254 protein-coding genes, 8 tRNA genes and 1 pseudogene (2 of these 263 running past the window's edge) are annotated in these 228,169 nt (G+C 40.6%); 130 read left to right on the forward strand and 133 right to left on the reverse strand.

Annotated elements, in window-relative coordinates; translation table 11 throughout:
• The 3 genes in view from ACZ5XX_RS04425 to ACZ5XX_RS04435 are tightly spaced (each overlapping or abutting the next) and all read right to left on the reverse strand, a layout consistent with a single transcriptional unit that may run on beyond the window.
• Window positions 1–1,177: the 5' portion of a DUF515 domain-containing protein gene (locus tag ACZ5XX_RS04425; RefSeq protein WP_464586038.1), read on the reverse strand. It extends 125 nt beyond the left edge of the window; only the first 1,177 of its 1,302 coding nucleotides appear in the window; it begins with the start codon at window positions 1,175–1,177; its stop codon lies beyond the left edge, outside the window.
• Complete coding sequence (locus ACZ5XX_RS04430) at window positions 1,174–1,851, reverse strand: archaetidylserine synthase (protein WP_464586040.1); 678 nt, start codon at window positions 1,849–1,851, stop codon at window positions 1,174–1,176. The genes ACZ5XX_RS04425 and ACZ5XX_RS04430 overlap by 4 nt, the downstream gene beginning before the upstream one ends.
• Window positions 1,838–2,536, reverse strand: a complete 699-nt coding sequence (locus ACZ5XX_RS04435) for an archaetidylserine decarboxylase (protein ID WP_464586042.1) — start codon at window positions 2,534–2,536, stop codon at window positions 1,838–1,840. Before ACZ5XX_RS04435 ends, ACZ5XX_RS04430 begins: the two co-directional genes overlap by 14 nt.
• Before the next feature lie 119 nt (window positions 2,537–2,655).
• Here ACZ5XX_RS04435 and ACZ5XX_RS04440 point away from each other — a divergent pair, with 119 nt between their 5' ends.
• The 14 genes from ACZ5XX_RS04440 to hemA all read left to right on the forward strand — a co-directional run bounded on the left by ACZ5XX_RS04440 (window position 2,656) and on the right by hemA (window position 14,089).
• Window positions 2,656–3,291 (forward strand): hypothetical protein, encoded by a 636-nt coding sequence (locus ACZ5XX_RS04440; RefSeq protein ID WP_464586044.1) that lies wholly within the window; start codon window positions 2,656–2,658, stop codon window positions 3,289–3,291.
• A gap of 1 nt (window position 3,292) precedes the next feature.
• A complete protein-coding gene (locus ACZ5XX_RS04445) occupies window positions 3,293–4,363 on the forward strand; it encodes a rod shape-determining protein (protein WP_464586046.1) in 1,071 nt (356 codons plus the stop codon).
• A 10-nt stretch (window positions 4,364–4,373) separates the two neighbouring features.
• The gene (gene rnhB / locus ACZ5XX_RS04450; protein WP_464586049.1) at window positions 4,374–5,003 is read left to right on the forward strand and encodes a ribonuclease HII; all 630 of its coding nucleotides are present in this window, start codon (window positions 4,374–4,376) and stop codon (window positions 5,001–5,003) included.
• Window positions 5,004–5,843, forward strand: a complete 840-nt coding sequence (locus ACZ5XX_RS04455; RefSeq protein ID WP_464586051.1) for a MotA/TolQ/ExbB proton channel family protein — start codon at window positions 5,004–5,006, stop codon at window positions 5,841–5,843.
• A gap of 15 nt (window positions 5,844–5,858) precedes the next feature.
• Window positions 5,859–6,260: an ExbD/TolR family protein gene (locus ACZ5XX_RS04460; protein WP_464586054.1), complete on the forward strand. Its 402-nt coding sequence runs from the start codon at window positions 5,859–5,861 to the stop codon at window positions 6,258–6,260.
• A gap of 15 nt (window positions 6,261–6,275) precedes the next feature.
• On the forward strand, window positions 6,276–6,881 hold the full coding sequence (locus ACZ5XX_RS04465) for an IMP cyclohydrolase (protein ID WP_464586056.1): 606 nt from the start codon (window positions 6,276–6,278) through the stop codon (window positions 6,879–6,881).
• Between the two features lie 17 nt (window positions 6,882–6,898).
• On the forward strand, window positions 6,899–7,663 hold the full coding sequence (locus ACZ5XX_RS04470; RefSeq protein WP_464586058.1) for a coenzyme F420-0:L-glutamate ligase: 765 nt from the start codon (window positions 6,899–6,901) through the stop codon (window positions 7,661–7,663).
• A 15-nt stretch (window positions 7,664–7,678) separates the two neighbouring features.
• Window positions 7,679–8,584, forward strand: a complete 906-nt coding sequence (gene cofD, locus ACZ5XX_RS04475) for a 2-phospho-L-lactate transferase (protein WP_464586060.1) — start codon at window positions 7,679–7,681, stop codon at window positions 8,582–8,584.
• On the forward strand, window positions 8,581–9,333 hold the full coding sequence (locus ACZ5XX_RS04480; protein WP_464586062.1) for a GTP cyclohydrolase III: 753 nt from the start codon (window positions 8,581–8,583) through the stop codon (window positions 9,331–9,333). Before cofD ends, ACZ5XX_RS04480 begins: the two co-directional genes overlap by 4 nt.
• 3 nt (window positions 9,334–9,336) lie before the next feature.
• Entirely contained in the window at window positions 9,337–10,074 is a 738-nt protein-coding gene (locus tag ACZ5XX_RS04485; protein WP_464586064.1) for an MJ0144 family RNA dihydrouridine synthase-like protein, read from the forward strand.
• A gap of 103 nt (window positions 10,075–10,177) precedes the next feature.
• Window positions 10,178–11,773: a methyl coenzyme M reductase system, component A2 gene (gene atwA, locus ACZ5XX_RS04490; RefSeq protein ID WP_464586066.1), complete on the forward strand. Its 1,596-nt coding sequence runs from the start codon at window positions 10,178–10,180 to the stop codon at window positions 11,771–11,773.
• Window positions 11,774–11,800: 27 nt separating this feature from the next.
• Window positions 11,801–12,280 carry a methanogenesis marker 9 domain-containing protein gene (locus ACZ5XX_RS04495; RefSeq protein ID WP_464586068.1) on the forward strand — a complete coding sequence of 160 codons (480 nt, stop codon included), beginning with the start codon at window positions 11,801–11,803 and terminating at the stop codon, window positions 12,278–12,280.
• Window positions 12,281–12,283: 3 nt separating this feature from the next.
• The gene (locus tag ACZ5XX_RS04500) at window positions 12,284–12,910 is read left to right on the forward strand and encodes a precorrin-2 dehydrogenase/sirohydrochlorin ferrochelatase family protein (RefSeq protein ID WP_464586070.1); all 627 of its coding nucleotides are present in this window, start codon (window positions 12,284–12,286) and stop codon (window positions 12,908–12,910) included.
• On the forward strand, window positions 12,911–14,089 hold the full coding sequence (gene hemA / locus ACZ5XX_RS04505) for a glutamyl-tRNA reductase (protein WP_464586228.1): 1,179 nt from the start codon (window positions 12,911–12,913) through the stop codon (window positions 14,087–14,089). It abuts the gene before it with no gap.
• Window positions 14,090–14,186: 97 nt separating this feature from the next.
• On the opposite strand, the gene ACZ5XX_RS04510 is transcribed toward hemA, so the two are convergent.
• From ACZ5XX_RS04510 to eif1A, 8 genes are all read right to left on the reverse strand, one after another.
• Window positions 14,187–15,305: an AAA family ATPase gene (locus tag ACZ5XX_RS04510; protein WP_464586073.1), complete on the reverse strand. Its 1,119-nt coding sequence runs from the start codon at window positions 15,303–15,305 to the stop codon at window positions 14,187–14,189.
• Between the two features lie 57 nt (window positions 15,306–15,362).
• Window positions 15,363–16,208 carry a TIM barrel protein gene (locus ACZ5XX_RS04515; protein WP_464586075.1) on the reverse strand — a complete coding sequence of 282 codons (846 nt, stop codon included), beginning with the start codon at window positions 16,206–16,208 and terminating at the stop codon, window positions 15,363–15,365.
• A 7-nt stretch (window positions 16,209–16,215) separates the two neighbouring features.
• Entirely contained in the window at window positions 16,216–17,229 is a 1,014-nt protein-coding gene (locus ACZ5XX_RS04520; RefSeq protein WP_464583010.1) for a phosphorylating glyceraldehyde-3-phosphate dehydrogenase, read from the reverse strand.
• Between the two features lie 103 nt (window positions 17,230–17,332).
• On the reverse strand, window positions 17,333–18,391 hold the full coding sequence (locus ACZ5XX_RS04525) for a DNA topoisomerase IV subunit A (protein ID WP_464586230.1): 1,059 nt from the start codon (window positions 18,389–18,391) through the stop codon (window positions 17,333–17,335).
• Window positions 18,384–19,955, reverse strand: coding sequence for a DNA topoisomerase VI subunit B (gene top6B, locus ACZ5XX_RS04530; RefSeq protein ID WP_464583011.1), 1,572 nt, complete (start codon window positions 19,953–19,955; stop codon window positions 18,384–18,386). The genes ACZ5XX_RS04525 and top6B overlap by 8 nt, the downstream gene beginning before the upstream one ends.
• Before the next feature lie 156 nt (window positions 19,956–20,111).
• Window positions 20,112–20,678: a KH domain-containing protein gene (locus ACZ5XX_RS04535; RefSeq protein WP_464583012.1), complete on the reverse strand. Its 567-nt coding sequence runs from the start codon at window positions 20,676–20,678 to the stop codon at window positions 20,112–20,114.
• A gap of 32 nt (window positions 20,679–20,710) precedes the next feature.
• The gene (locus ACZ5XX_RS04540) at window positions 20,711–21,490 is read right to left on the reverse strand and encodes a serine protein kinase RIO (RefSeq protein WP_464583013.1); all 780 of its coding nucleotides are present in this window, start codon (window positions 21,488–21,490) and stop codon (window positions 20,711–20,713) included.
• Window positions 21,491–21,505: 15 nt separating this feature from the next.
• Entirely contained in the window at window positions 21,506–21,793 is a 288-nt protein-coding gene (gene eif1A / locus ACZ5XX_RS04545) for a translation initiation factor eIF-1A (protein WP_464583014.1), read from the reverse strand.
• A 141-nt stretch (window positions 21,794–21,934) separates the two neighbouring features.
• Here eif1A and ACZ5XX_RS04550 point away from each other — a divergent pair, with 141 nt between their 5' ends.
• The gene (locus tag ACZ5XX_RS04550; protein WP_464583015.1) at window positions 21,935–23,170 is read left to right on the forward strand and encodes a molybdenum cofactor synthesis domain-containing protein; all 1,236 of its coding nucleotides are present in this window, start codon (window positions 21,935–21,937) and stop codon (window positions 23,168–23,170) included.
• On the opposite strand, the gene cobK is transcribed toward ACZ5XX_RS04550, so the two are convergent.
• Genes cobK through ACZ5XX_RS04565 form a run of 3 tightly spaced genes read right to left on the reverse strand, consistent with a single transcriptional unit; the run spans window position 23,144 to window position 26,815 of the window.
• Window positions 23,144–23,920 (reverse strand): precorrin-6A reductase, encoded by a 777-nt coding sequence (cobK, locus tag ACZ5XX_RS04555; RefSeq protein ID WP_464583016.1) that lies wholly within the window; start codon window positions 23,918–23,920, stop codon window positions 23,144–23,146. The two genes, ACZ5XX_RS04550 and cobK, sit on opposite strands and share 27 nt — an antisense overlap.
• A complete protein-coding gene (locus ACZ5XX_RS04560) occupies window positions 23,917–26,403 on the reverse strand; it encodes a calcium-transporting P-type ATPase, PMR1-type (protein WP_464583017.1) in 2,487 nt (828 codons plus the stop codon). Before ACZ5XX_RS04560 ends, cobK begins: the two co-directional genes overlap by 4 nt.
• A 16-nt stretch (window positions 26,404–26,419) precedes the next feature.
• Entirely contained in the window at window positions 26,420–26,815 is a 396-nt protein-coding gene (locus ACZ5XX_RS04565) for a UPF0146 family protein (RefSeq protein WP_464583018.1), read from the reverse strand.
• Between the two features lie 22 nt (window positions 26,816–26,837).
• Between ACZ5XX_RS04565 and rimI the strand changes: the two genes are divergently transcribed.
• From rimI to ACZ5XX_RS04600, 7 genes are read left to right on the forward strand one after another with little or no spacing between them, the layout of a single operon-like run.
• Entirely contained in the window at window positions 26,838–27,269 is a 432-nt protein-coding gene (rimI, locus tag ACZ5XX_RS04570) for a ribosomal protein S18-alanine N-acetyltransferase (protein ID WP_464586232.1), read from the forward strand.
• A 13-nt stretch (window positions 27,270–27,282) separates the two neighbouring features.
• On the forward strand, window positions 27,283–28,365 hold the full coding sequence (gene carA / locus ACZ5XX_RS04575; RefSeq protein ID WP_464583019.1) for a glutamine-hydrolyzing carbamoyl-phosphate synthase small subunit: 1,083 nt from the start codon (window positions 27,283–27,285) through the stop codon (window positions 28,363–28,365).
• A gap of 10 nt (window positions 28,366–28,375) precedes the next feature.
• Window positions 28,376–31,552 carry a carbamoyl-phosphate synthase large subunit gene (gene carB, locus ACZ5XX_RS04580; RefSeq protein ID WP_464583020.1) on the forward strand — a complete coding sequence of 1,059 codons (3,177 nt, stop codon included), beginning with the start codon at window positions 28,376–28,378 and terminating at the stop codon, window positions 31,550–31,552.
• 56 nt (window positions 31,553–31,608) lie between these two features.
• Window positions 31,609–32,760: an amidohydrolase family protein gene (locus ACZ5XX_RS04585; protein ID WP_464583021.1), complete on the forward strand. Its 1,152-nt coding sequence runs from the start codon at window positions 31,609–31,611 to the stop codon at window positions 32,758–32,760.
• 4 nt (window positions 32,761–32,764) lie between these two features.
• Window positions 32,765–33,196, forward strand: coding sequence for a universal stress protein (locus ACZ5XX_RS04590; RefSeq protein WP_464583022.1), 432 nt, complete (start codon window positions 32,765–32,767; stop codon window positions 33,194–33,196).
• A gap of 38 nt (window positions 33,197–33,234) precedes the next feature.
• Window positions 33,235–34,080, forward strand: a complete 846-nt coding sequence (locus ACZ5XX_RS04595) for a CBS domain-containing protein (RefSeq protein ID WP_464583024.1) — start codon at window positions 33,235–33,237, stop codon at window positions 34,078–34,080.
• Window positions 34,073–34,492 (forward strand): hypothetical protein, encoded by a 420-nt coding sequence (locus ACZ5XX_RS04600; RefSeq protein WP_464583026.1) that lies wholly within the window; start codon window positions 34,073–34,075, stop codon window positions 34,490–34,492. The genes ACZ5XX_RS04595 and ACZ5XX_RS04600 overlap by 8 nt, the downstream gene beginning before the upstream one ends.
• On the opposite strand, the gene larE is transcribed toward ACZ5XX_RS04600, so the two are convergent.
• From larE to ACZ5XX_RS04625, 5 genes are read right to left on the reverse strand one after another with little or no spacing between them, the layout of a single operon-like run.
• A complete protein-coding gene (gene larE / locus ACZ5XX_RS04605; RefSeq protein ID WP_464583027.1) occupies window positions 34,489–35,499 on the reverse strand; it encodes an ATP-dependent sacrificial sulfur transferase LarE in 1,011 nt (336 codons plus the stop codon). The genes ACZ5XX_RS04600 and larE overlap by 4 nt on opposite strands.
• A 7-nt stretch (window positions 35,500–35,506) precedes the next feature.
• On the reverse strand, window positions 35,507–36,148 hold the full coding sequence (locus tag ACZ5XX_RS04610; protein WP_464583028.1) for a TfuA-related McrA-glycine thioamidation protein: 642 nt from the start codon (window positions 36,146–36,148) through the stop codon (window positions 35,507–35,509).
• Window positions 36,105–37,331, reverse strand: coding sequence for a YcaO-related McrA-glycine thioamidation protein (locus ACZ5XX_RS04615; RefSeq protein ID WP_464583029.1), 1,227 nt, complete (start codon window positions 37,329–37,331; stop codon window positions 36,105–36,107). Before ACZ5XX_RS04615 ends, ACZ5XX_RS04610 begins: the two co-directional genes overlap by 44 nt.
• Window positions 37,332–37,339: 8 nt before the next feature.
• Entirely contained in the window at window positions 37,340–37,924 is a 585-nt protein-coding gene (locus ACZ5XX_RS04620; RefSeq protein WP_464583030.1) for a zinc metalloprotease, read from the reverse strand.
• Window positions 37,925–37,961: 37 nt separating this feature from the next.
• On the reverse strand, window positions 37,962–38,966 hold the full coding sequence (locus tag ACZ5XX_RS04625) for a PAS domain-containing sensor histidine kinase (RefSeq protein ID WP_464583032.1): 1,005 nt from the start codon (window positions 38,964–38,966) through the stop codon (window positions 37,962–37,964).
• Window positions 38,967–39,309: 343 nt separating this feature from the next.
• On the opposite strand from ACZ5XX_RS04625, the gene ACZ5XX_RS04630 reads away from it, so the two are divergent.
• From ACZ5XX_RS04630 to ACZ5XX_RS04650, 5 genes are read left to right on the forward strand one after another with little or no spacing between them, the layout of a single operon-like run.
• Window positions 39,310–40,308, forward strand: a complete 999-nt coding sequence (locus ACZ5XX_RS04630) for a M24 family metallopeptidase (protein WP_464583033.1) — start codon at window positions 39,310–39,312, stop codon at window positions 40,306–40,308.
• A gap of 25 nt (window positions 40,309–40,333) precedes the next feature.
• Complete coding sequence (locus tag ACZ5XX_RS04635; protein WP_464583035.1) at window positions 40,334–41,275, forward strand: type II secretion system F family protein; 942 nt, start codon at window positions 40,334–40,336, stop codon at window positions 41,273–41,275.
• 22 nt (window positions 41,276–41,297) lie between these two features.
• Complete coding sequence (locus tag ACZ5XX_RS04640; protein WP_464583036.1) at window positions 41,298–41,489, forward strand: class III signal peptide-containing protein; 192 nt, start codon at window positions 41,298–41,300, stop codon at window positions 41,487–41,489.
• An 11-nt stretch (window positions 41,490–41,500) separates the two neighbouring features.
• A complete protein-coding gene (locus tag ACZ5XX_RS04645) occupies window positions 41,501–42,910 on the forward strand; it encodes a lactaldehyde dehydrogenase (protein WP_464583038.1) in 1,410 nt (469 codons plus the stop codon).
• A gap of 12 nt (window positions 42,911–42,922) precedes the next feature.
• The gene (locus ACZ5XX_RS04650; protein ID WP_464583039.1) at window positions 42,923–43,861 is read left to right on the forward strand and encodes a radical SAM protein; all 939 of its coding nucleotides are present in this window, start codon (window positions 42,923–42,925) and stop codon (window positions 43,859–43,861) included.
• Between the two features lie 14 nt (window positions 43,862–43,875).
• On the opposite strand, the gene ACZ5XX_RS04655 is transcribed toward ACZ5XX_RS04650, so the two are convergent.
• A complete protein-coding gene (locus ACZ5XX_RS04655; RefSeq protein ID WP_464583041.1) occupies window positions 43,876–44,598 on the reverse strand; it encodes a tRNA-binding protein in 723 nt (240 codons plus the stop codon).
• 417 nt (window positions 44,599–45,015) lie between these two features.
• Between ACZ5XX_RS04655 and phrB the strand changes: the two genes are divergently transcribed.
• The 5 genes from phrB to ACZ5XX_RS04680 all read left to right on the forward strand — a co-directional run bounded on the left by phrB (window position 45,016) and on the right by ACZ5XX_RS04680 (window position 49,066).
• Complete coding sequence (phrB, locus tag ACZ5XX_RS04660; RefSeq protein WP_464583042.1) at window positions 45,016–46,374, forward strand: deoxyribodipyrimidine photo-lyase; 1,359 nt, start codon at window positions 45,016–45,018, stop codon at window positions 46,372–46,374.
• Window positions 46,375–46,787: 413 nt separating this feature from the next.
• Window positions 46,788–47,126 (forward strand): PRC-barrel domain-containing protein, encoded by a 339-nt coding sequence (locus ACZ5XX_RS04665; protein WP_464583043.1) that lies wholly within the window; start codon window positions 46,788–46,790, stop codon window positions 47,124–47,126.
• A gap of 10 nt (window positions 47,127–47,136) precedes the next feature.
• Entirely contained in the window at window positions 47,137–47,901 is a 765-nt protein-coding gene (locus ACZ5XX_RS04670) for an aspartate dehydrogenase (protein ID WP_464583044.1), read from the forward strand.
• Window positions 47,898–48,635: a tRNA(His) guanylyltransferase Thg1 family protein gene (locus tag ACZ5XX_RS04675; protein ID WP_464583045.1), complete on the forward strand. Its 738-nt coding sequence runs from the start codon at window positions 47,898–47,900 to the stop codon at window positions 48,633–48,635. The genes ACZ5XX_RS04670 and ACZ5XX_RS04675 overlap by 4 nt, the downstream gene beginning before the upstream one ends.
• Window positions 48,636–48,673: 38 nt before the next feature.
• Window positions 48,674–49,066, forward strand: a complete 393-nt coding sequence (locus tag ACZ5XX_RS04680) for a Mov34/MPN/PAD-1 family protein (protein ID WP_464583046.1) — start codon at window positions 48,674–48,676, stop codon at window positions 49,064–49,066.
• On the opposite strand, the gene serA is transcribed toward ACZ5XX_RS04680, so the two are convergent.
• Window positions 49,055–50,632, reverse strand: coding sequence for a phosphoglycerate dehydrogenase (serA, locus tag ACZ5XX_RS04685; RefSeq protein WP_464583047.1), 1,578 nt, complete (start codon window positions 50,630–50,632; stop codon window positions 49,055–49,057). The genes ACZ5XX_RS04680 and serA overlap by 12 nt on opposite strands.
• 210 nt (window positions 50,633–50,842) lie before the next feature.
• Between serA and ACZ5XX_RS04690 the strand changes: the two genes are divergently transcribed.
• Entirely contained in the window at window positions 50,843–51,595 is a 753-nt protein-coding gene (locus ACZ5XX_RS04690) for a hypothetical protein (protein ID WP_464583048.1), read from the forward strand.
• On the opposite strand, the gene ACZ5XX_RS04695 is transcribed toward ACZ5XX_RS04690, so the two are convergent.
• Window positions 51,592–52,527 (reverse strand): transcriptional regulator, encoded by a 936-nt coding sequence (locus tag ACZ5XX_RS04695; RefSeq protein WP_464583049.1) that lies wholly within the window; start codon window positions 52,525–52,527, stop codon window positions 51,592–51,594. The genes ACZ5XX_RS04690 and ACZ5XX_RS04695 overlap by 4 nt on opposite strands.
• Before the next feature lie 30 nt (window positions 52,528–52,557).
• Here ACZ5XX_RS04695 and ACZ5XX_RS04700 point away from each other — a divergent pair, with 30 nt between their 5' ends.
• From ACZ5XX_RS04700 to ACZ5XX_RS04720, 5 genes are all read left to right on the forward strand, one after another.
• Window positions 52,558–53,817, forward strand: a complete 1,260-nt coding sequence (locus tag ACZ5XX_RS04700) for an exodeoxyribonuclease VII large subunit (RefSeq protein ID WP_464583050.1) — start codon at window positions 52,558–52,560, stop codon at window positions 53,815–53,817.
• A 116-nt stretch (window positions 53,818–53,933) separates the two neighbouring features.
• Window positions 53,934–55,382, forward strand: a complete 1,449-nt coding sequence (ppcA, locus tag ACZ5XX_RS04705) for a phosphoenolpyruvate carboxylase (RefSeq protein ID WP_464583051.1) — start codon at window positions 53,934–53,936, stop codon at window positions 55,380–55,382.
• 292 nt (window positions 55,383–55,674) lie between these two features.
• Window positions 55,675–55,746, forward strand: a tRNA-Gln gene (locus tag ACZ5XX_RS04710).
• A gap of 29 nt (window positions 55,747–55,775) precedes the next feature.
• A tRNA-Gln gene (locus tag ACZ5XX_RS04715) sits at window positions 55,776–55,847 on the forward strand.
• A gap of 33 nt (window positions 55,848–55,880) precedes the next feature.
• Entirely contained in the window at window positions 55,881–57,026 is a 1,146-nt protein-coding gene (locus ACZ5XX_RS04720; RefSeq protein ID WP_464583053.1) for an ATP-grasp domain-containing protein, read from the forward strand.
• On the opposite strand, the gene ACZ5XX_RS04725 is transcribed toward ACZ5XX_RS04720, so the two are convergent.
• Both ACZ5XX_RS04725 and ACZ5XX_RS04730 read right to left on the reverse strand, forming a co-directional pair.
• A complete protein-coding gene (locus tag ACZ5XX_RS04725; protein ID WP_464583055.1) occupies window positions 56,991–57,152 on the reverse strand; it encodes a hypothetical protein in 162 nt (53 codons plus the stop codon). The two genes, ACZ5XX_RS04720 and ACZ5XX_RS04725, sit on opposite strands and share 36 nt — an antisense overlap.
• Window positions 57,149–57,574, reverse strand: a complete 426-nt coding sequence (locus tag ACZ5XX_RS04730; RefSeq protein ID WP_464583056.1) for a DUF61 family protein — start codon at window positions 57,572–57,574, stop codon at window positions 57,149–57,151. Before ACZ5XX_RS04730 ends, ACZ5XX_RS04725 begins: the two co-directional genes overlap by 4 nt.
• Before the next feature lie 65 nt (window positions 57,575–57,639).
• Between ACZ5XX_RS04730 and ACZ5XX_RS04735 the strand changes: the two genes are divergently transcribed.
• Both ACZ5XX_RS04735 and ACZ5XX_RS04740 read left to right on the forward strand, forming a co-directional pair.
• Window positions 57,640–57,972, forward strand: coding sequence for a hypothetical protein (locus ACZ5XX_RS04735; protein ID WP_464583058.1), 333 nt, complete (start codon window positions 57,640–57,642; stop codon window positions 57,970–57,972).
• Between the two features lie 3 nt (window positions 57,973–57,975).
• A complete protein-coding gene (locus tag ACZ5XX_RS04740; protein WP_464583059.1) occupies window positions 57,976–58,392 on the forward strand; it encodes a hypothetical protein in 417 nt (138 codons plus the stop codon).
• Window positions 58,393–58,429: 37 nt separating this feature from the next.
• Here ACZ5XX_RS04740 and ACZ5XX_RS04745 read toward each other — a convergent pair whose 3' ends face one another.
• The 33 genes from ACZ5XX_RS04745 to ACZ5XX_RS04905 form a co-directional block, all read right to left on the reverse strand.
• Window positions 58,430–58,819, reverse strand: coding sequence for a DUF22 domain-containing protein (locus tag ACZ5XX_RS04745; RefSeq protein ID WP_464583061.1), 390 nt, complete (start codon window positions 58,817–58,819; stop codon window positions 58,430–58,432).
• Window positions 58,819–59,460: a V-type ATP synthase subunit D gene (locus ACZ5XX_RS04750; protein ID WP_464583062.1), complete on the reverse strand. Its 642-nt coding sequence runs from the start codon at window positions 59,458–59,460 to the stop codon at window positions 58,819–58,821. The genes ACZ5XX_RS04745 and ACZ5XX_RS04750 overlap by 1 nt, the downstream gene beginning before the upstream one ends.
• A 46-nt stretch (window positions 59,461–59,506) precedes the next feature.
• Window positions 59,507–60,898: an ATP synthase subunit B gene (locus ACZ5XX_RS04755; protein WP_464583063.1), complete on the reverse strand. Its 1,392-nt coding sequence runs from the start codon at window positions 60,896–60,898 to the stop codon at window positions 59,507–59,509.
• Window positions 60,895–62,655: an ATP synthase subunit A gene (locus ACZ5XX_RS04760; protein ID WP_464583064.1), complete on the reverse strand. Its 1,761-nt coding sequence runs from the start codon at window positions 62,653–62,655 to the stop codon at window positions 60,895–60,897. Before ACZ5XX_RS04760 ends, ACZ5XX_RS04755 begins: the two co-directional genes overlap by 4 nt.
• Window positions 62,652–62,972 (reverse strand): V-type ATP synthase subunit F, encoded by a 321-nt coding sequence (locus ACZ5XX_RS04765; RefSeq protein WP_464583065.1) that lies wholly within the window; start codon window positions 62,970–62,972, stop codon window positions 62,652–62,654. The genes ACZ5XX_RS04760 and ACZ5XX_RS04765 overlap by 4 nt, the downstream gene beginning before the upstream one ends.
• On the reverse strand, window positions 62,969–64,096 hold the full coding sequence (gene ahaC / locus ACZ5XX_RS04770) for an ATP synthase A1 subunit C (RefSeq protein WP_464583066.1): 1,128 nt from the start codon (window positions 64,094–64,096) through the stop codon (window positions 62,969–62,971). Before ahaC ends, ACZ5XX_RS04765 begins: the two co-directional genes overlap by 4 nt.
• An 18-nt stretch (window positions 64,097–64,114) precedes the next feature.
• On the reverse strand, window positions 64,115–64,735 hold the full coding sequence (locus ACZ5XX_RS04775) for a V-type proton ATPase subunit E (RefSeq protein WP_464583068.1): 621 nt from the start codon (window positions 64,733–64,735) through the stop codon (window positions 64,115–64,117).
• A 4-nt stretch (window positions 64,736–64,739) separates the two neighbouring features.
• Window positions 64,740–65,228: a V-type ATP synthase subunit K gene (locus ACZ5XX_RS04780; RefSeq protein ID WP_464583069.1), complete on the reverse strand. Its 489-nt coding sequence runs from the start codon at window positions 65,226–65,228 to the stop codon at window positions 64,740–64,742.
• A 5-nt stretch (window positions 65,229–65,233) separates the two neighbouring features.
• Window positions 65,234–67,228, reverse strand: coding sequence for a V-type ATP synthase subunit I (locus ACZ5XX_RS04785; RefSeq protein WP_464583070.1), 1,995 nt, complete (start codon window positions 67,226–67,228; stop codon window positions 65,234–65,236).
• An 11-nt stretch (window positions 67,229–67,239) separates the two neighbouring features.
• On the reverse strand, window positions 67,240–67,554 hold the full coding sequence (gene ahaH, locus ACZ5XX_RS04790; protein ID WP_464583071.1) for an ATP synthase archaeal subunit H: 315 nt from the start codon (window positions 67,552–67,554) through the stop codon (window positions 67,240–67,242).
• Window positions 67,555–67,662: 108 nt separating this feature from the next.
• A complete protein-coding gene (locus ACZ5XX_RS04795) occupies window positions 67,663–68,472 on the reverse strand; it encodes a citryl-CoA lyase (RefSeq protein ID WP_464583072.1) in 810 nt (269 codons plus the stop codon).
• 10 nt (window positions 68,473–68,482) lie between these two features.
• On the reverse strand, window positions 68,483–69,325 hold the full coding sequence (locus tag ACZ5XX_RS04800; RefSeq protein WP_464583073.1) for a fumarate hydratase: 843 nt from the start codon (window positions 69,323–69,325) through the stop codon (window positions 68,483–68,485).
• On the reverse strand, window positions 69,322–70,227 hold the full coding sequence (locus ACZ5XX_RS04805; protein WP_464583074.1) for a peptidase: 906 nt from the start codon (window positions 70,225–70,227) through the stop codon (window positions 69,322–69,324). The genes ACZ5XX_RS04800 and ACZ5XX_RS04805 overlap by 4 nt, the downstream gene beginning before the upstream one ends.
• Complete coding sequence (locus tag ACZ5XX_RS04810) at window positions 70,224–71,573, reverse strand: MmgE/PrpD family protein (protein WP_464583076.1); 1,350 nt, start codon at window positions 71,571–71,573, stop codon at window positions 70,224–70,226. The genes ACZ5XX_RS04805 and ACZ5XX_RS04810 overlap by 4 nt, the downstream gene beginning before the upstream one ends.
• Window positions 71,574–71,601: 28 nt before the next feature.
• Entirely contained in the window at window positions 71,602–71,946 is a 345-nt protein-coding gene (locus ACZ5XX_RS04815) for an Mth938-like domain-containing protein (RefSeq protein ID WP_464583077.1), read from the reverse strand.
• A 5-nt stretch (window positions 71,947–71,951) separates the two neighbouring features.
• The gene (locus ACZ5XX_RS04820; protein ID WP_464583079.1) at window positions 71,952–72,245 is read right to left on the reverse strand and encodes a TIGR04076 family protein; all 294 of its coding nucleotides are present in this window, start codon (window positions 72,243–72,245) and stop codon (window positions 71,952–71,954) included.
• Between the two features lie 64 nt (window positions 72,246–72,309).
• A complete protein-coding gene (locus tag ACZ5XX_RS04825) occupies window positions 72,310–73,095 on the reverse strand; it encodes a potassium channel family protein (RefSeq protein WP_464583081.1) in 786 nt (261 codons plus the stop codon).
• An 85-nt stretch (window positions 73,096–73,180) separates the two neighbouring features.
• Window positions 73,181–73,714 carry a THUMP domain-containing protein gene (locus tag ACZ5XX_RS04830; RefSeq protein WP_464583082.1) on the reverse strand — a complete coding sequence of 178 codons (534 nt, stop codon included), beginning with the start codon at window positions 73,712–73,714 and terminating at the stop codon, window positions 73,181–73,183.
• Window positions 73,715–73,769: 55 nt separating this feature from the next.
• Entirely contained in the window at window positions 73,770–74,171 is a 402-nt protein-coding gene (locus tag ACZ5XX_RS04835; protein WP_464583084.1) for a DUF1284 domain-containing protein, read from the reverse strand.
• On the reverse strand, window positions 74,155–74,790 hold the full coding sequence (locus tag ACZ5XX_RS04840) for a biotin transporter BioY (protein WP_464586234.1): 636 nt from the start codon (window positions 74,788–74,790) through the stop codon (window positions 74,155–74,157). Before ACZ5XX_RS04840 ends, ACZ5XX_RS04835 begins: the two co-directional genes overlap by 17 nt.
• Window positions 74,791–74,870: 80 nt before the next feature.
• Complete coding sequence (locus ACZ5XX_RS04845) at window positions 74,871–75,212, reverse strand: ArsR/SmtB family transcription factor (RefSeq protein ID WP_464583085.1); 342 nt, start codon at window positions 75,210–75,212, stop codon at window positions 74,871–74,873.
• Complete coding sequence (locus ACZ5XX_RS04850; protein ID WP_464583087.1) at window positions 75,209–75,667, reverse strand: universal stress protein; 459 nt, start codon at window positions 75,665–75,667, stop codon at window positions 75,209–75,211. Before ACZ5XX_RS04850 ends, ACZ5XX_RS04845 begins: the two co-directional genes overlap by 4 nt.
• A gap of 14 nt (window positions 75,668–75,681) precedes the next feature.
• Window positions 75,682–76,416 carry an ABC transporter permease gene (locus ACZ5XX_RS04855; protein ID WP_464583088.1) on the reverse strand — a complete coding sequence of 245 codons (735 nt, stop codon included), beginning with the start codon at window positions 76,414–76,416 and terminating at the stop codon, window positions 75,682–75,684.
• Window position 76,417: 1 nt separating this feature from the next.
• Window positions 76,418–77,335 carry an ABC transporter ATP-binding protein gene (locus ACZ5XX_RS04860; RefSeq protein ID WP_464583089.1) on the reverse strand — a complete coding sequence of 306 codons (918 nt, stop codon included), beginning with the start codon at window positions 77,333–77,335 and terminating at the stop codon, window positions 76,418–76,420.
• Entirely contained in the window at window positions 77,329–77,799 is a 471-nt protein-coding gene (locus ACZ5XX_RS04865) for a pyrroline-5-carboxylate reductase family protein (protein WP_464583091.1), read from the reverse strand. Before ACZ5XX_RS04865 ends, ACZ5XX_RS04860 begins: the two co-directional genes overlap by 7 nt.
• 5 nt (window positions 77,800–77,804) lie before the next feature.
• On the reverse strand, window positions 77,805–78,095 hold the full coding sequence (locus tag ACZ5XX_RS04870; RefSeq protein ID WP_464583092.1) for a pyrroline-5-carboxylate reductase family protein: 291 nt from the start codon (window positions 78,093–78,095) through the stop codon (window positions 77,805–77,807).
• A 2-nt stretch (window positions 78,096–78,097) separates the two neighbouring features.
• Entirely contained in the window at window positions 78,098–78,292 is a 195-nt protein-coding gene (locus ACZ5XX_RS04875) for a hypothetical protein (RefSeq protein ID WP_464583093.1), read from the reverse strand.
• Window positions 78,293–78,303: 11 nt separating this feature from the next.
• Complete coding sequence (locus ACZ5XX_RS04880; RefSeq protein WP_464583094.1) at window positions 78,304–78,534, reverse strand: MTH895/ArsE family thioredoxin-like protein; 231 nt, start codon at window positions 78,532–78,534, stop codon at window positions 78,304–78,306.
• A 12-nt stretch (window positions 78,535–78,546) separates the two neighbouring features.
• Window positions 78,547–79,521, reverse strand: a complete 975-nt coding sequence (locus tag ACZ5XX_RS04885; protein WP_464583095.1) for a permease — start codon at window positions 79,519–79,521, stop codon at window positions 78,547–78,549.
• A 125-nt stretch (window positions 79,522–79,646) separates the two neighbouring features.
• Entirely contained in the window at window positions 79,647–80,528 is an 882-nt protein-coding gene (gene xerA / locus ACZ5XX_RS04890) for a site-specific tyrosine recombinase/integron integrase (RefSeq protein ID WP_464583096.1), read from the reverse strand.
• A gap of 46 nt (window positions 80,529–80,574) precedes the next feature.
• Window positions 80,575–82,080: an ATP-binding protein gene (locus ACZ5XX_RS04895; RefSeq protein ID WP_464583097.1), complete on the reverse strand. Its 1,506-nt coding sequence runs from the start codon at window positions 82,078–82,080 to the stop codon at window positions 80,575–80,577.
• A 10-nt stretch (window positions 82,081–82,090) separates the two neighbouring features.
• Window positions 82,091–83,233 (reverse strand): DNA primase DnaG, encoded by a 1,143-nt coding sequence (dnaG, locus tag ACZ5XX_RS04900; protein ID WP_464583098.1) that lies wholly within the window; start codon window positions 83,231–83,233, stop codon window positions 82,091–82,093.
• A 27-nt stretch (window positions 83,234–83,260) separates the two neighbouring features.
• The gene (locus tag ACZ5XX_RS04905; protein ID WP_464583100.1) at window positions 83,261–83,710 is read right to left on the reverse strand and encodes a toprim domain-containing protein; all 450 of its coding nucleotides are present in this window, start codon (window positions 83,708–83,710) and stop codon (window positions 83,261–83,263) included.
• A gap of 146 nt (window positions 83,711–83,856) precedes the next feature.
• Here ACZ5XX_RS04905 and ACZ5XX_RS04910 point away from each other — a divergent pair, with 146 nt between their 5' ends.
• Genes ACZ5XX_RS04910 through ACZ5XX_RS04920 form a run of 3 tightly spaced genes read left to right on the forward strand, consistent with a single transcriptional unit; the run spans window position 83,857 to window position 85,895 of the window.
• Complete coding sequence (locus ACZ5XX_RS04910; protein WP_464586236.1) at window positions 83,857–84,147, forward strand: DUF211 domain-containing protein; 291 nt, start codon at window positions 83,857–83,859, stop codon at window positions 84,145–84,147.
• 4 nt (window positions 84,148–84,151) lie between these two features.
• Complete coding sequence (locus ACZ5XX_RS04915) at window positions 84,152–84,808, forward strand: RraA family protein (protein ID WP_464583102.1); 657 nt, start codon at window positions 84,152–84,154, stop codon at window positions 84,806–84,808.
• 22 nt (window positions 84,809–84,830) lie between these two features.
• On the forward strand, window positions 84,831–85,895 hold the full coding sequence (locus ACZ5XX_RS04920; RefSeq protein ID WP_464583104.1) for a UPF0104 family protein: 1,065 nt from the start codon (window positions 84,831–84,833) through the stop codon (window positions 85,893–85,895).
• Between the two features lie 74 nt (window positions 85,896–85,969).
• Here ACZ5XX_RS04920 and ACZ5XX_RS04925 read toward each other — a convergent pair whose 3' ends face one another.
• The 5 genes from ACZ5XX_RS04925 to ACZ5XX_RS04945 form a co-directional block, all read right to left on the reverse strand.
• Window positions 85,970–86,419 (reverse strand): radical SAM family protein, encoded by a 450-nt coding sequence (locus ACZ5XX_RS04925; RefSeq protein WP_464583105.1) that lies wholly within the window; start codon window positions 86,417–86,419, stop codon window positions 85,970–85,972.
• Between the two features lie 84 nt (window positions 86,420–86,503).
• Window positions 86,504–86,647, reverse strand: a complete 144-nt coding sequence (locus ACZ5XX_RS04930; RefSeq protein WP_464583107.1) for a hypothetical protein — start codon at window positions 86,645–86,647, stop codon at window positions 86,504–86,506.
• Between the two features lie 400 nt (window positions 86,648–87,047).
• Complete coding sequence (locus ACZ5XX_RS04935; protein ID WP_464583109.1) at window positions 87,048–87,305, reverse strand: hypothetical protein; 258 nt, start codon at window positions 87,303–87,305, stop codon at window positions 87,048–87,050.
• Between the two features lie 116 nt (window positions 87,306–87,421).
• On the reverse strand, window positions 87,422–87,985 hold the full coding sequence (locus ACZ5XX_RS04940; protein ID WP_464583110.1) for a methyltransferase family protein: 564 nt from the start codon (window positions 87,983–87,985) through the stop codon (window positions 87,422–87,424).
• Window positions 87,986–88,426: 441 nt separating this feature from the next.
• Entirely contained in the window at window positions 88,427–88,933 is a 507-nt protein-coding gene (locus ACZ5XX_RS04945; RefSeq protein WP_464583111.1) for a DUF6653 family protein, read from the reverse strand.
• A gap of 352 nt (window positions 88,934–89,285) precedes the next feature.
• Between ACZ5XX_RS04945 and ACZ5XX_RS04950 the strand changes: the two genes are divergently transcribed.
• The 6 genes from ACZ5XX_RS04950 (at window position 89,286) to ACZ5XX_RS04975 (ending at window position 91,961) form a co-directional block, all read left to right on the forward strand.
• Window positions 89,286–89,822: a transposase gene (locus tag ACZ5XX_RS04950; RefSeq protein WP_464583113.1), complete on the forward strand. Its 537-nt coding sequence runs from the start codon at window positions 89,286–89,288 to the stop codon at window positions 89,820–89,822.
• Window positions 89,823–89,824: 2 nt separating this feature from the next.
• Window positions 89,825–90,010, forward strand: coding sequence for a hypothetical protein (locus tag ACZ5XX_RS04955; protein ID WP_464583114.1), 186 nt, complete (start codon window positions 89,825–89,827; stop codon window positions 90,008–90,010).
• Between the two features lie 88 nt (window positions 90,011–90,098).
• Window positions 90,099–90,374 carry a DDE-type integrase/transposase/recombinase gene (locus ACZ5XX_RS04960; RefSeq protein WP_464583115.1) on the forward strand — a complete coding sequence of 92 codons (276 nt, stop codon included), beginning with the start codon at window positions 90,099–90,101 and terminating at the stop codon, window positions 90,372–90,374.
• 54 nt (window positions 90,375–90,428) lie between these two features.
• Window positions 90,429–90,641, forward strand: a complete 213-nt coding sequence (locus tag ACZ5XX_RS04965; protein ID WP_464583117.1) for a hypothetical protein — start codon at window positions 90,429–90,431, stop codon at window positions 90,639–90,641.
• Window positions 90,642–90,756: 115 nt separating this feature from the next.
• Window positions 90,757–91,026 (forward strand): Gar1/Naf1 family protein, encoded by a 270-nt coding sequence (locus tag ACZ5XX_RS04970; protein ID WP_464583118.1) that lies wholly within the window; start codon window positions 90,757–90,759, stop codon window positions 91,024–91,026.
• Between the two features lie 2 nt (window positions 91,027–91,028).
• Window positions 91,029–91,961, forward strand: a complete 933-nt coding sequence (locus tag ACZ5XX_RS04975) for a transcription initiation factor IIB (protein ID WP_464586238.1) — start codon at window positions 91,029–91,031, stop codon at window positions 91,959–91,961.
• A gap of 2 nt (window positions 91,962–91,963) precedes the next feature.
• Here ACZ5XX_RS04975 and ACZ5XX_RS04980 read toward each other — a convergent pair whose 3' ends face one another.
• Window positions 91,964–93,718: an MJ1255/VC2487 family glycosyltransferase gene (locus ACZ5XX_RS04980; protein WP_464583119.1), complete on the reverse strand. Its 1,755-nt coding sequence runs from the start codon at window positions 93,716–93,718 to the stop codon at window positions 91,964–91,966.
• Between the two features lie 5 nt (window positions 93,719–93,723).
• Window positions 93,724–94,680, reverse strand: coding sequence for a hypothetical protein (locus ACZ5XX_RS04985; RefSeq protein WP_464583120.1), 957 nt, complete (start codon window positions 94,678–94,680; stop codon window positions 93,724–93,726).
• A 121-nt stretch (window positions 94,681–94,801) separates the two neighbouring features.
• Between ACZ5XX_RS04985 and ACZ5XX_RS04990 the strand changes: the two genes are divergently transcribed.
• Window positions 94,802–95,281, forward strand: a complete 480-nt coding sequence (locus ACZ5XX_RS04990; RefSeq protein ID WP_464583122.1) for a DUF308 domain-containing protein — start codon at window positions 94,802–94,804, stop codon at window positions 95,279–95,281.
• On the opposite strand, the gene ACZ5XX_RS04995 is transcribed toward ACZ5XX_RS04990, so the two are convergent.
• Window positions 95,270–95,461 (reverse strand): DUF2116 family Zn-ribbon domain-containing protein, encoded by a 192-nt coding sequence (locus tag ACZ5XX_RS04995; protein WP_464583123.1) that lies wholly within the window; start codon window positions 95,459–95,461, stop codon window positions 95,270–95,272. The genes ACZ5XX_RS04990 and ACZ5XX_RS04995 overlap by 12 nt on opposite strands.
• Window positions 95,462–95,481: 20 nt before the next feature.
• On the reverse strand, window positions 95,482–96,156 hold the full coding sequence (gene pyrH, locus ACZ5XX_RS05000; protein WP_464583124.1) for a UMP kinase: 675 nt from the start codon (window positions 96,154–96,156) through the stop codon (window positions 95,482–95,484).
• Window positions 96,157–96,265: 109 nt separating this feature from the next.
• Between pyrH and prf1 the strand changes: the two genes are divergently transcribed.
• On the forward strand, window positions 96,266–97,486 hold the full coding sequence (gene prf1, locus ACZ5XX_RS05005) for a peptide chain release factor aRF-1 (RefSeq protein WP_464583126.1): 1,221 nt from the start codon (window positions 96,266–96,268) through the stop codon (window positions 97,484–97,486).
• Window positions 97,487–97,621: 135 nt separating this feature from the next.
• Here prf1 and ACZ5XX_RS05010 read toward each other — a convergent pair whose 3' ends face one another.
• From ACZ5XX_RS05010 to ACZ5XX_RS05040, 7 genes are read right to left on the reverse strand one after another with little or no spacing between them, the layout of a single operon-like run.
• Window positions 97,622–98,227: an orotate phosphoribosyltransferase-like protein gene (locus ACZ5XX_RS05010; protein ID WP_464583128.1), complete on the reverse strand. Its 606-nt coding sequence runs from the start codon at window positions 98,225–98,227 to the stop codon at window positions 97,622–97,624.
• 9 nt (window positions 98,228–98,236) lie between these two features.
• Complete coding sequence (locus tag ACZ5XX_RS05015; RefSeq protein WP_464583129.1) at window positions 98,237–99,193, reverse strand: Gfo/Idh/MocA family oxidoreductase; 957 nt, start codon at window positions 99,191–99,193, stop codon at window positions 98,237–98,239.
• Window positions 99,190–100,059 (reverse strand): hydroxymethylbilane synthase, encoded by an 870-nt coding sequence (gene hemC / locus ACZ5XX_RS05020; protein WP_464583130.1) that lies wholly within the window; start codon window positions 100,057–100,059, stop codon window positions 99,190–99,192. The genes ACZ5XX_RS05015 and hemC overlap by 4 nt, the downstream gene beginning before the upstream one ends.
• 28 nt (window positions 100,060–100,087) lie before the next feature.
• The gene (gene cfbE, locus ACZ5XX_RS05025) at window positions 100,088–101,401 is read right to left on the reverse strand and encodes a coenzyme F430 synthase (RefSeq protein WP_464583132.1); all 1,314 of its coding nucleotides are present in this window, start codon (window positions 101,399–101,401) and stop codon (window positions 100,088–100,090) included.
• Window positions 101,402–101,413: 12 nt separating this feature from the next.
• Window positions 101,414–102,262 carry an NAD(+) kinase gene (locus tag ACZ5XX_RS05030; RefSeq protein ID WP_464583134.1) on the reverse strand — a complete coding sequence of 283 codons (849 nt, stop codon included), beginning with the start codon at window positions 102,260–102,262 and terminating at the stop codon, window positions 101,414–101,416.
• A complete protein-coding gene (locus ACZ5XX_RS05035; RefSeq protein ID WP_464583136.1) occupies window positions 102,262–103,107 on the reverse strand; it encodes a bifunctional fructose-bisphosphatase/inositol-phosphate phosphatase in 846 nt (281 codons plus the stop codon). The genes ACZ5XX_RS05030 and ACZ5XX_RS05035 overlap by 1 nt, the downstream gene beginning before the upstream one ends.
• A 28-nt stretch (window positions 103,108–103,135) precedes the next feature.
• The gene (locus ACZ5XX_RS05040) at window positions 103,136–103,576 is read right to left on the reverse strand and encodes a pyruvoyl-dependent arginine decarboxylase (protein WP_464583138.1); all 441 of its coding nucleotides are present in this window, start codon (window positions 103,574–103,576) and stop codon (window positions 103,136–103,138) included.
• A 112-nt stretch (window positions 103,577–103,688) separates the two neighbouring features.
• Between ACZ5XX_RS05040 and ACZ5XX_RS05045 the strand changes: the two genes are divergently transcribed.
• The 4 genes from ACZ5XX_RS05045 to ade are packed head-to-tail and all read left to right on the forward strand — an operon-like array spanning window position 103,689 to window position 107,822.
• Window positions 103,689–104,078 carry a translation initiation factor IF-5A gene (locus ACZ5XX_RS05045; RefSeq protein WP_464583140.1) on the forward strand — a complete coding sequence of 130 codons (390 nt, stop codon included), beginning with the start codon at window positions 103,689–103,691 and terminating at the stop codon, window positions 104,076–104,078.
• Window position 104,079: 1 nt separating this feature from the next.
• Complete coding sequence (speB, locus tag ACZ5XX_RS05050; RefSeq protein ID WP_464583142.1) at window positions 104,080–104,961, forward strand: agmatinase; 882 nt, start codon at window positions 104,080–104,082, stop codon at window positions 104,959–104,961.
• A 15-nt stretch (window positions 104,962–104,976) separates the two neighbouring features.
• Window positions 104,977–106,200 (forward strand): ornithine cyclodeaminase, nickel-pincer nucleotide-dependent, encoded by a 1,224-nt coding sequence (locus ACZ5XX_RS05055; protein WP_464583144.1) that lies wholly within the window; start codon window positions 104,977–104,979, stop codon window positions 106,198–106,200.
• Entirely contained in the window at window positions 106,197–107,822 is a 1,626-nt protein-coding gene (ade, locus tag ACZ5XX_RS05060) for an adenine deaminase (protein WP_464583146.1), read from the forward strand. The genes ACZ5XX_RS05055 and ade overlap by 4 nt, the downstream gene beginning before the upstream one ends.
• On the opposite strand, the gene ACZ5XX_RS05065 is transcribed toward ade, so the two are convergent.
• Both ACZ5XX_RS05065 and ACZ5XX_RS05070 read right to left on the reverse strand, forming a co-directional pair.
• The gene (locus ACZ5XX_RS05065) at window positions 107,779–108,447 is read right to left on the reverse strand and encodes a DUF447 domain-containing protein (RefSeq protein WP_464583148.1); all 669 of its coding nucleotides are present in this window, start codon (window positions 108,445–108,447) and stop codon (window positions 107,779–107,781) included. The genes ade and ACZ5XX_RS05065 overlap by 44 nt on opposite strands.
• Before the next feature lie 6 nt (window positions 108,448–108,453).
• Window positions 108,454–108,912 carry a DUF2124 family protein gene (locus ACZ5XX_RS05070; protein WP_464586241.1) on the reverse strand — a complete coding sequence of 153 codons (459 nt, stop codon included), beginning with the start codon at window positions 108,910–108,912 and terminating at the stop codon, window positions 108,454–108,456.
• 59 nt (window positions 108,913–108,971) lie between these two features.
• Here ACZ5XX_RS05070 and ACZ5XX_RS05075 point away from each other — a divergent pair, with 59 nt between their 5' ends.
• Together ACZ5XX_RS05075 and ACZ5XX_RS05080 are read left to right on the forward strand one after the other, a co-directional pair.
• Entirely contained in the window at window positions 108,972–109,532 is a 561-nt protein-coding gene (locus ACZ5XX_RS05075; RefSeq protein WP_464586243.1) for a thiamine-phosphate synthase family protein, read from the forward strand.
• Entirely contained in the window at window positions 109,522–110,526 is a 1,005-nt protein-coding gene (locus ACZ5XX_RS05080; protein WP_464583150.1) for an SIS domain-containing protein, read from the forward strand. Before ACZ5XX_RS05075 ends, ACZ5XX_RS05080 begins: the two co-directional genes overlap by 11 nt.
• Before the next feature lie 134 nt (window positions 110,527–110,660).
• On the opposite strand, the gene ACZ5XX_RS05085 is transcribed toward ACZ5XX_RS05080, so the two are convergent.
• Genes ACZ5XX_RS05085 through ACZ5XX_RS05100 form a run of 4 tightly spaced genes read right to left on the reverse strand, consistent with a single transcriptional unit; the run spans window position 110,661 to window position 114,065 of the window.
• On the reverse strand, window positions 110,661–111,128 hold the full coding sequence (locus ACZ5XX_RS05085) for an Hsp20/alpha crystallin family protein (protein WP_464583152.1): 468 nt from the start codon (window positions 111,126–111,128) through the stop codon (window positions 110,661–110,663).
• Entirely contained in the window at window positions 111,070–112,104 is a 1,035-nt protein-coding gene (locus ACZ5XX_RS05090) for an NOG1 family protein (RefSeq protein WP_464583154.1), read from the reverse strand. The genes ACZ5XX_RS05085 and ACZ5XX_RS05090 overlap by 59 nt, the downstream gene beginning before the upstream one ends.
• Before the next feature lie 10 nt (window positions 112,105–112,114).
• A complete protein-coding gene (locus ACZ5XX_RS05095) occupies window positions 112,115–112,681 on the reverse strand; it encodes a TIGR00296 family protein (RefSeq protein ID WP_464583156.1) in 567 nt (188 codons plus the stop codon).
• A 7-nt stretch (window positions 112,682–112,688) separates the two neighbouring features.
• On the reverse strand, window positions 112,689–114,065 hold the full coding sequence (locus tag ACZ5XX_RS05100; RefSeq protein WP_464583158.1) for a TldD/PmbA family protein: 1,377 nt from the start codon (window positions 114,063–114,065) through the stop codon (window positions 112,689–112,691).
• A gap of 241 nt (window positions 114,066–114,306) precedes the next feature.
• Between ACZ5XX_RS05100 and ACZ5XX_RS05105 the strand changes: the two genes are divergently transcribed.
• From ACZ5XX_RS05105 to ACZ5XX_RS05120, 4 genes are read left to right on the forward strand one after another with little or no spacing between them, the layout of a single operon-like run.
• A complete protein-coding gene (locus tag ACZ5XX_RS05105; protein ID WP_464583160.1) occupies window positions 114,307–115,857 on the forward strand; it encodes a homocysteine biosynthesis protein in 1,551 nt (516 codons plus the stop codon).
• The gene (locus ACZ5XX_RS05110; RefSeq protein WP_464583162.1) at window positions 115,854–116,240 is read left to right on the forward strand and encodes a 4Fe-4S binding protein; all 387 of its coding nucleotides are present in this window, start codon (window positions 115,854–115,856) and stop codon (window positions 116,238–116,240) included. Before ACZ5XX_RS05105 ends, ACZ5XX_RS05110 begins: the two co-directional genes overlap by 4 nt.
• Window positions 116,241–116,251: 11 nt before the next feature.
• Entirely contained in the window at window positions 116,252–117,442 is a 1,191-nt protein-coding gene (locus ACZ5XX_RS05115) for a GMC family oxidoreductase N-terminal domain-containing protein (protein WP_464583164.1), read from the forward strand.
• An 8-nt stretch (window positions 117,443–117,450) separates the two neighbouring features.
• Window positions 117,451–118,314, forward strand: a complete 864-nt coding sequence (locus tag ACZ5XX_RS05120; RefSeq protein ID WP_464583166.1) for a hypothetical protein — start codon at window positions 117,451–117,453, stop codon at window positions 118,312–118,314.
• 46 nt (window positions 118,315–118,360) lie between these two features.
• On the opposite strand, the gene pyrI is transcribed toward ACZ5XX_RS05120, so the two are convergent.
• Genes pyrI through ACZ5XX_RS05160 form a run of 8 tightly spaced genes read right to left on the reverse strand, consistent with a single transcriptional unit; the run spans window position 118,361 to window position 124,598 of the window.
• The gene (pyrI, locus tag ACZ5XX_RS05125; protein WP_464583168.1) at window positions 118,361–118,825 is read right to left on the reverse strand and encodes an aspartate carbamoyltransferase regulatory subunit; all 465 of its coding nucleotides are present in this window, start codon (window positions 118,823–118,825) and stop codon (window positions 118,361–118,363) included.
• A gap of 10 nt (window positions 118,826–118,835) precedes the next feature.
• On the reverse strand, window positions 118,836–120,035 hold the full coding sequence (locus tag ACZ5XX_RS05130; protein WP_464583170.1) for a SecDF P1 head subdomain-containing protein: 1,200 nt from the start codon (window positions 120,033–120,035) through the stop codon (window positions 118,836–118,838).
• On the reverse strand, window positions 120,032–120,868 hold the full coding sequence (locus ACZ5XX_RS05135; protein WP_464583172.1) for a protein translocase subunit SecF: 837 nt from the start codon (window positions 120,866–120,868) through the stop codon (window positions 120,032–120,034). The genes ACZ5XX_RS05130 and ACZ5XX_RS05135 overlap by 4 nt, the downstream gene beginning before the upstream one ends.
• Before the next feature lie 14 nt (window positions 120,869–120,882).
• Complete coding sequence (locus ACZ5XX_RS05140) at window positions 120,883–121,383, reverse strand: flavodoxin family protein (RefSeq protein ID WP_464583174.1); 501 nt, start codon at window positions 121,381–121,383, stop codon at window positions 120,883–120,885.
• A 36-nt stretch (window positions 121,384–121,419) separates the two neighbouring features.
• Window positions 121,420–122,430: an N-acetyl-gamma-glutamyl-phosphate reductase gene (argC, locus tag ACZ5XX_RS05145; RefSeq protein ID WP_464583176.1), complete on the reverse strand. Its 1,011-nt coding sequence runs from the start codon at window positions 122,428–122,430 to the stop codon at window positions 121,420–121,422.
• Between the two features lie 15 nt (window positions 122,431–122,445).
• Entirely contained in the window at window positions 122,446–122,901 is a 456-nt protein-coding gene (locus tag ACZ5XX_RS05150; RefSeq protein WP_464583178.1) for an FAD synthase family protein, read from the reverse strand.
• A 15-nt stretch (window positions 122,902–122,916) separates the two neighbouring features.
• Window positions 122,917–123,633 carry a 1-(5-phosphoribosyl)-5-[(5-phosphoribosylamino)methylideneamino]imidazole-4-carboxamide isomerase gene (hisA, locus tag ACZ5XX_RS05155; protein WP_464583180.1) on the reverse strand — a complete coding sequence of 239 codons (717 nt, stop codon included), beginning with the start codon at window positions 123,631–123,633 and terminating at the stop codon, window positions 122,917–122,919.
• 53 nt (window positions 123,634–123,686) lie between these two features.
• On the reverse strand, window positions 123,687–124,598 hold the full coding sequence (locus ACZ5XX_RS05160; RefSeq protein WP_464583182.1) for a DMT family transporter: 912 nt from the start codon (window positions 124,596–124,598) through the stop codon (window positions 123,687–123,689).
• An 86-nt stretch (window positions 124,599–124,684) separates the two neighbouring features.
• On the opposite strand from ACZ5XX_RS05160, the gene truA reads away from it, so the two are divergent.
• The 6 genes from truA to ACZ5XX_RS05190 are packed head-to-tail and all read left to right on the forward strand — an operon-like array spanning window position 124,685 to window position 131,467.
• Window positions 124,685–125,494, forward strand: coding sequence for a tRNA pseudouridine(38-40) synthase TruA (gene truA, locus ACZ5XX_RS05165; protein ID WP_464583184.1), 810 nt, complete (start codon window positions 124,685–124,687; stop codon window positions 125,492–125,494).
• Between the two features lie 36 nt (window positions 125,495–125,530).
• Window positions 125,531–126,859 (forward strand): DUF460 domain-containing protein, encoded by a 1,329-nt coding sequence (locus ACZ5XX_RS05170; protein WP_464583186.1) that lies wholly within the window; start codon window positions 125,531–125,533, stop codon window positions 126,857–126,859.
• A gap of 15 nt (window positions 126,860–126,874) precedes the next feature.
• Entirely contained in the window at window positions 126,875–128,179 is a 1,305-nt protein-coding gene (gene wecB / locus ACZ5XX_RS05175) for a non-hydrolyzing UDP-N-acetylglucosamine 2-epimerase (protein ID WP_464583188.1), read from the forward strand.
• Window positions 128,180–128,191: 12 nt separating this feature from the next.
• A complete protein-coding gene (locus ACZ5XX_RS05180; RefSeq protein WP_464583190.1) occupies window positions 128,192–129,481 on the forward strand; it encodes a nucleotide sugar dehydrogenase in 1,290 nt (429 codons plus the stop codon).
• Window positions 129,478–130,437 (forward strand): ATP-grasp domain-containing protein, encoded by a 960-nt coding sequence (locus ACZ5XX_RS05185; protein ID WP_464583192.1) that lies wholly within the window; start codon window positions 129,478–129,480, stop codon window positions 130,435–130,437. The genes ACZ5XX_RS05180 and ACZ5XX_RS05185 overlap by 4 nt, the downstream gene beginning before the upstream one ends.
• 10 nt (window positions 130,438–130,447) lie before the next feature.
• Window positions 130,448–131,467 (forward strand): hydantoinase/oxoprolinase family protein, encoded by a 1,020-nt coding sequence (locus tag ACZ5XX_RS05190; protein ID WP_464583194.1) that lies wholly within the window; start codon window positions 130,448–130,450, stop codon window positions 131,465–131,467.
• Window positions 131,468–131,474: 7 nt separating this feature from the next.
• Here the strand turns inward: ACZ5XX_RS05190 and ACZ5XX_RS05195 are convergent, their stop codons facing one another.
• Window positions 131,475–131,990, reverse strand: coding sequence for a CDP-2,3-bis-(O-geranylgeranyl)-sn-glycerol synthase (locus tag ACZ5XX_RS05195; protein ID WP_464583196.1), 516 nt, complete (start codon window positions 131,988–131,990; stop codon window positions 131,475–131,477).
• A gap of 130 nt (window positions 131,991–132,120) precedes the next feature.
• Between ACZ5XX_RS05195 and tes the strand changes: the two genes are divergently transcribed.
• The 6 genes from tes to ACZ5XX_RS05225 all read left to right on the forward strand — a co-directional run bounded on the left by tes (window position 132,121) and on the right by ACZ5XX_RS05225 (window position 138,029).
• A complete protein-coding gene (tes, locus tag ACZ5XX_RS05200; RefSeq protein WP_464583198.1) occupies window positions 132,121–133,605 on the forward strand; it encodes a tetraether lipid synthase Tes in 1,485 nt (494 codons plus the stop codon).
• Window positions 133,606–133,616: 11 nt separating this feature from the next.
• Window positions 133,617–134,600 carry a beta-ribofuranosylaminobenzene 5'-phosphate synthase gene (locus tag ACZ5XX_RS05205; protein ID WP_464583200.1) on the forward strand — a complete coding sequence of 328 codons (984 nt, stop codon included), beginning with the start codon at window positions 133,617–133,619 and terminating at the stop codon, window positions 134,598–134,600.
• Window positions 134,593–135,084 carry a homoaconitase small subunit gene (gene hacB, locus ACZ5XX_RS05210; RefSeq protein ID WP_464583202.1) on the forward strand — a complete coding sequence of 164 codons (492 nt, stop codon included), beginning with the start codon at window positions 134,593–134,595 and terminating at the stop codon, window positions 135,082–135,084. Before ACZ5XX_RS05205 ends, hacB begins: the two co-directional genes overlap by 8 nt.
• A 17-nt stretch (window positions 135,085–135,101) precedes the next feature.
• Window positions 135,102–135,722 carry an HVO_0476 family zinc finger protein gene (locus ACZ5XX_RS05215; protein ID WP_464583204.1) on the forward strand — a complete coding sequence of 207 codons (621 nt, stop codon included), beginning with the start codon at window positions 135,102–135,104 and terminating at the stop codon, window positions 135,720–135,722.
• Window positions 135,722–136,360, forward strand: a complete 639-nt coding sequence (locus ACZ5XX_RS05220) for a protein-L-isoaspartate O-methyltransferase (protein WP_464583206.1) — start codon at window positions 135,722–135,724, stop codon at window positions 136,358–136,360. The genes ACZ5XX_RS05215 and ACZ5XX_RS05220 overlap by 1 nt, the downstream gene beginning before the upstream one ends.
• 394 nt (window positions 136,361–136,754) lie before the next feature.
• A complete protein-coding gene (locus ACZ5XX_RS05225; protein ID WP_464583208.1) occupies window positions 136,755–138,029 on the forward strand; it encodes a tRNA (N(6)-L-threonylcarbamoyladenosine(37)-C(2))-methylthiotransferase in 1,275 nt (424 codons plus the stop codon).
• Between the two features lie 11 nt (window positions 138,030–138,040).
• Here ACZ5XX_RS05225 and ACZ5XX_RS05230 read toward each other — a convergent pair.
• Together ACZ5XX_RS05230 and ACZ5XX_RS05235 are read right to left on the reverse strand one after the other, a co-directional pair.
• Window positions 138,041–138,113 (reverse strand) — tRNA-Phe (locus ACZ5XX_RS05230).
• Between the two features lie 4 nt (window positions 138,114–138,117).
• Window positions 138,118–138,189: transfer RNA gene (locus tag ACZ5XX_RS05235), tRNA-Val, on the reverse strand.
• Window positions 138,190–138,411: 222 nt separating this feature from the next.
• Here ACZ5XX_RS05235 and ACZ5XX_RS05240 point away from each other — a divergent pair.
• Both ACZ5XX_RS05240 and ACZ5XX_RS05245 read left to right on the forward strand, forming a co-directional pair.
• Complete coding sequence (locus tag ACZ5XX_RS05240; RefSeq protein ID WP_464583210.1) at window positions 138,412–138,726, forward strand: hypothetical protein; 315 nt, start codon at window positions 138,412–138,414, stop codon at window positions 138,724–138,726.
• Window positions 138,727–138,736: 10 nt separating this feature from the next.
• The gene (locus tag ACZ5XX_RS05245; protein ID WP_464586245.1) at window positions 138,737–139,315 is read left to right on the forward strand and encodes a hypothetical protein; all 579 of its coding nucleotides are present in this window, start codon (window positions 138,737–138,739) and stop codon (window positions 139,313–139,315) included.
• Here ACZ5XX_RS05245 and ACZ5XX_RS05250 read toward each other — a convergent pair.
• From ACZ5XX_RS05250 to hypE, 3 genes are read right to left on the reverse strand one after another with little or no spacing between them, the layout of a single operon-like run.
• Window positions 139,307–139,909 carry a 5-formyltetrahydrofolate cyclo-ligase gene (locus ACZ5XX_RS05250; protein WP_464583212.1) on the reverse strand — a complete coding sequence of 201 codons (603 nt, stop codon included), beginning with the start codon at window positions 139,907–139,909 and terminating at the stop codon, window positions 139,307–139,309. The two genes, ACZ5XX_RS05245 and ACZ5XX_RS05250, sit on opposite strands and share 9 nt — an antisense overlap.
• Window positions 139,906–140,316 (reverse strand): RDD family protein, encoded by a 411-nt coding sequence (locus tag ACZ5XX_RS05255; RefSeq protein WP_464583214.1) that lies wholly within the window; start codon window positions 140,314–140,316, stop codon window positions 139,906–139,908. Before ACZ5XX_RS05255 ends, ACZ5XX_RS05250 begins: the two co-directional genes overlap by 4 nt.
• Complete coding sequence (gene hypE, locus ACZ5XX_RS05260) at window positions 140,310–141,320, reverse strand: hydrogenase expression/formation protein HypE (RefSeq protein ID WP_464583216.1); 1,011 nt, start codon at window positions 141,318–141,320, stop codon at window positions 140,310–140,312. Before hypE ends, ACZ5XX_RS05255 begins: the two co-directional genes overlap by 7 nt.
• A 441-nt stretch (window positions 141,321–141,761) precedes the next feature.
• Between hypE and ACZ5XX_RS05265 the strand changes: the two genes are divergently transcribed.
• The 5 genes from ACZ5XX_RS05265 (at window position 141,762) to ACZ5XX_RS05285 (ending at window position 146,099) form a co-directional block, all read left to right on the forward strand.
• Window positions 141,762–142,145, forward strand: coding sequence for a 30S ribosomal protein S8e (locus tag ACZ5XX_RS05265; RefSeq protein WP_464583218.1), 384 nt, complete (start codon window positions 141,762–141,764; stop codon window positions 142,143–142,145).
• 15 nt (window positions 142,146–142,160) lie between these two features.
• Window positions 142,161–142,823, forward strand: a complete 663-nt coding sequence (locus ACZ5XX_RS05270) for a DNA polymerase domain-containing protein (RefSeq protein ID WP_464583220.1) — start codon at window positions 142,161–142,163, stop codon at window positions 142,821–142,823.
• A 13-nt stretch (window positions 142,824–142,836) separates the two neighbouring features.
• Window positions 142,837–143,517 (forward strand): TIGR02253 family HAD-type hydrolase, encoded by a 681-nt coding sequence (locus ACZ5XX_RS05275; RefSeq protein ID WP_464583222.1) that lies wholly within the window; start codon window positions 142,837–142,839, stop codon window positions 143,515–143,517.
• Between the two features lie 12 nt (window positions 143,518–143,529).
• The gene (locus ACZ5XX_RS05280) at window positions 143,530–145,281 is read left to right on the forward strand and encodes an ATP-binding protein (RefSeq protein WP_464583224.1); all 1,752 of its coding nucleotides are present in this window, start codon (window positions 143,530–143,532) and stop codon (window positions 145,279–145,281) included.
• A 68-nt stretch (window positions 145,282–145,349) separates the two neighbouring features.
• Complete coding sequence (locus ACZ5XX_RS05285) at window positions 145,350–146,099, forward strand: hypothetical protein (RefSeq protein WP_464583226.1); 750 nt, start codon at window positions 145,350–145,352, stop codon at window positions 146,097–146,099.
• Here the strand turns inward: ACZ5XX_RS05285 and ACZ5XX_RS05290 are convergent.
• Window positions 146,085–146,813: a metal-dependent transcriptional regulator gene (locus ACZ5XX_RS05290; RefSeq protein WP_464583228.1), complete on the reverse strand. Its 729-nt coding sequence runs from the start codon at window positions 146,811–146,813 to the stop codon at window positions 146,085–146,087. The two genes, ACZ5XX_RS05285 and ACZ5XX_RS05290, sit on opposite strands and share 15 nt — an antisense overlap.
• A gap of 392 nt (window positions 146,814–147,205) precedes the next feature.
• Here ACZ5XX_RS05290 and ACZ5XX_RS05295 point away from each other — a divergent pair.
• Both ACZ5XX_RS05295 and ACZ5XX_RS05300 read left to right on the forward strand, forming a co-directional pair.
• Window positions 147,206–147,279: transfer RNA gene (locus tag ACZ5XX_RS05295), tRNA-Lys, on the forward strand.
• A 356-nt stretch (window positions 147,280–147,635) separates the two neighbouring features.
• Window positions 147,636–148,664, forward strand: a complete 1,029-nt coding sequence (locus ACZ5XX_RS05300; RefSeq protein WP_464583230.1) for a sensor histidine kinase — start codon at window positions 147,636–147,638, stop codon at window positions 148,662–148,664.
• A gap of 12 nt (window positions 148,665–148,676) precedes the next feature.
• Here the strand turns inward: ACZ5XX_RS05300 and ACZ5XX_RS05305 are convergent, their stop codons facing one another.
• Entirely contained in the window at window positions 148,677–149,168 is a 492-nt protein-coding gene (locus tag ACZ5XX_RS05305; RefSeq protein WP_464583232.1) for a rubrerythrin family protein, read from the reverse strand.
• A 98-nt stretch (window positions 149,169–149,266) separates the two neighbouring features.
• The gene (locus tag ACZ5XX_RS05310; RefSeq protein WP_464583234.1) at window positions 149,267–149,476 is read right to left on the reverse strand and encodes a histone family protein; all 210 of its coding nucleotides are present in this window, start codon (window positions 149,474–149,476) and stop codon (window positions 149,267–149,269) included.
• 289 nt (window positions 149,477–149,765) lie between these two features.
• Between ACZ5XX_RS05310 and cofH the strand changes: the two genes are divergently transcribed.
• The gene (gene cofH, locus ACZ5XX_RS05315; RefSeq protein ID WP_464586247.1) at window positions 149,766–150,896 is read left to right on the forward strand and encodes a 5-amino-6-(D-ribitylamino)uracil--L-tyrosine 4-hydroxyphenyl transferase CofH; all 1,131 of its coding nucleotides are present in this window, start codon (window positions 149,766–149,768) and stop codon (window positions 150,894–150,896) included.
• Here cofH and ACZ5XX_RS05320 read toward each other — a convergent pair.
• From ACZ5XX_RS05320 to ACZ5XX_RS05335, 4 genes are all read right to left on the reverse strand, one after another.
• On the reverse strand, window positions 150,877–151,230 hold the full coding sequence (locus tag ACZ5XX_RS05320; RefSeq protein ID WP_464583236.1) for a cyclophilin-like fold protein: 354 nt from the start codon (window positions 151,228–151,230) through the stop codon (window positions 150,877–150,879). The genes cofH and ACZ5XX_RS05320 overlap by 20 nt on opposite strands.
• Window positions 151,231–151,325: 95 nt before the next feature.
• A complete protein-coding gene (deoC, locus tag ACZ5XX_RS05325) occupies window positions 151,326–152,009 on the reverse strand; it encodes a deoxyribose-phosphate aldolase (RefSeq protein ID WP_464583238.1) in 684 nt (227 codons plus the stop codon).
• A 10-nt stretch (window positions 152,010–152,019) separates the two neighbouring features.
• Window positions 152,020–153,630 (reverse strand): tRNA uridine(34) 5-carboxymethylaminomethyl modification radical SAM/GNAT enzyme Elp3, encoded by a 1,611-nt coding sequence (locus tag ACZ5XX_RS05330; protein WP_464583240.1) that lies wholly within the window; start codon window positions 153,628–153,630, stop codon window positions 152,020–152,022.
• A 17-nt stretch (window positions 153,631–153,647) separates the two neighbouring features.
• On the reverse strand, window positions 153,648–154,679 hold the full coding sequence (locus tag ACZ5XX_RS05335; RefSeq protein ID WP_464583242.1) for a CBS domain-containing protein: 1,032 nt from the start codon (window positions 154,677–154,679) through the stop codon (window positions 153,648–153,650).
• 64 nt (window positions 154,680–154,743) lie between these two features.
• Between ACZ5XX_RS05335 and ACZ5XX_RS05340 the strand changes: the two genes are divergently transcribed.
• The 3 genes from ACZ5XX_RS05340 to ACZ5XX_RS05350 all read left to right on the forward strand — a co-directional run bounded on the left by ACZ5XX_RS05340 (window position 154,744) and on the right by ACZ5XX_RS05350 (window position 156,370).
• Entirely contained in the window at window positions 154,744–155,028 is a 285-nt protein-coding gene (locus tag ACZ5XX_RS05340) for a PRC-barrel domain-containing protein (RefSeq protein ID WP_464583244.1), read from the forward strand.
• Between the two features lie 16 nt (window positions 155,029–155,044).
• Window positions 155,045–155,350: a DUF2098 domain-containing protein gene (locus ACZ5XX_RS05345; protein WP_464583246.1), complete on the forward strand. Its 306-nt coding sequence runs from the start codon at window positions 155,045–155,047 to the stop codon at window positions 155,348–155,350.
• Window positions 155,351–155,878: 528 nt separating this feature from the next.
• Window positions 155,879–156,370 (forward strand): DUF308 domain-containing protein, encoded by a 492-nt coding sequence (locus ACZ5XX_RS05350; protein WP_464583248.1) that lies wholly within the window; start codon window positions 155,879–155,881, stop codon window positions 156,368–156,370.
• On the opposite strand, the gene ACZ5XX_RS05355 is transcribed toward ACZ5XX_RS05350, so the two are convergent.
• The 7 genes from ACZ5XX_RS05355 to ACZ5XX_RS05385 form a co-directional block, all read right to left on the reverse strand.
• Complete coding sequence (locus ACZ5XX_RS05355; protein ID WP_464583250.1) at window positions 156,363–156,893, reverse strand: DUF2115 domain-containing protein; 531 nt, start codon at window positions 156,891–156,893, stop codon at window positions 156,363–156,365. The two genes, ACZ5XX_RS05350 and ACZ5XX_RS05355, sit on opposite strands and share 8 nt — an antisense overlap.
• 40 nt (window positions 156,894–156,933) lie before the next feature.
• The gene (locus tag ACZ5XX_RS05360) at window positions 156,934–157,056 is read right to left on the reverse strand and encodes a DUF2115 family protein (protein WP_464583252.1); all 123 of its coding nucleotides are present in this window, start codon (window positions 157,054–157,056) and stop codon (window positions 156,934–156,936) included.
• Between the two features lie 441 nt (window positions 157,057–157,497).
• On the reverse strand, window positions 157,498–159,573 hold the full coding sequence (locus tag ACZ5XX_RS05365; protein WP_464583254.1) for a DEAD/DEAH box helicase: 2,076 nt from the start codon (window positions 159,571–159,573) through the stop codon (window positions 157,498–157,500).
• The gene (gene moaC / locus ACZ5XX_RS05370; protein WP_464583256.1) at window positions 159,570–160,040 is read right to left on the reverse strand and encodes a cyclic pyranopterin monophosphate synthase MoaC; all 471 of its coding nucleotides are present in this window, start codon (window positions 160,038–160,040) and stop codon (window positions 159,570–159,572) included. Before moaC ends, ACZ5XX_RS05365 begins: the two co-directional genes overlap by 4 nt.
• Window positions 160,041–160,049: 9 nt before the next feature.
• On the reverse strand, window positions 160,050–161,111 hold the full coding sequence (locus tag ACZ5XX_RS05375; protein WP_464583258.1) for a glycosyltransferase family 4 protein: 1,062 nt from the start codon (window positions 161,109–161,111) through the stop codon (window positions 160,050–160,052).
• A gap of 9 nt (window positions 161,112–161,120) precedes the next feature.
• A complete protein-coding gene (gene cbiD / locus ACZ5XX_RS05380) occupies window positions 161,121–162,212 on the reverse strand; it encodes a cobalt-precorrin-5B (C(1))-methyltransferase CbiD (RefSeq protein WP_464583260.1) in 1,092 nt (363 codons plus the stop codon).
• A gap of 7 nt (window positions 162,213–162,219) precedes the next feature.
• A complete protein-coding gene (locus tag ACZ5XX_RS05385; protein ID WP_464583262.1) occupies window positions 162,220–162,489 on the reverse strand; it encodes an MJ0307 family thioredoxin in 270 nt (89 codons plus the stop codon).
• A 393-nt stretch (window positions 162,490–162,882) separates the two neighbouring features.
• On the opposite strand from ACZ5XX_RS05385, the gene ACZ5XX_RS05390 reads away from it, so the two are divergent.
• The 9 genes from ACZ5XX_RS05390 (at window position 162,883) to ACZ5XX_RS05430 (ending at window position 169,393) form a co-directional block, all read left to right on the forward strand.
• Window positions 162,883–163,776 (forward strand): shikimate kinase, encoded by an 894-nt coding sequence (locus tag ACZ5XX_RS05390; protein WP_464583264.1) that lies wholly within the window; start codon window positions 162,883–162,885, stop codon window positions 163,774–163,776.
• A 6-nt stretch (window positions 163,777–163,782) separates the two neighbouring features.
• Entirely contained in the window at window positions 163,783–164,079 is a 297-nt protein-coding gene (locus tag ACZ5XX_RS05395) for a chorismate mutase (RefSeq protein WP_464583266.1), read from the forward strand.
• Window positions 164,080–164,081: 2 nt separating this feature from the next.
• Entirely contained in the window at window positions 164,082–164,273 is a 192-nt protein-coding gene (locus ACZ5XX_RS05400) for a 30S ribosomal protein S17e (protein WP_464583268.1), read from the forward strand.
• Between the two features lie 14 nt (window positions 164,274–164,287).
• A complete protein-coding gene (locus ACZ5XX_RS05405; RefSeq protein ID WP_464583270.1) occupies window positions 164,288–165,508 on the forward strand; it encodes an aspartate kinase in 1,221 nt (406 codons plus the stop codon).
• Entirely contained in the window at window positions 165,505–166,398 is an 894-nt protein-coding gene (gene dapA, locus ACZ5XX_RS05410; protein WP_464583272.1) for a 4-hydroxy-tetrahydrodipicolinate synthase, read from the forward strand. The genes ACZ5XX_RS05405 and dapA overlap by 4 nt, the downstream gene beginning before the upstream one ends.
• A gap of 12 nt (window positions 166,399–166,410) precedes the next feature.
• The gene (gene dapB, locus ACZ5XX_RS05415) at window positions 166,411–167,232 is read left to right on the forward strand and encodes a 4-hydroxy-tetrahydrodipicolinate reductase (protein ID WP_464583274.1); all 822 of its coding nucleotides are present in this window, start codon (window positions 166,411–166,413) and stop codon (window positions 167,230–167,232) included.
• A 5-nt stretch (window positions 167,233–167,237) separates the two neighbouring features.
• Window positions 167,238–168,284, forward strand: coding sequence for an aspartate-semialdehyde dehydrogenase (gene asd, locus ACZ5XX_RS05420; RefSeq protein ID WP_464583276.1), 1,047 nt, complete (start codon window positions 167,238–167,240; stop codon window positions 168,282–168,284).
• A gap of 99 nt (window positions 168,285–168,383) precedes the next feature.
• Complete coding sequence (locus ACZ5XX_RS05425) at window positions 168,384–168,848, forward strand: phosphatase PAP2 family protein (protein ID WP_464583278.1); 465 nt, start codon at window positions 168,384–168,386, stop codon at window positions 168,846–168,848.
• Between the two features lie 26 nt (window positions 168,849–168,874).
• Complete coding sequence (locus ACZ5XX_RS05430; protein ID WP_464583280.1) at window positions 168,875–169,393, forward strand: hypothetical protein; 519 nt, start codon at window positions 168,875–168,877, stop codon at window positions 169,391–169,393.
• A gap of 1 nt (window position 169,394) precedes the next feature.
• On the opposite strand, the gene ACZ5XX_RS05435 is transcribed toward ACZ5XX_RS05430, so the two are convergent.
• Window positions 169,395–169,973, reverse strand: coding sequence for a flavodoxin family protein (locus tag ACZ5XX_RS05435; RefSeq protein WP_464583282.1), 579 nt, complete (start codon window positions 169,971–169,973; stop codon window positions 169,395–169,397).
• Between the two features lie 531 nt (window positions 169,974–170,504).
• On the opposite strand from ACZ5XX_RS05435, the gene ACZ5XX_RS05440 reads away from it, so the two are divergent.
• Together ACZ5XX_RS05440 and thsA are read left to right on the forward strand one after the other, a co-directional pair.
• A complete protein-coding gene (locus tag ACZ5XX_RS05440; protein WP_464583284.1) occupies window positions 170,505–170,690 on the forward strand; it encodes a hypothetical protein in 186 nt (61 codons plus the stop codon).
• A 328-nt stretch (window positions 170,691–171,018) separates the two neighbouring features.
• Window positions 171,019–172,650, forward strand: a complete 1,632-nt coding sequence (thsA, locus tag ACZ5XX_RS05445) for a thermosome subunit alpha (protein WP_464583286.1) — start codon at window positions 171,019–171,021, stop codon at window positions 172,648–172,650.
• 24 nt (window positions 172,651–172,674) lie between these two features.
• Here thsA and ACZ5XX_RS05450 read toward each other — a convergent pair whose 3' ends face one another.
• The 4 genes from ACZ5XX_RS05450 to ACZ5XX_RS05465 form a co-directional block, all read right to left on the reverse strand.
• Complete coding sequence (locus tag ACZ5XX_RS05450; protein WP_464583288.1) at window positions 172,675–173,826, reverse strand: acetyl-CoA acetyltransferase; 1,152 nt, start codon at window positions 173,824–173,826, stop codon at window positions 172,675–172,677.
• A 12-nt stretch (window positions 173,827–173,838) separates the two neighbouring features.
• On the reverse strand, window positions 173,839–174,879 hold the full coding sequence (locus ACZ5XX_RS05455; RefSeq protein WP_464586250.1) for a hydroxymethylglutaryl-CoA synthase: 1,041 nt from the start codon (window positions 174,877–174,879) through the stop codon (window positions 173,839–173,841).
• A gap of 139 nt (window positions 174,880–175,018) precedes the next feature.
• Window positions 175,019–175,092 (reverse strand) — tRNA-Gly (locus ACZ5XX_RS05460).
• Window positions 175,093–175,094: 2 nt separating this feature from the next.
• Window positions 175,095–175,168, reverse strand: a tRNA-Gly gene (locus tag ACZ5XX_RS05465).
• 160 nt (window positions 175,169–175,328) lie between these two features.
• Here ACZ5XX_RS05465 and ACZ5XX_RS05470 point away from each other — a divergent pair.
• Entirely contained in the window at window positions 175,329–176,009 is a 681-nt protein-coding gene (locus ACZ5XX_RS05470) for a heparan-alpha-glucosaminide N-acetyltransferase (protein ID WP_464583290.1), read from the forward strand.
• Between the two features lie 861 nt (window positions 176,010–176,870).
• On the opposite strand, the gene ACZ5XX_RS05475 is transcribed toward ACZ5XX_RS05470, so the two are convergent.
• From ACZ5XX_RS05475 to ACZ5XX_RS05485, 3 genes are all read right to left on the reverse strand, one after another.
• Complete coding sequence (locus ACZ5XX_RS05475) at window positions 176,871–177,479, reverse strand: histidine kinase dimerization/phosphoacceptor domain -containing protein (protein WP_464583292.1); 609 nt, start codon at window positions 177,477–177,479, stop codon at window positions 176,871–176,873.
• A 12-nt stretch (window positions 177,480–177,491) separates the two neighbouring features.
• Window positions 177,492–177,779 (reverse strand): hypothetical protein, encoded by a 288-nt coding sequence (locus ACZ5XX_RS05480; protein WP_464583294.1) that lies wholly within the window; start codon window positions 177,777–177,779, stop codon window positions 177,492–177,494.
• 108 nt (window positions 177,780–177,887) lie between these two features.
• Window positions 177,888–178,085 (reverse strand): hypothetical protein, encoded by a 198-nt coding sequence (locus ACZ5XX_RS05485; protein ID WP_464583296.1) that lies wholly within the window; start codon window positions 178,083–178,085, stop codon window positions 177,888–177,890.
• Window positions 178,086–178,327: 242 nt separating this feature from the next.
• Between ACZ5XX_RS05485 and ACZ5XX_RS05490 the strand changes: the two genes are divergently transcribed.
• The 3 genes from ACZ5XX_RS05490 to ACZ5XX_RS05500 all read left to right on the forward strand — a co-directional run bounded on the left by ACZ5XX_RS05490 (window position 178,328) and on the right by ACZ5XX_RS05500 (window position 180,099).
• Entirely contained in the window at window positions 178,328–178,489 is a 162-nt protein-coding gene (locus ACZ5XX_RS05490; RefSeq protein WP_464583298.1) for a hypothetical protein, read from the forward strand.
• A 147-nt stretch (window positions 178,490–178,636) separates the two neighbouring features.
• Complete coding sequence (locus tag ACZ5XX_RS05495) at window positions 178,637–179,194, forward strand: hypothetical protein (RefSeq protein WP_464583300.1); 558 nt, start codon at window positions 178,637–178,639, stop codon at window positions 179,192–179,194.
• Window positions 179,195–179,235: 41 nt separating this feature from the next.
• A complete protein-coding gene (locus tag ACZ5XX_RS05500; RefSeq protein ID WP_464583302.1) occupies window positions 179,236–180,099 on the forward strand; it encodes a COG1470 family protein in 864 nt (287 codons plus the stop codon).
• Between the two features lie 657 nt (window positions 180,100–180,756).
• On the opposite strand, the gene ACZ5XX_RS05505 is transcribed toward ACZ5XX_RS05500, so the two are convergent.
• Window positions 180,757–180,915 carry a hypothetical protein gene (locus ACZ5XX_RS05505; RefSeq protein WP_464583304.1) on the reverse strand — a complete coding sequence of 53 codons (159 nt, stop codon included), beginning with the start codon at window positions 180,913–180,915 and terminating at the stop codon, window positions 180,757–180,759.
• A 182-nt stretch (window positions 180,916–181,097) separates the two neighbouring features.
• Here ACZ5XX_RS05505 and ACZ5XX_RS05510 point away from each other — a divergent pair, with 182 nt between their 5' ends.
• From ACZ5XX_RS05510 to ACZ5XX_RS05525, 4 genes and pseudogenes are all read left to right on the forward strand, one after another.
• Window positions 181,098–181,328 carry a hypothetical protein gene (locus ACZ5XX_RS05510; protein WP_464583306.1) on the forward strand — a complete coding sequence of 77 codons (231 nt, stop codon included), beginning with the start codon at window positions 181,098–181,100 and terminating at the stop codon, window positions 181,326–181,328.
• A pseudogene (locus ACZ5XX_RS05515) lies at window positions 181,285–181,440 on the forward strand (hypothetical protein); the annotation flags it as partial. The gene ACZ5XX_RS05510 and the pseudogene ACZ5XX_RS05515, both read left to right, overlap by 44 nt.
• 16 nt (window positions 181,441–181,456) lie before the next feature.
• Entirely contained in the window at window positions 181,457–183,184 is a 1,728-nt protein-coding gene (locus tag ACZ5XX_RS05520; protein ID WP_464583308.1) for a PKD domain-containing protein, read from the forward strand.
• A gap of 53 nt (window positions 183,185–183,237) precedes the next feature.
• Window positions 183,238–183,882, forward strand: coding sequence for a hypothetical protein (locus ACZ5XX_RS05525; protein ID WP_464583310.1), 645 nt, complete (start codon window positions 183,238–183,240; stop codon window positions 183,880–183,882).
• A 423-nt stretch (window positions 183,883–184,305) separates the two neighbouring features.
• Here the strand turns inward: ACZ5XX_RS05525 and ACZ5XX_RS05530 are convergent, their stop codons facing one another.
• From ACZ5XX_RS05530 to uvrB, 6 genes are all read right to left on the reverse strand, one after another.
• Complete coding sequence (locus ACZ5XX_RS05530; protein ID WP_464583312.1) at window positions 184,306–184,809, reverse strand: phytoene desaturase family protein; 504 nt, start codon at window positions 184,807–184,809, stop codon at window positions 184,306–184,308.
• Window positions 184,810–184,858: 49 nt separating this feature from the next.
• Window positions 184,859–185,701, reverse strand: a complete 843-nt coding sequence (locus tag ACZ5XX_RS05535; protein ID WP_464583314.1) for a phytoene desaturase family protein — start codon at window positions 185,699–185,701, stop codon at window positions 184,859–184,861.
• An 80-nt stretch (window positions 185,702–185,781) separates the two neighbouring features.
• The gene (locus ACZ5XX_RS05540; protein WP_464583316.1) at window positions 185,782–186,201 is read right to left on the reverse strand and encodes a DUF3159 domain-containing protein; all 420 of its coding nucleotides are present in this window, start codon (window positions 186,199–186,201) and stop codon (window positions 185,782–185,784) included.
• Between the two features lie 888 nt (window positions 186,202–187,089).
• The gene (locus tag ACZ5XX_RS05545; protein WP_464583318.1) at window positions 187,090–187,500 is read right to left on the reverse strand and encodes a hypothetical protein; all 411 of its coding nucleotides are present in this window, start codon (window positions 187,498–187,500) and stop codon (window positions 187,090–187,092) included.
• Between the two features lie 449 nt (window positions 187,501–187,949).
• On the reverse strand, window positions 187,950–190,826 hold the full coding sequence (gene uvrA / locus ACZ5XX_RS05550; RefSeq protein WP_464583320.1) for an excinuclease ABC subunit UvrA: 2,877 nt from the start codon (window positions 190,824–190,826) through the stop codon (window positions 187,950–187,952).
• Complete coding sequence (gene uvrB / locus ACZ5XX_RS05555; RefSeq protein WP_464583322.1) at window positions 190,816–192,780, reverse strand: excinuclease ABC subunit UvrB; 1,965 nt, start codon at window positions 192,778–192,780, stop codon at window positions 190,816–190,818. Before uvrB ends, uvrA begins: the two co-directional genes overlap by 11 nt.
• A 93-nt stretch (window positions 192,781–192,873) precedes the next feature.
• Between uvrB and uvrC the strand changes: the two genes are divergently transcribed.
• Genes uvrC through ACZ5XX_RS05570 form a run of 3 tightly spaced genes read left to right on the forward strand, consistent with a single transcriptional unit; the run spans window position 192,874 to window position 196,184 of the window.
• On the forward strand, window positions 192,874–194,622 hold the full coding sequence (gene uvrC, locus ACZ5XX_RS05560) for an excinuclease ABC subunit UvrC (RefSeq protein WP_464583324.1): 1,749 nt from the start codon (window positions 192,874–192,876) through the stop codon (window positions 194,620–194,622).
• Window positions 194,619–195,752 (forward strand): DUF362 domain-containing protein, encoded by a 1,134-nt coding sequence (locus ACZ5XX_RS05565; RefSeq protein ID WP_464583326.1) that lies wholly within the window; start codon window positions 194,619–194,621, stop codon window positions 195,750–195,752. The genes uvrC and ACZ5XX_RS05565 overlap by 4 nt, the downstream gene beginning before the upstream one ends.
• Before the next feature lie 12 nt (window positions 195,753–195,764).
• Window positions 195,765–196,184 (forward strand): secondary thiamine-phosphate synthase enzyme YjbQ, encoded by a 420-nt coding sequence (locus tag ACZ5XX_RS05570; RefSeq protein WP_464583328.1) that lies wholly within the window; start codon window positions 195,765–195,767, stop codon window positions 196,182–196,184.
• A 15-nt stretch (window positions 196,185–196,199) separates the two neighbouring features.
• Here ACZ5XX_RS05570 and pheT read toward each other — a convergent pair whose 3' ends face one another.
• Entirely contained in the window at window positions 196,200–197,843 is a 1,644-nt protein-coding gene (pheT, locus tag ACZ5XX_RS05575; protein WP_464583330.1) for a phenylalanine--tRNA ligase subunit beta, read from the reverse strand.
• A gap of 317 nt (window positions 197,844–198,160) precedes the next feature.
• Here pheT and ACZ5XX_RS05580 point away from each other — a divergent pair, with 317 nt between their 5' ends.
• The gene (locus ACZ5XX_RS05580) at window positions 198,161–198,433 is read left to right on the forward strand and encodes an ATP cone domain-containing protein (protein ID WP_464583331.1); all 273 of its coding nucleotides are present in this window, start codon (window positions 198,161–198,163) and stop codon (window positions 198,431–198,433) included.
• Here the strand turns inward: ACZ5XX_RS05580 and ACZ5XX_RS05585 are convergent.
• Entirely contained in the window at window positions 198,428–199,465 is a 1,038-nt protein-coding gene (locus ACZ5XX_RS05585) for a DNA-methyltransferase (RefSeq protein WP_464583333.1), read from the reverse strand. The two genes, ACZ5XX_RS05580 and ACZ5XX_RS05585, sit on opposite strands and share 6 nt — an antisense overlap.
• A gap of 65 nt (window positions 199,466–199,530) precedes the next feature.
• Between ACZ5XX_RS05585 and ACZ5XX_RS05590 the strand changes: the two genes are divergently transcribed.
• Window positions 199,531–200,895 carry a DASS family sodium-coupled anion symporter gene (locus ACZ5XX_RS05590; protein WP_464583335.1) on the forward strand — a complete coding sequence of 455 codons (1,365 nt, stop codon included), beginning with the start codon at window positions 199,531–199,533 and terminating at the stop codon, window positions 200,893–200,895.
• Here the strand turns inward: ACZ5XX_RS05590 and cobQ are convergent.
• Entirely contained in the window at window positions 200,884–202,404 is a 1,521-nt protein-coding gene (cobQ, locus tag ACZ5XX_RS05595; protein ID WP_464583337.1) for a cobyric acid synthase CobQ, read from the reverse strand. The two genes, ACZ5XX_RS05590 and cobQ, sit on opposite strands and share 12 nt — an antisense overlap.
• 73 nt (window positions 202,405–202,477) lie before the next feature.
• Here cobQ and ACZ5XX_RS05600 point away from each other — a divergent pair, with 73 nt between their 5' ends.
• Both ACZ5XX_RS05600 and lonB read left to right on the forward strand, forming a co-directional pair.
• Window positions 202,478–203,236, forward strand: a complete 759-nt coding sequence (locus ACZ5XX_RS05600) for a PAS domain-containing protein (RefSeq protein ID WP_464583339.1) — start codon at window positions 202,478–202,480, stop codon at window positions 203,234–203,236.
• A gap of 95 nt (window positions 203,237–203,331) precedes the next feature.
• The gene (gene lonB / locus ACZ5XX_RS05605) at window positions 203,332–205,224 is read left to right on the forward strand and encodes an ATP-dependent protease LonB (protein WP_464583341.1); all 1,893 of its coding nucleotides are present in this window, start codon (window positions 203,332–203,334) and stop codon (window positions 205,222–205,224) included.
• Here lonB and ACZ5XX_RS05610 read toward each other — a convergent pair.
• Complete coding sequence (locus ACZ5XX_RS05610) at window positions 205,221–206,084, reverse strand: ribose-phosphate diphosphokinase (protein WP_464583343.1); 864 nt, start codon at window positions 206,082–206,084, stop codon at window positions 205,221–205,223. The two genes, lonB and ACZ5XX_RS05610, sit on opposite strands and share 4 nt — an antisense overlap.
• Window positions 206,085–206,202: 118 nt before the next feature.
• Between ACZ5XX_RS05610 and hypA the strand changes: the two genes are divergently transcribed.
• The 3 genes from hypA to ACZ5XX_RS05625 are packed head-to-tail and all read left to right on the forward strand — an operon-like array spanning window position 206,203 to window position 208,276.
• Window positions 206,203–206,574: a hydrogenase maturation nickel metallochaperone HypA gene (gene hypA / locus ACZ5XX_RS05615; RefSeq protein ID WP_464586252.1), complete on the forward strand. Its 372-nt coding sequence runs from the start codon at window positions 206,203–206,205 to the stop codon at window positions 206,572–206,574.
• 2 nt (window positions 206,575–206,576) lie between these two features.
• The gene (hypB, locus tag ACZ5XX_RS05620; protein ID WP_464583345.1) at window positions 206,577–207,224 is read left to right on the forward strand and encodes a hydrogenase nickel incorporation protein HypB; all 648 of its coding nucleotides are present in this window, start codon (window positions 206,577–206,579) and stop codon (window positions 207,222–207,224) included.
• Window positions 207,225–207,247: 23 nt separating this feature from the next.
• Window positions 207,248–208,276, forward strand: a complete 1,029-nt coding sequence (locus tag ACZ5XX_RS05625) for a DUF354 domain-containing protein (protein WP_464583347.1) — start codon at window positions 207,248–207,250, stop codon at window positions 208,274–208,276.
• Here ACZ5XX_RS05625 and ACZ5XX_RS05630 read toward each other — a convergent pair.
• Window positions 208,277–208,350: transfer RNA gene (locus tag ACZ5XX_RS05630), tRNA-Ala, on the reverse strand.
• Between the two features lie 67 nt (window positions 208,351–208,417).
• On the opposite strand from ACZ5XX_RS05630, the gene ACZ5XX_RS05635 reads away from it, so the two are divergent.
• The 7 genes from ACZ5XX_RS05635 to mch are packed head-to-tail and all read left to right on the forward strand — an operon-like array spanning window position 208,418 to window position 213,340.
• Window positions 208,418–208,897 carry a GNAT family N-acetyltransferase gene (locus ACZ5XX_RS05635; protein ID WP_464583349.1) on the forward strand — a complete coding sequence of 160 codons (480 nt, stop codon included), beginning with the start codon at window positions 208,418–208,420 and terminating at the stop codon, window positions 208,895–208,897.
• A gap of 43 nt (window positions 208,898–208,940) precedes the next feature.
• Window positions 208,941–210,026 (forward strand): hypothetical protein, encoded by a 1,086-nt coding sequence (locus tag ACZ5XX_RS05640; protein ID WP_464583351.1) that lies wholly within the window; start codon window positions 208,941–208,943, stop codon window positions 210,024–210,026.
• On the forward strand, window positions 210,026–210,487 hold the full coding sequence (locus tag ACZ5XX_RS05645; RefSeq protein WP_464583353.1) for a DUF1890 family protein: 462 nt from the start codon (window positions 210,026–210,028) through the stop codon (window positions 210,485–210,487). Before ACZ5XX_RS05640 ends, ACZ5XX_RS05645 begins: the two co-directional genes overlap by 1 nt.
• 1 nt (window position 210,488) lies before the next feature.
• Window positions 210,489–210,794: a DUF1894 domain-containing protein gene (locus tag ACZ5XX_RS05650; RefSeq protein WP_464583355.1), complete on the forward strand. Its 306-nt coding sequence runs from the start codon at window positions 210,489–210,491 to the stop codon at window positions 210,792–210,794.
• Window positions 210,716–211,750: a methionine synthase gene (locus ACZ5XX_RS05655; RefSeq protein WP_464583357.1), complete on the forward strand. Its 1,035-nt coding sequence runs from the start codon at window positions 210,716–210,718 to the stop codon at window positions 211,748–211,750. The genes ACZ5XX_RS05650 and ACZ5XX_RS05655 overlap by 79 nt, the downstream gene beginning before the upstream one ends.
• Entirely contained in the window at window positions 211,725–212,366 is a 642-nt protein-coding gene (locus ACZ5XX_RS05660; RefSeq protein WP_464583359.1) for a thymidylate synthase, read from the forward strand. The genes ACZ5XX_RS05655 and ACZ5XX_RS05660 overlap by 26 nt, the downstream gene beginning before the upstream one ends.
• Before the next feature lie 11 nt (window positions 212,367–212,377).
• The gene (gene mch / locus ACZ5XX_RS05665) at window positions 212,378–213,340 is read left to right on the forward strand and encodes a methenyltetrahydromethanopterin cyclohydrolase (RefSeq protein WP_464583361.1); all 963 of its coding nucleotides are present in this window, start codon (window positions 212,378–212,380) and stop codon (window positions 213,338–213,340) included.
• 35 nt (window positions 213,341–213,375) lie between these two features.
• On the opposite strand, the gene ACZ5XX_RS05670 is transcribed toward mch, so the two are convergent.
• The 3 genes from ACZ5XX_RS05670 to ACZ5XX_RS05680 all read right to left on the reverse strand — a co-directional run bounded on the left by ACZ5XX_RS05670 (window position 213,376) and on the right by ACZ5XX_RS05680 (window position 215,050).
• The gene (locus ACZ5XX_RS05670) at window positions 213,376–213,684 is read right to left on the reverse strand and encodes a hypothetical protein (RefSeq protein ID WP_464583363.1); all 309 of its coding nucleotides are present in this window, start codon (window positions 213,682–213,684) and stop codon (window positions 213,376–213,378) included.
• 251 nt (window positions 213,685–213,935) lie between these two features.
• Entirely contained in the window at window positions 213,936–214,451 is a 516-nt protein-coding gene (locus ACZ5XX_RS05675; protein WP_464586254.1) for a thermonuclease family protein, read from the reverse strand.
• Window positions 214,452–214,459: 8 nt separating this feature from the next.
• Entirely contained in the window at window positions 214,460–215,050 is a 591-nt protein-coding gene (locus ACZ5XX_RS05680) for a DJ-1/PfpI family protein (RefSeq protein WP_464583365.1), read from the reverse strand.
• Window positions 215,051–215,233: 183 nt separating this feature from the next.
• Between ACZ5XX_RS05680 and ACZ5XX_RS05685 the strand changes: the two genes are divergently transcribed.
• From ACZ5XX_RS05685 to ACZ5XX_RS05695, 3 genes are read left to right on the forward strand one after another with little or no spacing between them, the layout of a single operon-like run.
• Window positions 215,234–215,809: a cupin domain-containing protein gene (locus ACZ5XX_RS05685; RefSeq protein WP_464583368.1), complete on the forward strand. Its 576-nt coding sequence runs from the start codon at window positions 215,234–215,236 to the stop codon at window positions 215,807–215,809.
• Window positions 215,810–215,832: 23 nt separating this feature from the next.
• Window positions 215,833–217,488, forward strand: a complete 1,656-nt coding sequence (locus tag ACZ5XX_RS05690; RefSeq protein ID WP_464586256.1) for an AMP-binding protein — start codon at window positions 215,833–215,835, stop codon at window positions 217,486–217,488.
• Window positions 217,472–219,967 (forward strand): DUF5814 domain-containing protein, encoded by a 2,496-nt coding sequence (locus tag ACZ5XX_RS05695; RefSeq protein WP_464583370.1) that lies wholly within the window; start codon window positions 217,472–217,474, stop codon window positions 219,965–219,967. The genes ACZ5XX_RS05690 and ACZ5XX_RS05695 overlap by 17 nt, the downstream gene beginning before the upstream one ends.
• A 470-nt stretch (window positions 219,968–220,437) precedes the next feature.
• Here the strand turns inward: ACZ5XX_RS05695 and ACZ5XX_RS05700 are convergent, their stop codons facing one another.
• The 3 genes from ACZ5XX_RS05700 to ACZ5XX_RS05710 are packed head-to-tail and all read right to left on the reverse strand — an operon-like array spanning window position 220,438 to window position 224,047.
• Window positions 220,438–222,855, reverse strand: coding sequence for a ribonucleotide reductase N-terminal alpha domain-containing protein (locus ACZ5XX_RS05700; RefSeq protein ID WP_464583372.1), 2,418 nt, complete (start codon window positions 222,853–222,855; stop codon window positions 220,438–220,440).
• Between the two features lie 29 nt (window positions 222,856–222,884).
• Window positions 222,885–223,589, reverse strand: coding sequence for a 2-amino-5-formylamino-6-ribosylaminopyrimidin-4(3H)-one 5'-monophosphate deformylase (arfB, locus tag ACZ5XX_RS05705; protein WP_464583374.1), 705 nt, complete (start codon window positions 223,587–223,589; stop codon window positions 222,885–222,887).
• On the reverse strand, window positions 223,571–224,047 hold the full coding sequence (locus ACZ5XX_RS05710) for an RNA-binding protein (protein WP_464583376.1): 477 nt from the start codon (window positions 224,045–224,047) through the stop codon (window positions 223,571–223,573). Before ACZ5XX_RS05710 ends, arfB begins: the two co-directional genes overlap by 19 nt.
• 338 nt (window positions 224,048–224,385) lie before the next feature.
• On the opposite strand from ACZ5XX_RS05710, the gene ACZ5XX_RS05715 reads away from it, so the two are divergent.
• The 5 genes in view from ACZ5XX_RS05715 to ACZ5XX_RS05735 are tightly spaced (at most 47 nt apart) and all read left to right on the forward strand, a layout consistent with a single transcriptional unit that may run on beyond the window.
• Window positions 224,386–224,631 carry an LSm family protein gene (locus ACZ5XX_RS05715; RefSeq protein WP_464583378.1) on the forward strand — a complete coding sequence of 82 codons (246 nt, stop codon included), beginning with the start codon at window positions 224,386–224,388 and terminating at the stop codon, window positions 224,629–224,631.
• Window positions 224,632–224,678: 47 nt separating this feature from the next.
• A complete protein-coding gene (locus ACZ5XX_RS05720) occupies window positions 224,679–224,861 on the forward strand; it encodes a 50S ribosomal protein L37e (protein WP_112094450.1) in 183 nt (60 codons plus the stop codon).
• A 1-nt stretch (window position 224,862) separates the two neighbouring features.
• Window positions 224,863–225,702, forward strand: coding sequence for a toprim domain-containing protein (locus ACZ5XX_RS05725; protein ID WP_464583381.1), 840 nt, complete (start codon window positions 224,863–224,865; stop codon window positions 225,700–225,702).
• Between the two features lie 24 nt (window positions 225,703–225,726).
• A complete protein-coding gene (purF, locus tag ACZ5XX_RS05730) occupies window positions 225,727–227,106 on the forward strand; it encodes an amidophosphoribosyltransferase (RefSeq protein WP_464583383.1) in 1,380 nt (459 codons plus the stop codon).
• 25 nt (window positions 227,107–227,131) lie between these two features.
• Window positions 227,132–228,169, forward strand: the 5' portion of a protein-coding gene (locus tag ACZ5XX_RS05735; protein ID WP_464583385.1) for a peptidase U32 family protein. The gene runs 153 nt beyond the window's last position; 1,038 of the gene's 1,191 nt are visible here — the first part of the coding sequence; the start codon lies at window positions 227,132–227,134; its stop codon lies beyond the right edge, outside the window.

The following is a 228,169-nucleotide window of genomic DNA, read 5'->3' on the forward strand; positions in this document are numbered from 1 at the left end:
TTATAAGGTATGTAGCGTCAAGTTCTCCAAGGTTCGCAGCTCTCTCATAATCGGACAACCTTATACCATAATTTTGCAGGATCGCCCTGATATCCTCTTCGCTCAAGCCACCTGCTGCAGCTGCCCGCAGGAGCTGTTCAACATCAGTGGTCGTTTTCTTCTCCATTGAAACCCCAGAGCTCATGGTGTTCATGGAAATATTCTGTGACCTTAGGATACTGGCATCAACAGAACCACTATCTTTTGCCCTGAGGATCGCGAGTACTGTGGCCCCACTTATCCTAGGTGTGGTTTCCTGTGAAGTTACGGTGGTATTATTACCTGTCTGGTTCACGTTTAGGTATATGTCCACCATACTACCGACGCCTATAAGTCCGCCGGCGGCTTGCAGCCTTGATATCATGATGGGAACTGCGACAGTATCAGGGGTTTGAATTGCCATATTAGCGAGTACTGTTGCATCTGCTTCATTCACTATTTTCTGGGCGTCAGACACTTTCATTATAGCCCTCTTTGACGTTGTCTGGTTCCCTTCAGTGACGTTATACAATACCATGACTCTGTTGAATCTATCCTTTTTTGTGTTGATTTCCTGGCTTTGGTATTTACGCCAAGATTTAGTTGCGGGTCCGAGCACGTCAACTGCTAGCACTTCCTCTGGTGTCTGCCCACTATCTATCTCGGCGAGGATTGCCTGCTTTTGCGGGTCCGTGGCGAGCGGCCCCTTGAAGTAAGCGTCCACTTCAGCCAGTTTCTGGTTCTTAGCAGCTTGGAGCGTCTGCTGGTATGGTTGATATACGAGAAAATAGTATCCGCTTGCGACGATGATTATTATTATTATACCAAATACCATGGCTCCTACAAGGGTGCGTTGATCCTCTTCCGGTATCCTTGGACGTATACCTCTACCAGGGGGCTTTTTTGGTGGTGGTGTTAAACCAGGTTTTCTTTCAGGGGGCCTCTTAGGCACTTTTAATCTGGGTTTTTCTTCTTCTTTTTTCTTTGTTCTTAGGCGGGGCCTGGGCATGGGCCTTTTTTTTGATTTTTCCGATGGTTTCTCCTTCGCACCTGTAAATTTTTCCACAAGCCCCCTCACTCTTTCCATGATATCCCGGTTATTCTCCTTTTTTCGAAGATCTGGGGGCTTATTATTATTCCCTTTTATCTTGTCTATCATTTTTTGTCCCTATTTTTTATTTTTAAGATGATGGGGGTTAATATATAGGCTATGATGAGGATGAAGAGTACCATGGCGAATATTTTCAATTTTAGCCCTGTGAATATGGTAAGTATCAGTAGTATGACTACTATGGCCCCATTTTTCGTGTTGATCTTTGGATATTCTATGGAACTTATCATCATAAGTGACACGATAGTCGCTATGATGAGAATGATGTGTTCATTGAAGATACCGCTAAGGTATAGGGAGGAGACAACAACCGCCATTGCTGGTATTGGTAAGCCTATGAATGTGCTCTTCTTGGCACTTGCAATTACATTGAATCTTGAAAGCCTTAATATTCCACATGTCATTATTAGAAGACCAACTAATATATTAATGTATCGAAAACTTGTTGTGGAATATACGAAGAGTGCTGGGGCCAAACCAAAAGAGGTAATATCTGAGAGGGAGTCAACGTTCATTCCGAAACCTTTATCATCCCTTCTTTTTATTTTACGTGCAATCCACCCATCAATTGAATCAAAAATAACTGCCAGTAACATTAACTGACAAGCAGCCTCCATGCCACCCTCTAATATCATTATTATTGATAGGAATCCGAAAGAAGCGTTCATGATCGAGAATAGGTCAGGAACCTCTATATAGTATTGTATTTTATATTCTCTCATCGCCTATAAACCTCTCTTCCTCTGTTTGTGTGGTGGGGAATCGTGCTATTATTGTCTCCCCTGCCTTGGGCTTTGACCCTATATCAACTAAAATGTCACAGTCCTTGGGTATTATAAGATCCACCCGGGAGCCGAAACGGATCATGCCTATGCGAGTGCCAATTTTCACCCTTTCACCCACTTTTACATATTGTATTATCCTCCTAGCGATGAAACCTGCTATTTGGATGATCCCTACCCTACCATATTTTCCCTCGATGACCATCAAATTTTTCTCATTTTCTGTTAAAATTTTACCCTTCGCTATTTTAAATTTCCCAGGATAGTAGCTGGCGTGGATGATCTCCCCACTGATGGGTGCCCTGTTAACATGCACATCAAATGGGGACATGAACGTGCTTACGAGGATGGCTTCATTATCGTCTGTGATCTTATCCAATAGGGGATAGGAGGAGTCCACTACTTCTATCTTGTCTATTTTCCCGGAAAGGATCCTTCCATCAGCGGCTGCCACTATTATACCCTCAGAATCTGGTGTTTTCCGCTGTGGGTCCCTGAAAAATTGTATTACAAATGCTAGAATTGATAGGATGAGAAATGTTATGATATAATATCCTAGGAGAAAGATGAAGATGGAGAATGTTAAAACTATGCCAAGTTTTTTTGGGACTCCCTTCACGAGCATCAGATCACCAGTAGAAAATACTCTTTTTTTGAAACTAATAAAATATATATAAAGTCTATTAGATATTAATCTCTACATTTCCGGATAAAATTTAAAGCTTATCTAGATCTTGTGATGTGATGACAATGATAGAAAGCAAGATCAAGGTTCTTCGACAAGCGGCGCGAGTATCGAGCACGAGTTCGGGTAAAATATGGTGTGTTGCCGCTGGTAACGAGGACACGATTAACAGCGTAGCCTATGAAGCCATAGCATCGAAAGATAAGGTTAAAATACTCTTCAGAGAACACGTAGCGGTTAAGGAGGCATTTCTCAGGAAAAAGTTTGATTTGATGATGCTCTATGGTGACGAGGCCAAGATACGAGACTTGTCAATCATATGTAAAGAGAACGGAGGAGCGTTTTTAAAGATAGCACCATACTATGTTAAAAATGAACCATATCTCCTACTTCTCGTAGCACCGGAGAATCTGATCAAAAGATTTGTTGGAGAAGCCGAAAAGAAGAAAGCCAACTTCAATTTAATCCTTGAGGATAAAACAACAGGTTTTATAGAAGCAGATGTTTATTTAACTGCAAGATTGCCAAAGTTTATAAAGGATATTATTGACCCATTATTTAAAGTTACAGATGTTGTCCTAACAACATTACTAGTATCAGTTTCCAGAGGTGAAGATGCTGAAAAAATAAAAGAAATCTCAGCCCATAATAATATATTTATTGTGGATTTCAAAAACATTCTAGAGGAGGATTAAAATGTTTTCATTCGGAAAAAAGGAAAAAGGAGAAAAAAAAGAAAGCAAAACACTCACAAGCACCCTTGGTATAGACTTAGGGACGCTGAATACCGTGATAGCCAAGCCATCAGGGGATAAATTTGACATTTATAAAATACCTTCAGTAGTCGCTGTGAAAAAGGAAGACCCATCCTATGTCCTGGCAGTGGGTGAAGAAGCGAAAAAGATGCTCGGCAGAACACCCGAGGATATAGTGGCTGTCAGACCACTTAGAAAGGGTGTTGTTGAGAGCGTGGCGCAAGCAGAGGCGCTTATTGTCCACGCAATAGAAATGGGCGCCGGCGAATTATCATCCATTGACAGGATAGTTATAGGCATCCCAGGCAATGCGTCAGAAGTTGAAAGGAACGCAGTTGAAGAAATCGGCAAAAGGGCGGGTATAAAATACGTTCTGGTTATAAGTGAGGGTCTTGCAGCGGCGATAGGCGCAGGATTGCCAATAGCGGAAGCCTCAGGTACCATGGTAATTGACATTGGAGCAGGATCAAGCGACATCGTCGTCATATCACTTGGGGGGATAACAGACATTGAAACAGTACGAATAGGCGGCGATGACATAGATGAAAACATAGTAGAACTAGTCAAAGAAAAACACAACGTCGAAATAGGACTACACGAGGCTGAAAAAGCAAAAATCGAAGTAGGGATGGTCCATGCACAAACCGATATTGAAAACAAAAAAACCACAGTAATAGGAAAATGCATGGAAACAAACAAGCCAAAAGAAATTGAAATAGATTCAAAACTAGTCGCAGACGCGGCCGAACCCGTGATAACAAAAGTAATAGAATCTTTATCAAAAGTCCTTGAAAGATTATCACCAGAACTCATATCAGGAGTATACAAAAAAACAATACTAGTTGGGGGCACCTCCCTCCTAAGAGGACTTAAAGAAAGAATCTACGAAGAAGTGGGCATACCAGCCAAAATATCAGAAGACCCCATGACAGTAGTGGCAAAGGGCGCGGCCATCGTAGCAGCCGAACCACGAGCCCTGGAACCAGAAGTAAGACTAAAAGCCATGAAATAAACTTGATCCAATGAACATACTCGGAATCGACGAAGCAGGTAGAGGACCCGTAATAGGACCAATCATAATAGCGGGTGTGATGCTACCCAAAGAAAAAATACGAACACTTGAAAAGCTCCAAGTTAAAGACTCCAAAAAACTCACACCAAGAAAACGCACATACCTAGCCAAAAAAATAAAAAAAATCAGCAAATATTATATAAAGAGGATAGACGCTCCAACCATAGACAAACTACGTCAAGAGGGCATTAACCTCAACGAAATAGAAAAGAATGCCATTGCAGATATCATCAACCGGGCACGGCCAGACCATGCCATAGTAGATTCGGTTGACATAAAACCCCGACGATTCGAAAAGGAAATAAAAAAATTAATAAAATACCAGATAAGCATCAAAGCAGAACACAGAGCCGACACAAAATATCCAATAGTCTCAGCAGCGTCAATAGTAGCTAAAGATCAAAGAGAACGAGAAATAGAAAGGATAAAAAGAGAATATAAAGTAGAATTCGGTTCGGGGTACCCTAACGACCCCCTCACAAAAAAATTCCTATCACAACTAGACATGAACAGACTACCAGATTTCATAAGAAAATCATGGGCCACAATAAAAAACATGCAAAAAACTGGGGGTTTTTAGATGATCACAGACCCAATACTAAATCTCATCACAACAATACTAGAAATGTTCAAAAGCGGAGGCATAATCACCTACGCCATTACACTCATAGGAATATACGGCTTGGCCCTCTCCATAGAAAAAATGTATTATCTGCGCAAAATTTCACGCATCAGCACACCAGAGATCATAGGAATCGTTAATAATTCCATGGAAAAAGGAGGAGCCCTCGAAGCCCTCAGAGCCATAGGACAATACCAAAACCCGATCTCCAAGATAATCTCGGAAGCTCTTAAAATAGGCTATAGGAACAAGGCAGAAGTCGAAGATGCCATGGAAAGAGTTTTCATAGTCGAAATGAGTAACATGACCCGTGGCCTCGGCACCCTCAAGACAATAATCGAAATCGCACCACTACTAGGTCTTATAGGCACTGTCATAGGAATATGGCACACATTCAGGGTTCTCGGAGTTAACGCAGACCCCACTTCAATGGCCCAGGGGATTTACATAGCCCTTATCACAACCATAGCAGGGCTCACAGTCGCAATATTACTGTTACCATTCTATTCATACATAACAGGCAGAATAGAAGCTGAAATAGATAAAATAGAACTTATAAAAAAGATGACAAATTGGAATTACGCAGTTATGAAGATCAAAGTAGAGGGAAACCTCGAAGCCGTGATGGAAGCCCTCAGAGAATCAGAGGGCATAGTTAATGTGAAACCCATCAACGAACCCGAAGCAAACATGCAAGTAGCCTTCAAACCCAGCATGCTAGAAAAGAGTATAAACAATATAATACTCGAAAAATGTAACAAGAGCGCAGATATAATAGAAAGCAGACTAAAACAATAACTGGTAGGGATAATATTGCCCATTGACGTTGAAAGATATAAGAGAAAGATTAAAAGGGCCAATCCACGCTTCAACCTCGTCCCATTTATAGACATATTATTCACCTTACTCATTTTCCTCGTTGTAACAGGTAGTTTTCAAGGAATCAACGAGGGGACATCCTCCTCTTCGGGCAAACCCGAACCAAGTGAAACCCTGGGCCCCTCAGAATATTATCTCATCCCCGTCTCTGGCTTGAAGAAAGTTACAGTTAATGGCATGGACAAATCAGAATATATAAGAAATAGTGCGATCGCAGTCCACACACGCGTATTAGATGAAGGTGAAATAACAATAAAGCCAAGGGAGGGTCTTATAATCATACAAACACCACCAGGTTTCCCAGTGGATAAAGCTGTTAAGAGTCCAACCCAATAGAAAAGGTGATAAATAATGTATCTTGGCAGAATATTAGCTGTTGGAAGCGGCGAAGATGGTGTATTCGCTGCTTATAGAGTGTCGAGCAGATCATTCCCCAATAGGATTGCTAAGAAATTCGAGGACAGGATTGCGATCATCCCTAAGGAAGGCCACGAAACCGACATCTTCAAAAACCCCTATATTGCATACAATTGTATAAGGATAGTGAGGGACACAGCAATAGTATCTAATGGTTCACATACAGATGTGATAGCTGATAAGATAAGCATAGGTATGAACATAAGGGATGCTATAGCATTATCTCTGTTCACAATGGACTATGAAAAGGATGAACTCAACACCCCAAGGATAGCAGCAGCCATAAAAGATGATGGTGAAGGCTATATAGGGATAGTAACCCCCCATAGCATCCAAGTACAAAAAGTACCTAGGGGGAGCGCATATTACATATCCACATATGAGCATATAACACCTCGAAGAGTCAAATTCGAGGCGGAGAATGCGGATGAAGCAGCCGCTTATATAATGGATGGGGGAGAATTCTCTAGGTTCACACATCCAATAACCGCGGCGGCAGCTTTTAAAGGGATCAGAGAATGGGAACTTAGCACCATCTAACCAAGATAAACTTTAGGGTGCTCCAATTGGAAATAAAAATCATAGGACTTTCCACAATCCCCATTATAAAAGAGGGTGACGATCTAGCAACTCTCATCATCGAAGCCTCTGAGAGGGAACATTTAAAAATCGAGGACGGGGATATTATTGTTATCGCGGAGACCATAGTATCCAAGGCAGAAGGAAACACAATAAACCTTAAGGGGATAGAACCAGGATCACTAGCTAAGAGATTAGCTGAGCAGACAGGCAAAGACCCTAGGTTAGTTGAGGCAATATTGAGAGAATCAGAGGATATAATAAAAGTTGGACATGACTTCATAATCTCCGAGACAAAACATGGCTTTATATGCGCAAATGCTGGTATAGATGAATCAAATGTTGAAGAGGGGATGGCAACACCCCTACCCGAGGATCCGGATGCTACAGCAGAAAAAATAAGATCTTCATTAATTGACAGATTAGGTAAGACCATCAGTGTTATAATAGCCGATACCCAGGGACGTCCTTTCAGGGAAGGTGCTGTTGGGGTTGCCGTGGGCGTTTCTGGCATGAACCCAATCTGGGATAGGAGAGGGGAGAAAGACCTCTATGGTAAGAGTCTGAAAACAACAAAGATTGCAGTTGCCGATGAGATAGCATCAGCAGCTTCCATGGTAATGGGACAAGCAAACGAAGGCATACCCATCGTCATAATAAAAGGGTATCATCATGACCATCTCAGGGGTGAAGGCACATCCAAGGACCTTCTAAGGCCTAGGGAATTGGATGTTTTCCGTTGACAGGGGGGCCTTAAAATGATAACCGTACTATCAGGGGGTACAGGAACGCCTAAACTCCTTCAGGGGATGAAAGAGATTATCAACCCATCCCAGATCACTGTAATAGTTAATACAGTAGAGAATGATTATTTCTCAGGCTTATACGTTGCACCCGACATTGACACAGTCCTCTACACTTTAGCAGATATTATAAACGAGGAAACATGGTATGGTATAAGAGATGATACGTTTATCACTCATGAAATGTTAAAAAAATTGGGATGCCCCGAACTTCTAAGGATAGGTGACAAGGACCGTGCATTCAAGATCCAGAAAACATTACTATTGGAAGATCATAGTCTATCAGAAGCTGTAGATATCCAAAGGAAGGCTCTTGGTATAAGGTCAAGGGTAATACCAATGAGTAACGAGTCCTCTGAGATAAAAATATTAACGGAAAAGGGGTTGATGGGCTTCCATCAATTCCTCATCAAAGAAAAGTCCGAACCGAAAGTTGTTGACATACAATATAATAGTGTCAGACCAGCACCTGGTGTTATAGAGTCCATAGAGGATTCAGAGATGGTTATCATAGGACCATCCAATCCAGTGACTTCCATTGGCCCGATAATCTCCACAAAAGGCGTTAAAAAGGCATTGGAACAAGTTTTTGTGGTTGCAGTCTCCCCCATTGCTGGTGGAGTGCCATTCAGCGGCCCCGCAGCAAAATTCATGAAGGCTTTAGGTTATGAGGTTTCCTCTATGGGGGTTTGCCAAATTTATGCGGATTTCTTAGACAAATTTGTCATTGATAAAAAAGATTCCCATTTAGAAGAAAAAATAGAAAAACTAATAAAAGAGGTTACGATAACAAACACCAAGATGAAAAATCTCAAAGACAAAATACGGTTGGCTAGAATAATTTTAGGTGAAATAGTATGATTCAAATGACCCTAATCCAAATAGATAATTATGGACCATGGACTGTAACCCCCACCCCCAGGCGAGAATCAGACCTCCAAATATTACAAGCAGAACTTTACGCTGACCTTCAAAGACAATTCGCCGCAAAACAAGGACTAGTTTTCTTCATGAGATTCGATAACATGCTCGCCATAAGTAACGGCATGGACATGGAAGACCATTTAAAAATACAAGAATCTATAGGCAACAGATACCCAATAACTGTGAGTATGGGGGTTGGAACGGCACAGACACCCTATGATGCACAGAGGAAAGCTACAAGGGCCCTTCAAAGTCATGGTGGCGCACAATCCGAAGAAAGGAAAGAAGTGCTCGCAATCGACACCTTAGCCAATGAGGAAGGTTTTGTGCAAATAGCCCACATTGACATTAATGGAATAACAGAAACACTCACTGATACCATGCCAGCCTATGACACGTCCTTTGTTGTTAATCGAGTCCAACACTTTTTAATGAAAAAATTGATCAAAAAAGGCTCGTTACTATTTTTCATAGGTGGAGATAATTTCATGTCCCCATGCAATGGTCTAGCACCAGAAGGCCTGCTCAAGATCATAAATGAGATAAAAAACGAGATAAACATCGCATTAAAAGCGGGTATAGGTAAAGCCCCAACAGCCGAGAAGGCAGCTAACTTAGCAGATCTTGCACTTGAAGAAATAAGAGGCGGTTTCACTTACGATTTAGTACATCTTATGAAGGAATGATCGATGATCCTTAAGGTATTAGCCCCCATGGCTGGTATTTCCAATGCAAGATTTTGCCTCAAACTAGCACCCTATGGTTTTAACATGGTTACACTAGGCGGCTATAACGCTGATAAACCAACGGTAAGAGCCGCCAAAAAGATAATGGAAAGGGGAAGATTGGAATTCGATTTTAGCGCTGATGAATTACCATATATAATTCAAGAAGAGGCTTCTTTGATAAAAAACAATGCAGATGTTATGGTATCTGTTAATTTGAGAGCTGTTTCGCCAGATCCTATTATAGAAATTTCAAAGATAAAAGAAGTTGATGTTGTGGAGATAAACGCTCATTGCCGCCAAGAGGAGCTTACAAGTATTGGTTGCGGCCAAGCACTCCTAATGGATTTTGAAAGATTGGAAGATTTCACAAGAGAGGTTGTGATAAGATCAGACTCGAAGGTTTCAGTTAAGATAAGGGGTAACGTACCTGGAATTGATGAATCGGAGGTCGTCAGGATTTTAGATAATAGCGGGGTGGATTATATCCATTTGGATGCTATGAAACCCGGTTTTGATTGTGCAGATCTTAAACTAGTAAATAGGGTGAGTAAGATGATAAAAAAGGCCGATTTGATAGGTAATAATTCTATAAGGGATTTAGAGTCTGCGAGGAGGATGTTAAAAGCGGGCGCGGATGGCATATCCATTGCAAGGGCTGCTATGAATGGAAAATTACCATTCGACCTATCATTATTATAATCAAAAAATGTGGATCCTAGAAACTTTTAATATAGTTTAATATTTAATATAAATTAGGTTATCATATTTACTTATCGGATCTGTATGAAAAAAGGGTGATTTCATGGCTTTTATAACACTAGAAAATGTTACGAAAACCTTCAAAGGAAGAGATGCCATTAAGAACATCAGTACAGAGATAGAAGAAGGTACTGTGCTCGGTATTCTAGGTAGAAGTGGTGCTGGGAAATCAGTGCTCATTAACATGCTCCGTGGCATGAAGGAGTATAAACCAGATAAAGGAAAGGTCATATATACAGTCGCAATCTGCCCAGAATGCCTACACGTCGAACCCCCATCCTATGAAGGTAAAAAATGCAAATGCGGCGCCACACTAGAATTAAGGGATGTTGATTTTTGGAACACCGACAAGAAAACATTCAACGCAATCAGAAGACGAAGCGCGATAATGCTCCAAAGAACCTTCGCATTATACGAAGATGACACAGTAATCGACAACATAACAAGAGCAATAACAGAAGGCGACTACGAAGAAAAAATCTACAAAGCCCTTGAATTATTAGAGATGACCCAGATGACCCACAGGGTAACTCACGTCGCCAGGGACTTGAGTGGGGGTGAAAAACAGAGAGTTGTCCTCGCAAGGCAACTTGCAAAGGATCCTATGGTCTTCCTGGCAGACGAACCCACAGGGACGCTCGACCCTAAAACAGCAGAACTCGTACACGACGCCCTCGTCAAAGGTGTGAAAGAAAAAGGTATAACGATGATCATAACATCACACTGGCCAGAGGTTGTGAAAGACCTCTCAGATCATCTAATATGGATCGACAAAGGAGAAATAGTCGAAGAAGGAGACCCAGAGGATATAGTGGCTAAATTCATGGAACAAGTGCCCACCCCAGAGAGGGTTAAAGAATATGAGGTTGCAGAGCCACTTATAATCATGCGAAATGTTAAAAAACACTACTATTCTATTGAACGTGGAGTTGTGAAAGCAGTTGACGGCGTAGACCTAACAGTCTACGAAGGTGAAATATTCGGGGTAGTGGGCTTGAGTGGCGCTGGTAAAACAACCCTATCAAGGATACTGTTTGGGCTAACAGAACCCAGCAGTGGAGAAGTATGCGTCAGACTCGGAGACAATTGGATCGATATGACAGAAAAGGGACCCCTAGGGCGTGGGAGAGTGACACCATACCTTGGCATATTACACCAAGAATACAGTCTATACCCCCATAGGACGGTCCTGGGCAACCTCACAGAGGCCATAAGCTTGGAATTACCCGCGGAATTCGCCAAAATGAAAGCACTCTATGTTCTAAAGGCTGTGGGATTCGACGAATCCTACGCCGAAAGCTTGCTGGAAAAATTCCCAGATGAATTAAGTGGTGGTGAACGCCACAGGGTCGCGCTAGCCCAAGTACTTATCAAAGAACCCAAGATAGTCATCCTAGATGAACCCACGGGTACAATGGATCCCATAACAAGGGTACATGTTGCAGATTCCATAATAAGGGCGAGAGAAGAACTAAACCAGACATTCCTGGTAATATCACACGACATGGATTTCGTACTAGATGTATGTGATAGGGCATCCCTAATGAGGGCTGGTAAAATAATCAAAACAGGAGACCCAAAAGAGATAGTCACAGAACTCACACCACCAGAAAAAGAGAAAATGTTAACAGAAGAATAAACCTGCATTCTTTTAGGAGGATTACCCTTGGGATGGGATGATGCGCCTTCACATGTTTGCAGAGGAGGAGACAAAAGAGCCCTAGCATTTTGCTGTCCCCCGATCAAACCCTGCCCCATACTATATGCCCTAGAGGATGCAGGCTTAACACCTGAAGAATACATAGCAATAAAAGAAGAATTCGCCAAGAGAACAAGATTAGGTGAAGGTGAAGGCACTTGCTTCGGGTCCCTAGTCTGGTGCTGTAAACCATCCAAACCCTGCCCCTTCAGAGACATGGTCATGAAAAGAATTAACATGACAATAGACGAATACATGGAACTCAAAAAAGAACTAGCCAAGAAATTAGTTGGAAGAGCCGAGACAATCGATAAAAAGGACATAAAAGCCCTTGCAGAGGCTTTTAATGTTCCAGTGGATGACGCGAGAGAAGCCCTAATACAAGCCAAAAACGACCTTAGAACTGCTATGAAAATACTCAGGATGAAAACCCTCGAACAGGGATAGGAAATGCCATGGACGCCCTTATTCTTTAAATTAGATGGCAAAAAAGTTTTAATATTGGGTTCGGGGGAAGTAGCCACTAGGAGGGCTATAAGGTTCCGAGAAGCCGGAGCCGAGGTAACAATCTGCGGAGATAACATACAACCTCACCTCAAAGAGATGGGCATCATACACCAGCCATTAAAGGAAATGGAAAAGCTGATCAAATGGGCGGACATCATAGTAACCGCAAGTGGAAACCCTAAACTAAACGAAAAAGCAGCATCTCTTGCATCAGGGAAACTCTTAAACAGAGCTGACAAACCCCAAGATGGGGATTTGATCGTCCCGATCACTTTTTCAACTGATGATGTGGAGATAGCAGTATCAACCCATGGCAAAAGTCCAATAATGGCCCGTGTCATACGAAACAAGATAGAAGATATAATAACAGAAGAAGACATCCTCCAGATAAGATTACAAGATTATGCGCGCCGCAAACTTAAAAAGATCATCTCAGATCAAAAAACACGGCGCAGAATACTCTACGATCTGATCAAAGACAATAAAATCCAAGCCCACCTAAAGAACGGGAATCTAGAAGCGGCTAAAAAATATATAGACTCTCTCCTAGAAGATATGGGGGTATCCTAGCTGATACTGAATATTAGAGTCGATCATAAGATAGCAGACATTGAGGGGATAGAAAAGGCAGATAAAATACTCGATAAAATCTTAGATGAACTAAAAGAGGATATAAAAGAGCACATCCCCATCAAAACATGTAATAGGATAGAACACTACCTTGTAGTCAAAGCACCCCCACAGGATATAAACCACCCAAATATAGTCATGGAAAAAGGCCAAAGTGCGCTCAAACACCTCCTAAGATTAGCGGCAGGGTTAGAGTCCATGATAATAGGCGAAGACCAGATACTGGGCCAAATAAAAGAGGCTAGGATAGCTGCTTTAAAAAGGGGGTCATGTGGACCCATCCTCGACACAATCTTCAACAAAGCCGTTCATGTGGGGCAATTAGTCCGTAACAAGACCCAAATAAACAAAGGATCAATTTCCATAGGCTCCGCCGCGGTAGAACTCGCAGAGTCCGTCCAAGGAGACCTAAAGTGTAAAAAGGTCCTCGTCATCGGGGCGGGGGAAATGGGCGCGTTAGTTGCAAGAGCCTTAGCAGAGAAACAATTAAAAGCCATAGTAGTTGCTAACAGGACATATGATAGGGCAGTTAAACTCGCAGAAGAACTTGGAGGATATGCAATACAATTTAACAGATTAGATGAGGCGCTATCAGATGCAGACGTGGTTATAAGCGCAACAGCAGCCCCACACTACATACTAACCCGTGAAAGAGTGGAAAAGGCCATACCAGTAGAAAGACGCGACAAGGTTGCGATGATAGATATAGCAAACCCAAGGGACATAGAAGAAAAGGTCAAGGAATTGGGGATAAAACTATTCAACATCGACGACTTGAGGGGTATAGCGGAAAAAAATCGCAGAAAACGCGAAAAAGAAGCCCAGAAAGCAGAGCAGATCATAGAAGAAGAACTAGGATTACTATCCAACTCACTTAAATATAAAAAAATAGAACCCCTAATTTCAAAGATACGCAAAAGCATGGAAGAAATCAGAGTAAAAGAGACGAAAAAGGCAATAAAGATGTTAGGCGAATTAGAAGGTGAAGAAAAGATAATAGAAGATCTTACAAGATCTATAGTAAATAAGATATTCCATGATATAGTATCAAGGTTGCGTGAAGCCGCCGAAGCCGATGACAAGGAACTTATAAGAGCCTGTGAAAGATTATTTAACTAAAATTTTGTATAAAATTTTATTTTGGGTTATTGCACCATCATCCATGCAAAAAAAGAACCCCCTTAAAGGATGATGATATCATGGGAGGGTTGGATTGTTATGCGAACATGTGCTTTGGATCATCAGCCTTTTTGTTATCTTTGAATACATTTTCGATATGTTTCTCTGTTATAGTATCTGAGTCTTCGGCTATGGCCTGGTGGAGGGCGTTCTTTAATATCTTCTCTTTTATGTCTCTTCCTGACATGCCCTTTGTTAGTTTCACTAGTTTTTCGATGGGATATTCTAGTTCGAGTGGCATGGTTTCTGCGTACCTTTTTATCATTTCCCTTCTTTCATCAGCTGTTGGGAGTGTGAATTCTATCTCTTCCTCAAAGCGGCTTCTGAGGGCGTTGTCTAATAGTGTGGGGTTGTTTGTGGCTCCGATTGTGACTACTCCATAATTTTCGTTTATACCATCCATTTCTGTGAGGAGGGCGTTCACTATCTCTGACACGTCACCTCTTATGGATTGATATTTTCTGTCTAATCCTATTGCATCTATCTCATCTATGAATATGACTGATGGGGCCGTTTTTGAGGCGAGCTCATATAATTCATGGATTTGACGGGCACCATCCCCCACATGGTCCCCTATGAGACTTGTTGCCTTTATGAGGTATAATGGGACGTCTAATTCATTGGCGAGTGACTTTGCAAGCATAGTTTTACCCGTCCCTGGGGTGCCATAGAATAATACGTTCCGTGGAGCCCATTCTTTGAAGTTTTCCGGATCTTCAAGATACTTCATTATAATCTTACACTTCATCTTTGCGTGTTCTTGCCCTATAACATCATCCATTCTAATGTTACTTTGGACTTCATGGAAATCTTCGATTTTCCCGGTTTCTATTAATACGATGGAAGTGTTCTTGTTAATCTTTGAATTATCTGGGTAGGCCCTTATAATCTTGAATGCATAATCTGGTAATAGTCTCTGGTCAAATAGGTATGAGCCTTCAGTTACCATGAAGCCATCCCATTGCTCTCTTGCATATAATTCGAAAAGTTCATTATTGGTAACTTCTATTTTAGGCGTTTCAATAAGATTACAAATGAAAGGGTATCCGACCGGTTGCAGTACCACTAGTTTCGCTTTTTTCTCTGGTTTCATCAATCTAGTGGGTGTTTTTTTATCTGTGGTCTGTGTGTCATGGACGATATTACTAAATTTCACCGCATCACCGAGAATAAAATTTTTCCTTCATAATATTGTAATGGAACTACTAGTATATTATATTTTCCCATCTGATAGGTCCATTAGGGTTTCTTTAATTTTGAGGGCGTCACGATCTCTCTGTGGTGTCTCACAGATTATCGTATAATCCCAGCCTTTTTCGATGAGAGCATAGAGTATAGGCTCTAATGGGGGTCCATAGTCCGTTTCATCTAGATTGTGATGTTTTTTCTCCCCCTTGTCTGTATATTCTATCCTAGTGTAATGGCAATGTAAATGCTTGATATCTAGGTTATCCTCTAACAAGTCTAGTATATTTATATAATCTTCAACTGTTCTGGGCGCTCCCCTCCTCCTGGCATATATGTGTGCGAAGTCGATTGTTGGCTCGAAATTATCAAATGATTTGCAGATTCTGATAATCTCGGATAAACTACCAAGTTGGGATATTCTACCAGTAGTCTCCGGGGCGAAACAGAAATCTTGGATATCAGATGCTTCCATCTCCTCTAAAAGTCGGCTTATAGATTCTTCACAGACTTTAAGGGCCCTTTCTCTATTTTGACCAGAATAGAAGCCGGGGTGGAACACTATCCTGTATGCTCCCATCCATTCCCCGGCTCTTGCAGCTTGTATTAACCGTTCAATGGATCTTTCACGCACATCATCCTTTGGAGAGCAAAGATTGATATAATATGGTGCATGGATGGACACGAGGATGTCATTCTTGGTGGAATCTTCCTTGATCCCCTTAGCGATCCTTTCACTTACCCTGACACCATAAGTGGCCTGGTACTCATAAGCATCGAGGTTCATGGCCCGTATATAACTGCAAACTTTACTAGATTCTCCCTTGTAATTGATTGGATTACCTGCTGGGCCCAACCTTATCATGTTAATCATCAACTACTTAGAGAATCCCCATAGCCTTATTTGTCTTTTCTATAGACTTTTTATTATCTTCTTCAAGTTCTAGTAGGGCTCTTATAGCATCTACGCTCTCTGGTACTGCGTCGGCTTCTTGGTGCACTGCTTGCATATAATATAATTCATCATCCACTATGTTCAGGGATTCTTCCCATACAGCGATTTCATAGAGGTCGCTGCGTGGGCGGCCTAACTCTCTTGCATACTCCATTATCTCAGCTGTGGATGCGAGGCCTTCACTCGCTTTTACAAGCATCACCCTAGATGTTTTGTCGAGTTTTTCTTTTATTTCTTCTATGTCCACAGGATTTTTGAGTTCCACCATAATATTGTGCTGGTGCATTAGTGTTGTGGGGACTAGTAAGGCCACTGTATTGATGTTGATGCCATACATGACTGTTTTGAGGTCTGGGCCGTGGTGTGATGGTACTGTTGGAGGGTTCGGCACAATAGCATTAATAGGACCCTTTTTTACCTGGACTGGGTCTGCTGCTCTTCTCACCATAACGGCTCTGACCTTTTTTATACCACAGATGTCATCTATGGGTTTTAATGTGCGGCAAAGGCCTGTGGTGTTGCATGATACTACCCTTGTATAGTCTGCTCCGAGGGAATCGTCATAATTTGTGAAGGAATTGAAGGATAATCCTATGTCCTCGTGTTTTTCTCCTCCTTGAAATATTGCTTTTATACCCTTTTCCTTGTACATTTTAAGGTTTTTAGCGCCTATGCCCTCTGGCGTGGCGTCCACTATTATGTCTGCTTCTTCTATCATGTCTTCAACTGTCCCGCTGATTTCGATCCCGGCCTCCTGGAAGAGTTTTTCTCTTTCGGGTATGCTTATATAGAGGTCATAGCCTTTTTTGATGGCCATTCTAGCCTCGAAGTCGGGTTTTGTCTTGCTCACACCCACTATCTTCATGTCCTTCTGGGCGGCTACTGCATCCGCCACTCTTTTACCTATGGTCCCATATCCATTTATAGCTACAGATACCATCTTTATAACCTCCCCCACCCCCGTAATTTGGGGGGATGACATGTGAAAATTCTATTTTCTGTTAAATATAATCTTTTCTTCTGGATTCTAAAGGGTAAATTATTTAGGTTTCTATTTCATCCAATTTTTCTGGGAGGTATGTGTCAACAACATATTCGAGGCCATATTTTGAGAATGATTGTTGTTCGGCCTTTTTACCTATTTTTAACATTTTCTTGATTTCTCTCTTCCAGAAATCGTCCTTGTAACGAGGGTCGCGTAGAAGTTCCTTGAGTCTTAAGATGTCGATGTCCTTTAGGGGGTCTGTGGGCAGATCATAGTTTATTATGTCACTCGCTGTTACTCCTAGGAATCTGGCGTCTGGGGTTGCTAGTTCGTGGTTTACATGGGCTAGTTTGGCGCTTCCTGATATTATGACCATGGCTATGTGGAATCCCCAGGGGTCTCCGTCATTGCAAATGTAAATTGGGAGGTTTAGTTCATCGTTCACCCTTTTGAGGAATCTTCTTGTCGCCCTTGCAGCCTGGCCCTTTAACCCTACTATGAGTGAATCGAATTTTTTGTAAGCTTTTTCCTGGACTAGACGATGGTACATACCCATGGTTTCGACTGCTATAACCCTCTCAACGTCGTGGTCGATGAATTCTACTTCGTCGATGGTTGGTGGTATCGTATAACCTGATTTACCGGCTTTCAAAGCGTTTATTTCAATGTCGCCTTCGCGTACTGTTAATTCTCCATATACTGCTGCGCCGTCTTCTTCTGGTAATAGTCCGAGGTCTTCGCGGGTCATCCCAAGGGTGACTTCAAGGTCTTCGCCTATGATATTAGATTCTTGTTGGTCTGCGAAGTCAACATCCCAACCTTCTGAAACATAATATAATTCCCTTAGGGTTGCTGTTTTGTTTTTCTTGACAAGGTCTTTGCAGAAGTTGGCTATGTATAGCATCTGGGCTATCTTTTTTATCTGTTTAACATTTCCCATGGATCTAACACCATATTTTTCGCCGAGGATATAGTGGCGCTTTTTATCATCATATATGATATTGGATGTGCTCCTGGAGGGTACTTTTATCCTTGGCACTTTATTCTGGGCGACATCTTCTATTATCATCTCGCCTAAGCCTTTAAGTTTTTGCAGTGCTATTTCTCTTCTATTCATCATCTGGTTCACCTAGGAGTTCTGCCTTCGCTTTTCTTGTCACTTTCTGGAGTAGGGGTTTATAATCGGGTTTTTCCTTTTCTGCTAGGAGGGCTGCTTCTCTCATTATAATGGGGATGTATGTTTCGAATACTCTGGCCCTTTTGGCTTCTTCTTTAGCCGCTTTCTTGGCCCTTATATGTTTTTGTAGTTTGCGGGCTACTTGCATTGTGGCTTGTCTAACCTCTTGTAATATTTCGGGTTCTGGGGCTATGCTTTGTTTTCCTGTTGAAAGGTATGGGACGTTGGTTGACACAATATTTATGAAGATTGTGAGGGGTGCGTTTTCAAGGTCTCTTATACCATACCTCTTCCAGTCAAGGGTTCTAACCCCTTCGGTTAGTGCGCAGCTTCCTTGGTCGAATGTGAGTGGCACGCGGTTCGCGAACCTCATTATCTCGGTTTTTCGTTGTTCCCCGACAAGTCTGCCTGCTTTGCCACCATATGCTACGGCTGCTTCTATTATAAATGGTATACCACCTCTATAGGTTAGTGGTCTTCTTGTGGTTGCTGCTACGAACTCTGGGTTTAATATTTCTTTCATGCCCTTTTCTATCTGGTCTTTCCCTATTGGTATGAGTCCTTTGGTTGGAGGGGCCATGAAGTCCATTCTTTTGAAAGCTTCTACTATTTCTTCGGCTTCTTCCCATGTCATGTCCCTGGGCCTTTTGTTGAAGTCTATGTTGGTTAGTTTTTCAAGTTCTTTGACTTTTTTTGTGGACATTCTAGAGAGTGAGCTTGTGAGCAAGCTTCTGAAACGTCTTTTATCTGTGTGTTTTGCCATGAATATTAGGTCGTCTGCTGTAACACCCCTTGGGTGGGGTAGTATTTCTTTTGGTAGTGGGGGTATGACTTTGGATGCCCTTTTAAATACGTATTTTTTCCCTGTGGGGTCTGTGAATGTGATCTGGGCGTGTGGGTTTCCTATCATCGTCCTCCGGATATATTCATAGGCTCCTTGTTCTGAGAGTGAATATGAAACTTCTTTGAAATGGAGTTTTACGCGTACTCCAGTCCCCTCTGGGTTGATCTCTTCTTTTTCTAGGACTAGTCCTTTGTTCTTTTTCACATCCATTTTTAGGGACATTTTCACTCCTTTGAGTTCGCCGTCTTCTTTGTATGCTGATGTGATGGTGGCTGGTTTTCCTGTTGTCATCTGGGAGAGTAGTACGCAGCCGCTGCATCCGAGGCCTTGTTGTCCCCTTGATTGGATGTTTCTAAATTTTGAACCTGCGAACATTGTGCAGAAGACTTTGGGTATGTAGTCTTCTGGTATGCCTGGGCCATTATCCTCATGTTCTAGGATGTAGTGGTCTTTGCCAACTCTTTTCAGGTTTATTTTTATGTTGGGGAGTATGCCGGCTTCTTCGGCGGCGTCAAGGCTATTTGTTATTAGTTCATGGAATACCATGGTAAGGGATCTTATCTTACCCGAGAAACCTAACATTTGCCTGTTTTTACGGAAGAATTCTGATGCGGTAAGTTCTTGGAATTCTTCGAATAGTTCTCCTGCCTGTCTCTCCAAAAAGTAGCCTCCCTTCAACTTTTAAAATTATTTCCTATAGGGTTATATTGTAATTTGTCCCATATATATCAAGCGATTATAAGATGAGGTTTTTAGTAATATCTTTTGAGTATTTTAAAGAAACCTTTTATTAAAATGATAGTTTTTTTGTTGATTTTATCTTATATTAGCACTCTCTTCAAATTCTTTTATTTCCAATTCTTGTTTCTTTTTTTCGAGGAAGGAGTATACAGACTTGTGCCTAGCCCCTTTAAGGAGCATTTCAATGGCTTCTCTTGCAACCATAAGATTTTCGAACTCACCTATCAATGCAACGGTCTTACCATAAACGGATATGTCAACGGAGGTCATTTCATGTATTATTTGGCGTGTTATACCACCACGTCCTATTATCCTCCCCTTTTGTCTTGCTATGGCCTTCTTGGATTTGCCCACATAATCTGGTATGTTTATGATATCAAGAGTTACATTATCATGTATGAGGCGCATGGCAATCTCCGGATTAAAACCCCTACCTATAGCCTTGACAATATTACGCGCCTTCCAAGGGGAAAGGGGATCATCAAGCTTCTCATCTGGTATTATAGTCACAACACCTGTTTCACTGTCAATATCAAGCCTAGTCTGTGTTAGCCTTTCTATACGCTCCTTAGTTTCCCCTCTTTTCCCTATGAGAACCCCTATCCTCTCCTTCGGGATTTTCAAGTATTCTTCTGTTGGCACTTAAAATACACCCCCCATGGGCTATAAGTTAATCATATTATCATCTTCCTTATCTCTTGAGGAGTTGATGAAACACCAAAACGTTTAAAATCCCTACTAACATTCTTAATGTCTCTCTCAAGTAATTCCATTGCGATTGGATGATCAACTACAACAGCCTGTGAAATGTCAATGATAACAGGTTCCTCATCAAAATTGAGGATATTAAATGCTGAAAGATCCCCATGGACTAACCCAGCCTCCCTATACAATAACCTCATATAATATATTATTTTATTGAACATCTCTTGAGGATCTAGTGGTGGGGCCTCCTTTAACGTTGGCGCGGGATTACCCTCCCTGTCACCTATAAACTCCATTATTAGGACGTTCTCCCTTGAAACAAATGGCCTTGGAACCCTAACACCATTCTCATATGCCCTTTTAAGGTTCCTAAATTCTTTGTTCACCCAAGTATGGACTATCTGCCTCTTATTGCCCATTTTAACCTTGAAACGTGGATCGCCTTGGATGTAATATTGCATTTTCCTAAAATCAGAAGTTGCAATACGATAAATTTTAACAGCCACAAAATTATCGTTATCATCTAGGCCTTTAAAAACATTAGCCTCCTTACCAGTGCTTATAACACCATCAAGAACAGCGAGATAACCAGTATTTGACAGTTTATAGAGAACTTCAAGGGTTCTTTTATCGAAAACTTCACTTGCAACACGCCTATCCTCCACGCTCTTAAGGCGCTTCTCGGATTTCAACCTTTCCAATGCAGCATCGACTTTGTGGAAGGTCTTATCCTTCTTATCAGCGGACAATTAAATCATCTTCCACTATAAATTCAAGTAACCCCTTCTCTCGAGCCAGTTAGCCTCGGTACGCGTATACCTCCATACTATATCAGCCCTCTCATCACTTTGAAACTCCCAGGGCTTCACAAGTACAACATCACCCTCCCTGATCCATATCCTCTTTTTCATCTTACCTGGTATGCGTCCAAGGCGGGTTTTACCATCACTACATATAACCTTCAACTTACCATGACCTAGTATTTGTTCAACAATCCCAGGTATTTCACCCTTCCTAGGTATTCTAACTCTTCTAACTTCCTCTGTACCCAAATAATCTCCTCCATCTACACTTCTAGAAAAAGACAATAATAATATCTCTATAACATAATATAAAATAATTGTTTTTACAATAAATACCCCCTTGGGGGTATAATAGGAGCTTAGAATAAGAACCAGGGAGGGGATCATGGGATGGGCCGCGAATTCCTAGATCTTGTAGATATATCAGAAGCTCATAAGATAATCCGCAACCTTTTCAAGGAAATCTATCATCCGCCAAGGATGGAAAAAGTAAACTTGAAAAATGCATATGGCAGAGTCCTAGCCCAGGACGTGAAAAGTCCAATTGACCTGCCACCATTTAACCGCGCTTCGAGAGATGGATACGCCTTAAAAGCAGAGGACACATTCCACGCCTCTGAAGACAATCCAAGCACCCTAAAGTGCATTGAAGTGATAGAGGCTGGTGACATTCCACAAAAAAAGGTTAAGAGAGGGTGCTGTTCACGTATAAGCACGGGAGCCCAGATACCTGAGGGCGCGGATGCCATAGTCATGGTTGAATATACAGAAGAAGATGATGATAATATTCTAATTTATAGAAGCGCATATCCCGGCCAACACATCACCCCTAAAGGCTCAGACATACCAAAAAATGATATCATAGCCAGGAAAGGTTCAATATTGTCACCAGAAAAGATTGGGGCGATAAGCGCAGCTGGAATATCCAAGGTGCCAGTGATAGCCAAGCCAAAAATAGGCATACTCTCAACAGGAAACGAATTAATAGAACCTTCAAATGATCAGGCCCCCGGCAAAATTTTTGATTCGAATTCCCATAGTATCGCAGCTGCGGTTAAAAATTGCGGATGCGAACCAAAAATTCTAGGTATTGTGAAAGATGATTACAAAGAACTTTCTAAGGCCATCCGAGAAGGCCTCCTAGAATGTGACATCCTCATAACTTCTGGTGGAACTTCTGCCGGCGCCGGTGACATGCTCAGGGAAGTCATCCATGACAATGGCGAAGTTATGATCCATGGAATCTCCATAAAACCTGGCAAACCCACCCTTATAGGTAAAGTCGATGGTAAACTCGTATTCGGCCTCCCGGGATTCCCTGTTTCTGCTCTGATAATCTTTGATGTTCTTCTACGCCCCTACCTAATGGAACTTTCAGGCAAAACTCCACTTGGATATCATACAATTGAATTACCACTCGCACACAGATTACATTCATCGAAGGGTAGAATACACTATGCTCTTGTAAAGGTAAAAAATAGCAAAGTATATCCCATATTGAAGGATTCAGGTGCCATAGCGTCACTTGCAGATGCAGATGGTTACATTAAAATCCCTAAAAATGTTGAGATACTTGAAGAAGGCTCCAAAGTCAAAGTTTCACCTTTCCTCCCGTACGAATGCTAAAAGTTCATCCATATCATCAAATACGAGTTTATCATCTATTTCAAGGGATGGTCTGTTCACGAGTATAACTGGGATCCCAAGATCCTCAGCAGCCTTCACCTTCTCTATTAATCCACCAGTTTCCCCGCTCTCCTTTGTGATCACGGCGATTGCATTATATTCCTTCATAATTTCCCTATTAAGGGCCCTTGAGAAGGTTCCTTGCATTGCTATTATTCGCTCCCCAGTTATACCCACCCTATAACATGCCTCTATAGAATGTGGATGGGGTAAAACACGGACCACTATTCTCTCCGCCCCAATCTGATCGATCACATCCTTAAGTGTTGAAACACCAGCCAAATGTAAAATATTACCATCCTTTTCTTCCAGGATCTTGGCCGCCACCCGCCCAGCCACCTTGAAGGAATCAACTCTCAAAACATCCGCATCTAATTCTGGAGTCGGCCTTTCAAAGCGGATATAATATGTTAAGGTCTCATCAGAGGCTCTGATAGCGTTTTCAGTGGCCTTCACTGCGAATGGGTGGGTTGCATCTATTATCATATTAACATTTTCAATCTTAAGAACCTGAACCAATCTTCTCTTGTTAAGGGCCTCTGTTATTATCTTATCAGCCCCAGCAGCCTTGGCTAGTCTACCACCATAATCTGTTGTGGTTGTGGCTATTATCCTATGATCTGTGGATTCCTTAAGTTTCTTTATTATTTCCACGGCATCATGGGTTCCTGCCATTACAAGGATATTCATAATGTTCTCCTCTTATCCACCCACCTGATTATCGTCTCATGTACTAATATGATTGAAGCTACCAGTACTATGAGCAGCCAATCCATAATGGAAATCGACCTGGTCCTAAATATGCCCTGTAATGGTGGCAGATATATGACAAGCAATTGTAGTATGAATGATGCTGCAATGGCAAAAAAAAGCAACTTATTTGAAAATCCGCTCTGTGATTTGCAATTAAATACATTGAAAATCTGGAACATTACAAATGTTGTGAATGCTATTGTAGTTGCCTTGGCATCCCCAACGGATAACTTGTACATGTAAATGGCTAGTGTGCCTATCGCCATTATAATACCTGCTAATACTATCCTGAGCAAGTTCCTCTGGGGTAGTATCTCCTCTTTTTCCGGTTTCCTTGACATTATATCCCTTTCTGGGGGTTCGACTCCTAGTGACTGTGCTGGGGGTCCGTCCATGATAATATTTATCCAGAGGATCTGGATTGGATTGAATGGGAGGGGCATGTTCATCACAGAAGATGATACTATGGTGAGGATGGCTCCAACATTCGTTGAAACTTGGAATTTAACAAAACGTCTTATATTATCGAATATTGTACGCCCCTCCTTCACCGCTTTTACGATGGTGGCGAAATTGTCGTCCTGGAGCACCATGTCAGAGGCTTCTTTGGCAACATCTGTACCGCTTCCCATTGCAACGCCAATGGCCGCCCTTTTAAGTGCTGGTGCATCATTAACCCCATCTCCTGTCATTGCAACTACATGACCACGACTTTGAAGTGTCTCAACAATCCTAACTTTCTGCTGGGGAAAAACCCGTGCATAGACTCTTATATCCTCCACCATGGACTCGAATTCTTCATCACTGAGCTCGTCTAATTCTTCACCAGTGATGGCTTCACCATCCTCCATTAGGTTCAATTCTTTGGCGATTGCAACTGCCGTCTCCTTATGGTCTCCGGTTATCATCACAACTTTTATACCCGCCCTTTTACAAGTTTCTATGGCCTCTACAGCCTCTTTCCTAGGGGGGTCCATCATACCAACAAGACCGACGAAGATAAGATCCTTTTCAAGATCATCCCCCTCTAGGCTATTAAGTGGCTTATATGCTAGTGCAAGCACTCTAAGAGCCTGAGATGTCATCTCACCCAATTTGTTCTCCCAATATTCTAAATCGGCATCGTTGAATTTTCTTATTTTCCCTTCTTCTTCGATGTAAGCTGTTCTCTCCAATATTATCTCAGGCGCTCCTTTAATAAACAAGTAATATCCCGAGGTTGAGGAGTGTATAGTGCTCATTCTTTTACGTTCACTGTCAAGTGGTATCTCTTTTATCCGTGGATATTCTTCTTCAAGTTTTTCTTTTATGTAACCGTTATCCTTTGCAAAGAGCAGTAATGCAGCATCCGTAGGATCTCCTATAATTTTGTCATTGGAAAAACTTGCATTATTACAGAGTGCACAAACCTCCAATGCTCTGTTCTTCGAGGTTAATGATGATTTTCTCACTCTCATCTTGTTGAGGGTTAGTGTGCCTGTCTTGTCAGTGCATATGAAGGTGCAGGATCCTAAGGTTTCTACCGCGAGGAGTTTTCTTATAATGGCATTGTTTCTTGCCATTTTTTGCATGCCGAGTGCAAGGGTTAGTGTTAAAATTGCTGGGAGGCCCTCTGGTACAGAAGCCACTGCTAGTGAAACAGCAGTCATGAAGGTTTCAACAATATTGATTCCCTTCAAGAACTGGAGTATGAAGACTATGAAACATACGATGACAGCTATGAGTCCTAGGCTCTTCCCCAGACGGGATATTTTCTCTTGGAGTGGGGTTTTACCCTCCTCTTCTTGGATCATCCCCGCGATTTTACCTATGGCTGTTTCCATTCCAACTGCTATCACAACACCCTTACCCCGACCCGAGACAACATTTGAATCCATGTAGGCAATATTATCCACTTTGTCGCTCACTTCATGGGTTTTATGGACTGGTATTGATTCGCCGGTGATTATAGACTCGTCTATCCTGAGGTCGGAAGTTTCTATAAGTCTCAAGTCTGCTGGTACATTGTCGCCTTCCTCTATCACTACTATGTCCCCTATGGTTAATTCACTTGCGGGTATCTTTTTTGTTTCCCCATCCCGTATTACAACAGCTTCAGTAGCAATGAGACTCTTGAGTTTTTCCATGGCCTTTTCGGCTCGATATTCTTGCATGAAGCCTATGATAGCGTTTACAACAACAACAAATAATATTACCATGGAGTCTAGTAAATCGCCTATGAAATAGGAGACTAAAGCAGCTACGATTAATAGTATTATAAGGACGTCCATGAACTGGTTTAAGAATAATCTGAACGGTCCTTCCTTTTTTTCTTCGACTAATTCGTTTTTACCATACTTTGAGAGGCGGGCCCTGGCCTCCTCTGAACTCAGACCTTCCTGGGACGTTTCAAGTTCCTCCAAGACTTTATCAGTTTCCATATGCTCCCATTTCACCCTAGATATCTCCTTTCGTCGGTTGGTATTCGTAAAAGAAGCTTCTTTTATAGTTTATGAGTTTCATATTCCCTGGGGGATGTTCTGTGGCTAGTGGCCTTATCAAAAGTTTAGCTTTCACATTATCCGCTACTTTTACAAGGGGCATGTATAATTCTATTGGGGGTCTTATGGAGTATATTAACCTGGCTCCTTTATATATTTCTAACCTAGGATTTGTGATATCATCTTTTATTATATGGGGGTGGGAAGGTTTAATATCTGTTAAGATCAGATCAATCATTGAATGTTCTTGGAGATACTCTGCAACTTTGAAGAATCTTCCAACACCTACCTCTACTACTTTATCATTTGGGTTGCATTCTTGTATTATATATGATGCAAGGCATTTCCACATACATATCACGGAGACAAGTATGATGATGGTGAGGGAATTCAAGCCACAGGATCTTAAGAGGGTTATGGAAATTGAGAGCATGTCCTTTGATGAACCCTATCCCCCACAGCTTCTACGTTATCTTTATGATATAGGGGCTGGTTTTCTCGTTGCCCAAGAAGATAATATGGTTGTAGGGTATATTATATTTTGGATAAGGTTTGAAAATGAGGGACATATCATATCACTAGCAGTTGACAAGAAATATCGCCGCAGAAAATTCGGAACAAGGCTTGTACAAGCGGCAATAGACATTTTTGAAAAATTTGGCGTTAATATTGTTAAATTAGAGGTTAGGGCGAAAAATGTAGGGGCTATAAAATTTTATAAGAGCCTAGGGTTTAAAGAAGAGAATAGGATACCACATTATTATGAGAATGGTGACGATGCAGTGGTGATGAAAAAAGAACTATAAAACTGGTGATCTAATGGTTAAAGAAGCTAAGCTTGCCCTGGAGGATGGAACCCTACTCAAGGGTGAGGGTTTCGGTTTCGAAACAGTTAAAAGTGGAGAAGTCGTATTCGCAACTGGTATGACAGGCTATGTTGAAGCACTCACCGACCCATCATATAAGGGCCAAATTTTAATGTTAACATATCCCCTCCAGGGAAACTATGGTATATCAAGTAAATGGTACCAATCAGATGGTATAAAAGCAGAGGGACTTATTGTAAGGGAACAATGCAAAAGGCCATCACATCACATGATGGAAAAGACACTTTCAGACTTCCTAGAAGAATATGAGATCCCTGGAATCAGTGGTGTTGATACAAGAGCCCTAACAATAAAAATAAGGGAAAAAGGGACCATGAAGGGGGCTCTAGCGACTGAGGAGATTGATGATGATGAACTTCTAAGATTGGCCATTGAACAACCAGACATACGTGAATTAGATCTTGTAGATAAAGTCTCCGTAAAGGAGCCTAAGATTTTGCATGAAGAACACAACAATAGAATCGCTATAATAGACTGCGGAACAAAAAACAATATAATAAAAGCCTTCCTGGAAAGGGAGGTTAGCGTGGCCCTTCTACCATATAATACAAGCCCAGATAGGATACTGGAATATGACCCTGATGCCATACTAGTATCAAACGGTCCTGGAGACCCAACAAGGGTCAAAGAGGCTATAGAAACAGTTAAGAGGTTATCAGAGAGGCTTCCGATATTCGGGATCTGCCTTGGTCAACAAATAATAGCACTAGCATTCAATGCGAAAATATACAAGATGAAATTCGGACACAGAGGAGCCAACCAACCAGTTAAAAACCTAGAAACGGGAGAAGTCTCCATAACATCACAAAACCATGGCTTTGCAATAGACCCAAAATCAACAGACGAAAAAAGTATCAAAATAACCCACTTAAACCTTAATGACGGGACAGTTGAAGGAATACAACATCGAGAACTACCCATTATGGGCGTCCAATACCATCCAGAAGCCGGACCAGGACCACATGACACATACAACGTTTTTGACAAATTCGTGAAGATAATGAAAGAATATTAGGGGATCACAGATGCCACGGGATAAAAGCATAAAAAAGGTGCTTATAATAGGTTCAGGGCCGATCCAGATAGGACAAGCGGCCGAATTCGACTACTCAGGTTCCCAAGCATGTAAAGCCCTGAGAGAGGAGGGTGTTAAGACAATACTAGTCAATTCAAACCCAGCAACGATCCAAACAGACATGGAGATGGCTGATAAAGTCTATATTGAACCATTAACACCAGAGATAGTGGCCAAGATTATAGAAAAGGAAAAACCAGACGCTCTACTCCCAACTATGGGTGGACAGACAGGCCTAAACGTTGCAACAGGACTAGCACAAATAGGGGCACTAGAAGATGTTAAGGTCATAGGCTCATCCATTGAGACAATAAGGAACGTCGAAGACAGAGACCTCTTCGACAGCCTCATGAAAAAGCTTAACGAACCAGTACCCAAGGCAAAGGCTGTTGAATCAATTGAAGAGGCCTTAGAGGCCGTTAAAGAGATAGGTTACCCTGTTATCGTGAGACCAGCATTCACACTAGGAGGGACTGGTGGAGGAGTGGCCCACAACCCAGAAGAACTCAAGGAAGTGGTCACAAGAGGCCTTGAAATGAGCTTCATAAACCAGGTCCTCATAGACCAATCAGTACTAGGCTGGAAAGAATTCGAATACGAGGTTATGCGGGACAAAAATGACACATGCATCATCGTCTGTAACATGGAAAACATAGACCCAATGGGCATACACACAGGTGAGAGTATAGTTGTTGCACCAGCCCAGACACTAAGTGATGAAGAAAACCAAAAGCTCAGAGACGCGTCCCTCAAGATAATAAGAGCCCTTAAAATCGAGGGAGGATGTAACATACAATTCGCAGTGCACCCTCAGACAGGGGAATATAAAGTCATCGAAGTGAATCCAAGGGTTAGCCGGAGCAGTGCACTAGCATCCAAGGCAACAGGCTACCCCATAGCCAAGATAGCTGCCAAGATAGCCATAGGCCTCACACTCGACGAAATACAAAATGATATCACAAAAGAAACACCAGCCTCATTCGAACCAAGCATAGACTATGTAGTAACTAAAATACCCCGCTGGCCATTCGACAAATTCAGGGAAATAGACAGGCACATTGGGGTCCAGATGAAATCCACAGGAGAAGTCATGGCTATCGGCAGGACAATGGAGGAATCCTTGCATAAGGCTATAAGATCATTAGATATTGGAAGATATGGTTTTGAAGAAGTTCCATTCACCACTGGCGACCTTGCCAATCCCACCGATGAAAGATTATTCCAAGTATACACAGCATTAAAAAATGGGATGAGCATTGATAAAGTCTATGAACTTACAAAGATTGATAAATTCTTCCTATACAAGATACTTGAGATAATAAAGTTTGAAAAGTCCCTCAAAGGGGGAGGAATAGACCCCAAAACATTAAAAAGGGCCAAAAGGTTGGGTTTTTCAGACAAGAAAATAGCCCAACTTACAGGTTTAAAGGAGAAGGAAATACGTGACCTGCGCAAGAAGCATGATATAAAACCAGTATATAAGATGGTTGACACTTGTGCCGCCGAATTCGAAGCTAAAACACCATATTATTATGGATCCTATGACATGGAAGATGAGGTGGAGGTTTCAAAGAAACCAAAAGTCCTAATAATAGGATCAGGGCCCATAAGGATAGGCCAGGGCATAGAATTTGACTATTGTTGTGTCCATGCGACCATGGCCTTCAGAGAGGAAGGATTCGAAACAATAATGGTAAACAACAACCCAGAAACAGTAAGTACGGACTATGACATATCAGATAAACTCTACTTCGAACCCTTAACCCTAGAGGATGTGCTAGCCATAATCAACAAAGAAAAACCAGACGGAGTCGTGGTCCAATTCGGAGGCCAAACATCAATTAACCTCGCAGTTCCACTCGCAAAAGAAGGGGTAAGGATACTTGGAACTCCACATGAGAGCATTGACAAAGTTGAAGATCGTGAAAGATTCACAAAGGTCTTGGAAAAACTGAAGATACCCCAAGCCCCATATGGTATAGCAAAATCATTCGAGGACGCCAGACGCGTCGCTGAAAAAATAGGATACCCGGTGCTTGTAAGACCATCATACGTCCTCGGTGGGAGGGCAATGGAGATAGTCTACGACGAAAAAGAACTTGAAGAGTATATGGAAGAGGCTGTCAGAGTTTCCCCAAAACATCCAATACTCGTTGACAAATTCCTAGAGGATGCCATAGAAGTTGACGTCGACGCATTATGCGATGGCGAAGAAGTCTACATAGGGGGGATCATGGAACATATAGAAGAAGCAGGTGTCCACTCAGGAGATTCGGCATGTGTCATGCCACCACAGACCATCCCAGAGAATATAATAAAAATCATAAAAGATTACACAAGAAAACTTGCACTAGAACTAAAGGTTGTGGGGTTAATAAACATACAATATGCTGTTAAAGCCAATGAAGACCCACCAGTCTATATACTCGAAGCCAACCCCAGGGCGAGCAGGACAGTACCTTTCGTGAGCAAGGCAACAGGAGTGCCACTGGCAAAAGTCGCCGCGAAGCTTATGCTAGGCGAAAAATTATCATCAATGGGCTTGACTTCAGAAAAAGAAATAGACCACGTGGCGGTTAAGGAATCTGTATTCCCATTCATTAAACTTCCAGGGGCCGACTCAGTCCTTGGACCCGAGATGAAATCTACCGGTGAAAGCATGGGTATCGATGAAAACTTCGGCCTCGCCTATTACAAGTCACAACTTTCAGCCAATATGGAATTGCCAGTAGAAGGTAAAATCTTCATAAGTGTTAAGGACCCTGACAAGGCAAAAATAGCAGACATAGTGCAAAAAGCAGAGGAACTGGGATTCAAAGTTATAGCGACACGCGGCACTGCGGAGGCTGTGAAGAACATCTCAAAGGTGGAAGTTATAAATAAGGTGAGCCAAGCTTCGCCTAACATAAAAGACGCCATACTCTCTGGTGAAGTGGGACTTATAATAAACACGCCCTCTGGTAAACAATCAGCCGATGACGGATACATCATAAGGAGAATGGCTATAGAATTGGGAATACCATATGTCACGACACTCGCGGGTGCAAGAGCGGCTTTAAACGCCATAGAAGCTGTTAAAATGGGTAAAATAACGGTTAAATCCCTCAATGAGTATCATGCATCCTAGTGTAGGATCCACCCCATAGAATGTGGGGATTTCAAGGTTTTTTTCAGGGATTCAAAATGCTCGTTATTGAAAATGGTATTGTATTAGAAGGTATGGATTTAGACCCTAAAAGGGTGAATATTGCAATAGAAGATGGTAAAATAACGGAGATAAGTAGGGAAAAAATCCCATCAGATCATAAAATAGACGCAGAAGGGTGCATCATAGCCCCTGGGTTTATAAATGCACATGTACACACTGCCGACAGCATCCTAAAGGACTTGGGTGATGGTAAAAGTTTAGATGAGATAGTGAAACCCCCAATGGGATTGAAACATAAGATGCTCGAGAACGCAAAAGACAAGGAAATCAAGGAGGCTACTAGGGCTTCCATTATAGAAATGATATCCACTGGTACCACAACCTTCATAGACTATAGGGAGGGGGGGATAAAGGGCATAAAATTACTTAAAAACGCACTAAAAGGTTTGCCTATAAATTCAATCATACTAGGAAGGGACCCAATCTTTTTAGAGGAAAACCCAAGCACGACAAAGTTGAAAAATAGGATAATAAAACTTCTAAGATTCGCTGATGGGATAGGTCCGAGCGGATTCGGCGAAATAACCGATGAAACAGCTCACAAGATCGTGGAAGAATGTGAAAAATGGGATAAAATAGCATCAATCCACGTAGCCGAAAGTATTAAAGCTCAGAGATTCTCAGTGGAAAAGACAGGTAAAAGTGAAGTGCAAAGGGCCATAGATGCAGGATTCCATTTACTTGTACATTTTACCAACCCACTCCCAGGGGACCTCCAACTAGTCTCAAAGAATAAAGCTACAATTGTCGCATGTCCAAGATCAAATGGGATGCTAGCGACAGGGATACCACCCATAGCAAAGATACATAAGAATGTTAACTTGCTCTTGGGAACCGATAATATAATGTTTAACGCGCCAGACATGTTCAGGGAAATGGAATACACCCTAAAGGTTACAAGAGCCCTTAAAGGGGGCTATTTCCATCCCAGGGAAGTTTTGAAGATGGTGACAACAAACTTTCACAGATTCTTTGACAAAAAAATAGGATGCATAGCTGAGGGTTTCCAAGCAGATCTTATAATAGTTGAATCCTTATCCAAGAACCCCTATCTTTCACTTATTAATAGAAGCCAATCGAAAAATATAAGATATGTTATAATAAAAGGTAAAATAGTTAAGAGGTGAACTTATGTACAAAAAAATCCTCCTACCCACCGACGGCTCCGAATATGCTAACAAGGCAGCTGAACATGCAATATGGATAGCGAAGGAGAGTGGTGCGGAGATAGTGGCATTAACGGTCATGGAAACATCTACTTTTATAGGATTGCCAGCTGACGACCTCATAATACGAATCAAGGAAATCCTCGAAGAAGAGGCCTCAAATTCCTTGGATAAGATAAAAAAGCTTGTTGAGGAATCAGGTCACGATATCAAACTCACATTAAAGACAGATGAAGGTTCCCCGGCGGATTCGATCTTGAATACGATAGAAGAAGAGGGTGTGGATCTTGTGGTAATGGGGACCTCAGGCAAACATGGCCTTGACAGGTTCCTTCTTGGGAGCGTGACAGAGAAGGTTGTAAGATCTGCAAAGTGTCCGGTATTAGTGGTCCATTAACATCTTCAAAAAACTGATTTTTGGAGCGGGTGTAGAGAATGTTAGCAAAGGATATAATGTCAAAGGAAATATATTATGTGAAGGTTCCAGGAAACCGCGCCCAAGCACTGGAGATAATGAGAAAAAAGAACGTTTCAGGGTTACCAGTTGTTAAAGAGGGCTCCGATAAACTTGTGGGTGTTATAACACGTTCAGATATCATAGAAAACCCTGACGAGGAACAGATAGCCCTTATAATGACTAGGAATCCTATTGTGGCCTCCCCAGAGGACCCTGTAACTTTAGTGGCTTCTAAAATGGTGAAAAATAATATAAGGAGGATTCCTATAGTCGAAAACGATAAACTAGTGGGGATAATCACGGCCTATGACATCGTATCCCGTGCACTTGCACAGATGGACATAGATTCTCCAGTGGAGGATTATATGATCTTGAATATACCCACAACATGGGATAGAACACCACTTAACATAGCATTCGAGATCATGAGATACTTCAAATTAAAGGTTCTGCTCACAATTAACAATGAAGCCAGACTCTCAGGGATACTAACTGAAACAGACTTTTTAAATGAAAGCGAAGTAGTCTCTGAGAGGACTGTCCATAATACCTCAGTGGGTACCGAGGGGGATAGATGGACATGGGATAGTAGGAATGTTCTTTATGTTATAAAAAATCAACTCAAATTTTCAGATAAGGAAGTGAGGGATGTTGCCACAACAGAATTAGTTACAGTGACAAAAACCACAAGTGTCAGTGAATGCGCAAAGAAAATGAAGAAATCCAAGATTGAACAAATCCCTGTGATAGACTTTGAAGGGGAACTTGTGGGATTGTTAAGAGCCCAAGATCTCATAAAGGCCCTAGTTGATTTAGATGAGTAGCGAATCCATTCTCCATATAAAAGCCTCAAAGGGTGTCTTAACTTTCGCCGCGAAGAATGGGGGGAAAGTATCTATCAAAGACCTTCAGTTAAAGGCTTTATGGGGATATTGTTGGTTGCATGGACTACCATATATTGAAACATTCCTTGCGGTGATGGAATCGCTACTCAAAAAGATAGTAAGTGATGTTGTAGACCATGAAGATCTTAACATAGAATATCGTGTTATAGCCAATGATACACTAGAGGAGGCGAATCAAATAGAGGTAATATTCAATAATATAAGAGCAGATGATGTTGAATTTCATGTCCTAGGAGACATTATATTCCAAGGGGAAGATAATAGGGGCTTCATCCGTAAAATAACCAGTTTCAGAAGGAGTGTGGATGAAAACATACAAAATGTGCTCTAGTTTTCCATCCGCCTTATAGAGGATAGTATTTCTAGTAGCACCCTCTCAGCCTCTTTTTTATCTTTAACCTTTTCAATTGTTATCTCACCATCTTCTGAGATCTTAACTATGCTATTGTTTAACCGTTGAGGATCTTCTCGACGATGTTTGAAGTTAAAGGATGTCTTTTCCAAATCAATTGGATAAGGGAGTTTCAATTTAAATATTGTCTTATTATTTTCTTGAGTGCCTATAAGCTCCCCCCTATTTTTGCGGTAGCCTTCTATATCCAAGTGGACGCTTTTGAAACCTGCTGATTTAAATTTTTCCACAATATACTCTAGCAAGTCCATGTCTAGTAGTTTACTTGTATCATCTGCTTGGATTACCGCGATCCCATTAAAGTCCCTGACCCTGACCAAATTGAGGCCTGTAAGATCCTTTATAATGTTTTCAGCATATGATATTATATTGATTTTGTCAGTGGTTATTGGCCCCTTTATTCTGGTTGCCAGACAAGTAGTATTCGGCGCATAGTTTATGTTTTCTCTTTTTAAGTATTCTATAACATCTTTTTCTGTTATTTTCGCTTCTAGTAGTGGACTCTTTATTTTTCTTTTATAATTTGCCATGATCCCTGGCCGATCTTCGAGCATGTCTGTTATGTTAGTCCCGTCTACTATGATATCAAATCCTTCATTTTCTGCGATGGATTCTAGGATGGCGTACATGCGATCTTTGCAAAAGAAACACCTTTGAGAAGTGTTTTCTCTGAAATTTTCATATTCAAGGAAATTTTCTTTTATGATCTTATGTGGGATTTTCAGTTTTGAGGCTATATCACTAGCATTCCGGGTGACCTCCGCTGGTAATGTCCCAGTATCTATAGTTACGGCGATAACCTCCCTTGAGACCTTTGATGCTATCTTGGCGATTAATGTACTGTCTGATCCACCCGAAAATGCTACTATAACCTTTTTATCCTTTAGGATGTTTTCGACTTGTTTAATCTTTGCCTGAAGTTCCATTGGGATGCTACCTCAATAGTTTGTCCCTCACATATTCTAGGACTTTAATGGCATCCTCCCTTTTTATGTCAACACCCTCATCTTCTATAAATTCCTTTAATCTTTGGAGAATAGCCGGGTCTATGTTGCATTCTCTATAGATTCTCTCATACGTCCTTTTAGGATAAAATATCGACTTGGCAGTTCGGATAAGATATTCTAGTTCGTCTTTTGATATTATACCATGCATATGTGCTTTTTTGAAATTGTATTCAATACTTACAAGTGAATCTGATAATGGCTGTAGGGTTTTGGGATCGAAGGCAACTGCAACGTCATCATCAGATTCAATGCTCCCATCCCTATATCTCTTATAGATATAACCTATACCTATCATACCTAGACTGTCAAGTTCTGATGCTCGGAGAGCCCCCATACTAGCCCCTCCAACCACTTTCACACCCATTTTAAGTGCTTCTATTATCTCCTTGTGGGCGACTGCAGGTTCATGATGGAAGACTCCATCTATGATCACGATGATATCAGCAGGCTTTCTAATAACCTTTAGGATATCACCCCTTCTTACCGGGGGATGATATTCAGCCCTCAATAGCTTCTTAGCTTCTCTAGGATGTAGGGATGGGCCTGTGAATACGATTACCCGTTTCATACCTGATCCGATCCCCTATACGGGTGTTGTCAACAGCAAACACCTCTAATCCAGGCACTATAACCCTCACCACTGGCACATTGACCTTGCGTGTGAGGTTCACGAAAAATACATCAGAGAATCCACACCTTTTCAACTCTTTAAGCGTAACCTTAATATCCTCCTGGAAGGTCTTCCTTGACCTATTTTTCAACTTATCCAATCCTATTACAGTTTCAGGTTCTTCGAACCAGTGCCTGTTAATCCTTTTCATCCTTTCATATCCTGCCTTCTTCATGAAAATCGCCCTAACAGTATCTTCCCTGGTCCCATGGATTTGTGTGGCCCTGCTCTGGGCCACTTCCGTGAGCGCCCTTATAACTGCTACTTCAGGGTCTAGGTGTGTTCCAACACCTATGCTTAGTAGTGCAGGATCCTTTAAGAGGGTGTCATCGGCTACGGCGGCAATTGTTGGTATCCTAATATCGTTTGTAAGGTCTACGAGGGTTATGTCGATCTTCGCATCCTTGAATTTGTAGAGCAGGTCCTCTATGATCTTATTGCCAGTGCCTTGGCAGTCTATCTCTCTTTTAGGGCCTTTTTTTGCTTCGAAGATGCTCCAAGCATCTCTTTCTATTAATTCCATGAGTCCGTGGAATACTGCCTCCTCGATGGCATTCCCCGAAGCGAGCCCATTAGTATTTGACCTGAAAAGACTTACACAATCCTCTGGGGGATTATAGGGGTGGTAAACTGCATTTGCGGGGATGTGGGCCATTTTTTCATTTTTTAGGTTTGTGGCTTTCACCCATTCAATTTTCCCATCCACTTTACTATCTTCTGGGAGTATGAGAGCTTTAGGGTCTATATGTTCTGTTATATCATCTACTGATGCTTTAATGGACTTTTCAGAGTCCACACTTTTTTTCTCTGCTGAATATCTTTCGAAGGCTTCCATCATAGCAGATGCCTTAGCCTGGGATCTTGTAGCCCCCTTACCAGCGTATATGCTCACAGCACCCTCTTCTGCGGTTGGTCTTATAGCAGAGTATACTGGTATACCTATCCTGTCAAGGTGTGTTATCTCTGTTATCCTTGTGACACCTATATTTTGCAGTTTCTTTTCGATCCATTTTATAGTCTCGGAGGGGTTCTTGGCCCTGTGTGTGCAACCAATATATTTTACGGGTACATTTGAGAACATGGTTACCACTATAGGTTGAATATGCTTTTAAATGTGATCGTGATAGCTACTAGGGTGGCGAGGAGCCATACTATTGGATTCCAGTGTATGATCTTCGCCCCGTCCAATACGCTGAAGGGTAGAAGGTTGAAGAATGCTATGAAACCATTAACGGCATATCCTAGGGTTGCTATGCCAGCTACTATGCCTGTTGAAGATGACGCCAGTAAGAGGAAAAACAATGCCAGTAGTATGTTTGTGGTGGGTCCTGCTAATGCTATTTTACCATTTTCTTCTCGACTAATGTATGCTCCGTGTATGTATACTGCTCCAGGCGCTGCGAATACAAAACCAAAATATGCTGTTATAATGGCGAGTAATATACCGCCTATCCATAGCCTGTATTCTGCCCAGAAACCATATCTTATTGCCATGAACTTGTGGGCTATTTCGTGGAATACGAAACCCACACCCACGCCTATGATACTTGCTGGTAAGAGCGAAACTGCTATGTCAAATTGCTTATTAGAAAAAACATAGGAAAAAACAGCCGCTATTACAAGCATGGATATTATGATATCCCTTATTTCCCCAGCCGTGAACTTAACCATCATATTAATTTATAATTTATCTCTGTTCATATAATAGTTTCTATTCCTTGAATACTATCCTAAAGCAACTACCATCATGACCTTTGATGGATATTCTCCCTTCTAGTTGCCTTACAAGGATATTAACAAGTTTTAGGCCTAGTGATTTGTTTTCTTGGAGTTTATCCTCTGGAAATCCTACACCATCATCTTCCACCTTCAGTTCAAGGTTATCCCCTACTCTTTTAAATTTAATGTATATTGTGCCCTGATTCCTGCCATTGAACGCGTATTTCAAGGCGTTTGTTACGAGTTCGTTGATGATCAAGGCAAGGGGAATTGTAGTGTTAATGCTAAGGTACAGATCTTCAACATCTAATTTCATATTTATTGATTTACCAACAGAATATGAGTGGAGAAGATACTTTACGAGTTTCTCCACGTACTTTCTGAAGTTTATCCTTGCAAGGTCCTCTGATTGGTATAATTGTTCATGTATAAGTGCCATGGATCTTATCCTATCCTGTGTTTCCTTGAATATACCATTTTTCATGTTCTCGGTCATTGATTGTAGGCTTAGGAGGCTTGAAATTATCTGCAGATTATTTTTCACTCGATGATGGACTTCCCTTAATAGGAGTTCTTTCTCTTCAATGGATCTTCTAAGTTCATCCTCTAATTTTTTACGTTTTCTTATGTCCCGGGCCACGATAACACCATAATCATCCCCATTGAACTTAACAGTATCCAAGTTCATTTCAGTTAATATGAAATTTCCATCCTTTTTAAGGAGGGGTGCTTCTATGGAGCTTTTTTCTTTCGTTGAAAAGATTTTCTTGAAGTTTTCATGATATCCTCTGGGGATTATATCGAATATGGAGTTTATTTCATCCTTTGAGTATTCTAGGTTGATGAGGCTTGACTCGTTAACATCTACTATTTTCCCATCAGCTTCAACTATGAATATAAAATCCCTTGTATGGTCAAGCAAACTTTTAAATCTTTGAAGTTCATAGAGGGTATCCTTTTTTATGGTATGTTCCCAACCATCATCTGTAGATGTCAAGATATCCCCCCTTATTGGTCTGCGCAGATTTTGAAGATACAATGGTTACTGGAAGCTAATTTCGCAAGTTTGTGTCAATCCCCGGCTTTTTCTATACCATGATCAGTTACAAGGACTATCTTCCCGGTTCCAAGGTTTATTGCATGTTGTGGGGCTAGCAATCCTCCCCCTTTTTAAACTTTGAAACTTTTTAAGATTACACGCGCTAAAGGAAAGTTTAATTTCACTACTTAATATTCTTTTATGTGAAAAATTTTCATAGTCCCCCCCAGAAAAGAGGATATCCTATGGGGAGATAATATATTATACAAAGAAGTGATAGAAAAACCTTGGGTGGTTTTTAATGGATAGGTTAAAGGCTGCGTTCGATAAAGTACTGGAAAAAGACTGTGACATGGCTGTGATATCCAAGAATGAAAATATCTTCTATTTAACTGGTTTCAAGCCGTCTACTCATGCATTTTTGATTTTGGTTGATGAACCATTTTTGATGGTTACTAGTATGGATATTGATGAGGCTGAAAACTCATCAATCGATGTTTTTGAATTTAAAAAACCAGAAGATGTGAAAAAAAAGATTGAAGGTTTATCCCCCATGGCCGTTATCTTCGAACCTTCACTTCCAATTGGCACATTTAGCAAATTGAAAGGTTCTTTTAAATTCATAATTGAAGATATTATAGGCGATCTTAGGATGATAAAGGAAAAAGTTGAAATAGAGTATATTAAAAAGGCTTTGAGGATAGCCGAGGAATCTTTCATGGAAATAAGGGTGCGAGGTGTTGAAGCTAGGATAGCAGCCGATCTTGAATATCATATGAGAGTCAATGGGTCGATGAAACCTGCATTTGATACCATTGTGGCATCAGGTGTGAGGTCAAGCAATCCACATGCTGAAGTTTCGTTCAATAAAATACAGACTCCTGTGGTCATAGATTGGGGTGCTACTTGGAGATATTATTATTCTGATACTACAAGGACCCTTGTCATGGGGGAAGATGAGGAAGAGATACTTGACATTTTATTGGATGCTCAGAAAGAGGGAGTGAAAACAGCCAAACCCGGAGTGAAAGCTTCATATATAGACAAAGTTGTGAGGGGTGTTATATCTGAATATGGGTATGAGGATAATTTCATACATTCCACAGGCCATGGTATAGGATTAGAAGTCCATGAACCACCATCTTTATCGGCGAATGAAAATATTAAACTTGAAAAGAACATGATTGTGACAATAGAACCAGGAATTTACATTAAGGGAAAGTTTGGTCTCAGAATCGAGGATATGATCCTCATTAAAAAAAATCCTAAAATATTAAATACACTCCCATCTAGAATATAATTTAACATTCTGGAAGGGGTTTAATATGGCGTTTGTCCCAGAATATTTATCTCCACTCATCAATATAGTTGAAAGGATAACCCCCAGAGGACTCCTTATGAGGCTACAGGAGTACCTTGTCAGAACGGGGATTTATGTAAAAGCCGCCGAGATAATGACATTAATCTTACTTACAAGCATATTCTTCGGATTAATCGGGATTATACTGGCCATGATCCTAGGTATAAACATCTTGGTCCCATTTCTTGCAGGTTTTTCCCTCCCCCCAGTAATATTTGCCTCCTATATTTTTATAATGATGGATCGAAGGATTGATGCGATAGAACAAGGAACCCCAGATTTTCTAAGGCAGATAGCATCACTTTTACGTGCGGGGGTTGGTCTTGAAACAGCCCTTGAAGACATTTCAAAACAGGGCAAGGGCCCATTATATGATGAACTGAAAAGAGCGGTTATAGAGATAAAGATAGGTAGGACATTCGATGATGCTCTGTTATCAATGGGCCGTAGATTAAAATCCGACACCCTTGACAGGACCTTCAGGATGATAATAGAGGGTAGGAGAGCTGGTGGGAGTCTTGCAGATGTCATAGAAGCTGTTGCAGAGGATACGCGTGCAGTTTTAGCCCTTAAAAGGGAGCGGAAGGCTAATGTTATGATGTCTATCATGTTCCTCGTGGTGGCTGCTATAATCGCAGCACCCTTTGCACTTGGGATGATCATGGTCTACTCAGCATTCATAGAATCCCTCGGGAAAACTAATCCAATCCTTGGAACTGCAAAGATTGCCGCGGCCGGTTATATAATAATCCACTCTATAATAGCAGGGTTACTCATAGGCATAATAATGTATGGGAGTGCGAGAAAAGGCATTAAATATGCCATTCCATTAGCTGTTTTAGCGTTCGGTATATTCTATGTTATTGAAAAGTTTGGCTTCGTGATCATAGGTTCTATGGCACCCTAAAAGTTTGTGGGGAGGCAAAAAAATGAATATAAGATATGATGAAACCGCCCAGGGCTCTGCCGAGATGATACTATTATTTGGTGGAGTTATTGTCATAGTGATTTTCGCGGCATTATGGTATAAAAACTATTTGATATCGGCAGGTAACGAGATAAACAAAACTGACGTGAAAACTGTTACAAATTCCATCCAAAACCTTAAAAGTAAATTCTAGGGTGTCCTCTCATGAAGATGCTGATCAATGGAAGACTTACGGGAGAAGAGAAGATTGAAATCCGCAATCCTTATGATAATAGGGTCATAGACAAAGTACCGGCAGCTTCAAAAGAGGATACAAGAGAGGCCATTTCAGCAGCTAAGAAAGCCAAGGATGAGATGATTTCATTAACGGCCCACAGAATTTCAGAGGCACTTTATGATACGAGTCAAGAACTTGAAAAAAGATCAGAAGAATTTTCACATCTCCTAGCCCTCGACTCTGGGAAGCCTATAAAAGCGGCCCGAGACGAAGTTAAAAGATCCATTGAAACCCTAAAATTATCAGCTGAGGAATCCAAGAGAATATATGGGGAAACAATCCCAATGGATGCTGGTATAGGGGGTAAGGACTTCATAGGCTTCACCATAAAACTACCACTAGGAGTTATAGCTGCTATAACACCATTCAATTATCCGCTTAACCTAGCCATCCACAAAGTTGGCCCGGCACTCGCATCAAAGAATAGTGTAATACTAAAACCATCACTTAAGGCACCATTATCAGCACTAAAAATGGGCGAAATACTAAACGAATATTTCCCCCCAGGTGCAATAAATGTCTTAACTGGTAAAGCTTCCATTATAGGAGATGAACTTTTAAAGAGCGATGATATTGACAAGATATCATTTACAGGGGGTTTCAAAACAGGTAAAATGATAGCGGAAAATAGTGGGATGAAAAAACTCACACTGGAATTAGGAGGTAACGACCCTATCATAGTACTCAGAGACGCTAACATAGAAAGGGCTGTTGAAGGTGCTATAAGAGGCTCATACCTTTACTCTGGCCAGATATGTATAGCAGTGAAGAGGATTATTGTAGAAGAGAAAATAGCAGATGAATTCGTGCAAAAATTGATCAAAGAAACTTCAAAGTTGAGAATAGGCGATCCTCTCGACCCAAAAACTGATATAGGCCCTCTTATAAGTGAAAAGGCCGCAATAAACGTTGAAAAATTGGTTTCGGAGGCGATAGAGGAGGGTGCGGAGCTTTTATATGGTGGTGGGAGAGATGGTAACCTATTCGAACCCACCATATTAGATAATGTCCAACCCTCCATGAGACTTGTCAAAGAGGAAACATTCGGCCCAGTATCACCCATAATAAGAGTGAAAGATGCTGATGAGGCCCTAGAGGTTGCCAACAGCACCTGTTACGCCCTCCAGGCAGGGGTATTCACAGAGAACATACACGAGGCTTTAAGGTTCGCCTCTGAATTGGAGGCGGGGACAGTGCTTATAAATAAGCAATCGACTTACAGGGTGGATCACATGCCATTCGGAGGCTTTGACTGCAGTGGAATGGGCAAAGAAGGCGTTAAATATGCTATAGATGATATGACAAGGACTAAACTTATTATATTCAACAAAAAATAATATTATTAGGATATGAAGGATTTTAAGAATTGTAAACTTTGCGAGTGGCGATGCGGTGTAAACCGTCTCGAAGGAGAAACTGGCATTTGCCATGTGGAATTACCAGAAGTGGCATATACAAGTTTAGCTTATATTCTGAAAAGTTATTCCATAACATTCCTTGGATGCTCATTCAAATGCCTATACTGTAATGCTTATCGGATCTCACAATACCCAGATACAGGATGGATCTACAGAGGTTATATAGAACCTGAAAAAATGGCCAGGGAAGCTTTTGAGCATCTTGAAAGTCCACTCGCAAAGAAGATAGGAGCATATAGGCTCAGTTTCACTGGTGGAGAACCCACAATACACACACCATACCTTGAAGAGCTTGTAAGGATAATAAGAAAATTTAAACCTTCAATTGAAGTGGGTGTCGCTACAAATGGTTTCACAACAGTGAAAACACTTAAAAGGCTTCTAGAGATTGTGAATTTCATAAACTTCGAAATAAAAGCATTTAATGATGAAACTCATAGAAACCTTACAGGAGCACCATCTGAGCCAGTTTTAAGGAACGCCGCGTATCTCGCTGAAAAGGTTCCAGAAAAGGTCAGGGTTTTCCGGACGGTTGTAATACCAGGGATAACCGATAGGGAAGTTCCCATGATAGCAGAATTTTTATCAGAAATAAACGAGGAAATACCCTATAGACTTATCGGTTTCAGACCCAATTTCGTCTTATATTATCATAGGGGACCATCCAAAACTTTAATGGATGAGCTTGTAAAGAAATGCAAGGAGAAGGGCCTTAAAAACGTTAATTACTCGGGATATTATCCATTAAAAATAAAAGATCCAGTATATTATCTTAAAAAACTTGGATGTCCACCACCCCGTAATTGCGGGGAATGCAAATTCAATAATGAATGTAGAGTTACATTAATGGAGCCATGGCTTTTCAAATAGATGGTGCCACATTTTTATTTTCCCTTTATGAACTCTTCAATGATGTTTCTCGCATCTTTAAGAGATTCTAGTGGTATGCCCTTTGGAAGCCCTCCTAGTTCCCCTTTAACATCCCTTAAAACCCCTGATTGTGTGCCTAGGAACATGCCTTCACTTGTTATCCCCATGAAATTCTGTGGCGGTAGCAGTGCAACTGCAACACGATCCCCTTTCTTAACCTTCGGATCGTTCGTTATAACTTTTATGGATCTACCTCCAATGTCAACATTGCATATTTGGAGTTTATCGGCTCTGGGGTGTTTGGTGGAACTCATAACTTCTCCTACTAGGATATCAATGCCTATAATTGGATCTGAAATTTTACCAAGCATTAGACGTTCTTTAAGCCTAAGCAGGGTGTTGAGGAAAAATCTTATCCTTGCGAGGTTTTCTTCGGTTTTTTCTTTTTCCTTGGCTTCTCTAAGGAACATTTCAGCCCATCTTTCACCTCCAAGGGCTTCCACTATACTTTCCACTTTTTCTTTAATTGATAGCATTTCTGGCGATGATGAAAGTTCTTCAGGTTCAATATACGAATAGATAAGACTTTGGAGGATTTTTTTAATCTCATCAGCCATTTGGATAGCATATCTTTTATTCCATTGTCCCCTGAGGCTTCCTGATTCAATAGCTTTTATGAAGAGGCTAATGGATCTATCAGCAACCTTAAGCCTATAATCCTGACTTGTATCCCACATTATATCACCTTACAAATAATCCTCACTATAAACTATTTATTCTTGATGGTTCACTTACTGTTTCAGATAAGGAACCCAAATTTCATAGTTCTGTGCGCTCCTGGTAAACATATCCTTAACTTACCATTACTGTTAATCCCCCAGCGAAAGCGAGTATATGAGGGAATATAGTAACTTTATAATATTCATGATAAAATTCTATATGTGGACTGTGACAAGCCCCCCCTCAAAAGTTTGTGGAGGAAGAAATCCTTTCATGATTCCCTATGGGAATGTGATGGAAGCGGCAACCATCCTTTTGGAAACAAGAAGTTTTATTCTATAGGGGGTAGTTAATCTTAACCTCCATTCGTTGAGGGATATGGAGGGCAAGGGAACTTGTGGCTTTAATGTTGGAATAAATAAGAGGATCCTCTTATGATACACAAAGAAAGAATTAAAAACTTGAACGAATTTAGATCCGTGGATAATCAGCGCGGAGATTACATCTTATACTGGATGCAAGCTTCTGTAAGAACCCATTGGAATCATGCCCTGGAATATGCTATTGAAACCGCCAACAAGATGCAAAAACCCCTCATAGCAGTTTTCGGACTCACATCAGATTTTCCAGGAGCCAATTCACGCCATTACCAATTTCTAATTGAAGGACTCCTTTCTGTTAAAAATGAATTGAAGGATAGGGGAGTGATACTCTCAATACAATTTGATGAGCCCCCATCCGCAGTCTTGAAATACTCAGATGACGCTTCAGTTATTATAACAGATAGGGGCTATCTTGAAATCCAGAAAAGGTGGTATGATGAACTCAAAACATCTGTTGACTGCCCACTAATTCAGGTGGAGAGCAATGTTATTGTACCTGTTGAAACAGCCTCCAATAAGGAGGAATATTCTGCTGGAACATTTAGACCTAAAATAACCCGTAAACTAGAGTATTTCATGAAGCCACTGCAGCCAAGGACTCTTAAAGTGAACTCATTTGACATTGACGTTGAATCAGCAGCCCCTAATCATGAAAAAGTCATGAAAAAATTGGGTTTAAAAGATGGAATGACACCATCCATATTCCACGGCGGCACAAAAGAGGCAATTAAACTTTTCAATGAGTTCTTGTCAGAAAAACTCGAATGTTACGAAAAGTTCAAGAATAATCCTGTTAAAAACTGTCTATCTAATATGAGTCCCTATTTGCACTTTGGACATATATCACCATTATACTTGGCATGCAAGATTTCAAGGGTGGGGGGCTGTCCAAGATTCTTGGAGGAGCTCATTGTAAGGAGGGAGCTCAGCATGAACTTTGTCCATTACAATGATAACTATTCCACAATCAGATCATTGCCAGAATGGGCTTATACTACGCTGATGGAACACGCATCCGATCCAAGGGAATACGAATACAGCTTAAAGGAACTTGAAAATGCCGAAACTCACGACGAATATTGGAACGCTGCCCAGAAGGAGATGGTAATCACTGGGAAAATGCATGGTTACATGAGAATGTATTGGGGTAAAAAGATCCTTGAATGGACTGACCACCCTGAAAAGGCCTATGATATTGCACTTTACCTTAATGATAAATATGAAATTGATGGACGGGATCCGAATGGGTTTGCAGGAGTTGCTTGGTGTTTTGGGAAACATGACCGGGCTTGGGGCGAAAGGGAGATATTTGGAAAGGTCAGGTACATGAACGACCGTGGACTTGAAAGGAAGTTCAGAATCCAGGAGTATGTGGAGAGAATTGAGGCAATTGAGGATCATTTCCCTTGATTCAAAAAACTTTTTATTTAACGAAATTTTCACATGTTTAAACTGATTTTGGAGGGTTTTAACGAGGAGTTACAATTTATTAGTCTTGTTCTTCGATCAAATTGTTAATAGATCCCTATAGGGGTTTTAAACTTGTCTATTGATGCTCTTTTCCCTTTATGATGAAAATCCTCCGGCTCGATATGGTAAACAAGCCTTCGGGGGAGATGTTCAGTCTTTTATACTATGCCATGATTCAAGAATCTTCATGGTAGGATTTACCAGCAACTTTAAGCTTGTTCTTGGATTGTATCCCATATTTGGATCAAGTTCCTAAATAATTGCATCCCCCCTATAAACTATTTAAATTATAAAATGAAATAAACTTCCATAAAAAGAATACCCCCAATAGGGGGTTAAGGAGTGTAGAAATTATGGTGGAATTATCCAACCTTTATGGCCTTGACATATACACTTCTCGGGGTAAATATGTTGGCAGAGTCCAGGATGTTGTCCTTAACATAAAGAAGGGTAGAGTGTCAAAACTTAAAGCAAAGGCTATGAGCCCCGAGAAAAGAGATCTTGGATTAAAGGATGTTTTGAAGACTAGCATACGTATAGTCCCAGAATCTGATGAGATCAGGCCACTGAAGGAAGAAGGCATGATAGACATCCCATATGAGAGGGTTAAAGCCGTGGGTGACATACTTATAATATCCCCCGAGGCTAAGACAACTGAACTCAAAAAATCCTATGAAGCCCCAATAAGATAGGTTAGGATCTATGATAGTAGGGATAGTGGGTTGCGGAGCCATAGCTAATATCATCACAAGTTACGTTTTGGAAGAAGACTCCAACATCCAAATCAGATTCTTCTATGATAGGGATCTTGAAAAGGCCGAGAACCTAGCATCTATGGCGGATGGAATCGCAGTTTTAAAAGTAGAGGACATGTTAGACAAGGTCGATCTTATAATAGAAGCCGCTTCACCCGAGGCCGTGGCCGAGATCGTCCCCACCATCCTCAAAGCAGGAAAAAACGTTCTTATAATGAGTGTAGGGGCTTTAATGGATAAAGGGCTCCGTTCAAAGATAGAAGATTTGGCTTCAAGGAATAATGTGAACGTTTATATTCCATCAGGTGCTATAGTGGGCTTGGATGGTATAAAAGCAGCCTCTATAGGTGAGATCACCTCTGTTAAACTAGTTACGAGGAAACCTCCACGTTCACTAGGCATATCCACCGACGAAAAAAGGGTGCTATATAAAGGTAATGCTTCAGAAGCTGTTAAAAAGTTCCCCCTTAACATAAATGTAGCAGCCACGCTCAGCATAGCATGTAACATGGACGTGGAAGTTGAGATTATAGTGGATCCTCAAGTAGACAGGAACGTGCATGAGATCACCGTCAAAGGAGACTTCGGAGAATTAAAAACCATCGCAGAGAACGTCAGATGTTCACTAAACCCCAAAACAAGCGTATTAGCAGCCTATTCAGCTATTAAACTCCTTAAAAGTTTGAGCGAGAATTTCAGGGTCGGCACATGAAAGAATGCGAAATCTACTCCAAGATCAGAACCCCATGTGGTTGCAAGATAGTTGCAAGGCTCGATGGCAGAGGATTCCATAGACTAACCAAAGAATTAGACTTCAAGAGGCCATACGATCCCTTCTTTGCAAATTGCATGGTTGAAACTTCAATCAACCTCATGAAGGAGTTCAGTCCAATTTTCATTTATACATTCTCTGATGAGATTAACATACTATTTGAAAAGTTACCATTCAATGGCCGCATCGAAAAACTCAACTCCATACTCGCAAGCTTCACAGGAACATCATTCATCCTATGCCTCCTTAAAAAATTCAAAAGGGATAATATTAGAAAACCCATATCATTTGATAGTCGCATCATCCCCATAGGTGACCATCTACTAATAGAATATTTCAGGGCAAGGCAGGATGAGGCATGGCGAAACTGCCTCAACAGTTACGCTTATTGGACCCTCAGAGAAACCATGGATAAGAGGACCGTCACAGAGAAACTTAAAGGTTTAAAATCAAGTGCCATCCATGAACTCCTCTTTGAAAGGGGTGTGAACCTTGCGAAGGTCCCCACATGGCATAGGCGGGGTATTGGAGTATACAAGCGAACCGTTACAATAAAAGGCTATGATCCTAGATATAAAAAAGAGGTGAAATCAGAGAGAAAGAAAATCATAGTCGACAAAAAACTTCCACTTTTTAACGAAGACTTTTTCAAGACAATAGAAGGGATAAAATAATGGGGATTATAGATTATCTTCTGGAGAAGATATTTAGGATGAGGAAAATCAAGAGGGTACAAGTTGATCAGAAGGTCATAAATGATATAATAGAAACCGCATGGAATGTTCATCCAAGGGAATTCGCAGCCTTACTTGAGGGTAGGATAGAGGATGAGAGCCTCCATGTCACTGGGTTAATTTTTCTACCAGGTGAAGCCTCAAATGAGGGTGCTGTAATGCAAACTTTCATGTTACCACCATTTACTTCCACCATAGGATCAGTTCACTCCCATCCAACACCTAACAATAACCCTTCAAGGGAAGATTTCCACTTCTTCTCAAAAAATGGCCTCTTTCATATGATAATAGCCTATCCTTACCGGGAGGAGACCATAGCATCCTATGACAGGTCGGGTAATAAGATAGAATTTGAAATTTTAATGGGATAATTCAATTGCGACAATATCATCCACATTCTCTAGTTCCTTTATCTCATCTAGTACGGTGGCCGGCACTTCCTGGTCCACTTTAAGGACCATTACAGCTTCCCCACCGATTTCTTTCCTACCGACTTGCATGATAGCTATGTTAATGTTATGTTCTCCAAGTTTTGTTCCTATGGCGCCGATAGTCCCTGGCAGATCTTTATACTTTGCTATTAACATTATACCTTCTGGTTTTATATCTACATTGTAATCGTTTATCTTCACTATCTTAGGCTCTCTGATATGGGTTCCTTCAACACTAAACTCTCCCTTATCAGATTTAACATTTAACACTATAAGTGACTTGTAATCCCCAGATTCCGACCTTCTACCCTCTGTAACTATCATACCCCTTTTTTCCGCGATCATGGGCGCGTTAACTAAGTTCACAGGCTCTGTGAGTATGGGGTTTAGTATGCTTTGGAGTATGGTTCTTGTGAGGATGTCCTGTTGCGGTATTTCAGCTAATTCGCCACAATAGGTAACTTCCAAACTTTCTATTTTTCCAGGTGTTGCTTGTACAACAACACTGCCCAATTTCTCGGCCAATACAATATATGGCTTCAAGAGCTTGAAGGTTTCAGGCTCTAAAACTGGCATGTTAAGCACATTCTGAGGGGTTCCACCCTCAAAGACTTTCCGGATTTCATTTGCAACGATTATAGCCGCGTCTCGCTGAGCCTCCACTGTTGAAGCTCCTATATGTGGAGTTAGAACCACATTATCCAATCTTAGGAGTGGACTGTCTTTTGGGGGTTCCTCCTCGAATACATCAAGGGCAGCCCCCCCAATTCTACCCTCACTTAATGCATTATAAAGGGCCTTCTCATCCACTATACCCCCACGGGCACAATTTATTATAAAAGCTGTATCCTTCATCATATCCAATTCATGATCTGATATTAGGTGCCGTGTCTCCTGGGTTAATGGGACATGTATACTTATAATATCAGACCTTTTAAGGAGTGTTTCAAGTTCAACTATCTCCACGCCCATCTTATCAGCCGCTTCTCTACTAATATATGGGTCATGGACGAGCACGTTCATCCCGAAGGATTTTGCACGAGTAACCACTTGGGATCCTATCCTGCCCATCCCTATAACTCCTAGGGTCTTGTTGTTAAGTTCTATGCCCATAAACTTGCTCTTATCCCATCTACCCTCCTTCACAGACTTATCGGCTAAGTGTATCTTCCTTGCAAGTGCTAACATCAAACCCATGGTATGTTCTGCGACTGTGACAGAAGTGGATTCTGGGGCGTTTATAACCATGATACCCTTTTCTGTGGCGGCCTTAACATCAATATTATCCACGCCCACACCTGCCCTTGCGATGATCTTCAATCTTGGAGCAGCCTCTATAACCTCCCGAGTAACCTTCGTCCTACTCCTTACAATAATAGCATCAAAATCTTTTATAATCTCTAGGAGTTCTTCGGGTGTTATATCGGTGTCAACCACGACCTCGGCCACCTTTTCAAGTTCAGCTATTCCTTTTTCATTGATTGAATCTGCAACAAGTACTCTCATGTTTTTCACCTGCTAAGACTCTGATATGATTGTAAATGATTGGAATGTAAAATATAATCTTATCATAAAAAACTAATATACCTTACTATATGTAGAGATTGCATTGGATAAATGATGTTATTGGGAAACTGGAATATTAACTTCCAGTTGGGGTTATTCCCCCCCACCGCGCTTAATTTGTTCCAAGAGGTAGAACAGTAGGTTGAGAGCATGTTTGAGGGATCTGTTAAAATTAAGGATAAAAGTATACCATGTACTTCGTTAGGGACAGCACCATTTGCAGGTTTAACATATTTTGGCCATAGATCCCGCTTATACCAGATAGACCTTTATAATAATCCAGAAAATATCCGGAAGATCATCGAGACGTCCTATAATTTGGGAGTTAGGGCCATACAACTCATACCAGAACCCCCAGTTATTGAGGCGTTAAGGGGGGCCGTTGAATCGGGTTTAGATTTCAGCATCATCGGGACTATAAGAGCTGGGAGATTCCAGGAGGATCTTAGACTCCTTTTAGACTTGGAAGCGGATGCCATACTGTTAGACGAAGAATATACTGATAAATTAGAGGCATGGGAATTGGAGGATCTGTTAAATTCTATAAATAATACTGGTGTGGTATGTGGTCTTATAACTGCCTTTCCGCGGAACACCACAAGGAAACTTCTCGTCTCTGATGATATACTAGATCTTTTTGACATTTACATGATACCTTTAAATAAGCTTGGATATATGATGGATTTCCCCTGTTTTTTAAAGGATGAGAGAAAAGAACTAGAAGAGATGATACTAGACACTGGTAAGTTTATTATGGCACATAAAATATTAGCCGCTGGTATATTAAAACCTGATGAGGCTTTTAAATTCTTGGAAAGCGTGGATTATATTGACATGGTTAGTATAGGTGTCGCATCTGTTGAAGAGGCCGAAGAGACATTCACTTTGCTCTTTAAGTATTAATTGTATTCTTTTCTCTCGGCTATTATCTTCAAGAACTCCTTTGAGCTTTCTATTTCATTTATCTCCCAATCTTTGATTACTGGTATGCCCTCGAAGGATTCTCTGATCCTAGGATTCTTCAATATGAAAACAGCATCCGATCCCGTGACTAATGATATGTCCTTTAATGGGACGGCCATCCTCTTAAGTGTTCGGGTATCCCTATTCTTCTCAAGATCTGCTATAATTGTATTCTCAAATTTCATATCCTTGGCAAGGGCGTCAAATGGTGCCTTTTGGGTTTGGACCACGCCGAAGCCTAGTTCAACAAGTTTTTCAGACCGCTTGTCAGGTTTGTTCTCCATGATGTCCTTGTCAAACTCAGGTGCCTTGAAAAGGTCAATTGAAAGTATTATCTTTATATTCAGTATCTCCTCGAGTATCATCGCGGTTTCGGGGGAGGCTCTTACAAGACCGTTCTCATACTTGTAGATGGTCTCCCTTGATACGTGGGCTATATCTGCTAGGTCTTTGAGCGACATATTATATTCTTCTCTAACTTCCCTTAGGGTGTTACCATCTATCTGCACATAATATCCGCCCCTGTCAGCGAAAACTTCTGGGTGATGGTCTTCCATGATCATGTTTTTCAATGTTTTAAGGGCTATGGCGGGTATACCATGCCTTTCGTATACTACATCTTCTTCAAGGTAGTCTGTCTTAGATTTTAGGCCTATGATGAGGGGTGCTGCTAGGAAGGTATAGGCAACCTTTTTTATTTCATGAGCTTGTAAACTATTAATAGAATCAATATTAACGAGTACTTTTAGGAGAAGTAAGAGTTTCTTCCTTGCTAAGAGGTCAAAGCAGCTCCTTTCATAAATGTGGGATACTTTAAACCCATGTGTTGTGAGTATATCATATAATTCTTGGAGTATTTTTTCCCTATTCAATTAAACCACCAAAAAGGGGAGGTGTGAAACATGTTACATGTGGGTATCGATGATACAGATTCTCCCAGTGGAATGTGCACTACCTATGTTTCATGTTTAATAATCGAGAAACTTAAGGTTTGCGGTTATACCATAAAAGGTTATCCTAGACTGATAAGGCTCAACCCATTCGCCCCCCATAAAACTAGGGGTAATGGGGCGGTTTCATTTAGAGTGGAGGTCCAAGGGGGGGATGAAGTCGAGAAGGTGAAGGATGTAGTGTTGTCTCTTGTATCAAAACTTTCAGAGTTTAAAAATGATGATACAAATCCTGGGGTGGTATTTTATGAAGGCAAAATCTATGATAGTTTGAAAAGGTTCGCTCTTAATGCTATAAGGCGAATATTAACCATAGAAGATGCTAGAAGGTTGGCTGATAAAATAGGGGCTGAAGTTTATGAATACAAGAATGGCAGGGGTATTATAGGCGCATTGGCAGCTATAGGATGCCCTTTACCAGATAAAACTTATGAGCTCATAGCTTATCGTGTACCTGAAAATTATGGTAAAAAGAGAAAAATCGACAAGGAATCTGTTAGGAGGATGGATAAGGAAACCTACCCAGAAACATTTGATAATATTGACAATGATTATATAGCTATAGAACCACACACTCCATGTCCAATTCTTTATGGTATAAGGGGTGAATCCCCAAGGGCCCTTATAAGAGCCCACCAGATGATAAAAGTTGGAGAAAAGATCGAGAGATACTGTATTTTTGAGACCAACCAACATACTGATCAACACATCCAAAGGGTTGACAGCATATCCCAGATGAGACAATTCAGTTGTTATCTTGTCTCAGGCGAAGTTAAAGATGGGCCCAGGGTAATTGAAGGGGGGCATGTATTCTTCACTCTAAAGGATAACACTGGTGAGATAGAATGTGCAGCCTATGAACCCACAAAGGATTTCCGAAAAACGATAATGAAATTAAGACCAGGGGATAAAGTGAAAGTATTTGGTGGTATAGGAGTCCATGGAACCCTAAATATCGAAAAGATAAAAATAGAACACGTAAAACCTTTGATAAGATATGAAAACCCTATCTGTTCCTGTGGTAAAAGGATGAAATCAGCGGGAAAAAATAAAGGGTTTAAATGTCCAAATTGCGGTAAAAAATCGAATGCCCAGAAAATCCCAAAAAAAATCCCAAGATCATTAAAAGAAGGATACTATGAAGTCCCAACTTGTGCAAGACGCCACCTATCAAAACAACTCATAAGAATGGGGATAAAAGGATGCTCATAAGCCCCTGTAACTGGAAGACATGCCTAATTACGTATCAAACACCTATAAGGTGCATCCCTATCCTCCATAATTATTATATCCCAATCTACTACTAAGTAATATAAGGGTGCATAACTATGATTCCTAGGTGTATGAGCACGCAACATCCTGATAATGTAAATCCACCATTCTTCGCATCAAGTCCGCTTCTTAGTGGAGAAGACGAGATAAAAGAAGCATATTATGTGTTTTCCCATCTTGGATGTGATGAACAAATGTGGGATTGTGAAGGTAAAGAGGTTGATAATTATGTTGTGAAAAAACTCCTTGCAAATTATAAATCATTCTTCCAAGAAAACATACTGGGAAAAGATTGCAGATTAACCTTAAGGGTTCCTAATCCCACAGTTGAACGTGAAGAAGCGAAGATACTCCTTGAAACTCTTGAAAGCATACCCCGTTCATATGATACAGCAACCTTATTCTATGGGGTGGAAGAGGCCCCAGTCTTCGAGGTTATACTCCCAATGACATCTTCTAGCACATCACTTAATCGCATCTATAACTATTATAAAGATTTCGTTGTAGGAAAAGAGGATTTCACACTCGGGGATGTGACCATAAAAGAATGGATAGGAGAATTCAAACCCAAAACGATAAATGTAATACCATTATTCGAAGACCGTGACGCGATGCTCTCTGCAGCCAATATAACCTTAGAATATTTAAATGAGAAAGAAATCAGCCATCAAAGAGTGTTTTTGGCACGTTCAGACCCGGCTATGAACTATGGGATGATATCTGCGGTCATACTCAATAAGCTTGCACTTTACAATCTCAAGGGGATCGAAGAAGAAACAGGGACAAGAATATACCCCATAGTAGGTATGGGTTCAGCCCCCTTTAGGGGAAACCTAAAACCATCCAATATAGATAATATTGTAAGAGAATATCCGAGCACCTATACATTCACGTTACAATCATCCTTCAAATATGACCATCCGCCAAGAGAAGTTATCAGGGCTATTGACAAATTAAAATCCAAAAAACCAGGTAAAGCACAAGAGATAAACGCTGAAACCGCGATTAAGATCATGGAAAAATATTGTAGAGAATACCGCCGCCAAGTCCTAAAACTTGCAGATATCATAAATCGTGTGGCTAAATACGTGCCCAGGAGGAGGAAGAGGAAACTCCACATAGGATTGTTCGGATATTCAAGAAGTATCGGTAAAGTTTCACTCCCAAGAGCCATAACCTTCACAGCAGCCCTTTATTCTATTGGGGTGCCGCCTGAAATCCTAGGCTTCAACGCCCTCTCTGACAAGGATATTGAACACCTCCACGACATTTACATAAACCTTGAAAAGGACATGATAGATGCCCTCAGATACATGAATCCCCATTCACCTTACTTGGAAGAGGAACTACACTGGAAGATCAAAGAACACTTCCCTGATATAGAATATGACAGAAAACACAAAAAACTAGTTGATGATATAAACAAGAGCTTATCACTTGGCCAGATAAGGATAATCCAGACAAGGATACTTGAAGCGGCAAGTCTGAGAAGATTCCTCGGATAAAACCCCCCAAGGTAGGTGTGGGGGGCTTGTCATGACTAATCCTTTTAACATTCGTCGCTGCTAACTCTCCAGCGAAAGCGGGAGAATACCATAGGAATGGTGGAATGGGAAAGTTTTATATATATGAAAATACAAGACTATAATCCAAGATGTGGGGGCTGGAACGGCCCGAACGTCCATGGAAAGAAGATCTCCACCCCCTTTGATCACTTACCAAAAGGTGATCGCGGGGCAAGTCCTCTCCATGGAGCAGGAAACCCCGCCCGTCAAGTGGAGTAGTTCACTATTTTATAGTCCCGTGGGGTAGTGGCAATCCTGATGGGCTCTGGACCCATCGACAGCGGTTCGACTCCGCTCGGGACTATACCATCTTCCTTTTGGGCAGATTCTCATAGTCCCGTGGGGTAGTGGTAATCCTACCGGGCTTTGGACCCGGTGACAGCGGTTCGACTCCGCTCGGGACTATCATCCTATATCATTTTTTTGAAGGTTTTGGAAATGGAGAGACTTCTCATAGTAGGTGTGAATACAAGACCTGTTGCAAAGGCGGCATATGATCTTGGATTTGAGGTCTATTCTGTAAGTTATTATTGTCCAAAGGATTTTGATTCTTACCATGAAAGAAGGTGCATACTAGAACAGGAACCCCTAAAATCTTCAGGGAGGTTCCATGAGAAATTTAAACCATCAAATCTTAAAGTTTTAGCAGAGGATTTTTTAGATGAAGTCGACAAGATCATAGTTTTAAGTGGAGGGTTCCCTGAGGATTTCCCTTCCCGGAAAATCCTTGGTAACAAAAAAACTCAGAAAATAGAAGACAAATACACTTTATATAAAAGGTTATGTGGGAAATTCAAAGTCCCAGAAACTTATAAATTAGATGATATGGAAGAAGCATGGGAGATACAAAAACAGAAACCAGAAAAAAGATTCCTAATAAAACCTTTAATAGGATCTGGAGGTTTTGGAGTTTCCCCCATATCAGATTATAGAGAAGATCCTAGAGGCCCATTTATCCTCCAAGAATTTATTGAAGGATTACATTTAAGCGCTTCTGTACTCTCCACTGGCAAAGACGTTATGACTATCTTGACAAGTAGGCAACTGATAAACACTAATATCAGAGGATGGGAAGATAATCTTATATATGCAGGGAATATAGTGCCCGCACCCTACCCTGAGATTAAAAAAGTAGGAGAAGACGTGATCAGAAACTTGGCTCTTCTAGGATCAAACGGTGTTGACATGGTTTTATCCCCAGATGGTTTATACGTGATTGAAGTTAATCCTCGCATACAAGGCACTTTTGAATGCGCTCAACTCTCCCTTGGCATTAACATGTTATCTGCTCATATCAGCGCCTGTGAAGGCGAACTCATAAATGAACCCCCAAGGAAGAAATATACGATGAAGAAGATAATTTATACCCCTTTCAAGTGCCAGGTTGGCGATCTCAACCTCCCAAGAGTATATGATATACCCTGTGATGGTTCCATAATAGAAGCAGGTGAGCCGCTGGTAACCTTACTCGATTCTCACGAAAATCTCAACATTCTCCTTGGGAATATTAAAAGGAGTTTTAAACAGGTTATGGGGAGATTAAAAGTCCTAGACAGGCACCTTTATTATACCCAAGAGTATTAGTATGAATATGATGAGTCCTATTGCTATTAGTATCCTTGTAAGTATCATACCCCATGTTAGTATTAGGAATACTTTAGCTCTCCTATCAGGGTCTTTAAGGTATTCCTCAATAGGGTCCCTAGTCATTTGACACCCTCCAAATTGTTGACGAGGAAAATATATTGGGTTGTGGTTGGGAGTTCTCTTCTCAGAATCCTGATCTCAGGATTGTAAATGTGTATCTCATCTGGTATATCATATTCGTCTATTTCTCTTCCTATAATATATGAGACTATTTTAGCTTCTAGTTTCCCTTTTATCCTCGCACCAGAAATTGTCGCATCTATTTCTATATATATGGGTAATCTGAGACGTTCCTGTTCATTCTCGGAGAGTAATGAGGCTATGAACTTAAGTTCGTCTGTCTTGAACCTGTGTCTGCTCCCATCCGCCCCGATTACATGGGGTTTTTCCTCTCCTAGGAGTTCCTTGAGGGTTTTCCTCTTCCTTGGCACGTGCCTGTTAAGGATGACAATCTGCTTCTTTATAAGTCTTTCAGTTCTATCCATCTCATCTCTCATCACAATATATTAATATCTTATAAAATATCAAAGTATCCATGGGGGATGTTAAGTTGGATATTGATATTGAACAATGCAGAGAAAATGATAAAATAAAAGAACTTATAAGTACAAGCGGACTCCCAATAAAGTATATCAAGATTCTTTTACGCTTGGCTGATGCTATATACCTTAATGCGATAAATTACAATGTCAGGATAAAGGATGGGGAGGTTTCAATTCTCCTTGTCTCATCCAAGGGTGAAAATGAGTTTGGAAGATTCACCACAAGTGCGCTTACAAATGTCTTCTATCGTATCCGAGAATTGGAGAAGAAACATGAAGACATAGACACAAAATGCAGGGTACATGATGGCATCCTTGAAGTCCAATTTAAATTTGCATAGGCCATGACAAAAATGAGGTTGGATTATTATTACAAGTTAATAAAAGAGGTTGAAGACTTGGAAATTGACACTTCCACGCCTTCAAAGCTCCAAAAAACGTTAATAGAAGTGAAAAGGAAGAAGAGGATCCTTAGAAGGTTAAAAAAGAAGGTGGTGGAGGATATACGGGATATCGAGGTGGGTTATCTTATAAAGAGAATAGCCATCCGCCGGGAAATAGAAGATTACGAGGCGAATCCATCACTATTCAAAAGGTTGGCGGGAAAAGACTCGCACACACTAAGACTAAAGGTATTGAAGAAAATTGAAAAGGATCGAGAAGCCAGAATAAAACCCTACAATGAAATCAGAGAAAAGATAAATGAATTAATTAATGACATTGACGAGATCATCAAGCAGCTGAGTAAAGGGAGAATTTAGATGGGGGCCCTAACAGTCCCCCCAATGGGATCAATATTTAATGGGTTAATTCTATTGGTAGAAGTATCAGGACACCTAGAAGGTCATTCTTCTTTATCTCACCACTAAGGGCCGCTGCAAAGGTTGCGTGGTCTGCGATTCTCTCCATACTGATGGGTAGAGGCACCTCTTCTCCAGCCGCGATTACATGTCCTAGTCCGTGAGTTGCATAAGCACACAAGTAAACTATATGATTGCTGGGGATCCTAATCCTCTTTATTCTGATGGGTTTTATTTCCCCTGCTTTCACCTTTACATTTTCAGCTGCAAGTATAGCCCTCAAATGACCGTAGATATCAGCATCTAGTAATCTGAAATCAACTAGTTCTTTCGCGTATTTTTCAGTTGCCCTTTTAACCTCGCCAAGTCTTGTTAATATTCTGACCATTACTCCATCTCCATGGATTCTTTAATCATCTTCAATCTCACAAAGTTCTCTCTTTCCATCTCCTCTAATCGCATTTCAATGTAACTGACTGTATTCTGTAGCCTTGGTATAATTATGTTTTCAAGGGCGTTAACCCTCCTTTTTGTGGATTCTATCTCCCCTGCAAGCAACCTTACACTTTTTTCTATCTCACCCAATTCTACTATGAGGGATACTGATTCCTCAAATTTTTTAGCAGCCTCGTCAAGTTTAACAGAAGTGTCTACTAGACCATATCCTCGCTCGACCATGGATCTTTCTGTTGATTCTATTTCAACTACTGGGACAACAACACCCATTATATTCCTGGAATCGATTTCAACTTTGAGAAACTCTTTAACTGCCATGGCGGCTTTGTTAACGGCCATGTCCCCCATCATTATCTGCGCTTCTGTCAGGTCTTCGAATGCTTCTTTCAATTTCTTCTCGACTCTTTCACGTGCCCCTCTAACCCTCTCTAGTATGTTGAAGAATTCCATGATGAGGGCGTTTCTTTTTTCCTTTAGTAGATTATATCCCTTGACAGCGAGCTTTTCTCTCTGTTTAAGTTTTAGAAGTTCCATCCTGGTTGGGTTGATTCCTTCAATTATTTCTTGCGCCAAAGTTCATCCCCCCAATAAAAGGTAAAAGATGTTCCTTTTTGGGTGTTTATTCCCCTTTTGGTAAGTATTTGTCAATGTGCTCTTCAGCCACTCTCTTGAGTTCTGCGCGTGGTAATATGCTTAGAAGCTCCCAACCAATGTTAAGAGTCTCTTCTATTGACCTGTCCTCGTCACGTTCCTGGTTTATAAACCTTTTTTCGAATTCATCAGCAAATTGCAAGTATTTACGGTCCCTGTCAGTTAATGCTTCTTCACCCACCACGGCAACTAGGTCGCGGAGGTCTCGGCCTTCTGCATATGCGGAATATAATTGGTCTGAAACCCCACTATGATCCTCTCTAGTCCTTCCCTCTCCTATACCACCACTCATGAGCCTTGATAGTGATGGTAGAACATCTACCGGTGGATATATACCTTTACGGTGGAGTTCGCGGCTGAGCACCACCTGGCCCTCTGTAATGTAACCTGTGAGGTCTGGTATTGGGTGTGTAATATCGTCTTGTGGCATGACCAAAATCGGCATCTGGGTTATTGATCCCTTCTTGCCGATTATACGACCTGCTCTTTCATAGATGCTCGCGAGGTCCGTGTACATGTACCCTGGGTATCCTCTCCTACCAGGGACTTCTTCCCTAGCAGCTGATATCTCCCTTAAGGCCTCACAATAATTTGTCATATCTGTGAGTATGACTAGTACGTGCATGTCATGTTCGAATGCGAAATATTCGGCTGTTGTAAGGGCCATCCTTGGAGTGATTATACGTTCAATGGCGGGGTCGTCTGCAAGGTTCATGAATACTGTTACACGTTCGAGGGCGCCGGTTTGTTCAAAGTCTCGCATGAAGTAATTGGCTTCTTCGTGTGTTATACCCATGGCTGTGAATATGACTGCGAATTCACTCTCTTCTGTAAGGACTTTTGCTTGTCTTGCGATTTGGGCTGCCAGTTCATTGTGTGGCAATCCTGAACCTGAAAAGATGGGTAGTTTCTGTCCCCTGACGAGGGTGTTCATCCCATCGATTGTTGATATACCTGTCTGGATGAACTCTGCAGGGAATGCTCTTGCTGAGGGGTTTATTGGGTAACCGTTAATGTCAAGTTCTTTTTCTGGGATGATCTCTGGGCCGCCGTCTATGGGTTTCCCTGTGCCGTCGAATATGCGGCCTAGCATGTCCATAGAGACGCCTATCTTTGCTGTTTCTCCTGTGAAGCGTATTTTTGTCGTTTCAGTGTTAAGGTCGCTTGTACCCTCGAATACTTGTACAACGGCGATGTCTTCTCGCACTTCAAGTACCTGGCCCCTTCTTTTCTCGCCAGTTGGTGTTTCGATTTCAACGATTTCCCCATATGCTGCTCCTTCAACGCCTTCCACTATCATGAGGGGCCCTGACACTTCACTTACAGTGGTGTATTCTCGGGTTTTAATATCTACTTTCATCTTAACACCTCATTACATTGTTGGACGATCTTCTCTTCGATTTCTTTGACTCTTTCATCAAATTCATCTTCGGGTATGTATTTCATACGTCCGATTTCCTCTTTGACTGGCAGGTTTACAAGGTCTGCTGCTGGGGCTCCTCTCTCTAGTGCTTCTGTTGCATGTTCATGGAATTTCATTATAATTTTGAGCATCTTTAACTGTTTTTTTGGCGAGCAGTATGTGTCGACTTCGTGGTAAGCGTTCTGTTGGAGGAAGTCTTCACGTATCATCCTCGTGGTTTCGAGGGTTATTCTTTCCCTGTCTGGTAAAGCGTCGGGTCCTACGAGTTGTACTACTTCTTGTAGTTCGGCTTCTTTTTGTAGTAGTGCCATTGCATTATCTCTTGTGTTTCTCCATTCTGGGTCGACGTTTTTAGCCCACCATGTTTCTATACTGTCAATGTAGAGTGAGTAGCTTTGGAGCCAGTCTATAGCTGGGAAGTGTCTTTTGTCTGCGAGTGAAGCGTCAAGTGCCCAGAACACTTTACATATTCTTAGGGTGTTCTGTGTAACCGGCTCTGAGAAGTCCCCTCCTGGTGGTGATACCGCGCCTACTATTGATACTGATGCTATTTTGTCTTCTGTCCCGGCTGTTATGACTCTGCCAGCTCTTTCATAGAATTGTGCAAGTCTTGATGCTAGGTATGCTGGGTAGCCTTCTTCGCCTGGCATTTCTTCGAGTCGGCCTGAGATTTCTCTCATGGCCTCTGCCCATCTTGATGTTGAGTCTGCCATGAGTGCGACGTCGTATCCCATGTCCCTGAAGTATTCGGCGATGGTTATACCGGTGTATACACATGCTTCCCTTGCAGCTACTGGCATGTTTGATGTGTTTGCAATGAGCACTGTCCTGTCCATAAGTGGTTTTCCTGTTTTTGGGTCTTCGAGTTCTGGGAAGTCCTTGAGAACCTCCGTCATCTCATTACCCCTTTCTCCACATCCTACATAGACTATGATGTCTGCGTCAGCCCATTTAGCTAACTGTTGTTGGGTTACGGTTTTCCCTGAACCGAATGGTCCTGGTATTGTTGCTGTTCCACCCTTTGCCACTGGGAAGAATGTGTCCTGCGCCCTTTGACCGGTTATGAGGGGCACGTCAGGGTCTAGTTTTTTCTTGTATGGTCTTGGCCTCCTAACTGGCCATTTTTGCATCATCTGGATCTTCTCGGGGCCTGTTTCTGTTTCTACTTCTGCTATGGTGTCTACTACTGTGTATTCTCCTTGTGGTTCTATGCTTTTCAGCGTCCCTGAAATGTTTGGTGGTATTATTATTTTGTGTGTGACTGCTGAGGTTTCTTGGACTTCTCCGATAACGTCTCCACCTTGTACTTTTTGTCCGGGTTCTGCTAGTGGTTTGAATTCCCATTTTTTGTCCTTTGGGATTGGAGGTACGTCAACACCTCTTTGTATGTAGTCTCCTGTTAGTATTTTGATGTTTTCTAGTGGTCTTTGTATACCGTCGAAGATTGAGCCGATGATCCCTGGGCCTAATTCTACTGAGAGGGGGCCTCCTGTGCTTTCTACTGTTTCTCCTGGTTTGATTCCTGTTGTTTCTTCGTAAACTTGAACTGTGGCTGTGTCACCTTCAAGTTCGATGATTTCTCCTATTAGTTTTTCTTCACCTACTCTTACCATTTCATACATTTGGGTGCCTCTCATTCCTTCCGCGATGATAACGGGACCTGCGACTTTAATAATTTTTCCTTTCTTTATCATTTTACCAACTCTATTCCAATTACTCTTTTGATAAGCTCTCTTAGGGGTTCTACTCTTTCTTCGGAGGGACCGTATTTGTCGGGTATTTCTATTATTATTGGTAATGCGCGTGATCCGGTGGCTTCATCAATAAATTCTCTTAATTCGTCACCAATCTTTTCTGTGACGATTATAATAGAAACCTCTTTTTTTATAAGGTCTCTGATGATCTTTTCAGCTTCTTCTGGGGTTTCCACGGCATGTCCTTCTTTTATACCTGCTAGTCTGAAGCCTGTTACGGTGTCTGAATCTGCAACTACTGCTATTTGTGTGCTCATATTAACATCTCCTTAAGTATGGGTTCTGGGAAGCTTGGTTCTCTTTTAGTGCGCGCGATCACTTTGAGGTTTTTGATTTCAGCCTCTTTTCTGCTGAGGAATGTTATTATGGGACCTACACCGAGGGGCCTTTTTAATGCGAATGTTCTTGCGGTCTCATTGATATACTTTTCCAGCGCTCTTTCAAATGTGGCTAGAGATCCAGTCTCTTCGTATTCTGGGAGTGCTTCTGCGAGTATTGGACCATAGTCTGTGCCTTCTAATTCATTTATTATACCTTTTATGTCTTCTGCCTCCATGAGGTATTCTAGTTTCCATTCGGGTAATTGGTAACTTTCTGGTATTATGTATGGGCTTATGTCTTCGTATTTGAGGTTGTCGGCCTTTGCACGGAGTATTATTTTGAGGTTTGTGGCGTCTATTTGCGCGCCGAAGTATGTGCGCAGTATCTCAGCATCTTCTTTTGGGATTGATAATTCTTCTAGGACTTCTAGGATGGTTTCCATGTAGTATTTATCGAGGGCGGCTTCAAATGGTAGTAGCATCCTTGTCTTCTCATAATCTGAGAGGGCTGCTTCGAGTATTGGGCCATATTCTGTGTCTTCGAGGGCTGTTATTATATCCTGGACTGTTTTAAGGTCTGTTAACTTTTTTAGTTTGTCTTTTAATTCGCCAAATGGTATTAGGAGGTTCGTTGTTTCCTCTGGACTCAAACCAGTATCTTTTGCTGTTAAGAGGCTTTTTATGTTTTTGATATCCCATTTTTTAAACTGTGCCTCGAATACTTTTTTTATCCTTTTTGGTGCTATTTCTGTGATTAATTGGTAGATTTCTGCAAGTTGGCTTTCAAGGGCTTTTTCTATAGGGTATTCGTCTATGTATTTTGCGTAATCTGGGAAGCCCCTTAGGTAATTTTTGAACTCTCTAAGGTTTTCAGTTTCCATGACCTCTGTGAGTTGTCTGTCTGTGAATAAACGCCCCATTCTTGCTCTCACTCTTGCTGTGGGATATGCGAATGGTACAACATCCCTGAGAAACCTTATTGTGGGTACTACTATGATGATGGCTCCTGCAGCTGCTATTATACTTATCAGCGCCTTTAGCATGGTGGGGCTGTCAATCATGTGTGATCTCTCCATTTTTTAATCAAAGAGGATTTTTGCCGCCTCTGAACGCAGAAACTTTTCGAACCTTGAAAGTCTCGCCTCGATTGTGTTGTTGACTTCTATTCTCCCATCCTTGGTTTTAACTATGGCTCCTCCAATGGTCTGTATGGGTTCACCAAGTTCTAGGCTGGTATCTTTGCCAGTGGCTGATTTAACATCCTCTGCGATGGAATCTAAGTCCTTTATCTTTTCTTTATCATCCTCCTTGACGTGGACTATCAGTTCTCCTCCCCCAATTTCGGTGGCGGCTTCCTTTATAATATTCTCTAATGATTGGATGTATTTTTCATCTTTACTACTTGTTATCTTCTGTAATTCTTCTTCAGCCTTTTTGAACGCCTCAGTGATTATCTCTTCCCTCGCCTCCAATTCAGCCCTTCTAGCCTTCATCTTAGCCTCTGATATTAACTGGTGATATTGCATCCGAGCTTGTTTCCTAGCACTTTCCAGTATTTTTTCTTTTTCGATAGCTGCTCTTTTTTCACCATCTTCTATTATGGATTCTGCTTTCTTTTCAGCTTCGCTGATTATCTTGTTAGCATTTTCCTGGGCCTCGGAGATTATGCTAGAGACAATCTTGTCCACTCCAGGGTCCATCTATTTAGCCTCCTCCCATAACGCCACCAACGAGCAAGAGTATTGCTATAAGGAATCCGTAGATAGCCTGGGTTTCTGGCAGTGCGGTGAATATAATGCCCCTCGCGAACATTTCAGGGTTTTCAGTAACTGCACCTACACTTCCTGCTGCTACGTTTCCCTGGGCTATAGCTGATCCGAAACCTGCAACTCCTATGGCTAAACCTGCGCTGAGGGCTATGATACCGCCTGTTGTGCCAAGTGCTTTACCGCCACCTAGGATTCCTGAGAATACTATAACTAATATTCCTATAAGGAATCCGTAGATAGCCTGGGTTTCTGGCAGGGCGGTGAATATAATGCCCCTCGCGAACATTTCAGGTTTTTCCGCAACTGCACCTACACTTGCAGCTGCTACGTTTCCTTGAGCCATGGCTGATCCGAAACCTGCGAATGCTATAGCTATTCCAGCTCCTACAGCCGCCATAGCTGTTCCTAGTGTAATCTCAACCATTCTTTTCACCTCTCTATTTTGGTAAGTTTTCTTTCAGCACTAAATGGGTTGAATTTTCTCTTTCCTCCCATAAAGAATTGGGAGAAAAACTCCACATAATGTAAACGGAGTGAGTGTATGAAAGCGCCAAGACTCTGGAATGTGTCATTGGCAATATGGCCAAATACAAATATTATGGGTGCTAGGGCCACTCCAATCACTGGTATGAGGTTGGCGCATATTTCTGTGACAATATTAACTGTCATGGCCATGCCCCCCGTGGATAAGCAGAGGGCTAACAATCTTGAATATGATAGTATAGTCCCTAGGAATCCTGAAGCGTCAATGAGTCCGAAGAGTCCATTATAGTAGACTAGTAGTATGATCCCTAGGACGGCTATACCACCTCCAACTACCATTAATGGGAATATGTTGAATAACCAGCCTAAGGCAGCTAAAAGTATGCCCAATTCGAGTATGAGCCATACTATCTGGGATCCCATGGCCTCACGCATGTTACCCATTTTTATATTGTTTCTTGCACCTACAATGAGTCCGAAGTTTATATGTAACACGCCCACGATTAGGGCCATTAAGAGTACGTTTTGCGGTTCTTTAAACGCATCTATTAATGGGATTACTGTGGGGAGGTTTATGTGGAAGAAGCGTGGGAAAAAGTCGCCTAAGAATCCGTTTGTAACCATTCCGAGGATGAATGCCCATAGGCCGCATGCCATGAATATTATGCCGAAGCTTCTCATAAACTTGTTAACCTTCCCGGGGCCCTGGTATAATATGAATCCGACTAGGGCATCTATTATCCCATAGAATGCGTCTGTAAGGCAGAAGCCGAAGAAGAATGGGAGTATTAAGGCCATGAAAATCGTGGGATCGTATTCGTTATATTTTGGGGGTGAGTACATTTTTATGAATGTTTCGAATGGCTTTGCGAATCTTGGGTTTTCGAGGAGTATTGGCACGTCATCGTCGTTGGTGCTTGGTTTTTCACGTTCAATAACGCAGTGTTCTTCGCTGGCCTCTTTAATGATCTTTTCGGCCTTTTCACAATCTTTGAGGGGAACCCATGCTTCTAGCATTACGGTGTTTTCTGTTTCGCCGAATGCTGAGTATATTTCGTTTCTTTCCTTTTCGATTGTAAGTTGTTCTTTGAGTATGAGGAGTTCTTCTTCCCATTCGTTTTTTATCTTTTCCACTTCTTTGATTGTGTCTTTTCTTTCTTTGTGGATTTCCTTAAGTCTTTCCTTGGATTTTCGGATTACTTCTGAGGGTTTGCCCTTGAGGCCTGCTATTTCGAATCTTTCGAAGTCCATTCTCCTTAATAGGGTTGCTATTGTATCTTCGTGTTCTTTTAGTGTTATTAGGAATACTTTTCTTTCGGTTGGGGGTTCTGTTTCCATGTCAAAGATTGCGAATTCGTCTGTTATCTCTTTTATCTTCTCAGGTGCCTTTTTGAACTTTTCAATGGGTATTTTCCCTACGATGGCTGTTATGTACTTAGATTCTTCTATATCGGTAAAATCAATATCGAAATCGACTAGTTTCCCCCATAGGTTTATAGTGGACTCTAGATCTCCCTTTTCCGTGTCTAATTGGTTTAATTTACTTTCAAGGGATTTTATCTTCGTTTCTACCTTTGATAATTCCTTTTCTGCTTTCTTTATTAATGATTCTGAATCTAATTCTTCTACTTTCCTCTTTTTTGGGATTGGGGGGTTGAGGAATTCTTTTATAACCTCTTTTATCTTTTTTTTCTTGGTTATTAGTGTGTCCATGAAATCTATTATACTTGTTGTTCTCATCAGGAGGGATGCTATCCTAGTAGTTTGGGGTGTGGGTTTTGAAGGTTTTAATAGTTGGGCCCATTGTGGGTCTTCTTGTATACGCTCCGATATGTTATCTATTTGTGTTATTCCTTCTTCGTGCAAGGATCGGATCACAGGGTCTGTGTATTTCTCAAAGGTTATGATTTTAAGTTTACGCATCCTTGCTGGTAGAAACATTTTACTCAACTCTAGATTATTGTTTTTATGATAAGTTCTGCTGCTTCATCAATTTTATCCATGGCCTTGGATTTTAGGATTTCTGTTTTCCTTTTAGTTTCACTTGAAATTTCTGCTGCTTCCTTCCTAGCCTGCGCCTTTGATTCGTATATCATGGCCTCTGCTTCGTCTTCAGCCTCTCTTTTAGCACTTTCTATGATCTCCAGCGCTTTCACCCTAGCATCTTCGATCATCTGGGATGATTTATCCTTTGACTCCTGTATTAGCTTGTTAGCATCATTTTCAGCCTTTTTTATCACCATGATAGCTTCTGCTATTGTTGCCATTTAAACCACCCTTTGTATAGTGAAAGGTCTATCTTATGAGTATATTTATCTTTTACTATTTCATTCCACTTCCATAATAATTTCATAAATTTTATGAGTAAAAGGATTTCATCCCCTCATTATCCTATCTGGTTTTCTTCCATGATATTCTATGTCCCCAAGGTCCAGGGTCTTCCTGAAGGGCTTCTCTTCCATCTTTTCCTCACTTATATGAGCTATCAACCCTGGTAATCTTCCTATCATGAACATGCCTGTCCCAATTTCCCAATGGAATCCAAGATCTGACAATATTGCCGCATTAGCACCATCAATATTCATATTAATATCCTTCAACCGATTTAAAACCTTTTCTATTTCCAATGCTAATTGGGCATGTCTCCCCATACATTTATACTTCCTCGCTAATTCCAATATCCTAGCCGCCCTAGGATCCCTACTATGATACCTATGACCAAAACCGGGTATCCTCTCATCCCTTTCCAGATAATCATGGACAATCTCCCTTGCAAGTTGAGAAACCTCACCATCATCCTTCAGAGTCTCCTGGAGGAGCTTCATACAATCCTGAATGGCCCCTGCATGTTCTCTTCCAAAAGCTAAAAGTCCAGCTGCTGCGGAAGCATGTAAAGGAGAACCTGTAGATGCTGCTAAACGAGCGATCTGCGTGCTGGGTGGGGTAACACCATGATCACAGAAAGATACAAGTATAGCATCAAGCATCATAGACTCCTCTTTGGAGGGTAAATCTCCCTTCAATAATAAGAAGACAACATCAGCAAATGAAACATTCCCAATCAAATCCTCTTGGAAATATCCGCGTGTAACGATGAAATCTTCTTCAATCCAACTAATACTAGTTTTCCAACGGGAGACATTAACATCGAATATTTTTTCAAGCGATTCTTTCCTTATTGCCATTGATCACACCTCATAATATTATTGTCGCCCTTCTCGGCTCCACACAACAAGAAAACCTCATAGAAACTATCCTCACGCCACTGGCTCTCTGGGGCCCGATCTTGATAAAGGATCCCAAGGCTGTTACGGATCCTCCAAGTCCTAGGCCACCCACACCAGTCCTATTAATAGCTTCTGTTAAATATTCTTCGATCTTTGATTGTCTGTCAAGGTCACCATTGGCCATAGCCTTAAGCATGAGAGAAGTGGCCTCAAAATGAGTCCTTCCAATGCCAATGGCTGGGATGCAGGGAGTGCACCCCAACATTGGAATCTCTGTTTTCATCCATGTGAGAACTTCTTCAAATAATTTTCTGTTATTATGACGATGGAAAACTCTATATGTACGAGCGCGTATTTCAGGCCCCCCACCTAACATTAAAATATGGATCTTTATAATGTCCTCGCTTATTGCATCCATTAGAAAGGATGGGGGCGCGACCATTGAAGGATCATCATATAGGCCTTTGCTTTGTTCTATACGTTGAATTTCATCTCCTTTCACGGCCATGGGCCTTCCCGGCAATTCCTTTAAACCCTCTTTTATTCCTTCTTTTATCTGGCTTAGGAAGCCACTGGGTGGGGTGACTTTTTCTCCGATTTCGATGATGACATGGGGGATCCCAGTATCGTCACAGAGTGGCCTTTTTTCTTTTCTTGCTATTTTCTCATTTTCTAGGATTAGTTTGAGCACCCAAGCTGCATTTTCATCTTCCTCTCTTTTGAGGGCTCTTTTGTATGCTCTTCTAATGTCACTTGTATAACTTGTACTTGCTTTTATCAGAGCATTCTTCACTCTTGTAACGAGGTTCATCTGATCACCGGTATTGCAAGGTCTTTACCGCCCCTTGGAGAGGCTTGGGCTTCTGGGTAGTATCTTTCGATCATTGATTGTACGAGTTGTACTTGTCTTATCCTTTCCTTTGCTTCCGTCTTTGTGGTGTCCCATCCATGTTTTTTCGCGATTGAGCCTCCTGTTTTGAGGTAAACTGGGGCAGTGTACCGTATCATATCCGGCACTTCATAGTGTCTTATAAAACCCCCTGAGGATTGTGGATTTTCTGTATGTAAATCTATTGGTATTCTTATGGTGTTTCTGATGGAGGCTAGCATAAGTATTGGGAGGTCCCTAACTGGATTGAATGAGTCTGCTCCAATCTTTTCTAGTAGTAGGGCGGATGCTGGGTTGCCATGTCCACAATGTGCTGAAACTTTAAAGCGAAGATCTTCTGGGAGGTGGCCTGATTTTCTCATCTTGTTGAGCACCCATAGCATTCCTTCATCATATACTACTATACCCTTAACACCTATATTGGCGGCTCTTTTAACGTCTTCAAGGGCGTATAATAGGTTTTCGTAGCCCCTGAGACGATATCCTATCCTCGCACCTTCTCTAGTTTTCGCGGTTGCGCTCGTATCATAAGTTGCCCTGGGCCCTACACTTAGGAATAGTTCCAGTTTTGCATCTGCAGCGATTTCGACCATTTCTTGGATTTCTTGGTCTGTGAGTAGCATTATACCCTTTGTTTGAGTTACTCTGTGGATTGTTACATCATATTCTTCAAGGGCGTCTATGAGGCTTCTGAGGGTTGAAGGTTTTTGTATCCCAGGGACTTCGAAACGATACTGTGCGCCGTCTTTGAATGTTTTTTCTGATTCTTTGAGAGGGTAACCGCTTTTTATACCGAGATTTTCTAGAAATTCTCTATTGTTCATGGGGTTTTCCTCCGTAGGTCTAATTTGTCCATTAGCTCGTCCATGGTGCTTGATTCTATTTTATCTAGGACTTTTAATTTTTGGATATCATATCCATTGTTTAGGATTTTAAATTTTTTCAGGATGTCTTCTTTTGTAAATGGTTTTTCTGGTTCTCCATGGGCTAACATGCTCGAAGATTCTAAGCTTTTATCTTTTAATCTTAAAATGACCTTCGAAGGTCTTTTTTCCGGGTAGAGATAATTCATTTTTTTGCTGGTTTCTATCTTGATTTTCTTGGCAAGTCTTTGGGCTTTTTTGAATTTTTTCATGTTCTCTAATCTTAGATCCCCATTTAATAGGAATAGTGCGAGTGAAAATGGCAGGCTCTGTCTTATAGATTCTATGTTCTTTGGGTTGTAATTGTCGTGTTCTGCTGCCACTTTATATGTTTTTACAATTATTTCATCCACAATATCTTCATTGATTGATTCTGTTCCTAGAGAATCGAGTATTTTCGCGGCCGCGTTTATGGTGGAATGGAGATGCCTGCAGATGGGATATTTTTTCATATAAATTTTTCTGATATGGAAACCACCCAATTCTAGGTGAGTATCATGTTTTGGACTCATAGCATTCAAGAAGCCTTCATCACCTTCTATTATGGTATCTGCCCCGGTGAATCCCTCAAGTGCAAGGAGGGCGGAAAGCACTCCGGATTGGGCTGCTCTACCTGCATGTAAATGTTTTCCCATACTACCTTTATGATCAGATTCAAGAAGCCCCGCAGCCTGGGTACCTGCTAATCCTAGGCAATCTAGTGTCTGTTTTTTATTTAAATTTAGGATCTTCGCACTAGCTGCAGCTGCCCCGAATGTTCCACAAGTGCCTGTGGAATGGAATCCCATGTTACGGTGATATGGGTTTATCATAAGCCCTAGGCTTAGGCATATTTCATAGCCTACTATAATGGATGTGAGAAATTTTTTTCCTGTGACTTTTTCTTTTTCTGCTAATGCGAGTGTCGCTGGTATAACCGATGCTCCAGGATGTAAGTGGGCTAACCTGTGGCCATCGTCCAAGTCAAGATTATGAGCGAATATACCATTAATTAGACTGGCATTTAATGGGTCTCCACGCCCATGACCTATAATAGTCGATTCACCATGGGATATGAAAGGCTTCAGGGCTTTTAATGCTGAAAGTCCACTTTTTTCTCTTGATCCCCGTAATGAAACTCCGAGAAAATCTAGAAAACATAATTTAGCCTTCTCCAACGCCTCTGAGGGTATATCATCATGCTCTAATGATACTATAAAATCAGCAAACTTCCTTGTTATCATAAAAATGATGTTCTCAGCGGACAATATAAACTTTTTATGTTTTATCAGAGGGTTAACAGGTCACATGGACAATGGCTGCTACTTTTTTCCCTGCCCCTATTAACTGGTTATATTTTTTCACGGCTTTACATGTTGGCAATACTATGATATCAGCATCTATGCTAATTTCACCCAATCTTAGGGCGCCATGGACGCCTGATCCGACAATTATAGTCTCTGGTTTTTCATGGATTAGTGGTTCGATTTCCTCCTCTGCAAGGATATGTGAAGTGCCATACTTTCTCCTTGAAATTTCCTTTTTTCTTGGTGTTACATTCCCATCCACATGCACTATGATATCATGATTGTATTTTTTCTCATCATATTCTACCATTCCAAATTTACAATCTTGGAACATGTTGATCACTTTATCCTCTTACATTTGAATATCACAGTGCCACCATCTGTATATGGCTTTCCAGGGTCTACACATTGCATATACGCATTTTCAGGGTCGTCTTCCCTGGTAAGTCCAAGTTCAACCGGGCACCAATCCCTTTCAAGTATAGTGGTATAATGTAGTATGGTGGATAGTGCATGGGTGCAAAGTGCATCAGTCTCATCTAAAAGTATCTGGGGATCGTCTACAATAATCTTGTCACCTTCCTTATAAACTGGGCATTCCCCTTTTATCTTATGGACCATTATCTCCAACATTCCAAAAAAACCTCCCCCAGATTATTTGATCTTCAAGATGTTCACTAATAATATTTTTATACACTTACTTCCTTTTTAGCATTTCTATAAGTTCACGATCATATTCTTCAATCCTTTCAAGTCGTTTTTGGAATTCGTCAATCTTCTCCTCAAACTTTTCTAACTGGTATCTTCTCTCCTCAAGGATCTTGTCCTGTTCTTCTCTAAATTTTTCGATGAGTGTTGAAGTTGCAGAGGCTGTTATAAGACTTGTAGCTACAATCGCACTTAACATTACAATGACACCTGTAAGGCGGCCGAGGACAGTTACTGGTATGATGTCACCGTATCCGACTGTTGTAAGGGTTTGGAGCACATACCATAGGGAATCCTCATATGTGTTAACAGCAGGATTAACAGGAAATTCCACCAAAAAGAATATTATGGTGAACAATAACAGAGAGGAGATGAACAGACTCAAACCATAAGTTAACCGGCTCTTTTTAACAAATTTATTAACAGAAGCTGCAAGTTCCTTCACAGCAAAAAATAACCCGAAAACTTTCAATAAATTTAATGGTTTGAAGACCAGGGAAGCGGGCTCAAGGCCCAGGCCGTAGACACCGATAAAATAGAATGGTATGGATACGATAAGAGCGTTCCAATTAATGACCCTATGTTTCAAGCGGAACAGATATCCGATTGCCAATATTATGCTCGTCACAAAATCAAAGATGATTATATCGGAGAATGTTGCATGTTTCAATGGCAAGAATATGCTTATTAGGAGGAGGAATCCGTCGAGGATTATTAGGGTGAGTATTATCACTTGTAGGAATAGACTAAACTTTTCTTGGATCTTTTCAATCACATACAACTCCCCTAGGGGAAATCTTAAACATTAACGCGGGGGGTATAATCCTAGTGCCATGCCCCCCCATTATTGGGGGGGATTTTCATATTTTTTTGAGGACTTCATCAGGTTTTAGGATGCTGATACCAGTGTTTTCTCCAACCACTTCTACTTGCACTATCCACTTTGGATTGTTCTCATCCCTTTCGAGGGCCAGTTTGTCAATTAGAAGTTCTGAAAGATCATCTATTATCTCCTCTGGGGCTTTTATATATCTCCTGCCTCTGAGATGGCATATAATCTTAAATGAATCTCCTGGTTTAGTTTTTTCCTTTGCAAGTGCAAGCGTCTTCTCTAGGATGCTATCTTTTCTCGTTTTTACCACGAGTTCGATCGGCACGACCTTTGATATTACTGTTGTAGGTGAATTTTCAAGGATCTTCACAGCCTCCTTGGGATCCATTGCAAGATCGATTAGAATTACATTAGGAAACTCACAATCTTTTATGTTAAGTGGAGATTCATAATCTTGAAGTGCGAGTTCGAGTTCCTCCATCCCCACAAGCTCTTCGCCGCCAATTCCACCTTTCTGGCCACATACAGTTACAAGAAGGTTAAAATATTCTGGAATTTTCATTTTACTTCACCCCCACAATTTTAACACAATAAGGATAGGATTCACCTTACAGACCTTATTGGTGTATTCTATTGTATAATATTCTTTTTTTAGTGTAAAATTTGCATTTTTTAATCCATTGGCAATTGCCACAGATTTCCTCCAAGATCTTGAAATCTATATTTTCGATTAAAGAGTGCAGTTCATGGTACTGCTTAGTTTCTTTAACATTAAGGTTTAGGTGCTTGATTAGCCTCTCATCTTTGGCTTTTAGGTTCTCATCCCCTTCACATTTACTTTTATTGGGACACATCCTACAGATTTCATCAACCTCATTCACTAGTGTAACTTGGATGTTAGGATCTTCTTTTAGGGTTTTGATGATATCCTTGAGGTTTTCTGTGAATTTTTTATCGTATCCATATCCTTGGAAGCCTTCTATACATAGAAGGTGATGTGCTCTAATCTTTGGTGTCAACCTCTTCACCATAGGCTTCCTTGGGGGTTATGGCCTTTGTAAGTGCGGAAGCTCCTGTGATTTTAATAATGTCTCCTATGATGAATGGTAAAAGGCCCATAACAAGGAGATCCCATAGAGATGGGATGTATCCTTTTGTTGTGTAAACCCAGAAACCCAAGGCAAGGAGTCCTGGCACATAAATTAGTATGAAGTTGGCAAATAGCATCAGAGCAAACATGGGTATGAAATTTCTCGAACCTATGTATTTATCAACGAAATGACCTAGGAAGAGCGCTGCTATTATGAAGCCTATTAAGTATCCCCCAGTGGCTCCTAGGATGATGGTATAACCGCCTTCCATGCCAGCGAACCATGGTATCCCAGCCACGCCAAGGATTACGTAGAGTAGTTGGCTGAAGCCACCCCAATATCTCCCGAGAAGTATTCCTGAAATTAAAACTGCGAATGTTTGGGCGGTTACAGGTACTGGCGTCCAAGGAAGTGGGATTACAATCTGCGCCATTAAACCAGTTAAACAGGCCATGAAAAATGCCATAATAGATTTGTTAACGAAAGATTGGCTGGTTCTCCATTTGAATAACATGTAACGCTTCTTGTAGTAGCTTTCCAGGTTCACATTAAATCCCTCCATGGGGGCTGATTAATCAACTTATCTTTTTTATGATCAGCTTTTTATAAAATATTTTCCATGGGGGGCTATCTTAAGTGGATTAGTAGTTTTTCTATGAGCTCTGGTATTTTCTCATCAGCTAGTCTGTAATGTATCCATACACCTTCTTTTCTCCATTTAAGGATCCCAGCATTTTTGAGTATGGTTAAATGATGGGATATTGTTGGTTGCGGCCTTTCAAGGGCTTCTATTAATTCACATACACAACGTTCTCCATGTTGGAGGAAATATACTATTTTGAGTCTTGTGGGGTCAGCTAAGGCCTTTATAATGGAAGCGTCCCTTTCGATTTTTTCATCATCCGGGATCTTCGACAAGACCATTCTAAGTTCCTTTATTTGTTCATCTGTCGGTTTTTTAAGTTTCATGAGACCTCCTTACCCTTTCTCTTTGAACGGGCCACGAGTACGGGGACTCGAGCGCTTTTCACAATCTTTTCAGACACGCTTCCAAGCACAAACTTTTCAAGGGCGTGTTTGCCTGAAACTCCAACAACGATAAGGTCGACGTCCTCGTCTTCGGCCACTTTAAGGATTGAATCCGCGGCCTTTCCTTCAACATTCTTCAATGTAAATTTTATGGGCGATCCTTTTTCTTCTATTATGTTCTTGACGTCCTGGAGGGCCTTTTCCGATTCTTTTTTGAAGAGTTGGATCACTTTACGCGCCAGGTCTTCAACTGGAAGCCTTTCAATGGGGTATGTTTCGGTCACTGTTAGGACGATTAACTCCGCATTATTCTGTTCCGCGATCTTAATAGCATGTTCCGCAGCTATCCTGGAACATTTGGATCCATCTGTAGCCAATAATATCTTCTTGTACACAAATTATACCTCCCTTATATTCTGTGTGGGATGTTCGCCTCGTGTAGTTTTATAGAGGCTATGAAGAAAATTATGGTGAATAATATCAAGGAAACTATATCCATGATTATGGGGTATGTGTGTGTTCCTTGCATTGAGTATCTCACAATCTCCATTGTGTAGGTTAGTGGTGAGAATATGGCTATGTAGTTTCCCCAGCCCATCATTTCTAAAGGTATGAATATTCCACTTATAAATACGAGGGGGAATTTGATAAGAGATGATAACATCATAATATTAGATGGGAGGTTCGTTTTTGGCGTTGACAACAAGCTTCCAAGGACTGAGAAACATGTAGCAGCTAATATAATCCCAAGTACAAAAATTAGAGGGTTTTTGATGGTTATATTAGTGACTAATGCTAATATTACTGGTACGACAGTTATCAGGAAACTAAAACAGATAGATGCTAATATGTCACCGACTATTATCGCATAGATCGAAACTGGGGATGCTACGAGCCTTTCTAGCGTGTTCATTTGAGCCTCCCATGGCATTATCACGGGGGATACTGAGGTTGCGGTGAAGAATACTGTCATACTTATAAGCCCACTTATAAGGAAACTCCAGGGTAGGTGCTTACCCCCCGCTATAAAGGCCAAAAAGAAAAATACTGGTATGAGGATGCCGAATATTATCACCGGCCCCTTCAAATAATATATGAGGATGTTCTTTTTTGTTATTGTTAGCGCACGGTTTAATTGGCCCAATTTATCTCCCCTCTATTATTTTTATGAAAACTTCTTCTAGGGATGGGGTTAGAGTGTTTAATGAGGTTATCCTCAGGTTATTTTCCATTGTAAATTTGCTTATTTTCCAGATAATTTCGGTTATATCCTCAGATTCTACTATGAAACTTTTATCTCCTGTTTTAGTGATTGGTGCTCTGATAAGCTTTTTTATATTTTCGAAGTTGGGTTTTTCTTCGAATGTTATCTCAACTTTTTTCATTTCTTCTGTTAGTTCCTTGAGGAATCTTGGTTCGTCTATTGCCGCGATTTTCCCTTTGTTTATTATGGCTATCCTGTCACAGAGTTTCTCAGCTTCCCACATGTTATGGGTTGTTAGGAAGATGGTTTTACCCTCTTTTTTTATCCTTTTAAGTTTTTCTATTATTTTGATGCTGCTTTGAACGTCGAGACCGCTGGTGGGCTCGTCAAGGAACAGAATTAGAGGATTGTGTATAAGTGCCATGCAGAGTATTAGGCGCTGTTTCATCCCTTTAGAATAACCCTTAACCTTATGGTTTCTTCTATTGTAAATGTCAAAATCTTCCAGGAGTTCTTTTGAACGTTTGCTAGCATGTTTTTTGGGGATGTCATAGAGTCCTGCGGTGAGCATCATATTCTCCCAGCCTGTGATGTCTAGGTATGCATTAGAGGTCTCTGGGACAACGCCGATCTTCTCTTTAACCTTTATCGGATCCTTTGTCATGTCCTGGCCTAGAATATTTATTTGACCATTATCTGGTTTTATTATGCCTGTTAACATTCTCACCGTGGTGGTTTTACCGGCTCCGTTGGGTCCGAGGAAACCGAATATTTCACCTTTTTTGACACTGAAGTTTATATTATCAACTGCTTGAATGTTCCCGAATCGTTTACTGAGATTCTTAACTTCTATTAGCATATTATCATTTTAGTTGTTTTGAAGATGGCTTCTAGTTTGTCTTTATAGATGGATTTTATCTTAGCTTCACTTTCACTTAGGGGTTTTATTGGTATTAGGTCTAGGATTTCATCTCTTTTGAGCTTGGGATGATAGAGGACGTCAACAGCTCCTTTCACCATCTTTTCTATGGCTTTTTTAGCCTCTTCATCGTCCATGCCAAATGATTTTGCTAATCTTTCAAGTTCTATGAATTGGAACCAAAAATAGGTGGGCCCCATTGCTGTTATAACAGCATATGCTTCAAGTTTTTCCTCCTCGACTTCTGGGAATTCTCCTAGAGGCTCTAGGATCTCTAAGAGTTTCATTTTTTCTTTTTTGGTCATGTCGTTGGAGAATGTGATTGGATTGTGTCCTTTGTTGATTATGGAGGGTGCGTTGGGTATTATCCGGGCCATTTTCCGGGATCCTGTCTGGTTGCGCATTTGTTTTATATTACTTCAGGAGCGAGTGATACTATTATGGAATCGTCTTTTAAGGATCCTTTTACTTCTTGGAGGACAGATTTTATAATAGGAGGATGGACTGCTAAAAATATTATGTCTGCTTCTGCTGCTTTCCTGTTATCTGTTCCTGTTTTTATTGAAAACTTTTCCAGTTTTTTCAAGGCTTTTTTGTCCTTGTCATAAACTGAAATATCCTTAGGTAATCTATTGGCTCTTTTAAGTCCTTCTAGGATTATCTTTACGATTCTTCCTCCTCCGATGAAAGCAATCTTCATATTTATCGACTTAGTTTCTTTTGGCAATCATAACAGTATTCTGTGTCCCTGTTGGTTCTGAAAACTTTACCGCACCCTTTACATACTACCTTTTTTAGGGTTGAGGCTTTCTTTTCCAGGATGCCTGTCATGCATGCGCATCCTCCTGCTGTCATGGCCTTAATTTTGGCCTCGAAACCTTTTTCTTCTTTTGCCATTAATATCACCATTATGATAGGAGGTTTTTTATCTCTTCTTTGGATGCTATTCTACCCATAACTTTTATTTCGCCATCTATTGCGAATGCTGGGAGGGCTGTTATACCTGATTCTAATATTGCATCTATATCATCTATTTTCTCGATTTCTGCATCAATTCCAAGTTCGCTCACGGCTTCTTTAACATTCTTTTCAAGTATTTCGCAATTTGCGCATCCTACACCGTATATTCTTAATTTCATGTTATTTTCACCTCATCCTATTATAAAATTGAAAATATAACCGGTTATTATTATGGAGATTGCCAGTATACCTATAAATAATCCAAGGAGTTTCGGTTTCATAACCTTTCTTAATATTATCATCTCTGGGAGTGAAAGTGCTGTTATTGACATCATAAGTGCTAGTGCTGTTCCCGTAGCCATGCCCTTCTCGATCAAGGCCGATATTAGAGGTATGGTGCCTGCAGCATTTGAATATAATGGAACCCCTATAAGGACGGCTACTGGGACTGCTAGGATATTACTTTGACCGGCATATTCTAGTAGGAAATCCTGTGGCACGTATCCATGAATCCATCCGCCTATAGCGATGGCTATAATAATATAGGGTGCTACTCTCCTTAGAATGTCCTTAGTCTCGTTTTTTGCTATTATGTATCTTTCATTTAGTGTGGGGGCTGGTGTTTCAGCAGATGGATTTCCAAGTTTTTTCATCTTCTCAAGGGTCTCATAAACATAATCTTCAAGTTGGTTTTCCAGTTTTAATCTTCCTATGACTATTCCACCGATTATGGCTATTATGAGACCAGATATTATGTATATGCTTGTTATTTCCCAGCCAACTAAACCTAGTAGGAGTATTATCGCCACTTCGTTTATCATGGGTGATGAGATGAGGAATGAGAATGTTGCCCCTAGTGGTACTCCTGCTTCAACAAATCCAATGAATAATGGTACCGCTGAACATGAGCAGAATGGTGTGATTATACCTACAAGGGCCGCTGCTATATTCCCTGTGTATTCATGCCTCTTTTCTAGGGTTTCCCTGACCTTATGCGGGGGTATATATGTTCTGATAAATGATATGGCGAATATTAGGATTGTGAGGAGTATGAATATTTTTATGGTGTCATAGATAAAGAAGTTCACCGCACTGCCAAGGTGGGAGGATGGTGTAAGTCCCAGGAGCTTGTAAGTTATGTAATCGGCGAGTTCTTGTAATACCATAAAACACCTCCACTATATATTTAGATTTATTAATATATCATTTTTTATATAAGTTTTGCTCTTCTAAACCTAAGATAACATTTTTGCCTTTTTGTAGCCTACAGGACCCACCCCTGTGGGGAAAATTAAAGTAATTTGGCCCTGTCATAGAGATTTTTGAGTGTTCCCATGTCTACGCTTGTATAGATTTGTGTCGTTGAAAGGTTGGAGTGTCCTAGGAGTTGTTGTATGGCTCTTATGTCAACCCCATTTTTTAAAAGGTGTGTTGCGAATGAGTGTCTTAGGATGTGAGGTGTCACTTTTTTCTTGATGCCTGCCTTTATTGCATATTTTTTTATTGTTATCTGGATATAGCGTGGTGTTAGCGGGTTCCCGAAACGGTTTAGGAATAAGTATTCGCTTTCCTGGCTTCTTTCGTGGAGGTATTCCTTGAGTAATTTTTTTGTTTTTTGGTCGAATAGTACTATGCGGTCTTTGTTGCCTTTACCCCTTATTCTTATGGTTCTGTCCTTGAGGTCTATGTCGTTTACTTTTAGGGACACGACTTCTGAGACTCGGAGTCCCGAAGAATAAAGTAGGGATAATATTAGTTTGTCTCTTGTTCTTGTAAATTTTCTTTGTCTAGTATCAGTGTCCACTGCTCTTATTAACCTCTTCACTTCATCCTCATTTAATGATTTTGGGAGTGATTTCGCCCTTTTTGGGGTTTTAACATCTTTTAGGTGGTCCATTTTGTGGAATTCGAAGAATTTTTTAACGACGATAGTTACGAGGTATATGTAGTTTTGGGATACCCTTTTATCCCTTTTCAAATATCTTATATATCTCTTAAACGATCTTAGAATGTTTTTATCCGAGTTTTCTTCATCTGTTAGGAACCTGTAAAAGTTGTCTAGGATGGATTTATAAATTTTTATGGTGTTTAGGGAATAGTTTCTAATTTCTAGGTCGATTAGATAATCCTCTATCATCTCAGGGAAGTCTTTGAGGATACTTTTAGTCTTCATATCAAGTACCCCTCGTCAATTCGCGCAGGGATCTTGGGTGGGGTGACTACATGTAGCTTCTATCTATGTTTTCATGGTGTCCTTGGGATTTGCGTATGTGTTGGGAACTTGTAAGATCCTTTTGGAGTGCGTTCTCATAACTTTTGTATTTTTTTATTATCTGTTCTTCTACTGGGATGGCCCTTTTTATAGCAGCTTCCACATGTTTGCCAGTTATGTATTCGCTTCCTTCCATTACTGCGAGGTCGCCTGCCATTCTCACTACCCCGCCAAGGTCTCTGAGTCTGAGTGTTAATGAATCTTCCATGTCGTCGATGACCCTTGCGCGTTTTCTCGCTTCTTCTATTATGAGTTCGATCGCATCTACTTTTGCTGGGGGGATTTTACCATCTATTTCTATTTCTTGCGCGACAAATTGTGCTAGTTTTGCCCTGTTTTCTTGGGTGTCTGGCATTGTTGTATTCATGAGTATCTCATAGCCTTCTCCTTGTATCCTTGACCTGAGGGGTGGTAGTATGTATTGTAAGTCTATGATGTTGCATGCTCCTATGAATATGAAATCACATGGGACGTTTTCGACTCTAACGGAGCTCCCGGCACTTTGGGGGTTCCTTCCAATGATTGGGAATGTCTTGTCTTGCATTGCACTTAGTATGTATCTCTGGAGGTTTGCAATGTGGACTATCTCGTCTATGAACAGGACTCCCTCGTGTGCTTCGTGGATTGCCCCTGGCACTACCCTCTCATATGGTTGTGATCCGAGGTCTGGGTGTCCACCATAGGGATCATGTCTCACATCCCCTAGGAGTTCTGTTTCACTGGCTCCTGTGGCTTGGATGAATGTTTTACGTTCTAATGGTACTATAACATTCCTTGGCTTTTCTTCCACCATTTGTCTTCTTTTTTCTAATGCTCTTTGGTCGAGTACTTTTATTTCGTCTCCACCTACTCTTTCGTAAATGACTACTTCCTCGACACCATTTATTATCCTTGTTGTTGTAACCCTCTTCTGGGGAACTTTAAGGTTGTTTGAATTCATCTCGAACATTCCCAGCAAGTCCCCCAGGTGTTTTCGTCTGGCGTTGATGTGGGCAAATTTTTCGCCTCCGCATTTGGGGCATATGCTGGTATATGCGCTGCTATATTCACCACAGTGTACGCATTTGAACCCAAGCCTCTCCGCCACGGCATCCGGAGCGCTTTGAGGGTCTATAAGCTCTCCTTCAGCCATTTCCATTTCTAGTAGTTCGTTTTCTATCTCTTTTCTGGTTTTAACTTCTACGAATGGTCTTTCTGGCTGTTCTGGGTTGTGTACGACTATTATCTCCTCGGATGGTTTGGGGAGATGGTATGAGATTGCCTGTGCAAGGAGTGATTTACCAATACCTGGCGGGCCGACGAGTAATAGGTTTCTTTTTTGTTTCGCGGCGATTTTGATCATTGGCATTATATTGTCGTGGCCTATAACTCTTTCTAGGGGGTCCTCTGGTATTTTTATATCATCTGTACTTTCAATATCATCGAGTGTTTCTTTTCGCATATCAACATACATTTTAAATCCTTCAATTATTTGTTATTATCTTGATGTTTTGGGGTTTTTTCACAACTTCGCCACTTCTTATGGCGACTAGGTATTTCACTCCTTTCTCATATGAGATGTCAACTAGGCGTTGTGTTACCACGCCATCGAATACTATTGCATAGGGGTGGTTGTTGACGTTTTTTAATTCATCATAAAGGTTTTCGACTCTAACTTCCTTTAGGATGTTCATGGCATCATCTAGGATTTCAGCATTACCTGAACCTTCTAATTCGTCGAGAATGCTCTTTAATAGTACCATTTTGTCTTCTGTTTTTTTGCTTTTCGCTGGTATGCCCAGTTCATGGTAGATTTGTTCTACTGGTACCTTGTTTCTGAGGGCGACCATTATTTCATCTTTTCCGAGTTCTTCCACCTCTTTTCCCTTGGGGGCTCTCGTAACATAGTCAATGTCTGCTACTTGTAGGAGTTCCTTTAGGATGAGCTCCCCGCCCCTGTCACCATCTACGAAGGCTGTTGCTGTTTTTTTGCGGGTTAGTTCTGCGACGGTCTGGGGTATGTTCACTCCCTCAACTGCGATTGCATTTTTTATACCATGTTTTAAGAGGTTTAGGACGTCTGACCTTCCTTCCACGACGAGTATAGCATCTGATGTGGCTACATTGGGGCCTGCTGGCAGTTTATCCTCCCCGTATTCTGTTATTTCATGGACTCTCATGGCCTCTTTCACTTCTTCTATCATCTTAAGACTTTCTGGTGTTACTTCTTCCATCATGCTGGCGTATATCTCCTTTGCACGTTCAACTACCTTTTTTCTTTTCACGGCTCTTACGTCTTCAACTTTTGTAACTTGTATATAGGCTTCACATGGTCCTACTCTGTTTATGGTCTCTAGTGATGCTGCTAGTATGGCTGTTTCGACTCTGTCAAGACTGGAGGGTATTATTATTTCTCCTTTTGATTTACCGCCCCTTGATGTTATGTTAACTTTGATTCTTCCTATTCTTCCTGTTTTTTGCAATTCTCTAAGGTCTAGGTCGTTGCTTAATAATCCTTCTGTTTGTCCAAATATTGCACCTACCACATCCGGTTTTTCAACAATCCCGTTAGCATTAATTTGAGCATGAATAAGATATTTAGTCGTGCTTATTTCCTCTTTTCCCATGATAATCCCCCTATAATTTTATTGTGGTTAGTAGATGGAGTTGTATTGGAAAGGGTATGGGGAGATCTCCATCTCTAATCTCTGTATGTATTTGGGAAGACTTTGTATGTCCTTTATGTATTTTCTTGTCATCCCCATTATCCTCTTGCGAATCTGTAAATTCGGGTAACAGCCTAGGCTCTCTATTTCTCTTCGGAGTCTCTTCGCCAGTTGGTTACCCTTCCTATCAAAATCCGTGAGAATTATCACCATTGATGATGATCTGGCAACTGAATCTGCAATTTCTGATAAATTTGATGATGACCCTGAAATTTTTATGAATTTGCCATGGATTCCAAGTTCTTGAAGAGCTTCCTCGTCTTTTTTCCCTTCTATCAGAATTGGTATTCCTTGTTCACTGCAATATCGAAGTTCCTCTAGTTCCTCATTCAGGCGCTGTAATCTTCCCAGTGTCATGTTAAAACCTTTAATAACCATTAGTATCTATATTATATGGTATACTAATATATAAATCTAAAGAATAGGCTAACGTCCATCCCATACTTGGGCTGTAAACTTTAAATACTCCCTAGGTTAATAGAGAAAATTAGGGAAAAGATAATAAATTTTTGGAGGAAAATAAGGTGGCGAAGGGCCTTATTAGGATCGTATTGGATATACTAAAACCCCATGATCCTATAATCCCATATTATGCGATATACTTGAGCAAACTTAAAGGTGTTGAGGGCGTTAACATAACCCTCATGGAAATCGACAAGGAAACAGAGAACATTAAAGTAACTATACAAGGAAACGACTTAGATTTTGAGGAGATAACAGAAGCTATAGAAAAGTATGGCGGATCAATACACAGTGTAGATGAGGTAGTGGCTGGTAAAATCATGGTAGAAGAGGTTACAACACCACAGGATTGATCTTATGAGGATAGAGGGTAAAATATCACCCAGGAGACTTCTTGAAAGTTTTAGTGCTGGTGAAAAAGCTCCCCTTTTTAGATTTTCAACACCCCAAATCTCTGATGCCCTCTATAAAATTTCTGGTTATAATGGTGCGATACATTCCCTGAGACCATTAAATAAGAAGAAAATTTTTGGACCCATAGTAACGGCAAAGACGAAGGATTATGATTGGGGGACGTCAGTAAAGGCCATTGACCATGCTAGTGAATCAGAGGTTATATTTATAATGGCAGAGGGGGATGATAATGCTGTATGGGGTGAATTAACATCAAAAACCGCTAAGAAAAAGAAGATTGCTGGTACGATCATATATGGGGCTTGCAGGGATCTTGATGCTATCAGTAAATTAGATTTTCCTGTTTTTTCAAAAGGGGTTGTTCCAAACGCTGGTAAACCTCTAGCCTTGGGTGAAGTTAATATCGAATTGGAATGCGAGGGAGTGGATGTAAGACCTGGAGATTATGTTTTTGGTGATGAGTCAGGTGTGGTGATAGTCCCCCAGGAACTCTTAGATATTGTAATGGAAGAAGCTTTCAGGATAAAAGAGAGGGAAGCTGATATAAGCAGACTAATCGAGGATGGGATTCCACTTTCAAGGATCCTCGGTTTAAAGTAACTTCCTGGGGGATGTTTAGAGGATGGAAGAGGGTCAAAGCATTTTTAATTATATAAAAGAGCATAAAAAGACGATTATATTATCATTTTTAATTGTTGCGGTTTTAATATTCATTCTAGGTTTATTCGCCGGGTTTAAGGGGATATTTTTGGCCTTGAAGAGGACTGATCCATCTTTTTTGGTTTTGAATTTTGTCTTTGAGGGCATGATCCTCATTGTGTGGACTTTTCGTTGGCGTTTGATACTTAACCTTGTAGATGAGTCTCCTAGATTTTTTTCGTTATTTCTCATGTTACTTGCAAGCATTTTTGGGAACAATATAACCCCTGGGGCTGCTGGGGGGGAGCCTTTGAGGGCTTATCTTCTCTTTGAACTTAGGGGAACCCCCTTTGAGATAGGTTTCGCATCCTCAACCGCTGACAGAGTGTTTGAGTTCATACCATTCGCTATAATATCTTTACTTTCAGCCGTTCTCATCATGACATGGGCGGTTTCTATTTGGACCCGTCTTATAGTGAGTTTCCTTATTATATTCACTATAGTAGTTTTTTCGGTGGTGATCTATGCTGGGGCTAGGCGGGATGTGGCCCAGAGGATAGTATTAGGTATAATAAAATCCGTTTTACCTTTCATTAGAAATATAACCCATAGAAGGTTTGAATTTAGGAATTTAAAGGATAAGATGATCTTTTACGTTAACAGGTTTAGTAGTGGGTTTTCCATGGCATTAACTGACAGGAAAGTGTTGATAGTAGGTTTTTTACTCTCATTGATTATGTGGTTTCTTGATTTAACCCGTATTTTTATCTGTTTTCTGGCTATTGGCGTGGAACCCCCAATAGCCCTTTTGATCATAATCTATACTGTGGGGATTCTAATATCACTTTTACCATTACTCCCAGGCGCTCTTGGATTGAGGGAAAGTATACTCGTCGCTCTCTTTGCAGTTGCTGGCATATCCGCGGATCATGTGATGGCGGCGAGTGTGATTGATAGGTTAGCTAGTTACATAACCCCAACTTTCTTCGGTTTTCTCGCGGCCATATACTATGGGAGAATTATCATAAGAAACCATCAAGGTAGCTGAAAATTGGGGGGTATGCAGCTTTGAAAGAGAGTTATGGGGTCTTGGTCTCTTATCTATATAATTATCGGGTTCTGTTAACTTATTGTTGGTATAACGTCTGGCGGGTATCTGGCTTCGCTACGCTCCGCCAAATCCTCGCTACGCTCGGACTTCAGATACCCGCCTGTTAGGCGTGGGCGATAGCCCCGAAGCAGAGCATACTTTTCACCCAACTTTTTAATTTCTTTTTCAAACCAAAATTCCTTTGATAAATTTTTGTATTTATCTTCCAACTCAGGAAAGTTCTTTTTTATTGCTTCAAAAACTTCTTTTCTGCATGGATTCAGATTCAAATCTTCGAAGGATAAATGATTAACGAAAGGCGAAACTTCTCTAAAAATCTCCTCTAAATCAGTTAAGTATGGAAATATCTGACCAACAAAAACATAGGTATAAAGTCCTTCTTGTCTCAATTTCTTTAATGCTTCCAATCTTGCGCGTGAACTTGAAGAAAATGGTTCAAATACTTTTTTTGATATTTTCATCTAGTGTTGTTATAGTCAGACCTAATTCTATGATTTTGAAGCGTTTAAATAAATCAATATCTCTTGTGATTAAATCAGATTTTGTCAAGATTGATAGTTTAAATTTGGGTTTAAGTTTTGAAGAACTTTCCTTGTCAATTGGTATTTTTTATCGATCGGCTGATATGGGTCTCCACCGGTACATAAAATAGCTGTTCCCTTTTTGTCCTTGCTTTCTTTAGCAACCAATTCTGGTGCATTTATTTTTACGTCAACAAATTCTCCCCATTTTTCTTTTTGTTTTTCTCCATTTACAAAGAAATTTCAGATAACAATAGAGACATCCATGAGTGCAACCACGATAATAATTAATACCCCAATCAACGCCAGGAATTTTGGTTTTATGTATTATGCTTCTTGATTTTATCTCATATATTTTAACCATACTTCAAATAAGCAAATGATTTATTTAAATCCTTTTAGCGGGGCGGAGTGAATTTCGGAGAACGTTTTGCGGATAAACGAAGTTGCGACCAAAAGGAGCAATTTGGGGAAATCTTTGATTTCCCCTTTATCCGCTGTTATCAGAGTCTCGGCAAAGCCGAGACCGAGCACCGAAGATGCGAAAAGTTGCGAGCCCGCCCAAAGATTATATTGCATAAACGACCAAAATTGCTAACGTTATAAGAATTATTGCTATTGACCAAAACAAAGGGTTATCACAAATTTTTGATTTTTTGCATTCTTCCCTTGTACATAAATAAACTACCAACATCCATACAGGTCCATATTGGGAAATAAAATCAAGCTGTGCATGAAGAACATTTTTTGATATTACCGCGAGTGCCAAAATGCAAACTACAGTTACTAAGGACACTTTTGTTTCGTTTGATAGTTTCATACTCATAAACCTCCATATCTTTATAAATTTTTACAGGCGGGCTCGCAATTTCCGATAACGTCTCGCGGCTATGCACCGTTTTAATGGCTTATAGCCTCTGTTAGGCGAATGTAGCGGCACATTCAGTATAAAAAAGGTATTATTTTTTTTGTTTTTCTCATGTATTGTCTATACTCATTACCAAAGAACTTAATTAAATTATCCTCTTCATGTTTAATTCTCCAGTTTACTAATAAATAAAAAGGAATTAATACTGTTGAACTCCACCAAGATTGGAAATATATTACTGTTCCTAACAATATTAAAAGTCCTGAAAAATATAACGGATGCCGAATATATTTATATATTCCAGATGTTATCAATTTTTGAGAGTTATCTTTTTCAATAGATGCAGACCAGTTTGTCCCAATTTCTTTATTAGCAAAAAAAGAGATTAGAAACCCAGTAAAAATGGTCAGTCCTCCTATTCCAGAAATTATTGGATTTATATCATTTTTAACCAAGTAGTATTCTATAATTGGCAAAGAAATGAAAATCATTTGAATAATCAAAATAATCAAAGCAGTATAGTCAGAAAAAATATTTTTAATTGTTTTTATCTTATCTGTTTTTCTATGAATTGATGAAAATATTCGTCCAATCATTACTATAGCAACAAATACAATGATAGTCAGATTAGTATTCATTTTTTTACCTCAGTTATATGCCGCTATTTCGCCTAACTCGTTCATATCCGCACTCATGGTTCGAATATGATGGCACTTTTGGAGGATATCCGCGCCAAGTTCGGATATTTACTTTTATGCGACCCAGACAGGGGCTTGAGTTCGCCATCATGCAGGTTCATGGACTGCGTTCCTCGTTTTTTGTCTGGTTTATGAATAGACCATTTAGTATAAAAAACTTTGCTTTTGTTCCATGCGTAACAGGCCATGAACGAATGAGGCACGAGGTGAATTTTGCATAACGTTTTGCGGATAAACGAAGTTGCGACCGTAGGGAGCAATTTGGGTGAGCCCCGAGCCGAGGGGCGAACCTCATATCCGCTGTTATACGCCCCGACGAATGAAAGGAGGAGAGCGCAGCGTGACACGAAGCGTAGCGGAGTGAGTTCAAAAACCCCCTCATTAGAATAGCCATTTTTTATACTTTGGCAAATGCTTCATATCTTCATATAACCATACCATACGATCACAAAACCACAATTTGCTGAGGAAAGCAACAACCCCACCGAAAATTACTGGCCATACTTCCAAAAAATATAACCCCCAGATATAAGGAATCATTCCAATTACTGAAACCACTGACAAGATATTTGGTATATAAAGATGGTGCTTTGGAACAGGTATTGTTTTACGATTCATCCAGACACGTTCGCCAAGAACTGCTTTTGATGCCCAGTTATCAGTGCTTTTTGCTCTAGGAAATATTCGCGGATTAAGCCATAACCATAATAGGACAATAATGATTGGGACAAGCGCCCACCAACCGAGCCATACTCTGCTCCAAAAAGAGATGGCTAAAAGTGGAAGCATAGAAAAACGCGAATAAGCACTCCAAGGATTAGCGTGTCTTAACCACGCTTCATCACTATCTAGTTTGAATATTTTACTTATTTTTTCTTCAAGTGTCATATTGCATCCTTATGGTTAAAAATTAACAAAGTTTTCTGTTTTTTCGAGGGGGTTTGAATTACGCCTAACACCAATTTCCCGCAATGTTTTCGGGAAACTTCATAAACCTGATTAGTATGCGAAATATTTAAATTTTTCGGCTCTGTAGAAATCATATAAGTATGATGGGATCACATATCGAGTATTAACCAAAAACTGAAGGTGATCCCATGAGTGATTTAGGTGAAAACGAGTTAATAAAATTTACCCGTGTGGCATTTAAAGTGGCTGAAATGACTTTACCAGCTTACTCCTGCGAAAAATCAAAGCATAAGTACACTCAGCATCAGCTTATGGCTTTAATGTGTTTGAAATGCGTTTAAGATTTGAATATCGTGAATTCACAGCAGTTATTGAGTTAATGCCTAAATTACTGGAAATGCTCGGATTAAAAACTGTTCCGCACTATACTACCTTGCAGAAGTTTTTCAAACGTCTTGGATCTCACTTTCTGGACAAAATACTCGATTTTATTGTGGGATTATTCGATATTAAGGAACCATGGGTGGCGATTGATGGAACCGGACATTCCAGTGACCAGGCGAGTCTATATTACGCACGTAAAATCAAAAAACAACGTAAAAAGTGGAGGAAAAGCTACACAAAAAACCAAATAGCAATAGACACACGAACACAAGTTATACTGGCCCAGAAAGTGGCTCGCAGACCTAGACACGACTCCAAAGATGCAATACCCACTATAAGGAAAACTAAGAAATATAAACCATCAGGTTTCAGTTTAGACAAAGCATTCGACAAGGAAGAAATACACCGTGTCATAAACGAAGAACTGGAAGCAACCAGCATGATACCACCTAAGAAAAGAATAAAAAAGGCAAATACCGATTAGGAATGCTATCACTCTTCAGCAAACCCAAATATCACCTCAGAAGCCTGGCAGAAACAGTAATATCAGTTTTGAAAAGAGTTTTCGGCGATGAAAACCAAAGCCGAAGCGACCGACTAAGAAACAAAGAAACCAAACTAAAAAACAACTGCTATGACATATATCTCTACGCAAAACACTTATCCATCTAAATTTAAATATAATTTCTACAGAGCCAATTTTTCTTTCCCAGATAATCTGAAAGTTGAACTAAGTGGGAAATTTCATGTTGATGAGACAATGATAAAGTGCGATGGTGAATATAAATGGTTCTGGGAAATAATCGATGCTGATACTAAATTTTTGGTTGCTACTCATTTATCTGAAGAAAGAACTATAGAAGAAGTTATTAAGCTGTTTAAACAAGCGAAAGAAAGATCGGTTGAAAGACCAAAAAGAGTAGTTGTAGATGGTTTATGGGCTTATGAAAAAGGTTTCAAGAAAGTTTTTTACAGCAGGTATAAAGAGCATAAAGAATTTGTAAGAAGAGCTGGAATAGAAGCAAGAAACAAATAATGTTGTTGAAAAACTTCATGAAACTCTAAATGATAGGCTAAAACCTTTAGGAGGTTGAAAAGTGAAGAAACAGCCAAAGTATGGCTAGATGGCTGGTTTGTTTACTACAATTTCCTAAGACCTCATCTGAACTTGAAAGGTAAAACGCCTGCTGAAGCTTGTAGATTTGATTTGAATATAGAAAATGGTTGGGAAGATTTGATAAGAGAAGCTACTTATTATCAAACTAAGTTGACAAAATTTGTTTCTAACGAAGCGGAGACGTAAACTCGATAATTTTTATTTTTTCATTTCACCAACAATAAGTTAACAGAACCAATTATCGTAAAATTTATATATAACCTCCATAAAATTATAATATATAAAATTTTCGGTTATTATTATGAGAGTGCTTGGGAAAATTTCACATGTTTCTAATCGAGGTAATATCATAGCACGTTCAAAGAGCACACCACCCTTCAGAGCCAAAGTATTCACATCCCAAGGACAATTACTTGGTAAAGTCCAGGATATTTTCGGCCCGACAAAAATGCCATATATTCTAATAAAACCAATTCGTGCAATAAATTCTAAAAAAATTGAGAAGCGAGTTGGAGAAACTTTATATGTAGAGAGAGAATGGGGGCGAAAAAAACGAAAAAGGAAAAAATGAAAATGAAAAGGGGAATTTCAGAGATTGAAAAAGAAACAAAATGCCCAGAATGCGGATCCGAGGACCTTAGAGGGGATTATAAAAGAGCTGAGATTGTATGTGGAAACTGCGGATTAGTCATAGATGACAACTTCCTAGACATGGGCCCAGAATGGAGAGCATTCGACCATGAACAACGCGACAAACGCACAAGAGTGGGCGCGCCTCTAACCTACACAATACACGATAAGGGCCTGTCAACAATGATAGACTGGAGAAACAAGGACATTTATGGTAGAGACATACCAGCAAGGAACAGGGCCCAATGGTACAGGTTAAGAAAATGGCAGAGAAAAATCAGGATTTCTGGCGCCACAGAGAGAAACTTAGCCTATGCTTTGAGCGAATTGGACCGCGACTCTTCAAATCTTGGACTTCCAAGAAGCGTGAGAGAAGCTGCATCAATGATATATAGAAAGGCAGTTGAAAACAAACTTATAAGGGGTAGAAGCATCGAAGGAGTGGTCGCAGCGTCACTCTATGCCGCATGCAGAAGATGCAACGTTCCAAGGACACTTGACGAGATCGCCGAAATTTCAAGAGTAAGTAAAAAAGAGGTCGGCCGCACTTACAGGTTCCTAACACGGGAATTAAATATTAAATTGCCTCCAACATCACCTGTAGACTATGTGCCAAGATTCGCAACAGAATTAGGATTATCCGGGGAAGTCCAATCAAAGGCCATCGAAATAATCGAAAAGGCCATGAAAAAGGGCTTAACATCTGGTAGGGGTCCAACAGGGGTTGCTGCGGCAGCACTTTACATAGCCTCAGTACTTCTTGGTGAAAGGAAAACCCAGAGAGATGTTGCAGAAGTTGCAGGTGTAACTGAAGTGACGATAAGAAACAGGTACAAAGAATTGACAGAGCAATTGGATATGGGTGTGACCTTATAATCTTATGAGAGTTTTTCAATAGTCCTTTTAAGTTCTCCTATGAGGGCCATATTATCCCCACCCTCATATTTTTCCAATTTTTTTCTATACACTGGCAGTTTTTCTAGGAATGTTTTAATGGACTTTTTATCCGCTTCCTCGTGGAATTCACCATAGCCTAGTTTTTCAAGGTAGAATGCATTAAGGATTTGTTCAAATTGCCCTTTAACAGGGACGCTATAAATTGGTTTTTTAAGATAGAGGGCTTCGCTTATGAGTGTGAACCCTCCATTGGTGATCACCGCAGCAGCTGATCGAAGATCGTTGAAGAATTCATCCTCATTAAATTTTCTGAAATATAGGTTATTCTCGGTTTTTTCCTTGTCGAAGCCATATATGATAAATTTTCTCTTAATTTTTTTAAGGGTCTTTAATAATCTGATATTGGATTTGCTTGTTTGATAGACGAATATATGATCCCCATAATATGGTTTTAGACTCATTATCTTCCTTCTTAGGATCGGTGGGAACATAGCGACCTTTTCAGGGTTTTTGATCTTGGGGAAGAAATAACTCGTTATAATATAACGTTTCGGTCTTATGATAAATGATCTTATAACAGCCTCGGCCTTTAGTTTATCCTTTCTGTACTTTTTTGGGTATTCTATGTTACATTGAGTTATCACATGCATGTTATCCACGCTTATGAGGGGTATTCTTAGTATGTTGCTTATGAGACTTGCATAGAATTCAAAATCTGATATGACAACATTTGGTTTGAAATCCCGGGCCATTTTATAGAGCAAGCTCAGGTTTTCTTTAAGGTCTCTTGGGAATGTTTTCATGGCTTTTAGAAAAGTTTTAAGGTCTTTAACTTCATTATTTTCGTATACTGTGTTGAAACCGTATATTTCATGGACATTTTCGAATCTTTCTTTGAGGTATTTGTATGCTCGGTCACTTGCGAATATTAACACGTCATAGTCTTTAATAAGTTCTTCTAGTATTACGCCGCTTCTGATGGCATGCCCCATACCCTCTCCACATACTGAATATAGGATCCTTTTAGGTTTTTTCGTGGAATGTCCGAAGGTGTAGTTTAATTCTGAAGCGCTTAACTTCTTACCTAGAAAATCACAGAGTGTGCTCTTGGTGTATTTAAATGCTAGGTCTTTTAATCCTTCTTTTTCAAGTCTTCTTATGGATACTAGTAAGCGGGGTTTTCTCAAGACTTTGAATTTGCTTATTTTCCCTATTCTTTCTATATAATCTGTATCCTCGCCAAAGTCTAGTGATTCATCGAAACCTCCAACTTTCTCGTGGAGTTCTTTACGTGTTAATATGCCACAACATCCAGCTCCGTGGGGTTTTATGGATTCTGTGAGTATCATGAACCTATTCGCGAACTCATGGAGTATCTTATCCCTTTTTCTGGTTGATAGTGGTATCATCTGAGTTATGGCTATGCCAAGATTTTCGCTTTCAAATTCTTTGATGGCCTCTTTGAGATAACCTTCAGTTAAAACCACATCGGCGTCAAGGAATAATAGAAGCTCACCTTGGGCTATTTTAGCGCCGTTATTCCTGCCCTCAGCAGGCAAACCCCCATCAACGATCTTACAACCGTACATTTCAGCTATTTCTCGGGTTTTGTCTGTTGAATTGGCATCAGCGACTATGATTTCATAATCCTTGTAGTCCTGGTTTTTTATGCTTTCAAGAAGCCTTGGAAGGTACTCTTCTTCATTATATGTTGGTATGATTATGGTGAGTTTCATCCACATCACCTGAAGAAGGAGTAGAAGTTCCATGTGATGAAGAAACCTTTACATTTACCATTGAGGGTGGTTGTGAGCCCGTTTATTAACTTGATTTCGTTGTAGTCTGGTGACAATCTTATTATCATTTTATCATCTAATCTTTCACTTGAAAGTACTTTAAAGCTTTCTAGGTTTATATTTTCTTTTGGTTGCAGCAAGGTTACTTCATAGTATTCTGGTGTCGATAACATTAAACCTATTATTATTCTCAGGATTATAAGTGATGCTATGATTATAGAAGGGTTTATAAGGTTCTTTGGGGAGAATGGGACTTTTAAAGCCCTCATACCTAGCATGCCTGAAAGGCCTACCATTGCTGGTGTGGAGAAAAGACCACCATCTATCATACCTATCATGGTTGTGGTTATCGCGAATATAAGTATTACTTTATGGAAGTTTCGGCGGTCTCCCAAGGAGAGAAGGCCAAGAACGTAAATGAGGGGTAAGGTTATAAGAAGCCAAGGGAGGAGAAATGGTGGGGTATACTCTCTGAGGGAGGATGCGGTATGTATGTGGGTGGGGGCTATTATATTTGTGAGGGAGCTTAGGGATGCCTTGGGGAGGTGACTGTGTGTAATGCTCGTTGTAGCTGCCGGGTTAAATGTTACGAATGTTGTATATGGGTTCATGCCCATTTTAATCCTTATTAGAAATTCTGCCATGATTATTATGAGGTAAGTTGAGATGGCTAATATTATTGTGATGAGAAGATAAAAATTTTTGTCCTTCCCATTCCTAATATAGGGGCTTAGGATTAACATGCTACCCATCAAGAGGAAGAATATGATGTCTTTTCCCTCTGAGGACCCCATGAGGAATATGTGAGTAAACGAGGTTATGATAGGGTCTATTATGTCACTTATAAGTAAGATAATTCCTATTATCATGAATATGATGCCTGTGATTGTCAAGCGGTTCATATTAACACTCTCATCTACTTGGTTTGGAGGGTGACAAAGAGTACTTCCTTATAGGACTTGTGTGATGGGAAGGATAAAGTTTATGAATCATCGGGGAAATATAAATAACCTGGTGGATTAGATGGTATCCAAGAAATTGGCAGGTATAATATCCGTTATCCTAGGTATTATCTTCCTCATATCCCCTGTGGGGGGTGTGAAGGCCATTAGCATGTTCTCTGGTGTAATTTTGGCTTTGATCGGAGTTTGGATGGTTTTAAACGCGTTAAAGGAAAGATATTATAGGAGACTTTCTCTTTTGTGGTTCATCTTCGCGGTCTTGTTAATCTTTGTAGGGGCTATGTTAGCATTCCAGATAATCCTCATAATCGCCTTTGCAGGTTTCTGGTTATATGTTACAGGTTTGCTTTTCATCATAGCAGGTTTTATAGTTGTTTTCTCTGCATGGGATGTGTATGTTACAAGGACTCTTGGGGTTATGGGCATCCTTGTTGGGTTAATCTATTTTGTTGTGGGTATCCTAGTCTTCAACCCCATATTCATAGGGGTGATTATAGGCTTGATCCTGCTTATTTATGGTCTTATAATCCTATTTTCTTAATACTACGAACAACCAGACTACGATGAATATTATCAGTACAATATAGAATATGAGCCGTGTTCTCATGACCCTTTGCTGGTTTTTTAAAAGAACTTCTGCACATTTCTTTGAGCATGTTCTCTCATCTAATGGTATGGGGTTCCCACAAACTGGGCAATGTTTATGCGGTTCTACCATCATTCGATCCTCCATTTTCCTATCTATTCTGGGATTATTTTCGTGCCAACCTCACCCTTTAGTGCTCTTATAAGGTTCATAGGATCTTTACCATTTGTTATTATACATTTGATATTTGATCTTTTTATAATATGGATTGCTGTTAAGTCGAGGAACTCATAAGTCCCTGCTTTCCAATCTTTATCCTTGAAAAGGTTGAGCATTTCAGTAACTGTTATCTCTTTATAGAAGCGGGCATCGGGGTGCTTGTGAGGGTCTTTATCATAGAATCCATCCACAGAGGTTAAATTGATAAGTATGTCGGCATCTACAAGTTCGGCGAGTAGAGCGCCGACGGCATCTGTACTGTGGGCGGGTTCTGTCCCACCCATAACGAGAATTTTCCCTGTTGTAGAATATTCAAGTGCTTCATTAAAGTTGTGGGGTACCATTGGGTGGGCTCTTTCCCCAAGGGCTATTATAAGCATCTTTGCATTGAGGCGTGTGACTTCTATCCCAATATTGTCACATTGGGCCTCGTTAGCGCCGAGTCCTCTTGCCAATCTTATATAATCTCTTGCGGGTTCACCCCCACCTATGACTATGAATATTTTGTTATCGTCCTGTAGGGTTGTTAAGATCTTAGCATATTCCTTGAAGATTTTTGGATTGAAATTTTCCATTATAACAGATCCGCCTATTGTAATCACCATCTTCATAAAGGTCTCCCCACCGTAAATTTTTATACAAAGGATTTCTACTAGATTAATATTATTTGTTGTGCATAACTTAATTATAGGTAAAATTTTTTAGGAAGGAGTGATCTTTTTGGGTAAGGTATCATCAAAGAAACTTTATGAATTTCGAAGGACTTTGGAGGAGCTTGCAGAGAAGAAAGGTAGGGGCACTGAACTCGTATCAGTGTATATACCCCCCGATAGGCAGATAAGTGACGTGACTAGGCATATGAGGGAAGAGTTAAGTCAAAGTGCTAATATTAAAAGTAAACAGACTAGGAAAAATGTTCAGTCAGCTATAGAAGTTATAATGCAACGTTTGAAGTTGTTCCCCCGCCCACCAGAGAACGGTCTTGTAATGTTCGTTGGTATGATACCCCGTGGAGGACCTGGCACTGAAAAGATGGAGACATATGTTTTCGAGCCACCAGAACCTATAAAAACTTATATATATCATTGTAATTCTGAATTTTACCTTGAACCCTTAAAGGAGATGTTAGAAGAGAAGGAAATTTATGGTTTAGCCGTTCTTGACCGTAAAGAGGCTACAATAGCACTCTTAAAAGGTAAACGAGTTGAAATCTTGAAAACACTTACAAGTGGCGTTCCAGGGAAGCACAAGGCCGGAGGCCAGTCCCAGCGGAGATTCGACCGACTGATAGAACTAGCAGCTCACGAATTCCTTAAAAGAATAGGAGATCATATGAACGAGGCCTTCTTGTCAATCCCCGACCTTAAAGGGATTATCATTGGGGGTCCAGGGCATACTAAGGAGGATTTTGTAAAAGGAGATTACTTGCACCATGAGGTTAAGAAAAAGATCATAACAACGGTTGACACATCCTATACTGGCGAATTTGGTATAAGAGAAGTTATAGACAAATCAATGGATGTTTTAACAGAAATTGATGTGATGAGGGAGAAAAAATTAGTCCAGAGGTTCCTTTCTGAACTCATAAATGAGGATGGACTGGCAGCCTATGGAGAAGAGGAAGTGAGAAATTATCTCCAAATGGGGGCTGTGGAAGTACTTTTGTTATCAGAGGATCTGAGGGCAAAGAGAGCCACTTATCAGTGTCCATCCTGCAACTATAAAATGGATCTAACAATAAAAAGGGAAGAACCAAGAGAATGTCCCAAGTGTAATGATCAGATGAAAATAGTCGATTCCAAGGATCTTATTGATGATCTTGTGGAAATTGCCGAAACAGTTGGCTCTGAAGTGGAGATAATATCAACTGAGACAGAAGAGGGAATCCAACTTTTAAAAGCCTTTGGTGGTATGGGGGCGATCTTAAGATACAGACCATAAACTTGAGGAGAACCCCCACCCACTGGGAATATAAGGGCTTATCCTTTATCTGCTGATACTAGACTTCACTGGGTGGATTGTCTATTGGAGTTCCCCCCACCCCATGGGAGGGTGCGGTCGGGTTTGATTGTATATTTAGCCAAGTCTTTTAACTTTTATAAGTGATGTGACAGGGACTCCATCAATCTCTGAAATGCCTTTTTTGTCTATGAGTACCGTTACCACGACTGGGACTGCCTTCTGACCTTTTAATACTGTTACAGCTTCTTTTATTGTTTTGCCACTTGTTATCACGTCATCTACTATGAGCACTCTCTTATTTTTAACCTTTGCGAAGTTGCTGCTTATAGCACCCTTAGCATCTTTACCTTTCCTATGTTTTATCGGATGGAAAACTGCCAGTGATATGTCTTTTTTCAATTTTGAAACTATTTCATCAGCCATGAGGGTGGCGAAGGGGATGCCGCTGATCGCTATTCCAACCACCACATCTATTTCCCCATATTCTAATGCAAGATCTGCCATGGCGGCTGAAACGTGTCTCATCCGAGTGGAGCTCCCGCCAAGGCTCTCCCAGTCTATGGCAAAATCTAATGGAGCTTTTTTTATAGATTTCACACTCGTTTGGAGTGTTAACCATCTTGCAGTGTCTTTTGAAACGTTTAATTCATCTGCGATTTCCCCTGTGGTGAACCCCCTTTTTCGGAGTTCTTGGGCTTTTTTTATGAGTTTTTCCGTCATTTCACACACCTATAGGTCCCCGTTTAATGTTATGGGGCGATGTTCCCTTGCGGATTTTATAGCTGCAAGGGCTGTTCTAAGAGCGTATATCCCATCTTCTCCTGTTATTTCAGGTTCTTCGTCATTTATGATTGACATGAGGAATGATTTTATCTCATTTTTTAATGGTTCTTCATGCTTTATTTGCACGTCCTGGGCGAACTTACCATAAAGATCTATACTTTGGTCTATGTAATCTATGTTGATTATTCCATCAGTGCCTGTGATGGCTAGTTTTCTCCTTTTATATGGGGTTAACCAGTTAACTTCTAGCATGCCTGTTATGCCACTTTCAAATTTTGCCATGATCTCTGCATGGTCCTCGAATTTGCATTTTTCGAGTATGCTACCCATTGTTGCATATATTTCAGTTACCGGTTCGCTGAATAAATAGTGCATCACATCTAGGTCATGGATTGCAAGATCTATTGTCACGCCAACGTCCTTTATCCTTGGCGGGAATGGTCCAACCCTTTTTGCCGATGCTGATACCACGTCACCGATAACATCATTTTCTATAAGTTCTTTTGCTTTTTTCACAGCTGGGTTGAATCTTTCAACGTGTCCTGTGGCGAGTTTCACTCCTTTTTTCCGCGCGCTTTTAACCATATCCTCTGCTTCTTTTAAGGTGAATGCGATAGGTTTTTCGACAAGTACGTGTTTTCCGTGTTCAATTGCATCCATGGCCACCTGGTAGTGGTGTGTTGTTGGCACGCAGATGCTCACGGCTTCTATATCTGGTATTCTTAAGAGGTTCTCATAATCTAGGTAACCGCGAGCATTATACTTTTTTGAGGCTTTTTGTAATGTTTCTTCCATTATATCTGCTACTGCTATGAGATTGGCTGTTTTGAGGCGGTGGTAAACTCTCGCATGATTGTAACCCATCGCCCCTACACCGATTACTCCTACATTTACTTTTCTCAAATGTAGTCCTCCATTTCATTCGCGACTTTTTCACCCAACTCTTGGGCTTTGTTGATGGGACCCTCTAATGTTACCTGCGATAATATATCACCTTCTCTTGATAAAAGGATAGCATATAAGCATAGTTTTTTATTTCGTGTTCGGGCTATCACACCAAGGGGCCACTGGCAACCGACCCCTAGTTCTTTCAAGACACTTTTTTCTGCTTTAACTTCTTGCAGTGACCTATAATGGTTTAGTTTGCTTATTAGGTTGAGGTGGGGATTGTCTTTTCTTGTTATAACTGCTAGGGCTCCTTGGCCAGCGGGTGGTGTTATGTATTTGAGTGGGAATCTCCTCTTGATATTCTCTTCTAGTCCTAGGCGTTTTAGTCCGGCTTCTGCCATTATAGTCGCGTCTATTTCTCCTTTCATGACTTTTCTTATCCTTGTGTCTATGTTCCCACGTAGGGGTTCTAGTTTGAATTCTTTTTTATAGTGTTTGCAGAAGGCTTCTCTTCTGAGGCTGCTGGTACCTATTCTTGAATTGGCTGGTAGTTCATCCCAGTCTAGTCTTGATACTAGTACTTCGTGGGGCGATCCTCTTTTTGGTACTGCTGCTATTGTTAGGTTTTCATCTATTTCTGTTGGGACATCCTTTAGGCTGTGGACTGCAAAATCCACCCTTTCTTCTAACACGGCAATATCTAGTTCCCTTGTGAATATGCCTTTTCTGTCAATTTTATATAATTGTGAATCTTTTATTTTGTCACCGCTTGTTTTCACTATGACTTTTTCTATTTTAGTTGGGCTTATCCTTGAAAGTTTGCCTATTATATCTTCTGTTTGTTTTAATGCGAGGCGACTTCCTCTTGTCCCTACCCTCAAGGTGATGATCCCTCCCATTTTTTGGGGGTTATCTTTCTCTGAGTTTAGAATATTCTGAACGATAAATTAATATTATATGTTTTTTGGCGGTTGAAAGCGCATATTTCATGGCATCTTCTCTATTTTCAATATGGGGGATTTTCTTTTGGAGTTTTTTTTGGATGTTCTTGCCTAGTTCTCCTGTTAATATAATCTCCCCAGTGGAGTTTTCAAGTATATTGGCGGTTTTATTCTCATCTATTTCTTCGCAGGTAATCCCATAATCTCCCCCTAATATTATAATGGGGGTGTTGAAATTTTCAGCCATCTTTAGTGTGTATTTTATGGCCTCTGCATTTATACCAGGGTTTATCTCTTCTATTATTATCTTTTCATCAAGGTTGCGTCTGGAACTTCTACCCCTGACACCTTTAAAGTTTCTGAGACCTTCCTGTATCTGTTTTATATTGATATCAAGGGTTAGTGCACCTGATATTGCTGCCAGTAGGTTTAGGAGGTAGTGTGGACCCGGGGCGAAACTTTCAACTGGGAATTTAATATTATATTCTTTGCCTGTTATTGTTTTAAGGCCTTTTACATGTACCTTTAGGCGGGTTTTTTCAAGGCCATAATCTATGTTTGTGGCGTGGATGTTGGCATCTTTTTCTGCTATGGAGAATGTGTTCACGTTTTTGAATAGACTGTAGTATTTTTTATAGGCTGTGTGTTCACAGCATGTTATTTTACTCTTGAATATTTGGGCTTTGGCTTGGCTTGCCTTTTCTTTTCCTCCTTGGATGGGGTAGTCTTCTACTATGTTGGTCAGTATTCCCACGTCTGCGAGGCCTGTCCCTCCTAGGGATGATTCGAATATGCATACTTGGTAATCTAGGCCGTTGGCGAGTTTCACTGCTTCTATGATGCTTGCTGGTGTTATGCTTATGTTCTCTTTAAGTTTTTTTTCGGATAAGAAGACTCCTAGGCTGCTGAGTGTTAGGGGATTTTTTTCTCGCAGGATCTCTTTAAGCATCCATACTACGCTTGTTTTGCCTTTAACTCCTGTAACTTCTATTATCGGGGTTTTGGAGAGTTTTTCATCCTTTGATAGGAGGAATTTCACTATTTCATGGTGTGTGTAGTCGACTTTTAAATTGAGGGGGCAGTGTATGGGTGCTATTATTTTCAGATTATCTGATTTTGGGATTTTTTTGACGAGCTTTATTCCTTTTTTTGTGAGGATTTTTTTACTTTTTTGGTTGAGGGTATTGTAGATGTCCCATGCGAATACTTTTTTAAAGTGTTTTTTAAGTGCGAGTGCTATTGTGATGCCGCCGTGGGTAAGATCTACTACAAGCGCTTCCATTATTATACGACCTTATTCTTTGCTGGGTGTTATACCCCCCTCGATTAACTTTTCTCTAACCTTCTTGTAGAAGTTTTTAGTCAACCTCACGAAGTAGGCTTTGTTTTTAGATTTTTGAAAAATTAGTTCTTCCATATAATTTATCTCTTCTTTGAATTGCCCATCAACCACTGCTATGGCCTTTTTACCCTTTTTTAATAATTTTATCCTGATTTCGCTTTCATCAGACACTACTAGTGGCCTTGCGCTTAATTTGAAGGGGCATATTGGGACTATTATGAATGCTTCTACTCTTGGGTCGACTATAGGACCTCCAGCCGACATGGAGTATGCTGTGGAACCGCTTGGTGTTGCTACTATTATCCCATCAGCCCTTAATTCCTCAACAACCTCGTCATCGACTAATATTTGGATGTGTAACATTTTCGCAGGTTCTCTTGTCATCATAACAACTTCATTGAGTGCTGATGGTAATTTACCATGATGGTAGACGTCTAATTGTGTTCGCTCCTCTATTATATAATTTCCTTGCAGAACTTCCTTGAGTTCTTGGAATACATTTTTGGGGTCGATTTCTGTTAAAAATCCGACTGTACCCATATTCACTCCAAGTAATGGTATTTTCTTTCCCTCTATGAAACTTTGGGTGCGTAGTATTGTCCCATCCCCTCCAATGGTTAAGATGATGTCAACGTCCATTTCCTTTAGATCCCTTGCCAGGTCTTTGAATTCTGGGACTTTGTCTGCTAGTGATGTGTCAATGGAGACTTCAACACCATTTTCTATTAAGAATTCAATGACATTCCTTGCTAATTTAATAGCCATAGGCATGTCGAGGCGTGCCACCACACCCATACGCATTAGATAACCTCCAATGCTTTCATTATCTCATGATGTAATTGTTTGTTCCCAGCTGCTATGAGTGAAGTACGCTCTTTAACATTTAAGAGGCCGTTTAGAGGATCCCCTTTTTCGGTGGTGACTATACCCCCAGCTTCTTCAACTATTAACTTTGAAGCGGCTATGTCAACTACTCTAAGATTTCCTCGCAGATCCATGAATGCGTCATATGCGCCATTGGCAACATATGAAAGTTCTAATGCCACTGAGCCTAGTATTCTCATCCTACGGATAATACGACATATATTATCGACTTTGGGAAATTTGGTACCGTAGATGAAGGCGCCCATTGAGGATTCTTCAAGGGATTTTTGTTTAGATGGCTTTATTTTTTTATTATTTAAGCGTGCTCCATGTCCCCTTAGGGCCTCGTAAATGTCATCGGTGGCAAAATTTTTAACAAAACCCATCTTCACATCATTTAACGATGGTAGAACATTACTGGAATGGTATTCTGCAATTGCAATGGATATGCCATAGAATGGTATGTTTTTGATGGCGTTTGTGGTCCCATCGAGGGGGTCCACGACGAATATTATCTGGGGCTCCGAGTCCTCTTCTTCACCTATTTTAAGGTATCCTATCTCTTCACTGATTAATGTAACCGGTCTCCCTGTATTCTCCAGCACATTTATGGTTTCATCTTCAGCTACAAGGTCTATTAGTTTTGTTGGCGTCCCATCAGCACCCATTTTTATTATTTCACTGGCTTCTTCTTTACCCACGAGGGGTGCTATGGCCTTTTGCACTTGTTCAGCCATTTTGATCGCTATACTCCTCCAATAATAAATGTCAGATTTTTTCATTCCCACAACACCTAAAAATGATTCCTCATTATAGGTATACTAGCGCCGCTACCACAGCACCACATTCCTTGACTTTATGGTTTATTTCTTCCACTATTAAGTTCTTTATTTTTTCACCCCTCTTTCTCATCATATATTCAACCATGAAAATAGCATCTTCCCTTATAATCTTAGGATCCTTGTTTATTCCACCATTCTCAGCCACGCACCCCATATTATCAGATAATGCGACTGCTATGACAGCTGATATAAGATCTCCCCTGTTATTGGAGATTCTATGTGAGAGTACGCAATTAACTGTTGAGCCTGTCTCAAGGGGTGGTAATCTAACTATCTGTGCATTAGCAGGAATTATACTTGAAACTTTTATAAGGTTCACATCGCCTATCCCAGCATCTATAAGAGCGTTATCAAAGGCGTTTAACCTGGTAGGCCCTTCACTCTTTCCTGATGTAATTGAAACCTTCATATTCATCACTAACCTGAAATGTGGGGTAGTGGTAGGTTTTATATAATGGTTGGTAACACTAATAATATAAAAAAATCCTTTATCAGTTTTATCTTATTGGGAGGTATAGATGATGTCAAAGAAGGTAGTGGAAGTCAAAAATTTGAAGGTCGGAAAATATGTTATCATAGATGACGAACCATCAAAGATCATGAACATATCAACGTCATCACCGGGAAAACATGGCTCTGCCAAGGCCCGTATCGAGGCGATAGGCATATTCGACAATCAGAAGAGGAGCATAGTGAAACCTGTTGACGCTAAGATAGAGATACCCATAATTGATAAAAGAACAGCCCAAGTATTAGCTATTATGGGTGATGATGTCCAATTAATGGATCTTGAAACCTATGAAACGTTTGAGACTCCCATCCCCGAGGATTTGAAGGATAAACTTGTTGAAGGGAGTGAGGTGGAGTACATTACCACAATGGGTAAAAATAAACTTATGAGAGTTAAATGATATGTTCCTATACTTGGAGGATTCTTCAAAATTTGCTTTTTCAAGGAGAGAATCCCTTAAAGAATTCCTATCATCCCCGAGAAGTGGGGATGCTTTTGGCATGCTGGGCATCCCCTTTGACTCCACAGCAACTTATATGCCAGGGGCTAGATTCGGCCCATCATCAATTAGAGAAGCATCCTATAATTTTGAAAGGTATAATCTAACATTTAATAGGGAGCTTAAAGTGCCCATTTTTGATTTGGGTGATGTTAGGGTCGTGGCAGGAGACTTTAAGGAAACATCAAAGAGGATAATAGACACATTAACTAGCCTACTATCCTATGAGCTTAAACCTTTAATACTTGGAGGAGAGCATACGATAACCTACCCCATTGTAAAAGTCCTCCAATCCAAGCACAACCCTCTTATTATCCATTTTGACGCACACATGGACATGAGGGATCATTATGATGGAAGATTCTCACATGCAACAGTAATGAGGCGGGTATATGAGCTCGAACCTCAGAGCATAATCATGGTAGGTGTCAGATCTGCATCCAGAGAGGAAATAGAATTTGTCATGGAACATGAAATTGAATATTACACTTCGCAGATGATCCATGAGGATATAGAAGAGGTGACTAGTAAACTTAAAGATATTAAGGGCCCGGTATATGTAACAGTTGACATGGACGTCCTCGACCCCTCATATGCCCCCATGGTAGGTAACCCCACCCCATGTGGACTCACACCATTCCATATGGAAAAGTTCATTGAAATTATAAGCAGAAAAGATATAATAGGCGTTGACATTGTGGAGGTCACATCCCCGGTGAAAGGTGATCAGACCGGGCTCAACGCTGCTAAGATTCTCCATGATCTATTGTCCCTAAAATCATAAGAGGTGCACTCACACATGAACACTAGAGAAGTTGAACTTTCAGGTCATATAATTGATAGCTTAATCCTCCCAAAGGCCTTGGATGTGATAATGGATATGGGTGGAGATTTCAAGATACTTGAATTTGAGATCGGTAAAAGGAAGACGGATCCAAGTTATGCTAGGATACTCGTATCGGCTGATACACCATCCCATTTAAACGAAATACTTGATGAATTAAGCGAGATAGGCGCATCAATAGCAGAGATAAAAGAAGTGGAACTCCGAGCAGCTGAAAAAGATAAGGTGTTACCTGATGGTTTTTACTCTACAACAAACCACCCCACTTTCATCTTCTATGAAGGGGAATGGAGGGAAGTCCAGGACATTGAAATGGATTGTATGATAGTGGTAGACCCCAAGACAAAAACTGCAAGATGTAAACCAATAGGGGAAATAAAAAAGGGGGACCTAGTAGTCGTTGGAAGAGAAGGTATAAGAGTATCCCCCCCAGAGAGGCCCCGCGGGAAAAAGGGAATCTTTGAATTTATGGGGAGCGCCGTATCATCCGAAAAACCCCTCATCACTACCATCAAGAGAATAGCATCAGAGATCATAAGAGTAAAGGATAATGGTGGTAAAATCGCCCTTGTAGCAGGGCCAGCTGTCGTGCACACAGGATCCGCTCCCATAGTTGCCGAGATGATACGTGAGGGTTTTGTTGATGTACTATTCGCGGGTAATGCCCTCGCAACACATGATATCGAAAACGCCCTCTATGGTACATCCTTGGGCGTCTGCGTCAAAACAGGTGAATCAGTAAGCAGAGGCCACCACCACCATATTTATGCTATAAATGAGATTAACAAGGCTGGTTCCATAAAGGCAGCAGTCGAGAAGGATGTATTGAAAAAGGGTATAATGTATGAATGCGTCAAGAATAACATCCCATTTGTATTAGCCGGATCTATAAGGGATGATGGACCACTCCCCGATGTTATAACGGATGTCGTGGAGGCCCAAAATGAAATGCGACGCTACATTAGGGAAGTTGACATAGTGCTGATGATAGCTACAATGCTACATTCAATAGCCGTGGGAAACCTTCTACCATCTCATGTTAAAAGCATATGCGTAGATATAAACCCTGCAACAGTGACAAAACTTGCTGATCGTGGCAGTTCCCAAGTCGTGGGTGTTGTAACAGATGTGGGGGCGTTCCTACCCATCCTATGGGATGAAATCAAAAAGAACAAGTGATAATATTGCTAAGAGGGAACATATTAAATGTTTTCACAGGGGATATATACCCTGCTGAGATAATCATAGAAGATGGTATAATCAAGATTGTGAGAAAAATAAAAGCGGATTTCGATGGGATCCTACTTCCAGGTTTCATAGATTCACATACACACATTGAAAGTTCGCTGATGACACCATCATCTTTTGCAGAAGCCACCATACCCCATGGGACCACCGCAGTGATAAGCGACCCCCATGAAATAGCCAATGTAATGGGTCTTGAAGGGATCGATTTCATGATAGAGGATTCAAAGAGGGTCCCCTTGAAATTCTTTTTCACAGCACCATCATGTGTACCCGCAACAGAATTCGAAACAGCAGGTGCAAAGATAGGAATCAATGAAATAAGAACCCTTCTTGAGAGGGATGACATAGTGGCCTTGGGGGAGATGATGGATTTTCCAGGTGTCATATCAGAGGACCCAGAGGTCATCAAGAAGATAGAAGTCGCGAGGGAGGCGTGCAAGCCTATAGATGGACATGCCCCACTCCTATCGGGGGATGATCTTTGCAAGTATGTGGAGAAGGGTATATCAACTGATCATGAGTCCGTATACGCTGAAGAAGCTCGGGAAAAGAAGGAACTGGGAATGAAGGTCATGATAAGGGAAGGTTCATCCGCGAAGAACCTTCAGGAACTTGCAAGCATAGGAGGGGATTTCCTAGTGTCTGATGATATTGAACCTGGGGATCTCATTGAAGGCCATATGAACGCTATCCTCAGGAAAGCCGTGGAATATGGTATAGATGAAGTGGAAGCTGTTAGAATGGTCACAATAAACCCTGCGGACCATTACTCACTAGATTTTGGTGCAATAGCCCCTGGGAGGAGTGCCGATATAGTATTAGTAGATAACCTGAAAAATTTCACAGTCAAGAAAGTATTTATCGACGGCAGACTCGTTGCAAAGGATGGTAAGAGATTATTCAGAATCAGGGGGGAAGAGAGAACACCACCCCAAGGGAAAATCAGGATAAAAGACCTTGAACCATCTAGGTTGGAGATCCAAGCCTCTGGCAACAAGGCGCGAGTAAGGATCATCAACGTGTTTGATGGGCAGATTATAACTTCAGAATCTGCACGGGAACTCCCCATCATAGATGGGATAATACAACCACTCCCAGAAGATGACATACTGAAGGCATCAGTCATAGACAGATACGGCCATGGGAACATAGGAAACGGTTTTGTTAAAGGTTTCGGCATACAGGAGGGTGCCCTAGCATCTACGGTTGCCCATGATTCTCATAATCTAATAGTTGTCGGCACCTCCACCGATTATATGATGGAGGCTGTTGATGTCCTTAAAGGGGTTGGTGGGCTTGTCGCGGTAGCCCCTGATGAATATATGCATCTTAAATTGCCAGTTGCTGGTCTCATGTCCCATGAAAGGGTGAATATTCTTGCATGTAAAGCTAGACAACTTAACGATTTTGTGGCAGATATGGGATCAAGCTTGTCCAATCCTTTCATGACAATGTCCTTCTTGTCACTCCTTGTAATCCCGCGGTTGCGTTTAAGCGACAAAGGACTATTTAACGTTGAAGAGCGTTGCTTTGTTGATCCAATTTTGTCCTGAGAGAATCTATTATCATTTTCATGGCCATTTTCTCCCTGGATCCTCCTACCTTATCAACCACCCTCTTCATTTCTAATATACGATCTATGATATCCCCCTTATTTTCAACGCGATTTATACGAGTATAATTTATCAAGGATTCTATAATCGCGTATATGCTTCTGTTTAATGGTTCTTTGAAATTTTTACCCTTGCATATCCTTTTAACATCTGCTGTTATAATGAATAATCTAGATTCCCCGTATCGGTCCCTTCTTTTAATGCTCTTCACCTTTTTCATGGTTGCTGTGAAAAATGATGAAGCACCCTTCAAAATCAAATATTCAGAGTATGGTATGAAATAGTCACTTTCGAGGTCTCCTAGGGTGGCCTCTGTGAACAGGATGGGATCATCTGTAATATTAACTGTGAAATTACCAGTAGCTAGTATATTTGAGAGGGTGTGGCTTCCCTCATAAAGGTATAATATTACTTCCTTTGGACTTTTACATATCACACCAATAGGTGCTGCGTTACCTTCACCTTCACCATTTAAAGTTGTAACTATAGTCTCATATAATAAGCCCTTCTCCATTTTAAGGGATTTGAGGCTTTTCACTTCCTCGTAATCTCCTATATCTTCCACCCCACATTATTTTACCACGAATCCTTCGATGTCAGCATTGATAACACAATCAAAGTCGATTTTTTCATACCAGCCCGCTTTTCTGAACATGTCCATGAAACAGACGCCAATAACTTTCCCACCATCTTTTAAGGATTCTTTTATCAGTTTTTTAACATCTTCAATCTTGGCGCCTATCTTTGGCATTGAAAGGCCTCCTAAGAGTATGAGGGCGTCCACTTTATAAGGGTTTACATCTCCTAGTTCAACACCATACTCAGTTAATACAAGTTCTCTGGCCTTTTCAAAGTCCGTGTTTGGGATGAAAATGCTCTTTTTGTCCCTTGCAGCGTATGCGAAAAGTTCTGCGAATGGGGTGCAGACACCTGGGACGCCAGCATACCCAATTGTCTCAACATCCGCAACTTCCTCACGGAAAGCTGTTAAATTGCCTTTTATACCCTTAAACTCTTTAACCTTCTCCATTATAACCAACCTCCCATCGCAATTTATATGATTATAATTTATATAAAATACTATTGGAGGTGGATCGTATCAAATTAGAGATTGAAAATTTAAAAGAAGCCCTTGAGATGATCACCTCTTCAGGGGGATTTTATAGGCTCATCCCAGAAGTGAGAACGAATATAGTGATGGCGAAAGAAAATGCCAGGACAATTAATGACGTGGCAGGAATCCCAGGGAGGATCACAGTCCATAAGAGGGAAGTTTTCGCATGCAGAGAACCTGAATATGGTGCTTCTTCACATCTAGCACGTCTTATATTAGAGATAAGAAAATATGATCCCACATTGAGGAGTGGGATTAACATAAAATATGATAAGGCCATTATAGAAATCTGTGAAAGGATGGGTCTTAAAGTCTCATATTATGATAGGAGAAAAGAGCCAAGGGCGATCAAAGAAAAAGAAGGGGCGACCATACCATGGGGTGTTAAAGTCGCTGTTAAAAGGATAGGCAGGGTACCTGATGTAATATACCATAAGGGGGATTGGGGAAAAGAGCCCATGATAGTACTTTTAGCAGCCGATGCAGTTGAAGCTGCTAGAATAGCCATAAAAATAGGGGATGAATATGAAGTATGAGATGTATCATGAAATCATTCAACAACCACAATCATTAAGGGAAACATTAAAAAGGGAAAAGTCTCATATGGATGAAATCTCCGATAAACTAAGGGAATATGATAAAATATACCTTATAGGATGCGGGAGCTCCCTTTCAACATGCTACTCTGTACGTGACGCCATCAACATTTATTATGATATGGATATAAATATATTCACAGGTTATGAGTTCCTTTATCATAAAAAAATCCAAGATAAGGATTCTTTTATCATATTAACTTCACAATCTGGTGAAACAGCAGATACCCTTGCAGCATTGCGGAAAGCTAGAAAATATAACCTCAAAAGTATAACAATAACTAATGAACCCGCCAGTACCATGGCCAGGGAATCGGATGATACAATATTAACCCATTGTAAGCGGGAGAATGCGATAGTAGCGACAAAAACATATATAAACCAACTACTATGCTTGTATTACATCCTCTTTGGAGTCTATGATGATGAAATTTCAAAAAATATACTAAAGGACCTTAAGAAGTTGCCGAGCGTCACTGATAAGCTCATAACTGAGACAGAAGAGGAGAACAGGCTCCTTGCGTTTGAGTTTAAGGATGATGATATATTCTATTGTATGGGTAGCGGTCCGAATTATGGTCTTGCCTATAAACTTGCAATGACAATGTTCATGGAAGGAGCGCTTAAACACGCCTGTCCACTTTATTCAGGAGAATTTAGACACGGGTTAATTGAAAAAGTTGAAGAGGGTGTTCCAGTAGTCTTTTTAGAGGCTGATCTTCCGGGTGATGTTCTGACGAGGAAATCCATCGAATTCTGCGAGAAAATCAATGCAAAGAATATAATCTTTTCAATGAAAGACTACAGTAACCTTAACAGGCTATTATCACCTTTCATATTAATCATACCACTTGAATGGTTCATATATTATCTTGCAGCTTATAATAACAAGGATCCGGGAAGCACAAGACATATAGGGAAAGTAAGATACTAAAGTCTGTGAACTGCCCCCACCCTGGTGGATGGGGGCTCCTCAGTGAGGCCTTATCCTCCCATTGGCAAGTTCATACCATCCTGTCCCAGTGGACTTGAAATATACCTTCCCTGAATGGAAAATTTTTGCAAGTTTTATTCTACTTTGAGGGTTTGTTTCTTTTTAACTTCTACCTTTGGGAGTTCTACTGTCAGAACACCATCCTCGAATGTTGCCTTAGCCTCGTCCACTTTTATCTTAGCTGGTAATCTCAATTCTCTTCTTGCTTCACCATATCTGCGCTCTTTTTTCACGTAATTGCCTTTTTCCACTTCTATTTCTTCTTTGAAATCTGCTGTTATAGTGATGCTATCCTCTGTTAATTCTATGTTTATATCCTCCTTTTTAACCCCTGGAAGATCCGTTTTTATAATCAGTTTTTCATCGGTTTCTATAAGGTCAAGGCTTGGTTTCTCTGGTAGAGCCTCTGTATACTCTGATATTCTCTTTTCGAATTCCTTTTGCATTTCTCTCATACTCTTTATCATGTCTTCTATCATCTTCTCAGCCATTAATCTTCTTTTTTCCAGCATGCCGAATGGTTTTTCTAGTTTTTTTCTCATGGAGAAAACCCTCCAATCTTTTTATTAATCTAGGGACTCCTTCATCTTCTAATGCGGAGATTAGTATAGGATCTTCAACCCTTATAGTATATTTTTTGATATACTTAATATTTTCTATGAGGTCCATCTTGTTAAACACACAGATGAATGGTATCTTGAATATATTCTTCAAGTCCTTGAAGAGATTATATTGACTCTCCATGGGATAACCGCAAGTTTCAGAAGCGTCAAAGATGAATAATATGATGTCAGCCAAATTTTCCAGGGCGACCATGGCCTTTAGTTCTATGTTGTTCATTTCATCGATTGGACGATCTAAAAGTCCTGGAGTATCTATGACCTGGATTTTGTTCCATCTCATTTGAAGGTAGCCTATCTGAATCCCCTTTGTGGTGAAGGGGTACTCTGCAACCTTTGGCTTGGCACCTGTTAATCTTCGCAGTATTGTTGATTTTCCAACATTTGGGAATCCTGCGATAACTACGGTGAAGGCGTCGAAATCTACTGTGGGCATGTTCTTTAACTTGTTCCTTGTAAAATCCAGGAAATCTAAATCATCCCCGATTTTTTTTATAACAGATGATATTCTGCCATATGCTTCTCTCCTGATGGATGATGCTAATGAGGGCCTCGATTTCCTAATACGCCTTCTGTATTCCCTTTCAAGTTGGCTGATTATGCCAGCAGCCCAGTTAATAGCGCCTAATGATTTTTTCAAAGGGTCTATTCCTACTGTCACGTCAACATAATCTTGGTAAAATTCTGGCAAGCTTTCAATGTCTGGTGTGCGTTCTATTATCAATTTTAATTTGTCCTTGATGATGTTACAAGCTGTTTGGATCCTTATGATCTCTATTGTCTTGGCTTTTTTTTGACTTGGTATTCTTGATGTGCGAGCGGCTGAAGCGGCTTTCCTAGCCCTACTAAATGCCTTGTTTAGGAGTTCTTCACTTGTTGGGATTGGTGGCAGTCTCATGATCCTTCACTTAGTCCTTTTTTTCTTGGAATATTTGGGCTTGGAACTTGTAGACTTTTGTTTCTTGGTCATACCAACAATCTGGTGGAAGGCCTGCTTTTAGGCATGTGTTGCAGAGGAATTCTTCCTCGTCAAAACCCCACTCAACCGCAACCTGAGGTAATAATAGTCCCTTGTAGGGTCCTTTTTCTATGATGAGCCCGTCCACTCCCACTTTTATCCTCTTGGGGTATTCTCGGGGATCTTTCACTTTTATGAGTTCTGGTTTTGTGAGGACGCTCACTTCTATTTGAATTTTGTCGAGTTCATCTACTGTTACTGGGTGGAACCTTGGATCAGATGTTGCTGATGCTACCGCAGCTTCTATAACACCCTCTATTAAGGGTTTTATCGGCTCTGGGAACCCTATACATCCTCTAAGATCTCCATTTTTATTTAATGTTACGAAAACTCCCATCTTTTCCTTTAAGTGGGATGGGACCATTGGAGGATCTATTATTTTACCCTTTTCTAGGCATGTTTTTATGGCTTTTCTGGCAGTTTTTATAAGTAGTCTGCCATCCTCTTTTGAAAGCATTTTATTGTCACCTGTAATTTTTTTGTCCGCTCCCGCCCACCATAACTTCCTTGACTCGTAGATGGGGTCCTCCATCACCTACAGGTACTGTTTGCCCTGCTTTACCACAGAATCCGATATTCATTTTGAAATCTGATCCTATGGCATCGACTCTTTTAAGTGTCTCTGTGATATCCCCTGATAGGGAAACGTCCCTGAGGGGTTCTTTTATTTCACCATCTTCTATTAGGAATGATTCAGCTGCATTGAACTGAAATATGCCCTTTCCCGTGTCCACTTGCCCTCCCCGCGAACCCTTAAGGTACATCCCATATTTAATGCCTTCGATCATCTCATCAAAATTCCAATCCCCAGGTTCTAGGTAGGTGTTGCTCATCCTTACAATGGGGTTTTCACTTATCATTGAACGGGCGTTACCCGTTGGTTCAAGGCCTAATTTTTTGGCTGTCTCCCTGGAGGTTAGATAAGATTTTAGGATACCATCCTCCACGAGGATTGTGGGTGATGCTTTCACACCCTCTGCATCATAATGATAATGTCCAAAGGCGTCCATGGTAGGATCATCCACTATTCTCACATCCTTTGATCCTATCCTTTTACCTAGGCCATCTTTGAGTATCGAATCATCTTGGAGTACAAGGTCCGCCTCTGTTGCATGTCCCAATGCTTCATGTATAAGGACTCCTGTAAGTTTAGGGTCTGTTAGGATGGTGAATCTGCCTGAAGGCGGAGTTTTGGCTGATAATAGCCTAACAGCTTTTTCGCTGGTTTCTCTACCAATTCTTTCAAGGTCTTCTCCTTCAAGTATCTCGAAGCCGTGGCATCCTCCTATACTGTCATGCCCCATTTGGATCTGCAAGCCATCAGAGGCTACTGTATTTAGGAATAGGGCTACTCTCACTTCTTCTGATTCTATATTTGATCCTTCAGAATTGTAGAAGAGGGTTTTTGTCTCAGTGTCCACATAATTTATGGTGGTACTTATGATCTTGTCTATGGAGGCTGCCTTGTGTATGTCTAGTAGTGTTCTTTTTTTATCCTCGACTGGCACGGTAGAAGGTGGTTTTCTGGCCTCGGAGCCTATGCTGTCAACTATCGGTGGATATGGTGTCATCTTAACCTCCCCACCCATTCTCTTGGATAATTTAAGGGCCTTTTTGGCTATTTTATCAATCTTGGACGGGTTAGAAGTATAAGCTAGACCCCAGGAACCCCTATTAAGGACCCTGACACGTATACCAGTGTCGTGGCCAGTTTTAATCTCCTGTATTTTACCATCCTTCATGAGAAGAGAATTGCTTGTGGATTCTCCCATTTTTATATCAGCGTAATCTGCTTTCTCTTCAAGCCAATTGATTGTTTTTTCAAAGGCACTAATCTCCATTTTATCAACCTACTTTTATATGCCCTTTTATTCTCCTGGTGGGGAGTTGGGATAATGCGACAACCTTTAGGGGCTTTAAATCCCGGAAGTGGACATCTACAGGGATTCTTGGAAGTTTTGTTATTTTGTATTGGGGGGACTTGACTAGTTGCTTTTAGCGGGTTAGGTGGATAATTTTTATAGAATCAATTATATAATTACACAGACATAAACCCTATCTTCATTGGGGGGATGTGATATTTTGAAGACCATCGATGAGATAAATCAGAAGATCAAGAATGGGGATGCTGTTGTAGTCACAGCATCTGAAATGACAGAGATAGTAGCTGAAAACGGGCCTGAAGAGGCGGCCCGTGAAGTGGATGTTGTAACAACTGGTACATTCGGTGCTATGTGTTCATCAGGGGCTTTTTTAAATTTTGGCCATTCTGATCCTCCTATTAAGATGGCTAGAACTTATATTAATGGTGTTGAACTTTATTCGGGTCTTGCGGCGGTGGATGCATATATAGGCGCGGCGCAGCCTAACAAAGACCCAGAAATTGGATTGGATTATGGTGGGGCGCATGTCATAGAAGATCTTATAAAAGGTGAGGAAGTAGAGTTGGTGGCTGAGGCATACGGGACAGACTGTTACCCACTAAAACATGTTGAAACTTTGATAACCCTAGATAAGCTCAACCAGGCTATAATGGTTAATCCACGTAACTGTTATCAGAATTATGCTGTTGCAGTTAATTCCACTGATGAAACACTATATACTTATATGGGCACACTTTTACCCAATTATGGTAATGTAACCTATTCAAGTGCAGGGGAGCTCAGCCCACTTATAAACGATCCCCACTTCCAGACCATAGGCTTCGGTACAAGGGTCTTCCTATGCGGAACAGAAGGTTATATTGTTGGTGAAGGCACACAACATTCGACTGAAGTTGAAAGAAAGCATGGTGTACCCACGACCTCTGCAGGTACATTAATGTTAAAAGGTGACATGAAAAAGATGAACCCAGAATTTTTAAGGGCTGCTACAATGCCAAATTATGGTCCAACCCTTTATGTCGGAGTTGGCATACCCATACCCATATTAGATGAGGATATAGCAGCATCTACTGGTATCAGTGACGAGGAGATCACGTGTAAGATTGTTGATTATGGCGTGCCGCGCAGAGAAAGGCCAGTAGTCAAGGAAACGAATTATAAAGAGCTTAAAAGCGGCAAAATCGAGATAGAGGGTGTGGAAGTTCCAACTTCACCATTATCGTCATTGAAAAAGGCTAGGATAATAGCAGAAGAACTTAAAAAATTGATAGAAAAAAGCGAATTCCTACTCACATCACCAATCTATAGATTACCATCAAGGGGTTATACTCTAAGACCCCTTGAAATCAGAAAACCATCAATACTAGTGCGGGAATTGGAGAGTAAGCCAGTGATAGTCACACGCCCTGATGAAAATATCAAAGATGTTGCAAGAAAACTTGTTGAAAACAATATTAATCACATCCCTGTTGTTGACGAAAAGGGAGTACTCCAAGGGATCGTGACATCATGGGATATAGCTGATGCAGTTGCAAAGGGTAAAACCAGCCTACGGGATGTTATGACTAGGAGGGTTATAATCGCCAGGGAAGACGAACCCGTAGAAGTGGTTGCCCGCAGAATAGACAAATATGATATTTCAGGGTTGCCAATCGTTGATTCGAATAACAAAGTAAAAGGTATTATAACAGCAGAGGATATATCAAGGCTTGTGGGGAAGAAGATGGGTAGAGGGGGAGAATCCATATGAAGGCATGGCTAAGATTCCTTCCAAGCATCATAGGCAAGGCCATAATTTCAGAGGCGATAAAAAGATATGATATCGAATTCAACATACTAAGGGCACATATAACACCCCGCGGGGGTAAGATGTTAGTTGAGATAAGCGGCCCCGAGGAAAAAGAGAGTATAAAATTTATAGAGGAGCAGGGTATAGAGGTAAACCCCATAATAAGAGTTGTTAAAAAGGATAAAGATAAATGCATAGACTGTGGAGCATGCATATCACTTTGTCCGGTTAAGGCCATTAAAGTGGAAGAAGACTGGACAGTGGAAATAGATGACCAAATTTGTATAGGTTGTGGTTTCTGCGCCAAATCCTGCCCTACAAAGTCCATAATATTATTCGAATAAAAAGTGGTTTTATGGTTATAGTTGTTGGTTCAGGGGCTGGTGGCGCCACCATCGCAAGGGAACTTGCAAAGAATAACACGGAAGTCACCATCATAGAAAAAGGACCCCTCATACCCTCCAAGCATGCGTTTAAATGCTATGACCCCCCACCCCAAGGCGTGGACCTTCTTAAAACTTCATGCGTAGGCGGCTCCACCCTCGTAGCGGCTGGGAACGCTGTCAGAGTCCTTGAAGATGATCTGAGAGCTTATGGTATAAATATTACAAAGGAACTTGACGAGATAGAAAAAGAACTTAAAGTAAAGCCCCTCCCAAGGACACATATAGGTGACGGGACAAAACTTATAACAGACAGTGCGCATTCACTTGGCTTACCTATAAGGAAGATGCCAAAATTTATAAACCCTAAAAAGTGTAAACCTTGTGGGAAATGCGCCTTCGGGTGCCCTAGGAATGCTAAATGGTCCGCCAGGGAATTCATAGAAGATGCTACAAGATGGGGTGCTGAACTCATACCTGAAACCGAAGTGAAAAAGCTCATAATAGAAGATAATAAGATAGTGGGGGTTAAAACTTCTGCTGGGCCATTATATGATGAGATCGTGGTCCTCGCCGCGGGGGCGGTTGGAACCCCAAGACTACTCCTAAGATCTGGTGTAAATGCAGGGGAAACGTTCTTCATGGACACTTTCATAACAATAGGGGGCATACTAGAAGGTATCCGATTCAATGAGGAAGTGCAGATGAATGCCATAATCGAAATGGAAAATTTCATATTAGCACCACATTTCGCCACACTCATCTCGAAAGAACTTAAAGGGGAAGGTTACAAGGAGAAGGATATCATAGGATTAATGGTTAAAATCGCCGATGAGAACAAGGGGAAAGTTGGGCTGGATGGAATCATAAAGGAAAACACCCTAAATGATATAAGATTACTTGCAAGGGGATCAGCCATTGCAGGTTCCATACTCTCAAATATTGGCGTGGAAACATCCACCATAGTTTCAACACATCCGAGGGGCGCCCATCCAGGGGGCACCGCACCAATAGGCAGGGTAGTTGATGAAAACCTTGAAACATGCATAAAGGGACTTTATATTGCAGATGCAAGCGTACTCCCAAAGGCTCCAGGCGCCCCACCAATCCTCACAATCATGGCCCTCGCACTCAAACTCGCCAGACACATACTAAAAGAGTGAAATATTGTATGTTTAAAAAATTCTTAATATTGGTGGTCATCCTAGGATTCTTTTCCATGGCCCAGGTATCAGCCGCCAATATAGAAATCACATCAACACGTTACTGGAACGGTCAAAACCCTAATAGTATAGCCAATTACAATGGGACTCCAACCAATAGGATAGTGCAAATTGCCAAGGAACGTTTAATCCAAGCATTGGGAGATTTCCATTCAACCCAACCCGGTGGAACTCCAGGAACTGATGCAGTATTCTGTTCAAGAACACCAACCTATGAAAGTTACAAGATAGCATCTTATATAAGTAAGAACAGCCCCTCTAAGCTGATAGTGTATAAGAAAGCCGGGGTAGAATATCCAGGAGCCCTCGAGGATGTGTGCAACCTTAAAAGCATACCTAGTGTTACATGTGAGGTTTTATCCCCACATGGAAGCGTAGCCCAAGGTAGTGTTGGCAGATCATTTACGCAAATGGTCCTATTCCTACAATACAATAATATTATACAGGATACTATTTTGTCAGTTCCACAGGTAATTACAATCGCAAATACCATAAAAAGCTATTATGAATCCTATAAGGGGCTGCCTGACAATGTCACTGTTAACAACCGGTATTATAATATGGGCCAGGTATTGTACTTGTTCTGTAAGGCCACGATGAGCAGTGGCAGCACCACCATGATAAGCGTGTGGAATGTTGACAGTGCCATACTATCATCTGGAAACTATAAAAGTGGGATGATTTATAAGTCAGAGTATCTGCAGGTTGCCGGGAGGATTATTGCATTCATTGACAAGTATGCTCGCGCACCAATATGCCAGTACAAGTCTTGGAAGAATACCATTTCAGCGCCTAGTCTACATATACAGTAAGATCTTATCGTTTTATGGAAAAAAGACTTCCAGGGTATGTGACGATCTAGAATTGGGATTCGATTTCATCTTCGCCCATGAGCCTTTCACAGAAATGACATCTTAGAATCACAGGTTCTCTGTTAATGACATAAAATCGTGTCTCCACTGGCTCCCTTTTATTAGTTATACAATTTGGATTAGGACATTTTAGTATCCCATGCACTTCATCGAGGAGGTGTACTTTCCATTTTTCCACTATCTCATAATCTCTTATTATGTTTATGGTCGCTTTAGGTGCTATGAGGGCTATCTGATCCACTTCATTTGATTCCAGTTCCCTGTTTTCCACTTTAACAATATCCTTTGAGCCATAACGTGAAGATTCCATGTTAATAGCTACTGTAACCCTGCTTTTACCATCTGGAAGACCTAATATCTTCAAAACGTGCAAGGCCTTATTTGAGGTTATATGGTCTATAACGGTCCCATTTTTTATTGGTTTAACTTTAAGTTCTTTGGGTTTTCTCAATCTAAACCCCCTATATTATATATTCCATGAATTTGGCATATACTGGACGTGTTATAAAAACTCCTATGAGTACGCCTAGTACTGTTGTGAACGCGAAACCGGCTAGCATTCCTATACCTGTAGCACCCCTAGAGAAGCCAACGTAAGCTAATGGTAGCATTGCAGCGATTAATGTGCCGGCAGAGGCGAATATTATGAAGAAAGCTTCCCTGATCCTGAATCTTCTCCTGCGCCTTTTCACTTTTTCTCCGCTGAGTACTTCATCTGTCATGATTATTTGGTCATCCACCCCAGTACCTATGGCTGCTAGGATACCTGCTATAGCGGCCAGGTCTATATTCCATCGTATGATGGCGGCAACACCTAGTATGAGTATGAGTTCTGCCAGTGTTGTGAAGAATATTGGCAGTACTAGGATGGGTGTCCTGTAACGTGCGACTAGGATTATGATAATGGCAATAACAGCAAGTAAACCTGCTATGATAGCCCCTTTGGTGAATTCACCTCCTAGTTCTGCGGATACACTGCTTACACCAACGATTTTAACCTTAACGGGTAGTGACCCCGATTTTAGGAGGGTTTCAACTTCTTTTGCCTTTAGTTCTGCGGATTCTTTCGTGCTTTCAGTGCCTGTTATTGCAACATCTGTCACGGGTTTACCAGCCGCAACATCAGGTGATATTGTAGGGGAGGTTATGAGGCGATCATCCAAGTACATGTCAACTGGGGCTCCTGCTTTGCCCTCTGCAGCCTTTGCAAAACGTTTCGCACCATCAGTTGATATGCGGAATGGGACTTGCCACTGGTTTCCTTGTATTATAGGGGATTGTACACTTACAATGTCTGCTCCGGTGAGCACGGTTTTATTGTCGATTTTCGCCTCGAATTTACCGGGTGCCCCCACTATCCTGGTCACTTCTTCAGGGTTTACCCCGGCGATTTCAATGATAACGTTTTGGCTTCCGCTGGCCCTTACTTTCACATCCTTTACACCGAAGATGTTAAGTCTTTTATCAAGGACGCTGGTTATGGTGTTCATAGTCGCTGGGTCCACTGGTTTTTCTAATTGTAGTTGTATAATGGATCCCCCCTTCAGGTCGAGGCCCTGTGGGATTCCGAGGGTTGAAATAGCCGCTAAACTTATCACTATTAGTATTATGAGGATGATCGTTCTTGGTTCTCTTACGAATCCTGAGACTCCTTTTCTCATGATCTTGCCTCCAAGTACCATCTTAGTATACCAAGGTTCATGAGCCATGTTGTTATGATATCAGCTGATAATCCGATAATAAGGACCGCGGCTATATTACTTAAAACTTCGGCTTCTGGTATTATGAATACTGTTACAATGTAGAGCGCGCTCATGGATGCTATTGCCGCTGCCGACATTGTTAAGCCAGTTTTCATGGCTCCTATGGCCCTCTCGGTTATTTTGCCCTTTCTTTGTTTAAGGATTCTTGTTGTGAGTAGTATGTCAGTGTCTACGCTGTAGCCTATTAACATGAGGACCGCGCCGATGGATGCGAGAGACAAGGGGACTTTGAACAGTGACATTCCACCGAGTGCGATTATAATATCGGAGGCTGCTGCCATTATAACTGCAAGTGATGGTACCAGGTTTCTGAAGACTATGAGTACTGTTATGGACATGAAAAAGAAGGCGAATCCCACAGCCCAACAGATTTGGGCCATGGCTTCTTTGCTAAGTATTGGACCCACTGACCTGTAACTTTTTATCTTTGCGGTGCCCTTAAGGGCATTTGCGAATTCATTGACTTGGACGTCACTGCCCATTTGTACTGTTGCGTCATTTCCTTTCATTGAGATGATATTAACGTCTTTGATTTTTAGTTTTTCTTGGATGAGGGCTTTGAGTTCTGTTTGATCCATCCTTTTTTCTAGTGTCAATTCGGCGATGGATCCTCCCTTTAGGTCGACGCTCTCCTCTAGTCCGTGTGTTAGTAGTATGCCAAGGGATAATAATGTTACAATGAGTGGTATGATTATGAGTAGTTTGTAGGATTTTAGAAGTTTTGCTTTCAATGCTGTTCACCCTCTTATCCCATAGAGTATATTTTAAGGTCCTTTTCGGCCATGACCTTTAGAGTGTCCTCTTTAATCTCGTTAAATTGTTTCCCGCCAGTTTTTATCGTGAAGGAGTTTATTATACGGCCTCCTCTCGCTTTTATCTTCTCGGCCATCCTGTTTATTACATTGCTTCCGCCTTGATGGCCCATTGTAGCGAATAATATGACATCTTTACCTTTTAGTTTTAGGTTATCTATTAATGTTATTATGGCAGGTGCTGGTTTACCAGCCCATGTGGGGGATCCTATATATAGGAGGTCATATCCTGTTAAGTCAATAGTTTCGGGTTCTATCGTGGTCTTGTTCTCTCTTATAGCATCTATAATAGATCCTATATTACTTAGGATCCCGTATCTGTCCTTCAAGTCCTCTATTTCCATGGTTTTGGCTGATAGTTCATCTGCAAGGGTTTTAGCTACTGTTTCGGTCTTTTTTGTTTTTGAATAGTATATGATTAGTATCTTTTTCATAATGGGCACCTTCTCCCCCTTGGTATTTGCTCCGTGCTATGGGTGTACTGCTGGAAGGTCTAGGGACATTTTTTCATCAAAACCGAACATGATGTTCATGTTTTGGATTGCTTGGCCAGATGCTCCCTTTACTAGGTTGTCGATTGCTGATATTATAACGGCTCTTTTGTTATCATCAATTTCGAAGCAGCCTATATGGCACTCATTAGAGCCTCTGACAGCGCTTAAACGTGGCATTTCACCCTCTTTTATTATTTTTATGAATGGTTCGCCTTCGTAGAATCCACTGTATATTCCTTCAAGTTCTTTGGGGGTGAGGTCCTCTTTTAGGAATGTATGTGCTGTTGTTAGGATTCCTCGGATAACTGGTACAAGGTGTGGTGTGAAACTCACATTTACTTTGTATTTTTTTGATAATTCTTGGCGTATCTCTGGTGTATGCCTATGATCTGTCACATTATATGGTATCACATTGTCACTACAATTTGGATAGTGGGTTATGGTGGTGGGTTTTATCCCGGCGCCGCTTACACCAGTTTTTGAATCTATTATAAAAGTTTCGGCTAATCTTTCATATACTAGTGGTATACATGCTAGTATCGCCCCTGTAGGGAAGCACCCAGGATTCGCAACGAGATGTGCATCCTTTATCTTGTCCCTGTAAATTTCTGGGAGCCCGTATACGGCGTCCAATTGGCCTTCATGTTTTATCCCATACCATTCTTCATATGTTTTTATATTATCGAATCTGTAATCACCGCTCAAGTCAATGACTTTTATATCCTGTTCTAGGATCTTTGGCACAATCTTCATAGAGGCTCCATGTGGTGTTGCTGTGAATATGAGATCTGCATCAATATTATCAATGTCAACATCTGAGAATTCAAGTTCAAGGTCTTGGAGGTGTGGGTGCACTCTATTTATGGGTTTGCCGGCATATTTTCTAGATGTGGCTGCCACGATCTCCACATGTGGGTGTTTGCTTAGAAATCTTAAAAGTTCGCCGCCTGTATATCCACTGGCTCCTATAATACCTACATCAATCATTAAAATCACCAAATTTTAACAATTTTGGAATGTTTTATCATCAAATTTCATGCTTTTTATTTTTTTGATTATTTTGCAGGTGCTGTCAAGTGGGGCTTTTTTGTATTTCTTCACTCTTTTAACTTCGCATTTAAGACCCCTTTTTCTAAGTTCATGTTCGAGTTCTTTAATATTAAAGTCTTGATCTGGTCCTATGGCTATGATATCAGGGTCTATTTTATGAACTATCTCAAACATGTCTGTCTCACTACCAAGGTAGGCTTTATCAACAGGTTTTAACATTCTAACAACTTCTAGTCTCTGTTTCTCATCTACGATGGGGACTCTTTTCTTCGCCCTTACAGTGAAGTCCCTGGCAACGACTACAACTAGTCTAGCATCTTTTCCGCCGAGTTTTTTAGCCTCTTCTAGGAAGAAAACATGTCCTGGGTGTATGATGTCAAAGGTTCCTGTGGCCATCACAGTCTTCATAATAGTTTTCACCTACTATGGGTCCTCATATTCTAGGGCTTCTTTGAAGTCTATTTTACCCTTGTATAGGGCGGATCCGATCACAACGCCATTCACACCAGTTCTCTTCAAAAGTTTAAGGTCTTTGATGGAGGTCACGCCACCAGAGTATATGATTGGTATATTAACTGTATTGACAAGTTCTTTTAAAGGTTTAACATCCACTCCTTGGAGTAGTCCTTCGACGTTTACGTTGGTGAAAAGTATGCTACCTGCACCTTTATTTTCAAATAATTTTGCCAATATTGGGGCTTTTTTGGACGTTTTTTCTGTCCAACCTTTTATAACTACCCTTGAATCTTTGCTGTCAACTGCTACCATTATGTGATCTGATCCGTATTCTTTTGAAAGTTTTTCCACGATCTCAGGTTTTTTAATGACTAGAGTGCCAAGGATTATCCTCTCAACGCCGATATTGAGGAGTTTCTGGGCATATTCTCTGGTTCTTATACCGCCACCTAATTGTACTGGGATGGAAAGGGATTTGACAATCTCTTTTATAATATGGAAATTGTTGCTTGTTCCAAGGGCCCCGTCAAGGTCTATTAAGTGTAGCGTGCTCGCCCCTGTTTCTTCCCATTTCATGGCCGCGCCTATGGGATCGTCTATGATGACTTGTTCAGTGCCTGGGATGCCCTGTACTAGTTGGACGCATTTTCCATTTTTTATGTCAACTGCAGGGATTATCAACATTTTATCAGGGGGGAACATGATAATCACATTATCGTTTTTAAAAGTGTGTTATATCATTTATTGTTCTGGTATAATATAAAAATTCCGAGGATCATTATAAAAGCGGAGAAAATTTGAAGACTCCCAAAGGGTTCTTTGAGGATCAAGAATGCGAACATGGCCCCGAACAAGGAAGAGAGTGGGAATAGTGAGCCCACTCCTGTTGATCCTATTTGTCTGAGGGCGAAGTAAATTAATATGAAGGCGAAGCCTATACTAAATATTGAAACGGAAAATAGGAATGGTAACATTTTAAGTGGGAATCTCAAGCTCATATTAAGGAATAACAAAATGAACATTAATATTAGACCACCAGTAAAACTTTTTATAGCTGATATCCATATAAGGTCTCTCTTTCCGCTGAGAAATTTACTTAATACGGTGTCTAGACTCCAGAAGAATGCTGCTCCAATAACAAGGAGATTGCCCTTAATATTCTGGGTTAAGATTATATGATGGAATTCTCCATTAGTTGCTATTAGGGTTGCCCCCATGATTAATAAAAGAACACCTAAAATGCTTTTTAATTTTAAAGATTCCTTAAATATAATTAAGCCCATCAATATTATGAAGAAAACTTCGATATTTAAAAGGAGTGCTGAGTTCACAGCGCTGGTTTCGCTAAGACCCCTAAGAAAGAGTAATGGGGCTATAGCAGAACTTGAAATGGCTGTTACGATCAATATGAGGTAATCGGAGGGTTTTATGGACATTTCACTATCTTTTTCACGATTGAGCACATTTAATATAAAATTCTTTAAGGGCGATTGTCTTACCAGGAATAGGAAAATTCCTGCTATAAGATAAGTTAAAGCTCCGATCAAAATGGGGTTCATTTCACTGACCATAATTTTATTAAGGGGTGCTGATAAGCCGAAGAAGATTGTGGCAAAAATTACGCTCACATAACCCCATAGACGTTTCATTGAATCCCCCCTAACTGAGGATTAACATCCCAATTATATCTGTATAAGGTTTATAAAAATCAATAGCAAGGAGGATTGATAAGGGTATGAAAAAGATAGCATTGAAGGTAGCATATCTGGGCACGCGCTTTTATGGATTTCAAAGGCAACCAGGCCTCCCCACAGTTGAAGGAGAGATTATAAGCGCACTACAAGAGGCTGGTCTTATTGAGGATCCGAGGAAAGCAAGATTCCAAGCTGCTGGCAGAACAGATAAAGGTGTGCATTCACTTGGCAATGTTGTAACATTTTACACACCATATGACGTCCATGTAAATCAAATAAATGATATCCTGCCACGTGACATTAGGGTATTGGCAAGTGCCTCTGTATATTATGGGTTCAAGGTAAGATATCCCATTAGAAGATACTATCGTTATATATTATTTGATGATGATCTTAACTTAGAAGCTATGAACTTAGCGGCTTCAAAGTTTGAAGGAACACATGATTTCACGAATTTTTCCAAGAGAATTGAAAGAAACCCTATAAGGAAGATAGAATCTGTTAAAATTCTAGAAGATGATGATTATTACCTTATTGACGTGGTTGGTGAAAGTTTCCTATGGCAGATGGTGAGGAAAATAGTTAAAGTTATCGCCGATGTTGGGAGGGGTGAAATCGAAATAAAGAGGGTTGATGAGCTACTCAATCCAAAGGAGAGAATCTATATAGATCCAATGCCACCAGAAAACCTTATACTAATGGGACTTGAATATGGGGTTAAAATCATGTTCAAAGAAGATGATTATGCGATATCCTCATTTAAATCAATGCTAGAGGAGGAATTCCTAGAATATAAGAGAGCATCTATTGTCAGGAAAGTGATGAGGGATACCCTTATATCCTTCAAATAATATTATAACTCCATAAAGTCAATTAAAAATGGGTAATTGGAGGATGATAAATTAAAAACTAATGATGTTAAATCTCCCATTATAGTGGGCCTAGACCCTGGTTTAACCGTGGGTATCGCTATTTTAGACCTTGGAGGAGACCTCTTACATATTAATAGTATAAAAGAGGCTTCACATGCAGAAGTTATCATGGAGATCATGGATAAGGGTAAAGCCATTGTAATCGGCTCCGATGTCCACCCACCACCCAAGATGGTTAAAAAGATCGCAACAGCATTAAATTCCAAATTATACACACCAGAGAGAATATTTTCTGTGGCTTCAAAGAATGAACTTGTTAACACGTTCTTAATGGAGAAAAAATTGGATATTTCATTAGATGCCCATGAAAGGGACGCACTTGCAGCCGCGATCAAAACATATAGACACTATGAAAGCAAATTAAGACAAGTAGAGTCTCGTCTCACAAATTCAGATATTAGCGAGAGAGAAATTGATGAAATAAAAGGACTAGTGATCAAGGGCACCCCAATAGCCAACGCCATAAAGAAAATAAAAAAATCAAAAGGTGTCGAGAACATACTAGAAAAACCACATCTCAAGGAAAAACCAAAAAAGGCCCTGGAAAAATCGTCAAAATTAGAAAATCAAGTTAAAGTACAAGAACGGAAAATCGAACACCAGAAACTTTTAATAAACAAGCTAAAACGACAAAACCAGATATTAAAGAATAAGCTGCGAAGACAAAAAAGAGAAAATCTCAACTTAAAAAAGAAAATTGAAAGATTACATTATGAATATTCAAAGAACATACTTTTAAACAAGGAATTATCATCAAAGATAAAGCTGATAAAAAAATTACAAGAAAAATATAACAAAGAAAAAAAATTAAGAGAGAACTTGGAAAGAAACATCAATTCACTACTAGAAATGAAGGATTTCGAACATAAAGGTGAAAAACTCCCTGTAAAGATCGTGAAATCGTTCACTAAAGAAGGTATAAAAGAAGCTTGCCATCAATGGAAGATAAAAAAGGATGATGTAATTCTCTTATATAGTGCAAGGGGTGGAGGATCCCAAACTGCGAAAATACTCACTAAACTAGCTCCAAGGGCTATAATAACAAGGGAAAATATGTCACATCAAGCCCTTGGAATATTTGAGGATAAAGAAATCCCTGTAATCTTCGCTGAGGATATATCACTCGAAATCCGTGAAAATTTCGCACTAGTCAAATCCAAAGACCTCAAAAAGGAAATAGGAAAATGGAAGAAAAAAGTAATGGAAAAGCGAAGAAAAAAAGAAAAACAGAAACTCTGGAAGATAATAGATGAATACCGGGCTAAAAGGCGGAGAACGCACTAAGTAGAGTGGATTGTTATGAAGATCGCGATAATCATCGGCACCCGCCCAGAAATAATTAAAATGGCGCCAGTAATCGATGAGATCAAAAAAAGGGACTTAAAATTCTCCCTGATACACACTGGCCAACACTACGATCATGAAATGTCGCAACAATTCTTTCAAGACCTTGAACTCCCAAAACCAGACCATTACATAGGGGTTGGTTCAAAAAGCCATGCTAAGATGACAGCAACTACGATGGAAGGCCTTGAAGACATCCTAAAAGAGGAAAAACCAGACATAGTCATGGTACAAGGGGACACAAACGCTGTACTAGCAGGGGCCCTAGTAGCATCAAAAATGCATATACCGGTAGGCCATGTGGAAGCCGGTCTAAGATCATTTGACAAGACAATGCCCGAAGAAATAAATAGAATAGTTGCAGACACTTGCACACATCTCTACTACACCCCAACGGAAAAAGCAGCCTTAAACTTATTATTCGAAGGCGCGGATCCAGAGAATATTATCATAACAGGAAACACTGTAGTCGATGCTTGTCTTAGAAACCTTGAAATCGCTAAACGCAAATCTAATATAAAGTTTCCGTCTGATAAAATCGTCACACTAACGGTGCACAGAGCCGAAAACGTTGACAACAAGGCCAGACTCAAATCCATAACCCAGGCACTATTGGAATTAGATGAATTCATAATAGTATTCCCAGTACATCCACGTACACGTAAAAATCTTAAAAAATTCCACCTTTACAAGCTCCTATCCGAAGCAGAACATATTAAATTAGTGAAACCTTTAGGTTACCTTGATTTTCTCTTACTATTATCAAGGTCATATGTGGTCCTCACAGATTCTGGAGGTCTACAAGAGGAAGCCATAACACTTAACATACCATGTTTAACCTTGAGATACAATACAGAGCGTCCAGAGACTGTTGAAGCTGGTGGAAACATACTTGTAGGTGCGGACAAGGAGAGGATAATTAACACTCTTAGATTAATCCAAAAAGATCCAAATTTTAGGAAGAAGATGATAAATGCCCCTAATCCTTATGGCGATGGTAAAGCCTCCGAGAAGATAATCAACGCAACAGTCGATTTCCATAATAAAGGCAAATTAACCATAAAACCACCCGTGAACATACTCTCAGATCTCCAAAGAGAACTACACTTCATAGAAGAGGATATAACAGTACAATCCTTAGAGGAAAGGGACAAATGCAAGGTTAGGATAGTCTATGATGGGGTTAAGCCGAGGTTTCCCCATCAGACAATGAATCTTAAAGGAAAACAGATAATATGCGACATATATAAAATCTTATAAGGAGACCATAACATGGATTTAATAGCTGTTTTCGGACTAGGTCATATAGGACTTCCAACCGCCGCACTTTTCGCCAAGGCAGGTTTTAAAGTTATTGGTGTTGATATAAACCCTGATATTGTTAATTCGATCAACCAGGGCATTTCACCTATAATAGAACCTGGATTGGATGAACTTCTTGTTGAAGTTGTTAAAAAAGGGAAACTAAAGGCAACAGACGATGGTGAATATGCTGCCAGAAAAGCCAATATAATGATAATCGTAGTCCCAACACCACTAGGCGCTGATAAGTCATCAGACCTTTCAGCAGTTATCTCAGCATCAAGGACAATATCAAAGGGTCTTAAAAGAGGCGATCTTGTAATAGTTGAGAGTACTGTTCCACCAACAACATGCGAGAAGATCATTTTACCAATACTCGAAGAGAGCGGTTTAAAAGTTTCAGAGGATTTTGGGCTTGTATACACACCTGAAAGAGCGCTGCCAAATAACACATTATATGAGATGACGAACAATGCAAGGGTTATAGGCAGCATTGACGAGGAGAGCGCTGAAAGGGCTGCCGCACTCTATGATAAGATAACAAGAGGAGAAATAGTGAAAGTTAAAGATATAGTAACTGCTGAGATGGTTAAATTAATGGAGAACACCTACCGCGATACCAATATTGCACTAGCGAATGAATTAGCCATCATATGCGAATCACTTGGCATAGATGCCATAGATGCTATAAAAGCTGCGAATTACCATCCAAGAGTAAACTTACACATACCAGGCCCGGGAGTTGGAGGGCATTGCCTTTCCATCGACCCTTACTTTATAGTTGAAATGGCAGAGGCCAGAGGAGTCCCTGCAAGGCTGATTAGAACAGCACGCCAGATAAACGAGGAAATGCCCTACCATGTACTTCAACTTATAAAAGACGCCCTCAATGATACAGGGGTAAATATTGGGGATTCTAATATAGGAATCCTAGGAGTGGCTTACAAGGGTAATGTAGCCGATACCAGAGAAACACCCTCAAAGCCGCTAATAGACGCGCTACTACAAGAAGGAGCCCATGTGGTAGTACATGATCCCTATGTGAAAAAGGAAATTATAAAGGCCATGGGGGCAGAACCTGTTACATTAAAAGAGGCCCTAAGATGTGACTGCACAGTTTTGATGACTGATCATGATGAATATCGTAGTATAGAACCTAACATGATCCAGGGGAAAGTTTTCATCTGCGCAAGACCCATACTACAACCTGAAAAATTCAAGAAGAAGGGTATAATATTCAGGGGAGTGGGTCGTCCTTGAACCTATTAGTATTTGAGTATGCGACTGCCACAGGTATCCAAGATCATAGTATCCTAATAGAAGGTAAATCCATGCTTGAAGCCCTACTCCATGATTTACGTGAGTTTAAACCATCCTATCTCATCTGTGAAAAATTTCATCATTTAATTGATTATCCCAATCCTATCATACTCCAGGAAGATCTTTATTCATGGATTAGGGAACATGCAAGTGAATTTGATGCAACCCTTTTCATAGCACCAGAAGAAAATATGGAATTATATAAATTAACTCGTCTATTAGAATCAAAGCATGTCAAGATTATGGGCTCAGCATCTGAAGCCGTTCTCATATGCTCAGATAAACTCAGAACATATAATGCTCTTAAAGGCAAGGTACCTCTCATAGAAACCTATGAAACAGATGATATCAAATTTAAGGGAAAAATGGTGGTTAAACCCGTTGATGGGGTTGCATGCCAGGGTATAAAGATCATAGAGTCAAGTGAAGAGCTTGAAAAAGTGATGGCATCATCAGATTCTAGGATGATATTACAAAGGTTTGTAGAAGGTGAAGCCGCAAGCGTTAGCCTATTATCCAATGGGAAAACAGCCCTCCCACTATCATTAAATAGACAGTATATAGAATACAATAATGGGAAATTAGAATATAATGGGGGTATCACACCATTCAAACATGAAATGGCTGCTGATGCATTACTTGTAGCTAAAAAGGCTGTTGAATCCATAGATGGGCTCAGAGGGTATGTTGGTGTTGATCTAATACTATCAGATAAAATTTATGTTGTTGAATTAAATTCTAGAATAACCACACCATACATTGCTCTCCGAAAACTCATTGATATAAACCTTGGAAAGGCTATTATAGCAGCCGTTAATGGTAAAATACCCAGGGGATGGAGTATTAATGGAGTTGCTGAATTTAAAAAGGGGAAAAATTCCATGAAAATATCATAGGTCGATTCATATGAAAGTCGTGGGAATTGATATAGGTGGCGCGAACACAGACGTGGCCATAATAGAAGTAGAAAATGGGAAGTTAAAGGACATGAAAGTCGATTCTAGATACCTCCCTATGTGGCTTAAGAAAAACGAACTCCAAGAGACGCTAAAGGAACTCCTGGGCAGCGAAATGGAGAATATAGATGGTGTTGGAGTTACAATGACGGCAGAACTTGCAGACGCGTACAAAGACAAAGAAGAGGGCGTGAAGGATATAATAAAAAAAGTTGAGGAGGTTTTTAAAGTTCCGGTAGCATATGTTAGCCTATCAGGGATAATAGATACGGCTGCCGCCCTAAAGAACCCATTAAAGGTGGCGGCTGCCAATTGGATCGCAACATCCCAACTAGCCGCCGCCATAAGCGAAAATTGTATAATGGTGGATGTCGGAAGCACAACCACAGATATAATCCCAATAAAAGATGGCGGGGAATGTGCAAAGGGGAGATCAGATTTAGAAAGATTATCAACTGGAGAACTTGTATACACTGGCGTGCTAAGAAACAACCTTGCAACCATCGTAGATAAGGTCCCATTACATGGTAAATGGTACAGGGTTTCATCAGAATTATTCGCCATCACAGCGGACATTCACCTAGTACTTGGCAACATAGACTATAAAGAATACACTTGTGACACGCCAGACGGGGCCAATAAAACCATAAGAGATTCCATGAGGCGGATAGCAAGGTTACTCTGTGCTGACCTTAAACTTTTAAACCAACAAGACATAAGAGAGATAGCAGCATACATTTACCATCAACAGATATTAAAGATATCCGAAGCCATCAAAGAAGTTTCAGATAGGGAAAATCTGGATAAGATAGTTACAACAGGACTTGGTATGAACATCCTCGGAAGAAAAGCAGCCGAAGCCCTACATATGGAATGTAGGAGTATGGACGAATTTTTAGACCCCCGCGCATGTATAGTTGCACCTGCGATAGGGGCAGCTGTTATGATGGGAGACCACCTCACAGAATAATCAAATTTTAGTACCATACGTCTTTCAAGCCAATTAAATAGGCTATGATATTAGCTGAAAGGTGTAATACTACAGTTATTATTAGTATTGTGGCTATTATTTCCCATGTGAAATCGACAATAATAGATGCGAAGAACATGGCACCTACAGCAAAATCTAGCTGATCTAGGATAGGGGCAGGCCGCCCCCTTTTTATATTAAAGCGCCTCTTCATGAAACTCCCAAATGCATCACCCAAAACCGCCCCAATGGCCAATAGGAAACCTAGAAGGATCCCATATGGTATATCATCTGATAGAGTACCTTGTATCATCCCAATCAGCGTTCCTAGGAGCGTTCCTATCACACTCCCCCGCCACGTAACCCCATCACCTATCAAACGCCTTTTATCAATGAATCGATATCCAAGATCCAAGGGTGGGCCACCTCCAAAAACAAGGGCACTTACATTTGCTATATAAGCTGGTAGCATAAAGTATATTACATAGACAATACCTAAGATATTGATAGCATCAGTTTCCATTGTATTCACCAACATCCCTAGTAGGGGGATTCTATAAATCAAAGGGGATTGATGTATATAAACCTTAATGCACCTATTAAAATTTTACTGGGATAAAAAGTTTCGGAAAAAATCGTATTTAGGTGGGAGTGTGGTTATCAAAAAAACTAACAGCCTCTGTCCAGTATGTCTTAGGAAGATCAAGGCGGAGGTTCTGGAAGGAAGCGAAAAGGTTATCATAAGAAAGGAATGCCCAGAGCATGGTATTTTCGAGAACGTTTACTGGAGCGACAAAAAAGCATATGAAAGATTCTCCAATTACGATTACAAGGGTGAGGGTATTTTAAATCCTCAGACAGAAACGGATAAAGGATGCCCCCTTGATTGTGGGATCTGTCCACAACATGAAAGTCATACCATCCTTGGTCTTATTGATGTTACTAATCGTTGCAATTTAAATTGTCCCATTTGTTTTGCAAATGCTGCCGTTTCAAAATATCTTTATGAACCATCCTACGAAGAAATAAGGCAAATGTTGCGCAACCTCCGAGATAATAGGCCAGTGCCAACCCCTGCAATCCAATATGCTGGGGGCGAGCCCACAGTTAGAAAGGATATAGTAGACCTTGTCAAACTTGCCAGGGAGGAGGGCTTCACCCACATCCAATTAGCTACAAATGGTGTTAAACTAGCCACGAAACCTGAACTTGCAAGGGAACTGAGAGAAGCAGGGTTAAACACAGTCTACCTACAATTTGATGGTGTTACAGAGGAGCCATACTTTGAATCTAGGGGTAGGAACCTTTTACCTATTAAATTAAAGGCTATAGAAAATTGTAGAAAGGCCAATTTAGGCATAGTACTTGTACCGACACTCGTAAAGGGCATAAATGATCATCAGGTAGGAGACATGATAAGATTCGCGGTAAAAAACATTGACATAATAAGGGGTGTTAACTTCCAACCAGTATCATTCACAGGTAGAACACCCGCAGATAAAGTTGAAGAACAGAGAATAACAATACCTGATTTCCAAAGGCTAGTTGAGGAACAGACAAATGGCCAGATAAAAATGGAAGATTTCTATCCAGCATCTTCTGTTTGTCCTATATCAGATTTCGTGGCCGCATTAGAAGGCGAACCACAGGTTACATTCACTTGTCATCCGCATTGTGGGACCGCAACATATATTTTTGTGGAGAACAGCCACATGATACCCATAACACATTTCATTGACGTAGACAAATTCTTCAAGATACTTGAAAAGGACACCCAAGACTTAAAAGAGGGTGGCTTAACAGGGAAGGCAAAGGCAATCGCAAGATCTGCAATAGAACTCCCCAAGCTCCTTGACTCTTCAAAGGCCCCTAAGTCAGTGGATATAAAAAATATACTAATTTCAATATTTAAAGAGAGATCCTACAAGGCCCTTGGAGAATTCCATAAAAGGACATTATTAATATCATGTATGCATTTCATGGACCCATGGAACTTCGACATTGAAAGGGTTAAAAGGTGCGTCATCCATTATGCAATACCTGATGGGCGTATAATACCATTCTGTACCATGAATTCTATTTACAGAGAATCTGTTGAAAGAAAATTTGCCAAACCATTTAAGGAAAAATCCGCCTAAAGTGAGATATAATGAAGATTATAACATCTTCGAGGCTGCATTTAACCCTAATAGATCTTAATGGTGAAAGGGGCCGTCTTGATGGTGGGGCTGGCATCACACTCAAGAAGCCTAACTTTATCATGAAAGCCAAACCTAATGGAGAACTTAAAACAGAATTCGCAGAGAAAAACCTTGAAGAAGGTCTCATAAGAGAATACTCAGCCAAGATAGAAGAATCAGCTAAAAAGACGCTAAATTACCTTAAAAGCAGTGAAAAATTCGATTTCATCATAGAAAAGACTTTCCCAGCCCATTCCGGCCTCGGGTCCGGGACACAAGTTTCTCTCGCAACTGCAAAGCTTATAACAGGATTTCATGGTATTGAAATGGATTCATGGGAGCTTGCAAGGATAGTTGGCAGAGGAGGGACTTCAGGGATAGGTGTAGCCTCATTTGAATATGGGGGTTTCATAGTTGATGGGGGCCATAGTAAAAGAGAAAAAAAAGATTTTCTACCATCATCCGCATCTAGGGCATCACCTCCACCAGTAATAGCCAGATACGATTTCCCAGAGGATTGGAATATTATAGTGGCTATTCCAAGGATTGACAGACAAGTATCCGGTGGGAAGGAGGTTAACATATTCCAGGAATATTGTCCAATCCCCCTAGGAGAGGTTGAAAGATTATCCCATATAATCTTGATGAAGATGATGCCATCAGTCCTAGAAAAGGACATTGACTCATTCGGGGAAGCCATAAACGAAATCCAAGGGATAGGATTCAAGAAGGTTGAAAGAAAACTTCAACATCCAATCATAGATAAAATAATAGAGAATATGTTATCAACTGGCGCTGCAGGGGCGGGTATGAGCTCATTCGGACCAGCAGTTTATGCGATCACTGACACAAACCACAAGGATGTTCTAAGAGCTGCTGAAGAGGCCATGGGTGACATGGGGGGCATAGCTCTCATAACAAATGCTCAGAATAGTGGGGCTAAATATGAATAGGATAATACAAGGAAGGACTTGGAAATTCCCAGATAATATAGACACAGATGTTATAATCCCTGGAAGATACCTTAGGACCTTCAACTTAGATGAACTTGCAAGCCATGTCATGGAAGGTATAAGACCGGACTTCCCAGCTAAGGTGAAAAAAGGGGACATAATCATAGCAGGTAAAAATTTTGGATGCGGTTCATCAAGAGAACAAGCCCCACGCGCCCTTAAACATGCAGGCATATCAGCGATAATAGCAAAATCCTTCGCAAGAATATTCTACCGAAACGCTATTAACATAGGCCTCCCAGTTATAGTAGCAGATATAAAAGCCAACGAAGGCGATATACTCAAAATAGACTTGGAAAGGGGTATTATAAAAAATAAGACTATCGGGGAGACATTCAAGATAAAACCCTTTAATGATTTTATCCTAGAAATACTAGAAGATGGTGGGCTCGTGGAACATTACCTAAAAAAGCTAACTTATTAACAATGAGGTAATCTGAGATGAAATGTCCCATCTGCGGCTCGGAATCCCTTAGGGTAGTGAAGAGTAAAACAGAATACAACTCAAAATATAAAAAGATTAAAAGACTAATTCTAGAATGTGAAGATTGCGGGACAACATTCAAAGAAAATTTAGTCATCTCCAAGCCACTTGAGTATCCAGTGATCATAAGCCAATATGAAAAATCCTGGAGGGACAAAGTCAAATTATACTCTGATGAGGAAATAGCGGTAGGGGACACGCTAAGCATAACCGGAAGACTAGTAGAGATAACATCCTTAGAACTAAAAAATGGTAAAAGAGTTGACAAGTGCAGGGCATTAGATTTGGCCACAATATGGGCCATACCCTTGGATGCTCCGGCGAGAGTGGGAGTCTCCATAGACTTACACGGGAAGGTATTTTCAAGGAAACTCGAACTAGACCGGAACTTCACCTTCAGGGTCGGTGACATATTCAAACTCGAAGATCACATCTTCCAAGTGAAATCTATAAAAACAACTGACAGGCACATCAAGAGAGGCGCTGCACCAGCCCATAAGATCAAGAGAATCTACGGATCACCTACTAAGGGAAAATACAAGTTTGACCTTTCTGAGAATATCATATCGGGATCTTAATGTTGGAAGAACGTAAAAGAATGGTTGAGGACCTCATGGCCAGAGGTTATATAAAAACCGAGAAAGTGAAAAAGGCCATGGAAAGGGTTCCAAGGGAAAAGTTCGTACCCCCAGAGTATAAGATGAGCGCTTACCTTGACCAGCCACTCCCAATAGGGGAGGGACAGACAATATCAGCCCCTCACATGGTTGCGATGATGTGCGAAGTCCTAGACCTTAAAAGGGGGATGAAAGTATTAGAAGTGGGTACAGGATGCGGGTATCATGCGGCAGTCGTCGCAGAGATAATCGGAAAAGAAGGAAAACTTTACACCATAGAACGTATAGAATCATTGTACAAGAGGGCTAAGGAGAAACTGAAGGATTACAGTCAAGTTAAGGTCATCCATGCTGATGGTACGGAAGGTTGGGAGGAGGCAGCGCCATATGATAGGATTTATGTGACCGCGGCAGCGCCAAAGGTGCCAGAACCCCTCAAAAGGCAATTAAAAGTTGGGGGCAAACTCCTAGCACCAGTTGGACGTGATAGATTCTACCAGGACCTCCTCTTAGTGGAAAAATTATCAGAGGACAACTTCAAAATCAAGAACCTCGGTGGAGTGGCATTCGTACCCCTCATAGGCAAATATGGATGGTGATTCTAAAACTTTTTTATACTCCCCTCTTGGAGGTGGATAGTTAAGTTTATTAACTCAAATACAAAAAGGATATTTCAGTGAAGGCCCTCACTAGACAAGGAGTGAACTTTCCTCATGAACCCTCGGTCCCACCAAGGCGGAAGGATAGTTTGTTATCTATTTTTACAAAAAGGGGTCGTTAAGAAAGCCCCTTTCACTCTAGGGTTATGTAACTTCCACCCCCATATAGCGGACCATTAGGTGCAAATGATATTGAAACAAGCTGGTGGGGGCTGTAGTGACCTAACCTAAAGGATAGAGTAATTATAGTCTTGGACACTCCCCTCTTCACAGGGGCTTCATGGTGGAAAACCCCGACCTTAACTTGGGGAGGAAGTCAGCCTGGGGGATCATGATGAAAGCATACATTGAAACATTCGGATGCACTTTTAATAAAGGCGACTCAGAGATAATGGCAGGAATACTCTCAAAAAAAGGCATAAGTTTAGTGAACACTATCAAAGATGCCGATCTTGTCATAATAAACACATGTTATGTTAAACATCCAACCGAACATAAAGTCATAAACAGGATAAAAAAAGTCCAAGAATTTTATCCTTCCAAGCCATTAATAGTAGCTGGGTGCATGGTAGAGATAGACCCTGAAAAACTCGAGAAAATAGCACCAAGGGCAAGTTGGATAGGACCACATAAAATCCACAGAATATATGAGGTGGCAAAGGGGACAATAGCAGGTGAAAGAATAAAAGAGACTGGACCATATCCTATAAGGAAAATCAAGATGCCCAGGATAAGATTCAACCCCTATATTCATATAATACAGTTATGTGAAGGATGTCTTGGAGAATGTAGTTATTGTTGCACCCGTTTCGCTAGGGGAAAACTACAAAGCCACCCTATAAAGGCTGTTAAACTGGAGGCGGAACAGGCTATAATAGAGGGTTGTAAAGAATTGCAATTAACAGCTCAAGATACAGCAGCTTATGGCAGGGATATTGGTGAAAGTTTACCAGAACTCCTCAACATGATAAGTTCCATAGAGTATGATTTCAGGATAAGGGTGGGGATGATGCACCCTATGAATGTACTTGACATATTAGATGATCTTATAGACGCATTCAAATCAGAGAAGGTCTACAAGTTCCTGCATTTACCAGTTCAGAGCGGGAACAATAGGGTATTGGAGGATATGGGGAGAGGGTACACTGTAGAGGATTTCAAGTATATTGTGGAAAGTTTCAGGGAAGAATTACCTGAGATGTCCATTGCAACAGATATAATAGTAGGATATCCCACAGAGGATGAAAAAGCATTCCAGGACACTTGTAAACTTCTAAGGGAGATAAAACCAAACTTCATCCACCTATCAAAGTATAAACATAGACCAGGAGCACTATCATCCTCACTCGAAGAACTGGACTTCAAAGTTGTTAAAAGACGCTCCAAAATAATAGAAAAGATAAAATCGGAAATAACAATAAGAGATAACATGAAACTAGTTGGAACATCCCAGAAAATACTAATAGTCGAAAAAGGCAGAAAGGGCGGTTTCATAGGAAGGACAAACTCTTATATACCGGTTATAACAGAAAAGGCGGATCCAGGATCTTTCTTAGAGGTTAAGATTGATGGGGCGACTAACACTTATCTTACAGCAACCCCGATATGATAATCCTTTAATGCCGTGGGCCGGACTTGAACCGGCGACATCCAGATCTTCAGTCTGGCGTTCTCCCAACTGAACTACCACGGCATAATGGGCCGGACGAGATTCGAACTCGCGACCACCTCCGTGTCAGGGAGGCATCCTACCCCTAGACCACCGGCCCCACTCCTCTAATTAGGGCCACCAGCCCAGGATTCTCATGTATACCACTTTTTATACCATAACTGGGCTATGACCCTTTGTATTTATCACATATACCATTTACAATATTTAAAATTTTCCCACCTTAACTTCAGGTGAGGGGCCTAAATTCATATCAGTAAAGTTTATTAACTAGTATTTATTATAAGGAGGGATAATCATTTTTTTTTGGTGGTTGCTTATAATGGAATATGAGATTCTAATTCCCTCAATGTTGGTTATAGGATTGTATATAATCACTTATGGCCTTTATAAGAAGGGTTTGGTTAATAGAAGGTGGCATGTGAATCTTTGGAATCTTATAATATTCATAGCATTTATAATTTCTGGTATTGGAGGTTTCATCCTATTATTCATGCTAGAGTATGGTTTGAAAGCTCCTTTTAACCAGCAGTTGCTCTATTGGCATGTTGAAGCAGGTGTAGGTCTTGTGATCATAACGATATTCCATTTCCACTATTATAAGGGTAGTGTGTATAGGGTATTTGGAGTGCGTTAAATTGGGTTTAATGGAAAAAATCGCAAAAAAACTAATATTATTACTACCAGCCATTGGAGGATTGTTATCACTTGAGGGGTCCTGCGCTACTTCTTGTCCATATGGGCTTGTAAATGATCCTTATCCTGGCCAATGCCCACGGTATACCGACTTGAATGGTGATGGCTTCTGTGACTTTTCACAGACATCAGTTTCTATGACAACAGATACTGAAATTGATGAGACCCATCAAGGGGACGCCACCGACCATACCATAGAAAATGTGGATGTTGATGGGGTAGATTATCATATCATACCCGTGACAATGATTATCATAGGATTATACCTTCTTACCCACTATCTTTTTAAGAAGGGGTATATTAGAAGGTCGAAGCATAGAAGGTTATGGAATCTGTTTTTAACATTTGGTTATGCAGGGACTGGATTTACAGGCTTCTTGTTGATTTTTTTCATAAAATTAGGTATCAAGACGGCTTTAAATCCATCGGTAACTTATTGGCACGCTGAAATGTCAATACTCATGGTAGTGGCAACACTTTTACATATACATATTTACTGGAAACCCTTTAGGTCGATATTCTCATTTTAGTCTTATAACACGGTGGGGTGTTACTATCATGTTTATTTTTTCATCATGTGGCTCCACTGGCACTTTCTTGATGATCTGTGCTTCATCCACTGTTGTTACAATGGGTGTATGGTATGTTATAACACCTTGGCATTTGAGCTCCCTTATTTCGCGATCCCCATAACCCCCACCTTTACCTAGCCTGTTACCCTCCATGTCAACGGCTACAGACCCTTCAACTACGAGATCGACTTTAGGGAAAACTTTTATTGGAGACCCAAACTTGTAAGCTCCCTTTATAGTGGAGGCTGATCTTTCACGTCCCCTTGCATTAGCTGCTTTAATATAAAGGTATCCTTTTTTGAGTCGTGGTGTGGGCATTATAAGATCTTTGCCATGCTTGAGGGCGAGTTCCCTTACTGGACGCTGCGCAGAATCCGGACTCGAGAATATCCTCCTGGACTCTTTCCACTCACCTGTCTTTGAAAGGCGTAATGCAGCGGCCATCGAACCCTTAAAATCCGGTATTTTACCATAATCCCCCCTAGGTCTCTGAGAAATGCCAAGTTTGTGCAGACGATCCCATATCAGTTTTCTGATTTCTCCCTTTTTCATTGATCCCCCATTATAACCTTTGTACCGGCTATCCTATCAAATAATCTTAATTCTTTATTGTATCCTAGGATCAAGTCGAGTATTAATGGGAACCAACAAATTTTGGGAAGGTTCCTTATTATAACTTGCTTATATTTCAATTCCCCTTCTTTGGAGGCCACTTTTAGTCCTTGGTTTAATTTGCCAATGGTTCCACCATGATATTCAAAATAGGTGAAATATGAGATTGTTACAATAGCCAAAAGAATTAACCAATAATTATAGAGGAAAAATGAGCCCGTGAAGGCGATTACAGGATAGGATAATAATGTTAGAGCCCATATTATCAGGTTAACCACTAGAAAGTCTATGATAAAAGCGAAAAGTCTCCTTTTTGTGGTTTCTTCCATTTCAATCAACCTTAACATACTCTTGGCACAGGATCTGCTATTGGTGCCTCGATTATCCTCTTACCCCCAAGGTTTGTCTCGAGTATTACATGTTTGTCTTCTGTCACTTCACCTATTATCTGCGCTTCAGCTCCATATCTTGTCTTCTTAATCGCCTTGAGAATTTCGTCTGCAGCTTCTGCCTCCACGCCCATAACAATTTTACCCTCATTCGCAACCTCATAAGGGTCTATGCCAAGCATTTCAGAGACTGCCCTCACTTCATCCTTGATAGGTATCTTATCCTCTTCTATGAGCATGCCCACACCAGATTTTTCTGCTAGCTCATTAAGGGCATTTGCAAGACCCCCACGGGTAGGGTCCTTCATGGCTTTCACACCCCCCACTTCCAGGGCGGCTTCCACGATCTCCCAGATTGGGGCCACATCAGATTTGAGACTTGTCTCGAATCCGAATCCTTCCCTGTATGCCATTAATGCTATCCCATGGTCTCCTATGCTTCCTGTTAGGATGATCTTGTCCCCAACCTCGAGTCCATTATCCCTTATTATCTCGCCTTTCTTTGCTATTCCGACGCCTGTTGTTGTTATCACCATCTTGTCAAGTTTTCCTTGTTCCATCACCTTGGTATCACCTGTTATTATCGAGGTTCCGGTTTCCTGGGATACTTTGTCCATGGATTTTATGATACGCTCTAATTCTTCTGAATTGAAGCCTTCACTTATTATCATGGCATTTGCGATGGCAAGGGGTTTTGCGCCCATAACTGATATGTCATTTATTGTACCTGAAATTGCGAGTTTCCCGATATCTCCGCCTGGGAAGAACAGGGGGTCGATGGTGTGACCATCCGTACTTATAACTATCTCATAGCCATCTAATGGTATGCTAGCAGCATCATCTAAGTCATCTAATCCGACACCGCCATTAACATTCTTTTTTTGTATGTTGGAGAGGATTATCTCTGATATGAGATCTTGCATCATTTCTCCGCCTGCGCCATGTGACATGTTGATCTTCATAACTTCACCTTTCATTATTACTCTATCATTATAGGAGAGTTTAAACCCACTCTGGTGGATGGGGGCTCCTCAGGGAGGTCTTATCCATTCACTGCGGGTTCACTCCCTCTGTCCTCGTGGACTTATGGGCCTACTTTCCCTTGAAATGTTCTTTTTATATTTGAGGTATTTAAACCTAAATACCCACCTCTAAGATGGGGGGGTTTCTACAAGCCACAGGGAGGATAAAAGATTGTTCCCTGGGGGCATTTCATTCTCAAATTGGAGAATTCATCCCCATTGGATTCTTGCAGATCCGAAAAATTTATATAATGAAGTGCATCTTAGTAGATGATATGATCTTTTTCTTTGGGCCCCCCATCAGGGGGGTGATATAGGTATGATTTACTTTAAAAACTATATCCTCTAATTCTAATATATAATATTTTGAGGTGATGTTAAATGGCGATATGGCAAGGTAGATCCAAGAGAAAACCAACAGGTGGAAGGTTGAAAAAGAGCAGAGGCAAGAGGAAATATGAACTTGGAAGGGAATCCGCGGAGACAAGAATCGGCGAAAGGAAGATGAGGATAATAAGGACAATGGGAGGTAACAGGAAGTTTAGACTTGTAACAGACACCCATATAAACGTGGTGGACCCTGAGACCAATAAGGTGGACGTTGCAGAAATACTGAATGTGGTGGAGAATAGGGCCAACCCCCACTTCGTAAGGAGGAATATCATAACAAAGGGTGCTATTGTAGAGACGAGCAAGGGTCTTGCCAAGGTAACCTCGAGACCTGGTCAACATGGCATACTCAATGGTATATTAATCAAGAAATGATATAGGTGTATAAGTTTGGTTGATAACCTTAAAAAGGAGATAATCTCCCAAGTTAAGAAATTTTTGGATTATATTAATAATAGGCTCCCAGAGGGGATGGAACTTGAATATGAGGGCTTCTACCAGAGGGGTTTTTTCGTAACCAAGAAAAGATACGCTTTAATTGAAGATGATACCATCATTGTCAAGGGTCTTGAACTTGTAAGGAGAGACTGGGCGCCAATAGCCAAGAAGACACAACGGATGGTTCTCCGGGCAATACTAAAGGAAGGATCCCCCAAGAAGGCCAAAGACATAATAAAGAAGGTTATAAAGGATATTAAAGAAGGTAATGTGCGAGTCGAGGATCTTATCATCCACACGCAGATTACTAAGAATCTTGATGAATACAAGCAAGTGGGCCCCCATATAGTGGCGGCTAGGAGATCCCTTAAGAAGGGTAGGCGGATTGAAAGAGGATCCATAATCCGCTACATTATAGTGAAGGGAAAGGAACCTATTAGTCAAAGGGCGGTTCCGGCCGAGGATTTCAAGGGGGAATATGATCCTGACTATTATATAGAGAATCAGGTTCTAGCTGCCGTATCCCGTATAATAACATCCCTTGGATACTCAACAGATGATCTTCTCATGTTGGCTGGGGGTGAAAGGCAAAGTAGCCTAGATGCGTTCCTATAGGGGGGTGAAGTTCATGTTAAAGGCCGTGTACTTTGATATTGATGATACGCTCTATGACACGTCAAGTTTTGCTAAGTTAGCTAGGAAAGCCGCTCTAAGTGTCATGATCGAGGCTGGTCTGCCCCTTACACAGGAAGAAGCTTACCCTCTCCTTAGGAAGATTATAGATGAAAAGGGATCAAATTATGGTAAACATTTTAACGTGCTTACGGAGAGGGTTTTTGGCGAGGAAGACCCTCTACTGATAGCCTTGGGTGTTATAACATATCATAATGTTAAATTCGCCCTTTTGAGACCATTCCCCGAGACTATACCAACTTTGATATACCTTAAGGGTAAAGGTTATCATCTTGGGGTGATATCTAATGGCCTCACAATAAAACAATGGGAGAAGTTGATAAGACTTGGCATACACCATTTCTTTGATGAAGTTGTCACTTCAGAGGAGGTGGGAGTAGAAAAACCAGACCAGAGAATATTTAGGGAAGCCCTCAATAGGATGGATTGTAAGCCTGAAGATTCTGTTATGGTGGGGGACAAATTTAAAGAGGATATACTTGGCGCTGTGAACGCGGGTATGTCAGCAATACTTGTCAATTCCAAGTTAAAAGAGGATGAGAAAGAGTATATAAAAAAGGAGAAACTTGACATTAAAGTAATATCTAATATAGGCGAGCTCAAAAATATCCTATAGATGGTGTTTAAAGTGGATTATTACCATGATAAAAAAATGCAAAGGCTCTTTGAGGCTTTAAAACAGCCAAAGAGTCTCGATGAGATAGACTTATCCAAGGACTTCATAAAAAATCTCATCCTCAAAATCATAGCAACCTATGGGACGATAAAAGTTGAAAGGATCCATGAAATCACGGGATTGCATGTGAACATACTCGAAGAATGTATGAGGGACATGGAAGATGAGGAATTATGTGCCCCTATTGGTGGGGGCTTCCTATTCCCCACAGTAACATATACTATAAAACCAGAGGGAAGAAACCTCGCAGAGAAACTCCTCAGTGAAAATCCATACGCTGGCATGGCACCGGTAACATATGAAATCTATTATAAGATAATGGAAAAACAACTCGAGGGAAGATTCCCCATCAAAATACCCGAGGAGATCATCAAAGAAACATTCAAGGATATTGTTGGCAGCGAAAAAGCTAAAGAGACCATGATTGAAGCCGCCACAATTGGAAAAGGCTTTTTCATATATGGCCCTCCTGGGACGGGTAAAACATTCATCACAAGTAAAATGTCGAATCTGCTTCCCCCAATTTTAATCCCCCGTTATATAGAATTTAATGAGCAAGTAATCCAATTATATGATCCAGATTTTCACAAGCTTTGTGGTGAACAACCAGAGGATCCGAGATGGGTTAAAATATATGCACCATTTGTCTTCACAGGATCCGAACTTACAATTGAAAAAATGGAGACAAACTTTAACCAGAGTAAGGGAGTATATGAGACATCCCCTATCATAAAAGCAAATGGTGGAGTTCTACTCCTTGATGATCTTGGAAGACAAAAAGAAGATCATAATCTGATACTCAACCGTCTAATAATACCCCTAGAAAATAGGAAGGAAATAGTATATATTAAAGGGGTGCCGGTCACTGTACATTCACATTTCATCCCTGTATTCTCCACAAACCTTGATATAAGTATAATGGATGAAGCCCATCTTAGGAGGGCGCCCTTACATATATTCCTCCAAGAACCGCCAGTGGATGAGATAATTGAAGTATTCAAAAGAAACCTAGATTTCCTAGGTGAAGAATATGATGAAGAGATCTTTGAGAGGCTCAGACTAGTCTACACACCCAAGGAGGATGGTGGTGAGGGATTAACCCCAACTTTCGCCCATGCAAGGGATATCGCCCAGATAGCCCAGGCAGTGAGAATAAATCGTGGAATGGAAAAAATAACCGTTGACATACTAGAAGAAGCCCTAAAAAGGCACGTTCTCATAGACCTTCAAAGGATGGATATCGATATTGCAGAGGCGCAGCAACGTCTACGCACTTTCAGGGTGGAAACTCCACAAGTCGAGGAAGCTAAAAGGTTACTATTAGAGTATGGGGCGATTGAGATAGGTATTGAAGACGTTTCGATACTTTTAGACTTTAAAAAAACAATAAATCCTACACTGTTATTTGAATATCTTAGCAGAAATAGCATAGATCTCAAGAATGTTGAAATTATAACAGAAAATAAAATCAGGTTACGAACTTCACAAGTTGAAGAAGCTAAAAGGTTATTATCAGAGTGTGGATCGGTTGAATTAAGCATTGAAAATGGTTCAATACTTGTAGACTTTGAAGAGACAGTGACCCCCACACAGTTACTTGAATATTTCAATGAAAATAGCATAAATGTGAGAGGTATCAAGATTATAACAGAAACTAAAAGGGAGTTTCGGAAAATTATCCTCAGTAAAGGGGCGTCTTCATGAATATCCAGGGGATAATTCTACCATTTTTGGTTTCTTTTTCTGTGTCAATTATTTTCTGGTTTTTAGTCATGGTGATCCCTAGTTTGTTTCCAAGGGAGGTGGCTGGGCTAGTATCATACTTTAGGAGGAAGCCAGAGGATCCGTTGGAAATAGCGACTATCCTGTCCCATCTAAAAGATCATGGTTGGCAGAAGTTTTTCGCCATGGAACTTTTAAAGGGAAGATTCCATGAAAAGTTAAAAGAGCTTGAAGCAAGGAAATGTGAAGAGTGGGCGAAGCAGATCGAATCCCAAAAGGAACTTTTAGAGAAGAGAAAACTTACAGATGATGAAATACTCCACATAGAAGCGGGTAAAGAATTGAAAAAAAGGCATGGTAACCTATTAAAGCTTGTGGAAGCTGATAAGTCAATATTCCAACTTAATAAGTATGAGGAGGAATTTATAAGGATACGGGACGAGAAAAGGGATCAAATCCACAAACTAAGAGATAAATATGATGATTTCAAGTTCTGGGCCTTGAAAAATAGGAACTTGCTAAAATATATCAAGGAGAGAATCTTCTCAAATAAGAAATTCCAACTTTCTAAAATCAAGGATTCGTCAAAGGAATGGGCCCTTATACACCTATGGGGCCTAGAGGCACCTGAAAGGTATCAAACTAATAGATTGTATGAGAATCTCCTACTTTATATGGCGATTGTAGGGGATGAAAAAGCCCTCCTGGAATTGGCAATATCTCTTAGTTCACACGAAAAATCATTAGATTTCCTCGATAAGGTCATAAAAAAGGTTGAAAATTGGCTAGCTAGATCCTAAGGCGGGGTTTATTATGAAAATGTTATTTGCTATGTCTTTTCTAAGCAGTATCTTTGATCCCTTTACTTCTATTTCAATGGATTCTGTTGGATGGCTTTTTCTCAGAACCCTTATGATACTTCCGATTGTTATCCCCATGTTCATGATTTTTTCCATGAACTTGTAGTCACCTCTTATGAATGATACTCTCCCTTCTTCCATTTCTTCTAATTGGGGTAATGATAACAGATTTTCGTCTCTTGAACCTATCTCTTTAAGGTCCTCATCTTTTCTTTTCAAGCATTCATTACATGTTTTAAATTTGAAGTCACATGGGGGTATAAGGTTTTTATCTGGACAGTAACTTGGCTGTTTGAGCAGTTGACAGAGAGCTCTTTCAGCATCATCAGAAAGTGCATGTTCCATTTCACAAGCCTGTTGATGTATTTTATCCTCTTTCAAATTTAGAATATCATATAAGAATCTTTCAAGCAATCTATGCTTCCTTATAATCTTCTCAGCTCTTTTATAACCTTTCATTGTGAGTTTAACGCCCCTATATGGTGAATAGTCTACAAGGCCCATTTTGGCTAATCTCTGGAGCATTTGGGTGACGCTGGCAGGGGCTATCCTTAATTCGCTGGATATGCTGGATGTGCTTACAAGTTCTTTTTCTTGTGAAAGTTTATAGAGAGTTTCTAGGTATTCTTCTATGTTTTCACTCAGAAGCTCCATTAGGTTCACCTAAAACTTACTTTTAAGATCCCCCCTTTATAATATTTTCCTAGACAAGAATCTTTAACAACATTCATCAAAGATGGCACCTTTTCATAACCAAAAAAATTTTATGTAATGAAAATGAATAAAACAACTAACTAACTATGACTAACAATATGACCCCCCTTGATGCTTATGCAAGGGGGAGCTTTCAACATGGAAGATTCCCAGACCAGGAGGGATTGGGGGCGTTCACATAGGAGCTTCACGTTCTGAGCCCCCGCACCCTCTAGGGGTCTTCAAAACTCCCCAATTTTAGTCCCCTTTGTTGAGGAGTAGGCTATAATATTTAAAACTTAATTACCCGCCCCCTTGGAGGGTTCATGCAAGCAAGTTTTCTAGTCTTATGGGGGCCCGTAGCTCAGTCTGGCAGGGCATCTGGCTCTTAACCAGAAGATCGCGGGTTCAAATCCCGTCGGGCCCATTCAAGCTATTATACAAAAGTTCACCAGGTAGAAGGAATTGTACAAAGGTGGTGCATTGGCATTCGATCTCTCTGACAACAAAATGAGGATTATTATCTTGGCATTATTTACAGTGGTTTCTATAGGTCTGATTTACTACTTCCATTTTATTTTAAATGTTCATGTTATATTCACCCATTTCTTTTATATTCCGATTATCTTAGCGGCTCTCTGGTTTAAAAGGAAATCTTTAATTTTAACTGGGCTATTATCCTCTTTACTCCTAGTTTCATCGTGCCTTATATCATCCTCTTATTTTATCAAGGATTTGTGCCGTGTTTTAATGTTCTTCTTCGTGAATATGGTGGTTATATTCTTGGCTGAGGAGATAGACAAGCGGGGGAGTCAGATAGCAGAAAGCGAGGAAAAGTATCGTTTACTTTTTGAATTGTCACCCCAGTATATAATAGTCTCTAACTTGGATGGGGAAATCTATGATGTAAATGAGCATGTCAGCAAATTCATCGGATTAGAGAAGGATAAATTGAGGAGTAAATCCATTTTTGATTTGAAACTTCTCCCACCCGAAAAAATAGATGAAACTAAGGAGCTTTTAAGGATTATAGGAGATGGTGGGAAAGTCCAAGCTTATGAAACGAAGATACTTGACCGTATGGGGAATGAACGTCATGTTAAGATTTACAATAAGCTTCTTAATATCAATGGAGAAGATATGATAATTTTCGTGATCCAAGATTTGACTGATATAAAAAAGGCCCAAAGGGAATTAGAGAAGGCGCTTGAGGAGAAGGAGCTGCTCCTTAAAGAGATCCATCATAGGGTTAAGAATAATCTTATGATAATTTCGAGTCTTTTAAGCTTGCAGGCAAGATACTTAAAGGATAAAGAGGCTTTTGAGATCTTCAAGGAAAGTGAAAATAGGGCGAAATCTATGGCATTGATCCATGAGAGACTTTATCGTTCCTCTAATCTTAAAGAGATTGATATGATGGATTATCTTAAGACACTTGCCAGGGGGATATTCACCAGTTATTCCCCTCCGGGCGTCAAACTCAACTTTGACATTGACAAGATAAAAATGGACATAGAACAGGCCATACCAGTCGGTTTAATAGTGAATGAGCTTATAACAAATTCATTTAAACATGCCTTCCCAGAAAATGGTGAAGGGGAAGTTAATTTAAAGTTGAAGTCATTGGATGGTAAGATTTTCCTCGAGGTGAGTGATAATGGGATAGGCTTCCCTGAGGATCTTGATTGGCAGAACACAGAATCTTTGGGTCTTCAATTAGTTAAAAGTTTAGCTGATCAGATCAACGCCGAGGTCCGGATGATATCAGATAATGGAACAACTTTCAGGTTAACGATACCGAAGATTTCTTGAAGGAAAAGATAATTATTCTATTTTTTTGAATTCTTCTTTTGGCGCTCCACAAATTGGACATTTTTCTGGTGGTTCATCTTCTACTGTGTTACCACACCAATTACACACATAATAGTCTATTTCCTCGTTTTCTCCAAGGTTTTCAAGGGCTTTTTTATAAAGTTGTTCGTGTATCATCTCAACTTTATTAGCAACATTTAAGCTCCATGCTGCTTGTTCTTCACCTTCTTTCTCGGCTTCTTCAATGAATCGGGGGTACATTTTCTCGAATTCATAAGTTTCGCCATCTATGGCCTCTTTGAGATTTTCTTCTGTGGTTTTAATACCCCCCATGGCCTCTAGGTGATTGCGGGCGTGCACGGCCTCTGCGGCTGCTGCCGCGCGGAATAACTTGGCTATTTGAGGATATCCTTCCTCGTCGGCTTTTTTTGAGAATGCAAGGTATTTTCTGTTTGCCTGGGACTCTCCGGCAAATGCTTCTTTCAAATTTTCTAATGTTGACACTATTATTCCCTCCATGTAAGAAAAAAATAATAAGGGAGAATGTGTGATGGGGGGTGCTTATCATCCTGTGAATGTACCTTAGCACCCCCAATGGCGAATCATTTCATTGTTTTAACTGCCAATTCCACATCCTCTGCTTTAACAGTTTTTCTACCGGCGTGTTTTGCAAGTTTAACAGCTGATGCCGCTATTTCTTCACCCATTTTTTCCAGGGCCTTTGCTAGTTCTTCCCTTGCATCATTACTTATTCTCTCAGCACCGGCATTTTTTATGATTCTTCCAACAGGTGCTATTGGTAATTCAACCATATTTTCACCTCCAAAATAACCTAATAGTTACTCATATTTAAATCTATTGATCATACTCGGATGTACGGGACTGATTCAACCATAACATTACAATGGTAATTTAATAATAGATCACAAAATTGTAACTTGCCCCGAGCCATATCCCATGAAAAAATTGAACCTAAAAAATTATATTGAACACCTTAACACTAGAATAAACTATCAAAAGAGGAAGATAAAAAAATTTATAAGGATTAATCATATCACAGAATAAGGGAGGAGTTTGGCAGCAATAATAGAAGATGATAATATGTTTGGCACCCTGAAAATCAGCCCACACACGAAAAAAATATTAGAAGAGGCCATGGACGAACCAATATCCTTCGAGGACGCGCTTTATTTAATGAAGCTCCAAGGAAGCGAATTACATGGGCTTTTCATGACAGCAGATGCTTTGCGGCGAGAAATAGTCGGGGAAGAAGTCACATTCATAAAAAATTGGAATATAAACTTCACAAACATTTGCACAGGCAACTGCGGCTTCTGCGCCTTCAGAAAAAACCTAGATGAAGACGGGTCATATTTCATGCAAATACCTGAAATACTTAAAAGGGCTAAAATGGCCGCAGCAAATGGCGCCATAGAACTGTGCATACAAGGAGGCTTACACCCCAACGTAGACACATACTTCTATGAGGATATTTTAAAGACTATAAAATCTGAGCTCCCGAAAATACACATACATGCATTCTCACCAATGGAAATATACTATGGATCAAAAAAGGCAGAGCTCTCAATAGAGGAAACCCTAAAGATACTTAAAAGGGCAGGGTTAGATTCGATGCCGGGCACGGCGGCTGAAATCCTAGATGATAATATCCGACGTGTTATCTGTCCAAAGAAGCTCAACACAAGAGAATGGATTGAAGTGATAGAAACTGCCCATAAGACAGGCATCCCCACAACCTCAACCATCATGTATGGTCATATAGATGAAGCTGAAGAAAGGATAAAGCACCTTGAAATTCTAAGGTCTGTCCAAGAGCGTACAGGCGGATTCACAGAGTTCGTACCATTACCTTTTATGCACAAGAATACAAGAATATACCAGAATGGGATTGCCAAGGCTGGGAGTACTGGGACGGAAGACTTGAAACTTTATGCTATTGCAAGGTTGATGTTCAATGATCTTATAAAGAATATACAAGCGTCATGGGTTAAACTAGGATTCAAATTTGCGCAAATGTGCTTACTGGCAGGTGCAAATGACCTCGGCGGTACACTTGGTGAAGAGAACATTTCAAGATCGGCGGGGGCATCATATGGTGTTAGCGCGGAAGTCGAGGAAATGAAAAGAGTTATAGTAGATATCGGTAGAATACCCGCCATGAGAGACACACTCTATAGGAGGATAGAACCAGTCATTCAAACCTATCTATGACTATCCTGTCACCCTCCTCCACTTCCCGGAAGAGTTCAAGGTTTTCTATGATTTTACCTATATGGTTAACTTCGGAGTAGGGTTGACTTGACCCAAAAAAGATACAGAAGGCATAACCTGGAGGCCAATAGGATATATCACCCATGGTAGCTGTTTTGGATGGATTTTCATATTCTATGGTTAATGGTATGTCAAAGTAGACTTCTTCGAGCCATATGAGGGCCCTGCCTTCTAATGGCAGATTGTTGTAGATAATCTGGGCAGTTTTAGGGTTCCTATCATCCAATTTTCCGATCGCATAACCTTTCTCTTCAACTTTTATTCTGATCTTCATTTTTTCATACCCCCATGATATGGTAGGGCTTTTCATCCCAAAAAGCTTTAAGTGCATTTGTAGTTGTACTGGGGTTGAACAGTCCAAATCTTCTGTTAAGGGGAGGTGGTTGACATTAGATTTTCCCATTCTTTGATTATCTGAACACCACTTGAGGTTCCTATTCTATCGGCTCCTGCTTCTATCATGGCAAGTGCGGTTTTAAGATCTCTTATGCCACCAGAGGCCTTAACACCCATATTTTTCCCTACCACGGATCTCAACAGTTTCACATCCTCTAAAGTGGCTCCTTTGAGGTTGCAATAGGCGGTTGATGTTTTAACATAATCTGCACCAGCCTTTTTGCTTATCTTGCAGGCTAGTATCTTTTCTTTTTCTGTTAGGTATGCTGTTTCTATGATGACTTTAACGATATTGTCATTGGAGGCTTTAACTACCCCTTTTATATCATCAATGACAAGGTCTAGTTCTCTGGATTTTAGCGCCCCTATATTTATGACCATGTCTAATTCACTGGCACCATTTTTTATAGCTTCTTTGGCTTCAAAAGCTTTTACCTTGGGGGTGGTGCTGCCTGTTGGGAATCCTATGACAGAACCTACTTTTACTGGTGTCCCTTTGAGTATCTGGGATGCTAGTTTAACATTAGTTGGAGTTACCATTACACAGCCAAATCCGTAGTGGATGGCCTCTTTACATAATCTTATTATCTCATCTATTTTTGCATCGGCCTTCACATTTGTATGATCTATAAGACGCGCAAAACTTTCCTTTTCCATTATATTCCCCTCATATTAACATTTTTGCCATGTATGGGCCTTCTCTTTCATATCCAAGTTTCCTGTAATAGTCTCTCACCCCTATTCCACTTGTGATTAATATTTTTTCCTTACTATTTTCGATGGCTAGTTCTTCTGCCCAGGATAATAATTTCTCACCATATCCTGAATGTTGTCCGATGCCTTCTCCGGGTTCGCCGATAGGGAGCATGGGCCCATAAACGTGTAATTCTCTTACTAGCGCCGTTTTTTCGTTAACTTCTCTTCTGTGGGCCTTCTTAGATGGTAGTCTTAGCCTGAGGAATCCGATGAGGATATTATTTTCAGGGTCTTCGTATGAGAGGAAGAATTCTTTTCCACCGGTTGCCTTGTAGGCCTCTTTTAGGGGTGTTATGTTTTCTGGGTTTATACTGGCCCCCTCTGACAATCTGTGCCCTATTTCTCTGCATCTTATGCATTGGCATTGTACGCCTTCCTCTTTGAGTTTTTTGTAGACTATTTCTCCAAGGTTTGATTTTTTAACCCCATCAACGATTAGGTGTGATGGTATGTCACGTTGTATCCTCATTGTGCGAACCCATTTTGGTAGCATTTTCTTTATTTGAACGATTAATTCAACCGCTTCTTCTGTATTATATGGCTTATATTCTCCTTTTTTCCATAAGTGGTATAGTTGACTGTTCTTTGTAACGAGACATGGGTATATTTTTATCATGTCGGGTTTGAATGATGGGTCTGAGAATAGTCTTTTGAAGATTCTGAGATCCTTTTCAAAATCTGCGAATAAGCCGGGCATTAGATGCATTGCAACTTTGATCCCAGAATCTCTCAGGATCCTATTGGATTCTATAACATCTTGGATGCTATGGCCCCTTTTTATCCTCTGGTATATATGGTTGTATATTGTTTGGACTCCGAGTTCTACTCTTGTGGCGCCAAGTGATAGCATCCTATCCACGTCTTCTTCTTTGCAATAGTCTGGTCTTGTCTCGAATGTGAGGCCAACACATCTTATGGGTGCTTTTTCATTGATTGATTGAACATCCTCTAGGGGTATGTGATCCTGGTAACTTGGTAGTTTTATTTTGAAGTCTTTGATTTTGGCTCCGAAGTCTATCATTGCCTTTATGCATTGTGTTATGAACCATTCTTGGTAGCATAGTGTCTGGGATGGGAATGTTCCTCCCATTATGATTAGTTCCACTTTATCTGTGGGGTGTCCTATGCTGTGGAGTTGTTCTAGTCTATTATATACTTGGTGGTATGGGTGGAATTTGTACATTCTTGCTCTGAGTGCTGCTGGTTCTTCCCCTGTGTAACTTGGGGGTGCTTTTTTGCTTTCTGGACAGTATAAGCATCTTCCATGGGGGCATGGGTGGGGTTGGCACATTACTGCTACTATTGCAACTCCTGAGATGGTTCGTGTAGGTTTTTTTCTTAGGAATTCTTCGATGATCTTTCTTTCTTTTCTTGTGGCATATTTTAGGATTGTGGAATTGCTTATGAATTTTTTAAGTTTGAAGTCCTTGCAGACTTGGCGTTTCACCTTTTCGAGTTCTTCTCTTGTATTTACTTTTCCTTTGATGATTTCCTCTATTATTAAGCGACAGGCACTTTCCATCCTTTGGATTTCCTCCTTTACGTTTTTGTTCTTCGCATGATGTCAAGAGTTCTTATAAGGTCTGTCTTTGATATTATCCCGACGAGTTTACCCTCTTTCACTACTGGTAATCTTCCAAGGTCGTGGCTGGTTAATTTTTCCAGGGCTATCATGGCATCATCGTTAATATTTACTGTGATAACATCCTCTGTCATCACTTCGCTGACAGGAGTATTTTCATCGGCGCTTGATAAATCATGGAACGTTACTATACCCTTAAGTTCACCATTTTCTGTTACTGGGTATCCCATGTGCTTGTATTTGAATACGGTTTCAAGTGCTTCTCTAACAGTGGAGGATGGTTTGAGCGTTATAGGGTCTGGTGTCATCACATCACTTACCTTAACCCCTTCAAGCAGGGATGATATGAATACCAGTCTATATTCTTGTTCGGCGCCTATATAAATGAAGAGTGCTATTAGTATGAGGAATAGGTTGAAGAAGATTCCGGCCATTGCCATGAGTATGGCGAGGAATTTCCCAAGGTTTGCGGCGACTTCTGTTGAACGTAAGTAGCTCATCTTCTCTGCTAATAACGCTCTTAGTATCCTACCACCATCCATTGGGAATGCGGGTATCAGGTTGAATAGTGCCAGCACCACATTTACTAGTATGAAATTGGCTATAAATTCTGTTATCGCATGTGGGAATATTCCCATCGATCCTATACCATAGAGGGTGGCTGCTATTATCAAGTTCGTGGAGGGTCCTGCGATGGATATTAACAGTTCTTGACGGGGCACCCGGGGTATTTCCTCCATCTTAGCAATACCACCTATGGGGAGTAGGAGTATTTTCTCTATTTTAACGCCGAAACGGCGTGCTACATATGAATGTGCCAGTTCATGGATGACAACGGTCACAAAGATCAAAGTTATAAGTACAGCAAGCTCTAATGAGATGAGCTCCAAAAATGCCAAAAAATATATGGATATTATCAATATTAAGAATGAAAAATCTAATTCTATAGGTATGTCAAAGATCTTGAATATTTTTATAGACGTTTTCATGGATAAAATTTTTATCCTATAGAAAATATATATTTCTACGAAATAAGCGAATGTTGGTGTTTTGATGTTGGTTTCTGAATTTTTGGGTAAAAAAGTTCTTGATAAAAACGCTTTTGAGGTGGGAAAAGTATCTGATATGGACATAGACCCTGAGAATGCGACTATAAATTCTGTGATCATATCCAAGGGAGAATTATCCCTCAAACCGCAAACATTCATGGTAAGTATTGACAAAATACAGAAGGTAGGCGATTACGTCCTGATTAATATAGTGTCTGAGGAGGCTGAGGAAGTCTCGCAGATTCCTAAGGAGAAACCGACTAAACTCTCACCTGAAAAAGAAGAATAGAACTGGGGGTGTTGTATTGGAGATTGTTGATGGAAGAGGAAAAACAATAACCGTAGGATCTGTTGTGAGATATACTGGCACAGGTACTACAGGGGAGGTTTCAGGTCTAAAAGTAGAGGATAATCAGGGATGGGCTAGGCTCGTCGACTCAGACCTATGGTACAACACTGAGTATCTTGAAGTGGTGGACAAGGCAGAATTTGAAAGAAAAGAATCTGAAAAGAGAGAAAGGATAGAGAAGCATCTTAAGAAGCTTAAAAAGATGCGAGAGGATCTTGAAGAGGTTGACATGGGCTCAGAGGTTTGTGATGGTGGAGGTTAACAATTTAGCCTTCTGTCGCTGCCAAGCCCCACCAATATGGGGGTTACACCAAGGACAAATTCAACCATGTCCACATTTTATCTTTAAAATACCTCCACACACTGATCACGAGGCAACTCTTCCTGTGAAGGAAAAAAATCCTCTACACCACATAGAGGAGTGTGAGGAGTCTATTTTTTTAAATTTTTTATTTTTTTGATCGGCTCCTGGGTCCTGTCCTACCACCCTTCGTGGCGTGATGTGGCTTTTACTCTCCTGTTTTTCATGGAGTGGATTTCACATTAGGATGTTCGGACTTTCATGCCTATCCCAAGCTTAATTTTCCCTAAGAATCGATAAACACCGGCCTGGCCTTGATGTGGTTGTTGTTCTATCATTAAATGGCATGATCGACAACTTTTTAATTTTGCGAACAGCCCTCCAATAATATGAATGAACTACTAAATATTAATTGTTATTTACAAAAGCAACGGCATTTCCTCACAGTATTTATAATATGAAGTTCATACTATTAACTTGTAAAAGAATGTGGGGGGTGAGAATATTAATGGGACAAGATCAGTTGGACTTATAACATTAATCCTAGGGATACTGATATTAATTTTCCCTCTGGCGTCCATATTTACACTCAGCGTCCTTAGCGGAGTCGCCATATTATTTGTGGGCTTATGGTTGCTCATTTTAGGAGCCAGAACATGGCCAATCCGCAAGGGGGCTAGTATACTCTACTTGATAATAGGTATACTTGGCATCATCCTTGCAGTCGCTATTATAGGTAACATCGCACTCTTCAGTGTTTTAACGGCATTCTGGATTTACCTCACAGGTATAATCTTGATAATAGCGGGTATAGCAAGTTTATTCGCTAGAGAGGAGAAAGCGAGTAGAATAGCCAGCTTGGTAGTGTGTATAATAGGGGTCTTATATTTGATTGTGGGAACTTTTGTGATGAACCCAGTATTCCTTGCTTGGTTAATCGGATTAGCACTCGTCATTGATGGCATAGGACTCCTCATATAACATCTGGGTCTTGTACGCTGACGCAGAACTTGCAAAGAGCACCTGGAGTGTCCATCTGCTTCTCTTTGACAGGACAGTAATAAACATTTTTTCTTTTTTTCACCATTAACCCACCTGGAAAACGAGTCCCAACAGGATGTATTGGCTCTTCTTTTATGAATGTTGCATATATAGTTATTATCCGTGCAATTTTCTGGAAACACTTTTCGGGCTTATTTTTAGCGTTCTTGAGCTGTTCGTCAAGGAATTCTATAAATTCACTTAATCTTTTGGTATCTATTGGCCTATTATATTCTTTCCTATCCTTTTCATTTTTCACATCTCTCATCCTATTGAAAAAAGCCTTTGTGAACCTTTTGATAAACTCTTCCCGCTCACGGGCAGACATATACTTGGTTTCTTCCCTTAGATAGATTGTTACATCCATTATATCCCTTATTGATATCCTTGAAGCTTCCTTTTTAAGAATCTTTAAAAGATCTCTTTTAGTCAATTTTTTGGGGGTGCTGATTTTCTCAATCATTTCAAGCCACCTTAAATTCTTAGGGTGCTATGGTTCTCTTTCAATTTGGACAATAAAAGATGCCCTTCCTTCTCACTACTTGGAAATCTCCAGGAAACGGTATCCTTAGAGGATGAAAAACCCCTTTATTTATAAAGTATATTATTATAAGAATGCTTATCAAATAAAGCGACTGTGGTAATGAAAATTTTTTAGGGTCGATTTTTTCTCCTCATAAAAATTTAAGCTGTATGGGGGGCTCCATGAACTTCTTCGTAGATTATTGGCAAATTAACTCTTACCCTTGACAGGTGGGGGGGCTTCCCGCCTCATGAGAGTACTCGCCCGCCTAGATATACTTTGCAATGGGGTGGCTGTCGCAGCCTCACATTCAAGATGCTTATGTGGAGGGGTTTGTAGTTTTTCTTGTCAGCTTCTCATCTGCATTTAGGACGATCCGTGTTTGACGCATTTTTTTGGAGGTGTTGGCGAAGTTTGATTTTTCATTGTTTTACCCCGGCTCTTTAAATAGGGATAAATGCGCAGTTAATCAGCATCTTCTCCAGCCCTCTGCGACTCTAGTGTGTGTTCATTTCCATATTGGGGGGTTAGCAGCAAATGAATGTTAAAAGCTTGTGATCTTTTTTACATATTTTTTAATTGCAGCAGCCATCCTGGGGCCGATTCCGTCAACTCTCTGCAGTTCGTCTTCGCTCACGTTCTTCAAGTTGTAACCGAATGTATTTACGAGTCTGCGGGCTCTTATACGTCCTAGTCTTTTCACTCCCACTACGAGTGGTATTATATCCTCTTTGACTCCATAATAAAGGCGTGCTGTTAAGATGTCAAGTGTCTGTGAGTGGCCATATGTTCCTGTGACTTCGCATATCTCCTTGAAGAATCTTATAAGTTGTGATGCTTCGTAGGCTGCTCTACGGGTTGAGGCAGCATATACATTAAAGCGGTTTTCGATCTCGTGTTCGCTCCTTTCGTTTATCCATTCTATTAAGGATGCTGCTGTGGCCTCTTTGTTGCTCACGTCCATGATGAATATACCATGTTCTTGGAGTTTTTCACGGACACGATCCTTGCCTTTACTGGTTTTGAATGATATGAATGGCATGTCAGGGGTTTTGCATATTTCATAGATTAGTTGGTAGGTGTCGAGTTTATCCATTTCAGTTGTGAGGTGGTGGAGTCTTATACTTGTCTCCACACTATAATTGGAGTTAGCTATGAGGAGTCCGAATGGTGTGGCTTTTAAACCCGTGGCGGTTGGTTTTATTATTTCGTTTTTGATGAGGAATTCTATTGAGGAGTCTATTTCATATTCAAGATTATCAGCGATGATATTCATATTAGGATTGTTGGTGAGTTGGTGACCGTAGAATGTCTTTTTAAAAAATTCGATTAGGTCATCTGGGTTGTCTGCTAGTCCTGCTGCTATTTGTCCTATTATTTGGTGGTAGACTGCGTCCTTGTTTTCTATGAGTTTTGAGTTGGTGGGTTCTATTTCACCTTGTATGTAGTATTCTTCTAGTTGACAAGCCTCTTCTGGGCTTTTTGCTATAAGGTATGAGTATCCTACCTTGTCGTATTGTGGTCTTCCAGCTCTCCCAGACATTTGTTCATAATCAAATACTGGTATCCATTTAGGTCCTTGTCGGGTCCACCTTGTGTAGTCTCTTATGATAACTGTCTGGGATGGTAGGTTAACACCGTACATTAGGCTGGGTGTTGCTGTGATCATGTATATGTTACCTTTTCTGAATTCGTCTTCTATGATCTCTCTTTGTCTGGTGAATAAGCCTGCGTGGTGGAATGCAACACCTTCCCTGATGCATTCTGCGAGTTTGAGGCATGTGAATGTTGGTGCTGATCCACTCTTCTGGGGAATTTCAAGTATTTTATCAGCGACTTTGTTAAATATTTCTCTGGTCTCTTTGGGGATGTTTTTACGTATTTTTTGCGAGACGAATGTTGCTAGGGCTTCTGTGAATCGTCTTGTTGACACAAATACTAGGATTTGGTTTTCGTCTTTGATCGCTTCTTGCAGTATTTTGACTATGGCTTCATTTTTTTCTCGGGCATTTAACATGTCGAGGGTTAGGATTTCCTTGTAGAGTGGAACTGGACGATAGTCATGTTGTATCACATTCGCATTTAGCCATGCTGCTATCTCCTCGAGGTTGCTGAGGGTTGCTGAGAGTGCTATTATCCGTATTCTAGGATTTAGTGACATTAGACGGGTGATTGCACATTCTATTGTGGGTCCTCGTGTATATTCGCCTATCATATGGAATTCATCAACTATTAGGAGGTCTATTTCATTTAGTGTGTTCCATGAGAAACGTGTTAACATGTCGAATGATTCGAACACCATGATAGCGAGATCTGCGGATCTTGGATCTTTACCCACACTGATACCATGCTTTTCAAGTTCCTTGAATTCTTTAATTTTCTCGTTTTGGATGGATATGAGGGGGACTGTGTAGATGACTTTCCCACCTTCTAGTATTGTTTTTATAGCAGCCATGAGACCTAGTAGTGTTTTTCCACTTGCTGTTGGTATTGCCAGTATATAATTGTGTTGGTCTTCGAGGTAGCCTTGTTTAATTGCAGCTTTTTGTGCAGGGTTCAGTTCTTCTATGAAGGGGTAGCAGTCTTTTATTATTTTCATGATGGCCTTTCTGGTGTTCATCTTTGTTCACTTTTCTTTTTTTCGACTACTTTTATGTTTGATATTTTTGTGTGTGGGTATTGGCCTTTTTCGTCTTTTTCAAGGCTTTTTACCATGTCCCATATTGTTAGGAGTGCTACGCTTACTCCTGTGAGGGCTTCCATTTCCACTCCAGTTTTGGCGTTGCATTTTACTGTTACTTTTACGGTTATTTTGTTGTTTAGGGTTTTGAATTTCAATTTTGTGCTTGTTATGGGGAGTGGATGGCATAATGGTATTAGGTTCCATGTGTTTTTAATGGCGTTTATAGCAGCTATCTGGGCTGTTGCAAGCACATTACCCTTTTCTATCTTCTTTTCTCTGATTAGTTTTATTGTGTCTTCTTTGAGGTGTATTTCACCTTCTGCGGTGGCTGTTCTTTGAGTTATGGGTTTTGAAGTCACGTCAACCATGTGGATGGATTCTTCCTGTGTATGGGTTAGCTTCATATTGGATCACTAATATGGAGTTTTTATAGTTGAAAATTTAGCAGCCTTTTTCAGTCCGTTTTCTCCGAGTTTTTTCCTTAATTTTTCATCTGAAAGTAGTTTTTCTATTGCATCTGCTAGCCTTCTGGGATTTTTGGGTTCTACAAGTATTCCCACTTTCTTGTCAATGATTTCTGGTATGCCCCCGACTTTTGTTGCCACTACTGGTTTCCCCATTGCCATGGCCTCTAAAAGTACTATGGGGATTCCTTCTGAAATTGATGGTAGGACTATTATGTCTGCGGCTGCCATTATATTGTTTATGTCGGTGCGCGGCCCTGTGAATAGGATGTCTTTGATGTTTTCTTTTTTTGTGATGTCCCTTAGTTTTTTGAGTAAGGGTCCTCCGCCTACTATGACTATTTTTGAGTCTTTTTTTAGATACTTTTTTGCTTTTATGAGGTATTCAATGCCTTTCTGTGGCACTAGGTTACCTACGAATAATATGATCGGCTTTTTTGTTCTTATTTCTTTTTTAAATGAAGTTTTGATTTGGGGGTTGAAGGTTTCTGTGTCTACCATGTTGTATGTTATCATTATCTTGTCTTGTGGTATTCCGAGTTTTAGTATTTTTTCTGCCAATTTTTCGCTTATAACAATGACTTTCTCCGCTTTTTTAAGTATTATCTTGATAAATGGTCTTATCAGGATGTTAGATGATAATATGAGGGCGTCTGATCCGTGCACGGTTACATAGTATGGTTTGCCTGTTATAAATGATCCTAGTAGTGCTATGAGGCCTGGGGGGATTATGTAATGGGCGTGTATAATGTCAATGTCTTCTTTTCTGATTATTTTAATCAGTTTTTTTGCCGCCGTGAATGTGAATATAAGGCCTCTTAATCCTTTTATGTTTATTGTTGGGGCTGATGAAACTTTTATACCATTTTTGTCCTCTATTTTTTCATGTGGATATGTTAGGACGCTTATATGATATCCTTTCTTTTTCAGTTGTTTTGCTAGGTTGTAGGTGTGGGATGCGACGCCTCCAAGGTGTGGTGGGAATTTACCTATGATGATGACTTTTTTCAAGGTTTTCACCTAGTTGAAAGTGTGATTTGGTTTTGTTTTAAAATTGGTGTTGAGTATTCTTCCTTTCAAGTCAAAGATTAGCACGTCAAGGTCCATGGAATACCTTTCTTTGCATTTTCCTAGTATTGATGATGCTATGCTGTTGAATACTGGTTGTGTTAGTCCTGCGTGGTCTAATTCAGTGATCATTTCTTCTACTGTCCTTTTATTGAATATTTCAATGAGAAGCTGTTTTGATGCGCCGTTTATGGCTGCGTGGGCTGTTATTATTTCGCGTCTTCCATCTGCCACGGTATTTTTGGTGTTGAATATCCCCGCACTTATTTTTATGAGTTTACCTGCGTGGCCTAGGAGTATGATCCTTTTAAAGCGTTTTTTAGCGGCTATTTTTAACATGTAACCTGGGTAGTTACCCATTTGTATTATCCTATCCTCTTCAATGTTTTTGAAATATTTTTTAGCTATTTTTTCCCCTATGTTACCAGGTACAAATACTAGTTCCTTCCATTCTCTGGAGGCTGCTATGTTTATTTGGCATGCTAGTGATCTTTTATATGCTTTTGAGGACATTGGACGTGCAATACCTGTCGTTCCAAGTATTGATATGCCCCCCTTTATTCCTAATCTGGGATTCATTGTCTTTTTCGCGACTTTCCTCCCCTCCGGTACTGATATTGTTACGGTGGCCCCTTCCTCTGGGGATAGGTATTTTTTTATATTTTCTTTTATCATCTTTTTTGGGGTGGGGTTAATTGCAGGTTCTCCAGGGGGGACTGGGAGCCCTGGTTTAGTTACTGTACCTACACCTTCACCTCCCTTGATGATAATCTTTGAAGATCTATTTAATTGGACTGTTGTGATTATATCAATGTTTACTGTTACATCAGGGTCATTGTATGGCCTTTTTATGACTGATGCTCTTGCTTTATTATCTGAGAATTTTTCCACGGTTTTAATATCTACTTCCAGTTTGCCATGAGGAGTATCTACACTAACTTTTTTGATGTTATTTTTGCCTTTTAAATGTAAAATAGAAGCAACTGCCGCTGCCGTGGCGGCAGTGCCTGTTGTTATACCGAAATCTTGACTTTTTTTATTCATTAAAATCTTAAAAAGAAGATTCTTCCAATTCTTCCTTTATAGCCTCTATAAGCTCCTCTTTACTAGGAGCTCCTATAAATTTCAGAACACCATTCATGGCAATCGCTGGCACGGCCATCAGACCATATTCAATCGCTCTTTCGCTGTCAACCATCACATCTATTTGTTCAACTTCTATGGCATCGCCAAATTCTTTTTTTGCCTCTTCAACCACTTCTAGTGCCATTGGACAATATGGACATGTGGGGGATGTGAACACTTCAATCTTGACTACCATAAATATTAACCTCCATTTATCCTTTTTAAATTTCTATTTCAATAAATACTTATCCATCTGGTAAGAGAGTGCGACTATTGATCACCATCAAAATCAAAAAAAGTCATAATTAAAAAAGCGGCAGATTGCCATCTTCATAATCCAATCCTTCAACAACAAGCATGTTAATTGGAAAAAATGGGACATTAAAAGCCTAATGGGTTATAATGGTGATAATGTGGCGTATCTTCGCACGAGAACGGAGGAATCTATAATGGGGAGGTTTTGGATGACTATTAAAATTCTTAGGGAAGATTTCACCATAAATGATGGGGTTTGAGGATATTTCAAAGTGTAAATCCCAGTTACAAAGTTTAGAAAAGATTTCATGCTTCTTAAAAAATGTTATATAATATGAATAATAATGATAGATTTAGGGGGTGGAACAATATAACGATAAAAGTTCGTTCACCTGGTTCGGCCACCATCATCAATGCTATCGCAACTGGTAAAGGTTCGGCTTTCGCAATCCAACGCCATGTAACAGCAGAAGTTAAACTCATACCAGAAGGAATAAAATGTGTTTGTAAAGAGGACATTGACACAACCCTAATGAGAACATGTGCAGAATCAGTCCTTAAAAAATATAATATAAACACTGGGTTAAAGGTTAGAACCACATCTAACTTGCCAGTAGCATCAGGACTTTCAAGTAGTAGCGCAACTTCAAACGCCATAGTGATGGCCGCATCCAAACTCATCGCGGAAGAATTTGGCCTAGAACCACTCAACAAGTGGGAGATCCTCAACTTAGCTATTGACGCCTCCCTAAAGGCTGGGGTTACGATCACAGGTGCATTTGATGATGCTAGCGCCTCATTATATGGTGGATTCACAATAACAGATAACTTTGAAAGGAAGATAATCAAAAAGGGGCCCATGGAAAATCAAAAGATATTAATATATATGCCGGAGAGAAAATCCTTAACCGCAGAATCCAACGTTAAAAGGATGAAGGTACTCGCACCACTCGTAGAAATAGCCTTTAAAAAGGCCCTAGAAGGCGACTTATACAGGGCGTTAACCCTAAATGGTATAATATACTGTGCAACACTGGGATTCAACCCAGAAATTGCAGTTGATGCCCTAGAGGCGGGTGCGATCGCAGCAGGCCTATCAGGGACAGGACCATCATTCGTCAGCATAACAAGAGAAGAAAAACAAGATGATATCATAGACGCATGGGACTCCTACCCAGGGGATATAATCATAACAGGCGTTGACAACCAAGGCACACAGTTTAGGTGACCCTCAATGAAAAAATCAGAGGCCATGCAACTTCTAAAAGAATCCAGGAAAAAAATAGATAATATAGATGAGAAAATATTAAATCTCATCTCTGAGAGAACTTCCTTGGCTAGGAAGATAATAAAAGCAAAGATGGCCTTGAACATGGACATCTGGGACCCTGAAAGAGAGAAACAAATCGAACAAAAGACAAGGAAAATCGCCAGGGAAAACAAAATCGATGAAAACAAACTTATAAAGATAATGAGAATACTCACAGAATTAAACAAGATGGAACAAGAACAAATACTCAGGAGGAAATAAACATGGGAAATATTAGAACAGCATTCGTTAAAAGGATAGCGAAAGAGTTAGTGGAAAACAATCCTGGGAAATTCACACTGGACTTTGAAGAGAACAAGAAACTAGTCGAGAAACTTTCAACAGTAAATACAAAACACCTCAGAAACAAGATAGCAGGTTACATAACACGGCTCATGAGGCAACAATCACAATAAGAGGTTGTAGGCTAATGTCACTTATAATAGCAAAATTTGGGGGTACATCCATAGGGAATGGTAAAAGGATAAGAAAAGCAGCCCAATCAGTAGTGAAAGAATACATGAAAGGAAACAGAGTAGTGGTGGTGGTATCAGCCATTAACAAGACAACAGATGAACTCCTAGAGATCGTGGAAGAAGCGACAAACAACACCATAACAGAAAAACAACTAGCTGAAGTAGTTTCGATGGGTGAAATGACCAGTGCAAGAATATTTTCTTCGGCCTTGGAATCCCTTGGCGTGAAATCCGAGTATATAGACCCATACAAGAGCGAATGGCCAATAATAACAGACAGCAACCTCCTAGATGCCAAGGTAGATCTTAAAACAACAATAAAAAAATCCAAGATACTTTTAAAACTCCTAGACCAGGGTATTATACCAGTTGTCTGCGGATTCCTAGGTAAGGATAAACATGGCTATATCACAACATTAGGCAGAGGCGGAAGCGATATCACAGCATTTTTACTTGGACGCTGCCTAAATGCAGATGAGGTTATAATAGTCACAGACGTTGGAGGGGTTATGTCAACAGACCCAAACAAACTCCAAGAGGCTAAAAAATTGGATAAAATCTCAGTAGAGGAGATGAGAGACTTGGCCACCCACGGAGCACAAGTACTCCACCCTCACGCCCTAAAATATAAAGTGCCGGAGATAAAGGCTAAGATAATAGGATTCGAACACGGGGATCTTTCAGCTCCTGGAACAGAGATCATAGGCCCCTCAAAAAAGGAGCAGTTGAAGACTGTCACCTTTAATTCAGAACCATTGGCTGTGCTCGCAGTAGTGGGGGAGGAAATCCTCAACAAGCCAGGCATACTCGCTAAAGTAACATCCACCTTATCTAAAAAGAATATCAATATCATAGGAGTGTCCACCGGAAAAAATTCCATCACATTATTCATCAAAAAGGAAGATGCACAAGAAGCCCACAAACTCTTACACGATGTTGTAGTTGAAGATGAAAACCTAAGTTCCCTATCCCTTGGAAGAGATATTGCAATGATCACGATTTCAAGCCCAGAATTTATAGACACTCCCGGGATAATCTCAGAAATTACGGAACCATTAAGGGAACATAACCTGAATATTGTTGAAATATCATCATCACAGACTTCCGTGGTGATATTCGTTGACTGGGATGATGGGAAAAAAGCTTATGAACTCGTAAGGGGTGTTTTAGAATGAAAATAGAAGGCACGATCGTGGCCATGATAACCCCGTTCACACCAGATGATGAAGTGGACGAGGATGGGCTGCGAGAAAACATAAACTATTTGATAGAGAATGGGGTTGATGGTCTCCTCATAGCAGGGACCACAGGCGAATCAGCCACAATAACCCACGAAGAACAAAGGAGGATGATAGACCTCCTAGTTGAAGAAGTCGATGGCAGAGTAACCACCATCGCAGGAGCTGGCAGCAACTCCACAAAAGAAGCCCTAGGACTCGTTAAACATGCAGACGCGGCGGGTGCTGATGCGGCGCTCGTCATAACACCATACTATAATAGGCCGCAACCACACGGCCTACTAGAACATTACAAGATACTCAGCGACGCGGCAGAGATACCCCTGATAATCTATAATGTACCCTCAAGGACAGGGACAGATATCGACGTCGATACCGTTCTAAAATTGGCGGAAGAGGATAAAATAATAGGCCTCAAAGAGGCGAGCCCAGACCTTGACAAAGTATCCCAGTTAATGAAAAAACTCATGGAAAGCGGTCTTGACGATGAATTCGTCATACTATCAGGTAACGATAATCTCACACTTCCAATGATACCTTTAGGTGCTAGGGGTGTTATATCGGTTGTTGCAAACGTTGACCCAGCCAGGATGTCGAGAATGGTTAATGAGGCTCTTTCAGGGGACTTTGAATCTGCTATGAAAACACACTATGAATTATATGATCTTATGAAAGTCCTTTTCATTGAAACCAACCCTGTACCCGCTAAAGAAGCATTGAATATGATGGGCAAACCTGCTGGTCATGTGCGACCACCACTAGGACAACTCAAAGAAGAAAACAGGGCAAAACTCAGGAGGATACTAGAAGATCTCTCATTACTCTAAGGGTGAGATGACATGATCAGGGTAGCGGTAAGCGGTGCCTGTGGCCGGATGGGTTCAAAGATCGTGAAGAGGATAACAAGAGAAGATGGCATGGAAGTAGTGGCGGCTATAGAAGCACCTAACACACCATTTAAAGGAAAGGATGTTGGCGAGATTATAGGTATAGGTCCAATTGGCGTTAAGGTAGCGCCCGCAGAGGAACTAGAGAAGACCCTTAAGGCTTCAAAGCCTGACGTAGTTGTTGATTTCACAATAGCGGATGCGGCGGTAAATACTGTAGAGAAAGCTTCAAAGCTTGGCGTCAACCTCGTGGTTGGGACAACAGGTTTCTCAACCGAACAATTAGAAAAGATTGAAAAGGACATTAAAGAAGGGAATGTTAAGGCCATCATCGCGCCTAACATGGCTGTGGGTGTTAATGTCTTCTTTAAGGTACTTGAGGAGCTTGCAAAGCTCTTACCAGATTATAATGTTGAGATCATGGAAGCACACCACAAACATAAAAAGGATGCACCATCAGGAACCGCTCTAAGGGCATTGGAGATAATAGCAGCCACTACTGGTAGAGACCCTGATAATGTGAGCGTATATGGTAGGAGGGGTCTTATAGGTGAACGATCAGATGATGAGATAGGAGTACATGCTATAAGGGCTGGTGATATAGTAGGAGACCATATAGTGCTTTTCGCTGGTGAAGGTGAAAGACTTGAAGTGATCCACAGGGCACATAGTAGAGAAGCCTTTGTTGGTGGTGTTATCCGAGCCCTTAGGTTCATAGAGAAGGCAGAACCTGGTAAAATATCAGATATGAAGGATGTATTGGGGATCAGGTGATTATAATGGTTGATGTGGGAGTCTTAGGCGCGACTGGAATGGTCGGACAACGCTTCATAGAACTTTTAGATAAACACCCTGAATTTGAAGTTAAGGTGCTTACAGCTTCCCCCCGTTCCGAGGGAAAACCTTACGAAGAAGCTGCTAAGTGGTATCTTCAAAGTAAAATGCCAGAATCAGTTAAAGATATAAAAGTTGTGAGAACAGACCCTTCCAAGGTTGGAGATGTTGACATATTATTCTCAGCTCTACCTCCTGATATAGCCGCGAAAGTGGAGCCAAAGTTCGCAGAAAAGTATGTGGTGGCTTCAAATGCTAGTGCGATGAGGATGGAGCCTGATGTGCCATTAGTCATACCAGAGGTTAACCCCGACTTCCTAGACCTTATAGAAGTTCAGCAAAGGGAGCGCGGATGGGATGGTTTCATAGTCACAAACCCGAATTGTACTACAATAGCCCTTACATTAACTTTGAAGCCTATCCATGATCAGTACACCATAAAGAGGGTCTATGTAGCTACTATGCAAGCTGTTTCAGGCGCGGGATACAATGGAGTCCCATCAATGGCTATCATAGATAACATAGTCCCCTATATTGGGGGCGAGGAGGAGAAAATAGAGACGGAGACACTCCATCTCCTTGGGGAATTGGAGGAGGGAAAGGTCACCCCCGCCCAGTTTGGTATAAGCGCATCCTGTCATAGGGTTCCTGTACTTGATGGGCACACAGAAGCCGTCTTCATAGAGCTTGAGGAAGAGTTTGAAATTGATGATATAAAAAGGATCATGGATGAATTCCAGGGGATACCACAGAAGTTGGAGTTGCCTTCCGCCCCTGAAAAACCAATAATTGTGAGGGAAGATGAGGACAGGCCACAGCCACGCTTGGACAGAGACGAATCCAATGGGATGGCTGTTACAGTTGGTAGGCTGCGTATGGATGCTGCATTTGAGAATAGTTTGAGGTATGTGCTAGTTGGCCATAATACGATACGTGGAGCTGCAGGTGCATCAATCTTAAATGCGGAATTAATAAATGAGATAATATTTTAGAAAATGTTCGAAGGGCTGCTGGAGGGTCTACATCATATAGACCTTTCATTACTTTATTTTTTTAATATTCAAGTCCGCAATCCCTTTTTTGACTTTTTAATGCCAATTATAACATTTGCAGGGACCCGAATATTCTGGATAAGCATATCCATAATACTCCTCTTTTTGGGTGAGAAGGGTAAGAGAACGGCTTTCACATGCCTTTTAGCCCTCTTTTTAGGCTATTTTTTAAGCGAGCTTTTAAAAGCCGTCTTCCAAGTTCCCCGCCCATTCGAGGTTATAGAATGGGTGAGGATCTCTACCATCGCTGGGGGTTATTCTTTACCCTCAGGCCATACTACAGCCTCTTTTAGCGGATTTCTAATCATAGGAGTAAATTATGGTAGGCTTCCTATTTTCCTATCATTAGCAGTTCTAGTTGGGATTTCTAGAATTTATATGGGTTTACATTATCCATCAGATGTTGTCTTGGGGGGCCTACTTGGGATGTTATGCGCCTTAGTTTCCCTTAGGATTGAAGAAAAACTTTTTAAGTCCGTGAAGGATAAATATCAGAAGGGATAATCAGTGATTCTTTTCAAGTGATTAACATGTTTCTTAAAGATTCAGAAAAGGAAGAATTGAGGCGTCTTGTGAAGGCATGCATGCTCGAGATAAGTAAATTGGAACTCGAACTTGAAAAATGCGAAAAAAGAAGGGACGAAAGTGAGAAACTGGAAAAATTAAAGGAAGAATTGGCAAAAAAAGATGAACATATAATGGAGTTTGAAAAACTTTTAAAGGAAAAGGACAAAGTCATAGAGAATCTGAATAAGATTTTAAGTGAAAAGGAAGCCCAAATCCAGGAATTGGAGAAGATAAAAGGATACTTTGACAAGTTGACAGCGAAGCCTAAAAAGGATCTTACATCATTCCAGTCACAAATTTACAGGTTATTACCAGAGGAGAAGGCCACCACGGAAAAATTACATTCTTTCATACAAGATATAGGGTTCAAGGATTTGAAATATGAAAACATGTTACAGATCCTTCGGAACCTTGAAAGAAAAGGCTATTTAAGATCTTATAATAAAGGTGATGATATACTCTGGGAAAAAATTGAAAAATAGACTAGATGATTTTCGCGACAAGCTCTGCAACCTTCTTTCCAAGGTTCCTGGATGTTTCTATGCCGAATTCGTCCTCTTCACAGTCTTTTTCTCCGCGTCCAACCCCAGTTCCACCATAATGTGCTGTTGGTGAAGCATCTCCCACAACTATCATCTCATGTATTAATAGGAAATTGTGGATTGCGTTACATGTTGTTTCTTGTCCGCCGTTTCTTGAACCCCCAACTGCTATTGCCCCGCCTACTTTATCCTTTAATCTGAAGTCTATTCTTAAGGGTCTTGTCCTATCCATGAAAATTTTTGTTTGCCCTGTCACATTACCAAAGTAGACTGGGCTGCCTATTATGATACCATCAGCTGCTTCTAGTTTCTTTAAGATCATGGGAATATCATCTTCTATTGGACATTCACCTGTTAAGCAAGTGTCACACGCCCTACATGGGCTTATATCATGTTCTGCAAGTTTTATAAGTTCTGTTTCAACACCCTTTTTTTCCGCTGCACTTAAAGCCTCCTTGACGAGGAAGCTTGTGTTACCATTAATCCTCGGACTTCCAACTATCCCTATTATCCTTGGCATAAGATCACGTCCTTCATTTAATTTATGAGGAGCTTGTGAACACCCCACACCACACTTACAATGGGGGGGCTTCCTACCCCATGGGGAGAACCCACCCTTTATAATCCTTTCATAGTGATGATGGGGTCTCCTTCTCCACAAGCTTTCTGGGGACCGTCCCTGTCCCCCCATATTCCAGATTTTTAGGGAGGCATTATAATCCGCCTCCCAGCCACGCATGGGATGGGGAAAACCACTTGTCTATTAAGTTGGCACATCCTTCTTTTTTTGGGGGGGTGTTGGCAAACTTGACTTTCATCACTTGCCTACCAGCCCCATCGGACTTGTAGAGGAGCCGGAATGAACACCTCTAAAGTTTTTTTTTCATGATTACGTTATTTTTATATGACTACAAATACTTTTCGGGTTCTCATTCTTTCTGAAGAGGCTTCCCCTCAAAGGAGTAAATTTCATGATTTTCTTGTTACTTGTAGGACCCCCTTGGGGGGTGCGCAATGGGGGTGGAAATGGGTTAAATTTTGTTAAAGAGTATTGATGATAGATATTCAAAGTTCAAGCCCTTCCACATTTGTGGACAAGGAAATTTACAGGGCATTATATTTTGAAATATGTATACAAAGCAGAGTCAGAGAAAGTAAGTTTAAATTTGGGGGATGGATTTTGGACTGGATAACTTTGCAAGATGTTTTTGCCAGTGGAACTCCCTTCATAATATGAATCAGGCGGGTGAATTGCATCGTCAAGTATTGTCTTGGCGAGGATTGGTAATATCAAGAGGAAGGCATAGATTTTTGTATAATTTGCATGAAGTGCGGTAGTGTTGAATGCGGACGTTGACGGGGGCTTTAGATACGTTGGAAAAATTTGGGGGATCTGTGAGGATATCCAGGTGGTGTCGGTGTGAATCCACCGGTTGTTGGGCAGGCCTTCTCATGAAGCTCTGTCCATAAGGGCGGGTTAGTTTACTTATAACTAAAAAGACCGTAAAATATTTATAGAACCTCTAACCCATGGATAATTGCAAATATTATATTGAGGTGATTACATGGCACAATTGACTGGAGGACAACAACAACAACAACCAGTTCTCATCCTACCTGAAGGTACAAGTAGATACCTTGGAAGAGACGCCCAGAGGATGAACATATTAGCAGGGAAAGTATTGGCAGAAACTATTAGAACAACTTTAGGCCCTAAGGGAATGGATAAGATGCTTGTAGACTCCCTAGGGGATATTGTGGTAACAAATGATGGTGTCACAATCCTAAAAGAGATGGACATAGAACATCCAGCCGCTAAAATGCTGGTAGAAGTTGCTAAAACACAAGAAGACGAGGTAGGGGATGGGACAACAACAGCAGTCACAATAGCTGGAGACCTTTTGAAAAAAGCTGAGGAATTACTTGACATGGACATACACCCCACCATAATAGCCATGGGTTACAGGCAAGCAGCCAAAAAAGCCCAAGAAATCCTAGACTCTATAGCAATAAGCGCAAGCGATAAAGACACGTTAGTAAAAGTCGCCATGACAGCGATGACAGGGAAAGGGACGGAAAAAGCCAGAAAACCACTAGCCGAACTTGTTGTAGAGGCTGTTAAACAAGTAGAAGAGAACGGGGAAGTAGACAAGGACCACATAAAGATAGAAAAGAAAGAAGGCGGCAGCGTGGACGACTCAATGCTAGTCCAAGGAGTGATAATCGACAAGGAAAGAGTACACCCAGGCATGCCGAAGAAAGTTGAAAACGCGAAAATAGCATTACTCAACTGTCCAATCGAAGTCAAAGAAACAGAAGTCGACGCTGAAATAAGAATAACAGATCCTTCACAGATGCAAGCCTTCATCGAACAAGAAGAAAAAATGATAAAGGACATGGTCGACAAGATAGTGAGCACAGGAGTTAACGTACTATTCTGTCAAAAAGGCATTGACGATTTAGCACAACACTACTTAGCAAAGGCTGGAGTGCTAGCCGTCAGGAGAGTTAAAAAATCAGACATCGAGAAACTCTCAAAGGCAACCGGTGCAAAAATAGTCACGAACATCGAAGATCTCAGCGAAGAAGACCTTGGAAATGCGGGGAGAGTCGTGGAGAAGAAAATTTCAGGAGAAGAAATGATATTCGTAGAAGAATGCAAAGAACCCAAGGCAGTCACCATACTCGTAAGAGGATCTACAGAACACGTCGTAAGTGAAGTGGAAAGAGCCATTGAAGACGCTATTGGTGTTGTTTCGGCGACAGTTGAGGATGGGAAGGTTGTTGCTGGTGGTGGAGCTCCTGAGGTTGAGATTGCTAAGAGGCTTAAGGATTATAGTGAGTCTATTAGTGGCAGGGAGCAGTTGGCTGTGGCTGCTTTTGCAGAGGCCCTTGAGGTTGTTCCTAAGACTTTGGCTGAGAATGCTGGTCTTGACAGTATTGACACTCTCGTAGATTTAAGAGCGGCTCATGAAGAGTCACCATACATGGGTTTAAATGTTTTTGAGGGTGAAGTGGTTGACATGAAAGAGGCAGGAGTACTAGAACCGCACAGAGTCAAGAAACAGGCTATACAGTCAGCTGCGGAAGCAGCAGAGATGATACTAAGAATAGACGATGTCATAGCCGCTGCAGGTGAAGAAGGCGGAGAAGAAGAAGGAATGGAGGGAATGGAAGGCGGAATGCCACCAATGTAAATCCTCCTCAAATTTTCTCTTTTTTTATCTTGAGAGTATATGTACAACAGCTGTTCCACCAGTACCCCCTATATTATGTGTTAATCCTATCTCAGCACCTTCTACTTGTCTTTTACCTGCTTCTCCCCTTAGTTGCCATACTATTTCTGCAGCTTGGGCTATGCCAGTTGCACCAAGTGGATGGCCCCTTGCTTTAAGCCCGCCAGATGGATTGAATGGAATGTCACCATCACGACATGTTAAACCCTCTTCGAATGCAAGCCCCCCTTCACCCTTTTTGACAAATCCAAGATCTTCTATTGCGAGTATACCATTAATGCTGAAACAGTCATGGACTTCGATCACATCAATGTCCTTCGGCCCTATACCCGCTATTTTAAAGGCCTTTTTTGCCGCGTGTACGGTTGCGTCGATCCTTGTGATGTCCTTTCTGTCATGTAATGCTATTGTCCCTGAAGCGTGTGCCGAAGCCTTCACATAAACTGGTGTGTCGGTGTATTCCTTCGCTTTTTCAGCTGGACATAATATTATGGCGGATGCGCCGTCAGATATGGGCGAACAATCAAGCAATCTTAGTGGACTTGCAACCATACTAGAATCTAAAACTTGTTCTACTGTGATCTCCATTGGGAAGTGGGCTTTCGGATTCCTAGCAGCATTTTCATGATTTATAACTGATACCATTGCGAGTTGTTCTCTTGTTGTCCCGTACTCGTACATGTGGCGGCGGGCCATCATAGCATAAAGTGAGGGGAATGTAACCCCTTGTTGGGCCTCCCATTCTTGGTCAGACGCCGTTGCTATTGCCGGGGTTGGATCAACGACGTCTGTCATCTTTTCAACTCCACCTACGAGGACTATGTCATGGTAGCCTGATGCTATGGCCATTATACCGCTTCTGAGTGCGAGGCCCCCTGAAGCACAAGCAGCCTCTACTCTAGTAGCTGGGATGGGTGTGAGTCCTGCATGGTCTGCTATTAAGGAGGCTATGTGCTCTTGTTTAATGAATAGTCCTGCTGACATGTTCCCAATGTACATTGCTTCTAGGTCGGCTCCTCCGATCCCTGCATCTTCGATAGCTTCTAATCCAGCTTCTGTGATAAGGTCCCTGAATGATATGTCCCATAGTTCGCCGAATTTTGTCTGTGATACTCCGATAATCGCAACATCTCTCATTTTACATCACCTTTAAGCCATTTTGAGTTTTTCTTTGAATTTTGTATATAATGCGTAGTTTACGTATGTCTTTTCTTTGATCATTTCCTGAACCTTTGGTGCAAGTTCTCTTTTTTCTTCTATCCCATCTTCTACTCTGATTATGAAGGCGTCGCTTCCCGCACCGGAACCATAAGATACTGCTAATATCATGTCTCCTGGTTTCGCTATGTCTAGTGTTGCTGCAAGTCCGATGGGCGTTGCACCTGAATATGTGTTACCTATCTTGGGGGTTAAGAGTCCAGGTTTTACTTGTTCTGTTTTGAAACCTAATTTTTTAGCTGCTTTAAGGTAAAATTTGCCATTGGGTTGGTGGAATACTGCATAATCAAAATCAGATGCTTTAAGATTTTCTTTTTTCATTATGTTCTTTGCAGCGTTTATCACATGTTTGAAGTATGCGGGTTCTCCTGTGAATCTGCCACCATGGCGGGGGTATGGCATGCCTTCCCTCCTATAAAAGTCGGGTGTGTCGGTTGTGAAACTGTAGGTGGATTCTATCTCTGCTAGTAGGCTTTTTTCTCCTATGATGTATGCTGCGCCTCCTGCTGATGCAGTATATTCTAGGGCGTCACCTGGTGCTCCTTGGGCGGTGTCGGCTCCTATTGCAAGACCGTAATCTATTATCCCAGCCTCAACCAAACCTAGACATGCTTGTATTCCGGCTGTGCCTGCTTTGCATGCGAATTCAAGGTCAGCTGCTGTTAAATTTGGTGTTGCCCCTATGGCTTCAGCCACTATTGTCGCGGTTGGCTTCACGGCATATGGGTGCGATTCCGAGCCCACGTATATTGCTTCTATCTTATCAGGGTTTATCCGACCCCTTTTCAGGGCGTGTTTTGCGGCTTCTACAGATATAGTTGCGGTATCCTCGTCAGGGGCTGGTACAGACTTTTCTTCGATTATCAGACCCTTCATGATTGTTTGGGGGTCGTCTCCCCAAACCTTTGCTATTTCTTCAATTTTTATACGATATAGTGGGATGTAAACTCCATATCCAACGATTCCAGCCATGAACATCACAACCTCTTCTCATCCAAGAATAAAATTTTTATTTTAACATTCCCCTATAAGTTTATAAACTTTTTTCTTCCGACTTTTCGGAACAAATAACAAGAAGAAAAAATTTTAATCATTGTGAAGAACGAGTACATGCGGTTGCCGGGATTTGAACCCGGGTCGCGGGCTTGGAAGGCCCGAGTCCTAACCAGACTAGACTACAACCGCAATGCGGCGTCCGGGATTTGAACCCGGGTCGCTGGCGTGGCAGGCCAGTGTCTTAACCAGGCTGGACTAACGCCGCATAACCTCTAGACTATTATCAATAACTTTATCGTATATAAAATTTTTGATCAGGAACCACTTATATTATCCTGGAGGGTATAAATGGGTTTATGATGTCGCTTCAGAGACTATATCATAGGTTTTGGGAGGTGGATGTGCTCCGGGGAATCGCAGTTTTGATGATGATAACCTTTCACTTATTATTTGATCTTAACTATTTTGGAATAGTATCACTCAATATCCAAGGCGGCCTTTTATGGTTTTTCGGGAGGTTAACAGCCTTCATTTTCATATTCCTTGTGGGAACATCTCTCAAGCTCAGTTATATGCGAAGTATACTCTCCAGATATGAAAGTTCGCTCATTTTAAAGTATGTTAAGAGGGGTTTAAGGATATTATCATATGCTTTTATCATCACTATTGTAACCTGGCTGGTGATCGGTGAAGGTTATATAATATTTGGGGTTCTGCATTTTATAGGAGTTGCAATAATACTCAGTTATCCTTTACTACGTCATGAAAAATTAAATCTCCCATTAGCCATTTTATTCATAGCAGCGGGTCTTTTCCTCCTAAATCAAAGATTTGATATCGGTTATCTTTTCTGGCTTGGTATCATCCCACGAAACTTCTATACACTCGACTATTTTCCTATCCTACCATGGATGGGTGTGGTCTCCCTTGGTATATATACTGCTGGTAAACTATACAAGAACTATAAAAGAAGATTTCCCCTAAAAGATTTCTCAAGTTATAAGATCGTGAAGTTTCTAGCGTTCCTTGGAAGGCATTCACTCTTCATATACTTCATCCACCAACCTATTCTCATGGCCATTCTATTCATGGTCAGAACCTTTTAATGGATCTTGTGGAAAAAACTTTAACCAGGTCTTGTAAGAAACCTTTCCAAGGATCACACCATTTTTGTTTTTCTTGTTTTAGAGTAGCTTGAGATGATCTATATTGAATCCCTGGGAAGTCGTAGTTAACCCGTAAGTTATGGTTTATAAGCCTTTCTATGTTCAATGCATGAAATATTACATCTTTGCCAAGAATTTCATAAATCGTTCTAAATTTGCTAACTCTCGGTTCTGCATTCTTTTAGTTGGTATCCCAATTTTTCTTTTTTTGGGATCTTCTAGGATTTTTCAAAGCCACCCTCTTTCAGTCCTTTTTTTGGCTCCCCTGGGCTTTTTTGCTTTCTTTAATGAGGTGAATTTTGCAATTATAACTATATTTTTTGGATTCTCCCCAATTGTAAAGTCCACCATGTTTTGCTTCTTTTCTGCTTTCTTTTACATCTTTGACCAATCGTTGGATAGAATTTCAAGTTAGCCATAGAATTCGTTTATTTCCATTTTAATTTTGCGAACAAGGTTAACAATAGATTTTAATTCCTCTGAAGAAATTACCATTTTTTCACCTTTCTAAATCCAAATTTTTCTTCTTTCATTGTAATCGTTGTACCTTAACGCGTACTGTTTTGGATCTAAGTTGTTCTTTGAAATAATCTGTCAGAAAACTGAGCCAATCCTTAATTCATTTTCTGCCTTTTTAAGTTCATCGGCATGCTCTCCGAGTAGATAGTAGCAATATCATGTTTGTCTAAAACCGACGTCGATCTATTGGGTTTCCATGACATGTTCCGTTTTAGGATGTTTACCTTTTGATCGCTTGGTAACATCTTGTTCATATGATGAATGGAGCTTATAGACTTCTCTTTATTTATTCTGATAGCTTATTTTTGTGAATGGAAGCTGATCGTGATCGCTCATTTTCTCTGGGCAATTTATCTTGTTTATATTCTTTTTTTTTTTGTATTTTAGTTCTTTGAATGTTATGATGGTCTGGTTGTTTTTGGTTTGTAGTATTCCGTCAAGTTGTTGGGTTAATGCTTTTATAAGTGAGGTCTTCGACCCCCCCCGGTGAATGTTCCGTTGTCTGTTATGATTAATTGGTATCTTTTTTTTGTATTTTTTGATTTCTATTTTTTTATCTGTGTGGGTTTTTTGTTGAGGGATCTTGAGTAGTTCATTGATGAGTATGGCTAGTGGTATGCTGGTTTCTAGGTTGAATTCTCTCCTGCAGTCTATTTCAAATTTTATGTCTTTGTGCTGGCTTTTGAGTTTTTCTGTGTATTTTTGCATGTTTATTTTGTGTTTTTTGGTTTCGTAGAGTGTTTCGTGTATGAGTGCCATTGATTTTATGCGGTTTTGGGCTTCGAGTAGGGCTTTTTTGTTTTTTTTTTGGCCGCCTTTTGGGCTTGGAGGTTTAGTAGGCTTATTATGACTTGCAGGTTGTTTTTTTACGCGATGGTGCAATTCCCTCAAAAGAGCATTTTTTCACTTATACTTTCTTCTAGTTGTTTTTGTGTTATAATGTCTGTTATTTCTGTTAAGAATATTATAGATTTTTTTGTAGAGGGGGATGATCCAACCAGTAAAGTACCGGTTATCTATCCGGTTGATGTGGATTGGGGTTTTTGGAGGTTTTTTCCAGTGGTCTTGGATTTTGAAGTTTATCTTTTTCATCCGCTTATTCTTGTATATTGCATTTCCTTCCTTGTCCAAGACCGCTATAGCATCTTCTAGGTTTTCTACAACACCCTTGAAGAAATGCCATGCATCCAAGGCTTCTTGGTGAAATTTCGCCCTCTCTGATCCATCTTGTTAAGGCGCTCAACAGCAACACTAATCATGATGACACAAATGGCTAATGCCATGACGAGAAGGAGTATTTCACTTTGAAATGGTAACTGTCCCCTTAAGGATATTCATAATAGGTCCTATGATGGCGATAACCATTACAAGTAAGAGTATCAGGCCCCTTGCCATATAACCACCAGCATATTTTGAATGAAGCGGCACTATAACACCCTCACTTGGATAAACCGATAATATGCTTATAGCGGCCAAGAAATGCAACAAACCATCCAAAAACGGCACCCAAAAAGCTGGAGAAGGAAACAAGCCAGTTAGATAAAATACAATTGTACAATATGCTATTATACCCCCCAAAATATCCAAGGATCTGGCCAAAACCATAAAGTCTGAACAAGAAAAAAAACAAAAAAATCATACATGGAAAACAAGATCCCTTGAAGGAGAAGAACAGGTCACAACAGCCAATATAATAAAAGAAAGAGTAAATTAGAGGTTTTCTTTGATTAAAGTATAGGATGACTATTGAGAAGCCAACGGCAAAAAATGCCATACCAACAACAATCCCCCCAATCAAAAATGCAATGGGTGAAAGTCCCACTATTAGCATTGCAAGAAAGATTGAAAGACGCCTTGCAAAGACAACAGAATCCACCAAAAAACCACCTCTTCACCCATAGATATCGAAAACAAAGTTTTGGGGGGCTCCACCATTAAATATTATCCTTCCCCTCATAGAACGAAAATTTTATAAACCAGTGACAATCCCCACTTTAATCTTTTTTTTTTTGTGAAGCACAGTGTATTTTTGTCAGGAGTAGATTTGAATGAAAGACTTTCTACCAATACTATTACTGGCCGGGATAATAATGCTCATTGTTGGCATGGCCTATTATGAGCCAGTAAACGCACAAGTCTCAGAATCAGCCACACAAACTTTACAGGCCAATGTTACTGAGACAGTCGCAATCACAGCTACATGGAATAGCGCAGAAAACGGCACAATAGACTTAGGCAACTTACCTGCAGACAATGTTGAAAAAGAATGGCAAGGTGGAAACACTGCTGAGGAGGTTCACAGTTATTCTAATGTGGCCATAGACCTCTATGTAAGAGCTTCAGGTAACTTAACAAACGGAACTAACAATATAACCATAAGTAATCTTAAGTATGCTGATTATGGTGCAAGTGTCGCCAAGACATCATTTACAACAACGTATGTGCAAGTGTTAGGAAATTGGGGTCCGCCAGAACACCTCGGAAGCCTTACGGTGCCTGTTGACCTCTACTTGACTGTGCCACTTGGAGCACGACCAGGACTTTACACAACAACAATATACCATGCAGCTGTCCAGGCAGGTGGAACAGCACCATCATCACCATAAAATATAATCTTCCCATTTCTTTATTTTTTGAGGTGAAGATTATGAGAAGGGTAGTTGTAACTTTGATATTATTGTTGTTTTTGTTGTCTTCTGTTTCTGCTGTGAGTTTGCTTGCTTCACCACCACGATTCGAAATAAAGAATACTAGCCATTTTTCTGGGAAGGTCACAGTGACAAATTTTGGGAATGAAACAATAGAAGTTACCATTGACAAAAAAAGGATCCTGAAGGATAAAATACACCTATTACTTGTTGATGGTGGCGCCTCTGATTGGATAAAAGTCAAGGAGACAAGATTCACCTTAAAACCAAGGGAATATAAGGATGTCCATTTTGAGGTGAATGTGCCATCAAATTACAATTATAGGGATGCAGTAGGAGCTTTGGTTATAAGGGCAACACCAAAGACAACACCACAATCTAAAGGTGGAGGGGCGCAATTTGTTATAATGCAAGGCGCAGAGGTCATAGTTCCTATCGTTATTGGATTGCCAGGGCCCATCAAAGAATCCCTCAAACTCGAAAATTTCAAAGCCCCACTCGTTATTGTAACACCTTTACCTGGAGAATTTAAGTATACACTTAAAAATACTGGTAACACTTACCAGAATTTCACAGGGACAATAACGTTGAATGGATGGTTCAACACAGCCAAAATCAACTCTACTGGAGGGGTCTACCCAGGAGACAACTACACTGACATTATCACATGGCGACCTGGCTTATGGGATCTTGGAGTATATGGTGCAGATGCAAAGATAGAGTATGGAAGATACAACCCGCAAAAGCCGCTTGAGACCACAAGCCAAGTCATAGTGATACCAGGATGGCTTGTAATACTAATAATCCTACTAATCATCCTAAAATTCCTCAGAAGAAAAAAGATACCTATAAAAATTAATTAAAATAGAAAGAGAAAAATAAAGGAACATTTATATGTAGGGCGACCTTTACCTTCCATTAAATAGGATATTCAAATTTTTCCGAAATGATCCTTTTGGGCAAAAACGGAGAGAAAAAATAATCGAAAGAAACTAGGATAAAGATGTTCGCAGCTCAGCTAGAAGAGGCATTACTCTCTCAAGGCAAGGTTTAAATCCCCAGCAAGTCCTCTCACCAACTCATTAATCTATCTTGCGATGATCATTATATAGAACCTTACCTACTTATCAATACAAGTGGGTCTGTTCACGAATTTTGATAAGCTCGCAAATTAATATTCAGAAATTACAGGTTAAAAAGTAGCATGGAAGGTTTTCTCGTTTTTGCGAAGAAAAGGACAAAGTTTAGGCGGCTAATAGAATTATCTATGCTATTGAAACATTTCCAAGGCTTTCCATGAAGAACATTCCATGGGGGAGTGGCAGCCAAAAGAGGAACAAGTACTTGGATTAAGGGGCAAATAGAACTAAACGGTGAATACAAATTATAAATTTTGAAGGCAGGAAGTATAAAATCGCGTCCAATTACAGCAAATCCTTGATGACAATAGAGGACTATTCTAACAAAAGGCTTATTCATAATCTTTCCAGCAAACAAAATGAATCTTCATTTGAAAAAAATCAAAGATTTGTAGATCCTGTTATTGTTTCGACGAATATTTGCTTATGTAAATGTCTTGGGTCTGGTTGCATCTTCTTCTGGAATAACTTTCGTGGTTGAATATTCCATGCTAGTATGGCTGTTTCCCTGCGGAGATTCCTATGTTTGTTTTTCTTCACGTTTCATGGTAGTCACCTAGTATGAGTATTTCATGCCAAGCTTTAACATAGTAACACATTATTATTAAAATGGATAATTATCATTAAAATGTTTTTCTATCTCACGATAATAGTAATCGTTTTATACCCATAATTAATATTATTGTTTCTGTGGAGATCGGTATTCTGGGAGGTGGTTTCCTATGAGACGGTTTGCATTCATCCTGGTAGCTGTTCTCTGCCTTTGCCTTATAGGAAATGCTGGGGCGGTCACTCTCAACTACAATGAAATCTCCGACGCCTCCAAATTAATCAAAACCTATACAGAACAGCATGGCAAAATACCACAACAGGTCATAATAGAGAACAAGACCCTGAAAGCAGATGATTATGTATGCTGCAACGACCACAACAATAAACTTGAATGTCAATAGGAAAGCAGCAGTAACTATTAATAATTATAGGCCAGCGCCAAACCCCCCTAGCATTACAGCAAAAGGAAAACTTACAAAACAAGAGTACCTGCAAACAGCACAAAACATCAAAAAGTACATGGAGGCTAATGGAAGATCACCGAATTACGCCACAACAACAATCGGAAAAAATAAACTACCAAAGCCTAATATACGCCTACGCCCGAATAATAAAATTCCACAACACAGCAGGAAGACTACCAAACTACGTAACAATCGTGAAAATCACAGGGATAGAAGGGGTTGTGGCGAAGCCACAGGCCAGCATCGGCTACAACATACAAAACTACAGAGTACAATTCACAGATAAAAGCACAGGAAGCACGCAATCCAGAACCTGGGACTTTGGAGATGGGAGTAAAAGCATAGAAAAGAACCCAACCCACACCTACCAGCCAGGAACATACACCATAAAATTAACAATCCAGGGCTATGGAATCACCGATACAAAAACAACAACCATCACAATACTCCCCGAGCCAATCCAGGCAAAACTCACCATAAACACAACAGGCAACTGGCTACAATATCCAGGACAGATAAACCTACCACTGCACAATGGCATCAACTGGATAAGCACCTACTTCAAAGAAGCAGGTGAACCAGGAGTAGAAGAAGTGGGGATAATACAGGACGGCGAAATCAAAGGAAAATACTACTTCTATGACTGGACCCCTGGAACCCCCACCACAGTAGGACTAGAATGCAACAACCTGCAGGTCACCCGCAACGAAAAAATATACTATGACAACATGGGCGGATTCGAAAAACTGATAACATTCACCATAGTCACATCCAAGGTCACGGATGAGGCTATAAAGGACTGGACCAGGAGGGTATACGAGCCAGGACCATTAAAGGCAGCCTATGGAACATTCCTAACAAGCCTGACAACAATATGGCTACACGACAAACTGGCAGACGAACTAGCAAAACAATGCAACACAACATGGGCCCGGACAAAACCAACAATCATACAGGCAGGGATAACAGACGCCTGGACAGCATACACACACATCCCAGACCAGAAACTGGGAATAGAAGCCACTGGAGGCCAAATAGAAGCCTTCAACTTCCTCAGAGGATTATACCAGCCACTAATCGAACAATTAACCCTAAGCTTCACAGGACAAAACACCAACTCAAGCATCCAAATGATAACACAAGCAATACTCAACGGCAAAGAACTCCAAATAACATTCGACCAAGAAAAACTATACCTTGAAGTCGAGGGATTACCAGGCATCAACCTGACAATCAACACTGTTACAGGTGAAGTTAAAGACAACTTCTATGGCCTTGGAGGAGCCACAGCAGACTACTGCTACTGCTACCACGACCAACTAACAAACAAAGTAAACAGTTGGCTTGGACAATTTCTAAAATCATCAACTGAAGCTACAGCAGCCGGAATACTAATAACAGCTGGACTAATGGTAGCGGCAGCAGCAGGAGGACCGCTAACAGGCATTGTAGCAGGAGCGCTTATTACAGGGGGCTTGATTTTTGCAGCTGATGCGTCTGGTTTATTCGATGATCCGCTCAATCCTGTTAATTGGCTTGATTTTGCGGCTACAGTGGGTTCTGCAGTCTTTTTCAAGGCGCCAATAGGAGCCTCACCATTTAAAATAATCACTGACACGGGAGTCAGACAATCGATGAGATTTATAACAGTCTTTGGCGGTAAAACAGCTATAGTCAAGGCAACTCTCGGAGAGGATGGGAAAGAAGCAATAGAGAACACAGTTAAATCATGGGTTAAAGGTAGTGGAATATCATCAGTTATACACTCGCTAGAAAGTTCACCCCATAACTAAACCTGCAGCTTACAATCAAAAAACATATAAAAATAGAGAGAAAGTGAAAAATCATGTCATCAGAGGGAGTGATGATCGCAGTGGGTCTAAGCCTCACTATATATTTGATTTCCTTGGTTATTGTTGGAGAGGACCGTCTAAATAGATTCTATGAGAGAGTTACAGGAGAAAAACCAAAAAAAGGTGGTGTAGGGACGCCCAGAGCCTTCTCGTTCGGCTTCATGGTTGTCCTTCTCCCTTTTTTTCTCCTTTCGGCGGGTCTTTGCTTTGTCTTCGCTCCTAAGATAGTGCCAGGAGTGGTTGCTCTTGTAATCCTCGTGGAGTATATTGGTTTTGTGTCCTTTTTGAGGGGTGACACCTTCAGAGGGGAATGGGATGGGAAAGGATACCCAATTATGGGATACTTCTGTTTCTCACTCCTTTTCTCTGCCTTCATGGTTATAAGGGGTGTTGTTGGCATGTTTAAAGGGGATGTGGCCTGGGGTTTGTTCATGTTGTCTCTTGGCCTGTTTATCGCGACATATTATCTTTTCCCTGATAAAATGCCAGGATTAAAAGGGAATTACCTTAGCACGCGACGCGAAGTTTTGAGGGCGATTATTGTCGGCATAATACTCCTCATAATCACAAGGATAATCTGGATAATAGTCCAGGTTAAAGTATTCCACTGGTCACTGAGTGGCCCTTCTGGCTTGTAGTGGTTGAACATGCTCGTGATCCTGATGCGTTTAAATGAATTTCTGAAGTGCGGTCTTTGTCCCTCCAAGTCCTAGTATCCAGAGCACTGATGTGAATTCATGGTATTATTTTATGCGTTTTCAAGGGGCAACAAAGCCATGTTGATCATATTTCGACATGATGCGATATGTTGGTAAAGCTTAGCCACTTTAAACGTAGCGCTTGTAAAACTTTATTAATTCTTTCAGATTCTGGGATTATAGTAGATCAAGTTTATGTGTTTGGTGGTATCTTAGTTCTTGCATGATCTCTATAGAGCCTACATATTTGAGTGTCACCCTTTATGGGGGGTTCAAAGTTTTTGCCCTTGTGGGATAGTTGAAGTCGAAGCCACATATCCTCATGTTGAATACGAAAGTACCGAAGCCAAGCAGAGAGTTCGTTCATGGCGTCTTAAGTTCCCAATTACATATATCGTTTGCACAGATCATTCCCGACATTGCGGCTGCTTCTATTCCTCCGCCTGGGAAAGTTGAGGCACTCGCTAAATACAAACCTTTTATCGGTGTTTTGAAATATGGTCTTTTAACTTCAATTGATTGATCGAAGGAATATAGGGCTCCTTCGGGCATTGATGTGTATCTTTCAAATGTTTTTGGGGTTGCTGCATCTTGAACGATTATGTGCTTGCTCAATTCAGGAATGACTTTTTCGGCTTTCTGAATTAGCATTTCAGCCATCTCTTTTTTCTTCTGTGAATACTCTTTTGTTCTTCTTTCTGGAAAATTGTGGTAGTTTTCTCCCGTTATTATTGTGACGCTTGATTTGTTCTTTGGGGCCAGATTTGGGTCAGCATTTGAGTTAATGATTATATCAATACTTTTATCCAGGTTTTTGATAAGTGTTGGATAGTTTGATAGATCTATATCTACACCTAAGAATACCATAAAGGCAGAAGGTGACATTTTTAACCCTTTTATATAATCAACAAATTTACTATCCAAGTTGTTTTTCTCCGACAAGCTCTAGGAATGTGGTTTTAGCATTTGCATTGGCTACAATTATTGGAGCCTTTAAAATCTTCTCTCCAACTTTTACTCCTTTAACTTCTCCGCTTTCAACCAGTATTCTATCTACTTTATGCCTAACCATGACTTTACCGTTGTGGTTTTCAATGAAACACTTTAAGCTGTCAGCAAACCGTTGTGCACCTCCTTTTGGGAAATAGCCGCCATATAGGTAATATGAGACACATGCAGTGAGTGCGCTGCTTGCAAGAGTTTTTTCGGGCTCTGTCCCAAGATAACCCAATAATGCGCAGAGCAGCGCCTTTAAATTCTCGTCTTTGAAATATTCGTCAAGCTTCTCTTTGTAGGTTTTGTTCATCCAATCGTAAAAATGAGGATGCTCCTTTGGATAATATAGAAGCTTCCTATCTCCGAGGACCTTCACGATTAATTCGGCAGGTAAAGGAGTTCCGTAGGTTGTATCTTTATAACATTCAACATAAGCTTCTTTAGCCTCCCTGAAGAAAGCAGAAATATTCTTCTTTTCAGCTGGGAACATTTTCGAGAGCAGACTTATAAACTCTTCAAGATTCTGCACTTCTATGTCTTTCCCTTTGAAAATATACTTTCTTGTGTTTTTCACAAACAAATCTTCTTTTTTCAGTCCAAGTTCTCGTAAAAGATAAATAAGAGGGCCTTTTTCCCACAACCCGCTTACATCCTCCACCCCGGTGTTAAAAACAAACCCCTTCCTTTTGAAAGATGAGCAGTAGCCTCCAACTTGAAAATGCTGTTCTAAAACTAAAACCTTGTATCCTCTTTTTGAGAACAAAGCGCCACATGTTAAACCTCCTATACCCGAACCAACGATTATGACATCATACTCATCTTCTTTCTTAGGCTCTTGGAGATTTACATTACCCTCCAGTCATATTTCTTGAATTCTTCTGAAACGAAATAGGCAGGTGCTTTCAAAGGGAAAACAATTGAAAAGATTATGCCAATGACGATTAAAATGTTTGAGAGGACTACTGTGAAAGGTTTGGCAAGGAGCAGAAATAAGATTGCATTTGATAGGAATATCCCTGCCCAGACTATGGTTATCTGGCTGTTTATAGCCAAGAACGATTTGTCCTTCCAATAGATCTTAGGATAATCCTTTTTCGAAACCTGGAAAGTGAACGGTCGTTTGATGACAAGTGAAATCAAGGCCATTAGAAATAGAACAAAATAGCCAATAAAACCACTATGTTCAACAAACATGTTTAATTTGAAGATAAATGTAGCAGCGCTCGCTATGCTGAAATAGAGAACGGAAGTAACATCCATCAAATTGAACTCTCTTTTGCGGATTTGAGGAATGATAAAAAATAAGGAAATCACAAGAGGAATGACTATACCGGCATAGCTGCCCATACCACACAATACCCAGTAAAGGATCTATGGAATAAATGAAATAAGTATATAAAGCATACCGGGCATTTTTTTATCGCCTAAACCTTCCATTTTTACGCTTCCTTTAAATTTCCTTTACACCATGAACGATTGTGTATAACCTCCCAGGGGTATGTGAAGTTTGCCCGTTAAGGCAAATTTGGACGAGCACTATAAGCCATATATCCACTTGTTGTTCGAGCGTGAAGTACCGGACCAACAAAGTTGGTAGGACTCGGGCGGGAGTGGTCGCATCATTTTCTTTCATGCTTGTTCCTATGATACACTTTAGCTTATCCATATAATGGCGATTCCACTACCAGAGAGCCCAAGCCATCCCCATTTCTTTCGAGATTGTTACTATAGCACCGGTAATCACTAAAATTAATCCAATTATCCCGAATGCTATATACACTTTATTTTCAACTATCTTTTACACCTCCACTACTCCTATAACCCCCAAGGATTGCCACGATTAATCCAATCACGCCAAGCAAACCCAAATATTTGAGCCCATCTTTGAGATATTTGAAATGAACAAAGAATGCAAAAAAACAGGAATAAATACAAAGGATTATGCAATTTGAAAGCTTCAAATCCAAGGGGCCCTAAAAAGCTTAAAAATCCATTCATCCAAAATTTATCTCCCGTCCCTCTTTTTCATATCCATAACATATCATAAATTTATTCTTTTTTAAGCCACCGCAAGCCCAATTTCATATAGCGCTCTGTTGTCTGAGTACGAAAGCATTGGAACAAAGCGGAATGTCGTGAGCTTGTTGATTTTCATTCCATTACTTCTTTTAGTCCTTCGTACAGTTCTTTGTTATCAGACGTCCTTATCCCCTTTTTATGATGAAAATGGGCGAATAGATATATTGTTCTCTCCTTGTTCTCAAATTGATATCTTATTCTTAATGGTTTGTTCCATGGCCATGCTCTTTCTTCTCTTCCTTTGAAAACTTCATCAAAACCGTAATGAACATCTATTATATTCCTTAAAGGTATCTTCAGTTGGAATTCCTTATTCTCTTTTACATCTTTTCCATCGAAAATTAACTCTTCATTGCTAAGCTCTAGAATTCCTTCATATCTGTGTAAAGGTTTGAAGCCAGAAGTATGTGCCTTTAACCATTCTAACCAACTTCTGTCTTTTATATCTTCCTCAAATGCCATTAATGAATTTTTCCACTTCATTTGTATCTCCTCTATTTGGATAATTGAATTTAAATTTTTTGCAGGTTCGCAATCTTGGACAACGTTCCGGGGATATGTAGTTTGCGATAGCAAATTTGAACGTAACCAAAAGCACATATCTGCCTCTTATACATTCTCGATGAATTGCATAAATTCCTGTCCTTTACGAAGTTTTGCCCTATAGTATTCACACGAAGCCTATCTATTTAATCTTTTTGTTTTTCAGATGTTGAAGCTGATTAGGTATAACTTTTTCCAGATAAGTCGCTGGGGATAATTTTTTTTCTAATCTTTATTTTATGTAACATTTGCAATGTTATCTTAGAGGGTCCAGTTTCCCGCATTTTGCGAAAAAAGATGGAAAATGTGGATACTTACCACTTCACCGCTCATATTCTGTTGTTTGGCGTTGGAATGTAAGCAGAGACCACGCATTCAATGGGGGATCTTTATTCTTTGACTTTATCTGCTTCTAGGATTGTTGTTTCGAATGGGGGTTTTGTGGATTCTATAACCTTCTTTAGGAATTTTCCGGTGTATGTTCCTGATTCTGCAACTTTTTCGGGTGTTCCCTCCGCGACTATTCTACCCCCTTCTTCTCCTCCTTCCGGTCCAAGGTCTATTATATAATCCGCCATTTTAATAACATCTAGGTTATGTTCTATGACCACCACGGTATTACCAGCGTCTACGAGGCGATTCAACACATCTAAGAGCTTTTTTATATCATCGAAGTGCAGGCCTGTGGTGGGCTCATCTAATATATATAGTGTTTTGCCGGTGCTTTTTCTGCTCAGTTCCTTTGCAAGTTTGACTCTTTGCGCTTCACCGCCGGATAATGTTGTTGCTGGCTGCCCCAATTTTATATAGCCCAGGCCAACATCATATAATGTTTGGAGTTTATTTTTGACTGATGGTATATTATGGAAGAAATCTAATGCTTCTTCCACTGTCATGTCGAGTATCTCGGCAATATTTTTGCCCTTGTATCTGATTTGTAGTGTTTCTTCGTTGTATCGTTTACCTTTACACACTTCACAGGGTATGTAAACATCGGCTAGGAAATGCATTTCTATTTTTATGATACCATCACCATTACAAGCTTCGCATCTGCCTCCTTTCACGTTGAAACTGAATCGGCCGGGCTTGTATCCTCTTTTTTTTGCCTCGGCTGTTTGGGCGAAAAGTTTCCTTATATAGGTGAATACTCCGGTGTATGTTGCGGGGTTGGAGCGGGGTGTTCTCCCGATGGGTGACTGGTCTATTATCACAACCTTGTCTAGGTAATGCACGCCTTTTATGTCTTTATGTTTACCAGGGTTCATATGCTTGTTGTTTAACCTTTCATAGAGGCCTTTGTAGAGGATATCATTGACAAGGGTGCTTTTACCTGAACCTGAAACTCCCGTGACGCATGTGAAGACTCCTAGTGGTATTTTAACGTCGATTTCTTTCAGGTTATGTTCGCCGGCCCCAATTATGGTGATATGTCTCCCATCAGATTTTCTTCGCTTGGAGGGTGTTGGTATTGTTTTTCGACCTGACAGGTATGCTCCTGTGAGCGATTCTCGGTTTTCCATTATCTCCTCAGGTGTTCCTGTTGCGACTATGCGGCCTCCATGTTCACCCGCCCCCAGGCCGATATCGACAATATAATCAGCGGATAGTATGGTTTCTGGGTCGTGTTCAACGACTATTAGGGTGTTGCCGAGGTCTCTGAGTTTTTTTAGGGTGTTGATCAGTCTGATGTTGTCTCTTTGGTGTAGGCCTATCGTCGGCTCATCTAGGATGTAGAGTACTCCCACGAGCCTTGAGCCTATCTGTGTGGCTAGTCTGATTCTTTGGGCTTCTCCACCTGCGAGCGTCCCTGATGACCTGTTTAATGTCAGATATTCTAATCCCACATCTATTAGGAATTTTAGACGTTCTTTTATCTCCCGTAGAACATCCTTGGCGATGTATTCTTCTCTGGGGGTTAGTTTAAGTTTTTTGAAGAATTTCAATGCTTCTTTGATTGACATTTCAGTTATTTCGTGGATTGATTTTCCATTGATTGTAACTGCAAGACTTTCTGGGCGGAGTCTGCTACCACCACATGCTGGGCAGGGTCTGTTGCTCATGAACTCTCCGATGTATCTTCTCATGTAATTGGATTTGGTCTCTAGGTATATTCTTTCTAGGCGGGGGATAACACCCTCAAATCTTCTATTGACGCGATATTTTCTGTTTTTTCTTTTGAATACGAATTGTATCCTATCATGGGATCCGTATAATATGATTTTTTGGTATTCTGGGTCGAGGTCTTTGAATGGCGTGTCCATGCTGAAATTATAATGTTTGGCCACTGCCTTGAGCATCTGATAATAGTAGTTTTCTTTTTTGAAGGATTTGCTCCATGGTATGATGGCTCCTTGGTTTAGTGAGAGTTCTGGTTTCGGGACTACGAGGTTTGGGTCTATTTCGAGTTTGCTTCCGAGGCCGTTGCATTCTGGGCAGGCTCCGTGGGGGCTGTTGAATGAGAACATCCTTGGGCTGATTTCTTCGAAGCTTATGCCACAGTCTGTGCATGCGAAGTGTTCGCTGAAGACCTTTTCATCCGCCCTATCAGGGTATAGGATTGTGAGGGTGCCTTCACCTAATTCCAGGCTCGTTTCAATGGAATCTGCTAGTCTTTTTCTGAAGTTTGTATCTGAGCGTGTTATGAGCCTGTCCACCACAACCTCTATTGTATGTTTGCGGTTCTTTTCAAGGTCGAAGTCTTCTTCTAGGCTGTGTATTTCACCATCTACCCGGACTCTCGCATAACCATCCCTTTTGAGTTTTTCCAGGACTTTTTTGTGTTCTCCTTTCCGGTCTTTTATTATTGGGGCTAGGATGTAGATTCTTGCACCGTCTTCTTCTTGAAGTATTCTTTCAACTATCTGTGTGGAGGTTTGTTGTGAGATCTCTTTTCCACAAATGTAACAGTGTGGTTTGCCTATGCGTGCGAAGAGCAATCTTAGATAATCGTATATTTCTGTTATTGTCCCTACGGTGGATCTTGGGTTCATCTTGGTCGCTTTTTGGTCTATGGATATTGCTGGTGATAGGCCTTCAATATAGTCCACATCTGGTTTTTTCATCTGGCCTAGGAATTGTCTTGCATAGGCTGAGAGTGATTCAACATATCTTCGTTGTCCCTCTGCGTATATGGTGTCGAATGCGAGTGATGATTTCCCTGATCCGCTTATCCCAGTTATAACAATGAACTTGTCCCTTGGGAGTTTAAGGTTTATATTTTGGAGGTTGTGCTCCCTTGCACCTTTAATCACGATATTATTGGCCATTTTTCATCCCTTTCACGTTTCCTTTAAGGGTTAGTATTTGGTCCCTTAGTGTTGCTGCTTTTTCGAATTCCAGGTTTGATGCGGCTTCTTCCATCTCTTCTTCAAGGTCTTTTATTATAAGTTTCAGCTCATCATCTGGAAGTTCCATGAAATCTTCCACTTTTATCTTTTCTTTTTTAGCTTTGAGGCTTCTTTTAGCACTCCTGGGGGTTATGCCATGTTTTTTGTTATATTCGAGTTGCATTTCCCTCCTCTTGTTGGTGGTTTCTACAGCGGCCTTTACAGAATCTGTGAGTTTATCAGCATAGAGTATGACTTCGCCCTTAACATGACGGGCTGCCCTACCAATTGTTTGGATTAATGATGTTTCAGATCTTAAGAAACCTTCCTTGTCAGCGTCTAGGACAGCTACTAGTGAAACCTCTGGCAGGTCTAATCCTTCCCTTAGTAAGTTGACTCCGATGAGGCAGTGGAATTCCCCCATGCGGAGGTCGTTGATGATATCAACTCTCTCGAGTGTGTCTATTTCAGAGTGGAGGTATCTCACCTTGATACCCATCTTTGAATAATAGTCTGTTAAGTCTTCTGCCATTCTCTTTGTAAGTGTGGTTACAAGGACGCGTTCACCTTTTTTAATGCGATGGTTTATCTCATCGAGGAGGTTATCAACTTGTCCTTGGACTGGTTTTACTATAACTTTAGGGTCTACGAGTCCTGTAGGCCTTATTATCTGTTCTACAACCCTTTGACTCCTTGAAATCTCATATACTCCTGGAGTGGCTGAAACATATATTATCTGATTTATGCTCTCTTGGAATTCCTTGAATTTGAGGGGACGGTTTTCTTGTGCTGAGGGTAATCTGAAACCATATTCGATGAGTGTTTCTTTACGTGATCTGTCCCCCCTGTACATTCCCCTTATCTGTGGTATTGTAACATGTGACTCGTCTATAACTGTTAGAAAGTCATCCGGGAAATAATCGAGTAGTGTATAGGGCTTATCACTCCAGTTGCGCCCGCTAAGGTGTAAGGAATAATTCTCAATACCTGGACAGTAACCCATCTCCTCTAACATTTCTATGTCGAACCTTGTACGCTGCTCGAGTCTTTGAGCTTCTAAAAGTTTCCCTTGGCATCTCAACTCATTCAATCTTTCCTCAAGCTCCTCTTCTATTGATTCTATGGCCTTTTCCATACGATCCTCTGATACTATGAAGTGCTTGGCTGGGAATATGACTATTTTTTCCAAGTTTTTTATCCTTTCACGGCTGGTGGGGTGTATGAATGATATTGAGTCTATTTCATCCCCAAAAAATTCTATGCGTATTGGGGGCGTTCCATGGACTGGGTTAACCTCTAGTATATCCCCGCGGACTCTGAACTGTCCCCTGTCAAATTCTATGTCATTTCTTTCATATTGCATGTGTACAAGCTCTGATAGAATCTCCTCCCTATCTAATTGCGATCCAACTTGGAGGGAGAGTGTGGATCCTCCGTAATCCCAGGGTGCTCCTATACCATAAATACAAGATACACTGGAGACCACGATAACATCATCTCTTGTGAGGAGGGATTGTGTTGTTGAGTGTCTCATCAAGTCTATCTCATCGTTTATTGAGGCCTCCTTGTCTATGTAGGTGTCTGTCTGGGGGATGTAAGCTTCTGGCTGGTAATAATCATAGTAGCTTACAAAATATTCCACGGCATTATCCGGGAAAAACTTCTTAAATTCCTCATATAATTGGGCGGCTAGGGTCTTATTATGGGAGATGACCAGTGTCGGTCTTTGAACCTCCATTATGACATTTGCTATGGTGAATGTTTTACCAGAACCTGTGACCCCGAGGAGTGTCTGCTCCTTTAAACCTTCTTTTATACCATCAACTAATTCCTTGATAGCCTTGGGCTGATCCCCTTTAGGCTCAAGATCTGATTTTAATCTAAATTTCATCATCAAATCACTGACAAAAAAACCAAGAATTATACTAAAATATTCAAAGTATTAATATATAATATTATGGGGGGCTGGCAGAGGGGGGATTTATAATTGGTCGTTAAAAGGGTTGATGATCTTCCAGATAAGATAGGAGTTTACATCTTAAAAGATGAAAAGGGTAACATACTCTATATCGGGAAGTCAATATCCTTGAGGAAACGTGTTAGATCATATTTTCAGCCTACAGGTAATCCAAAAATAAAAACAATGAAAAAACACATAGACCATATAGAGTATATCCTAACAGACACTGAAAGGGAAGCCCTGATACTTGAAAGTAACCTTATCAAAAGGTATAAGCCACCATATAATATCCATCTCAAGGATGATAAGAGATATCCCTACCTTAAAATTACTAATGAGGAATATCCAAGGATAACAATAACGAGAAGAATAACATCTGATGGAGCCTACCTCGGACCCTTTACGAACACATTCGCCGCGAAGAAAATGATCAAATTCCTAAAATCCTTATTCAAGATCCGTGACTGTAAAAGAATGGACGGTCCATGCCTCAACAACCAGATGGGCCTATGCTATAGTCCATGTACGGGCAATATTTCAAGGGACGAATATATGCAAATGATTAGAAGAGTGGAACTTTTCTTCCAGGGACAATACAAGGACATCCTAGAAGAATTGGAGGAGGAAATGGAGGATGCGGCATCAAACTTGGAATTTGAAAAAGCCGCGACCATAAGGGATCAGATAATATCATTGAAAGAGGTTATGGGAAAAGAACACACCATATTCACCAGGGGGATAGACAAGGATATCATAACTGGCAGATTCGATAATAAAGCCATTATCATGATACTACACATCAAAGATGGGAAGATTATAGGCAAAGACGATTTTACCATGGATAATACCAATAAAGAAAACCCTAAAAGGATATTATCAGCATTCATCCAACAGTATTATTCAACACCACACCAAATACCAGAAGAGATAATCATGGAACATGACATAGACCAGAGGGGACTGTTAGAAGAATGGTTATCCAACTTAAAAGGGGTTAAAGTTAAAATAAGAAAACCTACTGGAAGATCTGACCTAAAACTTTTAAAGGCCGCAGTTAAAGGAATCCAAACACTTTCGAAGGAAAAGGTAGAAAGCCATAAGATCCTAGCTGAATTGAAAAGGCAACTTAAACTCCCAAACCATCCTAGGAGGATAGAAGGCTACGATATTTCAAATATTGGCAGGGAGGCTCCTGTAGGGGCTATGGTAACATTCATAGACGGAAAACCTGCAAAGGGCCTTTACAGACGATACAAGATACGTGCAAGGGGACCTGACGATTATGCCATGATCCGCGAGATCATCAAAAGAAGGTACTCAAAGGATGAGACAAAAGCAGACCTTATAGTAGTAGATGGTGGTCGTGGACAATTAAATTTAACATTAAGGGTTCTTGAATCATTAAATGTTAAGATACCAGTCATAGGGATCGCGAAAAGGGATGAGAAAATATACACAGCTTCTTCCATGAACCCGATAAAACTACCAAAGGATTCAAGGGCTCTGCACCTCATACAACATGTCAGGGATGAAGCCCACAGGTTCGCCATCGAATACCATCGCAAACTCAGAAATAAGAATTTTAAGGCTTCTCAACTCGATAAAATAAGAGGAGTAGGACCCAAGAGGAAAATAAGCCTACTAAGACATTTCAAGGGCATGGAGGGTATTAAAGGTGCGAGCATAGAAGAATTAAGCCAAGTAGATGGGATAAACAGGAAGCTCGCGGAGAAAATCCACAAACACCTCCACAAACCCCAGGGGGGGCATAATTGACATCACTCATAGCAGTGAAAAAATGCACGTCCTATAGTCTCCCAAAAGTTCAATGGGCCATCCAAGAGTGTATCAAGAATATAAACGGATTTGAAGAGTTAGAAAAAGGCGACCACGTACTCCTTAAACCAAACCTTCTAATGAGCGCATCACCAGATGAGGGGATAACAACCCACCCGGCAGTTGTAGAAGCCATAGCAAGAATACTACTCGAAAAAAATGTAAAAGTTATGATAGGAGACAGCCCAGGAAGCCCCTACACCCACTTGGAAAACCTATGGGAAAAAACTGGGATGAAAACCATAAGCAAAAAACTGGGAGTCAGATTATTAAATTTTGAATCAACAGGGTCATACATTAAAAAGTTCAAATCAGAGGAATATCCCATAGCAAAACCCATACTAGAATGCGATTTCATTGTGAACATTCCGAAGATAAAAACCCATAATCTAACAATATTAACATGCGCAGTGAAGAATATGTATGGAGCTATCCCAGGAGCCAGAAAAACAGACTACCATAGAAGATACCCAAGCCCGTCAGAATTCAGTGAAAAAATAGTTGACATATATGAACTCACACAACCAAACCTAACAATTGTAGATGGTATAATCGGAATGGAAGGCAACGGCCCTTCAGGAGGCAATCCAAGAAAACTTGGGATTATATTAGCATCAAATGATACAGTAGCATTAGACGTTTACATCTCCCACATCCTTGGAATGGACCCATATATGATCCCATCTAATAGGATCGCGATAGAGAGAGGTCTTGGCAAAGGCTTAGTTGACATCGAAATTATAGGGGATGAACCCCCATTAATAGACGATTTCAAATGGCCCTCAAACATTTACCATGCACTTGAATTTTTACCCACAAGCTTAGCCAGGACACTTTTAAGGTTTTGGTGGTCGAGGCCAGCGATTGATGATAGGCGTTGCGAAAATTGTGGAGTATGTGTAGAGGCGTGCCCCACAGGCGCCCTTGAAGATGGTATCCTGTCCCCAGTATTTGATTATGAAAAGTGTGTGAATTGCCTATGCTGTATGGAAGTGTGCCCACATCATGCATTTTTCCATGAGAAAAGCTTCCTTTACAGGTTGACTTCACGCTTATCCAACAAAAGATAAAAAAATAGGGGGTTGATCATATTGGAAATGTTTTCAGATGAAATAAACATAAAGACTTCAAAGAGGATGGAGCTCGTGAACATAACCAATAAGGTGAAAGATGTTGTGAAATCTTCAAATATCAGCGATGGTATCGTCAACGTATTCACAAGACACACTACCTCTGCCATTTTCATAAACGAGAACGAATCAAGACTCCTCGGAGACTTTGAAAAGGTCATTGAAAAATTGATCCCTATGGGCGGTTCATATGGACATAATGCCATTGACAATAATGCAGATTCTCATTTAAGGGCGATGATCATAGGTGGTAGTCAGAGCATACCCTTAGTTGGTGGTTCATTAGATCTTGGAACCTGGCAGAGCATATTCTTTGTCGAATTTGACGGTCCAAGAAGGCGCAGAGTCAGGGTCACGGTAATTGGCAGATAAATCCTATGCACGATTTTATCTGCTGGAGAACTTTATTTCAAAGGCAACAACAGGATACTCTAATCTGAAATTAGTTATAACCTCTGGGTGCAGTTCCCCAAAGAATCCCGTTAACCCATTACCTTTTAATTTTGCGCATCTACCTTTTATGAAAGAAGGATGATACAATGGTTCTATTTGGAATTTGTATCCAAGGTTTTTTATTATACTTGCTACTGTGGATTTTATCTCGGTAAAGTTGGCATTTGAATGTATTATAGCACCTGCAAGTTTCTTAACTAGGCGAGTGTTCGTCTCCTGGCTCTTGTCAATGTATACTACATCACCTATCTCGAATATCCTCTGGGGCAGATCTTCGTGCCTGTTAGCCTCTAGGAATTCTAGCAGTCCATTAAGTAGGCTTTTTCGTATCATTGTCCTATCAGTGGATATTGGCTGGGCAACTTGCACTCTCTCATCATTTTCAAGTCTCATTTTCCTGTAATGGTTTTCTTCATTGGTTAACATTAAACTCATGATTTCCTGGAAGCCGAGGCCTATCATGATCTCTCTTATAGGCTTGTCAATGGCGTGCCATGGGTCTTCCTCTCCTATGGTTGGGATTGCTGGGATTTCGGGTTTAATATTATTGAAGCAGTACTGTATCGCAACATTTTCGATGATGTCAACTTCATGGAGTATATCAACTCTGTAGGCTGGGATTTTAACTTTGATTTCATCCTCTGATATGATCTCTGCGTCCATCCTGGCCTTTTCTAGAAGATCTATTATAGTTTTTGGGCCGAGTTTTATCCCTATTATCTTTGTAACATTTGAAACTTTCAAGTTTTTTGTTTTTGGTGTTAGGTTTGGTGTTATGAATTCTTTTTCTGGGCGGATTATTTTGAGGTTTGCTATTTTACCATTGGATTCTGCGAAGGATGTGCAGATTATATTCAATGTTTGCATTACGGCACGCTCATCGGTTCCTGTGACGTCTATTAGGATGTTCCTGGTATCTTCTGTGAGTTTTGTAAGCTCTCCATTGATTATAGGAGGCATTGAGAGGACGTTCTCGTCCTTGTCAACGATGAGGGGATAACGATCAAATTGTTCCAGAAGGTGGGCGTATTCCACGCCCTTTGGATGCTCTCTAAGTATCTGGGCGGGTGTCATTTCATGGTCACAGTCAAGTGGAATGAACTTTACCCCATCTGGTTTAACGGCCTTATAGGTGAATGGGGCTTCCACCACGTCAAGGTTATGTATACCAATGGCCACTTTTTTCCTATCTCTCCCTATAACCCAATGTAGATCCTCTTGGAACTCCATAACCTGCTTCAACTTTTTATCATTAAAATTAACATTTTTGATGATGCCCATCCCAATATGGGGTCTTATCTTTGTCACGCTCATGTCTACATAAACTTTCATCCCAGAATTTTCAACATTGTAGGATGGCAAGCCCTTCTCAAGGCCTAGGAAACCTTTAAGACTTCTCGCAACACCTTCCACTGAAAGCTGATCTGGCCTGTTGGGGAAAAATTCCACCTTTACACTTTCTTCATCAAATTCTTCAATGTCACTGCCCATCATCGGAAGAATCTCAATGAGTTTGTCCTTGCGTATATCTACCCCTAGTTTTTTCAGATCATCATATTCAACTGTTATAACTGGCATTATAGAACACCATGAGATTTCTATGAACCTAATATAGTGACATGAAATATAAAAATTTGGATATGCTCATCATTGGGTCATGGTGGTGGGGACTTTAAGAATCTTAGAAGATTTTCATGAGGGGATGGGGAGGTAGCTGTGTTAAGTTTAAATATGTTCAGAGATAAAATATAATCTGGTGTGTTAATGGGATGACAGGAGTTGGAGAGTTCTTTCGAACCCCTCAGACTAGTGGGGGGTTGAGAGCTTATAGTTCCGCCTAAATGCCGAAAGGATCCCCCCATTGGGATATTTTTTTGTGTGGATGGTGAGAAGTGATGAGGGTTATAAAGAGGAGAGGGAAACTTGAGCCATATAAGCCTTCGAAGATCAGAGCATCTCTTGAAAAGGCTACCATTGATGCGGGTTATAGTCTTGATGAGAAAAAGGAGATAATAGATAAGATATATGAGACTGTAACTAGGAAATTGGAGGGTAAAGAGGAGATAAAGACCGATACTATAAGAATGTGCCTTCTCACGGAACTTGATAAGTGTGAACCATATATTGCACGGTCTTGGAGGAGATTTGAGAAGAAATATAAGTCATAGATATTCAGGGTGGATTTTCAGGGGTTTATATGTTACTTTGAATTCATTTTCATCCTCTTTTTCGATTTTTTTTATCCTATGGAATAGTATGTGTTGTTCTTGTTTTGTCGTGACCTTAAACCCATAATATTTTGACCTGTATTTAGCGTTTTTATCTTTGACTAGATTGACATGTTTTTGTAAGCGTTCCATGATGAGCTCCTTCGATAATCTTTTAACTTTTTTTATTCGGGCTTCTATTATGTTCTTAAATCTGGTGTCGATTTCATATCCTATTGAGTTGCGGGCTGTGCACATTGCAGCTATCATGGTTGTCCCAGTACCCAAGAAGGGGTCTAAGACAGTGTCCCCTTGGATCGAGTACATGTTTATCAACCTATATGCCAATTTAATGGGATACGCTGCTGTTCTTCCTATGTCTGATTTTTGCGGGGCGCCTTTCAAGTCTGTCCATGTATCAGAGAACCATCGGTTTCTTTCTTCCCAAAAATATGCGCTTTCTCTCCTCCTCCTTTTTTCATTCTTTGTTCTGAATTTTCGCGGGCCGTTTTTTCGAAATATTAGGATGTATTCGTGTTCGTGTGTGACATAGGCATTTGGGGGTAGCATCCCAGAGCCCATAAATTTGTTTGGCTTATTTGCTTTTTTCTTCCAGATAATCAAGGGAAGAATATTGTAACCTTTCTTTTCAAAATACTCTATTATACGGGAATGATTTGCATATACTCTGAATGAATTTCCGAGTTTCCTTGTCGCATCCCCTATATTAATGCAGACGATCCCCTCGGGGTGTGTTACTCTGTCTATTTCATCCCAGACCTTGTTTAGTTCTTTGTGCATGAGATTGTATGCTCTCATCCCATCCTTATCTTTGAGGGCTTGGCCTATACTTGGATTGAGTGAGGAGAATAGGCTATCCCATATTTCTATCATTGGATATGGTGGCGAGGTAAGTACGAAATTCACAGTCTTGGTGGGGATTTCATCCATATTCTTTGAATTTTTAAAAATTATCTTATGACCGGTTTTCATACATGAGAAATTATGGGAAACATTTATATAATATAGATGATAGCATTTAAAAGTTGGTGTTTGTGGTGGCGGGCAATAAAATTCATTTTATAATGAGTATATTATTGGCATTAGCAGTTTATCTTATACCATTACCTGGTATTGGATCTTCTGGCCATGCGGCTTTGTCATTATTAGTTTTCGCCATCATCATGTGGATTAGTGAGTTTGTACCATTAGCTGTAACTTCCATGATCATATTATTTATACAACCGATAATAGGTATTCAAAGTTTTAAAGATGCGGTTATAGGATTTGCAAATCCTATAATATTTCTCATGATAGGTGGCTTTATAATGGCTGATGCCATAAGAGAGAGTGGACTCGCACTCAGATTAACCTATACACTCCTCTCAAAGCTCGGAATCTCCGCTGACTGGACATTATTTGTAAGCATATTCTCAACTGGCCTCTTATCTGCATGGATCGAGAATGTTGTGGCATTTGCAATGTTACTGCCAGTTATAAGAGAGATAGTTGGGTTGATGGGCTGCGAAAATGCCGAAGATGGTGAAAGCAATTTCGCCAAGAGCATGGTTCTTGGGGCGTCATTTGGCTCTTTGGCGGGTGGACTTGCGACAGAGATAGGAACAGCCCCCAACCTTATGGCAGCAGCCTACACGGGTATACCATTTTCGAATTGGATGATATTCGGCTTCCCACTCTCAATAGTACTCATGCTAATAATCTGGAGGATCCTGCTGCGAGTTTTCCCACCAGAAGTCCGTGGCGCCAAAAACGAGACCATAGACGATAAACTCAGTCTACTCGGGCCAATGAAACGTGATGAGAAGATAACTCTCTTTATATTATCCTTTGCAATACTACTTTGGGTTACGGCTGGTTGGACGGGCTTAGATAGTTATTCTGTGGCGTTGATAGCTGGTGTGCTCTTCATATTCACGGGTGTGATAACTTGGAGAGATGCGCAGAAAAACATTGACTGGGGCCTTATAATATTCTTTGGCGGCGCCCTTTCACTAGGCTCCGCCCTTCTAAATACTGGAGCCGCCAGGTGGCTTATAGAGGATATAATAGTGGCTTTGGGATCCCCTTCTCCACTGCTTATAACACTTGTCCTTATGGTGTTGGCCGTTGTTATAACACAGGTTATGTCCAATATAGCCCTGTCGGCTATACTCGTGCCTTTATCTGTTACACTCGCCCATACGCAACATTTACCTGTTGGTATATATGCTGTGCCTGTTGCAATAGCATGTTCACTCTCTTTCCTGTTACCTACAGCGGATCCTACAGTGGCCATGGCCCATGGGACAGGTTTTGTGAAATTAGGGGATATTCCAAGGAGTGGAATTCCACTTGTTATTATAGGGGTGATTTTGACGATCATCGTGCTTTTCACTATAGCAAAGCCCTTTTTAGTGGTTTGATTCTATCAGCTTTTCTATGAATTCTAGGTTGATGTTTTTTTCCACGATCTCTGATAGCCTGTCAATGGAGAATCTCCTATTATCTTTGAATTTGTCTATATTGTAGGGTATTTTTTCTAGGCCTTTTCTTTCGCGGAGTATGTTTGTGAAGTATCTGCGGAATTTTAGGTTGTGGAATATCCCATGTAGGTATGTTCCTGCGATGTTCCCTTCAACCGCCCCGTCTAATTTTTTTCCTGGCATGTTACCGCAGCCTTTTTTTAGGAGTATGAGGGGTTTGGAGTCTCCTAGGATTGTTGTGCCTTCATGGAGTTCGTAGCCTTTGACTTGAACCCCCTTTAGTCCTTGGAATATTCCTTGGCCTATTATTTTCCCTTGGCTTTGTGTTATTATCTTGGGGGCTCCTGTGAATTCTGTTTTACAATCTAGTAATCCTAAGCCTTCTGTACTTCCATGTTGTGATTCTTTATGGGCTTCGTCTATTATTTTTTTGCCTAACATTTGGAATCCGCCGCAAACTCCAAATATTAGGCTTTCATCTTTTAGATCGTTTATTTCGTTGTGGAATCCTTTTTCTTTTAGGAATAGAAGATCGTTGATTGTGTTCCTGGTCCCTGGTATTATTATGGCATCTAATCCATTGAGTGTGTCTTCTGCTTCTATGAATTTTATTGAAAGATCTTTTTCATATTCTAGGGGGTCTATGTCTGTAAAGTTTGATATTCTTGGCAATCGTAGGACTCCTATCTTTATTTTTCCTTTGCTTTTGTATTTTCTCTCTGATAATGAAGCTGAGTCTTCTTCTGGCAATTTTAGGCCTTCATCATAGGGTATTACTCCGATTACTGGGACTTTAATTATTTCTTCTATCTTTTTGATGCCTGGTATTAGGATGTCTAGGTTTCCTCTGAATTTGTTTATGATCACTCCTTTTATCCTTTCTCTGTCTTTTTTGTCTAGTAGCATGAATGTGCCGGCGATTGATGCGAATACGCCTCCTTTGTCTATGTCTGCTACGAGTATCACGTCAGCGTCTGCAAGGTGTGCTATTTCCATGTTTGCGAGGTCGTATTGGCGCATGTTGATCTCGGCTGGGGAACCAGCACCTTCAATGATTATGAGATCATAGTTTTTTCTTAGATTGTTTAGTGATTCTTTTATGGCTTTTAGGGCTTTTGTTCGGAACTTTCTCTGATAATCATAAAAGTTCATGTCACCTGCCGGTTTTCCATGGATTAGAACATGTGATATGAAATCTTCCTTTGGTTTTAGGAGTATGGGGTTCATGTGATGTGATGGTTCAACACCTGCGGCCTCTGCTTGCAGAACTTGTGCCATTGCAATCTCCCTGTTCTCATTTGTCGTGTAAGAGTTGAGTGACATGTTCTGTGATTTGAATGGTGCCACTCTGTAGCCTTTCTTTGCGAATATCCTGCAAAGTGCGGCTACTATGACGGTTTTACCAGCGCTTGATGATGTTCCTTGAATCATTATACACTTTGCATTCATATGATGATCATCCCCCTATTGACTGTTACGTATATATAATATTTTAAGATAAAAAAGTAGTGAGGTTGATTTCATGGAATCTCCCAACCGCGAAGATATTTTTTTCAGATATTCCAAAGGTGCTAATCTCATAGTAAAAGATTCTATCATAGAAGAATATAATAGGGAATTCATAGAATTACTTGGTTTGCCAGAGGATAAATTAGAAGGGCTTAGCCTAGGGGACATCATGGATACTAGGCCTTTAGGTAAGTTCGTTGAGGATCTGCATACAAATCTCAAAGTTGATGGTTCAATTATACCAGTGCTTGTGACATGCGTCCCACTTGGGGATGGGAGATCCTTCTTGTCAATGAAAATCAGTGAAAGACTATTAGCAGGGTTTAAATCCGTCTTCGAGTCCACTGTTGATGCAATACTCATAGTGGATGAGGATGGTAAGATTTTAGAGGCTAACCCAGCATTCTCTAAGGTATTCGGGTATGAGCGTGACGAGATCATAGGCCATGAACTTACCCTTATAATACCATCAGAGTTTCATGAAGATTTTAAGGAGATGATGGATAAGTTCAAAAGGGAGGGTGAGCATCCCCTCGCAGGCAGAATATTTGAAACTAAGAGTCAGAGAGCTGATGGAAGCATCATATCAGTTGAAATGTCACTAACTCCATGGACTTTCAATGGAAAAAATTATACTACATCCATTATAAGGGATATCACTCAGAGGAAGAAAATGGAAGAGAAGTTAAGGGCCAGCGAGGAGAAGTATCGTAGGATAGTTGAAAAATTCATACAGAATGCACTTGCACTTATAGCTGAGATAAAAAAATAATAAAATAAACAGATGTTAGAAAAATATTTAACCTATGAAAAATATCATAGTATTAGTGATTGTTTTTTAAAATTAGGGGAGGAATCTGGATAAAAATGACAGGCCAGGTTAAAAAGACTAGCATGAAAGAATCATTCTCATATGAAACTTCAAAGGACATAACAGTACCCAAAAGATTAATAGATCAGATAATAGGCCAGGAAGAAGCGGTTGAGACGATAAAAAAGGCTGCTGAGCAACGCCGCAACGTATTGCTCATCGGCGAACCTGGCGTCGGGAAATCTATGCTTGCAAAGGCAATGGCAGAACTGCTGCCAAGGGAACAACTCCAGGATATATTAGTCTACCCCAACCTCGACGACCCAAACAATCCCGTGATCAGCACAGTACCGGCTGGTGAAGGTAAAAGGATTGTGATGAGCCACAAAACCAGGGCGAGAGCCCAGGAAGAGAAGAAAAACCTCTTCATGATAGTTATAATAAGCTTCATACTCTTCATGGGGTTCATGCTTAAACAGTTCCTCGCAGCCATAATAGCCGCTGGGATAATCTTCCTAGCACTACAACAAATGAGACCACAGAAGACAATAATGGTACCGAAACTATTAATAAACAATGAAGGGAAAAAAACAGCACCATTCGTTGACGCGACTGGAGCCCATGCCGGTGCACTGCTAGGAGACGTAAGACACGACCCATACCAGTCAGGGGGTCTTGGAACCCCAGCACATGAAAGGGTAGAAGCCGGCATGATACACAAAGCCCACAAGGGAGTGCTATACATTGACGAAATAGGTACAATGAAGATGAAAACACAACAAGAACTCCTAACAGCAATGCAAGACAAAAAATATTCAATTACTGGGCAAAGCGAAACTAGCAGCGGGGCCATGGTAAGATCACAAGCAGTACCATGCGACTTCGTGCTCGTGGCATCAGGTAACCTACACGTGCTCGAGGGAATGCACCCAGCATTACGTTCAAGGATAAGAGGCTATGGATACGAGGTTTACATGAAAGACACCATGCCAGACACCCAAGAAAACAGGCAGAAGCTTGTACAATTCGTGGCACAAGAAGTGGAAAAGGATGGGCGGATACCACACTTTAACAAGGATGCGATAAAGGAGATCATAAGGGAAGCTCAGCGAAGAGCTGGTAAAAAGGATTCACTAACCCTTAGATTAAGGGATCTTGGAGGCCTTGTAAGGGCAGCTGGTGACATAGCAAAGAGTGAAGGCGCGGAACTCGTATCTAAAGAGCATGTGCTAAAGGCGAAGAAGCTTGCAAGGACCCTTGAACAACAGATAGCAGATAGGTACATTACCCAGAAGAAAAAATATAGCGTTTTCAAATCCCATGGGAGCGAAATAGGTAGAGTGAACGGACTGGCCATCATAGGGGATCGTAGCGGCATAATATTGCCCATAGCCGCCGAGGCAGCCCCTGCACAGAGCAAAGAAGAGGGTAGAATCATAGCAACCGGCAAACTAGGTGAGATAGCCAAGGAAGCCGTCCAGAATGTGAGTGCACTCATCAAGAAATATACTGGAACAGACATCTCCAATTATGACATACATATACAATTCTTACAAGCCTACGAAGGCGTGGAAGGTGACAGTGCAAGTGTATCAGTTGCGACTGCAGTAATATCAGCCCTTGAAGAGATACCAGTAGACCAGTCAGTGGCACTTACAGGATCTTTGAGTATAAGAGGGGATGTGTTACCGGTTGGTGGCGTTACAGGTAAGATAGAAGCCGCAGCAGAAGCGGGAATAAAGAAAGTCTTAATCCCCGAAGCTAACATGGATGATGTGATGATTGAGAAGAAATATGAAGGTAGAATAGAGATAATACCAGTGAAAAGCTTAGGGGACGTTCTTGAGCATGCGCTCATTGGTAAGGGTAAGGAAAGTCTGATAGAGAAAATGCAGAGGATAAGCGATATCATGCCAAAGGGTATAATAAAGAACCCCACAGCCCATTAATTCTTTTTTAGGGCTTCTGCTATGAGTGGAGCCACTGATACGACGCTGACCTCTGATTTTATGGTATCAGTGGCTATAACTTCTTCTACACCAGTTGAGAATATCCTTAGGAGAGCGTCATCAACGAGCACGGGATGTACACAGACTACTTTGATATTCATAGCACCTTGACTATGGAGTATCCTGGAAGCATTGACGATTGTACCCCCTGTACTGATAATATCATCAACTATTATAGCACTCCTACCCTCCACATTAAAATTTTTGAGGTGTGTTTCCACTTTTTCGGCTGAAATACGCACTTTTTCCATGTAATCATATTCACAGCCTATTATTCCAGCCATTGTCTTGGCATGGTCCAAAGCGCCTTTATCAGGTGCGATTATGATAGGATCATCAACCCTTGAGGATAAATGTTCTGCAAGGAGTGGTATGGCTGAAAGCTCATACGCTGGTATATTAAAAAATTTGATTATATTATGTTCATGTAAGTTGATGGAAAATACCTCATCCGCGCCCGCAGCTTCTAGTAATTCTGCTATTATCTTCACAGAAACTGCCTCGCCAGGTTTAAACCTTTTATCTTGTCTTGAATATCCAAGGTATGGTATCACGGCCTTCACTTTATCCGCGCCAATATCTTTAAGACTTTTTATTATTAAAAACAATTCCATGAAATTTTCATCTTGAGGATACCCTGTTGATTGGATGACAACAACCTCATCAGGGATTTCACCCTTTATTCTAATGTATCTTTCACCATCAGGGAACTTACGTGTTTCTATTGGACACAACTGGTCATGGAGTAGATTAGCAACCTTCGCGGCCAGGTTTTGAGATGCGGAACCCCCTATTATCAAGATAATCACCCCCTGCAAGAGAATATTTTAATATCCACATAAGACTTTTTATATCTTAACTTCCCCTATAGATAATATAAAATCCTTACTATATTAAACTCTGAGAGGTGTGATCCGTTTGCATGAACTTTCAATGGCTGATGCTATTATAAAAACAGTTATTGACGCTGCTGAGAAGAATAATGCCATAGAAGTATTAGAAGTTACAATCGAAATTGGAGAGTTAACTCTCCTTAACCCAGAGCAGATAAAGTTCATATTAGAAGTTTTAAGTGAAGACACTATACTAGAGGGTGCGAAATTTGACATTGAAATAATACCCGCCAAGATAGAATGTTCCTGCGGATATGAGGGTGGAGTAGCCTCTGATGATGGGCTGGATCATTATAATCCAATAATTTCATGTCCATCCTGTGGCAAGGGTGACTTTAAAATAATCGATGGGAGAGAATGCAACATCAAGAACATAAAAATTGAAAAGGAGGAATAATAATGCACAAGATTGCAGAGGTAGAAGTACAGAATGATATACTGATAGCTAACAAAAAACTTGCAAAACGTAATCAAAGAATACTTGACAGGGCAGGGGTCTTCGCAATAGACTTCCTTGGAGCTGTGGGCTCAGGCAAAACCACACTCATAGAAAAACTTATAGAAAGGATGGATTATTCAATAGGCGTGATAGCAGGTGACATCATAAGTAAATTTGACGCTGAAAGGGTTAAACGATACAACATACCAGTAGTGGGCCTTAACACCGGAAAAGAGTGCCATCTCGACGCGCACCTTGTAGAACACGGCCTTGAGGACCTCCCACTTGATAAGATAGATTTATTGTTCATAGAAAATGTGGGAAACCTCATATGCCCGGTTGATTTTGATCTTGGTTCACATATGAGGATAGTTATCATAAGCGCCACAGAGGGTGACGACACCGTCCAGAAACACCCACTAATCTTCAAAGAGGCAGATCTTGTAATAATAAACAAGGTGGACCTTGCAAATGCAGTTGGCGCAGACATTAACAAAATGGTGGAAGACGTATCAAGTATCAACCCCCATGTAAAAGTTATAAAAACTAGCCTAAAAAATGATGAAGGCATTGAAGATGTTATAGAAGCGATCTTAGAGGCCATGTAATCCCTCTCTTTTTTGGTGATCATGTGAAAGTATGGATTGACATAACAAACGCACCCCATGTAAGATTCTTTAAGGATATCATAGAATACTTACAAGAGGAAGGGGAAAATGTCATTATAACCACGCGCAAATTTGGGGACATACACAACTTAATGAAATTATTCGGATTTGATTTCATATCAATAGGCAAACATGGAGTCTCATTAGCTGAAAAATTAAAAGAGAGTACAAAGAGGGCTTATAAGCTTTCAAAGCTGATAATAGAGGAGAAACCTGATGTTGGAGTGTCTAAGCATTCGATAGAACTTCCAAGGGTGACCTTCGGCCTTAAAATCCCAAGTGTCTACATACTGGATAATGAACATGCACTAGCCGCTAATAGGCTAACACTACCATTATGTGAAAGGATAATAATGCCAGAGGTCATAGACCTTTGGGATGTTATAAAAATAGGTGCAGACCCAAACTCCATAATACGCTACAAGGGCACGTCAGAGATCCTGCACTTCCAAAACTTCAAATACAATGATAAAATATTCGAAGACCTTAAACTGGAACTGAAAAAGGAAAAGACAATCCTAATGCGGCCAGAACCAGCCCTGGCATCATACTTGGATGCTGATTGTCACAAATCAGTCCTCACACCCATAGTCGAGATGCTTAAGGATCATGCTAACATATTGATCATACCAAGATTCAGAGAACAAGCCGAATTATTCAAGGGATACGAGAATGTCACGATCCTCAAACCACCAGTGGATACTTTCAGTTTAATGAAAAAATGTGATCTTATGATAGGGGCTGGGGGTACTATGAACCGTGAAGCTGCACTTTTAGGAACACCAGTTATATCCTGTTACCCGGGCAAAACATTAGCAGTGGACAAATTTTATATAGAGAATGGTCTCATGCACAGATCAACTGATGTAGATGAAATAGTAAAACTAGCCCTAAGACTATTATTAGATGATAAAAAACCGCCAAAAATAGAAACAGATGACCTATTTAAGATAATAATCGAGAATATCTACAATGCAGTTAATAGAGATTAGTGGACTGGCCGGGATTTGAACCCGGGGCCTCCGCCATGCCAAGGCGACGCTCTACCAACCTGAGCTACCAGCCCCCCATATTCAAGATGATTATTAGAGTATTATATTATTTAAATTTAACCCTCCCATGTAGGTGGTATATTGAATATTAGGAATGTTAGGGAAGGGGATTTCATTAGGATAGCTGAACTTGCATGGAAATGTAAGCCAATGGCCACTGAGAGAAACTCTATATATCATCTGTTCACGAAATTTTTCTCAAGCACATCATTTGTAGCTGAAGAAGATCAGAGGATAATAGGATTCCTTTTAGGATTCATATCACAAGACAACCCAGAGGAGGCCTATATACATCTTTTATGTGTCCATCCAAGATTTAGGCGTGATGGCATAGCATCCAAGCTCCTAAAAGAATTCATAGAGACGGTTAAAATGAGGAATATCAAAAGAATATCCCTTATAACAAAACCGATAAACAAGAGGGCGATATCATTCTACAGAAAGCATGGATTTAAGGATTATGATGGCCCTGAAACTTGTAGGAATGGGGATGTGAATGTTTTCAAAGACTATAATGGTGAAGGGGAGGACATGGTCCTCTTTGAAAAATTATTTATGTGAGGTTAGTCCATATGGGGATTAAAGTTACAAGGGGGAGGATAGATTGCAATTAATCCCTCAAAACCATCTCCAACTGATAATAGAAGTGGCGATAATCTTGTATGCTGGTATGGTATTCTTATTTAATCTTGCCCCTATTTCCTTGGGATTTGTACTTTTCCTTTGCCTCCTTCTTGGTGTTATCTTCAATGTAATATTTGGAGTAGATATAATCTCCCTTTTCACATCATTTGGACAGCAAGAATATACTCACCCATTCGGGCCTTTGGCACTCATGACGATGATAACCGCATTAGCAGCTATAAACATGATGGAAGATGCAGGGGTTGATGTTAGAGGTTTGAAGGGATTCTTATACATTCTCATAGCTGGCATGACGATATTCGGGGGGCTGATGCACCGTTCATTCCTACTCTTATGGCTTCTCGGATTATTCATGGGTCTTGTCATAATCTCAAAGTCTTTCCGGAGAGAATCGGTTTTCACCTTTAAAAGGATTATATTGTTTATCGTAGTAGTTATAGTAGCATTCGGCTCCCTTGAATTAGTTTCGAGGATTTTCCAAATGTCCATTTTAAGCCCTTCTCTGAGGATACTAAGGATAGAGGAGAACGCCATCCCAAGCATAAAGATGGTGCTTAAGAGCACTTATCTTATTGGACACGATCCATCGTCATCCTATTGGGGGGATGCATCCCAGGGTTTCGCAGATGGGTACATTTCATTACCGTTGTCTTTAATATTATTTTTTGGGTTCCCATTCCCAGTATTCTCTGGTGTACTAGTAAGTAAGAAGGATATAATAGATTATATGCTACCTGGGATATTTGGTTGGGCTTATGACTTCGGATACATCACACTATTCTTTTTCCTACTTTGGTGTCTTAGTGTCATAATCCTCGGTTTCAAGTTGCTTCAAATTTACAGGTCTAAGAGGGAAGGGGGATTGAAGAGTTATCTTGGAAGGGAAGCTCTACTTATAGGTTCCTTGACAGCATTCATATCCCAGGCTATGGTAGGTCTTTTCATTGTTAATCGAAGTATTAATGGAACAGCACTTTTAACCTTCATATTCTTAAGTTCATTGATAGTCGCCCAAGCAGTTAAAATAAAAGGGAGTGTAACTTGATGAAAAAGATTCTAATATTTTTAGGTTGTCCCGAATCTCCTATACAAACACCACTTGCCCTATACCTTTCACATAAACTTAGGGGGAAAAATTATAGGGTAACTGTAACAGCCAATCCAGCCGCTTTAAGATTGCTTGAAGTAGCAGATCCTGCTAGATCATATTTGGATAAGACTTCAGATCTTGACTCCACCCTCAATGGTCTTTCAAAGGGCGAATATGATCTTCTATTCGGTTTTATACATAATGATGCTGCCCTTTCATATTTCATAACATTCAAGAGCATATTAGAGATCCCATCCATAGCGATAATATTTGGAAGGGATGCGGAGATCTTAAACATGCTTGAAAGGGAGGTTGAAGAGAATACAGATTCTTATATAGTGTCTGTAAGGGCTCATCACAACCCCAACCCATTGAAGGTGCGCATAGATAAACTCCTGGAGGAACTGGAGGATTAAAATGTCATTTTGTCTTGAAACTTATTTACAGCAGTCAGAAGATTATAAAATCCATATTTCAAGGGCCGGTTTCAGAGAATGTGCGAAGCTGATCAAGGAAAAGGCCGCGCAGGTCCTATATGTGAAGGCTGGTGAAAAAATCCTGGGAGCAAGACTTATAGGCATACCCCCAATACCAGTTGGTATCAACAAAGAAAAGAAAACAGTCATGATACCCTATACCAAACCATGCTATGGGACGGCTGTGGTCGAAATACCAGTAAAGGGAGAAGAAATAGAGAAAATAGAAAAGGTTGCGATAAAATAACAGGAGGTGCGGGTATATTATTAACGACAGTAGTTGGAAGTTATCCAAGCCAACCATCCAAACCAAGAAACTGGAGGGAAAAACTACTCAAAATCCTAGGATCTTATGATCCATACAAACATGCCATTAAAATAGCAGTTAAAGATCAAGTAAAGGCGGGTATAGATATAATATCTGATGGGCAAGTACGAGGTGACATGATAAGCATCTTCGCATCAAAAATCCCTGGGATGAAAGTCGACAATAGCACGTCAAAGATAATATCAAGGATACTACCACCCCAGAACCCCATAGGCGCCCAAGACCTCAGATTCTCCAAGAAAATCATTAAAAAACTTGGAGGCAAACAGGAGATTAAGGGTATAATCACAGGCCCCAGCACATTAGTCTACTCTTCAAGGATCGAAGGCTTCTATGATCCAGAAGATAAAAAAAGGGCGATAATGGACATGGCAGAAGCCCTAAAAAGAGAGGCATCATACCTTGAAGAGGCAGGAGCTTCAATGATACAAATAGATGAACCGTTCTTATCCACCGGTATCGTCAACATCAAAACAGCTAAAAAAGCGGTTAAAAGAATATCAGATGTTATAAGAGTCCCAGTGGCTTTACATGCTTGTGGAGATATAAAAGAGGTTTTTGAAGACCTTCTAAAGTTCAACGTGGATATAATAGATTGCGAATTCGCAGGAAACCCCAATAACCTCGAAATCGTCAAAGGTGCTGAACTAAAGAACAAAAAGGTAGGATTTGGATGTATCGACACAAAGAGCCAAAAGATAGAAACTATAGAAGAAATAAAAAGATTCATCAAAAAAGGCATAAAAATAATCGGAGAAGAAAAAATCATTATAGACCCAGACTGTGGAATGAGAAAACTCCCAAGAGATGTGGCATTCTCCAAACTCAAAAACATGGTGGAGGCAGCGAATGCCATACAAGATAACAGCCAATAAAATCAAAGATGGATGGCGAAAACTCGTAAAAAAGATAATGGATGAGGGCAAACTAATAGAAGACGAAAGAGGCTCAAAGACCCGCGAAATCCTCAACGCGATAGTGGAAATTAAAAAACCATTCAAAACCAACTTTTACCAGATAGGAGAAGAAATAGAAGCCCCGGAAGGATACTTCTGGAGTGGGGAGAAGCTAAAAGAATACGCAAAACAATTCCTCACACCAGACAGGCAAGGATTCATTTACACTTACGGTAACAGACTAAGAGGCCACTTCCAAGTCGACCAGGTAGAAGAGGCCATAAGAAGACTTAAAAACTTCAAAGGGACGCGTAGGGCTACAATGATCACGTGGGATCCGCGAATCGACACTAGAGAAGATGAAGTACCCTGCATGATACTCATAGACTTCAAGATCAGAGACGAAAAACTCCACACCACAGGAGTTTGGAGATCCCATGACATCTACGGGGCGTGGTTTCCAAATGCAGTGGGCCTAGCATACCTTGCAAGGTATGTTGCGAAAAAGACAGGAGTCAAAGTAGGCCCTATAACTATCCATTCTATCAGCGCCCACATCTATGAGGTTAATTTCAATGAAGCCAAAAAAATATGAGGTGATAAACTATGGTAAGCGTGAATTTAAGGGCTAAAAAAATCGTTGATGAGATGATATCAAAGGCAGACGACCTTAAAATCGAAGTACAAAAATTAGGTAATGATTCGGTGGTTATAGATTGTGGAGTGGAAGTTGATGGGAGTATAAAAGCTGGTGAACTCTACACAAAGGTTTGCCTTGGCGGACTTGCAGATGTTGGCATATCAATACCAGCAGACCTTTCCAAAAGATTGGCATTACCCTCAGTGAAAGTTAAAACAGACTTCCCAGCCATTTCAACCCTAGGATCCCAAAAGGCGGGGTGGAATGTTAGTGTCGAAGATTTCTCCGCCCTTGGCTCAGGACCGGCCAGAGCATTATCAAAGAAACCAAGGAAAACGTACGAGGAAATAGATTATGAAGATGATGCTGATATTGCGATAATAGCACTTGAAAGCGACAAGCTCCCAGATGAATATGTCACAGAAAACATAGCAGAAGAGTGTGGAGTTTCAACAGAAAATGTTTACGCCCTTGTAGCCCCAACAGCCTCAATTGTTGGTTCAATACAAATTTCGGGTAGAGTAGTTGAAAACGGCACCTATAAGATGATTGAGGCTCTAGATTTTGATGTTAAAAAGGTGAAATATGCTGCTGGGATAGCCCCAATAGCACCAGTAGACCCGGATAGATTAAAAGCGATGGGCAAAACAAATGATGCGGTGCTCTTCGGGGGTCGAACATACTATTATATCGAATCAGATGAAGGTGACGACTTGAAATACCTTGCAGAGAATCTTCCATCATCAGCCTCTAAAGACTATGGCAGACCATTCTATGAAATATTCAAAGAAGCTGGTTATGATTTCTACAAGATAGATAAGGGAATGTTCGCCCCAGCTGAGGTCTTCATTAATGATCTTCGCACAGGCGAAGTATTCAGAGCAGGTTTCGTCAACGAAGAGCTGCTCATAAAATCCTTCAACCTATAAAATTGGAGTTGGGGGATAATCCCCCCATATTAACCCTATATGCGATATCCACAATTTGAACAGTAGCCGTTTGGATCTCCATAACCAGCGGTACCTGTAGCATGGTAACTATAGGATCCGCAGTTTGGACAGACTAATAGGCCATCATCATCCCCATATCCACACTCAGGACACCTTGTACCCACATACCATGGGTAATATCCACAGTTTGGACATTTCTGGGCCCCTGATGGCCCTCCTGAATCCCCGCCACCAGTTTGGATGGTGGGCGGATCTGTGGTATTATTTTGTGGCTGGATGAGTGGCCATTGAATGCATCCAAAACAAGAGGTTAAAAGCACCATCACAGCAAAAATAGAAATCAAAAACTTTGCATCCATTTTTTTCTCCTCTAACATTTTTTGTGAGCATGACGCTCATTCTAGGAGGTGGAATTCCTAATAGATGATAAAATTGTCCTTTAGAACCCTCCCAGTCTAATATAATCTTCTTATGATATATATTTTTTCTTTTTGGAATGTTATCATATTGTGACTTTCACCCCCCACAGATTTATGGTTAGGACTTTATTGGTAGTCAATGGTAAGCCTTCTTGTTAAGTCCAAGTGTATGGGTCGAATTCTGATGGTGGTATGTACATTATCTCGGCATATCCTCTTCTGAGCAATTCTGCGTTGAGGTTCATATCATCAACATAAACTACAGCGAGTATTCGACCGTATTTGTCATAATTTTTAGCATCGTCAATGTCTAAATAGACTGTTTTACCTAGGCACATTTTCTCCACAAAATCCTTTGCTTCCCAGTATCCTGGTTGTCCACGTTCCGGGGTGTTAACGCCAACGAGGCGTATCCGTCCAACACCTTCAACATCTATTGTGTCACCATCCACCACATGATAACAGTAACCACTTGCTTCATATGCACTTTGATTACTCGTATTATTAGGAGGTGGGCTAGTTTCATTGCCTTTATCAACATTAAAGGTGATATTGTCCCCGGTGTCTGTTGAATCTGGTAACAGGCTCCCGATAACGACCAATATTAAAATTCCAATGCAGCATAATCCTGTTACTGTGGCTAGTGTAGTATTATCCTTTTTGGATACCATGAACTTCACTATTTTCCGAGTTTTTCGGCTACCGCTCTTGCGAATTCATCAGCCACATTTGGATTCTTTGCAGTTATTATATTCCCAGAGACTACAACATCTCTTTTCACATATTTGGCGCCATTTTCACCTAGTATATATTCGAGGCCGGGGTATATGGTGGCTTCTTTGCCATTTAGTATCTCTGCTTTTGCTAATATTGCAGGGGCTGCGCAGATCGCGCCTATGATCTTACCTTGTCTGTTGGCTTCTTCAACGATTTCGATGACCTTTTCCATGTTCGGATCATCTATTTTCCCAGTTACCCTATCGTATACTCCGCTTCCACCTACAAGTATTAGAGCATCATATTGGCCTATATCCTTTGGGCTCATATCTTCTATGTAGATATCATACTCTCTGTTTATCCTGTCAGCAGCTATGATAGTATAATTTCCACTTATTTTCTCGGCAGCCTCTAATTCTATGGGGTTGTACCTGTCAAATATGATAATAGCAACACGCTTATCAGTTAAGGGTTTCTCACTGGCCATGTAGAATGATAGGATGGCTATAATTGCTATGCCCACAAGGAGTATTATAAGGTACTCTTTCCGCATTAAAAACCCCCCAAGCTTATATGATATTATTTTTATCTTTTTATTGATAAGTTTAAGGGTCTTGGATGATAATTATATCCACTTTTTTATGATGGGGCGTTTTATGGGTTAATCTTTTTTATGATACTCCGGTAAAATATAATACAAACGATTTTTTATAACAGGAGTTTTTCAGGTGATCATGTGACAGCTAAGGCTACCATTGGTGAAAAGATAAAAAAGTTTAGAAAGGATAAGGAGATAAGTCTTAAAGAACTTTCTGAGAATAGTGGAGTTAAAGAGGATCTTATAAAGGATATAGAGGATGGGGAGATCATACCGTCACTAGCCCCCCTTATCAAGATTTCAAGATCTCTTGGGATCAGATTAGGGACACTATTAGATGATACAATAGAAGAGGGGCCAGTGATCGTGAGGGAGGGAAAAGCTGGTAAAGTAATACACTTCTCTGGGCAAGAGGATGAGACTAGTGAAAGTCACCTTGATTTTTATTCCCTCGCAGCTGGGAAGGTTGACAGACACATGGAGCCATTCATAGTCCAGGTTGAACCACACCATGATAAATTCAAACTTTCATCACATGAAGGCGAAGAATTCATATACGTACTCGAAGGAGAAATCGAGATATTATATGGTAAGGAAAAATACCACCTCAAGGAGGGGGATAGCATCTACTATGATTCTATAGTCCCCCATCATCTACATACACGAGGCGATAAACCAGCAAGGATACTGGCAGTAGTCTACACACCATTCTAACAGAAGCTGGGGGGATGTGTTCTATGGTTTTCACAGAAGATACAATCGGCGAATTCCTAGAAAAACAGGTGCAAAAATACCCTGATAAAGAATTTATAATATACCCTGACCGGAATCTGAGATTCACTTATAATGAATTCAATGAAAGGGTTAACTTACTAGCGAAGGGACTTTTAGCCATAGGCCTCAAGAAAGGTGACCATTTAGGTATCTGGGCGACTAACGTGCCAGACTGGTTAACATTCCTTTTTGCCACGGCAAAAATAGGAGTCGTGCTCGTCACAATAAACACGGCCTATAAAATCCACGAATTAGAGTATGTGATGAAACAATCTGACATGAAAGCCATAGCTTTAATAGATGGTTTCCGTGATGTTGATTATATAAAGACTATCTACGAGCTCGTACCCGAACTTAAAAGTCATGAAAGGGGTAATCTTAAAAGTAAGAGATTCCCCCATCTTAAAAGTGTCATTTATATTGGGGCTGCGAAGCATCGTGGAATGTATAACATCCATGAGTTGATGCTACTCGGCAAACACATCCCAGATAGCGAACTGGAAAAAGTGAAAAAGACCCTTAACAATGACGATGTTATAAATATGCAATATACTTCTGGCACAACAGGATTCCCAAAGGGGGTGATGTTAACACACCGTAACATACTTAATAACGGTTATTATATTGGTGAAAGGCAAAAATTCACAGAAAAAGACAAACTATGCCTCCCAGTGCCATTATTTCACTGTTTTGGGATAGTACTGGGCGTACTCGCAATTTTAACCCATGGTGGGGCCCTTGTAATCCTAGAAGAATTTGATCCGCTGTTAGTATTGGCCGCGGTTGAAAAGGAAAAATGCACAGCACTTTACGGAGTCCCCACAATGTTCATAGCAGAGTTCACACATCCAATGTTTGACATGTTTGATCTTTCTTCCCTTAGAACAGGGATTATGGCAGGATCTCCCTGCCCCATCGAGGCCATGAAGCGCGTTATCAATGAGATGCACATGAAGGAGATTACAATCGTCTACGGGCTTACAGAAGCATCCCCAGGTATTACCCAAAGCAGCGTAGATGATCCTATCGAGAAAAGAGTTGAAACTGTTGGGAAACCACTCCCACACATCGAGGTCAAGTTAGTGGATCCTGAAACAGGTAAAGAAGTTGGACCCGGACAGATAGGTGAAATATGTTGCAGAGGATACAATGTGATGAAAGGCTATTATAAGATGCCAGAAATGACAAAGGAGGTTATAGATGAGGATGGTTGGTTACATAGTGGGGATCTCGCGGTCATGGACGAAGAAGGCTATTATTCCATCGTTGGACGTATCAAAGACATGATCATAAGAGGCGGTGAGAACATTTATCCAAGGGAGATTGAAGAGTTCCTACATACCATGCCAGGCATCAAAGACGTTCAAGTGGTGGGCATACCAGATGAAAAATATGGCGAAATAGTCGGAGCATTCGTCATAAAAGAAGAAAACGCTGACATAAAGGAAGAGGATGTCAGAGATTATGCTATAGAGAGGATAGCCCGTTATAAAGTGCCTAAACACGTTTTCTTCGTGGAAGAGTTCCCATTAACAGCCAGTGGCAAAGTCCAAAAATTCAAATTACGGGAAATGGCAATTAAACTATTAAAGAAGAAAGAAAATGATAGTATTAAATAGGAAAAAAAGGATAATCGAATTACTACCAATTGGAAAAGCCAAAGGAGCATTAAATTCTCGCAGAAAACCATTATTTCAAGGTTACATACGCCTAACAAGAACGGCTAAAGGGCTTAGGATAAAACGCTTTATCATAAAAAAGGGTAAAAAAGAAAAACCAACAGCCCCAGCAGAGGCTATAAAACTTCTCAGAAAACAACTAATATTCCTCCCAAAAAAAGATGACGAAATAGAAGAATTCTTAGCATCCCTTAACATTAAAAACCGTTATGCCAGAGTATGTAATCATTGCCTCCTCGAAGGATACGTTACAATCATCACAAAAGGATTCAAATACCATAACCAGTGGATATGCAAACAATGCGCCGATGAAGTGATAAAAAGGGAAATCAAATATAATGGGATGGACAAGAAAACATTCAAAAACTTTAAAAGACTCCTCCAGAGGACACAAGACTTGGAAAAACTTTTAAAAGTTTTCGAACCCCGTTTCGACCCCCTGAGGGAGCCTAGCCTAACATTATTTGACAAGACAATCTCGTCAAAGGATGAGAAAAACCCAATTTCTGTAGATGAACTACAGATACCCAAAAATTTTAAATCCATATTAAAAATGCATGGTAACAGACAACTTTTACCTGTGCAAAAACTCGCAATAGAAGAAGGCCTCCTAAAAGGCGAAGACCTTTTGATAGTATCCGCCACTGCGAGTGGAAAAACTCTAATAGGAGAATTGGCAGGAATACCCAAAGCCTTAAATGGTAAAAGGTTCTTGTTTTTAACCCCTCTTGTAGCCCTTGCAAACCAAAAATACCACGAGTTCAAATCCAAATATTCTAAGATGGGCCTTAAAACGGCCATAAAGGTTGGGATGAACAGGGTAAAAGCTAGGGGGGAGCTTGTAATACCAGATACTGACATCAAAGGCGCTGATATAATCGTGGGTACTTATGAAGGCATAGATTTCATATTGAGATCTGACAAATCCAACATACTAAAAGAACTTGGTGTTGTAGTTATCGATGAAATACACACACTAGATGATGAGGAAAGGGGTTCAAGATTAAATGGGATGATATCAAGGTTAAAGAAGATATTCCCAGAAGCCCAGATCATCGCATTATCGGCCACTATCGACAACCCGGAAGAGATAGCATCAGAATTCAATTTGAAATTAATTGAATATGATAAAAGGCCAGTCACATTAGAAAGGCATCTCGCATTCACAAGAAACGAAGAAGAAAAGAAAGATCTTATCATGAGATTGACCACTAGAGAATTTAAGAACATTTCAAAGAATGGATTCCGTGGACAGAGCATAATCTTCACGAATTCCAGGAGAAAAACAAAATTGATTGCAGATTATCTCCGAAGGAGGGGGATAAAGGCAGAGGCGTACCATGCAGGGTTACCTTATCGACAAAGAAGAAAAATCGAGGAGAAATTCGCATCCCAACAATTGGCTGCGGTGGTCACAACAGCCGCACTAGGAGCTGGTGTTGACTTCCCGGCCTCCCAAGTAATATTCGAAACACTGCTCATGGGTAACAGGTGGATAACTCCCAATGAGTTTTCTCAGATGCTTGGAAGAGCTGGGAGACCGTCATATCATGACAGGGGCATAGTATATTTATTACCGGAAGTGGGAATGTCATTTGATGGAGAAACTGAGGAATCAAAGGCCATAGAATTGCTTGAGTCTGGCTTGGATCCTGTTAACGTCCATTACACCAGCGAAGATGTCATGGAACAATTATTAGCTGATATAAGTTCTGGCGCGATTAAAAACATTAGAGACATTGAAGAAAGACCCACATGGCCTATTAACCCAGAAGAGGCCCTAGAGGTCCTGGAATCATATGGTCTTATATTAGAGGATGATGGAAAATTAAAGGTTACAGATTATGGGATGGCAGTCTCCAAATCCTTCTTAAAATGTGAAGAAGCCGATTATATCAGAGAAAACCTAGACAATATGGATCCACTTGCGATAGCCCTTTCGATGGAACCATTTGAAAATGCTTATCTTTCAAATCGTCTGCACAATCAATTAACCCACAAGTTAAAGGTTAAATTTTCAAATAAATTATTCGCAGATTCAACATTAGACATAATATCCAATGGTGACAACATCATAAAATTAGATGAGAAACTCCAGGAGGCTCTCCTCAATATACAAATTGACTTCTTATCTTGTGAATGTAAAGAGAGACCATTCTGTGATTGCATACAGGATAAACTTTCAGAATATATTGTTAAAATGAGGTTAAGGGGGAAAGACCCTGCTGATATAAGTAGATTACTCCTTAAAAAATATCAGATTCAAGCATATTCTGGTGATATATTCAATTGGCTCGACTCGATACTAAGAATACTTGAAAGTATAAGGAGGATTTCATCAGCATTTAAAAAGCATGAAAAGGTGAAAGAATCTTCCATGATATTACAGGCGATCGAAACTGGTGATAAAATTCCATGAAATGGGAGGTGGTATCATCCCATAAAAATAAAGTAGCCTATATCAAATTAATTATTTTCATAATCTGTCTTTTGGGCGATCCCTAAATTACAAGTAGCTACTTGGATAAGGTATTTTTGATCATATGCGAAGGTTTATATGAGTTCCACTTCCGTCCCATCTACAATGCACTTGGAGGGTGGGCTTATCAATTCAAATTCTTTGAATATTGGATTATCCTAAGGCCTTGGGTTATTTTGTTTGCAGCTTCATAATAGAATTGGCCCAAGGATTATAGGAAGTTTGGTTTAAGGAATGTTTCATGGATTTCGATTTTCATACTCAAAAGCTTACAACTACGAGAAATGGATGATACTCTTTCTCTTTTGGGAATCTGTTATACTATAATCATAGTATGGTTAATAATATAATTGAGTTATGTTTATCTGGAGAAGGTTTATGAACGAGAAGTTTATGGTTTACATGGTAATCTAATTTGGACAGGTCATATCACGGCATGTACCAGCATATTCTATGGATTCTGGGAACTTCAGAACCTCTCTCTTTTTACTTCCATAACGATAAACTGTTATACCTTTGCATCCGAGTTTATAGGCTGCTTTGAAAATCTTCTCCACATCTTTTGGTTTTGCACTTGGTGGGAGGTTCACTGTCTTTGAAACGGCATTGTCCACGTGTCTCTGGAACGTTGCCTGGATTTTCACATGGAAGATTGGATCTATTTCATGGGCTGTTATAAAAAGGCGTTTTATATCTGCGGGGATGTCTTTGATCCTTTTGATGGAGCCTTCCCTGGCGATTTTTTCCATGAGTTCTCTGTCATAGAATCCTCTTTTCTTCGCTTCCGCTTCAAAGAGTGGGTTTACGTCTACGAGTTTTCTGTTGATGATCTCTCTTATAAAAGACACGGCGAATATGGGTTCTATACTGCTCGTAACACCTGCTATTATGCTGAGTGAACCGGTTGGGGCGATGGTTGTAAGTGTGGCGTTCCTCATATACTCGAAGCCTTCGTGGTACCATCTGCTGTCTTTGAAAGCTGGGAATGAACCCCTTTCAATTGCGAGTTCCATTGAAGCTTTCTGGGCTTCAACTTTTATATGTGACATGATCTTGTCCGCTACTTGGAGGGCGGATTTGGAATTGTAGGGTATGCCTAATTTTATTAGCATGTCAGCGAATCCCATAACACCAAGTCCTATCTTGCGGGTTCTTTTCGTGGTCTTTTCGATCTTTTTTATTGGGTAGGTGTTAACATCTATCACGTTATCGAGGAAATGAACTGCTATTTTAACGGTTCTTGATAATTTTTCCCAGTCTATTTTACCATTTTTTGCCATGAGTTTGAGGTTTATTGATCCGAGGTTGCATGATTCATATGGTAGGAGTGGTTGTTCCCCACAATTATGGACATAGAATCCGTTAGCGTCAAAGGCGTTTATACCAGGGACTTGGATGTCATAGACTGTCTCTGTAGTATCTGGTATTATATCCTTGACTGTTGCAAATGCTCTTGGGGGTTTAATCATTTCTAGCTGGTATTCTGATGTATTTTCCAGTATCTTTGTGTATATCCCTGATCGCAGAAGCATCCTTTGCAGGATCCTTGCAGTTTCAAGATCTCCTTCAAATAATATCCTATTTGAGTTGGAGTCTAGAAGGCCTTTGAATAATCCGGTGTAGAATCTTGAGGAGGCCTTTTCTATCTCATCTGTAATTTTTAGGTTTTCGTTATTGATTGCGAGGCCTGTGAGGTAACCATCATCTTCTGTGAATTTACCATCCCATTCTAGGCTTTTGTGCTCATTTAAGATTATCTTATCCCCTATTTTCAGTTCTGATAATCTTCTCCATTCAAGTTGGTCATCTGAGGATAATCTGAGGATTTTATGATCTGCTGTAAGGCGTAGGTGGAAGCCTTCGACTGTTTCTAGTCTATATAATTGCTTTGTGCCGGTTGGGAAGAATCCCCCATATGATCTCCATTCTCTACTATTTAATATTATTTTACAGTTTTTTCCTATTAATTCTTTAACTTGTCTTGGGCCATTGGATGTCATAACCCATGTTTCTGGGCTGACGCATGGGTTTGTGGCTTCTATGCTGCCGAGGGCTGGGGTGGGGTTTGCCTTGTTTATCGTGTCCTTGAATAGTATTCCTGGGTCGCCCCTCTTCCATGCCATTTTAACCATTCGATTGAATATATCCCTGGTTGGCACAGAACCAGTAACTTCTCCTGTGCGCGGATTTATGAGCTCATATTCTACGTTGGATTCTATTCCATCCATGAACTCATCGGTTACCATCACTGAGAGGTTGAAGTTGCTGAATGCCCCCTCTTCTTTCTTCGCTTCTATGAATTCGATGATGTCTGGATGGTTAACATCTAATATGCCCATGTTGGCCCCTCTTCTCCTGCCGCCTTGCTTTATAACTTCTGTTGCGACATCAAATATCCTCATGAAGGATACTGGGCCAGATGCTACGCCCATGGTTGAGCCTACAATGTCCCCTTTGGGTCTGAGATGTGAGAATGAGAAGCCAACTCCTCCACCTGATTTGTGGATAAGGGCCATGTATTTAAGGGCGTCGAATATACTCTCCATTGAATCTTCTATGGGGACTACAAAGCATGCTGATAATTGGTTTATTGGTGTGCCGGCATTCATTAGGGTTGGTGAATTTGGGAGGAATTCGAGTTTGCTCATTATTTCATAGAATTCTTTTGCAGTTGTTTCAACGTCGCCACCATATTTTTCTTCTGCCTGTGCAACTGCAATGGCAACTCTCCTGAACATCCCCTTGGGGGTTTCTATTATTTTCCCCTTTTCGTCTTTGAGGAGGTATCTTTCCTTGAGGACTTTCAAGGCATTTTGGGTTAATTTCATGGGGGGTGCACCTAATTGTGTGGGGTTAATCATTCTAATAATGTTCTTATGTCTTTTATAATATCTTTCAGGGCTTCTTCTAGGAGTGATCTTCCAAATACTGGATCTGCGTTGATACCCTCATTTTCTAGTTGTCTTGCACCTTCATCTATCTTCTTGTCCCGTTCACGGGCTTCATTCAAGCCTAGCATCCCTATCTCTGGATATTTTTCAATATTTTCACATTCTTGGATTCTCTTGGGGTCGGTTATACCTAGGATTAGGCCTATTGAAAGTTCACCAGATCCTGCGTGTGGGCCTTCTATCTCAACTATCTTGTTGTTTAATTTTATCTCTATCCCAGTTTCCTCCACGACCCGGGGTAAGTATTTCTTTATTTTTGCGTTGCCCCCGTGTCCATTCACTATAAGGACTTTTCGGATTCTTAGGGATTTTTTTGCACATTCTAGGATTGGTTTTAGGTGTTTGTCTATGAGTTCTATAGGTTTTATGTGTATTCCATGTCTTATATATGGATGTTCTGTTGCTGCATAGATTATCCCCAAAAATTTCGCCCCAGTCCTATTGCTTGCTTCAAGGGCGAGATATGAGGCGATTTTGGCGTCGGTGTCTATGGGGAGTGCTGGGCCATGATTTTCAAGGTGCGAGCCTATGGCGAGTATTCCTATCTTGTGGATGGCAGGTGATATAATGTTGCCCGCGTCATAATTTAATTTTATATTTCCAGGTTCCATATTCTGTCTCCGATATAATGTATGTTTTTTACTGCTTTTCCTTTCTTGTTTTTGACCATGGAAGCGCCATCTATTAGGCTTACTCCTATTGTTATAGGTTTCTTGTATTTTTCATCTACTACTATTACCAGGTCCCCTTTTTCTATATTGGGATCTGCGTCAACTATACCTGGGCTCATCACATCAGCACCATTTGCAAGGAATTTAACAGCACCCATATCAACTACAACACAATTAAATTTTATACTAGTTTTAAGGGCGCCTTTTAAGGTTGGGAAAGGCCTGTTGTTGACTAACATGATTAAAGGTTCGCCATCGACCAATATTAATGGATAGGGTTCTGCTTCGAGGAATTCAACAACAGCCTTTTCAGGTATGAGATTGGAATATTCACCTAAACCTGCTTTTATCCTTTTAACTTCCTTTTTCTTTAAATGATATCTTTTTTTCACCTTCACTGGGGGGTCCCACCCAATTATTATCTGAAAAATTGTGTCTATGGGGGATATCATCCTTTAATAATGGTGCTTGGAGAATTCTATATCTGAAAAATAGGTTTAATCACTTTCCTATGTTTATATTTTTCGTTTAGCAGGAATCTGTGTGGGGGGATCATCCCATCCACCTTAGTATGTTGAATTAATCCTGGGGGTGGGGGGGTTGTGCTGGTGGCTATAAATTGGCAAGTATTAATATTCTCGTTAACTAAATGTTAGTTGGGTTTTGTCCTCACATAATTTTAAGTTGGTTCTTCCGATAAAGTTAAATATGCTCTTAATTAAATTGAAGTATTAGGGTGATAATTGTGAATTCACAAAGAGGTAATATACAAAGACCACTTGATGCGCTGGGTAATTCATTGAATTCTCCAGTCCTCATTAAACTGAAAGGTGACAGGGAATTCAGGGGTGTTCTGAAGAGTTTTGATCTTCATATGAATCTTGTGTTAAATGATGCCGAGGAATTGGAGAATGGCGAAGTTACCAGGAGACTGGGAACTGTATTAATTAGAGGAGATAACATAGTATATATATCCCCATAGTGTTTATATAAAATGGTTATAAAGCTTATTTTAGGAGGATTTAAGCGATGAAAGGCACTCCATCATTCGGTAAAAGGAATAAGAGCTTGCATATAAGGTGTAGACGTTGTGGAAGGAACGCTTATCATATACGTAAAAAGGTATGTGCTGCTTGCGGATTCGGAAGATCCAAGAGGATAAGACGTTATAGTTGGCAGAATAAGAAAGTTAATGGTCGAAGGTTGAAATAAGATGTTAGATAATCGCGGCCCCATTGATGTTCGTATAATTGTTGAGGGAGCATCTGATGTGGAGAGCGTTTCAAAGGCTCTTCAGGATGTCTCCTTAGGTTCTGAGTATCATATCACAATCTCTTCGATAATACCAACAACCAGCCTAGAAATAGCTAAAAGGGCTGTTGAGGGTGCTGATATAGTGCTCATAGCCACAGACGCTGACGCGACTGGCAGAGAACTTGCAGAGAAGTTCCAGAGAAACCTCAAGGAGAGTGTGGGGCATGTTGAAAGGGTGAAATTACCATATGGCCATGATGTGGAATACATTGACCCTCGACTCATGGTGGAAGAAATAAAAAATGCTATTATAAGAGCTGGTTTATCTTCAATCGCAAACATAAGGAAACTGAGAAAACTTGAAGAAGAGGTACTAAAATTCAAGTCTGAAATAGATGAACTAGCCAATGAAAACAGCACACTAAAAGATGAGAATAATAGCCTATCAAATGAATTGGAGAAAATCATAAAGGAAAGGGATGAATTAAACTCCAAATTGGGAGAATTAGAGGAGAAGCTCATTAATCTCCAAGAAGAGCACCATAAAATTAAGGAAAAATACAAGGAACTCAAGAGTAAGAGCTTCCTTGAAATGTTCCCCCTCCATGAATTATGGAAAGACCTTTTTAATGAAGAACTCGAAAATGAAAAAGAGATTGTAAAAGTAGCGGATACTCTTAAAACTGAAAAACTAATCATAGGACAAGGTTATATTGCAGCACCCTCAAAAGAGGATGCGATAACTTGTCTGAGAACCATAAGGACAATCCTATTTTTAATGAGCAAGACAGAGGAATAGGGCGTGTGGGGGGGAGAATCTAAAGTGAAGGACAAATGTGGTATTGTGGGCATATACTCCCCTGACAAAAACAAGAATATAGCCCCCCACCTCTACTATGGACTCTACGCCCTTCAACACCGTGGACAAGAATCGGCAGGAATATCAACTTCCAATGGCAAAAGATTCTACACACACAAGGGAATGGGATTAGTATATGAGGTCTTCAACGGCAAAAAATTGAAAAAACTCAAAGGGAACATTGGAATCGGCCATGTGAGATACTCCACAACTGGAAAGTCCAGGATAGAAAATTCACAACCATTCCATAGTAGAATTGACGGTTTAGATATCGCCATAGCACATAATGGTGACATAGTAAATTCTTGGGAACTTCGAAGAGAATTGGAAAAGGGAGGCTATACCTTCAAATCGACCACAGATTCTGAAGTTATCAGTCACCTGATCAGGAGGGAATACCGAAAAGACAACAACATGATAAAAGCCATCGAAAGGACATCGAAGCATCTCATAGGATCATATTCCCTCGTAATCCTCTTCAACCATGAATTATATGCTGTAAGAGACCCCCTAGGAATAAAACCATTAGCATTGGCAGAAAAGGATGGTACTAGGATGGTGGCATCCGAAAGCGTGGCATTCGATGTTATAGGCGCCGAATACCGAAGGGACGTTCAACCAGGGGAAATAATCCATCTAAACAATGAAGAGTCACATATTATCAAAGGCTCCGAGAAGATGAGAAGAGCCCACTGCATGTTTGAATATGTATACTTCGCACGACCAGACAGTATCATCGACGGCAGAAACGTCTATGAAGTAAGACTAGAAATAGGAAGAGCACTCCACAGGGAACACCCGGCAGATGTAGATGTTGTAATGCCAGTACCAGACTCGGCCATAACAGCTGCAATAGGCTACTCACGAGAATCAGGGATACCCTATGGTGAAGGCCTTATAAAGAACCGTTACGTGGGCCGTACATTCATCATGCCAACTCAGGAAGAAAGAGAAACAGCAGTTAAACTCAAGATGAACCCCATAAAATCAGAACTCAAAGGCAAAAGGATAGTCCTCATAGATGATAGTATAGTCAGGGGCACAACATCAAAGGCTCTCATAGACGTTCTAAAAGAGGCTGGAGCACGTGAAATACACCTTAGGATAGGATGCCCCCCTATAACATCACCTTGCTATTATGGTATTGCAATGGCAACAAAAGAAGAACTTTTAGCATCCAATAGAACAATCGAACAGATAAGGGACATATTAGGCGTTGATTCCCTAGGCTATTTGAGCATAAAATCCCTAGTGGAGGCTATTGGCATCAGCAAAGAAGACCTTTGCACAGGATGCCTTGATGGAGAATACCCCACTCCAACACCATTAAAACGTGGAATATGACTATCCCCCCACTGGTGAGGTTCCTATGGTTGAACTTTTAGCACCTGCTAGAGATTTCCCCTCAATCTCCGCAGCCCTTAAAAATGGTGCTGATGCAATCTATATTGGCATGGAAGGCTGTAACCTTCGTGCTAACGTATCCAATTTCAGCTTGGAGGAGATAAAAGAGGCTGCTAGGATAATCCATGACAATAATGCGAGGGTGTATGTTTGCACGAACACCATACTCAAGGACAAAGACCTTAAGGACCTAGAATCGAAACTACCATCACTACACAATTTTGAAGTAGATGCTCTGATAGTATCAGATCTTGGGGCCATTGACCTGGCCGTTGATAATGGATTAGACGTCCATGTAAGCGTCCAAGCCAATATATCAAATACTAGAAGTTTAAACATGCTCAAGAAGCTAGGAGCCAAGAGGGTTATATTATCAAGGGAGCTTTCACTTGACGAGATAAAAGAAATCGCGGGGAAATCCCCATTAGAGGTTGAGGTTTTCGTCCACGGAGCCCTCTGCATGGCAATATCCGGGCGCTGCCTCCTAAGCTATTACCTTTATAATAGAAGTGCAAATCATGGGGAATGCCTCCAACCATGCAGAAAAGCATGGAAAATAATATCAGAGGATGATGAAACACTAATAGTAGAAGCTGGCCAAGGGAATATCCAAAGTTATATTCTAAGTCCAAAGGATCTTTGCATGATAAAACACATACCATCCCTTATTGATACTGGGATACATGCCCTCAAAATCGAGGGAAGGGCAAGACCAGCAGATTATGTTGCAACAGTAACACGTGTTTACAGGGAAGCCATAGACACTCACCTCAAGGGGTCATGGAAATTCAAAAAAGAATGGATAAGTGAACTTAAAAAAGTATTCAACAGAGGATTCGACGAAGGATTCTACTTTAACAGGCCGAAACAAGGACCCCCACAGAACCAAGCTAAGTATGTTAAAAGGGACATAGGCCAAGTCTTAAACTATTACAGAAAAGCAGGGGCGGCAGAAATCAGACTCTGGGACAAACTCGAAATAGGAGATGAGATAATAATCCAG

The sequence above is a fragment of the Methanothermobacter crinale genome (assembly GCF_055397825.1).

Coding starts and splice junctions, on each gene's coding strand:
- ACZ5XX_RS04440 (WP_464586044.1), top strand. CDS start 2,656: ATGACAATGATAGAAAGCAAGATCAAGGTTCTTCGACAAGCGGCGCGA.
- ACZ5XX_RS05690 (WP_464586256.1), top strand. CDS start 215,833: ATGGTTTTCACAGAAGATACAATCGGCGAATTCCTAGAAAAACAGGTG.
- ACZ5XX_RS04785 (WP_464583070.1), bottom strand. CDS start 67,228: ATGTTTCTACCAGCAAGGATGCGTAAACTTAAAATCATAACCTTTGAG.
- ACZ5XX_RS04975 (WP_464586238.1), top strand. CDS start 91,029: ATGAAAAGGGGAATTTCAGAGATTGAAAAAGAAACAAAATGCCCAGAA.
- ACZ5XX_RS05450 (WP_464583288.1), bottom strand. CDS start 173,826: ATGAGAGATGTTGCGATTATCGGAGTATCACAGACAAAATTCGGCGAA.
- ACZ5XX_RS04550 (WP_464583015.1), top strand. CDS start 21,935: ATGGGCCGCGAATTCCTAGATCTTGTAGATATATCAGAAGCTCATAAG.
- argC (WP_464583176.1), bottom strand. CDS start 122,430: ATGATTGATGTAGGTATTATAGGAGCCAGTGGATATACAGGCGGCGAA.
- ACZ5XX_RS05150 (WP_464583178.1), bottom strand. CDS start 122,901: ATGAAGACTGTGATGGCCACAGGAACCTTTGACATCATACACCCAGGA.
- hypB (WP_464583345.1), top strand. CDS start 206,577: ATGCACAAGATTGCAGAGGTAGAAGTACAGAATGATATACTGATAGCT.
- pyrH (WP_464583124.1), bottom strand. CDS start 96,156: ATGAAGATGGTGATTACAATAGGCGGATCTGTTATAATGGAAAATTTC.
- ACZ5XX_RS04590 (WP_464583022.1), top strand. CDS start 32,765: ATGTACAAAAAAATCCTCCTACCCACCGACGGCTCCGAATATGCTAAC.
- ACZ5XX_RS05660 (WP_464583359.1), top strand. CDS start 211,725: ATGCCATACAAGATAACAGCCAATAAAATCAAAGATGGATGGCGAAAA.
- ACZ5XX_RS05495 (WP_464583300.1), top strand. CDS start 178,637: ATGAAAGACTTTCTACCAATACTATTACTGGCCGGGATAATAATGCTC.
- lonB (WP_464583341.1), top strand. CDS start 203,332: ATGACAGGCCAGGTTAAAAAGACTAGCATGAAAGAATCATTCTCATAT.
- ACZ5XX_RS05580 (WP_464583331.1), top strand. CDS start 198,161: ATGAGGGTTATAAAGAGGAGAGGGAAACTTGAGCCATATAAGCCTTCG.
- ACZ5XX_RS05395 (WP_464583266.1), top strand. CDS start 163,783: ATGAAAAAATCAGAGGCCATGCAACTTCTAAAAGAATCCAGGAAAAAA.
- larE (WP_464583027.1), bottom strand. CDS start 35,499: ATGGAACTTCAGGCAAAGATTAAACAAGTCGAAAACATCCTAAAGGAT.
- ACZ5XX_RS05530 (WP_464583312.1), bottom strand. CDS start 184,809: ATGGTATTCTTAGGTGTAGATATAGATCTATCAAACTATCCAACACTT.
- ahaC (WP_464583066.1), bottom strand. CDS start 64,096: ATGATTGACAGCCCCACCATGCTAAAGGCGCTGATAAGTATAATAGCA.
- ACZ5XX_RS05115 (WP_464583164.1), top strand. CDS start 116,252: ATGGTTATAGTTGTTGGTTCAGGGGCTGGTGGCGCCACCATCGCAAGG.
- ACZ5XX_RS04820 (WP_464583079.1), bottom strand. CDS start 72,245: ATGTTGGAGATAATGGTCCATAAGATAAAAGGGGAATGCCCAGTTTAT.
- mch (WP_464583361.1), top strand. CDS start 212,378: ATGGTAAGCGTGAATTTAAGGGCTAAAAAAATCGTTGATGAGATGATA.
- ACZ5XX_RS04665 (WP_464583043.1), top strand. CDS start 46,788: ATGGTGGAATTATCCAACCTTTATGGCCTTGACATATACACTTCTCGG.
- ACZ5XX_RS04600 (WP_464583026.1), top strand. CDS start 34,073: ATGAGTAGCGAATCCATTCTCCATATAAAAGCCTCAAAGGGTGTCTTA.
- ACZ5XX_RS05190 (WP_464583194.1), top strand. CDS start 130,448: ATGAAAGTCGTGGGAATTGATATAGGTGGCGCGAACACAGACGTGGCC.
- ahaH (WP_464583071.1), bottom strand. CDS start 67,554: ATGGCAACAATAGCAGAAGCTATCATGGTGATAAAAAAGGCTGAAAAT.
- ACZ5XX_RS04865 (WP_464583091.1), bottom strand. CDS start 77,799: ATGCGCAACCAGACAGGATCCCGGAAAATGGCCCGGATAATACCCAAC.
- carB (WP_464583020.1), top strand. CDS start 28,376: ATGCCACGGGATAAAAGCATAAAAAAGGTGCTTATAATAGGTTCAGGG.
- moaC (WP_464583256.1), bottom strand. CDS start 160,040: ATGAAGCTAACCCATACACAGGAAGAATCCATCCACATGGTTGACGTG.
- cofD (WP_464586060.1), top strand. CDS start 7,679: ATGATAACCGTACTATCAGGGGGTACAGGAACGCCTAAACTCCTTCAG.
- ACZ5XX_RS04455 (WP_464586051.1), top strand. CDS start 5,004: ATGATCACAGACCCAATACTAAATCTCATCACAACAATACTAGAAATG.
- pheT (WP_464583330.1), bottom strand. CDS start 197,843: ATGCCAGTTATAACAGTTGAATATGATGATCTGAAAAAACTAGGGGTA.
- ACZ5XX_RS04980 (WP_464583119.1), bottom strand. CDS start 93,718: ATGAAACTCACCATAATCATACCAACATATAATGAAGAAGAGTACCTT.
- wecB (WP_464583188.1), top strand. CDS start 126,875: ATGAAGATCGCGATAATCATCGGCACCCGCCCAGAAATAATTAAAATG.
- ACZ5XX_RS04480 (WP_464586062.1), top strand. CDS start 8,581: ATGATTCAAATGACCCTAATCCAAATAGATAATTATGGACCATGGACT.
- ACZ5XX_RS05290 (WP_464583228.1), bottom strand. CDS start 146,813: ATGGAGCTTCTGAGTGAAAACATAGAAGAATACCTAGAAACTCTCTAT.
- ACZ5XX_RS04755 (WP_464583063.1), bottom strand. CDS start 60,898: ATGAAAGTAGATATTAAAACCCGAGAATACACCACTGTAAGTGAAGTG.
- hacB (WP_464583202.1), top strand. CDS start 134,593: ATGAATAGGATAATACAAGGAAGGACTTGGAAATTCCCAGATAATATA.
- speB (WP_464583142.1), top strand. CDS start 104,080: ATGTTCCTATACTTGGAGGATTCTTCAAAATTTGCTTTTTCAAGGAGA.
- ACZ5XX_RS04990 (WP_464583122.1), top strand. CDS start 94,802: ATGGTATCCAAGAAATTGGCAGGTATAATATCCGTTATCCTAGGTATT.
- ACZ5XX_RS05195 (WP_464583196.1), bottom strand. CDS start 131,990: ATGGAAACTGATGCTATCAATATCTTAGGTATTGTCTATGTAATATAC.
- deoC (WP_464583238.1), bottom strand. CDS start 152,009: ATGGAAAAGGAAAGTTTTGCGCGTCTTATAGATCATACAAATGTGAAG.
- dnaG (WP_464583098.1), bottom strand. CDS start 83,233: ATGGGAAAAGAGGAAATAAGCACGACTAAATATCTTATTCATGCTCAA.
- ACZ5XX_RS05600 (WP_464583339.1), top strand. CDS start 202,478: ATGGAATCTCCCAACCGCGAAGATATTTTTTTCAGATATTCCAAAGGT.
- ACZ5XX_RS04730 (WP_464583056.1), bottom strand. CDS start 57,574: ATGGATAGAACTGAAAGACTTATAAAGAAGCAGATTGTCATCCTTAAC.
- ACZ5XX_RS04945 (WP_464583111.1), bottom strand. CDS start 88,933: ATGACACTTGAAGAAAAAATAAGTAAAATATTCAAACTAGATAGTGAT.
- ACZ5XX_RS04725 (WP_464583055.1), bottom strand. CDS start 57,152: ATGACTAGGGACCCTATTGAGGAATACCTTAAAGACCCTGATAGGAGA.
- ACZ5XX_RS05095 (WP_464583156.1), bottom strand. CDS start 112,681: ATGCTTTCAAAAGAGGATGGCAGACTACTTATAAAAACTGCCAGAAAA.
- ACZ5XX_RS04815 (WP_464583077.1), bottom strand. CDS start 71,946: ATGTTCCAAGATTGTAAATTTGGAATGGTAGAATATGATGAGAAAAAA.
- ACZ5XX_RS04720 (WP_464583053.1), top strand. CDS start 55,881: ATGGAGAGACTTCTCATAGTAGGTGTGAATACAAGACCTGTTGCAAAG.
- ACZ5XX_RS05340 (WP_464583244.1), top strand. CDS start 154,744: ATGTTGGTTTCTGAATTTTTGGGTAAAAAAGTTCTTGATAAAAACGCT.
- ACZ5XX_RS05110 (WP_464583162.1), top strand. CDS start 115,854: ATGAAGGCATGGCTAAGATTCCTTCCAAGCATCATAGGCAAGGCCATA.
- ACZ5XX_RS05245 (WP_464586245.1), top strand. CDS start 138,737: ATGGAAAAAATCGCAAAAAAACTAATATTATTACTACCAGCCATTGGA.
- ACZ5XX_RS04935 (WP_464583109.1), bottom strand. CDS start 87,305: ATGAGTATGAAACTATCAAACGAAACAAAAGTGTCCTTAGTAACTGTA.
- cofH (WP_464586247.1), top strand. CDS start 149,766: ATGTTTGGCACCCTGAAAATCAGCCCACACACGAAAAAAATATTAGAA.
- ACZ5XX_RS04635 (WP_464583035.1), top strand. CDS start 40,334: ATGGCGTTTGTCCCAGAATATTTATCTCCACTCATCAATATAGTTGAA.
- ACZ5XX_RS05035 (WP_464583136.1), bottom strand. CDS start 103,107: ATGAAAAAATCTGACATTTATTATTGGAGGAGTATAGCGATCAAAATG.
- ACZ5XX_RS04670 (WP_464583044.1), top strand. CDS start 47,137: ATGATAGTAGGGATAGTGGGTTGCGGAGCCATAGCTAATATCATCACA.
- uvrA (WP_464583320.1), bottom strand. CDS start 190,826: ATGGCCAATAATATCGTGATTAAAGGTGCAAGGGAGCACAACCTCCAA.
- ACZ5XX_RS05090 (WP_464583154.1), bottom strand. CDS start 112,104: ATGAGACTGCCACCAATCCCAACAAGTGAAGAACTCCTAAACAAGGCA.
- ACZ5XX_RS05250 (WP_464583212.1), bottom strand. CDS start 139,909: ATGAAAAAGGGAGAAATCAGAAAACTGATATGGGATCGTCTGCACAAA.
- cfbE (WP_464583132.1), bottom strand. CDS start 101,401: ATGGAAGCGCTTGTAGTAGATCTTACCCACGGCGGCATCACAATAGCA.
- ACZ5XX_RS05385 (WP_464583262.1), bottom strand. CDS start 162,489: ATGGTAGTCAAGATTGAAGTGTTCACATCCCCCACATGTCCATATTGT.
- ACZ5XX_RS04795 (WP_464583072.1), bottom strand. CDS start 68,472: ATGGCAATAAGGAAAGAATCGCTTGAAAAAATATTCGATGTTAATGTC.
- ACZ5XX_RS05650 (WP_464583355.1), top strand. CDS start 210,489: ATGTCATTTTGTCTTGAAACTTATTTACAGCAGTCAGAAGATTATAAA.
- ACZ5XX_RS05100 (WP_464583158.1), bottom strand. CDS start 114,065: ATGGAGATTAGTGCCTTTGAAAAAACAATCAATTGGCTTGAAGAGAAA.
- ACZ5XX_RS05220 (WP_464583206.1), top strand. CDS start 135,722: ATGTTGGAAGAACGTAAAAGAATGGTTGAGGACCTCATGGCCAGAGGT.
- ACZ5XX_RS05695 (WP_464583370.1), top strand. CDS start 217,472: ATGATAGTATTAAATAGGAAAAAAAGGATAATCGAATTACTACCAATT.
- ACZ5XX_RS05010 (WP_464583128.1), bottom strand. CDS start 98,227: ATGACGGAAAAACTCATAAAAAAAGCCCAAGAACTCCGAAAAAGGGGG.
- ACZ5XX_RS04925 (WP_464583105.1), bottom strand. CDS start 86,419: ATGAAAATATCAAAAAAAGTATTTGAACCATTTTCTTCAAGTTCACGC.
- ACZ5XX_RS05700 (WP_464583372.1), bottom strand. CDS start 222,855: ATGAAATTAACCCAAAATGCCTTGAAAGTCCTCAAGGAAAGATACCTC.
- ACZ5XX_RS04620 (WP_464583030.1), bottom strand. CDS start 37,924: ATGATGGTTAAGTTCACGGCTGGGGAAATAAGGGATATCATAATATCC.
- ACZ5XX_RS04745 (WP_464583061.1), bottom strand. CDS start 58,819: ATGGTCAGAATATTAACAAGACTTGGCGAGGTTAAAAGGGCAACTGAA.
- ACZ5XX_RS04500 (WP_464586070.1), top strand. CDS start 12,284: ATGCCATGGACGCCCTTATTCTTTAAATTAGATGGCAAAAAAGTTTTA.
- ACZ5XX_RS05355 (WP_464583250.1), bottom strand. CDS start 156,893: ATGATTGAGAAAATCAGCACCCCCAAAAAATTGACTAAAAGAGATCTT.
- ACZ5XX_RS04515 (WP_464586075.1), bottom strand. CDS start 16,208: ATGATTAACATGATAAGGTTGGGCCCAGCAGGTAATCCAATCAATTAC.
- ACZ5XX_RS04585 (WP_464583021.1), top strand. CDS start 31,609: ATGCTCGTTATTGAAAATGGTATTGTATTAGAAGGTATGGATTTAGAC.
- ACZ5XX_RS05455 (WP_464586250.1), bottom strand. CDS start 174,879: ATGGCTGGAATCGTTGGATATGGAGTTTACATCCCACTATATCGTATA.
- ACZ5XX_RS05545 (WP_464583318.1), bottom strand. CDS start 187,500: ATGAAGTGGAAAAATTCATTAATGGCATTTGAGGAAGATATAAAAGAC.
- ACZ5XX_RS05335 (WP_464583242.1), bottom strand. CDS start 154,679: ATGAAAACGTCTATAAAAATATTCAAGATCTTTGACATACCTATAGAA.
- ACZ5XX_RS04525 (WP_464586230.1), bottom strand. CDS start 18,391: ATGAATAGAAGAGAAATAGCACTGCAAAAACTTAAAGGCTTAGGCGAG.
- rimI (WP_464586232.1), top strand. CDS start 26,838: ATGATGGTGAGGGAATTCAAGCCACAGGATCTTAAGAGGGTTATGGAA.
- ACZ5XX_RS04760 (WP_464583064.1), bottom strand. CDS start 62,655: ATGATAAAGAAAGGAAAAATTATTAAAGTCGCAGGTCCCGTTATCATC.
- ACZ5XX_RS04950 (WP_464583113.1), top strand. CDS start 89,286: ATGCGTTTAAGATTTGAATATCGTGAATTCACAGCAGTTATTGAGTTA.
- ACZ5XX_RS04445 (WP_464586046.1), top strand. CDS start 3,293: ATGTTTTCATTCGGAAAAAAGGAAAAAGGAGAAAAAAAAGAAAGCAAA.
- ACZ5XX_RS04485 (WP_464586064.1), top strand. CDS start 9,337: ATGATCCTTAAGGTATTAGCCCCCATGGCTGGTATTTCCAATGCAAGA.
- ACZ5XX_RS04940 (WP_464583110.1), bottom strand. CDS start 87,985: ATGAATACTAATCTGACTATCATTGTATTTGTTGCTATAGTAATGATT.
- xerA (WP_464583096.1), bottom strand. CDS start 80,528: ATGAAGACTAAAAGTATCCTCAAAGACTTCCCTGAGATGATAGAGGAT.
- ACZ5XX_RS04960 (WP_464583115.1), top strand. CDS start 90,099: ATGATAAAGTGCGATGGTGAATATAAATGGTTCTGGGAAATAATCGAT.
- ACZ5XX_RS05255 (WP_464583214.1), bottom strand. CDS start 140,316: ATGTTAAGGTTGATTGAAATGGAAGAAACCACAAAAAGGAGACTTTTC.
- ACZ5XX_RS05510 (WP_464583306.1), top strand. CDS start 181,098: ATGAGACGGTTTGCATTCATCCTGGTAGCTGTTCTCTGCCTTTGCCTT.
- ACZ5XX_RS05285 (WP_464583226.1), top strand. CDS start 145,350: ATGGTGATCCCTAGTTTGTTTCCAAGGGAGGTGGCTGGGCTAGTATCA.
- ACZ5XX_RS04860 (WP_464583089.1), bottom strand. CDS start 77,335: ATGCTAATAGAAGTTAAGAATCTCAGTAAACGATTCGGGAACATTCAA.
- ACZ5XX_RS05500 (WP_464583302.1), top strand. CDS start 179,236: ATGAGAAGGGTAGTTGTAACTTTGATATTATTGTTGTTTTTGTTGTCT.
- ACZ5XX_RS04765 (WP_464583065.1), bottom strand. CDS start 62,972: ATGAGCACACAAATAGCAGTAGTTGCAGATTCAGACACCGTAACAGGC.
- ACZ5XX_RS04595 (WP_464583024.1), top strand. CDS start 33,235: ATGTTAGCAAAGGATATAATGTCAAAGGAAATATATTATGTGAAGGTT.
- ACZ5XX_RS05030 (WP_464583134.1), bottom strand. CDS start 102,262: ATGCGTATGGGTGTGGTGGCACGCCTCGACATGCCTATGGCTATTAAA.
- ACZ5XX_RS04905 (WP_464583100.1), bottom strand. CDS start 83,710: ATGGTTATTAAAGGTTTTAACATGACACTGGGAAGATTACAGCGCCTG.
- ACZ5XX_RS04465 (WP_464586056.1), top strand. CDS start 6,276: ATGTATCTTGGCAGAATATTAGCTGTTGGAAGCGGCGAAGATGGTGTA.
- ACZ5XX_RS05390 (WP_464583264.1), top strand. CDS start 162,883: ATGAATAATAATGATAGATTTAGGGGGTGGAACAATATAACGATAAAA.
- cbiD (WP_464583260.1), bottom strand. CDS start 162,212: ATGAATAAAAAAAGTCAAGATTTCGGTATAACAACAGGCACTGCCGCC.
- ACZ5XX_RS05430 (WP_464583280.1), top strand. CDS start 168,875: ATGTTTCTTAAAGATTCAGAAAAGGAAGAATTGAGGCGTCTTGTGAAG.
- ACZ5XX_RS04630 (WP_464583033.1), top strand. CDS start 39,310: ATGGATAGGTTAAAGGCTGCGTTCGATAAAGTACTGGAAAAAGACTGT.
- ACZ5XX_RS05240 (WP_464583210.1), top strand. CDS start 138,412: ATGGAATATGAGATTCTAATTCCCTCAATGTTGGTTATAGGATTGTAT.
- serA (WP_464583047.1), bottom strand. CDS start 50,632: ATGAGAGTACTTGTTGCAGATTCAATCAATGAAAAAGGAATAGCTGAA.
- ACZ5XX_RS05120 (WP_464583166.1), top strand. CDS start 117,451: ATGTTTAAAAAATTCTTAATATTGGTGGTCATCCTAGGATTCTTTTCC.
- ACZ5XX_RS04830 (WP_464583082.1), bottom strand. CDS start 73,714: ATGAAAATTCCAGAATATTTTAACCTTCTTGTAACTGTATGTGGCCAG.
- ACZ5XX_RS05275 (WP_464583222.1), top strand. CDS start 142,837: ATGTTAAAGGCCGTGTACTTTGATATTGATGATACGCTCTATGACACG.
- carA (WP_464583019.1), top strand. CDS start 27,283: ATGGTTAAAGAAGCTAAGCTTGCCCTGGAGGATGGAACCCTACTCAAG.
- ACZ5XX_RS05130 (WP_464583170.1), bottom strand. CDS start 120,035: ATGAGAAAAGGAGTCTCAGGATTCGTAAGAGAACCAAGAACGATCATC.
- thsA (WP_464583286.1), top strand. CDS start 171,019: ATGGCACAATTGACTGGAGGACAACAACAACAACAACCAGTTCTCATC.
- ACZ5XX_RS04650 (WP_464583039.1), top strand. CDS start 42,923: ATGAAGGATTTTAAGAATTGTAAACTTTGCGAGTGGCGATGCGGTGTA.
- asd (WP_464583276.1), top strand. CDS start 167,238: ATGGTTGATGTGGGAGTCTTAGGCGCGACTGGAATGGTCGGACAACGC.
- ACZ5XX_RS05160 (WP_464583182.1), bottom strand. CDS start 124,598: ATGAAACGTCTATGGGGTTATGTGAGCGTAATTTTTGCCACAATCTTC.
- uvrB (WP_464583322.1), bottom strand. CDS start 192,780: ATGATGAAATTTAGATTAAAATCAGATCTTGAGCCTAAAGGGGATCAG.
- ACZ5XX_RS05470 (WP_464583290.1), top strand. CDS start 175,329: ATGATGATAACCTTTCACTTATTATTTGATCTTAACTATTTTGGAATA.
- ACZ5XX_RS04880 (WP_464583094.1), bottom strand. CDS start 78,534: ATGAAATTAAGAATATACGGTGTAGGATGCGCAAATTGCGAAATACTT.
- ACZ5XX_RS05040 (WP_464583138.1), bottom strand. CDS start 103,576: ATGAAGGTTTCAATTACATCAGGAAAGAGTGAAGGGCCTACCAGGTTA.
- ACZ5XX_RS04985 (WP_464583120.1), bottom strand. CDS start 94,680: ATGAACCGCTTGACAATCACAGGCATCATATTCATGATAATAGGAATT.
- ACZ5XX_RS04610 (WP_464583028.1), bottom strand. CDS start 36,148: ATGAAACGGGTAATCGTATTCACAGGCCCATCCCTACATCCTAGAGAA.
- ACZ5XX_RS05425 (WP_464583278.1), top strand. CDS start 168,384: ATGCCAATTATAACATTTGCAGGGACCCGAATATTCTGGATAAGCATA.
- ACZ5XX_RS04520 (WP_464583010.1), bottom strand. CDS start 17,229: ATGGTATCTGTAGCTATAAATGGATATGGGACCATAGGTAAAAGAGTG.
- ACZ5XX_RS05675 (WP_464586254.1), bottom strand. CDS start 214,451: ATGGTATCCAAAAAGGATAATACTACACTAGCCACAGTAACAGGATTA.
- ACZ5XX_RS05330 (WP_464583240.1), bottom strand. CDS start 153,630: ATGGAAAGTGCCTGTCGCTTAATAATAGAGGAAATCATCAAAGGAAAA.
- ACZ5XX_RS05310 (WP_464583234.1), bottom strand. CDS start 149,476: ATGGTTGAATTACCAATAGCACCTGTTGGAAGAATCATAAAAAATGCC.
- ACZ5XX_RS05140 (WP_464583174.1), bottom strand. CDS start 121,383: ATGAAAAAGATACTAATCATATACTATTCAAAAACAAAAAAGACCGAA.
- ACZ5XX_RS05365 (WP_464583254.1), bottom strand. CDS start 159,573: ATGAACACCAGAAAGGCCATCATGAAAATAATAAAAGACTGCTACCCC.
- ACZ5XX_RS04805 (WP_464583074.1), bottom strand. CDS start 70,227: ATGAACAATAGAGAATTTCTAGAAAATCTCGGTATAAAAAGCGGTTAC.
- ACZ5XX_RS05725 (WP_464583381.1), top strand. CDS start 224,863: ATGTTAGATAATCGCGGCCCCATTGATGTTCGTATAATTGTTGAGGGA.
- dapB (WP_464583274.1), top strand. CDS start 166,411: ATGATCAGGGTAGCGGTAAGCGGTGCCTGTGGCCGGATGGGTTCAAAG.
- ACZ5XX_RS05085 (WP_464583152.1), bottom strand. CDS start 111,128: ATGAGAAAAAAACTAGAAAAACCATTCGGCATGCTGGAAAAAAGAAGA.
- ACZ5XX_RS04775 (WP_464583068.1), bottom strand. CDS start 64,735: ATGGACCCTGGAGTGGACAAGATTGTCTCTAGCATAATCTCCGAGGCC.
- ACZ5XX_RS05655 (WP_464583357.1), top strand. CDS start 210,716: ATGCTATGGGACGGCTGTGGTCGAAATACCAGTAAAGGGAGAAGAAAT.
- ACZ5XX_RS05055 (WP_464583144.1), top strand. CDS start 104,977: ATGAACACTAGAGAAGTTGAACTTTCAGGTCATATAATTGATAGCTTA.
- ACZ5XX_RS05180 (WP_464583190.1), top strand. CDS start 128,192: ATGGATTTAATAGCTGTTTTCGGACTAGGTCATATAGGACTTCCAACC.
- ppcA (WP_464583051.1), top strand. CDS start 53,934: ATGATTCCTAGGTGTATGAGCACGCAACATCCTGATAATGTAAATCCA.
- dapA (WP_464583272.1), top strand. CDS start 165,505: ATGAAAATAGAAGGCACGATCGTGGCCATGATAACCCCGTTCACACCA.
- phrB (WP_464583042.1), top strand. CDS start 45,016: ATGATACACAAAGAAAGAATTAAAAACTTGAACGAATTTAGATCCGTG.
- ACZ5XX_RS04780 (WP_464583069.1), bottom strand. CDS start 65,228: ATGGTTGAGATTACACTAGGAACAGCTATGGCGGCTGTAGGAGCTGGA.
- ACZ5XX_RS04885 (WP_464583095.1), bottom strand. CDS start 79,521: ATGGTATTACAAGAACTCGCCGATTACATAACTTACAAGCTCCTGGGA.
- ACZ5XX_RS04875 (WP_464583093.1), bottom strand. CDS start 78,292: ATGGCAAAAGAAGAAAAAGGTTTCGAGGCCAAAATTAAGGCCATGACA.
- ACZ5XX_RS05045 (WP_464583140.1), top strand. CDS start 103,689: ATGTCAAAGAAGGTAGTGGAAGTCAAAAATTTGAAGGTCGGAAAATAT.
- ACZ5XX_RS05585 (WP_464583333.1), bottom strand. CDS start 199,465: ATGAAAACCGGTCATAAGATAATTTTTAAAAATTCAAAGAATATGGAT.
- ACZ5XX_RS04435 (WP_464586042.1), bottom strand. CDS start 2,536: ATGCTCGTGAAGGGAGTCCCAAAAAAACTTGGCATAGTTTTAACATTC.
- truA (WP_464583184.1), top strand. CDS start 124,685: ATGAAAAAGATAGCATTGAAGGTAGCATATCTGGGCACGCGCTTTTAT.
- ACZ5XX_RS05680 (WP_464583365.1), bottom strand. CDS start 215,050: ATGCGGAAAGAGTACCTTATAATACTCCTTGTGGGCATAGCAATTATA.
- ACZ5XX_RS05265 (WP_464583218.1), top strand. CDS start 141,762: ATGGCGATATGGCAAGGTAGATCCAAGAGAAAACCAACAGGTGGAAGG.
- ACZ5XX_RS04690 (WP_464583048.1), top strand. CDS start 50,843: ATGTTTGAGGGATCTGTTAAAATTAAGGATAAAAGTATACCATGTACT.
- ACZ5XX_RS04955 (WP_464583114.1), top strand. CDS start 89,825: ATGCTATCACTCTTCAGCAAACCCAAATATCACCTCAGAAGCCTGGCA.
- ACZ5XX_RS04655 (WP_464583041.1), bottom strand. CDS start 44,598: ATGTGGGATACAAGTCAGGATTATAGGCTTAAGGTTGCTGATAGATCC.
- ACZ5XX_RS05525 (WP_464583310.1), top strand. CDS start 183,238: ATGTCATCAGAGGGAGTGATGATCGCAGTGGGTCTAAGCCTCACTATA.
- ACZ5XX_RS04800 (WP_464583073.1), bottom strand. CDS start 69,325: ATGAACCTCGTTACAAGAGTGAAGAATGCTCTGATAAAAGCAAGTACA.
- ACZ5XX_RS04560 (WP_464583017.1), bottom strand. CDS start 26,403: ATGGAAACTGATAAAGTCTTGGAGGAACTTGAAACGTCCCAGGAAGGT.
- ACZ5XX_RS05225 (WP_464583208.1), top strand. CDS start 136,755: ATGAAAGCATACATTGAAACATTCGGATGCACTTTTAATAAAGGCGAC.
- hisA (WP_464583180.1), bottom strand. CDS start 123,633: ATGTTGATAATCCCTGCAGTTGACATAAAAAATGGAAAATGCGTCCAA.
- ACZ5XX_RS04870 (WP_464583092.1), bottom strand. CDS start 78,095: ATGAAGATTGCTTTCATCGGAGGAGGAAGAATCGTAAAGATAATCCTA.
- ACZ5XX_RS04645 (WP_464583038.1), top strand. CDS start 41,501: ATGAAGATGCTGATCAATGGAAGACTTACGGGAGAAGAGAAGATTGAA.
- ACZ5XX_RS04680 (WP_464583046.1), top strand. CDS start 48,674: ATGAGGAAAATCAAGAGGGTACAAGTTGATCAGAAGGTCATAAATGAT.
- ACZ5XX_RS04915 (WP_464583102.1), top strand. CDS start 84,152: ATGAGGATAGAGGGTAAAATATCACCCAGGAGACTTCTTGAAAGTTTT.
- ACZ5XX_RS04700 (WP_464583050.1), top strand. CDS start 52,558: ATGTTACATGTGGGTATCGATGATACAGATTCTCCCAGTGGAATGTGC.
- rnhB (WP_464586049.1), top strand. CDS start 4,374: ATGAACATACTCGGAATCGACGAAGCAGGTAGAGGACCCGTAATAGGA.
- ACZ5XX_RS05490 (WP_464583298.1), top strand. CDS start 178,328: ATGACTATTGAGAAGCCAACGGCAAAAAATGCCATACCAACAACAATC.
- ACZ5XX_RS05215 (WP_464583204.1), top strand. CDS start 135,102: ATGAAATGTCCCATCTGCGGCTCGGAATCCCTTAGGGTAGTGAAGAGT.
- atwA (WP_464586066.1), top strand. CDS start 10,178: ATGGCTTTTATAACACTAGAAAATGTTACGAAAACCTTCAAAGGAAGA.
- ACZ5XX_RS04740 (WP_464583059.1), top strand. CDS start 57,976: ATGACAAAAATGAGGTTGGATTATTATTACAAGTTAATAAAAGAGGTT.
- ACZ5XX_RS05645 (WP_464583353.1), top strand. CDS start 210,026: ATGAAAAAGATTCTAATATTTTTAGGTTGTCCCGAATCTCCTATACAA.
- ACZ5XX_RS05720 (WP_112094450.1), top strand. CDS start 224,679: ATGAAAGGCACTCCATCATTCGGTAAAAGGAATAAGAGCTTGCATATA.
- ACZ5XX_RS05520 (WP_464583308.1), top strand. CDS start 181,457: ATGGAAGATCACCGAATTACGCCACAACAACAATCGGAAAAAATAAAC.
- ACZ5XX_RS04640 (WP_464583036.1), top strand. CDS start 41,298: ATGAATATAAGATATGATGAAACCGCCCAGGGCTCTGCCGAGATGATA.
- ACZ5XX_RS05070 (WP_464586241.1), bottom strand. CDS start 108,912: ATGGAGAAGGTTAAAGAGTTTAAGGGTATAAAAGGCAATTTAACAGCT.
- ACZ5XX_RS04675 (WP_464583045.1), top strand. CDS start 47,898: ATGAAAGAATGCGAAATCTACTCCAAGATCAGAACCCCATGTGGTTGC.
- ACZ5XX_RS05205 (WP_464583200.1), top strand. CDS start 133,617: ATGAAGATTATAACATCTTCGAGGCTGCATTTAACCCTAATAGATCTT.
- ACZ5XX_RS04920 (WP_464583104.1), top strand. CDS start 84,831: ATGGAAGAGGGTCAAAGCATTTTTAATTATATAAAAGAGCATAAAAAG.
- arfB (WP_464583374.1), bottom strand. CDS start 223,589: ATGGAACCTGGAAATATAAAATTAAATTATGACGCGGGCAACATTATA.
- cobK (WP_464583016.1), bottom strand. CDS start 23,920: ATGAATATCCTTGTAATGGCAGGAACCCATGATGCCGTGGAAATAATA.
- ACZ5XX_RS04430 (WP_464586040.1), bottom strand. CDS start 1,851: ATGAGAGAATATAAAATACAATACTATATAGAGGTTCCTGACCTATTC.
- ACZ5XX_RS05405 (WP_464583270.1), top strand. CDS start 164,288: ATGTCACTTATAATAGCAAAATTTGGGGGTACATCCATAGGGAATGGT.
- ACZ5XX_RS04615 (WP_464583029.1), bottom strand. CDS start 37,331: ATGTTCTCAAATGTACCCGTAAAATATATTGGTTGCACACACAGGGCC.
- ACZ5XX_RS04895 (WP_464583097.1), bottom strand. CDS start 82,080: ATGTATGTTGATATGCGAAAAGAAACACTCGATGATATTGAAAGTACA.
- hypE (WP_464583216.1), bottom strand. CDS start 141,320: ATGAAGATCAACATGTCACATGGCGCAGGCGGAGAAATGATGCAAGAT.
- ACZ5XX_RS04970 (WP_464583118.1), top strand. CDS start 90,757: ATGAGAGTGCTTGGGAAAATTTCACATGTTTCTAATCGAGGTAATATC.
- ACZ5XX_RS04565 (WP_464583018.1), bottom strand. CDS start 26,815: ATGTGGAAATGCCTTGCATCATATATAATACAAGAATGCAACCCAAAT.
- ACZ5XX_RS05400 (WP_464583268.1), top strand. CDS start 164,082: ATGGGAAATATTAGAACAGCATTCGTTAAAAGGATAGCGAAAGAGTTA.
- cobQ (WP_464583337.1), bottom strand. CDS start 202,404: ATGAATGCAAAGTGTATAATGATTCAAGGAACATCATCAAGCGCTGGT.
- ACZ5XX_RS05670 (WP_464583363.1), bottom strand. CDS start 213,684: ATGGTGCTTTTAACCTCTTGTTTTGGATGCATTCAATGGCCACTCATC.
- ACZ5XX_RS05080 (WP_464583150.1), top strand. CDS start 109,522: ATGAAGTATGAGATGTATCATGAAATCATTCAACAACCACAATCATTA.
- ACZ5XX_RS05435 (WP_464583282.1), bottom strand. CDS start 169,973: ATGCCAAGGATAATAGGGATAGTTGGAAGTCCGAGGATTAATGGTAAC.
- ACZ5XX_RS05320 (WP_464583236.1), bottom strand. CDS start 151,230: ATGAAGATCAGAATAAAAGTTGAAGAGAAAGGTTATGCGATCGGAAAA.
- ACZ5XX_RS04995 (WP_464583123.1), bottom strand. CDS start 95,461: ATGATGGTAGAACCGCATAAACATTGCCCAGTTTGTGGGAACCCCATA.
- ACZ5XX_RS04845 (WP_464583085.1), bottom strand. CDS start 75,212: ATGAAACTTAAAAAACCGACAGATGAACAAATAAAGGAACTTAGAATG.